The sequence below is a fragment of the Nocardioides sp. L-11A genome, assembly GCA_029961745.1.
Classification (GTDB): Bacteria; Actinomycetota; Actinomycetes; order Propionibacteriales; family Nocardioidaceae; genus Nocardioides.
The window spans coordinates 344,013-574,698 of sequence record CP124680.1 but is presented as its reverse complement, the minus strand read 5'-3'; the positions used below and the strand labels follow the sequence as shown (position 1 = coordinate 574,698).

The following is a 230,686-nucleotide window of genomic DNA, read 5'->3' as shown; positions in this document are numbered from 1 at the left end:
CGCGCGATCGAGTTCGCGCAGCAGCTCGGCCTCACGCAACGAGGGCGACCGGGTCAGATCGGCAGCTCGAGCTTCTCCAGCAGGTCCGCGCGGGGCGGCACGAAGTAGTCGATGTTGACGCAGGGTCCCTCGGTGGGCTCGACGTAGTGCTCGGCGCCCCGCGGGACGAGCAGGAACGAACCCGGGCCCATCTCGTGCGGCGTACCGGCGACGTAGTAGTGGCAGCGCCCCGAGGCGATGAAGACCAGCTGGTCGAAGTCCTCGTGCGTGTGGGGGTTGAGCGTCATCCCCACCTCGAGCTCGTGATGGGCGATCAGGACCTCGTCGGTGGCGAAGATCCGGCGCCGGACACCGGGGCGGATCTCCCGCTGGGGGAGGTCGTCCCAGTTGACGACCTTGCCGAACAGCGACGGGTTGAGTGCGGTCACGCTTCCTCCTCAGATGCGACAGGTACGACGGCCCCCAGGGAAATCAGGCCGTGGGCGAGCAGCTGCAGGTCCGAGCTCACGAGCACGTACGACGCCGCGGCCAGGCCCAGCCGATCGGCGTCGGCGAGGGTGCCGGTCCAGCCACCGAAGGCCACGCCCGCCTCGGCCGCGGCCGAGCGGACGGCGCCGACGGCGTCCGCCAGCTCCGCGGGCGCGGGCAGGCCGAGGCTGACGGCGAGGTCGGTCGTGCCGACGAAGGCGACGTCGAGGCCGCGGACCACGTCGGCGAGGGCCTCCTCGACGGGGGTCTCGATCTGGCCGACGAGGAGCGGCGGGTCGGCGGCCTCGATCTGCAGGAAGTCCGCGAGCGGGACCTCCCCGAAGCCCGCCGCGCGGTTGGCCAGGCTGACCGAGCGGGAGCCCGCCGGCGCGAAGCGGCAGGCGTCCCGCAGCCGCGCGGCCTCGGCCGCCGAGCGCAGGGTGGAGAGCTGGATCCCGGCGGCGCCGTTCTCCAGCAGGCGCGCGACGAGCGGGGCGTCGACCTCCGGCAGCCGCACCAGCGCGGGGATCCCGCACAGGGCGGCGTGCCGGACCAGGCCGATCGCGTCCGGCTCGGTGAGCGTCGAGTGCTCCAGGTCGACCACGACGAGGTCGAGCCCGGCGCGCCCGGCCAGCTCGACGACGTCCGGGGAGGCGAGCTTGACGAAGGTGCCGACCTGTCGGCGCCCGCTCGTCAGCCCCTCGCGGACCTGTCGCCGCAGCTGGTGGACGGTCCTCACGCCGACGCGCCACCCCGCCACGGCGTGGTCTCGACGAGGGCGCCCTTGTGCACGACGGTGGTCGGCTCGAGGCGCGGCGCGACGATGGAGTTGCCCGAGGCGTCGGGCAGGGTGACCTCGGCGGTCTCGGTGAGGACGGTGACGTTCGCCATCCCCCCGACGTCGAGGCGGCCGTAGCCCTCGCCGTCGAGGCCGAGGACCTGCGCCGGCACGATGGTCGCGCGGCGGATGCACTCGTCGAGCGGTGCGCCGAGCGCGCGCAGCTTGGAGATGCTGGTGACCAGGTCGAAGACCGGGCCGCGCCAGTTCCGGGCACTCGTGTCGGAGCTGAGGATGTCGGGCAGGAAGCCGTCGGCGATGGCCTCGCGGGCGACGTCGAAGCTCAGGTTGCTCTTGCCGTGGGCCGAGTCGAAGAGGACGCCGCGCTCGCGGGCGGCGTTGACGCCCGGGAGCACCTTGCCGTTCTCGTCGAGGATGCCGTGCGGCTTGCCGGTGTAGCAGTGGGCGACGATGTCGCCGGCGCGCAGGTAGTCGAGGACGGCGGGCACCGGCTCCTCGGTCTCGCCGATGTGCACCATCAGCGGCAGACCGGCCTGCTCGGCCAGGCTGACCGACTTCTTCAGCAGGGCCTGCCAGTGGTGGCCGACGACGTCCTCGGAGAGCCGGATCTTGAAGCCACGGACGATGCCGGGGTGGTCGGCGGCGGCCTCGAGCGCGTCCTCGACGACGAGGGTGTCGGGGTTGAGCAGCTCGCCGAAGCGGAAGTCGATCAGGCCGAGCACCGAGACGTTGAGGAAGTTGACGACGCGGATCGCGTTGGCGTCGACCACGACCTTGCGGAAGGCGTCGAACGTCGAGGCGCCCGCGGTGCCGGCGTCGGCGACCGCGACGACGCCGCGGCGCAGGTGGGCCTCGTCGGCGGGAGCGCCGACCTTCGAGACGTCCTGGAAGATGTGGCTGTGCCCCTCGACGAGACCGGGCACCACGGTGGAGCCGGCGCAGTCGACGACCTGCGCGCCGTCGGTGGCCAGGTCCGGGCCGATCGCGGCGATCGTGCCGCCGCTGATCGCGACGTCGGCGGGCTCGTTGCGGCCGTTGGCCGGATCGAGGACGGTGCCGCCCTGGAGAACGAGGTCGTACCCCTGCTTGTCGGACATTCTGCTGGCTCCTTGTGAAGGTCGTGGCTGGGCCGGAGGGAACGGGCGGATCCGGGACGGATCGCCCGGCGGTTGGGCGATTCGGCTCAGCCGGTCGACGCGCCCACGGTGGTGACGAGCGGCAGCACCGGTCCGACCTCGATCCGGATCCGGTCGCCCGGGGCGAGGAAGAGGTCGAGGTCCTGGCCGGTGCCGGCCGGGGTGCCGGTGAGCACGACGTCGCCCGGCTCGAGCGCGGCGTACCAGGAGATGCGGGAGACCAGGTCGGGGATCGCGAAGATCATCCCGGCGCTGGTGTCCTCCTGGCGCAGGTCGTCGTTGACCCAGGTCCGCACGGGGATCGCGTCGGCATCCGCGAGCTCGTCGACCGAACAGACCGAGCTGCCGAGCGGGTTGCATCCGGGGAAGCTCTTCGCGAGCGTCGGCGTCGCCGTCCGCTTCATCACGTCGCGTGCCGTCATGTCGTTGGCGGCGGTGATGCCGGCGACGGCCGGCCAGACCTGGTCCGGTCCGGCGCGGTGGAGGCGGCTGCCGATGACGACGGCGATCTCGCCCTCGTAGTCGAGCTGCTCGGTCGCGTCCGCCGGGAACGGGACCTCCGCGTCCGGCGAGAGCATCGCCGAGGACGCCGCCAGGTAGAGGATCGGCTCGGCCGGCAGGTCCCGCCCGGCCTTGGCCGCCTTGGAGCGGTAGTTGAGTCCGACGCCCCACATCGCCCGGGGCCGGCCCAGCGGCGCGAGCAGCCGGGTGCCGTCGGTCGGGACCCGACCGGTGACGGCGCAGTCGTCGAGACAGGCGAGCGAGCCGGTCGCCTCGACGACCGCGCCGAGATCGGGGAACGGGGTCGCGAGGAGGGCGATCTCGTCGCCCTCGACTCGTCCGATCCCGTGTTCGGTAGTGACCGCGTGCATGACGGCTATCTTTTATTGCGAGATGGCATCATGTCAAGCGATACGCATGCGAGATGGCGGGGCTCAGCATCAGCCGCACTTCACGACCTCAGAACCCCCATGGGAACAGGGTTTTCGGGCAGCACGAACACCCGGCACCGGGTGTCCGGTGCCGGGTGTCGCGTGGGTCAGATCACGCCGAAGGCAGGCCTACAGGTCGAGGACCAGCTTCGGCGTGCAGGACCGGCTGACGCAGATCATCATCGACCGCCCGTTGGCCTGCTCGGTCTCGCTGAGGACCTCGTCGCGGTGGTCGGGCGTCCCCTCGAGCACCCGCGTCTCGCAGGAGCCGCAGAAGCCCTTCTCGCAGTCGTAGGCGATGCCCGGCACCGCCTCGCGGATCACCTCGATCAGGCGCTTGTCGACGGGGACGTCGACAGTGACGCCCGAGCGCCGCAGCTCGGCCTGGAACGGGGTGTTGCCCTCGGTCGAGGTCAGCCGCGCCTCCATCTCGTCGCTCGCGGCGAACCGCTCGACGTGGAGATCGGCCCGGCGGCCGAGCTCGTCGCAGATCCGCTGGACCTCCGCGATCATGGCGCCGGGACCACAGCAGTAGACGGCCGTACCGGGCGGCGTCGCCGCGATGGCCGCCTGCAGGTCGGGGAAGCCGTGCTCGTCCTGGGGCACCAGGTCGACGTCGATGCCGGGCAGGGCGGTCAGCTCATCCGCGAACGCCATCGTCGCGCGCGAGCGGCCGCCGTACACGACCCGGGCGGGCCGGCCGCGCGCGGCGAGCGAGCGGGCCATGGCCAGGATCGGCGTGACCCCGATGCCGCCGGCGATGAGCAGGTGCCCGTCGGCGTCGACGAGCGGGAAGTGGTTGCGCGGGCCTCGGACGGTCAGCTCTCGGCCGGCGACCGCGATGTCGTGCAGCTCCTCCGAGCCGCCGCGGCCGGCGCGCTCGCGCAGGACCGCGACGCGGTACGACGAGCGGTCGTCGAGCGGGCCACACAGGGAGTACTGCCGCAACCGGCCGGAGGGCAGCCGCACCTCGAGGTGGGCGCCCGGCTGCCAGCGGGGCAGCGCGCCACCGTCGGTCGCGCGGACGGTGACGGCCAGGACGTCCTCGGCGACGAGGTCGGCCGCGTCGAGGACCACCTCGTAGGTCTCGCTGCCGTGGCTCGCGCCCTGGAACTGGTCGACCCGGTCGCCGACCCGCGGACCGGGCGTGAAGGTCGCGGGGATGACGTCCCAGCCCATGTGGTTGCCGCGTGAGGCATAGCCGACGACGTTCTCGCGGTCGACCTTGTAGTCGGGCAGCCGGGTGAGGACCTGGTGGATCATCTCCTGGAACATCGCGCGGGCCAGGTGCGCGCCCGGGCAGCGGTGCGTGCCGATGCCGAAGGTCAGGTGCCGGCTGGCGTCGCGGTCGAGACGGACCTCCTGCGGCTCGCTGAACACCTCGGGGTCGTGGTTGGCCGCGAACCAGGGCACGAGCACCCGCTCGCCGGCCTTGACCGGGCAGCCGCCGATCTCGGTGTCGGTGGTCGTGGTCCGCGACATCGCCGTCACCGAGCCGTAGCGGCGCAGGAACTCGTCGGTGCCGTCGACCAGCAGGTCGGGCGCGTCGATGAGCTGCTGGCGCATCTCGGGGTGCTCGTCGAGGTGGACGAGCACGGAGCCGGTCAGCGAGGTCGTGGTGTCGACGCCGCCGGTGATCGCGATGCCGATCACCGAGAACAGCTCGGCGTCGGTGAACTCGCTGCCGTCGGCCTTGCGCTCCTTGAGGAGCATGCTGATCACGTCGTCCTGCGGGCGGGCGCGCCGCTCGGCGATCAGCTCGGCAAGGCGCTTCTCCATATAGGCCATGCCCTCGTAGGCGCGCTGCGCGCGCTCACTGCCGGGCTCGGAGGTGAAGACGTCGTGGATCGGTCGACCGATCCGCATCCAGTCCTCCTCGGGGAAGCCGATCCAGTCGAGGGTGACCGCGCTGGGCAGCGGGTTGGTGAGCACCTCGACCAGGTCGACGCTGCCGGACTCGATGAACTCGTCGACGATCCGCGAGGCGTGCCGCGCGATCATCGGGCGCAGCCCGTCGACGGCGGCCGGCGACAGGATCAGGTCGAGGAGCCGGCGGTACTCCACGTTGTCCGGCGGGTCCAGCTCGAGGGGCTGCTGCATGTTGCCGCCGAACGGACCGCTCGGGATGACGATCGCGGTGCCCTCGAGGTTGCCCGCCGCTCGCGTGGAGGAGAACAGCGCGTCGTTGCGCGCGACGTGGAAGACGTCGGCGTACCGCGTGAGATAGACGTATCCGTTCTCGTGCGCATCCGACCGGCCCACCGGACACTTGTCTCGGAACGCCGCGTAGTAGCCGACGATGTCATCGCGGCATTCGGGCGAGTGGTGGTCGAATTTCTCGTAGGTTGACATACCCCGTCCTCATCGGCCGTACCTGTGTGAGCGAACTCTCAAGCGAGACTAGACCGTCTCGCAAGGCGAGTCAACGTCTCGCATTGCGCAATCATCCGACGTCCCTTACGGTCAGGTGGACAGCACCTGCGAGGACACGAGAAGGATCTGCTCATGCGAACCAGAGGCGCGATCGTCCGGACGGCTCCCGGCCCCTACGAGGTGGTCGACCTGGAGGTCTCCGACCCGGCCGAGGGCGAGGTCCAGGTGCGCCTGGCCGCCGCCGGCCTGTGCCATTCCGACGACCACATCGCCGTCGGCGACTCCCCCGTCGCGATCTACCCCTTCGCTCTCGGCCACGAGGGCGCGGGCGTCGTGACCAAGGTCGGTCGCGGTGTCACCGACCTGACCGAGGGCGACCACGTCATCTTCTCCTTCCTGCCCGCCTGCGGCCGTTGCCGCTGGTGCGCCAGCGGGATGCAGAACCTCTGCGACGAGGGCGGCAAGGTCTGGATGGCACCCGAGGTGCCCCGCCTCCACCTCGCCGACGGCGGCGACCCGGTCGGCCAGATGTGCGGCGTGTCCGCCTTCGTGGAGACCACCACGGTCGACGCCCGCTCCGTCGTGCGGATCGGCGACGACCTCCCCCTCGACAAGGCCTGCCTCGTCGGTTGCGGCGTCGCGACCGGCTGGGGCGCGGCAGTCAACTCCGGCGCCGTCCGGCCCGGCCATATCGTGATCGTGATGGGCATCGGCGGCATCGGCATCAACGCCGTCCAGGGTGCCGTCCACGCCGGCGCCACCACGGTCATCGCCGTCGACCCCGTCGAGTTCAAGCGCGAGGAGGCCAAGCGCTTCGGCGCCACGCACGCCTTCGCCACGATGGAGGAGGCCGCCGAGATCGCCCGCCAGCACAGCAACGGCCAGGGCGCCGACGCCGCCATCGTCACGGTCGGCGTGGTCACGGGCGAGCACGTCGGCGAGGCCTTCGCGGCCATCCGCAAGGGCGGCACCGCCGTCGTCACCGGCCTGGGCAACAACGCCGCCATCGGCGCCCCGATCAGCCTGACCGAGCTCACGCTCTACCAGAAGCGCATCCAGGGCTCGCTCTTCGGCCAGTGCAACCCGACCGCCGACATCCCGGCGCTGCTCGACCTGTACCGCGCCGGCGTCCTCAAGCTCGACGAGATCGTCACCCGCACCTACGCGCTCGACGAGATCGGCCAGGGCTACGAGGACATGCACGCGGGCCGCAACCTGCGCGGGGTCGTCCTCTTCGACTGACGCAGCAGCACACGCACGGCGACGGGGCCGCATCCGATCGGATGCGGCCCCGTTGTCGTGCCGGGTCGTGCTCGCCTCGCCGGTCGGGCGGCTGGCGTCGGGCGGGCAAGTAACACGCCGTCCACCCGACTGGGCGACGGTTCTCAGCGCGAAAGGGGCTGAAAGGGCCGGGATCTCGTACGAGAACCGTCGGGTAGTGCGATGGACAGCGTGTTACTTGGGAGCAGGGCCGGCCTACGTGAACAGCGTGTTGCTTGGGCGCGGACCGGCCCCCACACGACCGGCCCGCCGGCCGACCGGTACAGCGCGCTATCTCGCCGGCGCGAACGGCTGCCCCAGCGCCAGTGGTCGTTTGGACCGGGCGCCGAGGAGGGCGAGCGACACCAGCGCCAGCAGGTACGGCGTGGCCGCGAGCAGCTGCGGCGACACGGAGTACCCGATCGCGGGCAGTGCCAGCTGCAGGCCCTGGGCGATGCCGAAGACCGCGCACGCGCCGATCACGCCGCGCAGCATCCAGCCGCCGAAGATCACCGCCGCGATCACGATGTAGCCGCGTCCCGCGGTCATGCCGGAGGTGAACGAGCCGGACTGGAAGACCGACAGGTAGGCGCCGCCGACGCCCGAGCACAGACCGCAGAAGAGCAGGGCCTGGCGCCGCCGGGCGTTGACGTCGATGCCGGTCAGGTCGCCGGCGACCGGGTCGTCGCCGGCCGCGCGGAGCTCGAGGCCGACCCGACGGCGGCGGACCCACCAGATGACGAACAGCAGCGGCAGCAGCAGGTAGACCACCCAGGGCTGTACGAAGAACGCCTTCCCGATGATCGGCAGGTCGGACAGCAGCGGGATCCGCCAGGCCGAGCTGCCGGGGATGTCGAGCATCGTCGTGGACAGCAGGTAGTTGGTCACGCCGAGCACCAGCACGTTGAGCGAGAGGCCCACGACATAGGTGTTGAGCTGCAGCCGGTGGCTCAGGTTGCCGTGCACGAAGGCCACCGCCAACCCGGCGAGCATGCCGCACAGCAGCCCCACGACGGGCGAGCCGGACGCCGAGGCGCCGTACGCCGCCGCGAAGGCGGAGCCGAGCATCATCCCCTCGACCGAGAGGTTGAAGGTGCCGGCCCGCTGGGCGACGTACTCCCCCAGGCCGGCGAAGAGCAACGGCACCATCAGCGGCACCGACGCGGTCAGGATCGTCTCGAGATCCGTCGTCAGATTCATCTCAGGCCTCCACGGAGCGACGGATCCGGCGCCGGCGCACGGCCGCGAGCAGGACGGGGGGACACAGCAGGGCGACCACGATGGCGGCGGTGATGACGTTGACGATGTCGACGGGGATGCCGTCGCCGCCGAGCAGTCCGCCGCCGGCGACCATCGCGCCGAACACGAGGGCCAGCAGGACGCTCACGCCGGCGTTGGTCCGCGCGGCGAGGGCGATGAGCAGGCCGCTCCACCCGATCGAGCTGGAGACACCGGGGTTGAGCTGGAAGCTCTGGCCCATCAGGATCGCCGCGCCCGCCGCGCCGGCGAAGGCGCCGGAGGCCGCGACGGCCAGCGAGCCCAGCCGGGGTGCACTGATGCCGATCGTGCCGGCGACGGCCGGGTTCTGGCCGAGGATCCGCAGCCGGTAGCCGGCGTGCGCGGAGGCGAGGAACCAGGCGACCAGGACGGCGGCGACGAGCGCCAGCACGAACGCCAGCGGTACGTCGACGCCGAGGATGTGGATCGTCGGCAGCATCGCCTTCTCGGGCACCCGCGGCGACTGCGACGCCGTCCCGCCGCCGAGGACGCCGTCACCGTCGTCGTGCAGCGGACCGTCGCCGCTGATCAGCGCGGTGAGGAGCTGTTCGGCGAGGAACACGAGGAGCAGCGAGCTGACCACGATGTCGACGCCGCGCCCGAACTTCAGCAGGGCGGCCAGCAGGGCCCAGCCCGCACCGGCCACCGCGGCGCCGGCGAAGGCCAGCACGATGGTGACCGGCCCGGAGGCGTCGACGTGGAAGACGACGAATCCGGCGCCGATCGCGCCGAGGGTGACCTGGCCCTCCTGGCCGATGTTGAACTGCCCGGCCCGCATGCAGATCACCGCACCGACGGCGACCAGCAGGAGTGGTGCGGCGGCGGTGAGCATGTAGCCGATCGAGATGCTGCTGCCGACGCTGCCCTCGAACAGGTTGCCGAGGATGACGCCCGGGTCGTGACCGGTCGCCCAGCCCAGCAGCAGCCCGACCCCGATGCCCAGCGACAGGAAGGTCAGGAAGGCGAGGACCTGCTCGGTCGCCGGCCGGGTGCTCGAGCGCAGCATCCCGACCAGGCCGCCCATCGCGGCATCGGGGCCGCGGCGGGCGCCACCGCGCGGCGGGGGTGGGGTCGCGTCCTCCTGGACCGGCGACTCCGAGACGTCGGTGCTCTGAACGGGGTCCCCGGGTGCTTGTTCGGGGGAGCGAAGCGGAGGAGAAGAAGGACTTGGGGTGTTCATGCGGACACTCCTCCCATCAACAGGCCGAGCTTCTCGGGGTCGGCCTCGGCTCGGGCCAGCTCACCCTGGATCCGGCCCCGGTAGATCACGGCGATGCGGTCGGAGAGCTGCATGATCTCGTTCAGGTCGGACGAGATGAGCAGCACGGCCACGCCGGCGGCGGCCGCCTGGCGCATCCGCTCGTGCAGGTCGGCGACCGCGCCGACGTCCAGGCCGCGGGTGGGCTGGGCGAGCACGAGGACCGCCGGCCCCGCGGACATCTCCCGAGCGAGGACGACCTTCTGTTGATTGCCGCCCGAGAGCGAGCGCATCGGCTGGTCGACCGAGGCGACGGCGATGTCGAACTCCTCGACGAGTCGCTCTGCCAGGCCGTGCAGTCTGCGCCGGGAGACGATCCCGGCACGCGAGAGCGACTTCAGCCCGGCCAGCGCCAGGTTGTCCGCGACGGACATGTCGAGGATGCAGCCGGACGTCTTCCGGTCCTCCGGTACGACGCCCACGCCGGCCTTGCGCGTCGAGCCCGGTCGACCGACCGGAACCCGCTGCCCGTGCACCCGGACCTCGCCGTCCTGCAGCGAGAGCGAGCCGGCGAGCAGCGCGGACAGCCACTGCTGGCCGTTGCCCTCGACGCCGGCGACGCCGACGATCTCGCCCGCCCGGATCTCGAGGTCGAGCGCGTCGAGTGCGCGAGTGCCCTCGTGGGTGGCGGTGGCGCCGACGATGCGCAGCACCGGCTCGCCGTCCGCCCGTCCGGCCGGACCCAAGGGCGCCACCGGCTCCGGGTTCCCCGCCGGCTCGGCCGCGACCGGCGCCGGGTCGGCGCCGATCGCGGCGGCCACGTCCGCCGTACCGGGCAAGTCGCGCCCGATCATGTGGCGGGCGAGGTCGGCCACCGGCGTCTCCGCGGGGATCACCCGGGAGACGACGCGACCGCCTCGCATCACCGTGGCGCGATGGGCGACCGCGGTGATCTCGGCCAGGTTGTGGCTGATCAGGACGACCGAGCAGCCGTCCTGGTCGACCAGCCGGCGGAGCATGGTGAACAGCGAGCGGGACTCCTGCCGGGTGAGGACCGCGGTCGGCTCGTCGAGGACGAGCAGCCGCGGCCGGTCGATCAGGCAGGTGACCAGCTCGACGCGCTGCTGCTCCCCGACACTGAGGTCGCCGACCATCGCCCGCGGGGAGACCTCGAGGCCGAAGCGCTCGCTGACCTCCTCGATCTGCGCGATCGTGTGGTCCCGGTCGACCCGACCCTCGCCGCTGAGGACCACGTTCTCCCAGACCGACAGCGTCGGGATGAGGCTGTAGTGCTGGTGCACCATCCGTACGCCGAGGGCGCGGGCCGCGTTCGGGTCGCGGATGACCGTCGGCTCACCGGCCAGGGTCACCTCTCCGCGGTCCGGGCGGACCAGCCCGAGGAGGATGTTCATCAGGGTCGACTTGCCGGCGCCGTTCTGCCCCAGCAGGCCGTGGATCTCCCCCGGCGCGACCTCGAAGTCGACGTCGAAACAGGCCGGGACCCCGTTGAAGTGCTTGGTGATGCCGGCCATGCGGAGCGCCGGCGCCACCGTCTCCACCTCCGGTCGGGAAGCTGCAGCCTCACTCATCATCGTCGGATCAGGACGCGCCGGCCATGCCGAACAGGTCGATCTTGCCGGCGTTGATGTCCGCCTGCGCCTGCTCGATCGCCTGGCTCATGGCGTCCTTGCCGTCGCCCGCACTGTCGCACGCGTGGACCGCGGGGACCGGGTCGACACCGAGGCGCCAGTTGCGGGTCACACCGAGCTCGAGCTTGCCCTCGGCGAAGAGGTCGAGCATCGGAGCCAGGTAGTAGCCGGGGGCGAAGACGACCTCGCCGATGAAGTCGGCGTCGCTGGAGTCGCAGAAGGTCTTCGGCGAGCCGAGCACCGGGATGCCGGCCTCCTTCGCCTTCTTGGCGACCGCGACGGTCGGGGCGCCGAAGTACGGGTAGACCGCGCCGATGCCCTGGGAGGCCTGGGCGTTGAAGCCCTCGACGGCCTTGCCGACGTCGATCTGGTCGCCGGTGTAGGTCTCCACGACCTCGGCGTCGGGCACCTGGGCCTTCACGCCCTCGGAGAACACCTTGCCGATGGTGGTGTTGAACGGGGCAGCGATGCCGGACAGGAAGCCGGTCTTCTTGATGTCGTTGGCCTTCATGTACGCGCCCATGGCGATGCCCGCGACGTACGCGTAGTCGAGGCCGACGTCGTAGGACTGCGTGAAGGTCTCGTCCTGCTCCGGCGAGCCGTAGCCGCCCTGCAGGTAGAAGAAGGTGTCCTTGCACAGCGGGTTGGACGCCGCGGTGACGCCCTGGGCGAGCTGGGCGTCGCTGATCACGATCAGGTCGACCTTCTGGCGGCACAGGTTCTCCGCCGCGGTGACCGCCTGGGTCAGCGGGACCAGGCCCTGGACGGTGTACTCCCAGTCGTGCTGGTCCGCGGCGTAGGCCACCGCGTCCGCCGTGCTCTGGTAGTAGGTGCCGTCATTGGTGTCGCCCGAGGTGATGACGCCGATGGACACCTTGCCGTCGCCGTTCTGGTCCGGCTGGCTCTTCGGGACGGCGCCCTCGCCCGCCCACTGGGGTGCGGTCGCCGTACCGGGCTCGCCGATGGCCTCCCCGCGCGCGACCGCGAACGGGTCGGGGCCGTCGAAGCCCTTCTCCTTCTTCGGCTCGTCGCTGGAGCCGCAACCGGCCAGCGCGAGCATGGCGACAGCAACGCAGGCTGCTGAGAACTTCTGGATTCGCATGTTTCTCCGCCCTCGATCCATCCGAGTAGTGCGTGACTTTGCGGGTCGTTCCGACCTGGTCCGAGTGCCTGCCGGCCGAGCCCCGGGAACTGCGCCAGCATGCACCAGCCCGTCTCGCAATGCAACACATCATCTTGACTATTGTGATCAGCGGGCCGGACGATAGGGCTGTGACCACGGACACAACGACCCCCGCGACACCCGCCCCGAGCTCCGCTCCGAGCGGCGATCACCCCGGCACCTTCATCGGCGGCAGCTGGCTCGAGCGGGACTCCGCGTTCCCCTCCGTCGACCCCGCGACGGGCGAGACCTTCGGCCGGATCTCGGCCAGCGAGGTCGCCGACGTCGACCGTGCCGTGTCCGCCGCCCGCGCCGCCGCGCGCGACTGGTCCCGGCGCTCACCCTCCGAGCGCGGCGCGATCCTCGGCCGCTGGGCGGGCCTGGTCTTCCAGCACCAGCACCGCCTGGCGGCGCTCGAGGCGCGCAACGTCGGAAAGCCGCTCTCCGGCGGGCTCCTGAACGTCCAGATCGCCGGCTCGATCCTGCAGTTCACCGCCGGCGGCGCCGACAAGCTGACCGGCGCGACGCTGCCGACCCGCTCGCCCGACTACTTCGGCTTCACCCGTCGCGAGCCGCACGGCGTGTGCGCGATCGTGCTGCCCTGGAACGTCCCCGCGGTCCTGTGCGCCGCCAACCTCGCGCCGGCGCTGGCCGCGGGCAACACGGTCGTGCTGAAGCCGTCCGAGGTCGCCCCGCTGGTGATCCACGCGCTCGTCGAGCTCGCGGAGGAGGCCGGCCTGCCCGCCGGCGTCCTCAACGTCCTCACCGGCGTCGGCGTCGAGCTCGGCGCCACCCTGGTCAGCCACCCCGGCATCGACCACATCAGCTTCGTCGGGTCCGTCGCGACCGGCCGCCTGGTCATGCAGGCCGCCGCCCGGAACCTGATCCCGATCAAGGTCGAGCTCGGCGGCAAGTCGCCGAACGTCGTCTTCGCGGACGCCGACCTGGACGTCGCGGTACCTGCCATCGTGCGGTCGATCACCGAGAACGCCGGCCAGAACTGCAACGCCGGCTCGCGCCTCCTCGTCGAGGCCGGGATCGCGGACGAGGTCCGCGCCCGCGTGCTCGCCGCGATGGGCGAGATCCGGATCGGCGCCTGGGACGACGACCTCGACATGGGCCCCCTGGTCAACCAGGCCCAGCACGCCCGCGTGAGCAGCCTGGTCGAGGGCGCGCTCGGCGACGGCGTCGAGCTCCTCCTCGGCGGCACCCGCCCCGAGGGGCGCGACGCCGGCAACTTCCTGTCCCCCACCGTGCTCGAGGTGACCGACCGCAACGCCGCCATCGTCGGCCAGGAGATCTTCGGACCGGTGCTCACCGTCGAGACCTTCGCCGGCGACGACGACGCCATCGCCCTGGCCAACGGCACCGACTTCGGCCTGCTCGCCTGCATCTGGACCAGCGACGTCTCCCGCGCGCTGCGCATGTCCGCCGAGATCGACGCCGGGCAGATCTCGGTCAACCAGTTCTCCGACGCCGGCGTGATCGGCATGCCGTTCAACATGGCCAAGCAGAGCGGGTTCTCCTCCGGCAACGGCTACCGCGGACTCTACGAGTTCACGCGGGAGAAGGCCGTCGCGGTCAAGCTGCTGGGCTGACACCGCCGCGCCACACCCGAACGGGCGCCCGGACCAACCGGTCCGGGCGCCCTCGTTCGTCCTCGGGAGCCGCGCCAGACAGGCGCGCTCCGCTACTTCGTCGTCACGTACGACGGCACGAAGTCCTCGGGCGAGGGCGGGTCGTCGAGGCGGTCCTGGCCCACGAGGATCTCGCCCATCCGCTCGAGGGCGCCGGTGTCGACCCTGGCCTCGTAGATGTTCTCCGGCAGGGTCTTCAGCACGGCGGCGTCCTGCTTGCACTGGGCCGAGGCGAGCTTGAAGCGCTCGTCGTCGTTGGCCGGGTCGTTGAACGCCTCGTTGGTCTCGATCAGCGCGTCCTGGAAGGCCTTGAGCTCCTTCTCCTTGTCCTTCGCCTCCTTGCCGGTCGCGACATAGCCGGCGAAGACCAGGTTGCTGCCCTCGCCCGCGACGACATAGGGGTCGCCGAGGCTGACCAGCCCGAGCTCCGGGTCGACGTTCTGGGCCGGTACCTGCGCCGCGGCGACCTTGCCCGAGGCGACAGCGGAGGCCAGCTCGTTGAACGGCAGCGCCACGAACTTGACCGAGCTCGGGTCACCGCCCTTCAGCTTCATCCACTGGCTCGACGCGATCTGGTTGATGCCGCCGACCTCGTTGACGCCGATCGTCTTGCCGTTCAGGCCGGCGGCGTCGGTGATCCCGGCGTCCTTGGCCACGACCATGGCGTTGGCGGCGTCCGCCTCCACGCTGGTGGTCTCGTAGGCGGTGGCGATCCACTTGAGGTCCAGGCCCTGGTCGATGGCGATCATCGTGGAGAAGGGGTTGGCGAAGGCCAGGTCGATGTCGCCGCTCTGCAGGGCGGTCAGGGCCGCGGCGCCGCCGGTCGACTTCACCAGCTCGACGTCGACGCCGTGGTCGGCGAACAGGCCCTTCTCCTGGGCCCAGTAGACGACCTCGTTGCACAGGCCCAGCGTGGTGACCCGCAGGCTGCCGCCGTCGGCACCGGCGTCGTCGTCCGACGACGACCCGCACGCGGCCAGCGTCGTACCGAGGCCGAGACCGAGGACGCCGGCGACCGCCAGCCGGCGACGCAGAGGGAATGCATGACGAGCTCTCATGGCGCGCCCTTTCGTTGGGAGGGATTCGATGGGAGGGGAGGGGACATCGCCCCGCGACGGGTGCCGCGGGCGAGCTGGGGGCGACACTCGGCGGGTCAGGCCGTCGCCGGGGTGTCGGGCCGCATCACCAGGCGGAACACCTCGCTGCGGAGCTTGGCGAAGCGGGCGTCGAGCTTGGTCTCGACCTGGTCCCGCGGCCGGGGCAGGTCGACGGTCAGGTCGGCTGCGATCCGGCCGGGGTTCGCCGCCAGGACGACGATCCGGTCGGCCATGTAGACCGACTCGTCGATGTCGTGGGTCACGAACGCCACGGTCACGTCGTACTCGTGGCGCACCCGGAGGACGAGGTCCTCGAGGTCGGCGCGGGTCTGGGCGTCGACGGCCGCGAAGGGCTCGTCCATCAGCATCACCGTCGGCTCGGTGACCAGCGCCCGGGCGATGGCGACCCGCTGCTGCATGCCGCCCGACATCTGCCAGGGGTACATCTCCCCCTTGCCCGCCAGGCCCACGGACGCGAGCGCGTGCTCCACGCGGGAGCGCTGCTCCTCCTTGGACAGGCGCGACGCGGTCAGGGCGGTCGTGAGGTTGCGACGCACGCTCATCCACGGGAACAGCGAGCGGCTGTAGTCCTGGAAGACGACGGAGAGTCCCTCCGGCGGCCCGGTGATCGGATCGTCGCCGAGCCGGATCTCGCCGCTGGACGGCTTGAGCAGGCCGGCCATCATCATGAGCAGCGTCGACTTGCCGCAGCCCGAGGGCCCGACGATGCTGACGAACTCCTGGGACCGGATGGTCAGCGAGGTCTCGGTGAGCACCTCGCGAGCCTCGACCCCGCGGCCGTAGGACTTGCGGACTCGGTCGACGACGACATTCATCGGTTCACTCCCTGTGGGTGCCGGTGGATCACAGTGCGTCGAGACCGCTGCGCCGCTGCCAACGCAGCAGCCGGGTCTCGATCCTGCCGAAGGCCAGGTTGAGGACGATCCCGATCAGGCCGATCAGGACGAAGGCGGACCACATGTCGAGGTAGCGGAAGCTCGACTGGGCCACGACGATCTGGAAGCCGAGACCCTCGGTGGTGGCGTACAGCTCCGAGATCACCATGAGGATCAGCCCGATCCCGAGGCTCACCCGGAGGCCGGCGAGGATCTGCGGCGCCGCGGCCGGCACGATCACCCGGAGGTAGAGCACCCAGTGCGGGACGCGGAGACTGCGGGCGCTGCGCAGCCACATCGGGTCGACGCCGGCGACGCCGTCGGCCGTGTTGATCATGACCACCCAGACGCTGCCCAGGAAGATCAGGAAGACGTTCATGTTGCTCGCGACGCCGAAGATCTGGACCGCGATCGGCAGCAGCACGGTGTTGGGGATCGCGGCGAAGAAGCGGACGACCGGGCCGTACATCTGGGCGATCACCCGGCTCCGGCCGAGCACGACACCGCATCCGATGCCGACCACGACGGCCAGACCCCAACCGCGGGCGAAGCGCGACAGGCTGGTCGTCACCTCGCTCCAGAACAGGTCGGAGAGGAAGAGCTGCGAGGCCGGTCCCCCGAGCCAGACGTCGCCGAAGTTCTGGAGGATCCGCGAGATCGGCGGCACGAAGAGCGACCCGCTGACCCGGCCGTAGACCTCCCAGAGCACCAGCACGAGCGCCAGCAGCCAGAGGTTGCCCACGCCCGACGCGGTACGCCGCAGGGCGGTCACCGCCCGGCCCGGCCCCGCCGTCGTCGAGCCCGTCAGCTGCCGGCTAGTCATGGGCCACCCACCTCACGAGCCGGCGCTCGGCCCGGACCAGCGCGGAGAAGAGCAGGGCGCCCGCGGTGCCGAGCAACAGGACGCCGGCGTAGACGACCTCGGGGCGCGAGGCCTGCGTGTACTGGACGAGGACCGTGCCGACGCCGTACCGCGCGCCGAGCAGCTCGGTCGAGATCACCACGACCAGCGCGATGCCGACGGCGACCCGGACACCGGTGAGGATCGAGGGCAGCGCGCTCGGCAGCGTGACCAGCGCCTGCTGACGCCACCAGCCCCAGCGCAGCGAGCGGGCGACGTCGCGGCGCATCGGCTCGGTGGTGGCGACGCCGTAGATGGTGTTGATCAGGATCGGCCACACCACGGCGTACAGGGCGATGGAGACCTTCATCTCCATGCCCAGGCCGAAGATGAGCACGCCGATCGGGATCAGCGCGGTGGCCGGCACCGAGCGGAAGGTGTTGACCACCACCATGGTCGGGCGCTGGAGGAAGGCGAAGCTGCTCGCGACCAGGCCCACGGCCACCGCCACGAGCGAGCCGACGAGGACCGTGATCCCCGTGGCCGCGGCACTGTCGACGGCGCCGGCCAGGAAGTCCCCGTCGCCGAGGATCGTCGGCAACGCCCCCAGCACCGACCACGGGCCGGGGAGCGACGAGCGGGGGACGACGTCCAGGGTGCCGAGGAGCTGCCAGAGCAGCAGCAGGCTCACCACCCCCGCCACCCCCAGCGCGGCCGGGCCGGCTCGGTCGGCCCAGCCGGTCCAGCCGGCCCGTTCCGGGCCGCGGACGGCTGCTTGGTCGGTCTGCATCGGACCCCCTGGGGAGGACGGTGATCTCTCGGGCGGCGTGACCCCGGTCACGTTCTGACGAACGTAGGGCGTCCCCGGGCCCATGTCAATATGCGAGTCGATATCTCGCATAGCAATATGACTCTGACGTGGGTCGGGGAGGGGGTTCACCCGCCGGGCCCCGCAGTAACACGCCGTCCACGTGCCGAAAACTGCAGTAACACGCCGTCCCAGCAACGTGGACGGCGTGTTACTGCGAGCAACGGCGTGTTACTTCGGCGCGAGCGACTAGTGACAGACCGCCGAGCCCCCGCCGACAGCGGCCTCGACCTGCTCCAGGACCGGCCGCACCTCCTCGAACCGGGCGAGCCGGTCGGGCAGGGTCGTCCAGATCCGGGTGGCGATCTCCCGCGCCTCGGCACGGATCGCGTCCTCGTCGATGCCCGGGAAGCGGCGGTCGACGAAGACCCCCTCGCCCGCGACGTAGACGCTGCGGACGGCCGAGCCGAGCTCGGCGTACGCCAGTTGGTGGCGCAGCTGCTCGGCCGGCGCGGGCCAGACGTAGTCGGTGTCGATCACGGTCAGATCGGCTGCCGCGCCGACCGCGAGGCGGCCGACGTTCGCGCCGAGCGCGGCGGCGCCGTGGTTCCAGCACATGCCGAGGCCGTCGTTCGCCGTCGGCCAGGTCTCCGGCGGCCCCTGGACCCGGTGCAGGATCGTGGAGAGCTTGAGCGTCTCGAACATGTTCTGCGTGTCATTGCTCGACGCCCCGTCCGAGCCGATCGCGACCTTCGCGCCCGCCCTGAGCAGTGCCGGCACCGGTGCCACGCCCGCGCCCAGCTTGAGGTTGCTCGCCGGGTTGTGGACGGCGACCGCGTCGGTCTGCGCGAAGAGCTCGATCTCCTCGGGGCTCAGCCAGATCGCGTGCGCGAACGACGCCCAGTCCTGCAGGGCGTCGAGCTTCGCGAGGAACTCCACCGTCGAGACGCCGTAGCGCTGCTGGGCCATCCGGATCTGCGACTGCGCGGAGAGCAGGTGCGTCTGCATCCGGACGCCGCGCGTGCGCGCCGTCTCGACGCTGGCCTCGAACAGCTCGGTCGAGCACCGCGGCAGGGACGACGGCCCGAGCAGCGGCTGCAGCAGCGGCGACCTGCCCTGCCAGCGGTCGACGAACCGGTTCGCCGCCGCGAGCACCACGTCGGGGTCGGCGACCGGCGGCTTGCGGAGCTCCGCGCCGCCGGGCACCAGGTCGACCGGGATCGAGGAGAAGAAGTCGAGGTCGGAGTACTGGATCGCGACGTTGGCGCGGAAGCCGAGGTCGGCGTACGCCTGCATGATGGCGTCCATGCCGTCGTCGACCCACTCGTTGTCCGAGCGGGCGCAGTCGAGCACGGAGGTCGCGCCGCTGCGGACCATCTCGATCGCGCCGACCATCGCCGACACGTAGAGGTCGCGCGGCGAGAGCCGGGCGCCGGCGCCGCCGTACGACGCGACGACCATCCACGCGTCGAGCGGGAGGGCGTCGCACAGGCCCTTCTCGATGGTCTGGTTGGAGTGCGTGTGCGCGTTGACCAGGCCCGGGATGAGCAGGTCGCCGCCGACATCGACAGAGTCGGTCGACTCGGCCGCGCCGGCACCCGCCTGCGCGAGCCAACGGTCGGCGGCGCCGGGGCCGAGGTCGGCGATGACGCCGTCCACGACCACCACGTCGCCGAGCTCACCGCCGTGCTCGAGGTCCAGCAGCCGGGCGTTGCGCAGCAGCCGTGTCGTCATCCTTCGTCACCCTTCGATCGTTCCCAGTTCGCCAGTGCCGTCCGGAACTCCCGCTGCGCCTCCGCGCCCGAGAGCTCGCCCGGCCCGCCGTACGGCGAGGGCTCCGGGTCGACCTCGACGACGAGCATCGCCGGTCCGGGTGCTGCTCCGAGCAGCTCGCCGAGCAGCTCCGGGAGCGCCTCGGCGGATGTGTCGCGTGCGACGGTGCGCGCGAACGGCCAGCCGGCCCCCCGCGCGATCGCGGCCAGGTCGGCGGCGGCGCCGGCCGCGAGCGGCTGGCCCCCGCCCGTCTCGTAGCGGCCGTTGTTGAACACGACGACACGCAGGTTCGCGGGCGCCGCGTCGGCGATGGCGAGCAGCGAGCCGAGGTTCATGACCAGGTCGCCGTCGCCCTCGAGCAGGACGAAGTCCAGGTCCGGCCGGGCCAGCGCGGCACCGAGCGCCAGGCCGGGCGCCGCGCCCATCGGGTCGGACGCGTAGAACGTCGGATTGCTTCCGCCGTGCTCGCGCCACGCGCGGCCGGCGGTGCCGAGGCTCGCCACGACGACGTGCCCGGGCGCGGCCGCGGCGATCGCCGCGGCCACGTCGCCGCGCCTCACGAGGACTCCCCGAGCAGCGCCCGGCGCGAGCAGAGCAGCACGACCGGCCGCCGCAGCAGCCACGCCTGCTCGCTCGCCCTCTCGAACAGCCAGTCGTCGGCCGGACCGTCGACGTGGTGCACGGTCAGCCCGGCCGCGGCCGCGACGCCGGCGGTCACCTGGCCCTTGTACATCTGGTAGTAGAAGCCGTCCTCGGCGCCGCCCCGGGCGGCGGCCACGACGACGAGCGGCAGCTCGTGGTGGTGGGCGAACGCCGCCAGCACGTTGGCCGACAGCAGCACGCCGGCGTTCTGGCACAGCACCGCCGAGCGCAGCCCCATCAGGGCGGCGCCGCCGGCGATCGCGACGGCGTCGTCCTCGCGCGTCACCCGGACGTCGACGACGCCCGGGTCCGCGACCACCTCGCCGATCAGCGGGCTCAGCCAGCTGTCCGGCAGGTACGCCGCGAGGCCCACCCCGCCGGCCTTGAGCCGGTCGACGATCGCCGTACCCCGCGCGGTCGCGGTATCGACGTCAGTCATCGTCACTCCTCTTCATCACGTCCTCGTCGAGCAGTCGCTCGGTCGCTTGTCGGGCCAGGCCGACGGCGGCGTCGAGCTTCCATCGGTTCCCCGGCAGTGGATGGGCCTCCCACGAGAGGTCCTCGTCGAGTACGGCGGCCACCGTGTCGGCCGTCGGGACGGTGCCGGCCAGCACGCGCCCGAGCCGGGGCGGCTGCCAGGGCTTGGGCGCGAGCCCGCCGAAGACGTAGCGCGCGGCGGCCCAACGACCGTCGGGGCCGACGCTCGCGCAGGCGGCGAGCGACACCAGCGCGAAGTCGCCGTCCCACTGCTGCAGCTTGACGAAGGTGCCGCGCGCCGCCAGGGCGGAGGCCGGCAGCACGATCGCCTCGACCAGCTCACCGGGGCGCAGGTCGAGCTCGCCCGGACCGGCGTACAGGCCGGCGATCGACACCCGGCGCGAGCCGTGCGGGCCGGTGACCACGACCGTCGCCTCGAGTGCGTCGAAGACGGTGGCGAGGTCCGAGGGCGTGACCGCCTGGCAGCGGTGCCCGCCGATCGCCGCGTGGTGCAGTCGGTGGTCGCCCTCGACCGCGTAGCAGGGGCAGCTCACGCCGCCGCGCTTGTAGCAGTCGAAGCCGTTGCGGAAGAACCAGCAGCGCTTCTCCTGGCCGAGATTGCCCGCGACGGTCGCCACCTCGCGGATCTGGGCGGAGGCGATGGTCGCGACCGCCGACGCCACCATCGGCACCCGGTTCCCGGCCCAGGTGGCGAGCTCGGCGAGGGTCACCGCGGCGCCGATCCGCCAGCCGCCACCGGGCTCCTCGTCGATCGTGCGCATCGACGCGATCGCGCCGGTGCCGACCAGGATCGTCGGGAAGAGCAGCTCCTGGTCACGCTGGACCAGGACGTCGGTGCCGCCCCCGATCACCGTCGCGTCGGGCGAGGCCAGCTCGGCCACGGCCTCCGCGACCGTCGCCGGGAGAGCGACCCGCTCGACCGGCCGCGGCGTACGACGGCGCGCGAAGCGCGTCCCCCAGCGGTCGAGCAGCAGGTGGATGCCATAGGGGTAGAGCGCGCGGAAGAGGCCGATCTGCCAGCGCCGCGGCCGCCGGGCCAGGTGGTGCCTGCGCGGCGCCACGCCGTCGCGCTCCCGCAGCCCCGCGAGGACGACATCGGGTGTCAGCGGCAGTTCGCGGAAGCGGATGCCCGTGGCGTCGTACACGGCGTTGAGCAGCGCCGGCGCGGCCGGGATGAGTGCGATCTCGCCGACGCTCTTGGCGTTGAACGGGCCGGCCGGCTCGGGCCCCTCGATGAGGTCGACGTCGATCGACGGCACCGTCGTGGCGCGCGGCAACGGATAGTGGACATAGCCGGCGTTGACCAGGCGGCCGCCCTCGTAGTGCAGCTTCTCCCCCAGCGCCGCGCCGAGGCCCTGCACGGCGCCGCCGATGATCTGGCCCTCGACGAGGGCGGGGTTGATCGCCTTGCCGATGTCGTGGATCGCGGCATAGTCCAGCACCCGGATCACGCCGGTGCCGGGGTCGACCTCGACCTCGATCGCGTGCGCCGCGTAGGCGTAGGTCGCCGAGATGTTGGGCCGCTCGATGCCCGTCCAGTAGGGCTGCATCCTCGGCTCGACGTACTCGGTGTCGATGCGGAGCGCGCCGTCGGCGGACTCGTCGGCGAGGTCGACCAGGTCGGCGATCGCGATGCGGTCGCCGTCCGAGGCGACATGGCCGTCGGCCAGGGCGACATCGGTGGTGCCGAGCTTCTCGGCGCCGAGCTCGCACAGCCGCGCGGCCATCGCCTCGGCGCTCTGGCGCACGGCATGCCCGCCCATGTGCGTGCCGCGGGAGGACCAGGCGCCCATGTCGGGCGGGGTCTCGTCCCAGTCGGACATGATCACGCTCACCCGGTCCATCGGTACGCCGAGCACGTCGGCCGCGATCTGGCCGAGGATCGTGCGCTGGCCGGTGCCCGCGTCGGCGCCGCCGAAGCGGACGACGACCTCGCCGGTGGTGCGCACCTCGATGCCGGCAGCGCTGGTGTTGCCGCCCGGGTAGGCGTAGGAGCCGCTGGCGTGCATGCCGGAGGAGACGCCGACCCCTCGATAGGGACGGCGTTCCGGGCCGCGCTTGGCGTCCCAGCCGATCCGCTCGCGCACCTCGGCGAGGCACTCGCGCAGCCGGTTGGAGCCGACCTGCGAGCCGGAGAGCTGGGTGGTGTCGGGCAGGCCGGCGTTGGCGATCCGGAACTCGATGGGGTCCTGGCCGCACTTCTCGGCCAGCTCGTCCATCAGCGTCTCGAGCGCGATCGCGGTCTGCGGCTGGCCGTAGCCGCGGAACTGGCCGCCGGGCACCAGGTTGGTGTCGACCAGGCGGGCGTCCCAGCGCACGGCGTCGGGACGGTACATCGAGCCGAGCTGCTTGATGCCGGCCCGCATCACCGACGGGCCGTAGTGGTTGTAGGCGCCGTTGTCGACGTCGATGACCGCGTCGAGGAAGCAGAGCCGGCCGTCGGCGTCGGCTGCTGCGGTGAGGGTCGTGGTGAAGGCGTGCCGCGGCTTGGTGAACGCGAACTCCTCGGCCCGGCTGAGCTCGAGCAGCACCGGCCGGCCGCACTTCATCGACAGCGCGGCGGCGAGCGCCTCGTGCTCGGAGATCTTCGACTTCGAGCCGAAGCCGCCGCCGACGGACACGTCGCGGCACACGACCTGGTCGAGCTCGAGCCCGAACAGTGCGGAGAGCTCGTGCACGACGAAGTGGGGCGCCTGGCTGGAGGTCCACATCTCCAGGCGCTCGTCGTGCCACCACGCGATGGTGGTGTTGGGCTCCATGCAGGCGTGGTTGACGCGGGGATAGCGGAAGGTGCCCATGGCCGAGACGGTCGCGTTGGACTCGGCGAGGGAGATGTCGCCCCAGTGCTCGGCGGTGGCGACAGCGACATTGCCGCCGGCCTCACGCCGGTGCAGCTGCGGGGCACCCGGGGCGAGCGCGTCGGGCACGGTCAGCAGCGGCTTGCGCCGGCGGTAGCGGACCCGGATGGCCCGGATCGCCTCCTCGGCCGCCTCGGCGGTCTCGGCGGCGACGGCGGCGACCTCGTGGCCGACGTACAGCACCCGGTCGACGGCCATCGGCGGCCGGTCGGAATAGGGGCCACCGCTGTGCTCGTAGAGCCGGCCCTCGGGGAAGTCGGCGGCGGTGACGACGGCGTGGACGCCCGGCACCCGCAGCGCCGCGGACACGTCGAGGCGCTTGATGTCCGCGTGCGGCAGCGGCGAGCGCAGGACGCGCGCGACCAGGGTGCCCGCGGGCGGCTCATCGGCGGCGTACCGCGCGGTGCCGGAGGTCTTCTCCGCCCAGTCCAGGGGGCGCACGGACTGCCCGATGGCGCTCATCGCGCGTCCCTCCTGGAGCACTGCCGGCTCTGGGCGACGGCACAGACGGCATCGACGATCTGGCAGTAGCCGGTGCAGCGGCAGACGTTGCCCGACAGCTCGCGGACGATCTCGTCGCGGCTCCGGTCGACGGACGCGCGGAGCACGGCCTCGGCGCGGACCACCTGGCCGGGCGTGCAGAAGCCGCACTGGAAGGCGGCATGGTCGGCGAAGGCGGCCCGCAGGTCGGCCGCGGCATCGCCGAGGCCGGCCGCGGTGGTGACCTCGTCGGTCACCAGCGCGGCCAGCATCGTGCAGGACATCACGGCCCGGTCACCGACCAGGACCGTGCAGGCACCGCACTCGCCACGGCCGCAGGCCTCCTTGGCGGCGTACTTGCCGGAGGCCCGGAGGACGTCGAGCAACGACGCTCCGGGCGCTCCGAGCGGGACGGCGTCGCCGTCGACCCGCAGCGTCGCACTCTCAGCCTGGACCCGTGGACGGCCGCCTACTGCGCGACCCTCCAGCGGCGCGCCCGCGGCGTTGCGGCCGCTCGAAGGGCGATCCGGCACGACGTCGCGCCCGCGCCTTGCGGGCACACCCCTGGAAGGCCGCTCGCTACGGCGCCCCTCCACGGGTCCAGGCTCAGCCATCGAGCGCGGCGGTCAACCCAGGAAGGTCGGTGACGACACCGTGGAAGCGCTCGATGCTCGCCAGGGTCGCGGCGTGCGCTTCGTCGTCGGAGTCGGCCACGCACTCGGCCGGGACGACGACGTCGAAGTCCCGTGCGTAGGCGTCGCGGATGGTGGAGTCCACGCAGAAGCTCGTCGTCGTCCCGAGGACGACGAGGACCTGCACGTCCTTCATCCGGAGCTCGACCTCGAGCGTGGTCTGGAAGAAGGCGCTCGAGCGGTGCTTGACGACGACCTCGTCGCGGTCCTCCTTGATCGCCTTCATCTCGTCGAGCAGCTCGGCGTCCCAGGTGCCGCGACGGCACAGCTCGAGCTTCACGCCCCGGCGCTCCAGGTGCGACGGGATGCGGCGCCGGCTGCGCAGCACGTCGTCGTCGTAGTGCACCTGCTGGGTGAACCACACCGGGATGTCCAGGCGGTGCGCCAGGTCGACCGCGGTCGTGACGTTCGGGATGATGTCCTGCGGGTTCTTCACCGCATCGGCGCCGAACGCCTGGCCCCGCGACCCCTCGGGGTGGCAGAAGCCGTTCTGCATGTCGACGACGAGCAGACCCACGTCCCGGGGGTCGAGCTTCACGTTAAGCGGCATGCCAGTTCCTCTCCTTGTCCTTGTCGGGTTCGGGCTTCACGACGACCTGGCCGCTGCCCGGCTGGGCCAGCACCTCGCCGTCGCGGTAGATCACGTCGCCGCGACGCATGGTCAGCGTCGGCCAGCCGCGCAGCGGGACGCCCTCGAAGGCGCTGACGAACTCGCTCTGGGTGACCTCGGGACCGACGACCCGCTCGGTCTCCATGTCGACGATGACGAGGTCGGCATCGGCGCCGACCTGGATCGAGCCCTTCGTCGGCGCGAGGCCGAACAGCCGGGCCGGGTTGTAGGCCATGGTCTCCGCGACCTTCTCGATCGCGATCCGGCCCTTGAGCACGCCTTCGGTGAGGACGACGGGCAGCATCGTGGCGAGACCGGCGAAGCCGGGCGCCTCCTCCCAGATGCCCTTGCCGGACTTGGGGATCGGCACGTGGTCGGAGCCGATCGTCGAGATCCAGCCCTCGCGCAGGCCGCGCCACAGCTCGGCCTGGTGCTCCGCGTTGCGCAGCGCCGGCGCGACCTTGCCGACGCCGGAGCCGGCCAGGCGGGCGTCGTCGGCGGTCAGGGCGAGGTAGTGGGGGCAGGTCTCGAGGACGACGGTGCGGCCCTTGCGGCGCGACTCGGCAGCCGCGTCGACCGCCATGCCGACGGTGGTGTGCGGGACGTAGAGCGGGCACTCCTGCAGGTCGGCGAGCCAGATCGCCCGGAGCAGGTCCTGCTCCTCGACGAAGTCGGGCCGCGACGCGCTGTAGGCCGCGAGATCGTCCCCGCCGGCCTCCTTGACCTTGGCGGTCAGGTGGCAGACCAGCGAGTCGTCCTCGCAGTGCACCATGCACCAGCCGTACGGCCCGAGCTCGCGGATCTTCTCCATGGCCGCGTACAGCACCGCGTCGTTGACCGACACCAGGCCGATGGGGTTACCGGGCTCGTAGCCGCCCATGTAGAACTTGAAGCTCGTGACACCGAACTCCTCGGCGTAGCGGGGGATCTCCTCCACCTGCTCCATCGTGGAGATGATGAAGTGGAACTGGGTGTCGACCAGCATCCGGGTCTTCGCGGTCTCGAGCTCGGCCGGGAAGGTGTCGAAGAAGGTCGACGGGGACCGGCGGTACTGCAGCACGGTCGTGACGCCCCCGACCGCCGCGCAGGCGGTCTCGGAGGCGAAGATCTCCGACAGCGGCCGGCCGCCGCCCAGGTGGACGTGCGGGTCCACGATGCCGGGCAGGACGTAGCGTCCCGCGGCGTCGATCCGCTCCGCGGCCTCCGGGAGCACGCTCTCGTCGGCGATGGCGACGATGCGGCCGTCCTGCACGGCGACCGCGGCGTCGACCACACCGCTCGGGCTGACGATCCGCCCGTTCGCGACGATGGTGTCCACGCGCATCTGACCTCCAGTTCCCGCTCTCCTCGACAAAGAGCGATCTCGCCTCGCGAAGCACTGGCAGGAGATCTCGGGTGGCTGTCGGCCGCACACCCGGCGCACAGTGCGTCAGGGCTGTAATCGACTCCCGGACGAGAGGCGATGCCGTCGTCGCCGACTCTAGTGAGCAGGGCCACATGCGTCAAGCATGCGGGATGACGTCTTGTAATGCGATATGCATCAAGAGCTGGTGCCATCGAGCCCGGGCAACACGATGTCGACGAGGTAGGTACATAGGGCCGGCACATCGGAGGTGAGCGTCCGCCACACGCGATGCGGGTCGAGATCGTCGTACTGGTGCGCGGCGAAGTTGCGCATCGCGATCATCAGTCGCCACGGCTGGTCGGGGAAACGCTCCAGGATGTCGGCCGGGATCCGGTTGATGGCTTCGCCGATCCGGATCAGCCCCATCTCCACGGCCCATTGGGTGCGCACGTCCCCCACGAAGGTCTCGACGTCAGGCGGAGCAAGCCCCGCGAGCACCTCACAGACCGTGACGACGCGGACAGCAGCGTCACGCGCCCTGGCAGCGCCGTCGCTCACACGGCCACCGCCTCGGAGAGCATGCGCGAGCGCAGCGGCTCACGAAGCGCGTCGGCCGCGATCACGTCGACCGGCACCTGGAGAAGGTCGGTCAATGCCAGCCGGAGACCGACCTCGTCGAGCAGGCTGGCCTCGTCGGTGAAGTCGACGAGCAGGTCGACGTCGGAGCCCGGCTCGTCCTCTCCGCGCGCGACGGAGCCCACCAGCCGCGGCCGCGTCGCATGGTGAGCCGTGACGATCTCGCGGATCGACGCGCGGTGCCGCTGCACACGAGCCGACGGGCGACCGACCAGAGCCCGGCGGATCCGACCCTCGACCTCGGGGCTGGGGACGCGTCGCCCGTTCTCGTACGCCGACAGGTTGGGCTGCGGCACCTGAGCGGCAGCCGCCAGCTCGGCCTGGGTCAGGCCTGCCGCACGTCGTTCTGCCCGGATGTCCACGACTCCGATCGTAGCTGGATATATCGCCCTCGATAAGGCGGCGTGGAGCAACCTCCGGGTGTCAGTGGTGGTGCTCGTGGTCGTGCCGGGCCCGCGGCGCCCTCTGGTGCGGGTGATGGTCACCCGCGAGGAGGGCCGTGTAGAGCTCGCGGTAGCGCTCCAGCTCGGCCAGGTCCACGACATCGCGACGCGGATCGGAGGACGATCGTAGGCTCTGCGGGCCGACGCGCACGGTGTCGATCCCGTGCTCACGCAGGACGACGCCGTCGGTCGAGCCGGTCCAGCCGACGATGTGCGGCACCGGCTCGCCGAAGACGTGCTCCCAGGCGTCCTGCGCCGCCCGGACGACGGGCGCGCGGGCCTCGGTGGCCTGCGCACCGTGCAGCCACTCGACGTCGACCACACAGCCACAGCCGGCCAGGGGGGTCGTCGCCAGCAGCGCGTGCAGGCAGGCGGTCAGCTCGGTGGCCAGCCGGGACGGGCGCTCACCGGGCACGGTCACGACGTACAGGTCGATGAGGAGCTCGGCCGGCAGCAGGTCCGGCTTGTCCGGCCAGCCGGCGCGCAGAGCCCCCACCCCGACCTGGGCGCCGACCTGGCCGACCGGCGTACGGCTGGCGAGATAGCGCTCCCGCCACCGCTCGATCGCGTCGAGGACGACGCCCGCGTGCCGCAGCACGCCGCCGGCCGGCGTCGCCGACGCGGGGGCGAGCGCGGCCCCGGAGGTGCCGGTGACCCGGACCCGGAGATAGGCCGCGCCCGGCTCCTCCCAGAGCAGTCCGCGTGGACCGCCCTTGGCGACGATCGCGGAGGGGATCTTGGGGGCGTCGGCGAGGAAGGCGCGGACGCCCTCGCCCCGACCGCCACGGCGGTGGGTGCCCCCGCCGGCGAGCAGGAGCGTGCCCCTGCCGGCGGCGGCGAAGGCTGCCAACGCCGCCGCCGCCGGCGCTCGGGCGACGCCGAGCCCGAACCCCTCGGCCGTGCCGTCGGCGACCCGGAGTGGACCGACCGGGTCGTCGCGGCCCGTGACGAGGGGATCGGAGATCCCTTCCCCGTCGAGGGAGGTGTCGAGGTGCGAGTAGAGCAGCGGCCCCGGCCCGGCGTGCCCGACCAGGTTGGCACCCTCGACGCCGTAGGGCTGCACGGTCCAGGTGATCGCGGGCCACCGCTCACCGCACCACTGCGCCAGCGCCGTGGCCGCGCGTCGCTCGCGGCCACGGGGCGCCGGCGTCTGGTCGAGCACGCCCAGGAGCTCGACCAGGACCTCGGTCAGAAACGACCCCAGTCGTCCGATGCCGGCCGCCACACGTCGATATTGCGCGGGTCGGCGGGCATCTTCCGGGCCCGGTGCGTCTCGTGCTCCTCCGGGGTGAACACCCGGTGGCTGTCGCAGAGCTCGAAGCGCGGGCCGAACTTCTTGTCGTGCAGGTAGAACGCGATGGACGTCGATGCCGAGTGGTTGACGATGTCCGAGGCGATCGGCGCACCCTTGTAGAGCGCGCGGGCGCGCATCCGCATGACGTGGTCGAGGCTCTTCATCGCGAAGCAGAGGTGCGCGACGTAGTGCTCGTCGTTCTTCTGGATCGCCAGGCTGTGGTGGTAGCGGTCCTCGCAGCGCAGGAAGGTCGCCGAGCCGACGATGTGGTCGGACGGGATGAACCCCAGCACGTTGATGTAGAAGTCCAGCATCTCCTCGTACTTGGTGGTCGCGAGGAAGGGGTGGACCAGGTCGAGCGGGCGGATCTCGATGCTCGGCGGCTCGGCGTACTCCTGGAACTCGGTGAAGAGCTCGACGAGCAGACCCTCGGGGTCGGCGAGCGCGAAGCCGTTGTCGCACAGCGCCTGCTGGCGCTCCTGGAGCGGGAGGATCTCCTGACCCGCGGCGATGGCGCGCTGCCTGATCTCCTCGAGCACCTCCTCGCTCTCGACGCTGAAGCCGACGGCCGTCGTCCAGCCGTCCGTGCGCTCGGGGGCGCTGATCAGCTCGATCGCGTGGTGCTCGATGTCGGCCCGCAGGTAGGCGTACTCGTCGGTGTGCTGCTCGAGCTGGAGCCCGACGTGGTACTGCAGGAAGTCGATCGTCGCCTGCATGTCCGGAACCTCGATGCGGGCGTACTCCATGCCGTACGGACCGCGTGGACGCTGGGTCACGCGTCCCTCCCTTCCCGCGTCGCCCTCGGGGCCCGCGAACTCGTAGGCGACGATCGCCTGGTCGGCGATCACCGGCCGCCACTTCTCGCGCACGAACTGCTCGTGCGACTCACTGTTGAGGTAGGCGAGCAGCTCCTGCTCGTCAGGGAACTCGACCGACATGCCGTGGGTGTAGGTCTGGTCCCGGCTGCTGATGTTCTCCCCCATCGACCAGTGCCGCATCGCGGGATAGCGCTCGGGGAAGGTCTCCAGCTCGGCCAGGATCGCCTGCCTGGTCCCCGCGGGGACCTCGTCGGCGAACCGGAAGAGCAGGGTGTGTCGGATCATCGGGCCGCTCCTGCCGTCAGAGGATGAAGCTCAGTCGGGCGCCGACGGGCAGCGCCTCGTGGCCGAGGATCGTCCGGCGCAGTCGATACTTGAGGCCCGCGTCGGTCGGGACGACGACGTGCTCGTACCAGCCGACGTATGTGTCGAACTGCCCGTCGCGGGCCCGGTGCGCGACGAAGGACGCGCGGATCCGCAGCGTGCCCTCCTCCTCGCCCGGGAAGAGCCGGACGTTGGAGATCAGCCGGTGGGTGCGCGAGTGCGGGTTCTCCGCATGCGCCTTGCGCGACTTCAGCCGCTTCACCCGGGCCTTGATCAGGTCGTAGTCGTCGTCGACGAACGAGCCGCCGGTGTGCAGCGACCAGCCGCGGTAGTCGGTGGTCGGGACCTCGTAGCGGGCGCCTTCCTCGAAGAGCGCGAACCAGCCGTCGTAGTCCCACGCGTCCAGGATGTCGGCCTCCGCGTAGAGGAAGTCCTCGATGTCGCCGCGGGTGATGGTGCGTCCGGCGACCTCGATCGAGCCGCGCACGTCTGCCTGCGTCATCGCACGTCCCTCCCCTCGAGGAAGCTGGCCGGCCGGTCACCGGTCACCGCGAGGCCGCCGCCGACGGCTTCCTCCCAGTACCGCCAGAAGCCGCGCATCGCGCCCTCGTCGATCGAGCGGCCCTGCTCGCCCTTGACCTCGTCGCGCATGCCGCGCGACATGTCGCTGTAGTCGAGGTCGCCGGCGCCCCTGGTCGCCTCGATGCCCCGCTGGACGGCCTCGTACGCCTCGATGTCGTCAGGCGTCGCCAGGCCGCCGGGGCCCACGAAGCTGACCACGGTCTTCATCCGCAGCGCCCGGGAGTCCGGGTGCTCCTCGCGGGGCACCAGCTGCCAGGCGCGGACATCGGTGTGGCCCGGCGCGACCGGCTCCAGCTGCCGGATCGAGAGGCCCTCGATGTCGAAGAGCAGCAGGTTCGGGAAGACGAAGAGGATGTGGCTCTCGTCGGCGATGTAGTGCGCGCGCTCCTCGCCGAGGCGCTCCACCATCTCGGCGCGGTGCTCCTCGGTGCGGACCCGCTCGTCCTCGCCGAAGCGCGGCTCCCAGACCATGGAGATCCGGCCGCCGTGACCGGTCAGCACCAGCAGCGAGTGGCCGTTGCCGAGGTTGTAGGCGTACTGGTTGTCGTCGGTGACGGCGAAGCCGGACTCGCGCAGGTAGCCGACGAAGGTGTTGTGGGTCGGCGAGAAGTGGTACCCGTCCATGGCGTTCTCGACGGCGAGCTTCCAGTTGCCGCGCACGCTGTAGAGCTGGACCCCGGGCAGCGTGGTGACGCCGCTGGCGTGCTGCTGCTCGATCATCGTCATGTAGTCGGCGGCGTCGCCGAGGTGCTCGAGGAGCGGCGGCACGTCGGGGTTGAACGAGATGAACACGTAGCCCTCGTGGATCTCCAGGCGGGGTACGGCGCGCAGCATCATGTTCTTCTGCAGCGACTCGATGTCCTCGTACGCGCCGTCGTCCGGGATCGCCGCGACGGTGCCGTCGTTGTTGAAGGTCCACGCGTGGTAGAAGCACTGGAACCGGCGCTGCGAGCCCTCGGTCTCGCGGCACAGCACGGTGCCGCGGTGCGGGCAGGAGTTGAGCCAGGCCCGCACCTGGCCCTCGGTGTCGCGGCAGAAGATCAGCGGCCGGCCGGCGATGGTCCGGACCTTGAAGTCGTTGACGTCGGGGATCTCCGTCTCGTGCCCGAGGTAGAGCCAGGTCCGCAGCCACACGTCCACCCGCTCGCGGGCGAAGATCTCCGGCGACCGGTAGGCCTCCCGGTTGACGCGGAACGTGAGTCGCTCCCAGTCCTCGACGAGCATGGGTTCCGCCACTCGCTCGGACACTTCGCTTGACATGTCGGTCGCTCCTTCGCCGTCGTGCACTCTGATCACTATCGCGAGATACCATCTCGCGATGCGACATAGCCTCGCCCACCCCACCGGGGCTGTCAAGAGGTCGGATGAATCCGGCCGACGGGTTGACGCCGACCCCTTCCTGGGTTCATTGTCCTGTCTTGTAATGAGAGATGCTGTCTCGGCATACATATACGGAAATGGAGTAGTCGTGCCCTACGTGATCACTGGTTCCTGTATCGACGTGATGGACCGGTCGTGCGTGGAGGAGTGTCCTGTCGACTGCATCTACGAGGGCGACCGGATGCTGTACATCCAGCCCGACGAGTGCGTCGAGTGCGCTCGCTGCGAGCCGGTCTGCCCCCAGATCTCGATCTACCACCACGACGACCTGCCCGACGAGTCGAAGGACTACGAGCGGATCAACTCCGAGTTCTTCGCCGACCTCGGCTCCCCCGGCGGCGCCCGCAAGGTCGGCCGCGTCGGCGCCGACCACCCGGACGTCGCATGAGCACCGGGACGACCCACGAGGTCGACCTGCTGGTCGTCGGCGCCGGCCCGACCGGCCTCTACGCCACCTACTACGCGGGCTTCCGCGAGTTGAAGGTCGCCCTCCTCGACGCGCTGCCCGAGGTGGGCGGCCAGGTCGCCGCGCTCTACCCCGAGAAGGCGCTGTACGACGTGGCCGGGTTCCCCTCGGTCCGCGGCCAGGAGCTGGTCGACGCGCTGCACGCCCAGGCCCGCTCGGCCGACCCGCTGATGCTGCTCGGCCGCACCGCCGTCGGCCTCGTGGAGCACGAGGACGGCGTCGAGGTCACCACCGACACCGGCGAGGTCGTCCGGGCCGGGGCGGTGCTCATCACCGCCGGCATCGGCAGCTTCACGCCGCGCGAGCTGCCCGTCGGCTCGGAGTACCTCGACCGCGGACTGCGCTACTTCGTGCCCCGACTGGCCGAGCTCGCCGACCAGGACGTGCTCGTCGTGGGCGGCGGCGACTCCGCCCTGGACTGGGCGCTCGGCCTGGAGGAGATCGCGCGCAGCGTCACGCTGGTCCACCGCCGACCGCAGTTCCGTGCCCACGAGCGCAGCGTCGCACAACTGGGCGCCTCGAGCGTCGAGGTGCTGACGCCGTACGAGGTGGCCAAGGTGTCGGGCGAGGACCACATCGACGAGGTCGTCATCGAGACCCGTGACGGCGAGAGCCGCACCCTCGCGGTGCAGGCCGTCGTCGCCGCGCTCGGCTTCATCGCCGACCTCGGCCCGATCGACGGCTGGGGCCTGGAGCAGGAGAAGCGGCACATCCTGGTCGACCGGACCATGCGCACCAACCGGGCCCGGGTCTTCGCCGCCGGCGACCTCGCCCACTACGAGGGCAAGGTCAAGCTGATCTCGATCGGCTTCGGCGAGGCGGCCCTCGCCGTGAACCACATCACCGCGCTGGTCCGTCCCGGATCCGCGCTCACGCCCGGGCATTCGTCAGACCTCTGACGACACGGGGCGTCCGCGCCCGCCGGACAAGGCGGCGCGGCGCTCCTCCCGTGCGATACTCCGTCGAGCCCAGCGCCCCGATTCGAGGTCACATGAGCACCAGCAAGAGCCCCAAGAGAGAGACGAGCGAGACCGCTCCCACCATCCAGACGGTGGAGCGGGCTGCGGTCGTCCTCGGCTCGTTCACGGTCGCCAAGCCCTACCTGAGCCTCAACGAGCTGACGGCGTCGCTCGGCACCAGCAAGGCCACGGCGCACCGCTACACCAAGGCGCTGCGCGCCGCCCACCTGCTCCGGTACGACGAGCGCACCGCGCTCTACTCGCTGGGCCCCCAGGTGCTGACCCTCGCCGCGTCCGCCCGCGCCGGCCTGCCGATCGTCGCTGCCGCCGAGCCGTACATGGAGGCGCTGCTGCACGAGGTCGACGAGACCGTCGTCCTCTCGGTCTGGGACGGCGAGACGGCGACCGTCGTCCGCTCGGTCGACAACACCGACCACATCATCCGGATCGGCGTCCGCTCCGGCGCCCGGCTCGACCTCACCGACTCCGCGCAGGGTCGGGTCTTCTGCTCCTTCCTGCCGCCCGAGCAGGTCCCCGGACTCAAGTCGATCCTGCGCCGCGCGCCCGAGCTGGCCGCGGAGTTCGACACCATCCGCGAGCTGGGCCTGTCCCTGAACTCCCCCGACATCAACGGCGTCCGCACCATCGCGGCGCCGATCTTCGAGGGCGAGACCATCGTCGCCGCGATGGCCATCGTCGGCACGGCCGTGACGGTCTCCGCCGACGTCGACAGCCCGATGGCCCGCGCACTGGTCCGGACCACCCGCGCGCTCTCCGAGGGACTCGGCGGCCACTGAGCCCAGACCACATCGACCCGGCGCGTCTGAACGCGCCGGGTCGATGCGTCTGAGACGTTCAGATGCGCCGGGTCGATGCGGGTCAGAGGCCCAGATCGCGGCCGATGAGCTCCTTCATGATCTCGTTGGAGCCGGCCCAGATCTTGGTGACGCGCGCGTCGCGCCAGGCCCGGGCGACCCGGTACTCGTTCATGAAGCCGTAGCCGCCGTGCAGCTGCACGCAGTGGTCGAGCACCTCCGACTGGACCTGCGAGGAGAACCACTTCGCCTTGGCCGCGTCGATCGCGGTGAGCGTGCCCTGGGCGTGGTTGAGCACGCACTTGTCGATATACGCCTCGGCCGCCTCGATCCGGGTGACCAGGTCGGCCAGCAGGAACTTGTTGTGCTGGAAGGTGCCGATGGGGGCGCCGAAGGCCTGGCGCTCCTTGGCGTAGTCCACGGTCTCGAGCAGGATCTGCTTGGCGTGCGCGATGTTCGCGACCGCGCAGCCGAGCCGCTCCTGCGGGAGCTTCTGCATCATGTGGATGAAGCCCATGTTCAGCTCGCCGATGATCTCGGCGTCGGTGACCCGGACGTTCTCGAAGAACAGCTCGGCGGTGTCGGACTCCTCCATGCCGACCTTGTCGAGCTTCCGTCCGCGCGAGAAGCCCTCCATGGTGGCCTCGATGCCGAAGAGCGTGATGCCCTTGGGCCCCTTCTCCGGGTCGGTGCGCACGGCGGTGACGAAGAGGTCGCCGGAGTAGCCGTTGGTGATGAAGGTCTTCGAGCCGTTGATGATCCACGCGTCGCCGTCACGGACGGCGGTCGTCTTCAGCGCGGCGAGGTCGGAACCGCCGGACGGCTCGGTCATGCCGATGCCGAGCAGGATCTCGCCGGAGCAGATGCCGGGGAGCCAGCGCTGCTTCTGCTCCTCGGTGCCCAGCTCGACGATGTACGGCGCCGTGATGTCGGCGTGGATGCCGTGACAGGTGGGGTACGCCGCGCCCGCCTTGGCGAGCTCCTCCTGCAGGACGGCGTTGAACCGGTAGTCGCCGGCGTCCGAGCCGCCGTACTCCTCCGGGACGCACAGGCCGAGCAGGCCCTGCTTGCCCGCCTCGAGCCAGAACTCGCGCGGGAGCGCCTTCGCGGCGATGTGCTCCTCGGTGTGCGGCAGGACGGACCGGTCCACGAACTCCTTGACGGACGCGCGGAATGCCTCGTGGTCCTCGTCGTAGATCTCACGCTTCATGCCGGCGACTCTACTCGCGGGTCACCTGGCCGGTCCTGGTCCCCGAGCACAACTGATCCCGCCCGGGGATCGGTCACGCCCAACGATCCGGGACCGTCCGTCCCCTACGCTCACCAGCGTGATCTCGGCGCGACTGCTCGAGAGGGAGGCGAGCCTCGCGGAGGCCCGGGCCGCCCTCGACCGGCTGCGCGCGGGCACGGGCGGCGCCCTGTGCCTGCTCGGCCCGGCCGGCGTCGGCAAGACCGCGCTGCTGGAGACCGCCCTCGCGACGGCCGGTGACCTGCCGGTGCTCCGCGCCGCCGCGGGCGAGCTGGAGGCACACGCGCCGTACGGCGTCGTCCGGCAGCTCTTCGGTCGGGTCCTGGCCGACCTGGACCCGGCCGCCCTGGACGGCCTCGACGGGATCGCGCACGGCGCGGCCCGGCCCGCGGTCGACCTGGTGCTGCATCGCGGGGCACCGGTCGCGGACCCGTCGGTGATGCTCAACAGCCTGTACTGGCTGCTCGACGGGCTCGCGGCCGACGGGCCGCTCGTGCTCGCGGTCGACGACGCGCACTGGGCCGACGAGGCGTCGCTCCTCTTCTGCCACCACGTCCTGAGCCGCGCCGACGAGCTGCCGGTGCTCCTGGTGGTCGCCGCCCGCGACGTGCTGCCCGAGCGGCGCAGCCCCGCCCTCGCCGCACTGGTCGCCGACGCCGCCCGGCTCGACCTCGCCCCGCTGAGCGTCGCCGGCGTCCGCTCCTGCCTGGCCGAGCTCTGGCACATCGAGGTGGACGACGAGCTGGCGGCGGCCTGTGCCGACGTCACCGGCGGGAACCCCTTCCTCGTCGTGGCCCTCGCCGACCTGCTCGCGGCCACCGACCCCGACAGCGCCGGTACGGCGGACGTGCGCACCCTCGTGCCGCGCACGGTCGTGGATGCCGTCGTCCAGCGGCTCACCGCCCTCGCCGCGCCGGAGCAGGCACTGGCCCGCGTCGTCGCCGTCCTCGACACCGCTCCGCTGCGGGTCGCGGCCGGACTGGCCGGGCTGACCCCCGAGGCGGCCGGTACGGCGGCCGACCGGCTCCGCGACGCCGGGCTGTTCGCCACCGAGCGGCAGCTGGGGTTCCGGCACGCCCTGCTGCGCAGCGCCGTCGCCGCCGCGACCGGCGCCGCCGCCCGCGACGACCTGCACCGCCGCGCCGCCCGGGCCCTGGCCGGCGAGGACGACGGGCTGCACGTCGCCGCCGGTCACCTGGTGGAGGCGGAGGGCGTCGGCGACCCGTGGTCGGTCGAGCTGCTGCGCACCGCGGCGCGGGCCGCGCTGGCGGACGGCGCGCCCCAGGCCGCGGTCGACCTGCTCCGGCGGGCGATCGCCGAGCCGCCCCCGGCGGTCGAGCTCCCGGGCGTGCTGGTCGAGCTCGGCACGGCCGAGCTCCACGCCGGCGACCCCGCGTCGGTGGTCACCCTGGAGCGGGCGGCGCACGGCGTGACCGACCCGGTGCTCCGCGCCCAGTCCGCGCTGGCCCTCGCGACGGCGTACAACGTCGGCGGCTTCTACGACCGCACGGTCCCGATCCTCACCGCCGCTCTCGACGGCCTCGGACCCGAGCACGGCGACCTCGCCCGGATCGTCGAGGCGGTGCTGGTCTCCGCCGCGCTCCAGGTGCCCGGGCAGGTCACGACCGCGCGAGCCCGCCTCGCCGCGCACGGCCGCCTGGCCGGGGACACCCCCGGCGAGCGCCTGCTCCTCATCCAGCAGGCGGCGGTCGCCAACGCCGTCAGCGCCCCCAGCACCGAGGTCCATGCCCTGGCCCGCCGGGCGATCGGCGACGGGCTGACCCCGGAGCAGGTCGCCAATCCCTTCGAGTGGACGATCGCGCGGCTCCAGCTCGCCGCCGCGGGCGAGTACGCCGTGGTGGCGGGCCTGTGCGCGCAGGGGCTCGACCTCGCCGCGCGCGAGGGCTCGGTGCTCATGCACGTCGCGGCGTCCTTCGTCCGCGGCTGGGCGCACCTGTGGGCGGGCCGGCTCGACGACAGCATGGCCGACTTCGACGCCGCGCTGGAGCACGCCGACCTGGTCGCCGGGGGCACCATCGTCGGAGTGCTCTCGCACGCGGGGCGCGCGGAGGCGCTGCTCGAGCAGGGCCGGTACGACGAGGCCCGGGCCGCCGTCGACAGCGTCCCGGAGGAGATCCTCGCCGACCTGATGCACGCCGGGGGCATCCATCTGCTGCGGGCCCGCGGGCTGGTCCAGGCCGCCACCGGCGACCACGCCGCCGCACTGGACTCGCTGCGCACCTGCGGCCGCCGCCTCGACGCGCTGCAGGTGGACTCCCCCACCTGGTGCGCCTGGCGGGCGGCCGCGGTGGAGAGCCTGTGGGCACTCGGGCGGATCGACGAGGCGCGCGAGCTGGCCGCGGTCGAGCTCGCTCGGGCCGAGGAGAAGGGGGCCGCGGGCGTCCTCGGGCAGGCACTGCGGATCGCCGGCGAGGTGGCCGGTGCCGACGGCATCGCGCTGCTGGAGCGCTCGGTCGCGGTGCTCGACGGCTCCCAGGCCCGCCTCCAGGAGGCCCGGTCCCGGGTCGCGCTGGGATCGGCCCTGCGTCGTACCGGGCGCCGGGTGGAGGGGCGCGAGCAGCTCCGGACCGGTCGCGAGCTCGCCCACCGCCTCGGCGCGACGGTCCTCACCGCGCGGGCCACGACCGAGCTGGCCCTGGCGGGGGGACGGGCCGGCCGGATCGAGGTCACCGGCGTGGCCGCCCTGACCTCCGCCGAGCGCCGGGTGTGCGAGCTGGCGGCGACCGGGCTGCGGAACCGGGACATCGCCCAGCGGCTGTTCGTCACCACCAAGACGGTCGAGGTGCACCTGTCCCGGGCCTACCGCAAGCTCGGCGTCGGCCGCGACGGGCTCGGCGACCTGCTCTCCTCCGCCGACCGCGACGGCACCGGCGACTCCTAGGGAGGTGCTGATCGATGTCGCCGTCGCGAGCGCGGCACGCAGCAGGCGAGATCGATCAGTGGCTCCCTAGAATCCGGGCATGGCCGCCCACGACACCCGCATGCTGCTGCTGGGTGCCGTCGCGCTCTTCGAGCCGGTGAACGGGTACCAGATCCGCCGCGAGCTGCTGTCTTGGACCGTCGACGACTGGGCCAACCTCAACCCGGGCTCGATCTACAACGGCCTGGCCACGCTGACCAAGCAGGGCTTCCTGGTCCGCCACGACCTCGAGGACGGCGGCCGCGAGGTGGCGGTCTACGAGGCGACCGACGCGGGCCGCACCGAGCTCGAGCGGTTGATCACCGCCGGCCTGGAGGAGGTCAGCGTCGTCGACCGCAAGGGCTTCAGTGCGGCGTTCGGCCTGCTGCCCCTGGTCCCGCCCGACCGGGCGCTGCGCTCGCTGGTCCGCCGTCGGGTGGCGCTGGAGGAGCTCGTCGCCCGGCTCGCCGCCCCGGCGGCGCCCGCCGACGCCCCGCCGCACGCCCTGCGCACCGTGGTGCTCTGGCTCGACCTCGCCGTCGCCGAGCTGGCCTGGCTGCGGGAGACCATCGAGCAGATGAAGGCCGGCCGGCTCGCGCTCGACGCGTCGACCTGGGCGCCGCCGGCCGACGACCCCGGCTGGCAGATGAACGCCGATCGCGAGCGCTACCGGGCCCTGCTCGGCGGCTGATCTGCTCGGCTCAACGACCGAATCTGCTGTCATCGCGCCGGATCGGCGACGAATCCGGTAGGTGAACCGGAAATCCGGTTGCGATGAATGTCGGCGGCTGGTGCTGTCCTACCTGCGGGGGAACGCGTTTGACAGCGCAGTGTTCAAGTTTGAATACTGCTCCTGTTCAACCTTGACTACCGAGGGGATCTCCATGATCGAGGCACGAGGACTCGTGCAGACCTTCCACAGCGGACAGGGCAAGCAGAAGAAGGAGGTCCACGCCGTGCGCGGCGTCGACCTCGACGTCGCGGAGGGCGAGGTCGTCGGCTTCCTCGGCCCCAACGGCGCCGGCAAGACCACGACGCTGAGGATGCTCACCACGCTGCTCAAGCCGACGGCGGGTACGGCGACCGTGGCCGGCTTCGACGTCGCGACCCAGGCGGTCGACGTACGCCGCAGCATCGGGTACTGCTCCCAGGTCGGCTCGACCTTCTCCGGCGCCTACGCCGGCGACGAGGTCGTCGACCACGGGATGCTCTACGGGATGTCGAAGAAGGCGGCCGTGGCCCAGGGCCAGGAGCTCTTCGACAAGCTGCAGCTCGACGGTCTGTGGCGGCGGATGCCGAAGAACATGTCGGGCGGCCAGAAGCGGCGCCTCGACATCGCGATGGCGCTCATCCACTCCCCCAGTCTGGTGTTCCTCGACGAGCCGACGACCGGCCTGGACCCGCAGGCGCGGATCAACCTGTGGCAGCACATCGCCGACCTGCGGGCCAAGCAGGGCGCGACCGTCTTCCTGACCACCCACTACCTCGACGAGGCCGACGCCCTCGCCGACCGGATCGTCATCATCGACAAGGGCGAGATCGTCGCCAGCGACACCGCCGACAACCTCAAGGCCGCGGTGGCCGGCGACCTGGTCGACCTCGAGGTCGCGACCGACGAGCAGGTCGCGATCGCCCGCGCCAAGCTCGGCTCGATCAGCGCCGAGGTCGAGGTCGAGGGCCACCACGTCCGAGGCCGGGTCGCCCGCGCGGGCAAGGCCGTGCCCGGGCTGCTGCGCGACCTGGAGACCGCGGGCGTCGGACTCGAGTCGATCGAGGTCGTCCGTCCCACCCTCGACGACGTCTTCCTCACCCTGACCGGCCGCTCGCTGCGCGACGCCGAGGCCGCCGCCGAGGCGAAGGACAGCCCCGACGCCGACGTACTCACCGAAGGAGCCCGTGCGTGAACACCTTCTTCCGCGAGTCCTGGATCGTCTTCAACCGCCAGCTGCGGATGAACCTGCGCAACCCCGCGTGGGTGATCATCGGCATGCTGCAGCCGGTCCTCTACCTGCTGCTGTTCGGTCCGCTGCTCGAGCCGGTCATCGCCCAGCTCGGCGGCAACAAGTACACCTGGTTCGTGCCCGGCATGCTCGTCCAGCTCGGCATCTTCGGGGCCTTCTTCGCCGGCTTCTCGCTCATCGGCGAGTGGCGCGAGGGCGTCATCGAGGCCGAGCGGGTCACCCCCGCCCACCGCTCGGCGCTGCTGTTCGGCCGGCTCTACCGCGACCTGCTGCAGCTCTTCGTGCAGGCGATCATCCTCGTCGTGCTCGGCCTGATCATGGGCATGGACGCCTCGTTCGGCGGCATCGTCGTCGGCGTCGTCCTCACCCTCATGCTCGGCGGCGCCTGCGCTGCGGCGTCCAACGCCCTCGCACTGACCACCAAGAGCGAGGACGTGATGGCGCCGGTCATCAACGTCATCATGATGCCGGTGCTGCTTCTGAGCGGCATCCTGCTCCCGATGAGCTTCGGCGCCGGCTGGCTCGAACGGCTCAGCGACTTCATGCCGATCCGCCACGTCGTCGATGCCGTCCGCGCCGCGTTCTTCGGCGACTTCGACAGCTCCATGCTCTGGGGCGTCGGCTGGACCGTGGCGCTCTTCGGTCTCGCGGTGTGGTGGGGCACCTCGGTGTTCAAGAAGGAGAACGCCTGACCGTCCCGACCCGGACCACCTTCGCCCCGTCAGCACGGGACTCCGCCCTGCGGCGGGTCCCGTGCTGACGGGGCGCTGACCGGTGGGCGGACGGCGCGCCGCTTCCCCGGCGAGCACACGCCCCGCACACCACCGGTGACGAGGTGGGGCCACTCCCCCACGGCGTGACCCCGATCGTCGATTCTCCCGGCCCGCGCGGCCGAGCGGTACCAGCGGAATCGAGGACACCGCCGCGCCCGCCCAGCGGATCCGAGGACAGCCGATCCGCTGCGCCGCCCGCCGGCCGGCCCCTAGCATCCGGCCATGGAGGAGAGTCGCGCGTCGACGCGCGACCTCGCGGCCTCGGTCGAACGCGGCCTCCAGCTCGCGATCGGCGTGGTGATCCTCGCCAAGACGGCGGTCTTCGGCGCGGTGCTGACCGAGCTGGCGTCGTACGACACCGCCGACGTGCTGCTCATCCTGCTCGTCGTCGCCTGCGTCGGCACCGCCGGCGTGCGCTGCGTCCTGGGACGCGCCGGCCGCCTCGACGTCGCGCTGTGCACGGTGGCGATGGCCGCGGGCGCACTGCTCCACCGGGGCACGACACCGCTCGCGGGGGCCGCGGACTCGCCGATCATCCACCTGGTCGAGCCGCTGCTGCTCGTGGTGGCCGCCCGGCTCCCGGTCCCGACGGTCCTGGCCGTCGCGGGCCTCTACGTCGGCCTGCGCTGGGAGACCGGCGGCAGCACGACCGCCCTGCGGTACGGCGTCCAGGAGGCCGCCTTCATCACCGGCACCGTGCTCGCGGTGCTCGTCCTGGTCGGCCTGATGCGACGGACGTCGGCCCGCGCCGAGGCGGCGCTGCGGGCCGAGGGCGCGCGGCAGGCAGCCGAGACCGGCCGGGCCGAGGTCGACGCCACGGCCTTCCTCCACGACGACCTGGTGCCCGCCCTGCTGGCGGTCGCCGGACTGCCGCGGGCCGAGCCCACGCTCGCCGCCGCGGCCGCCGCGCTCGACGGGCTCGCCGCCCGGGGCCCGAGCCGGTCGCCCGCCCACCTGGACGAGCAGATCCGCGCCGCCGCCGACGGCAGCGGGCTCGACGTCCTCCTCGTGGTGCGCGGGCGACGCACCTCCGTGCCCGAGGACGTCCGGGAGGCGCTCGTCGGCGCCGTGCGCGAGGCATTGCGCAATGTCGCCCGGCACAGCGGCGTGCACCGGGCCACGATCACGCTGGTGCAGCGCCCGGGACGGGTCCGGGTCACCGTCGAGGACGCCGGAGCCGGCTTCGTCGTCACCCCCGGCGTCGGGCTCCGCGTGGCGGTCTCCGGCCGGGTCGAGGCGGCCGGCGGCACCGCCCTCGTCGCGAGCACGCCGGGCGCCGGCACGGTCGTCACCCTCGCCTGGCGCGCCCACCGGCTCGCCCGACTGCTCGGCCTCTCCCCCGACGCGGACACCTTCGCGCGCGCGGCGGTCGGGCGCCCGGGCCGCGCTGCGCTCCAGGTGTGTGGGGTACTGGCGGCGGGGTACGCCGTCTCGGGACTCCTGCTGGCGGCCGACGGGGTGCGCCAGCCGGTCACCTGGGCCGGGGCGGTCGCGACCTTCCTGCTGGTCGTGGCTCTGGCTCGGGGCCTCGATCGCGGGCCGGCCACCCCCGGCCTGCTCCTCGCCGGCGCCCTCGGCCCGGCCGTCGTGCTCGTCGTGGCACTGCCCACCGTCTCCTCCGGCGGCCTCGGCGGCCTGGAGTCCTGGATCGTCGAGTTCACCGCGCTGCCCGCGATGGTGCTCGCCTGGACCGCGTCCCTGCGGGTCGTCGTGCTGCTGCTGGTCCCGAACGCCGTGGCGATCGTCGTAGTCGCCCTCGGGGCCGGCGTCTCGGCCGCCGAGCTCCCCCACCTGCTCTTCGTCCAGCCGCTCAACACCTGCTTCGTCGCCGTCATCATCGGCGTGTGCCGCCGCGCCGGGCTGGTGCTCACCGGACTCGGCGCGGCGCGTGGCACCGACCGCGGCAGTGCCGCGCGCCGCCTGCTCGGACCGCTGTTGCCCCTGGTCGAGCGCACCCTGGCCGACCCCGGCTGCACCGGGTCGGCGACCGGCGCTGCGGTTCTCGCGCAGAGTGTGCGGGACTGTCTCTACCTCCCCGGCCCGGCCCACCTGGCCCTGCGCGAGGAGCTGCACCTGCTGCGCCGTACCGGCTCCCAGGTGGTGGTCACGATCCAGGAGGACCTACCGGCGAGCGCGACCCTGGCCGCGGCGGTGACCGTGCTGCGGGCGCTCGCCCCGGCGCGCGTGACGGTGTCCGGCGGGGCGCTGCGCACCGGCGTGGTCGTGGTCCCGGCGGTCCCGGAGGCGGCCGCCGACGCGGTCCGGGCGGCCCTCCCGGCGACCTGGGCGGTCACCTTCGATCCCGACGCGACCCTGCTCTCCGGGCCCCCGGGGACACGCCGTGCCTCCGGCGCGGAGCCCGCCGTCAGCCCTCCAGGTGGCCGTCAGCTCGCGCCCGGCTGATCAGCCCGTGCACGTTGCCGGTCTCGATCCCGCCCTCACGGTAGGCCCGGGCGGCCCGGGCGAGATGCTCGCGGACGGTCACCTCGCCGATGCCCAGCTGCCGGGCGACCAACCGGTACGGCAGGCCGGCGCTGACCGCGCGCAGGATCTCGATCTGGCGGGGCGAGAGCCGGGCGCCGACGTCCTCGTCGGAGAGCAGCATCGTGGCGAGCTGGCTCGAGCAGGCGAGCTCACCGGCGACCGCGTCACGGATCGACTGCGCGATCGCCTCCGGCGGATCGACCTTGAGGATCAGTCCCGCGGCGCCGGCGTCGATCGCGCGGCGGACGGGGACCGGACGTTCCTCCGCCGTGAACAGCACCACCACCAGGCCGTGCTCGACCAGGGTCGTCACGGTCTCCTCCGCCGGCGGCTGGCCGGGGATCCGCATGTCGAGCAGCACCACGTCCAGACCGTCGGGCGCCTTCGCCAGGAGCTCCTCGGCCGAGCCGGCGATCGCCACCAGGCGCATGTCGGGCGCCGACTCCGCGAACGCCGCGCCGAGTCCCAACAGCACCACGGGGTGATTGTCGACGGCCCCCACCCGGATCACGGCAGCGATTATTCGCGGCGCGCCCCGCCGCCGTGCGCGGAATCCGCCGTTCTTTGCGTACGACGCCCCGCCGGCTCCGCCCGCCCGCGCGACGGCGGTCCGACCGGTCTAGACCAGCACCCGGTCCTGGGGAGTCTCGGGGCCGCCCGTCGGAGCGGGAACGGGCTCCTCGCGGAAGCCGTACCGCTGCCACCAGCGGGCCAGCGGCGCGGGCGCCCACCAGTTCCAACGGCCGAGCAGCTTCATGGTGGCCGGGACCAGCAGGGCCCGGACGACGGTCGCGTCGACCAGGATCGCCACCAGCATGCCGATGCCGAGCATCTTCATGAACACCACGCCGCTGAGGCTGAACGCGCCGATCACGACGGCCAGCAGGAGCGCGGCACTGGTGATGATCCGGCCCGTCTTCTGCACGCCGGTCTGCACGGCGAGGTCGTTGTCGCCGGTCGCGTCCCACTGCTCCCGGACCCGCGAGAGCAGGAAGACCTCGTAGTCCATGGACAGTCCGAACAGCACCGCGAGCATCACGATCGGGTTGGTCAGGTCGAGGAAGCCCTGCGGCGTGAACCCGAGCAGGTCCGCGAGGTGGCCGTCGCTGAAGATCCAGGTCACGACCCCGAAGGAGGCGGTGATCGAGAGGGCGTTCATCAGCACCGCCTTCAGCGGCAGCACGACCGAGCCGAAGGCCAGGAAGAGCAGCACCAGCATCACGCCGACGACGATCACGCCCATCAGCGGCAGGTGGTCGCCGACCGAGCTCGCCAGGTCGACGGTGTCGGCGCTCAGGCCGCCGACGAGGGCCTCGCCGCCGCCCGGGGCGTCCACGGCGCGCAGCTCGCGCACCACCTGCTGGGCGTGGTCGGTCTGGCTGTTGCCCTCCCAGGCCGCCCGCAGCAGCGTGGTGTCGCCCTCGGTCGCGACCGGTCGGACGTCGACGACACCGTCGACCTGCGCCAGGGCCCGCGTGTACGCCGCGACGCCGGCCTCGTCCGCACCCTCGAGGAGGATGTTGGCCGTCGAGCGCTCCGGACCGAACTCGGTGTTGAGCCGCTCCGACGCCAGGTGGGACGGGGTGTCCGCGGGCAGCACGCGGTAGTCGACGCTGCCCCACTTCACGCCGAGGAAGGGCGAGGCGACGGCGAGGAGGACCACCACGACGGCGGTCGCGACGATCACCGGCCGGCGCATCACGGCACGGGCGAGCCGGGCCCAGGCGCCGTGGTCGGTCTCGACGGGGGTGGCCCGCTGGAGGAACGGGATCCGCCACGCGTCGATCCGGGTGCCCAGCAGCGCGAGCACCGCGGGCAGGACGGTCAGGGCGGCGACCATCGCGATGAGCACGGCCGCGATGCCGCCGTACCCGATCGACTTGAGGAAGGTCTGCGGGAAGACCAGCAGCGAGCTCATCGCCGCCGCGACGGTGAGCGCCGAGAAGGCGACGGTCCGCCCGGCGGTGGCCATGGTGCGGGCGACGGCGCCGCCCGGGTCGTCCGGGTCGCGGGCGATCTCCTCGCGGAACCGGGAGACCACGAAGAGGGCGTAGTCGATCGCGAGCCCGAGGCCGAGCAGGGTGATGATGTTGGGCGCGAAGATCGACACGTCGACCACCTCGTTGAGGCCGGCCACCGTGGCCCGCGCGCCGAGCACGGCGACGACGCCGACGAGGATCGGCATCAGCGCCGCGACGACGCTGCGGAAGATGATGAGCGAGAGGATCAGCACCACCGGCAGCGACACGATCTCGGCGCGGAGCAGGTCGGACTTCGTCTCCTCGTTGACGTCGGTGTAGACGGCGTACGGTCCGGCGAAGGCGGTGTCGAGCGAGCTCTCCTCGACCTCGGGGCGCATCGCGTCGAAGGAGTCGATGAAGTCGTTCTGGCTCTCCCCGGCGAGGGAGACATAGACGGCGGTCGCGTGCCCGTCCTTGCTGACCATCGCGGGGTCCTGGACGTCGTACCAGGTCGCCACCGAGACGACGCTGTCCGCGGGGATGGCGGCGAGGGTCCGCTCCACCTCGGCCCGGAACGCCGGGTCGGCCGCCTCCGCGTCGTCGCTGGAGAAGATCACCACGGCGTCGATCGAGCGGTTGCCGAAGGTCTCGCGCTCGAGGGCGAGCTCCCGGGCGGACTCGGTGCCGGGATCCTCGAAGCCGCCGGCCGAGAGCTTGCCCTCCAGGCCGAGGCCGGCGACGGCGGCGAGTGCCGTGACCCCGAGTCCGACCACCAGCACCGCCACGGCCCGGCGCACGACCAGGGCGCCCCATCGCTCCATCATCTGCGGTTCCTCCCGGAGTCAGTGAACTCCTGTCAGTTTCGTAAACATCGTTAACGGTAAACGGTGTAAACTGCAGTCGTCAAGCGTTCACCCGGGTGACGCCCGGTCGATCTCGAGGAGTCCTGTGGCCCACCTCCGTGCGCCCACCCGCCGGGAGCGCCAGCGCGAGGCGACGTACGACGAGATCGTCACCGTCTCCGCGGCACTGCTCGCCGAGGGGGCCGACCTGTCCCTGCGCGCGGTCGCCGCGCGGATGGGGATGACCGCGCCCGCGCTGTACCGCTACGTCAGCAACTACCAGGAGCTGGTGGACCTGGTCGCCTTCGAGCTCGACAAGGCGGCGACGGCCGCGTGGGCCGAGGCCGCTTCCCGGTTCTCGGAGGAGGACCCTGCCGCGCGGCTGACGGTGGCCTGTGCGCGCTTCCGCCAATGGGCGCTGGCCAAGCCGCGGGAGTTCGCGCTGATCTTCGCCAACCCGATCGCCGAGGCCGACACCGAGCGACGCGAGCTGCTGACGCTCGCCACCTCGGGCCACTACTTCACCGACCTGATGTGGCAGATCTGGGAGCTCTACCAGTTCCCCTTCCCGGCCCTCGACGACCTGGACCCGGTCATCCGCGAGGCCGTCCTCGACCCGCTCATCCCGGCGAAGTCCGATCACATCCCGCGCGAGGACCGCGGCCTGCTGTGGATCTACATGCGGGCCTGGTCCGCGCTGTACGGCGTCGTCACCCTCGAGTCCACCGGCCATTGCGACCCGCGGGTCATCGAGTCCGGCCAGCTCTTCCGGGCCACGATCCTCGACTGGCTCGAGCCCCTCGGCCTCCGGCACGAGCGGGATCGGCTGACCGCGATCCTCGACGAGGAGCTGGCCCGTCCCTGACCGACCCGGCGCATCTGAACGTCTCAGGAGCACCGACCCGGCGCATCTGAACGTCTCAGGAGCACCGACCCGGCGCGTTCAAACGCGCCGGGTCGATCAGGTCCAGAGCACCTCGCGGGCCCAGACCGGCACCAGGTCACCCGCCCGGCCCTGCCGGGACTCGTGGAAGAAGTGGCTGCCCTCGCTGGGCTCCAGGTTGAGCTCGAGGGTGCGGGCGCCGTGGCGGCGGGCGTGCTGGACGAAGCCCGCGGCGGGGTAGACGGCACCCGACGTGCCGACGGAGACGAACATGCTCGCCTCCGAGAGGGCGTCGGCGATCCGGTCCATCTCGTAGGGCACCTCGCCGAACCACACCACGTCGGGACGCAGCTCGTGGGCACCACAGCCCGGGCAGGCCGGCTCATCGAGGAGCGTGTCGCGCCATGGGGAGGCCACGCCGCAGGCACTGCACCGCGCCTTGAGCAGCTCGCCGTGCATATGGACGACATGGCGCGACCCGGCGCGCTCGTGGAGGTCGTCGATGTTCTGGGTCACGATGAGCAGGCCGGAGCCGAGGGTCTCCTCGAGCTCGGCCAGGGCGCGGTGCGCGGCGTTGGGCTCGACGGTGGCCAGCGCAGCGCGCCGCTCGTCGTAGAAGCGCTGCACCAGCGCGCGGTCGCGCTCGAACCCCTCCGGCGTCGCGACGTCCTCGACCCGGTGTCCCTCCCACAGGCCGTCGGCGTCGCGGAAGGTCGGGACCCCGCTCTCTGCGGAGATGCCGGCACCGGTCAGGACGACGATCTGAGGCACGACCGGAGGCTACCCGCCCGCCGGGTGACCGTCGTCACCCGGCCAGCTTCCTCGCGCACCAGTCGACATTGGCGCGCAGTCGCTCGTCGTCCGGCCGGGCGGCGAGGGCGCGGTGCGCCGCGGCCAGCCCCTCGTCGTACCGGCGGGTCCAGTAGGCGCTGACGGCGACCTCGTCCCAGGCGCGCCAGGCGTAGGTCTCGGTGTCGACGAACAGGCCCTCGCCTCCGGGCATCGGGAGAGCAGCGGCGGTGCGGGCGTAGAGGAGCGCGACCTCGTAGCGCTCACGCGACCGCTCCAGGCGGGCCGCCTGGACGAGGGGCTCCGCGCGCCATGGGCAGTCCTGGTACGCCGCGAGGTGGGCGTCGATCACCGCCGCGACCGGCTCGCCGAGCCGCTCGCGCAGCCGGGCCGACTGGTAGCGCGCCTGCCAGCGCTCCTGGTCCCAGCCCGCCGGGTTGGCGACCCGGTCCGCATACGCCGCCAGCGCCCGCTCCGGCTCCCCGGCGTCGCGCCAGGACTGGCCGAGGTAGAACTGCAGCCGCGGGTTGCCTGGGTCGGCTTCGAGGGCGCGCTCGATCAGCGCGGCGTCCTTGCGGTAGGTGTCCGGGTCGCCCGCGCGGGCGCCGTCGTGGCGGACCAGGACGGTGGGCGCGGCCAGGGAGCCGCGACTGGCGCCGGGGAGGGTGAGGTACTCGTGGATCGGTCCCACCCAGCGCCACGGGTCGGCCAGGCGGACCAGGCACAGGCGGGCGTAGCGGGTCGCGTCGTAGGTGACCTGGAGCTGATAGCCCGACGCGGTGAGATCGGGACGCTGCAGAGGGAGCCCTCGCAACTGCTCGTCGGCGTCGATCCACAGGGCGTAGTCGTCAGGCCCACGGTGGATCGAGGCGCGGGCGAGGTCGAGGACCTCCTGCCGGTTGTGGCCGAAGTCGACCCAGGGTCGCTCGACCAGCTCACCCGGAAGTCCGGCCAGCGCCTCCCGAACGAGATCCTGGGTGCCGTCGGTCGACCCGGTGTCCGCGACCACCCACCAGTCGACGAAGGGCCGCACGCTGTCGAGGCAGCGTCGGATCACGGGTGCCTCGTCCTTGACGATCATCATCAAGCCGATGCCGGGCACGGCGGTTCCTTCCTGCGACCGGTGGGTGGGCGCCGGACGACACCCACCCACCGGGACGGTTCTCGAGCGGTCAGCCGACCCGGGCGATGCTCAGCGAGGCACCGGCGCCGGACTCCAGCACCGCGGCACCGACCAGACCGTAGGCCTCGAGGCTGAGGGTGTCGCCGGCGGCGAGACTCACGATCGCCGTGCCCTCCCACAGGTTCGTGGTCAGCACTCCGATCCCGTCGTCGAGCAGTGACTGCGGAGCGCCGTTGACGGTCACCCGGACCCCCATCAGCAGCGCGGCGGTGGTGTTGACCCGGAAGGAAATCTGGTAGTCGCCGGAGGCGGCCACCGTGAACCCGTCGTCGTTCGGGTTCGAGGTCACGCCAGCCTGGGCACCGGACGCGCCCAGCTGCAGCTTCGTGCCGCTGAGGATCACGGGGACGGTGGATCCCGCGACGTCGGCGAACGAGCCGTACGCCAACGCCATGGTGCCTCCGGTCGCTCCGGTCGCCCCGGTCGCGCCGGTGGCGCCGTCCGCACCCGTGGCGCCGTCCGCACCGGTCGGCCCCGTCGGGCCGGTCGGACCGGTGGCGCCGTCCGCGCCCGTGGCACCGGTCGCCCCGTCGGCACCGGTCGCCCCGTCCGCTCCGTCCGCTCCGGTGGCACCCGTCGCACCCGTGGGACCGGTCGGGCCGGTCGCACCGATGTCGCCCGTGGCACCGGTGGCACCGTCGGCACCGGTCGCCCCGTCGATGCCGGTCGCGCCGGTGGCACCGTCGGCGCCGGTCGCCCCGTCGACACCGGTCGCGCCGTCGACACCGGTCGCGCCCGTGGCCCCGGTCGCGCCCGTGGCCCCGGTCGCACCGGTCGCACCGTCGGCACCGTCGGCACCCGCAGCGCCGTCGGCACCCCGGGCCCCCGGCGCGCCGGGGGCACCCGCGGGTCCGCGCTCGCCACCCCGGGACGCCTTGCCGATCTTCCAGCGGATCACCCGCTCACCGGGCCGGCACTGCCGCTCGGCGGCATCCACCAGCCAGCGGCCGTTCTTCATGATCAGGCGCAGCGCGCCGGTCTCCTGGTCATAGCAGCCGATCACCTGCCGGACCTTCGCCTTGCCCGCAGCGGCGTCCGCCACGGCCGCCTCGGCCGGGATGTGGGGGAAGAGCGTCGCCGCGGTGGTGGCCATGACGGACACGGAGTACAGCCCTGCCTGGCGCCATTTCTTGTTCATCGACATCTGATTCCTCGGGGCACGGACCCGGGAGCGAGGTCCTGGGGGGAGTACGGCGGCCGGCGGACCGCCGGCACCGAGGCGCCCCATCGGCCCCGGGGACGCCGTCCTGAGAGATTCCGGCCGGAGAGCTCAGGCAGGCGGACCCCCTGCCGATCGGGAGGGGACATCGTCCCGCCCGCCCGACGAAAGGTCCCTGGTGCCACCGACCCCCGCGCGCCGTCCCTCCCGTTCCGTGACCGTGCTCGGCGCCCTGGCCCTCGTCGGCGCTGTGCTCCTCGGCGGGTGCGGCGGAGGCGATGACGACGCCGACCGCCCTGCATCGCCGGCATCGTCCTCGACGAGCGCCAGCGACACCCTCATCGACACCGGACTGGAGCGGATCGCGGCCGGCGACGTATCGGGCGCACGGGACGCCTTCGAGGCGGTGCTGGTTCTCGACCCGGCGAACGCCTACGCCCACTACAACCTGGGCTACCTCGCCCAGGACGACGGCGACCTGGCCACGGCGATCGACGAGTACAACCAGGCTCTCACCACCGACCCCGAGATGGCACCCGCGCTCTACAACCTCGCGCTGCTCACCGAGCCGGCCGACCTCGACACAGCGGTCGACCTCTACCGCAGGGTGCTCGAGGTCAAGCCGGACGACGCCGCGACACACATGCGCCTCGGCTTCGCGCTGCACCACCTGGGCCGCGAGGACGAGGCCGCGAGCCTGCTCGCGAAGGGCATCGAGCTCGACCCGGCGATGAAGGACGTCCCGGCGCCGTCGTACGCCGGGTGAGGTCAGCGGCGGGCTGTCCCGATCAGCGGCCGGTCCAGCGGATCGCCAGGCAGCGCGGGCTGCGTCGGCGCATCGCGCCCCACCACAGCCCCGCGCCGTAGGCCAGGTCGTCGAGGCAGCGGGCCGCGAGCGCGGTCGCGGGGTCGACGCCCGGACGCTCGCGCAGCAGCACCGCGAGGTCGACGACGGCGGCTGTGAGGACAGCCCGGCGCACCGGCCGGCTACGCAGCGCCGCGACCGCGGCGGCGGGCCACCAGTGCCGGAGCAGCAGCGCGGACTCCTGGCGGACCCCCCACCCCAGGCCCCGCACCGCGAGACGGGTGGCGACGGCGGTGGTGTCGTCGCCCTCCGGCAGGCGCCGGCGGACGGAGCGGGTGGTCGCGGCGACCACGACGGCGGCAGCGGGGACCGACCACCAGCGGCGCTGGAGAAGTGCTGCCGCGCCGAGCGCGACCGGAACGGAGAGCACCGCGGGGGCGACCTTGGCGCCGTGACGGTCGGCGAGGTCGGCCCCACCGGTGCCGTAGACGAACTTGCGCCCCAGCCAGGTCCGCACGCTCGGCCGGACCTCGTGGTGGGCCTCGACCGCGGGGTCGTAGCGGACGAGGTGACCGGCATCGACGAGGCGCCACACCAGGTCGACGTCCTCGGCGACACGCCAGGCGTCCTCGAATCCGCCGACGCCGCCGTCGGGGCGGAGTGCCGGGGTCCGGCCGACGAGGCAGGCCGACGGCAGCCAGCCGATCGCGGCACCCGGGAGCACCCGGCCGCCGACGCGGCCCAGATCGAGGGAGGAGGCGACGGCGTCGTACCGCTCGAACCAGCGGGGGCGGCCGGCCCGCCGCTCGGCGATCCTCCCGACGACGCGGGGGCCGACCAGGGCGACGAGGGGGTCCGCGCAGTGCCGGGCCAGGTCGAGGAGGGCGCTGGGGTCGACCTCGACGTCGGAGTCGACGAAGGCGACGAGGGGCGTGTCCACCTCGTCGAGGCCGGCGTTGCGGGCGCCGGCCGGGCCGCGGTTGCGGGCCAGCGCGACCAGGCGGGCGCCGCGTCGGCGGGCGACCCGCGCGACCGCGGCGGGGTCGTGCGAGGCGTCGTCGACCACGATCACCGGCAGCGGGACCAGCGCCGCCAGGCATCGATCGAGCTGCTCGGGCCGGTCCCGGACGGGTACGACGACCGTGAGGTCGGCGAGCGGCACCGCGCGCCCGTCGAGCACCGGGTCGGCGAGGTTGCCGTCGAGCAGGCGCCGGGCCAGCGCCGCGGTCGCGGGGCCGTCGACGATGAGCCGCCCGCCCGCGAGCAGGTGCCGAGCCCGGCGGCTGAGCCGGACCGCCCGCACCGGCGATCCGCCCACCAGGAGCCGGCCGCGGTCGGCGACGACGAGATCGTCGCGGAGCCGGACGACGAAGCCGTCCGGCAGGGCGGTGGCCGCGGCGGCCGTCGTACTCACGGGGCGAACCCACCGTCGGCCTGCACGACCGAGCCGTTGACCACGGCCCCCTCGGGCGAGCAGCAGAAGGCGACGGCTGCGGCGACCTCGGCGGGGTCGAGGATTCGCCGTACCAGCTGGTTGTGGGCGAAGTCCGCCGCGTCCGGCAGCCCGTAGAGGGCGGCGGTCGCGTCCAACATCGGCGTCCGCGTCGAGCCGGGCGAGACGGCGCAGGCCGTGACCCCCGTGCCGACCAGGTCGGCGGCGAGGCCCTTGACCAGGCCGACGACCGCGTGCTTGGCGGCGTTGTACGCCGCGAGGTGGTGCAGGCCGTGGCTGGCCGCCGCGGAGGCGATCGCGACGAACCGCCCACCGGAGGGGTCCGGCCCGGCGAGCAGCGCCGGCACGGTGACGGCCGCGGTGTTCCACACGCCCTTGACGTCCACCTCCCAGAGCAGGTCGAGCTCGGCCTCCGGGGTCTCCCACAGCGGCCGGCCGCCCGCGATCACGGCGGCGGCGGCGACCGCGGCGTCGAGCCGACCCCAGCGCGCGACGGCCAGGTCGACGGCGGCGGCCAGCGCGGAGCGGTCCCGCACGTCGGCGACGTGGCCGACGGCCTGGTCGCCCCCGGCCGCGACGACCGCGTCCAGCTCGGCCCGGGTCGCGAGCGGAGGCCCGGCGCATCCGTCGACCGCGACCACCCGGTCGCCCCGCGCGATCAGCGCGCGGACGGTCGCCGCGCCGATCCCGCGCGCGGCACCGGTCACCATCACGACCCGGGGGGCGACCCGGCCGGCCATCGCTAGGCGCCGTCCACGAAGCGCACGACGTCGCCCACCATCGAGGCCAGCACGAGGGCACCCTCGTCGGCGCTGGCGCCCTCCGGGTCGCCCAGCACGCCATTCGGCGAGACCGCCTTGACGCCGCCCGCGATCATGGCGGGCAGCAGCTCCTCGAGGGAGCCGGTGTTGCCCGCCTCCGCCCGGTCGAGACGCACATGCCACGGCGCGAGGTGCAGCATCAGCGACGTCTCGGTCCGGCCGGCGTGCAGGTCGACGTCCTCGGTCGCGCACGCCACCCACGAGACGTCGTGTCCCTCCTCTGTCAACTGGCGTACGGCGCCCCGCAGGGCCGCCCCGTTGCCGCCGTGGGCGTTGACGAACACCACGCGCGCGGCCCAGGTCCGCATCGAGCGGGTCAGCTCGACGACGACCTGACGCAGCACCTCGGTGCCGACGGAGCTGGTGCCGGGGAAGTCCTGGTGCTCGCCGCTGGATCCGTAGGCCAGGGCCGGCGCCACGAGGATGTCGAGGTCGCGCAGGGTCAGCAGCCGGGCGACCTCGGTCGCCACCGCGGTGGCGATGACCGTGTCGGTGTCGAGCGGGAGGTGCGGGCCGTGCTGCTCGATCGAGCCGACCGGCACCAGCACCGTCGCTCCCATCGGCAGGCTCGGCGAGGCGGCTGCGGCCAGGGGGCGGACTGCCCGAGCCACGGTCAGCGCCCCGCAGCCGCCTGCTCGGGGACCCCGAGCGCGCGGTCGAAACCGTCGGGGACGAGCAGGTGCTCGGGCCGCAGCTCGGCGGTCGAGGCCAGGGCCAGCCCACGCAGCGCGGAGTCGACGCCGCCGGAGAGCACGTCGAGCACGTTCTCCACGCCCGCCTGGCCGTTGGCCGCGAGCCCCCAGAGGTAGGCGCGGCCGATCAGCACGGCCTTCGCGCCGAGCGCGAGCGCCTTGACCACGTCGGATCCGCGGCGCACGCCGCCGTCCATGACCACGTCGACCTGGTCGCCGACCGCCTCGGCGATCGGGCGGACCATCCGGATCGCGGCCGGCGTACCGTCGAGGTTGTTGCCGCCGTGGTTGGACACGGAGATGCCCGCGACGCCCGCGTCCACGGCGCGCAGCGCGTCGTCGACGCGGCACACGCCCTTGAGCACGAACGGCGTGCCGCTGATCTGCGCCCACGTGTCGCGCATCCACGCGACGTCGTCCCACGAGGGGGGCGGCGTGGTCATCCACTCGTAGTAGGCGCCGAAGAACGTCGGCGCCTCGCCGCCGGGGGGCGCCAGGTTGGGCGCGGTGAGGTCCGGCAATCTGCCGGTGGCGCGGAACTGTTGCCCGAACTGCCACATCCAGCGGCCCTTGGTGGCGACCTTGGGCGCGAGCCGGATCATCGCCTTGAGGTCGACCTTCTCGGGGATCTCGGGGCTGCCCCAGTCGCGGCCCATCGAGAACGACCAGTCCAAGGTGGCGATCAGGCCCTTCGCGCCGGCCTCGTTCGCGCGGGTCATCCGCTGGATCATCGTGTCGCGCTCGCCGGTCCAGTACATCTGGAAGAACGTCGTCGCCCCGGTCGCGGTGACCTCCTCGACGCTCTTGGACGCGAAGTTCGACAGGCCCATGATCGTGCCGCGGGCGGCGGCCGCGCGGGCCACGGCGACCTCGCCGTCGGGGTGCACCGCCTGGACGCCGGTCGGGCTGATGATGACCGGGCTGGCGATGGTGTGGCCGAAGACCGTCGTCGTCTGGCTGCGCTCGGGGAGCTGGCCCACGACGTGCGGGGCGAGGCCGAGCTCGGCGAACGCGGCCTGGTTGTCGCTCACGCTCTGGCCGCGCTCGGAGCCGGCCACCAGGGCGCCGTACACCGGCTGAGGGAGGTGCTTGCGGGCGCGGTCCTGGGCCACGGCGACGGACTCGAACCAGGGGTTCTGCTTCCAGGGGTTCTCGAGCTTCATGGGTTTCCTCAGGTCTGCGTGCGTTGCGTCATACGTTCTGTGGGCGAGAGCCCACAGAACGTATGACGTCGTGGCGGGGGTCGGGGTCGAAGCCGGCGAGCGGGCTCTCCGCACATGCCGAGACCGGCGGCCCCGACACGCGCGTGGTGAGCAGCTGCAGCATCACCGGCTGGTTGCGGGTGGGGGTGGTCCGGGAGTGGTCCTGGCTCGCTGCCGGGATGGTCCGCTCGCCGGCGAGCCCGAGGCGATCCAGCTCGGCCTCGCCGTAGCCCTGGACGCACTCGGGGTCGGGGCCGTCGAGCGGCAGTCCGGTGAAGAACTTCGCGGCCATGCAGCCGCCGCGGCAGGAGTCGTAGAACTGGCAGGAGGCGCACGCCCCGCCGGTCTGGGGCGAGCGGAGCTCCTGGAACAGTGGCGAGTGCTGCCAGACCTGCTGGAAGCCGCCGTCGAGCAGGTTGCCCGCGAGGAAGTTGTCGTGGATCGCGAACGGGCAGGCGTAGACGTCGCCGACCGGGTCGATCAGGCAGACCACGCGGCCCGCCCCGCACAGGTTGAGTCCCGGCAGCGCCCCACTCCCATCTGCCGGGCCGAACGCCGCGAGGTGGAAGAACGAGTCGCCGGTGAGGACCTGCTCGCCGTCGGCGGTGTGCGCCATCAGCCAGTCGTAGAGCTCCCGCTGCTGCTCCGGCCGGGGGTGCAGTTCGTCCCAGACGTCGGCGCCGCGGCCGCTGGGGCGCAGCCGGGTGAGACGCAGCGTGGCGCCGTACCTGTCGGCGAGGGCCTTGAACTCGTCGAGCTGGCCGATGTTCTCGCGGGTGCAGACGACCGAGATCTTGGCGTCCTGGAAGCCTGCGTCCTGGAGGTTCTGCAGGGCGCGCAGCGCGGTGTCGTAGGACCCGGGGCCACGGACGTAGTCGTTGACCTCGGCGGTCGCGCCGTCGAGCGAGACCTGCACGTCGACGTAGCCGTTGCACGCCGGCGAGGCGAGGAAGGCGGCGCGCTCGGGGCTGATCCGCACGCCGTTGGTGGAGAACTTCACGCCGACCTGATGATGGACGGCGTACTCCAGGAGCTCCCAGAAGTCCGGGCGGATCGTGGGCTCGCCGCCGCCGATGTTGACGTAGAAGACCTGCATCCGCTGCAGCTCGTCGATGACCGCCTTGCACTGCTCGGTGCTCAGCTCGCGCGGGTCCCGGCGCCCGGACGACGACAGGCAGTGGGCGCACTCCAGGTTGCAGGCGTAGGTGAGCTCCCAGGTCAGGCAGATCGGGGCATCGAGGCCGTACTCGAACTGCTGGACCAGGCTCGCGGTCTGCGGCCGCTCGGGCGCGATCGTCATGCGGGCTCCTCCTGGGCGGTGGGGCGGGGGCGGATCATGTCGGTCGCGGCCAGGCCGCGCAGGGCCGCCGCGTAGGCGGCGTGCTGGGAGGCCGGGACGCCGGCGGACTCGAGCGCGGACCGCACGTCCGGTGCCCCGGCGAGGCTCCGGACGACGGCGACCAGCTCGGGCCGCTTCAGGAAGGTGAGCTTCCGGTTGCCGAAGTGGTAGGCCAGCGCCCCGAAGGGCTCGGGCCGCAGGGCCACCGACGGCGAGAGCGTCCACGGCTCCCCCAGCAGGGCGTCCATCAGTAGACGCCGCACATGCCGTCGATCGAGACCTCCTCGATGAGGTCCTCGGCCGCCAGCTCCGCCTGGTCCTCGGTCCCGGTTTCCAGCTCAGGGTTCATCGTGTTCCTCCTCGTCGGCTGTGGTTCGCGACACACTAATGGCACTCGATGCCAAAATGGAAGGGTCCGGACGTGCTAACTTCCGGCGCCATGCCCGATCCCCTGCCCGACGCCGCCGCTGCCGCGGCCGAGGGCCCGACCCGGACCCGGTCCTCCGCACGCGGACGCCCCGTCGCCACCTCGCACGCCGCCATCGAGCAGGCGGCGTTCCGGCTCTTCGCGACCCACGGCTTCGCCGGGACCACGATGGAGGCCATCGCCCGCGAGGCCGGCGTCGGGAAGCGGACGATCTTCCGCTACTACCAGTCCAAGAACGACATCCCCTGGGGACAGTTCGACCGCACCCTCGACCACTTCCGCGCGCTGCTCGACGAGCAGCCCGTCGACCTGCCCGTGCACACCGCCGTCCACCGCGCAGTGGTGGGGTTCAACCGCTTCCCCGCGGACGCCGAGCCGCCGCACCACGAGCGGATGCGCCTGATCCTGACCACCCCGGAGCTGCAGGCGCACTCCGTGCTGCGGTACGCCGAGTGGCGGCGGGTGATCTCCGAGTACGTCGCCCGCCGGACCGGAGCCGACCCGGAGGCCCTGGTCCCCCAGGTCGCCGGCCACGTCTCGCTGGCGATCTCACTGTCGGCGTACGAGGCGTGGCTGGCCGAGCCCGACGCCGACACCCCCGGGCTGCCCGAGATCATCGACCGGGCGATGGCCGGCCTGCGGTCCTACCTGGCCGGCTGACCGGTCGCCCGGGTCAGGCGCCCCGGGTCGCGGCCAACTCCTCGGCCGCCCGGTCGCGCAGCCGTCGCGAGACCCGGCGGATCCGCAGCAGCATGGTCGCCGACGGCACGACCGCACCTGTGACATAGGTCGACAGGCGCGAGGGCGAGGTGCCGATCTGCGCGGCGAACACGCGCTGGGAGACCCCGGCGCGGACGATGCACTCCTTGATGTCGCGCGCCACCAGGGCGCGCTCGGCGGCCTCGCGGCGCTCCCGGCACAGGGCGACCGACCGCTCGACGACGGCCTGCACCCGAGCCGACCGGCTGCGCCCCGCGAGCCGGAGCAGCTCGTGCGCGTCGGGACCCCACGGGCTGGCGGCGACGACGCCGAGCTGGGCGCGCCACTGGGCGACCGAGCCGCGCGCGAGCAGCCCGAGGAGCTGTCCGACGGTCAGGACCGGCGGCGCGGCGGGGACCGAGGCGGGCGCCGGGTCGACGTCCTCCAGCACCAGTGCGTACGCGGTCGCCGCGCAGGCGTCCGCGACCTCGGCCGGGACGTCGAGGGCGGTCCACCGGCGACACGCGTCCGCCGCCCAGCACCGCTCGGGATCCACCTCGAGCAGGGCGGCGGCACGGCGCTGGAGCCGGGCCAGCGCCCGCTCCCCCATCGCCTCGGCGAGCTGCGCCGTGGTGCGGTGGTCGTCGGCATCGGCGAAGGCGACGACCCCGACGAGGTTCGCCAGGACGGCGTACAACCGCGCCGAGCGCGGGTCGTCGCGATCGGTCTCGACGAGCGTGACGAACCGGTCCCACACCGCGCGGTCGCCCGGGCCGACCCGGTCGCGGCGCGCCAGCACCGCCTCGACGACGGCGGACGTCGTCGCGGGTGGGACGGGGTGCAGGCGGCTGGGTGCGTTGCTCATCGATCGTGGCTTCTGGCTGGAGTGACTCGGACACGGCGCCACTCACGCGGCGCTACAGACCTGGATGCGCCGGTCCGCCGAACATCACGCAGAACCTGAAACTTTTACCGTTGGGTCGCGAAAGCTCGCTGACCTCGGGGTAGGGCGCCTACCATGCGAGGGAAGACGCGACAGTTGTCGCGAGGGGATCGGGGCTCAGCCGCCCTGATCGGGGGGACCACACGACATGCATGACCGCGCGCCATCGAGCGACGACGCGGCGACGCTCTACCACGACCACGTCGACGACGCTCGCCGACTGGCCACGATCCTCGTCGGACCCGACGAGGCCGAGGAGCTCGTCGCGGAGTCCTTCGCGCGCGTGATCGCCCGGCTCCGTGCCGAGCCCGGCACGATCGCGGACTTCCGCGCCTACCTCCACGTCACCATCCGCAACGGCTTCCGGGAGGGCTACCGCCGGCCGACCGAGCGGCCGGCGTCCGACCAGGAGTGGCTGCTCGACGCCGCGGTGCCGCCCGTGGACGCCGTCCTCGACGGGGTGGAGGCCGACACCGCGCGCGAGGCCTTCGCGACGCTGCCCGAGTCCTGGCAGCGGGTCCTGTGGCACGTCGAGGTCGAGGGCCGCAAGCCGGTCGAGGCCGCGCAGATCCTCGGCATGCGGCCCCGCGCGGTGTCCTCGCTGGCCCACCGCGCCCGTGAGGGGCTGCGCCAGGCCTACCTCGACCGGCACCTGGACGGCGCCCCGCTGGGCGAGGGCTGCTCCTGGGCCCGGCCCCGGCTGAGCCGCCACGTCCGCGGTCGGCTGACCGGCGGCGCCCAGGCGCGGATGACCACGCACCTCGCCTCGTGCGCCGAGTGCAGCGCGGCGTACCTGCGGCTGACCCAGCTCAACACCCGGCTCGCGGCGCATCTGTTCCCCGTCGTACTGCTCGGCGCGCTGCCCGCGGCGGTCAAGCCGGCCGCCTGGCTGATCGGCGGGACCGCCGCCGCGACCGGCGGCCTCGGCGGGCTCCTCGGCGCGCTCCCCCTGCCACGCACCGGCACGCTCCGGATGGTGCTCGCCACCGGCGCCGCGGTCAGCGCCGTCGCCGCGGGCACCGGCGTCGTGCTGTCCCAGACGGACACCGACGGTCCGGCCGTGGCCGGCGCGCCGTCGACCACGACGCCGCCGGCTTCGGCACCGGCACCCGATCCGGTCGTGACGGCCCCACCGGCCCCGCCGGCCGCCCCGGACGACGCCTCGACCGTCGCGCCGCCGCTCACGCCCCCGACCACGCCTCCGGTGGCACCACCGGTCGCGCCACCGCCCGCCCCGGCACCGCCGGCACCGACCGGGACGGCGCCCGAGCCCGCGAAGCCCGCGCCGAGCCCGTCCGTGCCACCGACCAGCACTCCCGCCGGGACGGTGACGCCCACGGTGGTGCCACCGGTGACGGTGGTGCCGGTGGCCCCGACAGCGGCCCCGGTCGCCGAGTGCGACACCCCCGGCCGGCTGGCGCTGCCCGTCACCGAGGGCGTCCGCTACGAGCTCGTCGAGGGCGACGGCCGGACCGGACCGTGGACCGTCCTGGCCACCCCGGTGCCCGGCTACCTCTTCGCGCCCGACGCGCCGACCCGGTTCACCGGCGACCTCGGTCAGCCCGCGCCGTGCACGCGGCTCGGCGAGGTCACCGTGACGCCCGCCGCGGAGCTCGGCCCCGGACGCTGGCGGCTGAGCGTCGCGCCCGAGGTCGCCGGAGGCCCCGCGCGCGTGCTACGTGTCGTCGTCACGCTCACGCGCTCGGTCCTCTACCAGCACACCTCGTGGCCGGACGGCTGGACCTGCCCCGCGCTCGCCGAGATCGGTGTCGCCACGCCGTGGAGCCCGCTCGACTGCGTCTTCGCGTACGACGCCGCCGCGCCCGGGCCCCTCGAGGTGCTCCTGCTCGCGCCCGCCGACGCCGTCGCGCCGCAGGACTTCGTGTCCGAGGTGCTGCTCTACGCCGACGAGACCCTGGTCGGCTCCGCCACCGTCACCGGCCCGACCCCCTGACCGATTCATGCCGAGGTCGGGCAGGCTCGGCCTGCGCGATCGCCGGGAATCGGATCATCAGCCCTGGACCAGGCCCACCACGAGGATGACGACGGTCCCCGCCAGCATCGCCGCGAGCAGCGCGCCGCCGACGAACCCGGGCAGGCTCCGCCGCAGCCGGAGAGCCCGCTCGTTGGACCACCAGCCGACCCAGCCGCTCGCCACCGCGACGACGGCGCACGCGGTCAGCGCGATCGCGGCGCTCTGCCGACTCCACGAGGCGAGGGGCAGGTCGAAGGCGACGAGCGCCGCCGCCGCGCCGAGCAGACCGAGCGCGGTGCGGATCCAGGCCAGGAAGGTCCGCTCGTTGGCCAGGCTGAACCGCGGGTCGGGCTCCTCGCCCCGGGCGTAGACCGACGCCGGGAACCGGGCGAACCTGCCGCTGCTCGTCTCCATGTGCGGTGCTCCTTCGTCCTCTCGCGACAGCGCTCAGGCGTCGTCGTTGGCGCAGCGGAAGCCGGTGTTGGCGGTACTGGACTCCGGCGTGTTCGCGGACCGGGCCGCGACCCGGTAGCGCGAGCAGTACGAGTCGTGGCACAGGAACGAGCCGCCCCGGATCACCCGGGCCTGCCCGTCGGCGGGACCGACCGGGTCCGCGACGACCCCGCCGCCGGCGCGCACCCGGTCGGCGTACGTCGTAGGGGAGAACCAGTCGGCGCACCACTCCCAGACGTTGCCGACCATGGACCACAGTCCGCGCTGCCCGACGTAGAACGACTTCGCGGGCGCGGTGGTGCGATAGCCGTCGTCGGCCGTGTTCTGCACGGGGAACCGGCCCTGCCAGATGTTGCACAGCCACCGTCCGCGCGGCGTGAGCTCGTCACCCCAGGGGAAGCGCGCCGCCGGCCGGCCGTCGCGCGCGGCGTACTCCCACTCCGCCTCGGTCGGCAGCCGCTTGCCCGCCCAGGCCGCGTAGGCGGCGGCATCGCGCCAGGAGACCTGCACGACCGGATGGTTCTGGCGCCGGGCGATGTCCGACCGGGGGCCCTCCGGGTGCCGCCAGTCCGCGCCGCGGACCTCGCGCCACCACGGCGTCGCCACGGGAGCGCCCAGCACGTCCTGCGGCGCGGCGGCCACGTCGAGGTGGAACACCGCGGAGCTGCCGAACCGCTCGGCGTCGGTGACGTGCCCGGTCTCGCGGACGAAGGTGCCGAACTGGGCGTTGGTCACGCTGGTCTCGTCCATCCAGAACGGTCGCAGCGCGACCTCGTGGACCGGTCCCTCGCCGTCGGCCGGATAGCCCTCGCCGAAGTGGTCGCCCATCTCGAACCGGCCTGCGGGCAGCCGGACCTGGCCGCGCACCGAGCGGTCCCGCGGCGGACGAGGAGCCAGAGGGACCTCGGCCGGGCCGGGGCCCACCGGAGCGGAGCCGGGCGCCACCGACGGGCTGCAGCAGGAGGCCTCGCCCCCTGCCGTGCCCCGTTCGCTCGCGGCCATCCGGTCCTCCCTCCGCTCAGCTCTCCGCCGGCGCGGTCGGCACCATGGTGGAACGCCAGCTGCCGCCCGGACCGGTGCTGGATCCCACCGGGGTGAGCACCTCGTCATAGTGGCCCAGCCCGTCCCGCTCCACATAGTGCTCGGCGGGCAGGAACTCGTCGCCGAGCCGGTCGAGCCACTCGTCCAGCAGCGCGCTGAGCTCCTGGCGGACGGGGGCGTGCGTGGGGTCGTCGACCAGGTTGGCCAGCTGGTGCGGATCGGCCTGGTTGTCGTAGAGCAGCCAGTCGCCGTCGAGCGAGCGCACGTAGGTGTGCCGCGCGGTCCGGACGCCGCGGTAGGGACCGATGCCATAGGTGCGACCCCACAGGATGGGCACCGGCATCGACAGGAAGGCCGATTCCAGGGGCCCCTCCGCGAAGACGTCGCGGCCCTCGCAGGTCTCGGGTACGTCGAGGCCGCACAGTCCCAGCAGGGTCGGCATGATGTCGGCCGAGTTGATGACGGAGGGGTCGACGCGGCCCTCGGAGCCCAGCGCCGCCGGGTATCGGAGCAGGAACGGGACCCGGATCGACTCGTCCCACGGGCACGTCTTGACGTCGTGCTGGATGCCCTGGGAGCCCATCATGTCGCCGTGGTCGGAGGTGAACACGACGATCGTGTCCTCCGCCGCACCGGACCGCTCGAGGTGGTCGAGCAACTGCCCGATGCAGTCGTCCAGGGCGGCCATGTGCGCGTAGTAGCCCCGCAGCGCCGCCACCGAGTCGGCGGCCAGCTCGTCGGGGACGTTCGGGGGGAGCTGGATCGCCGCGTCGGCGTACCGCTCCCGGTAGGTCTCGGGCGCCGTGTGCAGCGGGAAGTGCGGCGGCCCGTAGGCCAGCATCAGCAGGAAGGGCTGGTCGGGATCGCTCGCGCTCACGAACGCGCAGGCGTCGTCGGTCTGCGACTGCGCGTCATAGCCCTCCCACACCTGGACGGCCGGGTCGTCGTCGACGTAGTAAATCGAGTTGTTGTAGTCGTGCGTGCACTCGGTCCCCTTCCAGTAGTCGAAGCCGAACTGCTTGTCGCGGGGGACCGGGAGCCGGCGCCGGCCGTAGAAGCCGTCGGGGCTGCCGTAGAGGTGCCACTTGCCGATATATCCGGTGCGGTAGCCGGCGTCCTGGAGGCTCTCGGCGAGCGTGGGCCCCTGGGGAACCAGCTCGACGTCATTGATGTAGACGCCGTGGGTGAGCGGGAACTGACCGGTGATCATGCTGGCCCGGGAGGGACAGCAGACCGGGCTGCCGGCCACGGCGTTCTCGAAGTCCACCGACTCCGCCGCGAGGGCGTCCAGGCGCGGTGTCGCGACATTGGGGTCGCCGCGGTAGCCGATCGACTGGCCCCGCCACTGGTCGGCCAGGACGAAGATGACGTTGGGCCGCTTGTCCATGCTGTGCTCCTGCCCCGTGCGCCGGCGCCCCGACGGGCGCGCCGACACCGCCGATCCGGCGGCGCCGACATGCCGATCCTGGAGCACCCGCCACCGGACGTCAAGGATACGAACCCAAGTTCACATACATGAACATGAATGGATCAGCCGGACCCCGTGGTACGCCGCAGCCCGTCGCCCGCCTGGCTGATCCGCACCAGCATCGCCGCCGAGGGCACCACCGAGCCGGAGACATAGGTCGAGAGCCGCGACTGCGACGTGCCGATCAGCCGGGCGAACTCGCGCTGGGTGACTCCGGCCCGGGCGATCGTGCGCCGGATGTGGTCGGCCACCGCGCCCCGCTCCTGGGCCACGGCGTCCTGCTGCGCCCGGTCGACGAGGGCACGGAGGCAGGCGAGGGCGAAGGCGTCGCGGCGCGGGTCGAGCAGGGCGATCCAGTCCGCGCCCGGACCGGCCCACGGCTCCGCCGCGATCGCCGCGACCTGGCGTCGCCAGGAGGGCAGATGGCCGTCATGGAGGGCGCCGAGGACGTCGGCGCGGGACGTGGCCGGCGGGGGCGTCCCGGCCCGCTCGCCACGCTGCAGCACGAGCCGGGTGACCAGCTCGGCGTACAGCGCTCGATCGGCGTCGGCCTCGCCGGCGCCGTCCTCGTGCCACGCGGCCCGGGCCAGCCGGGTGACGAGCGCCGTGGTGCGCGGGCGGGTCGCGGCCGGGTCGATCGGCGCGAGCACCTCCTCCTGCAGGTCGGCCAGCCGCGCGGTGCCGAGCTGGCGCGCCAGGACGGCGACGTCGGCGAGGTCGGCGGCGTCCTCGAAGACGATCAGGGCCAGTGCGTTGGCGAGCGCCACCCGGCGAACCTGATGGCGTGGCCCTTCGGCGGGCCGGATCGCCCACTGCCCCCGACGCCACAGCCGGCGCAGCGGCGGATTGCCCCGCTGCCGCTCCTCACAGTGCTCGACGATGCTCCACATGCGCCCCTCCCCCATCGGCGCCGCGGTCTCCCCACCGATGACGCTGACGCCAGTGTCCCCGATCGGGCCAAGATCACGCCCACGGGCTCCGGCGCGGGGCGATCTGGCTCACGGCCCCGAGGCCGCGATACCTCATCAGAGAACCGCAGGTGCCGATCGCGTGTCCGCGTCGGGCGGCGTGGGTAGCGTCGTCGGCACGCACCGCTCTCGCGGTGCCCGGCTCGGGAGATCTGAAGACCCAACGGCCTCCCCGCCCACACCCATCGGCAGGAAGCCTTGAACCCGAGGGGAGCACCATGCGGAAGACGACCACCGGCGCCGACACCGGCGCGACGAGGGTCCGGACGAGGGCCCGGCGATGACCCAGGCGCCGTACGACCGGGCGGCCCGTGCCCTCCGGCTCGCGCTCGAGCGCGCCAACGGCGCCGCCGACCGCCTCACGCGGCAGTGGGCCGCCGGCGTCGTGCCGAGCGAGGACGACATCACCGTCTACCGCCGGCTCAGCGCCGCGCTCGCCTACGCCGAGGCCGTGTGGCAGGTCGAGGCCGGGCAGCTGATCCCCGCCAGCGCCGAGCAGCTGCGCCACCACGGCACCGAGCCGAAGGCCTCACGCCACTGACCCCCGCACGTCGGTGCGGCAGCGATCTCTGGGGGAATCGTTGCCGCACCGCGACTCCGGGCGCGCTCGGGCAGAATCGGGCGCGTGCTGCTGCGCGAGGTGACCGGGTCGATCGCCGACTTCCATGCCCGTCCGATCCCCGATGACCTGGCGGCGGCCGAGGTCTGGTCGTTCGCCCCGTCCGGGCCGGCGCTGGTCCTCGGCAGCGCCCAGGACCACACCGTCGCCGACACCGCGGCGGTGGCCGCGGCGGGGGTGGACGTCGTGCGCCGGCGCAGCGGGGGCGGCGCCGTGTACGTCGACCCGGACCGGTGCGTGTGGCTCGACGTGGTCGTGCCGCGCCACGACCCCCGCTGGAGCGACGACGTCCGCGCGTCGGCGTACTGGCTCGGCGAGGCCTGGCAGCGGGCGCTGGCCACGATCGGCGTGGCGGCCGAGGTCTATCGGGGCGGCCTGGAGCAGACGCCGTGGGGACGACTGGTGTGCTTCGCCGCGCTCGGGCCCGGCGAGGTGATCGTCGAGGACCGCAAGCTCGTGGGCATCTCGCAGCGCCGCACCCGCGCGGGCGCCCGGTTCCAGTGCATCACCTACGAGCACTGGGACCCGTACGACGTCCTCGACCTGGTGGCCCTGACGCCGGCGGACCGGCAGGCCGCGGGTGCCGACCTCGCCACCCGGGCGACCGGCGTCGGCCCCCACCTCGCCGCGCTCCGCATCGCCGTCCTCGACGAGCTGCGGGGCTGAGCCGGCCCGGGTTCTCCGTCGTACCCGGCATTCAGGTCGCGGTTCGGGCCATTCGGCGACCCGAATGCCGGGTACGACACGTTGGCGGGCGACCCATGCGCTGGGAGCATGGAGTCATGGAGCTCGACACGATCCGCGCATTCCTGGCGGTGGCCGACGGCAGCACGGTGACCGAGACCGCCGCGCGGGTGCACCGCACCCAGCCGGCGGTCTCACGCGCACTGGCCCGGCTCGAGCGCGAGGTCGGCACCCCGCTCTTCCAGCGGATCGGGCGCGGGCTCACCCTGACACCGGCCGGGCGCGAGCTGGCCCGGCACGCCCGCGAGACGATCGACGCGTACGAGCGGGGGGTGCGGTCGGTCCAGGACCTCACCGCGCCGGACGCCGGGTTCGTCCCGGTGGCCTTCCTGCACACCCTCGGGACCTGGCTGGTGCCCGCGCTGATCCGCAGCTTCCACGCCGAGCGCCCGCAGGTGCGCTTCGACCTGCGCCAGCACGGCGACGCGGGCCTGGTCGACGACCTGCTCGGCGGCCTGGTCGACCTCGCGATCACCGGGGACCGGCCCGAGCACCCCCAGCTCGAGAGCCGACGGCTGTTCCTCGAGCCGCTCCGGCTCGTCGTGCCGCCGGACCACCGGCTGGCCGGACGCCGGACCGCGCCCGGTCACCGCACGGCGCGCCTCGCGGACGTCTCCGGCGAGCGGTTCATCGTGCTCAAGAAGGGCTTCAGCCTCCGGGCGATCACCGAGGAGCTGTGTGGCGAGGCGGGCTTCACGCCCCGGATCGGTTTCGAGGGGGAGGAGGTCGAGACGCTCCGCGGACTGGTCGCCGCCGGCCTCGGCGTCGCCCTCCTGCCGGAGCCGCGCAGCACCGCGGCGCCCACGACTCCACACCTGCGGGTCACCGACGTCCGGGCGTCCCGCGAGATCGGCCTGGCCTGGGTCAAGGACCGCACGCTGCCACCCGCGTCGGCCGCGTTCCGCGCGCACGCACAGCGGACCAGCCACCAGATCCATGCGCAGTAGGCATCATTTGTCGTCGAACTAGGCATTGGACGCATGTTCGCCCCGGTCAGAGGATGGTGCCGCCCACACCTCCGAGCGACAGGACCCGGGATGAGCGACATCGACCCCGCCGAGACGCAGGAGTGGCGCGACGCCCTCGCGGCCGTGCTCGAGTTCGAGGGTGAGACACGCACGACGTACCTGCTCGACCAGATCCTGGCCGAGGCGCAGCGCCTCGGCACCGCGGTGCCCTTCGTCGCCACCACGCCCTATGTCAACACCATCGCGCCGGCCGACGAGCCGACGCACCCGGGCGAGCGCGAGATCGAGCACCGGATCCGCTCCGCCATCCGGTGGAACGCGCTCGCGCTCGTGCTGCGCGCCAACAAGGACTCCACCGAGCTCGGCGGCCACCTCTCCAGCTTCCAGTCCGCCGCCACCCTCTACGACGTCGGCTTCCAGCACTTCTGGCACGCGCCCACCGAGGAGCACGGCGGCGACCTGGTCTACATCCAGGGCCACCTCTCCCCCGGCATCTACGCGCGCGCCTTCCTCGAGGGCCGGCTCACCGAGGCCCAGCTGGACAGCTTCCGCCAGGAGACCGGCAGCCATGCCGGCACCGGCCTCTCGTCGTACCCGCACCCCTGGCTGATGCCCGACTTCTGGCAGTTCCCCACGGTCTCGATGGGCCTGGGCCCGCTGATGTCCATCTACCAGGCGCGCTTCCTCAAGTACCTCCACGCCCGCGGCCTCGCCGACACGGCGGCCCGCAAGGTGTGGGTCTTCGTCGGCGACGGCGAGACCGACGAGCCCGAGACCCTCGGTGCCATCTCGATGGCCGCCCGCGAGAAGCTCGACAACCTGGTCTTCGTCGTCAACTGCAACCTGCAGCGCCTCGACGGACCGGTGCGCGGGAACGGCAAGATCATCCAGGAGCTCGAGGGCGTCTTCCGCGGCGCCGGCTGGAACGTGATCAAGCTGGTGTGGGGCTCCGGCTGGGACGAGCTCCTCGCCCGCGACACATCCGGCGCCCTCAAGCGCCGGATGATGGAGTGCGTCGACGGCGAGTACCAGACATTCAAGTCCAAGGACGGCGCGTACGTGCGCGAGCACTTCTTCGGCGTCGACCCCGAGCTCGCCGCCATGGTCGCGGACTGGAGCGACGACGAGATCTGGCGCCTCACCCGCGGTGGCCACGACCCGCAGAAGGTGTACGCCGCCTACGCCGCGGCGCTCGCCCACACCGGCCGGCCGAGCGTGATCCTCGCCAAGACGGTCAAGGGCTACGGCCTCGGTGCCGCGGGCGAGGCGATGAACATCAGCCACCAGGCCAAGAAGGTCGCCGAGCCGGCGCTGCGCGCGTTCCGCGACCGGTTCGCGATCCCGATCGATGACGACCACCTCACCGACCTGCCCTATGTGTCGTTCCCCGAGGGCTCGCCCGAGCACACCTACCTGCACGCGCGCCGCAAGGAGCTCGGCGGCTACCTGCCCGCCCGGCGCCGTACGTCGGCACCGCTGGCGGTGCCCGGCGTCGAGGCGTTCGCCGCACAGGTGGCCGGCTCCAACGGCCGCGCGATCTCCACGACGATGGCGTTCGTCCAGATCCTCACCAAGCTGCTGCGCGACAAGGAGGTCGGCAAGCGGGTCGTGCCGATCGTGCCGGACGAGGCACGCACCTTCGGTATGGAGGGCCTGTTCCGCCAGATCGGGATCTTCTCGCAGAACGGCCAGCTCTACACGCCCGAGGACGCCGAGCAGCTGATGTTCTACAAGGAGGACGCCAGCGGGCAGATCCTCCAGGAGGGCATCAACGAGCCCGGCGCCATGTCGTCGTGGATCGCCGCCGCGACGTCGTACTCGAGCAGCGACACCCCGATGATCCCGTTCTACGTCTACTACTCGATGTTCGGCTTCCAGCGGGTCGGCGACCTCGCCTGGGCGGCCGGCGACATCCGGGCCCGGGGCTTCCTGGTCGGCGGCACCGCCGGCCGCACGACGCTCAACGGCGAAGGGCTCCAGCACGAGGACGGCCACAGCCACCTCCAGGCCGCGATGATCCCCAACTGCGTCGCCTACGACCCGACCTACGCCTACGAGCTGGCGGTGATCGTCGCCGACGGCCTGCGCCGGATGTACGCCGAGCAGGAGGACGTCTTCTGCTACCTCACGCTCATGAACGAGAACTACGAGCACCCGCCGATGCCCGAGGGCGTCACCGAGGGCATCCTCAAGGGGCTCTACGAGCTGCGGCCGGCCGAGGGCACGGCGCAGGTGCAGCTGATCGGCTCGGGCACCATCCTGCGCGAGGTGCTCGCCGCCGCCGACCTCCTCGCCGCGGACTTCGGGATCGAGGCCGACGTGTGGAGCGCGCCCAGCCTCACCGAGCTGCGCCGCGACGGCCTGGCCACCGAGCGCTGGAACACCCTGCACCCGCTCGAGGAGCCGCGGACGTCGTACGTCGCCTCCTGCCTGGCGGGTCGGCCGGGCCCGGTCGTCGCCGCCACCGACTACATGAAGGCGTACGCCGACCAGATCCGCGCCTTCGTGCCGGGCAGCTACACCGCGCTCGGCACCGACGGCTTCGGCCGATCGGACTACCGCCGCAACCTGCGCCGCCACTTCGAGGTGGACCGGCACTTCATCGCCGTCACCGCCCTGCGCCGGCTCGCCGACGAGGGCACCGTCGCCCCCGCCGTGGTCGCCCAGGCGATCGAGAAGTACGGCATCGACCCCGACCGGGCCGACCCGGCCCACGCGTGAGGACAGTGACTGTGGACATCAAGGTTCCCGACATCGGCGACTTCTCCGATGTACCCGTGATCGAGGTGCTGGTCACGCCCGGCGCGGTCGTCCGCGCCGAGGACCCGCTCATCACCCTGGAGACCGACAAGGCGACCATGGAGGTGCCCTCGCCCGTCGACGGCACCATCGTCTCGGTCTCGGTCGCCGTCGGCGACACGGTGAGCCAGGGCAGCGTGATCGCTGTCGCCGAGGTCGCCGAGGTCGCCGAGGCCGCACCCGCCGCGGAGGAGCCGGCACCGGTCGCCGAGCAGCCTGCCGTACCCGAGGTAACGGAGCCAGCGACGGCCGGCTCCGACGACGACGGCCTCCGCGCCACCCCGCTCGTGCGGCGGCTCGCTCGCGAGCTCGACGTCGACCTGACCGCGGTCAGCGGCAGCGGCATCAAGGCCCGGGTCACCAAGCAGGACCTGCTCGCCCACTACGAGCGCGGCCTCGCTCCGGCCGGAACCGCCGTAGGTGCGGGGATCCCCGCGATCCCGGAGGTCGACTTCGCGAAGTTCGGCCCGGTCCGCCGGGTCCCGCTCTCCCGGATCAAGAGGCTCTCCGGCCCGCACCTGCATCGCTCGTGGCTCAACGTCCCCCACGTCACCCACGCCGACGAGGCCGACATCACCGACCTCGATGCGTACCGTCGCGAGCTCGACGAGGACGCGCGCGCCGACGGCTACCGGGTGACCCTGCTCAGCTTCCTGCTCAAGGCGGCGGCCGCGAGCCTGCGCCAGTATCCCGAGCTCAACAGCTCACTCGCGGGCGAGGAGCTCGTGCTCAAGGACTACGTGCACATCGGCGTCGCCGTCGACACCCCGGACGGGCTCGTCGTCCCCGTCGTGCGTGACGTCGACCGCAAGGGCATCCTCGAGCTCAGCCGTGATCTCGCCGACCTGTCCACCCGGGCCCGCGACGGCAAGCTCAGCGCGACCGACCTGCAGGGCGCCACCTTCACCATCAGCAGCCTCGGCGGCATCGGCGGCACCCACTTCACGCCGATCGTCAACGCCCCCGAGGTCGCTATCCTCGGCGTCGTCCGCTCGACGATGGCGCCGGTCTGGGACGGGGAGGGGTTCGTACCGCGGCTGATGCTGCCGCTGTGCCTGTCCTACGACCACCGGGTCGTGGACGGCGCCCTCGCCGCCCGCTTCACCGCCCACCTGGCCCACCTGGCGGGGGACGTGCGGCGCCTGGTCCTCTGAGGCGGGACACGGCGAAAGGGCTGGAGTGCGCGACCGCGCACTCCAGCCCTCGACGACACCGCCGGCCCGTTCACCAGCGCAGCGACGCCCCCGCCATCAGGCCCCGCGCCAGCGCGACCGGATCGTCCCCCTCCGGGAGCTCGGGGTCGTCACCACAGAGCACGGACGGCGACAGGAGCGCCGCGAGCTCGGCCTCCCCGAGGAGGCCGGTGGCGAGCACGAGGTCACGCACCGTGCCCTCGCCCCGGAGGGCGGCCTTGGCGATCTCGGAGGCCGTCGCGTACCCGATCATCGGGGCCAACGCAGTCACGACCCCGACACTGCGCTCGACCTCGGCGGCCAGGCGGGCTCGGTCGACCTCGATGCCCTCGATGCAGTTCTCGGTCAGGGTCCCGAGCGCCCGGGACAGCCAGCGGCTGCCTTCGAGGAGGCGGTGGGCGACCAGCGGCTCGAACGCGTTCAGCTGGAGCTGACCGGACTCGGCCGCCATGGTGATGCTGACGTCGTTCCCGCAGATCGCGTAGGCGACCTGGTTGACGACCTCGGGGATCACCGGGTTGACCTTGCCCGGCATGATGCTGGAACCGGCCTGACGGGCGGGGAGACGGAGCTCCCCGAAACCGGCCTGGGGGCCGGACCCGAGCAGGCGCAGGTCGTTGCAGATCTTCGACAGCTTCACCGCGACCCGCTTGATCGCGCCCGAGACCAGGACGAAGACACCGGTGTCCGACGTCGCCTCGACCAGGTCGGCCGCCGGGACGATGGGCATGCCGGTGAGCCCGGCGAGGTGCCGGCAGACCAGCGCCGAGTACGCCGGGGGCGCGGTGATCCCGGTGCCGATCGCCGTTCCTCCGAGATTGACCTCGGCCAACAGGGCACGGGTCTCCCGCAGCCGCGGCAGCTCCTCACTCAAGGTCACCGCCCAGCCGCGGAACTCCCGTCCCACCGTCATCGGGACGGCGTCCTGGAGCTGGGTGCGACCGATCTTGAGGATCTCGCCGAACTCCGCCGCCTTCTCGTGCAGCGCCTCCACACACGCGAGCACCCGGCCGGCGAGCACGTCGAGCGCCTCGACGAGAGCGAGGCGGACCGCGGTGGGATAGACGTCGTTGGTGCTCTGGCAGCGGTTGACGTGGTCGATGGGGTGCACGACGTCGTAGGCGCCGGGCCGATGCCCCAGCAGCTCCAGGGCGCGGTTCGCGATCACCTCGTTCGCGTTCATGTTGGTCGAGGTGCCGGCGCCGCCCTGGATCACGTCGACGACGAAGAAGCGGTCCAGCCGATGGGTCGCGACCTCCGAGGCGGCGCTCGCGATCGCGTCCGCGACGGCCGGGTCGATCAGGCTCAGGTCACGGTTGGCCCGGGCCGCCGCCAGCTTGATCTGGCCGAGCGCCTGGATCAGCTCCGGGTGCGCGTGGAGCGGGACGTCGCTGATCGGGAAGTTCTGCAGCGCGCGGGCGGTGTGGATCCCCCAGAGTGCGGACTCGGGGATCTCGAGCTCCCCGAGGAAGTCCACCTCGGTGCGGGTTCGGTCGGCCTCGGCGCTCATCGTCGTCCTTCCTGACGGTCCTGACGGGCCCGGTCGATCGCCGTCCAGGCGAGGGCCACCGCGCCGTCGTGGACGGCACGCTCCGCCGCGGGCCCGAGGGTGTGCTCGGCGAACGCAGCCTGGTGGTTGACCGCCGGCAGGGAGTCGATGCCGATGTAGGGGTGGATGGCGGGCACCACCTGGGACACGTTCCCCATATCCGTCGACGCCCGGTTCATCCGGGACGCGCGCCCGGAGGTGTCGAACCGCCGCCCCAGTCGCTCGGCGTTCGCGACGTACGACGCGAGGGCCGTGTCGTCCGTGCGGAACTCGGCGTAGGGCTGGGACTCCGGAGCGATCTCGAGCTCGCAGCCCGTCGCGAGCGCGCCCGCCTCGAAGCAGCGGCGGACGCGCGGCTCGATGTCCGCGAGCTCGTCGAGCGACGCGGCCCGCACGTACCAGCGACCGCGAGCGGTCTCGGGGATCGCGTTGGGCGCCTCGCCCGCCTGGGTGACGATGCCGTGGACCCGGGCGGTGCCGGGCAGCTGCTGGCGCAGCAGGCCGATCGCGACCTGGGAGATCGTGAACGCGTCGGCGGCGTTGACGCCGTCCTCGGGGTAGGCGGCGGCGTGGGACGCCTTGCCCCGAAACACGATCTCGGAGTGGGAGACCGCGAAGGGGCGGGCCTCGGCGACGTCGACCGGCGCCGGATGGACCATCATCGCGAGATCCAGGCCGACGAACGCCCCCCGGTCGAGGAGCTCGATCTTGCCTCCCCCGCCCTCCTCCGCGGGGGTGCCGTAGACCTCGACGGTGAGTCCGAGGTCGTCGGCCACCTGCGCCAGCGCCCCCGCGGCGCCGGTGGACATGGCCGCGATGAGGTTGTGCCCGCAGGCGTGCCCGAGACCCGGCAGCGCGTCGTACTCGACGCAGAGCCCGACCCGCAGCGGGCCGGACCCGATCCGGGCATGCAACGCCGTCGGGAACCCGAGGTACGCCGGCGTGACCTCGTAGCCGTAGGACGAGAGGCGGTCGGCCACCCACGCGGCGGCCCGGGTCTCCTCCCAGGCCGTCTCCGGGTGTCGGTGCAGGTCGCGGGAGAGGGCGACGAGGTCGGGCATCAACAGGCCCGCCCGCCGGGCCACGACCTCCTTGACGTCAGAGGTCACCCGGCACCCCGTAGCTCGGAGCGCGGCCGGGCTCGATCGCGCGGGCGACATAGGCGTCCCGTTCGGGCAGCCATCGGCGCAGCAGGTCGCCGAGCTCGGCGACCGGGTCGCCGTCGGACCAGTCGACGCGCAGGTCGGTCTCGTTCCATGCCCGTCCGTGGCGGGTGACCAGGAGGCCGGCCGAGTGCAGCGGACCCGCCTCGCCGCCGCGGTCGAGGGCCGCCAGCAGGGCGCTCAGCAGCCTCTCCTCGAGCTCGCCGGTCGCGTTCTCGAAGGCGGCCACGCCGGCGGCGATCACCGCCTCGCCCGCCAGCAGGTTGCCCGCACCGACGACGCGGTCGCCCCGCACCGCCGCATGGACGCCGAGCACGTGGCCACCGGAGAAGCAGGCACCACCGTCACTCCCCAGCACGGTCAGCTGGCGATACTCGACGAGCTCGGTGGCGGTCGTGAGCCGGTGCAGCGCCGTCTCGGCGTCGCCGTGCCGCTCGAGGAGGTCCAGCAGCCGCGGCCCGAGGCGGGGGTCGGTCACGTTCTGGGAGGCGACCACGCCGACGCCGGAGCGCAGGTGCGCACAGCGGGCGGCCACGGCGGGACTGGACGAGGCGATGGCGATGCCGAAGCCCTGGTCGTCGGCCCCGATGAAGGACATCGTCACGGGATCACCGCGATCGCGTCGACCTCGACCAGCCACTCCGGCCGCGCGAGGGCACTGACGACGAGCCCCGTGGAGATCGGGTGGACCCCCCGGGTCCAGCGGCCGATCGTCCGGTAGACCGCCTCGCGGTAGCGCGGATCCACGATGTAGATGGTCAGCTTGACCAGGTGCTCCATGCGCGCGCCCGCCTCGGACAGCAGCATCTCGATGTTCGCCATCGCCCGCTCGGTCTGCGCCGCGACATCACCGATGCCCACGGACTCGCTGGTGTCGAGGTCCTGCCCGATCTGACCCCGGACGTAGACCGTGTTGCCGGCGACGACCGCCTGGCAGAGGTCGTTCTCGAGCTCCTGCTCCGGGTAGGTGTCGCGCGTGTTGAAGGGGCGGATGCGCGTGTGGCCGCCCGCGACGATCAGGGCGTTCATCGGATCGCTCCCGTCAGGCCGGCCCGCTCGCGCAGGTCCCCTGGTGCCGGCTCCGGCGCGTAGGCGAGATAGCGGCGCTGGGTCATGATGTGGTCGGCGACGTACTTCGCGTCGTGCCAGACGCCCCAGATGAAGCTGGAGCCACGGCGCGACAGCCACGGCAGCCCCAGGAAGTAGACGCCGGACTCGACGGACACCCCGCGCTGCTGCCGTGGCCGGCCCGCCTCGTCGAACGCGTCGACATGGAGCCAGTCGTAGTCCGCGGCGAAGCCGGTCGCCCAGACGATGGTGGTGATGCCCTCCGCGGCCAGGTCCAGGGAGAGGACCGGCTCGGTGAGGCAGGCCGGGTCGGGGCGCGTGGCCCGGGCCTGCGGCTCCTCGGGCAGGTCGAGACCGTGGCGCTCGACGTAGGCGTCGGCGGCGTCGAGGAGAGCCAGGTAGTTGGCGTCGCCGTGGGCGACATTGGCGCGGAGGTCGGCGGCGAACGTGAGCACACCGTCCTGGTAGGCGCTGGTGAGGCCGAGCAGCTCGATGCCGCTCTCCGCCAGCGCACGGAAGTCCACCGTGCGCCCGCCGTGGGCACCGCTGACGGCGATGGTGACGTGCTCGGCGCCCTGGGGCGGGGCGTCGGCGTCCCACAGACCCAGCACACCCAGCCACCAGCAGAAGTCCCGGCTCCGATAGCTCCGCGGCGGGCGCTCGTGCGGTCCGACCGAGAGGAGGACCCGACGTCCCGCGCGGCGCAGCTCGTCGGCGATCTGGACGCCCGACGAGCCGGCGCCGACCACCAGGACGGCGCCCTCCGCCAGCTGCTCTGGGTTGCGGTAGCCGCTCGAGTGGAGCTGCGTCACCACAGCGTCGGCAGGGACGACGGGCGGGATGACGGGCCGCTGGAACGGTCCGGTCGCGGCGACCACGAACCGGGCGCCGATCACCCCGTCGGTCGTCTCGACGTGGAAGCCGGGCCGCCCCGGCCGGCGGCGTACCTCGGTCACCTCGACGCCGCACCGGATCGGAGCATCGATCTTGCGCGCATAGCTCTCGAAGTACTGCGCGACCTGGTCCTTGGTCGCGAAGTCGTCGGGGGCGACGTCGGAGAACTCCATGCCCGGGAAGCGGTCGTGCCAGGCCGGGCCGTTCGCGACGAGCGAGTCCCAACGCTCGGTACGCCACCGCTCCGCGATCCGGTCCCGCTCCAGCACCAGGTGTGAGACGCGCTGGGCACCGAGGTGCTCGCTCATCGCCAGACCTGCCTGCCCGCCGCCGATCACGACGACCTCGACATCCTCATTCGACATTGCCCTACCTCCACATCTCTCGGCGGCTCACCCGCCGCCGGCCCTCGCCGGCGGGGCCGTCCTCACGATCCTGACTGCGTCCCTTGCACATGTCCAACAGATGTTGTTGGCCTTTTGAATCTCTGATTTCGATGCAATGCGGCAGGCTCGCGCGCGGCGTCGACCCGAGCCCGGGCCGGCCACCACGGCAGGCGGGGCGTGGCATCGCCACGCCCCGCACTACCGCCGCGTCGCGGCCGCTCGTCCCGCGCTCAGACGGACGACTCGTCCTCCTCGTCGACGGCGGGCATCGCGCCTGGGGCGGCGGCCATCGCCCCTCCCGCCACGGCCGCGGCACCGTGGTCGACCGGCCGGCGGGGCTCACGGTTCACGACGAGCCGCGTCGCGTCGGCCCGCGCGTAGTGCCCGGCCGGATCCGCGGCCTGCTTCGCGCGACGGATCTCCGCGAGATCCAGGTCCGCCACCAAGATGTCCTCAGCCGTATAGGGCAGCGGGCCCGCGAGCTCCGCCCCCGAGGGCGCGAAGATGGTCGTCGTACCGCCGCCGAGCTCCAGCAGGCACTGCTTCTCGGGGGTGTCGCACAGCCGGGACATGACGACCTCGTCGACGATGCTCGTGCAGGCCAGCACGAAGGACTGACCCTCGAGCGCGTACACCTTCGAGGCCGCCATGTTCGCCTCGACGCCGAGGGCGTAGGCCTGCTCCCGATAGATGGACAGGGCCGGCCAGGCCGCGATGTGGATCTGCTCCCCGGCGGCGTACATCGCGTACTTCGACAGCGGCTGCAGGTGCTCCCAGCAGTTGAGGCCGCCGATCCTGCCGAGGGGGGTGTCGAGGACGAAGAGGTCGCTGCCGTCGCCCTCGCCCCACACGCTGCGCTCGACGTGCGTGGGCTTGAGCTTGCGATGGCGCCCGCGCAGCGAGCCGTCGGCGCCGATGAAGAACAGCGTGCAGTAGAGGCTGCCGCCGTCACGTTCCGTGGCTCCCATCACCACCTCGACGCCCGCGCGCCGGGCAGCGGCACGAAGGGCCCGGAGCTCGGGCCCGTCGATCTCGACGGCGTTCTGGTGGAGCTCGACGAAGTAGTCGCTCCCCCAGGCCGGCGCACCCAGCCAGATCCAGAAGGGGAAGCCGGGCAGCCAGCTCTCGCCGAACGCGACCAGCTGGGCGCCGCGCGCGGCCGCATCGTCGATGAGCTGGATCGCCTTGTCGACCGACTTGTCCTTGTCCATCCAGACGGGCGCGGCCTGCACCGCGGCCACCCGCACGATCGGGTCGATGTGTGCCATGGGTTCTGTTCCTCTCGAGTCGGTGACCATCAGGCCTGGTCGAATGCGTCGACCCGCGGGGCGATCAGCTCGTCCACCGTAGGACGCGACCGCCAGACGCGGCAGATGACGATATAGAGCGCGGCGGGGACGACGAGTCCGACCAGCCACGAGATGTCGAAGCCCAGCTCCTTCGCGATCGGCCCGCTCCAGTAGACGGTCGAGACGAAGGGGGCGAGCGCGGCGCAGCCGATGACGTAGGCGAGCACACCGGGCCCGTTGAAGAGGCCGTAGCGACCCTGCGGGTCGAAGAGCGCCTTGACGTCGTACTCACCGCGAGCGACGACGTAGAAGTCGGCGAGGTTGATCGCCGACCACGGGACGAGGAAGGCGATCAGGAAGAAGATGAAGTTCTCGTAGGAGACGATGAGGTCCCCGGACAACAGCGACGCCCCGACCGTGCCCACGGCGCCGGTGGCCAGCATGAACGTCATCCGCAGCCCCTTGGTCGGCCGCACCTGGCTCAGGAACGAGGTCGCGATGGTCATGCCCGACATCGCCGCGCCGTAGATGTTGAGCGCGCCGATGTTGATGAGTCCGACCAGCAGGGCCAGGAGGACGACGAACCGCAGTACGCCGCCCGCGCTGTCTCCCGCCGCCGCGAGCGCCTCGACGATCGGGAGCCGGCTGTAGCCGATCTGGATCGCCGCCCCGAGCGACATGAACCAGATCCCGGCCAGCGCCATGCCGGCGTAGGTGTACCAGAAGGTCTCCGCGTGGCTCGTGGACTCCGGGAGGTAGCGCGAGTAGTCGGCGACGTACGGCCCGTAGGTGATGAAGTACGCGGCGACGATCCCGAGGACGAAGAAGAACCCGGTCGCCGAGAACCCGTTCTCCGCCACGACCCGGTCGCCCGCTCCCGGCCAGTTCGCGACCAGCGCGACGGTGAGGACGGCGAACGCGACGATGAACACCGGCGTGAGGACCTTGGCCACCCGGTGGAGGACGTCGTAGCCGAAGACCACCAGGACGATCGAGATGAGGCCGCTGACGAAGATGCCCGCCTTGGCGCTCATCCCGAAGAGCTCGCCGGCCGCCTGGCCGGCGAGGATCGCGCCGCCCCCGAAGAACCCGAGGTACATCGCGATGACGACGACGAGCGGCAGGTTGGCTCCGAAGAACCCGAACTGGGCGCGCGACTGGATCATCTGCGGGAGACCGAGAACCGGCCCCTGGGCCGAGTGGTAGGCCACGAAGACGACGCCGATGAGCGTGCCGACGATGATCGCGACGACGCTCCAGAACAGGCTGAGGTCCGTCAGCGCGGCCAGGGATCCGGTCAGCAGCGTGACCCCCATCGCCGTGCCGCCGAACCACAGGGTGAAGAGGCTCTTCGCCGAGCCGTACCGCTCGTGCGGCGGCACGTAGTCGACGCTCCGCGCCTCGAGCAGGGGGCCGGCCGAGCCGGGGCCTGGCGCAGAGGTGGATCGTGAATCGGTCATCGGGATCTCCATGTTCGGGCGACGAACCGGCCGCCAGGCTTTGCGAGTGACAGCAGCCTGATCCCGGCGTGATGCATCAGTCAAACCTATCTTTCCGATGAACATCATCAGCCAGCCAGATGCAGTGTGTACGATGGGGCCCCGGCCGTCCGTCGGCGCACACAACCCCGGGAGGACCCCCGTGGCGGATCCCGCCTTCACCCTGACCCAGCTGCGCTACTTCGCCGCCGCCGCGGAGCACCTGAGCATGACCGGCGCCTCCAAGGCGCTCATGGTCTCGCAGTCGGCGGTCTCGACGGCGGTCGCCCAGTTGGAGAAGGACCTCGGGATCCAGCTGCTGATCCGCCACCACGCCCGCGGGCTGACCCTGACCGCCGCGGGCCAGTCGTTCTACCAGGAGCTGCGCGGGTTCCTCGCCCATGCCTCCGACCTCGCCGAGGCCGCGCGCACCGCGGGCGACGATCTCACCGGCGAGCTCACCATCGGCTGCTTCAGCACGCTGGGGCCGTTCGAGCTCCCGCGGCTGCTGGCGGCGTACAACGCGCAGCATCCGCGGGTGGACGTCTCGGTCATCGAGGCCGAGCACGCCACCCTCAAGAACATGCTGCGCCAGGCGCGGTGCGAGGTCGCCCTCATGTACGGCTACGACCTGGACGAGGACCTGGACCACGTCGTCGTGTACGAGGTCCCGCCGTACGTCCTCGTCGGGGCGGAGCACCGGCTGGCGCGCCGACGACAGGTCTCCCTCCAGGAGCTCGCCGACGATCCGATGGTGATCCTGGACCTGCCCCACACCGCCGGGTACATGAGCTCGATCATGGAGACGACCGGCTTCGCCCCGCGGATCCGGCACCAGACCACCGGCTTCGAGACGGTCCGCTCGATGGTGGCCCACGGTCACGGCTTCGCCATCCTCAACCAGCTGCCGGCCCACGACCTGACCTACGACGGCGGCAAGGTCGTGGCCCTGCGGATCCGCGACGAGGTGCCGCCGCTGAGCATGGTCGTCGCGACCATGCGCGGCGTCCGGCTCACCGCCCGCGCCCGGGAGATGGTGCGCATGTGCCGCCGGACCGTCGGCCGGTGGCGCGAGGATTCCGTCTAGTCCTGGATCGCACGCAACATGCCCGTGCCCTCGTGGCACCGGGAGTAGCGGAAGAACTGGTGCTCGCGCGGGACGACCGCCACCTCGTGGTAGAGGCGCAGGCGAGCGTCGTCGCCGAACCTCTTCATGTGGGCCGTGAAGGCACCGAAGATGCGCACGTGGGTCCGGTGCGACCTGGCCCACCCTTCGAGGTCCGCCATGTCGTTCCACCAGCTCATCGCGTACGACTTCTCGCGTCGTTCCCCCTCCTCGCCCAGGACCGACACGTACCGGTTGGCGAAGCACCCGATGCTGCGCCCCTCGTCGCGCAGGAAGTCCATCCCCGCGCGGAGCTGGGGCTCGACCTGCTCCAGGTAGAAGGCGCGCTCGGCACCCTCCGTGCTGCTGAAGTCCTGACCGGAGCGGATCAGGCACAGTCCCTCGTGGGGCACGACCTCGGTCGCGCCGTCGCGTGCCACCGGCTCCGGCGTACCGGACGAGGCGAGGCTGCTGTCCCGCGCGTCGGGCATGCGCTCGCGCATGCCGCCCCAGTAGCCGTGCTCGATGATCGGTCCGCTCGGCCGCTCCGCCAGGGTGCCGATCCCCTGCAGGTCACGGTTCGACGAGTAGATCGTCTCGAGGCGGCGCACCGTGGGCCGGACGACCTCGACGAAGTGACCGATCGCGGCCTCGCCGCTGGTCCAGCCCGCGCCGTGCGCGGCGTACCAGGTGTCGAACGCCTCGGGCGAGAGCCAGTAGCCGACGACGAGCACCGTGCCGAAGCCGGCCTCGTCGACGTAGCGGGAGAGCTCCAGGTGCCCCGGTCCACCCGGCCGGCGCATGAGGGCGCGCATCCGGAGCACGTCATCGAGCGCGGCACCGGCCTCGGCCGACTGCTCCTGGGCGCCGAAGTAGGCCATGACGACCTGGCGTACATCCGTGTCGAGGCGGCCGGTGTAGGAGTCGAACTCCGGTCGCTCGCGCGTCGCTGCCGAGCTGTTCACCGGACACAGATGGGGCGCGACAGCGCTCTCGAGTTGCACGACCTCGGACATGGACCAACCACCCTCTCGCTCCGGATGGGTCGATCCTGGCCGCGTCCGTTGCTGAGGGAAAGCGCTGCTTTCCTGCGCAGTGCATCGGCTTTCCCGATGACTCGAGCGGGATGACGGGCAACGGAACCTTGCACCGAGACGCGCACGAGCGACGCGCGGGTCCGCGCCGAACCGAGTGCGGTGGCCCCGACCACGTGATCGCGGTCGGGGCCACCCTGGGGCCACGGAGCCAGCCGATGCCGGGGCCCGCTGCTCCTGAAGGGACCACAGGATCAGCGCTCCTGGCTCGGCGGCCGCAGCCCGGTCCCTACTTCTTCAGCGGCTTCAGCGTCACCACCAGGTTGTCGCGGTAGTGGAAGCGGCCGTCGGGGCGGGTGATCTTGTTGGTGCACGTCACGAGACGCACCCGCGGAGCGCCGGTCATCGAGAACAGCCTCTCCGGCAGCGGCTTGGCCCTGCTGAACCGCTTCTTGGCGACCACCTTGTACCGGTAGGTCTTGCCGTCGTTGCCCTTCACCTTCACGGTCTTCCCGGCCTTGAGGCGTTTGATGTCGTAGAACGCTCCCGGACGGTCGTGGTTGTCGGACACGTGCCCGACGACGACGGTCGTGCCGATCGCGTCGTCCAGTCGAGCCGACGTCTGGAGCCATCCGAGCAGGTTACGGCTCTTGGGGACATTGGCTCGTACGTCGGTCAGCCCGACCTGGGTCACCTTGGCGTTCAGCCCGAGGGCCGGCACCTTGACCCTCTTCGGCGACCCCGGGAGCGCAGCGCGGCCGACCGCCCCGGGGTCGACGCCGTCGAACCCGGTGTCGATGAAGCGCACCTCGTTCTCCGGACGGTGGACCAGGCTGGTCTCCGCCGCGAGTCCGCAGGCGTGGGTGGCCGGGTTGTTGAACTGGTCCGCGGTGATCGACGCCACCCAGGTGTAGTAGCCGGGTCTGGTCACCGTGACCGCCGGCGTACGGACTGTTCCATTTGCCGGCGTGAAGGCAACCGAGCCGACCCGGGTGTCCGTCGTACAGGTGGCCGCCGAGGGTGCCGAGAACGGCCCGTAGAGCGTGGCCGAACCCGTGGACGTGCCGCCCGCCGTGAAGCCGGTGATGGTCACCGCGTCGTGAAGGTCGGCGCCGACCAGTGCCTTGGCGTCCGACGTGGCGGTCGTCAGCGTGGGGTTGCCCGGCTGGGGCGACGCCGGCACGAGCACGAAGCCGAAGTCCAGCGTCGGGTCCCGGTCACCGTCCTGGGTCAGGTCCGACGACTCAGCGGACCAGGTCGACGAGTCACCCTCGCGATCGCCCTGGCCGGCCTGCGTCGGTTGGTAGGGCTGCAACGCGGTCTGGGTCGATGGTGCGCTCTGGTCGATCGTCACCGTGTAGTGCTGACCCGGCGGCAGCGGCGGCAGATCGTCGAAGGTGTAGCCACCCTCCGCATCCGTCGTCACCGGACCCACCGGGTTGCCGAACACATCGGTCACCGGCTCACCGTCGGGCCCGGTCAACACCAGCACCACGCCCGGGATCCCCGGCTCACCAGCGTCCTGACGACCGTCCTTGTCCGAGTCGACCCACACGTAGTCGCCCACCGATACCGAGGGCGGCAGGACCACACCGGCGTCGATCGTGTGGTCGACGCTCCCCGGGGTCAGGGGGGCCGTGATCGCGACCTCGGCGATGCCGGCGCTGAGCGGCGTCGGGTCCGAGTCGAGGCTGTCGTCGCCCCCACTGTCGGTGGTGGTGTAGCCCAGCGCACTGGTCGACGGCGAGCCCGGCAGCCCCGAGGTGTCAGCCGTGCTCACGTCGAACCGCACCGTGTACGACGCGCCCGGCACCACCTGGTAGGTGGCTCCGTCGCCACCGAAGTAGTACTCGCCGGCCGCGTTGGTGGTCGTGGTTGCCACGACCGCGCCGGTGGAGTCGAGCAGGGTCACTGTGGCGCCCGGAACGGGAAGCTCGTCGGCGTCCTGGACGCCGTCCTTGTCCGCGTCGAACCACACCCGGTTGCCGATCTGGACCGGCGCCGAGGCGGCCAGCAGGTCGAGGTCCCCCAGGCCGTTGCCCTTGCCGAAGGACTCCGGGTACGTGTTCACGAGCCAGCCGCGTGTCACCGGCACACCAGTGGCGGGCGCGCCACCGGGACCTTCACCGGTGGCGGTGTCGAAGAAGCCGATGCCGCCGGTGCCGACCAGGCCGGTCGGGTCCATGGCGATGCTGCCCAGCTCGCCGTTGCGCGGGGCGTGGGCGAGGCCTCCTTGGGCGACCTCCTGGTGGCTGCTGGTCGTGGTGCTTCCACTCAGGGAGATCCAGTCGCCGGCGAAGAACTCCTGCACCGCTGCCGCCTGGCCCCCGTCGGGGATGCTGGTCGTGTTGTCGGGGCAGCCGTTGGCGCCCTCCCACGAGTAGCTGCCGTCGGCGTTGATACACGCCTTGTTGACGTCTCCGCCCGTGATGGCCGAGATCAGCACCGCGCTTCCCGTCGCGACACCGGGTTCGAAGCCGCCCGCGCCGATCTGGTCCCCGTGCCGGTCCCGGAAGCCCAGGAACAAGGAGCCGTCGGTGGCGAACTCCACGGAGGTCAACAACGGCGTCGGGTACTCGATGTTGTAGCCGGCCCCCGCCGTCGGGGTCGCAGGCAGGCCGTCGACGCCGGTACGCGACCACGCGGCGCGCCACGTGTTCCACTGCCGCGACACCGCCGTGCCGCCGTTCGCAGCCGCGCCCCGGACGAAGTCGAGCGGCTGTGCGAACACGGTGTCGAAGGAGCTGCCGACGAGGCGGAGCACGTACGCGCGCAGGTCCGCCCGGTCTCCCGACGCCGAGGCGTCGCACACGCCACCGACATAGACCGCCCCATCCCTCACACTCACCGCGCCCGGCCGCCACTCGCCGCCGATGCAGCCGGGGTCGGCGATGACCGTCGACCCGGTGATGGCCCCGGTCGCCCCGGTGGCGTCGACCGCGTAGAGCCGGCGGTCGTTGAGGTTGACGACGTACAGCGTCGCCTGGTCCTCGGACATCGCCATGCCGCCGAGCCCTTCGGTACCGGCCGCGGCGTAGTAGGCGTCGTCCCGACCGTCCGTGATGGTGCCATGGGCGGTCGACCCCGCGTCGGGGATCGTGACGAACACGCTGGCGTTCGGGGATCCGGCGTTCAGGTCGGTGACGTAGACCGCGCCCGAGCCGCCCGGACCGTACGGCACGAACGCCTTGGCGAAGGCGGCGCTGAACAGGCGCTCCTCACCCTCGGCGGCCAGCCCGAAGACGGAGCCGGTCTGTGCCTTGGTCGCCAACGTGGTGATGTCCTGGGTGTTGGGTGTCGTGCCGTTGCCATTGCCGTCGCCGCGGTGGGCCCAGTTCGTGCGGACGAGCGAGCGCGAGGCGCCGGGCGACGACCTGGAGGGCTGGATCGCGAGCACGTAGTCAGGGTCGAGCGGCGCGTAGTCGGCAGGGTTCCAGACGCCGAACCGCACCGTCTCGGCAGCTCCGCCGCTGACATCGACGAAGGTCGTGTCGCTCCGCAACGCGTTGGGTGCCCCCGACGCGGACGCCGGGGCGGGCTCGAGGTGGGACAGGGCAGCCGGAACCGCGGTCTCCACCCGATACCTGCCGCCGACCAGGGGCGAGGCGGGGGTGATGACGACCTCGCCGGCGGCGTCGGTCACACCGTTGACGACGTGCCCGGCGGAATCGGTGACCGTGACCTCGATGCCTGCCTGGGGCGGATCGATGATGGGGTCGTAGACGCCGTCACCGCTCACATCACGCGCGACGGCAACGGTGAGCATGCCGTCGCCCGGTTCGGCTGCTGCGAGCGTCGGCGTCGTCACCCACGCCAGGCCACTGGCGACGACGGCGAGGCCGCTCGACAGGGCGATGGCGCGCCGGCGCGCTCGGAGTGGACGGATCGCCTGCATCTGCTCGCCTCGATTCCCTCGGGCGACCTGCCGCCCATTCGGCAAGTCCTTCGGAGTACGAGACCACCGGAACCGCGGGACACGACGCCGGAGCCCGAAGAGGCTGATCGCCGCTTCGGACCGGTCACGCTCCTCAGCACCGGTGGTCCGGACAAACCCTCGTGCCCAGACTGGCCCAGCCGACAGCACCGCCGCGACCCACGTCTCTCAGAACGGCCGATTTGCCCCCCAAGCGGGTGACACAGCCTCCCCCCGTTTCACGCCCACGCCCGGTCCCGCGGCTGACGGACAGGCTGAGGAGTCGGTCTGCCCGTCACGGAAGGTCAGGCGGAGAACTCGCCGATCACCGTGTAGATGCCGGGTCCGGGCTGGGCGATGGCGGCGATGCGCCGGGCGTACTCGGCCGCCTCGACGTCCTTCTGCGTGGCCTGCACGTCCTCGGCCTTCTCCCAGCGTGCGATGCTGACGACCCGGGTCTTGTCCAGGCTCGCGAGAAGCGTCGCGGAGATGAAGCCGCGCCTGACCTGCGCAACGCGCTGGATCAGTAGTACCAGGGGAAGCGCGGCACGCTCAGCGGGTGTTGACGGTGGTTGACGGCACTATGCGGCTGTCCTGCGGAAACGTGATTGTCGGCATTGGTCGGCGACGGTCGCAGATCATCCTGCTGCCACGTTTCTGCCACGCCCGCGGTCACCCGCTGACCCTCTCCCGCCAGTAGCCAGGGAGCCGCTTGTCGTGTGCGAACGCGATCACGACGAGCTCGGCGGGCTGGGCGAGGTATACGAGCCGGAACGGGAAGCCAGCCACGCGCCGCGACCTCACCGCCGGGATGCTGTCCCAGCCCGGCCAGATCGCGCCGGACTCCGGCCATTCGAGGACGGTGTCGACAATCTCGTCGGCAGCAGCCTCGAAGCGGTCACCGAGCCCGGCGCCACGTTCCTCGTACCAAGTGACCTCGGCGCGAAGCTCGGCAAGAGCCTCAGGGTGTTACCGGACGTCGAGCGTCACCGCTGCTGCCTCGCGGCACGATCCGCCGCGAGCTGAGCCCTGACCTCGTCACGCGAAAGGGTCTGCACCCGACCGCTCGTGATGTCGTCGACCCGAGACTTGATCTCTGCCGTCCACGCCTCGTGGACCTCAGCCGAATCGGCCATGTCGTCGAGGCTGGCCAGCAGCGCGTTGGCCACCTGGGCGCGCTGGTCCACCGGGAGCGTCAGCGCCAACTGCGTGATCTCGTCCATTCCGGCGGTCATGGGTTGAGTCTACGCCGGACTGACGACAGGCTGCCCGAATGAAGCAATGCCCGGGATGCCTGTTCGAGATCGCAGACGCCAACGCCGAGGGGTGCCCGGACTGCGAGCTGAGCTTGATCCCGGGCAGCGATTTGACCGTCGTCGAGGAGCTGCGGCATCTGACGAACGGGTGGGACGTCCCGCCGACGGACCTGAGGTTCGCCCCGGCGACCGAGGGGGACCCACTCATCGCCTCGCTCGATATCTGCGATGCCGAGCACCTCACGGTCTTGCTGACGGTCGGCGTCCACGTCACCCACGATCGGATCACCGGCGACGTCCTGCACAACCAGCTGATGACCCTGCCCTCTGAGCCCACCAGATTCCGGCTCGAAGTCGCGGGACGGCGCGGGGAACTCGCGCGTGCAGCAGCTGCTTGGTTCCGCCAGCTCGTGGCGATGCCGTTCGAGCGACACGAGTACGACAGTGCGGGCCGAGTCGAGCATCGTGTCGTGATGGCCGACGGCGGTCAGGGAGTGGTCGAGACCCGAGATTGCCCGCCGCGGCAAGCGCAACCCGATCGAACGTCCCGGGTCGCCGTTCGCTACTGACCTCGCCACCAGCGTCGACCCGTGCGATCTCGGCGGATCGTCGCGACGCCCGACCGACCCGATTCATCGAGGTGCGAGCACAACGCGCCGATGTACTGCCTGAACTCATCGCTCGCGAGGTAGGAGACATAAGCACCGAGGCATTCCTGTAGTTCCGGGTCGTCGGTGGTCTTGGCGAGCACGTCACGGGCGTACCCGACTGCGACGTGGCTGTCTTCATGCCATGCATCCACGCTGCGCGACGTCCAGCGGTCCAGCCCATCAAACCGATAGCAGGGGAACACCTCCTCCGATTCGGCGCTCATGACGGCACCGAGCTGGGCGGCGTCGCCTAGCTGGCGAAACACGAACTCCCGGTAGTAGTTGTCGTGCGCGACGTTGTCGGGCGCGCTGAGTCTCCCAGTAGCGCAGGTATCGCTGCTTGCCGTCCACACCACGCCCGGGATCGTGAGGAAAGAACGCTCATCCCAATCCGCTGGCGGTCGGTCGATCTTCTCCAGCAACCAATCCCGTGCCGAGGGATTCGGATTCCGCAGTTCGGCCTTGAGCGCAACAGCACGCACCGTCGCGGCGTCGGGGAAGTACGGCTTCGCCGTGTCAGGACTCATCGGGCTCAGCGCCCCGCTTCCGGAGACGATCGAAGTCGTCGACCATCTCGTCGACGTCCGCCTCGGAGAGGGGCAGAAGCCCGTCGAACCCCTCGCCAGCTGAGCGAAGGGCAGCGGCGTCTGCGCGTCACGTAGCCGACGCCGCTCGCCTTGACGTTCCAGTCTCGGGCGATCCGGATGGCGTAGTCCTCGTTAAGGACCGGATAGAAGATCGGCTGGTCCGGAAGTCGCGGCGGCCACTCGCGCCAGCCCGAGGCCTCAACGAGCGCAAGCTCCTTGGGGCCCTTCTGGCGCCAGAGGGTGACCGTCTCCATGCGCGGATTCTCCCCACGCTCGACGCCCATCCCTACCGATTTCCCACTGACCTTCACCTCGCCACCCTGAACCCCCAACCATTGATCACCATTGGTTCTCCACGGCTCCAAGAACAGGTCTCTGGCCTGCACAAGAGCGACAAATCAGTAGTACCAGGGGAAGCGCGGCACGCTCAGCGGGTGCTGACGGTGGTTCACGACATTGTGCGGCTGACCTGCGCAAACGTGACTGCCGGCGTTGGTCGCCGACGGCAGCAGACGATCCTGCTGCCACGTCTTTGCCACGCATCGGGTGGCCTGTTGGCCGTACCCTCTTCAGCGTGCCCGTGCCCGCCGTCCTCGATTCGCTGCTCGGGTGGTTCGCGTTCAGGTGGTCCCAGCTGAGGTGGGCCTTCAAGAGCGCCTGGCGCCGAGCGCGAGGACACAATGGCGCCTTCAAGCGGGGCGAGGTCAGCGCCCGAGCGGCAGAACTGACTGGTCTCTGGGAACGCACGTGGCCGGCCGCCGACCCACTTGGCTACGTGCTGCGAGCCGAGTACCCCGACCGATGGGTCCGCTTCCACGGCCTTCCCGAGTCGAAGAGATATGCCGAGAGCGACGCCGAGTACGACGAGATCCTGCGACGTCATCGCACCGTCCTCCGCGAGCTTCACGGATCGGATGACTTCCACACGTTGCACCTCATCGTCGCCGACTGGGGATGGCGCGATCTCGCCGCCGGCTGGTCGAAGCGCCGACTGCCGGGCGCGTGGCCATGGCGCAGCAGTCCGGCTGACGACGATCCTGACGCCGGCCGAAACTACTTCTGGGCGGCGTCGGGCCTGTCGAACGGTGAGATCGACGCGCTCCTGATCGCCGTGGCGGACGACGAATGCCGCGTCGTCATCGGCGCGTCCGATCTCGCGTGGCTCTATTGCCCGTACGACGACGGAGCCGACGTGCTGCTCCCGAGTCCCGTCGAACGCGACGCGCTCAAGGACCGCCATGCCGACTGGCTGTCGTCGCATCCTCAAGGGCTCTGAGAAGACGCACCGGCTACGGGCGTGTAGCGATCCTGCCGATGAAGTCGTTGACCCAGACCACCGCCGCGTCGACGTGGGCCAGGACATCGACGTCCTCGATCGCCGCCGCGTAGAAGGTCGCCCAGCCAGCGCCGGACTCGATGAGCGGCGGCCAAGCCTGCTGTCGCCGGTAGTCGAAGAGCCGCTCGCACGTCGCCCGGACCTGGCTCAAGTTGAGATCCTCACGGTTCTCCAGCAGCTGGAGATCGACGAGGTCACGCACCCGGTCGCTTCCCGGCGCCGAGAGAGCGTGGAGCTTCTGGGCGATCTGGTGGTCGGCCCTCATGACCCGCACCAGCTTCGGCGCCCCCAGCCCGACCTCACTGAACATCTGCGCCAGATCGTCGGCGAGCTGGTACTCCGGCTCGTCGGCATCGCCGATCTCGTTGTGGCCCAGCTCGAACTTCACGGTGCACCACGAGCGGCCGCGGAAATCGAGCTTCACCTCGAACGGCTGCATGACGTAGGCCGTCGGCACTCCGCTCGGACGCGGCGCCGACCTCTCGATGAGCCGGCCGGTGAACCCCGCCCAGCCGGTCGCCAGCGCATCCTCGAAGTCGTTGCGGAACCGTGCGAGCGGCTGGACGCGCGCCGCGTCGAGGTCCTGGGTGAACCGAGTCCCGCGCCCGTAACGCAATGCCATTGCGCTGCCGCCCTTGATCGCACCCTCGGGCAGCATCTGGCCCACGACGACCAGCGCCATCCCGACCCGCCGCCGCAGAGCGAGTTGTTCGCTGCCTTCGAGGTTCCGGATGCGCTGCTCGAGAGAGCGCACGTTGGTCGGGGCTGCGCTGTAGCTCACGCCCGAAGCTCCTTCCGGATCCGTGGCCACTCAACCCGAGTCACCAATCCTTCTTTGCGCGCCTCCCGGGCAGCCTCCCTCAGGCGAGTGGGTTCGATCCGGCCGCGGCAGGCAAGGATCGCGTCCGCCACCCTTTGGCATCGCAGCCCCTCGTAGAACGTGGTCTCGACCTCGCCCTTCACCGGCACCAGCTCGATGTACGTCGGAAGTTTGGGTCGGGTCCGCCGTTGGACACCGACCTTGATGCGGCGCGGGTTGACGTCCGCCAGGCCGAAGATCGCAAGGACGGACTCCCCATAGATGAACGATCCCTCACCCGCTCGGAGCAACGCCTCAGCGAACTGATCGAATGCGCTCGCCGGAGCCTCGGGCACTCGATAGATCCCGTAGGCGATGTTCTCCAGGCCGCCGCGCGCCGCCAGCTTCGGCAGCTCCACGGCCGGCACCCCTGCCTCGGCCGCTTCCTTGGTCGTGATGTAGCCGAAGTTGCCGAACGCGATCTCGCGCACGATGTCTCGGTATCTCAGATCGGCGGCCATGTCACAACTATACCGAAAACGGTATTGTTGTGACAGTCAGCGATCAGTGCCGTACTTGGTGGAGTCTTCCCATGGCATCCATTTGCGGGCGCCCTTGTAGACCCACGCCTGCATCAGTAGCGGGAACTCACCGTTGCCCCAATCGAGCAGATCAAGCACCCCCGGCAGCACGCCGGCGGCAGCCTCGAAGCTGACCTCCCGGAAATGGTCATCGCCTTCGAGGACCGGCAGCCTGCTTTCAGAGAAGTCACCCGGCCCGTAGACACTCCAACCGGAGACCCCGCTGACCGCGCTCTCTTCGAGCAGCGCCCAGCCCTCTGCGACCTCTCCCGCGAAGACCTTCGCCGAGATGTGCAGCGTGCTGCCTCTATCCGGACGGCTCCCGCCGACCTGCAGGGTCATGCGTTCAGCCTACGCATCGTCGTCGGCAACGGCAGCGACATCATCCTTCGAGGTCAGGAGCGCGTCGATGAGGTCCACGACGGGACCTCCACCTCGAACGTGCCGCATCACCGAGTCCACGACTTCGTCGCTTCCCACGTTGAACTCGATGACGAAGTCCGGGGTCGCCAGCTCTCCCCAGGACGGGTCGGAGAAGTCGGCACTTGGCGCCGCCTCGCGAATCGCCGTGATACCGCCGTGATCAGGTCAGCTCGGCTGCCAAGAGGCTGAGGCTCGAAGTCATCCGGGATGTCCGCGACCGACGCGACATCGTCCGGCAGGTCCATGATCGAGATGTCCCAGCTCACGCCGCCATCCTTCACCACTCCGATCGAGGACGCGCCTCATTCGGCGCTTGGCTGCGCGAACGACGCGTACATATCGCGCTCATCCCAGTCAGCCTCAGCCGCGGCGAAGACGACCTCGCATCGCCGAGCGTGTTCCCACGGTCGCCGGGACGCTCCCACTTCGAGGGCGGCGCGCGCAGCGTCACGCGCCGCGATGGCAGCGCTGACGACCTTCGGAAGTCCGAGGGCGTGGACGCAGTACCCCAGCAGATCGACGAGGCCGGCCGGCGGAGGCGTCGTACACAGCCGAGGCACCATCGCAACCAGAGCCATCTCAGCCTGATCAGCGTGGTCCGGTTCGCGGCGGATGAGTTCCACGAGCTTGATCAGCTCGCGCTCCTCGTCACGCACATCCGGCGAGCTGTCCGCGATTGCCAACGCCGCGCTGACGCAACGCTCGAACTCTCGTTGGAAGTCGTCCCGATCCACGGAGACATGCTCGCACTCGAATCAGGCGCACGACCCAGTTCAGGCCAGTTCCGTGCCACGTCGATCGCGATTCTTGCCACGCATCTGCCACGCACGAGGCGCCAACAGGCGTCTGACCTGCGCAAACGCGCCGGATCAGTAGTACCAAGGGTACGGCGACCAGTCCGGCTCCCGCTTCTCCAGGAACTGGTCCCGGCCCTCCTGCGCCTCCTCGGTCATGTAGGCGAGCCGGGTGGTCTCGCCGGCGAACATCTGCTGGCCGACGAGACCGTCGTCGAGCAGGTTGAAGGAGTACTTGAGCATCCGCTGGGCGGTGGGGCTCTTGCCGTTGATCAGCCGGCCCCACTCCAGCGCGGTGACCTCGAGCTCGGCGTGGGGGACGGCGCGGTTGGCGGCGCCCATCCGGACGGCGTCCTCGGCGGAGTACTCCTGGCCGAGGAAGAAGATCTCGCGGGCGAACTTCTGGCCCACCTGGCGGGCGAGGTACGCCGAGCCGTAGCCGCCGTCGAAGGAGCCCACGTCGGCGTCGGTCTGCTTGAAGCGGGCGTGCTCGGTGGAGGCGAGGGCGAGGTCGCAGACGACGAAGAGGCTGTGGCCGCCGCCCGCCGCCCAGCCGGGGACGACGCAGATGACGACCTTCGGCATGAAGCGGATCAGTCGCTGGCACTCGAGGATGTGGAGGCGGGCGAGCTTGGCCTTGTCGATGGGGCTGGGCTCCTCAGCACCGGTGTCGGCGGCGCCGGCCGACACGTCCTCGTACTGGTAGCCGGCCTTGCCGCGGATCCGCTGGTCGCCACCGCTGCAGAAGGACCACTTGCCGTTCTTCGGGCTCGGCCCGTTGCCGGTCAGCAGCACGCAGCCGACGTCGCCCGAGGTCCGGGCGTGCTCCAGGGTGCGCAGCAGCTCGTCGACCGTGTGGGGGCGGAAGGCGTTGAGCACGTCCGGGCGGTCGAAGGCGATCCGGACCGTGCCGTGCGCCTTCGCGCGGTGGTAGGTCAGGTCGGTCAGGTCCTCGAACCCGGGCACGACGTCCCACTGGCTCGCGTCGAACGTCTCGCTCACGCCCTCGATCGCACTCATGGGCCGAACGCTAACGCCTCCCCGCTCCCCGGCTTGACCTTGACCCCCGGGGCAAGGTCTACGGTCGGTGCGTGCTCATCAAGGACCTCGCCGACCGCGCCGGCGTGAGCGTGAAGGCGGTGCGCTACTACGAGTCGCGCGGCCTGCTCACCCCCGCCAGGGCGACCAACGGCTATCGCGAGTACGACGCCGCCGACGTGCTCGTCGTGCGCGAGATCCGCGCCTTGCTCTCCCTCGGTCTGACCGCCGACGAGACGGTGCCGTTCGTCGAGTGTCTCCGCGCGGGCAACGAGCGCGCCGACGTGTGCCCGTCGTCGCTGGCCGCCTATCGGCTGCGGATCGCCGAGATCGACCAGCGGATCGAGGAGCTGAGCCGGCTGCGCGGCGAGCTGTCCGGCCTGCTGCACGAGGCCGAGAGCTACCCGACGAACCAGGAGAGACCATGACCGTGCAGGAGATCACCGACGCCGACTTCGCGACCGAGGTGCTGACCTCCGGCGTACCCGTGCTCGTCGAGTGGTGGGCGCAGTGGTGTGGCCCGTGCCGCCAGCTCGCGCCGGTGCTGGAGCGGCTCGACGAGGAGCGCGGCGAGACGCTGCGCGTGGTGCGGATCAACCAGGACGAGCAGCCGCTGCGGGCCGCCGAGCACCGGGTGCTCGGCCTGCCGGCGATGATCCTGTTCCGCGACGGGCAGCCGCTGCTCCAGCTCGCGGGAGCCCGGACCAAGGCGACCCTCGACCGCGCGATCGACGCGGCGCTGGAATAGCGGCCGGTGGCGTGGTCTTGTGGAGACATGACCCTTCACGGTGAGTACGAGCCCAGCAGCCAGAAGTGGGTCCGCGACCAGGTCGCGGCGTACGAGGCCTCCGGCGGTCGCGAGGCCAACACGCTGCAGGGCGGCAAGGACCCGATCGTCGTGATCACGTCGATCGGCGCGAAGTCCGGCAAGCTCCGCAAGAACCCCGTCATGCGGGTCGAGAAGGACGGCGTGTACGCCGCGATCGCGTCCAAGGGCGGCGCCCCCGAGAACCCCAGCTGGTACGCCAACTTCGTCGCGCACCCGGTCGTCGACCTCCAGGACGGGCCGGAGCCGCGGTCGTACTCGGTGCGCGTCGCCGAGGGCGAGGAGCGCCGGCAGTGGTGGGACCACGCGGTCGCGACCTGGCCGACCTACGCGTCGTACCAGACCAAGACCGACCGTCAGATCCCCGTCTTCCTGTTGGAGCCGGTCGACGACTGATCGGGACTGCCCGGGTCAGTCCTGCAGCAGGCCGGTGGACCGGTCGATCGCCGCGCGCAGCGCGTCCGCGAGGACGTCGATGGCCCGCAGGTGATCGCTCCGGGTGCCCTGGATGCTCTCGATGTCGCCCCCACGGTCGAGCCGGCGCAGGTCGACCTGGACGACATAGGGGCCGACCCGGAACAGGTACGTCAGGGTGCCGACGGCGAAGTGCTCGATCGCCCAGTCGGCGCGAGTGCGGCGCTTGCTCGACGGTCGTTCGACGGGGAGATAGCCGCTCGCGGTCAGCATCCGCCGCGCCTCGGCCGGGTCGGCGGCGTACGAGATCGTGATGTCGATCGAGGTGTCCGCGCCCTGGAACGTGCCACCGGTGTCATGGGTGCGCTTGCATCCGTTGGCGGGCAGGGTCGTACCCCCGCCGGCCTCGCGCGGCGATCCCGCGATGTCGATCCGGGTCGAGGTGCGCTCGACGGTCGAGTTCGCACGGCCGTGGAGGATCTGCTCGAACACCTCGTCGGTGAGGACGGCGCACGGCTCGAGGACCGCGGTCGAGCCGCGGCGCGTGACGTCGGTGAGGTACGTCGGCAGCGGCTCCTGCGACAGCTGCGGGTCCTCGAGGCGGGCGGTGACCCGGTCGACGGCCGGCGCGAGGATGTCGGTCAGGGAGCGGAGCTGGTCGTCCGGGAGGTCGTCGAAGCCGTATTCGAGCACCCGCTGCACCTCGAGCGTCCACGCCGTCCCGCTCCGCGGCAGCAGCACGCCGTAGACGGGCGAGCCGATCGGCAGCACCAGCGAGTCGACCTGCTCCGCGCTCAGTCGGATGCCGCGGTCGACCGGCAGCAGGTCGACGCTCGCGCGCATCCGGGCGACCAGCGCGCGGGCGGGATCGGCGGTGACGACCTGCTCCAGGCGGGTCACCATCGCCACCAGCTGGTCGCGGTCGAGCAGCTGGCGGGCCAGGACGTCGTCGGGCTCCTCCGGCTGTTCGCCCGACTGCTCCGCCGCGATGCCGATCTCGTCCAGCCCCCGCACGGGCTCCCTCAGCTGGTAGGCGCACCGGGTGGAGTAGGGGCGCTCCCGCGCGGGCCGCGAGGAGTCCAGCATCTCCTCCACGACGTAGCTGCGCGGTGCGAGCCCGCCGAGCGCCACCGACGCGTCGCGGGGCGTCAGCACCTGGCAGGGACTGACGTAGCGCCGCTGTCCGATCAGGATCTCCTGCCCACCGGTGCCGATCCAGGTCGGCGCGGCGGCCGGCTCCGCCGGAGCGGAGGCCGTGGCTGTCGGCTCCTCGCTCGCCGCCGGACGCTGCGGCGTGCCTCCGCCCGAGCAGGCCGTCGTCGCGAGCAGCGCCGCAGCGGCCAGGACCACCCGGCCGCGATTCCCGAGAATCATGGGCGGGACGATAGTCCTGCGCGGGCGCGGGCCGGTGTCAGGACGTGGCGATGGTGACGGCGAGGCCGCAGAGGTGCCCGAGGCGCAGGATCTCGGAGTCGGCGTACTCCGGGCCGCCGCGCCGCCCGATCACGACGATCTCGTTGCCGTCGAGCCGGGCCGCCGCGAAGAGGGTGATCTCGTCCTCGGGGACCTCGAGTCGGGTCGGAGCCTCGATCTCCACGAACTCGAAGTCGTCGGGCGCCGCGCTGGTGCCGTAGACGACGCCTTTCGCGCGGTGCACCCGCATCGCCCAGTCGACCCGGAAGGTCGCGGGCAGCAGGTCGATCAGCTTGTCGAAGGCGTTGTCGGAGGACGCGGTCAGCTCCTCGACGGCCTCGAGGTCCATCATCAGGTTGCCGCCCGCGGGGTAGCGACTGACGAAGAGCACCTCGACGCCGTCGAGCGCATTGCACGCGGAGACCACCGAGTCGGGCATCATCCCCTGCTCCAGCTCGAGCAGGACGTCGTCGACCGCGGTGCCGTCGTCGCGCTTCTCGACGATCTCGATGGCCTCGATGTCACCGCCCGCCATACCGATGGCCGTCGCGACCCGACCCAGCGAACCGGGGACGTCGGGCAGCAGCACGCGCAACAGGTACGGCATGGTCTCGACACTAACCCGGTCGTGTTTCGGGGAGATGGCGAGCCCACCGGTTGGGCGCGGCAGCAGTCCGGGCTACTCGACGAACGAGTGGGGCTATCCGGCGACCTCGGGGACGTCCGTGAGGCGATGCCGCAGCCCGGTGGCGCGCTGGGCGGTCGTCGTCACCGCGGCGCGGACGGCGGCCTCCGAGCCGACCACGAGCAGGCTCGCCCGGGCGCGGGTGACGGCGGTGTAGAACAGCTCGCGGCTCAGCAGGCGCGAGCCCTCCTCGGGCAGCAGGACCGCGATCCGGGTGGCCTGGCTGCCCTGGCTCTTGTGGATGGTCATCGCATGCATGGTCTCGATCGCGCCCAGCCGGCCCGGGGCGAAGGGGCGAGGAGCGCCGGCACCGGCGATCCAGGCGCGGGGGCGGCCCGCGGGGTCGGTGACGACGACGCCGGTCTCGCCGTTGTAGACGTCGAGGGCGTAGTCGTTGCTGGTGACCAGGAGCGGGCGGCCGGCGTACCAGGCCGAGCCGAGGGGGGCTCCGAGCTCGGCGGCGAGCCACTGCTCGACATGCCGGTTCCAGACCCGCACGCCGTAGGGGCCGTCGCGGTGGGCACACAGCAACCGGAAGCCCTCGATCTCGGCGAGGGCGGCTTCGGCACCGGCCCCGAGCGCGGCCTCGCGCACGCGCAGCGCCGCCGCGGTGCACTCGTCCTGCAGGGCCGTGACCGGGTCGTCGGTCTCGACCCAGACGACCTCGCCGGTGCCGGCCCGGAGCACCTCGAGCACCCGGTCGGCCGTCTCGTCGAGGTCCGGCGAGTCGTCGCGCAGGGCCGCGGCGAGCTCCTTGATCTCCTCGGTGGAGCGGTGGTTCTCGGTCAGGGCGACCACCGGGGAGTCGGGATGCGCCGCGAACCCGGCGACCAGGTCGGAGAGCACTGCGCCGGCGCCGACGGAGGTGAGCTGGCGCGGGTCGCCGACGAGCACCAGCCGACTGTCGGTCCGGACCGCCTCCAACAGTCGGGCCATCATCGTCAGGTCGACCATGGACGCCTCGTCGACGACGACCAGGTCGTACTTGAGCCGGTTGCCGCGGTCGTGGCGGAACCGGGTCGCGTTGTCGGGGCGCCAGCCGAGCAGCCGGTGGAGCGTCATCGCCTCGGGGGGCGCGACCTGGTGCTCGCCGTCGCCGAGCGCACCCAGCGCGCCGAGCTCGGCCGTCACCGCCTCCTGCAGCCGGGTCGCCGCCTTGCCGGTCGGGGCGGCCAGCGCGATCGACATCCGCCGGTCGTGGGCGACCGCGAACTGGTCGGCCAACGCCAGCACCAGCCGCGCGACGGTGGTGGTCTTGCCCGTGCCCGGGCCACCGGTGAGGACCGTCGTGCGGTGCCGGGCGGCATGCTCGACCGCCGCGGCCTGCTCGCGACTGAGGTGCCCGCCGCTGACCCGCTGCAGCGTCGCGGCCAGCACGCCCTCGTCGACGGCCGGGGTCGCGCGCCGGCCGAGCCGGGCGGCGAGATCGGTGGCGACCTGCCGCTCGAGCCGGTGGTAGCGGTCGAGGTAGACCAGGTCGTGCTCGACGTGGAGCACCTCGGCGGCGACCAGCGCGGACGCCTCGATCGCGGCCGTCCAGTCCGCACGGTCCGGCCAGGCGAGGTCGGGCAGGTCGGGCAGGTCGGGCAGGTCCGCCGGATCGGGCAGCGCGGCGAGGTCGAGGCCGACCGATCCACCCCGCACGGAGCGGACGGCGAGGGCCGCGGCGAGCAGCACCCGGTCGTCGTGCTCGCCGGCCAGGGCGGCGACCCGCTCGGCCACCCGCACGTCGGCGGCGTCGACCACGCCCGCGGCGTTGAAGGAACCGAGCAGGCCCCGGGCACCGCGGGCCAGGCGGGGATCGTGGTGGGAGGTGGGCTCGAACAGCTCGGTCATCGGGTCCCTCCGGCCGGGCCGGCTCCGTCGAGCAGGTCGGACAGCGCGACGACCAGCGCCACGGGCGGCTCCCAGGTGAAGATCCCGCACGGCGCCCCGTCGACCCGCGGCGTCTCGGGGCCGCACATGCCGCGCAGGTAGAGGTACGCGACGCCGCCGAAGTGGCGGGCCGGATCGTAGCCCGGCTGCCGCCAGCGCAGGAAGCGGTGCAGCACGACGGCGTACAGGAGGGCCTGGAGCGGGTAGTCGGAGTGCCCCATCGCGTCGTCGAGGGCGGTCGGCCGGTAGGCACCCGCGGTGAGCGGCGCGTCGGTCGGACCGAGCCAGTTGGTCTTGTAGTCGATGACGACATACCGCGGGTCGCCGCCGTCGCCGGAGCGGAGCCGGAGCACGACGTCGATCGACCCGGTGAGATAGCCCCGCAGCACCTGGTCGCCGAGCAGCGGGTTGGCGAGCGCGTCGGCGTACGCCCGGACCGGGTCGTCCTCGGGCAGGTGGGTGCGCAACAGGCCGGCGATGTCGCCGAGCAGGACATCACCGGCGGGCGCGCCGGCCCGGCGCTCCGGGTGGTCGCCCCCGACGAGCGGCAGCTCGAAGTCGAGCTCGCACAGGCGGTCGGCGGTGCCGACCCGACGCAGCGTCGTGTCGTCCATCAAGGGGCCGAGCGGGGTGTCGAGCACGGCGACGAGGGCATCGGCGAGCTCCTCGGCGTCGAGGGGCACCGGCCACCAGGTCAGCTGCTCGGCGATGTGCCCGAGCAGCTCGGTGCGCAGGTCGGGGGCCCCGGGATCGGTGTGCTCCAGCACGGCGTGCACCAGCGAGCCGAAGGTGGCGCCCACCGGCAGGCCGGCCATCGGCGAGGGGACGGCGAGGGCGGGGTCGTCGGCCCCGGCCTCGACCAGCGCGATCTCCTTCTCGTCGTCCTTCGGCTCCACCTCGGGCTCGCTGCCGACGGCGAGCGGGGTGCCGAGGTCGACATTGCTCAGGGCGGAGTAGGACGTGCGCCGCCAGCCGGTGTCGACGGCGCGGGTGAAGTCGCGGGCGGCGAGCGCGGCCGGTGGAGCGGGCGCCGGGGCGGGCGGTGCGGCCGCGGGCTCGGCGACCTCGGGCACGAACGCGCCTCGGTCGCGCCACGCGGCGAACAATGCGGTGGCGGCGTCCTCGTCGGGCACCGGCGGGGTGACGGGGACGTCGGCGCGCAGCCCCGCGCCGTCGGTGGCGGGCTGGCGCAGGAGCAGCCGGTGCAGCGGCGAGGCCTCGGCGTTGCGGGTCGGGGCCCACCAGGCCACGACCTGGCTCTGGGCGCGGGTGAGGGCGACGTAGAGCAGCCGCAGCCATTCGCCGTTCTCCTCCTCGGCCCACCGCCGGCAGTGGTCGGACCAGTCGGGGCCGGAGCCGCCGACGTCGAGGCAGCGCCGGCCGGCGGCGTCGTGGAACAGCGGCCGGTCGGGCTTGCCGACCCAGCGGTCGGCGAGGGACGGCAGGTAGACGACGGGATACTGCAGGCCCTTGCTGGCGTGGATGGTGACCAACTGCACGGCCGCGGCGTCGGAGTCGAGGCGGCGGGTGCGCTCGGCGCCCCGGCCCTCACGCGCCTCGAGGACCTGCTGGCGCAGCCAGGCCAGGAGCGCGACCGCTCCCATCTGCTCGCGCAGCGCGGCCTCGTGGAGCACCTCGCCGATATGACGGATGTCGGTCAGCGTGCGCTCGCCGCCGACCTGGCCGAGCAGCCGCGCCGGCAGACCCCCGGACGTGGCGGCCTCGACGACGGCGGCGACACCGCGCCGGCCCAGCGCCTCGGACCACGACCGTAGCCGGTCGCCCAGGTCGTCACTCAGCTCGTCGCCGCCGGCGTCGAGGGCCGCGGCGTCGTATCCGAGGAAGCAGGTCAGCGCCGCGGCGCGCACCCGGGCGGTGCGGTGCGGCTGCTCGAGCGCCTCGAGGAGGGACAGCCACTCGACGGCGGCCGGGGTGGCGAACACGCTGCCGCCGCCGGCGATCACGGCGGCGACGCCGACCTCCTGCAGCGCGGCGCGAGCGGCGGCCAGGTCGGCGTGGCGGTAGCAGATCACCGCGATGTCGTTGGGGCGCAGCGGCCGGCCCTCGAAGGTGGCGTCGCCGGCGAGGAGCGCGCGGACGTCGTGGGCGAGGTCGCGGGCGATGTGGGGACGGACCTTCGCGACCGGCAGCGCGGTGGTGCCGCGCTTGCCGAAGGTCTCCCGACGCACCACCCGCAGCCGGAACGGCGCCGGGCGGGGCGCTCCGGCCAGCCGGGAGCCCGAGTGGTGGGCCTGCACGTCGTGGACGACGATCCGCGGGTCGCCCAGCTCGGCGCCGCCGAGCAGGTGGCCGAGGCCGGCGAGGAGTTCCGCGTCGCTGCGCCGGTTGACGGCCAGGGTCTGGCGGGTGGTGGCGGTCTCGGCCGCGGTGAGGTACGTCGACACGTCGCCGCCGCGGAAGGCGTAGATCGCCTGCTTCGGGTCACCGATGAGCACCATCGTCGCGTGGCCGGAGAAGGCGCGGTCGAAGACGGTCCACTGCACCGGGTCGGTGTCTTGGAACTCGTCGACCAGCACGATCCGCCAGCGGGCCCGCATCCGCGCCCGGGCCGGTGAGTCGGCCGGTTCCAGCGCGTCGGCGAGCTGGCGCAGCAGGTCGTCGTAGGAGAGCACGCCGAGGCGGCGCTTGCGCCGGTCGAGCTCGGCGCGGACCGCCGTGGCGAAGGCGACCTTGCGCCCGGCCGGGTCGTCGCGCGGCAGGTCGGCGGGCTCCAGCTCGGCCTGCGGGTCACCGACCACGGTGCGCGCGATGGCGAGGGCCTCGGTGTGCGAGAAGGCGGGGCCGGTGCCGTCGGGCAGTTGGGCGAAGGCCCGGAGGTAGAGGTCGTCGACGACCTCGACCAGCAGGTCGTCGAGATCCTCGACGAGCCGGGCCCGGGCGTCGGTGTCGCCGGCGACGCCGAGCGAGTCGAGCACCAGCGAGCAGAACTGGTGGATCGTGGCGATGGTCGCGGCGTCGAAGTCGGCCAGCGCCTGGGTGACCCGGCGGTGCCGCAGGAGCCGCTGCTCGGGCGGGCAGTCGAGGAGCTGCGCGATCACCTCGGTCGGCTCGGCGGGGACATCGGCGGGCTCCGGGCTCAGCGCGCGCTCGGCCTCGACCAGCTGGTGGCGGACCTGCTCGCGCAGCTCCTGGCTGGCCGCCCGGCCGAAGGTGACGACGAGGAGCTGCTCGAGCGGGACCCCCTCCTCGGCGACGTACCGGGTCACCAGGGCGCCGATGGTCCAGGTCTTGCCGGTGCCGGCGCTGGCCTCGAGGAGGGTGGTCCCGGTCGGCAGCGGTCCGCGGATGTCGAACGGAGCCATCGGCGTCGGGGCGGGGCGTCCTGGAGCGCTCATAGCGGGCCCACCTTCTCGGCGCCGGCCAGGAGCGGCTCCCACAGGGTCCAGGCGTACGCCGGCAGGCCGGCGTCGATCAGCACGGAGACCGGCGCCGCCGGCCCCCAGACCCGGCGGTGCGCCGGGTCGTCGTCCTCACCGGTGATGCCCCACGGGTTGAAGGGGTCGGTGGTCCAGGCCGCGGCCGCGGCGTCGACGGGGTCGATGTCCATGCCGCGCAGCTCCTTGGCACGGGCCTCGGCCCAGGCGTGGGCGGTGCGCAACGGGAGAGGAAGGGGGTGGGTGGCGCCCTCGTCGTAGAGGGCGACGACGGCGGCGAGCCACGCGGCGGCCCGGTGGTCGAGCGGCCCGGCGAGCGCCCGCTGGGGACCGCCCTTGGCGCGGGCGACCGCGTGGCTGGTCCAGTTCTCGTCGGGATGGCTGGCGCTGAGGGCGACGACCTGGAGCCAGCCCGCGAGCCGCTGCCGGGGACCGGGGCGGGAGTAGGTCACGTCGACGACCTGGTTGCCGTGGACGCGCGGCACGGTGCCGGTGAGCCGGCGCCCATCACCGAGGTCGACGTCGACGTCGACGCTGCGGGCGGGCGCGGCCCGCAGGGGGGCGCTCTGCCGGAGCAGCGCCTGACAGTCGCGGACGACGTCGGCGAGGGTGCCGTAGCCGAGCCCGAACGGGGGCAGCGAGCCGCGCAGCTGCTCGGCCAGCATGACCGCCTCGCCGGTGCGGGCCGGGTCGTCGGAGGAGAGGACCGCATGCAGCAGCCGGTCGCCGATGCCCCACTTCTCCAGGTTGTCGAGGTCGACGGGGATCGCGTCGGCGACCTCGCCCGGCTCGAACGGGGTGGCGACGTCGAGGCGCCCGCGGAGGAAGGAGCGGGCCGGACGGAGCACGAAGTCGATGAGGTCGGCGAGCGAGACGTCCTGCACGGGGCGGGCAGGCAGCGGGCCGTCGAGGAAGACCGGCACCGGCGTCCGCTCGCGCACCGAGGCACGGGCTCCGGCGAGCGAGGCCCGGTCGAAGCTGAACGGGCCGGCACCCACGAGCGCGCCGGCGAGGTGGTTGCGGGGGTCGAACGCCTGCAGCGGATGGCGGACCAGGAGCTGGGGGCGCACCGGCGCCGCGGTCGTGCGGTCGAGCGCGTCGAGCAGCTCGCCGAGAGGGACGGCGGGCGGCCGCTCCTGCCCGGTGTGCTCGGCGGCTCCGGTGTAGGTGACCATGAGCCGCTCCCCCGCCGCGAGGATCGCGTCGAGCAGCAGCTGCCGGTCCTCGCCGCGCAGGTCGCGCTCGCCCACCCGGGGCCGTCGGCCGAGGACGTCGTCGCCATGGCTGCCCGTGGACCGCGGGAAGACGCCGTCGTCGAGACCGACCAGGCACACGACCCGGTGCGGCACGGACCGCATCGGCACCATCGTGCTGACCGTCAGCATGCCGGTGCGGAAGTTGCCCCGGGTCGGGCGGCCGGCCAACCGGCCCTGCAGCAGCGCCCGCACGTCGGCGAGCCGCAGCGGCACGCCGGTGTCGCCCGTGTCGCCGGTGTCGCTCGGGTCGCCGCCGGCGCCGGCCCGGGCCAGCTCGCGCTCGAACTGCGGCAGCTGCCAGGCCTCGTCGTCGTCGACCTCGCACAGGTCGCGCACGCCGTCGGCGAGCGCCGCGAACCACTGCTCGGCGGCGCTCGCCCGGTCGAGCGAGGTCAGGCAGGCGCCGAGCCGGGCCACCGCCTCGCTGAGCCGGCCGACGAGCTCGATCTCGCCGCTGGCGATGTCGTCGACGGGCAGCCCGCGCCCGACGTGGCGGTGCTCGTCGTCGCTCATCGCGACCCCGAGCAGGAGCCGGTCGAGGCCGGCCCGCCAGGTGTTGTGCTCGAACCCGTCCATGGCGTACGCCGCCCGCTGGGTGGCGTCGATGCCCCAGCGGATGCCGGCCTCGGCGACCCAGCGGGTCATCCGCGCGAGGTCGTCGTCGGTGAACCCGAACCGTCGCCGGCACACCGGCCGCGCCAGCAGGTCGAGGACCTGGGACGCGGTCGCGCGACCGCCGGCCAACTCGACGAGGACCACGGCGACAGCGAGCAGCGGGTTGGTGCTGCTGGTCGCGCGGTCGGCGAGCCGGACCCGTAGCTGGTGGGCGGGGTGCAGCCCCGTGCCGCCGGGGCTGCCCGTGCCACCCGGTCCGGCTGCCCCGGCCGGCTCACCGATCAGGTCGCCCAGTCCGAAGCCGGCCGAGATGAGCGGCGCATAGGTCTCGACGTCGGGGCACATGACGACGATGTCGCGCGGCTCGAGGGTCGGGTCGTCCTCGAGCAGCCCGACGAGCAGCTCGCGCAGCACCTCGACCTGCCGGGCCGGACCGTGGCACGCATGCACCTCGACCGAGCGGTCGCCGGCCCGCAGCACCCGGCCGGACCGGACCTCGTCGGAGGGCACCGCGTTGGCCCGCAGGTCGGACTGGAGCCAGCCGAGCAGGTCGTCGGGCGCGGCCGGGTCCGGCACCGCGCCGACGTCGGCCGCCTCCCCCGCGCGCACCCGCGCGCCGAGCACGGTCGCCAGCTCGCGGGCGTCGCGCCCCAGTGAGGCGAGCAGCGGGTGGTGGGCGAGCTCGGCCGAGGGCGCCCGGTCCCGCGGGCCCACCTCGACGCCCGCCGTCGCCACCGCCTCCCAGAGCGCCGCCGACGGCTGGGCCAGCCAGAGGTGGACGTCGCGGTGCGCCGCCAGCGCGACGAGCAGGTCGATCTCGGTCTCCGGCAGCCGGGTGTGGCCGAACAGGGAGAGCCGGTCGGGCAGGTCGAGACCGTCGACCGCACCGGACCGCAGCGCCGCGCGGACCCGGTCGTGCCGGACGTCGGGTGGCTCGGCATGGCCGGCCGCGGCCATCCGGTCGACCAGCCGCCGCCACAGCTCGGCCTCCCAGGCGAGGTCCGCCGCCAGCGGCTCGCCCGCGCCGTCGGTGTCGCGCCCCGCACGCCAGTCGCGGACCAGCGCGGGACGCTGCACGGCGTACGACGCGAACAGCTCTGCGAGCCGCCGCGCCACCGACCAGCGCCGGCTGCGGCGCAGCTCGCCCGCCTCGCCGTCGAGACCGTGCCCGAGGTGGGTCGCGAGGGTCGCGCACCAGGGCTCGCCGAGGGAGTCGTCGATGGTCGCGAGCAGCGGCCACACGAGGCGGTCGGGGTGCCAGGCGTCGTCGCGATCGCGACCGAGCAGCAGCCCGACCAGCGAGGCGGGCTGCAGGAAGCGCACGCCCGCGCACACACCGTCGCCGCCCCGCGGACCGGTGCCGAGGCGGTGCGAGAGCCGCTGGGTGAGCCAGCGCTCCACGCCCTTCGCCGGCACCACGACGACCTCGCTGGCGAACGGGTCGGCGAGCGGCACGGCCAGCAGCTCGCCGAGCTCGTCGGCGAGGAGGTCGGTCCGCGCGGCGCGGTGCAGGTGCAGGGTCATCGGGGCCGAGATTAGTGGCGGGGTCCGATCGTTCCGAGGTCGACCGGTCAGCCGGCGCCACCTGGGGAGTCCCCGGCGTCGAGCAGCGGGTCGTACACCCGAAGTCCCAGATTCTCCGCGACCGCGCGCAGATTCAGGTCGTGCGTGACGACGACCGTCTCCGCTCCGCAGGCGATCGCCGAGGCCAGGTGCACCGCGTCGGTGGTCTTCACATGGTCAGTGATCGCCTCCGCCACGCTCAGGATTCCCTCCGTCAGGAGGACCAGCGCAACGTGGTCGAGAACAGCATCCCGTTCGGCCAGGGGGATCTCCTCCCGGCGGAGCACCCGGGTGAGCTGGGTGCGGAGGAGGCGCGAGGAGACGATGCTGTCCGCGGGGTCGGCCGTGACCGCGTCGAACCACTCCTCGGCGGGTCGCGAACCGAGCAGTGCGTGGACCGCGACCGAGGTGTCGAGGTAGTACCGCGTCACCAGTCGGATTCCATGGCGCTGAGCAACTCCTCGACCGAGGCCGCGGTCCGCAGCCGCCGCCGTGGGCGCTCGGTCAGCCGCGAGCCGGCGTGCGCACGCTGAGGAATCAGCTCCGCCTCCGCCACCGGCGGCACCAGCCGGGCGACCTCCCGCCGATGGCGGGTCACGACATAGGTCTCGCCGGACTCGACGTCCCGCAACGCCTCCGTCGGGTTCTGCCGGAGCTCGGCGACGGTGATCGACTTCATGGGAACCATGCTACGACGTATTTGTCTACCTTCATCTACATACCGTGACCGGCCGACCGCGTTCCCAGCACCGCCCTGCCGATGCACACCAGCGCCGTGCGCTGGTCGGCCTCGGCGAGGGGCAGGCGCCGCCGCATCCGGTTCATGACCGTCTGTGTGGAGCGCACCAGGGCGTGGGCGTCGGACCGGGCGAGGTCGGGCCGGCAGGCGCCAAGGAGCGCGGCCCACTCGTCGACGTAGTCCTGCTGCATCCGCCGGATCGGCGCTCGCTCCTCCTCGGGCACGTGCACGACCTCCGAGAACAGGGCCGCCAGGGAGTCGCCCTGCGCCACGTTGATCCGCACCAGCGACGCGAGCGCCCGGTCCAGCGCCTCCGCGGGGTCACCGGTGGCCGACAGGATCCCGGCCAGGTCGAAGTGCATCGCGTCGAGGCACCGGGTGGCGACGTGCGCGAGCAGCGCGGACTTGCGCGGGAAGTGGTGGTAGAGGGTCGGTCCGGAGATCCCCGCCGCCGCGCCGATGTCGTCCATGCCCACGGCGTGGAAGCCCCGCTCGGCGAACAGGCGTACCGCGGCCGCGAGCGCGGCCTCGCGTCGCGACGCCGGCCGCAGCCCCTCGCCCGGCGCCGCCACCGGGACCGCGACGGCTCCGGGCGGCACCAGACGCCCCAGAGCCGCAACGGCCGCCGCCGCGTCGGCCATCAGCCGTCGCGCCCGCTCCCGGTCGACCCGGGCCCGCTCGAAGGCACGACCGGTGCCCAGCACCGCATGGACCGCCCAGGTGAGCACGGCTGCGTCGGTCTCGCTCGTGCCGGGCACCTCGGCCAGGACGGCGCGGCGCAGCGGCTCGAGGGCCGCCCGATGGCGCCGCTCCAGCGAGGCCGCCCGATCCGGCTCCAGGAAGACCTGAGCGCCCTGCCACACACTGCCCGGCCGGTCGGGGCGCACCAGCAGCCCCGCCGCCTCGTCGAGCAGCCCGGGCAGGCCGTCCACGGCGCCGTAGGCACGGTCGAGGAAGGCGATCTCCTGCTCGGCGGCCGCCGCCAGCAGGTCGGCCTTGCCGCGGAAGTGGCGGTAGAGCGCCGAAGCGGAGACACCCACCTCCGCCGCGATGTCCGCGACGGAGACGTCGTGGAATCCCGCGCGCTCGAACTGCCGGGCGGCCACCACGACGATCTGCTGCTTGCGGTCGCGCGGACGGCGCTGCGGTGTCTCGGGCATCGGCCGGTCCCCGTCAGTCCGGGACCCGGTCGAGGAAGTCGCTCATCACGACGCGCCCGTGGTCGATGGCGGCGTCGATCGTCGTCAGGTCGCCGCTGAGCCGCGTCACGTCGGGCGATCCGAGCGCGGGCCGCACCTCGACGAGCGTCGGTACGGCGGCGGTGGTGCCCGCGGCGAGCTCGAGGTCGTCCGCGGCGTAGGTCCGGTGACGGCCGATGTGCGCGACGCCGGCCGCCCGCCCGTGGCGCAGGAAGTACGGCGCGAGCAGTGCCCGCTCGACCCGCGAGGGCGGCACGGCCCGCTGGTCGGTGCGGCGGGTGCGCAGCACCAGCACATGGCTGGCTCCCTGGGCGAGCGCGGTGCGGAACGGCACACCCTCCGAGAGGCCGCCGTCGACATAGCGGCGATCGCCCACCCGGACCGGCGGCCCGGCCAGCAACGGGATGCAGGAGCTGGCCCGGAGGGCGGTCTGGGCGCCGAGCCGGTCCGTGACGTACGGCGCGAGGTCGGCCGCCTCGCCCGTCACGGCGTCGGTCGCGATCGGATGGAAGCCGATCGGGTTGGCGAGGATCGCGTCGAAGTCCATCGGCGTGACCTTCTCGTAGACGTGGTGGACCAGGCGACCGAGATCGACCACGGGTCCGCCCCACAGCAGCCGACGCGGGTCGGTCACCTTCGCGGCGGCGACCTCCGGCCACGCCCAGCTGCGGATCCAGCGTTGCGCCTCACCGCTCAGCAGCCAGGCGCCGTTGAGGGCGCCGCCGGAGGTGCCGTAGACGTCGTCGAAGCAGTCGGTCAGCCCGGCCTCGTCGATCGCCAGCACCATGCCGGCCGAGTACGCCGCGCGACTGCCGCCCCCCTCGATCGCCAACGCAACGCGGTGTCCGTCGTCGCGCCGGCCGGGGCGGCTGCCGGTGCGCCGCCGCTCGCGGAGGACGTCGGCGAGCGAGACGGTCGTCGTACTCACGCGGGAAGCTCTCGGACCACCCGCGCCGGGTTGCCCACCGCCAGCACCCCCGCGGGCAGGTCCCGGGTCACGACCGAGCCGGCGCCGACCACCGTGTTCGCGCCGATGGTCACGCCCGGGCAGACGATCACGCCGCCGCCGAGCCAGACGTTGTCGCCGATCGCGATGGGCCGGGCGTTCTCCCACTTGTCGCGCCGCAGACCGGCCTCCAGCGGGTGCAGCGGGGTGAGCAGCTGGACGTTCGGCCCGATCTGCACGTCGTCGCCGATGGTGATGGGCGCGACGTCGAGGGCGACCAGGCCGAAGTTCACGAAGGCCCGCGCCCCGATCCGCACCCGGCTGCCGTAGTCGACCCGCAGCGGCGGGCGGATCGCCGTCTCCTCGCCGATCGCGCCGAGGAGCTCGCCCAGGATCGCCGTACGGCGCTCGCGGTCGTGGACTCCCGTCGCGTTGTAGTCCTCGGTGAGCTCCTGGGCGCGGACGTAGGCCGCGATCAGCTCGGGGTCGTCGGCGAGATAGAGGTCGCCGGCGTCCATCCGCTCGCGCATGGTGCGGCCGTCGGGCTCGGTTCGTCCGGTCATGCCCCCCAGCCTGCCCGACGGCCCGAGTGTTCGGGGACCACGGCCTCTCGATGTCGGGTCGTCCCCGCCGGAAGGCTCGCTGCCCGCCGTCCGCGAGACGCCGCGGGCCGAACGAACGAGGAGAGCCATGTCCATCACCCTTGCCCGCCCCGCCGCGGCCGCCGCCGCGGTCCTCGCCGTCCTCGCCCTCACGGCGTGCGGCAGCGACGACCCGTCCGGCGACGGGTCCGCCGACGAGATCAGCGAGGCGGCCGACGACCTCGCCGACGCCCAGACGGACTCGGGTGTGCCCGAGGAGTGCGACGCGGCCTTCCCGATGGCGTGGGGCGAGCCGGACCTCGCCGACGCCGTCCTGCCCGCCGACTGGCCCGCGCCGCCCGCCGGAGCGGTGCTCTGCGCGGTGTCCGGCGGCGACGGCAGCGTGCAGACCGTCGACTACGCCACCGAGCAGGACGCCGCCGCGGTGCTCGACCACTACGAGGACGCACTGAGCGGGGCCGCCGGCTACGACGTGAGCCGGGAGGAGCCGCCCGGCCTCGGCCACGAGATCGTCAGCGGGATGGCAGGCGAGGCGGGCTTCCAGGTGGACCCCCGCGACGGCGGCTTCCGGCTCGCCTTCGACGGATCCTGAGACCGGTCTGGGCACCCGGGGACCGAGGGGCCCGGCCGAACGAGGACTGCGGTCCGTGCCCGCCGGGCCGCCGGATCCAGCACAATGCGGCCCATGGACGAGCGCGTCGGGAGCCGGCCCGACAGCGTCGGGCGCCGGAGGGGTGCGCTGGCGATCGTCGCCCTGACCTGGGGACCGGCCCTCGGCGCGGTCGCGATGACCCTGGCGGCGGGTGCGCCCTTCGACGACGTCCCCTGGTACGCCGAGCGCAGCTTCTTCGCGCTCTACGTGCTCATCGCGCTCACCACCGGCCCCACCTCGGCCATGATCGTGCGTCGCGGCGACCATCCGGCCGGCTGGCTCACGGCCTTCATCGGTGTCGGCTTCGGCGCCTCGGCCTTCGCGCTGGCGTGGAGCTTCCTGACCTGGTCCCACCCCGGGCTGCCCGGCGCCGGCCTCGCCATCCACGCCTCCGCCTGGCTCTCCGCGCCCGGCGGCTTCCTGGCGATCACCGTGCTGCCGTGGCTGCTGCGTCCGGGCCACCTGACCCGGATCCGGCGGGCCCTGGCCTGGGTCGGCTTCCTGGCCACCGGGCTCATCACCCTGCTGAGCCTGGTCAGCCAACAGCCCGAGGCGCCGCCCAATCCCCTGTCGCTCGCCGGCACCGTGGTCGGCACCGTGGTCGACACCGCGACCCTGCCCCTGATCTGGACCTGCATCGGCGCCTCGGCCGTCGTGGGACTCCTCGCCGTCGCCGACGTGGTCCGCCAGTGGCGCACCGAGCCCCGTGACGGCGCCCGCGCGTACGGCGTCCTGGCCGCGGGTGTCGCGCTCATGTTCGTGGGCATGGCGATGCTGCAGCTCTGGCCGCCCGGCTGGGGCCGCGCCACGGTCCAGCCGCTGGGCGTCCCGACCATCGCGATCGCACAGGTCCTGCTCTGCCTCTCGGTGGTCGTCGTGGTGCTGCGCACCTGGGACCGCGGGCCCGACATCGTCGTGCCCCGGCTCGTCGTCTGGGCCCTGCTGTCCTCGGTCGTCGCCCTGCTCTACGTCGGCTCGGTGGGCCTGGCCATCCGACTGCTTCCGGTCAGCGACGATGCGGCGCGCACCCTGGTCGTCGCGGGCCTGGCGCTGGTGATCCACCCCCTGCGTCAAGGGCTGCAGAGCCGGGTGGACCGCCTCGTGCACGGCGGCGCCGCGGACCCGGTCCGGCTGCTCACCCAGCTCGGTCGGCAGGTGCGCGGCGAAGGCCGCAGCGACGTCCTGCCGGCCCTGGTCGAGAGCGTCCGCGACGGCCTGCGGCTCGGCCGGGTGGCGGTCGTGTCGACGGCCGAGCCGCTGGTCGCGGTGAGCAGCGGCGTCGATCGCCCGCCGGCGCCGGCCGAGCACCGGGCGAGCGTCCGACTGGTCGTGGACGATCGCCATGTCGGCGACCTGACCGTGCTGGCGGCGCCCGGCCAGCGCCTCGACGCGCGCACCCGGCGGGTGCTCCGGTCGCTGTCCGACGTCCTCGCCCTCAGCCTCGACCTGGTCCAGTCCCAGCTGCGCCTCCGGGCCGCCTCGGAACGCCTCGGCGAGGTGCGGCACGAGGAGCGCCGGATGCTGCGCCGCGAACTGCACGACAGCCTCGGTCCGGCGCTGGCCGGTGTCGGGCTGGGCCTCGCCGCGGCACAGCGCCGGCTGCTGCACGACCCGCAGGGCGCCTCCGCGCTGATGGACGAGATGCGGGCCGAGCTGACCCGGCGGACCGAGGACATCAGGATGCTGGCCCGCTCCCTCCTGCCCGTCCAGCTCGACGACGGCGACCTCGCCGCCGCCCTCGACGTCCTGGCCACCCGGTTCCGCGGCGCCGGGCTCGAGGTGCGCACGGCGGTCGACCCGGCGGCCGCGCTGGACACCCGGCACCAGATCGCGGTCTACCACGTGGCCACCGAGGCGCTGATGAACGCCTACCGGCACGCGCGGGCCGCTACGGTCGACCTGGCCGTCATGATCCCGGACGACGGCGGCGTCGTCCTCGACGTCGTCGACGACGGCTGCGGCATCGGCGAGGCCCCCCGGACCGGGGTCGGCCTGTCGTCGATGCGCGAACGGGCCGACGAGCTCGGCGGCACCGTCGTCGTGGAGCCTCGCCCGGAGGCTCCCGGAACCCGCGTGAGGATGGTGTTGCCATGAAGCCGGACGAGTCGCCCCGGATCCGGATCGTCGTCGTCGACGACCACCCGGTCTTCCGGATCGGGATGTCGTCGCTGCTGGAGGAGACCGGCTTCGACGTCGTCGGCCAGGCCGCCTCCGAGGAGGAGGCGGTCACCATCGTGGCCGCGACCGCCCCCGACGTCGTGCTCATGGACCTGGACCTGGGCGGCGGGTCGGGCGCGAACGCGACGCGCGAGATCCTGCGCGCCCGTCCGACCACCGGCGTCCTGGTCGTCACGATGTTCGGCGACGACGAGGCGCTCTTCGGGGCGCTGCGGGCCGGCGCCCGCGGCTATCTGGTCAAGGGCGCGGAGCCGGAGGAGATCGAGAGCGCGGTGCGCGCGATCGCGGCCGGCTCGGTCATGCTCGGTCCCCAGGTCGCGGGTCGGGCCGTGGACTTCCTCACGGGCGCGCGCAGCGCCCGCGCCGGTGTCTTCGCCGAGCTGACCGACCGGGAGCGCGAGGTCCTCGAGCTGGTGGCCCGGGGGCACGACAACGCCTCCATCGCCCGGGTGCTCGTGCTGACCACGAAGACCGTGCGCAACTACGTGTACGCGATCTTCACCAAGCTCGACGTCACCGACCGGGCCGCCCTGGTCGTCAAGGCCCGGGAGGCCGGCATCGGCGTGAGTCGGCCCGAGGGTGGCGACCCGGCCGACTGAGCCCGGGCGATCGGGGACGCCTGCACCTGCCGGCCGGGCTGCCGGGCGGGCGAGGGTGACGGGACCGCCGTAGAGCACGGCGGACGGCGCCGACGCGCCGCTCCCGAGAGAGCCGGATCTCCATGTCACTCGCCACCGATCCACGGGAGGCCCCCGTGCCCGTGGACTCCTCCCGCTTCCATGCCTGGCCGCTGTGGATGAGCGCCGCCGGCCTGCTCGGCATGGTCGGCACCCTGTTCACCGACCAGCGTCCCGCCGGGGAGCAGCGGTCCTCGGACTACACCGTCTCCGTGGCGGACATGCCCGAGCTCGAGCACCTGCCCTTCCGCATCGGCGGCTTCGGCGGCTTCCTCTGCGTGGCTGCGCTCCTGGTCTTCGCGGCCGTCTGGCGGCGCCGGGTCAGCCAGCGCTACGACTGGTCGGTCGGCGCGTCCGTCGTGTCCTTCGGTGCCGTCGCCGCGGCCGGCACGCTGACCCTGGCCTACGGCTGGAAGGGCGCGCTCGGCAACTACCTGCACGGCGCCGTCGAGGAGGGCACGTACGACGACGCCGGCCTCTACACCTACTACGTGATGAACGACTTCAGCCCGTTCATCGCCGCCCTGCCGCTCGCCGTCGCGCTCGGCGGCATCGCCTGGATGGGCCTGCGCGAGGGCCTGGTCACCCGAGGTCCCGCCGTCCTGGCCGGCCTGGTCTGCCTGCTCGCGTTCGGCGCGGTCGCCGCGACCGGCGTACCGGGCCTGCCCTTCATCGCCCTGCCCGGCTTCGTACTCGTCGGCGCCTGGCTCTCGCTGAGCCGCAGCCGCATCACCCAGGAGGAACTGTCATGAGAAGGTCCCGCATCCTCGGCGCGCTGACCGCCGCCGCACTGCTCGTCGCCAGTCCCGCGGCAGCCCAGCCGATGGACCCCGAGGATCCGGGCGATCCGGGCCCGGGGCCCGGCGCGATCGACCGGACACCGCCGACGATCAACATCGACTACCCGACGGGCGGCGTCGACGGCTGGTTCCCCGGACCGCGCACCGTGCCGGTCCTCGTCGTCGACCAGGGCACCGGCGGCGGCGCCAGCTCCGGGGTCGGGCAGGTCAGCTACACGATGACCGGCGCCACCGAGCACGAGGAGATGTTCGAGGGTCACCGCGGCAGCATCCCGGTCAGCAACGAGGGCTCGACCCAGATCGACATCGTCGCCACCGACAACAACGGCAACCGCGCCGACGCGACGATCTGGGTCGGCATCGACCGGGTGGCGCCGACCATCACGTTCGCGCCCCACCTGGCGCACGGCGCCGAGTACGCACTGGGCCAGCGGGTCCTCAGCGGCTTCAGCTGCTGGGACGGCCACTCCGGTGTGTCGACCTGCAACGGGAGCGTCGCCCCGGGCACGCCGCTGAACACCGCCACCCCCGGCACGCGCACCCTCGTCGTCACGACCACCGACCCGGTGGGCAACGCGCGGCAGGCGAACCTGACCTACCACGTCCGGAGGGGCACCTTCACCGTCCAGCAGCCGCCCACGATCTCCGGCGCGCCCCGGGTGGGCGAGACGCTGACGGCGACGCCGGCGACCTTCGCTCCGGAGCCGACGACGGTCGAGCACCGCTGGTACCGCGACGGCTCCGAGCTCACCGGCTTCGACGACGCGACCTACACCGTGCGACCCCAGGATGCGGGGAGCGCGATCCACTACGCGTCGATCCCCGTCCTCGAGCACCACGACGGCGTCCCGGCCACGTCGAGCCCACTCACCATCGCGAAGTCACTCGAGGCCGACGGCCCCGCCCGGATCACCGGTGAGGCGAAGGTCGGCGGTGTCCTCACCGCCGTCGCGCCCGGCGTGACCGAGGTCCTGGTCGAGACCCTGCTGCCGCAGCGGGCGGCGGGCGACCAGCTGACCTACCAGTGGCTGCGCGACGGCCAGCCGATCGCCGGCGCCACCGCGTCGACGTACCGTCCAGGAGCCGCGGACGCCGGACGCTCGATCGGCGTGCGGCTGACCGTGCAGCGACCGCAGTTCGAGCCGCTCACCCTGCAGAGCGCCGGCACCGCTCCCGTCGCGCGGGCAGCGGCGCAGGTCAGCGCCAAGGCCAAGCCGAAGGCCCGCGGCAAGGTGAAGGTCAAGGTCGCGGTCACCGCCCCGGTCCTCGCCGACGGCACCGTGGTGGTCCGACGGGGGAAGAAGGTCGTCGGTCAGGCCGTCCTGCGCGACGGCCGGGCGACCGTCGTACTGAAGAAGGGCCTGCCGCGCGGCAAGGTCAAGCTCCAGGTCGGATACAGCGGTTCGGCGGCGCTCGACGCCGCGAGTGTGACCGTCAGGGCGAAGGTCCGCTGATCGACCGCTGATCGACGCCGGGGACCTGCACCCGGCGGGACGGGGTGGCACCGACCGGTGCCACCCCGTTCGGCTGTCGAGGAGCGCTACCGCTCGTCGTCGCGGTGCCGGCGCTCCTCGGCCCGGTCGCGCATCCGCTCGCGCTGCTCGTGGGCCTCCTCGTCGGCCTCGTCGATCTTGCTCTCCAGCGCCGCCACGGCCTCCGGCTTGCCGTGGAAGCGGCGGAACGAGTAGACGATCAGGGCCAGCGCGATGGCGCAGGACAGCAGCAGGGTGATCCCCGTCCAGACGCCGCCCGGGAGCCACCAGCGCTCCGCGATCGGCCACCAGTCCGGCGTGTCCGGGTCGACCAGCCAGGTGATGCCGAAGGCGCCGATGGCGAGCGCGCCGACGGTGGACATGATCACCCGTGGCCAGGTCTCCACGCCCTCGGCCGCAGCGCGCAGCGCCCGCAGCATCACGGGGTCGAGGAGCCGCTCGGCCCAGGTGTACTGCTGCGACAGCACCGCCAGCCCGGCCGCCATCAGCAGCAGCCCGGGACCGGGCAGCACCAGGGCCGCGATGCCGGCGAGCAGCAGGACCCAGCCGAGGACCTCGAGCAGGACCCGCTTCGCCGCGCCGGTCACCGGCCGCCGCCGAACTTGTCGAGCCAGGTCAGCACGTCCGCGTCCGCGTTGCCGTGATCGGCCGCGATCCGCGCCCACCGCTGCGCCATCGCGTGGAAGCGGAGCGGGTTGTAGACGTCCTCCTCGCGCGAGAAGAGCCCATCGCCGGCGTACGTCATGATCGTGATGTTGGGCTCGCTCAGCATCGTGCCGTCGCCGGGATCGGGCATCGGGTTGAGCACCTCGCAGACCAGTCGACCCTGATCGGCGTCGACGACCTGCCAGGAGATCGGGAAGCCCGGCATCATCCGGCCGGGGTACGCCGTCATGGTGCGCACCGCCCAGTCCCGGATCTCGTCGCGGCCGGTGAAGGTGCCCATCGCGTGCTCGACATAGACGGCATCGGGGGTGAACAGGTCGGCGTACCCGGACCAGTCGCCGGTCGCGACGAAGCCGGCGACCTTCTCGTGGAAGGCGGCGTAGGCCTCGGTGATCTCGGCGGCGCTCATGCCGCCGATCCAATCAGAGGACGACAAGCGGCACTACGCTTCGGCCCATGCCACGTCGGTCCCGCTCCCTGCGGCGCGGCCCGTTCGGGTCCCGGATCCTGGGCCCGCGCGACCAGGGGCCGCGCCAGCTGCGGATCCGGATCCAGGTGCTGCTGACCGTGATGCTGGTGACGACCAACCTGGTCGGCGCGCTCGTGGTGTTCGTCATCAACACCTGGGCCATCCCCTCGCCCTCGCCCAACCGGGCGATGGTGGTGGCGCTCGCCATCGCGATCCCGACCTATGTCGTCCTCGCCGCGATCATCGGTGCGATCTGGGGCACGACGTCGTCGCTGCGGGCGCTGCGGTGGGCGACCCAGCCCGAGGTCGACCCCGTCCACGCGCAGCGCGCCCGGGCCCTGCGCGTGCCGCTGTCGCTGACGTCGGCCCAGTTCTTCATCTGGATCGTGGGGACGATCCTGTTCACCGTCCTGACCGCGCTGCTGCAGCCCGCGCGGGCCGTGGGCACCGGCCTGACCGTCGGGATCGGCGCCGTGGTCGTGTCCGGCATCGCGTACCTGCTCACCGAGTTCACGCTGCGCCCCATCGCGGCCCGCGCACTCGCCGACGTCAAGGTGACCCAGCGGGTGCGCGGCGTCGGCGTCGGGCCGCGGATGGCGATCTTCTGGACCCTCGGCACCGGCGCCCCGATCGTCGGCCTGCTCATCGCCGCGATCCTCGCGCTCACGCCCGCCGGGTCGGACGCGACGCTCGCCCAGCTCGCCGTCGTGACCATCATCGTGTGCGGGATCGTCCTGGTCTTCGGATTCCTGCTCACCGACCTCAACGCCCGTTCCGTGGTCGCGCCGCTGCTGTCGGTGCGCGACGCGATGCAGGAGGTCGAGCACGGCCGGCTCGACGCCGACGTCGTCGTCTACGACGGCACCGAGCTCGGCCAGCTGCAGAGCGGCTTCAACTCGATGGTCCACGGCCTGCGCGAGCGCGAGCAGATCCGCGACCTGTTCGGCCGCCACGTCGGCCAGGAGGTCGCGGCCGCGGCGGCCGCGCTCGGCGCGGGCGAGATCGAGCTCGGCGGCGAGACCCGGGTCTGCTCGGTCCTCTTCGTCGACCTGGTCGGCTCCACGACGTACGCCACCCAGCACGGGCCGGCCGAGGTCGTCGCCGTCCTCAACAGGTTCTTCGGAGTGGTCGTCGACGAGGTCGACCGGCAGCACGGCCTGGTCAACAAGTTCATCGGCGACGCGGTGCTGGCGATCTTCGGCGCCCCCGTCGAGCTGGCCGACCACGCCACCGCCGCCCTCGCCGCGGCCCGCGCGATCGCCGCACGGCTGGTCGTCGAGGTGCCCGAGGTCGCGGCCGGCATCGGCGTCGCCACCGGCCAGGTCGTCGCCGGCAATGTCGGCCACGAGCAGCGTTTCGAGTACACCGTCATCGGCGATGCCGTGAACTCCGCCGCCCGCCTCACCGACCTCGCCAAGGACGTCCCCGGCCGGGTGCTCGCGTCCGGGGACTCCGTCGCCGCCGCCGCCGCCACCGAGGCCGCCCACTGGGTCGACCACGGCGAGGCGGTGCTGCGGGGCCGGGCCGCCCCGACCCGGTTGGCGGCGCAGCGCTTGTAACTAAGGGTTACCCCACGAATTCCGGTGCAACAACGCCCGGGTAGTAGCCACAGCACCCGGGTAGTCGAGATTCTGTAACACTTAGTTACATCACCCCAGCGCGTCGAGCGCCCGGCCCACCTGCGCGACCAACCGCGCCGGGTCCACCTCCCCGGACGGTACGGCGGTCAGCTGGGCGTCGCGCTGGAGCACCGCGAGCCCGTGCACGGCTGCCCAGCCCACGGTGGCCAGCTCCTCGGTCGGCACCGACGCGGCCCAGCCGGTGGCCTGGGCGGTGCCGACCAGCTCGCGCATCAGCACCCGGTGCTCGAGCCGGGCAGCCCCGAGCCGCGGGTCGTCGGCGTGCAGCAGCTCGGGCCGGAACATCACGTCGAACATGGTCGGCCGGGAGGCGGCGAACTCGACGTACGCGACCGCGGAGGCGACCACCTGCTGGCCGCCCTCGGCCGGCAGGTCGGCCACGGCCGCGCGGGTGCGGTCGAGCAGCAGGTCGAAGCCCTCGACGGCGAGCGCCGTGAACAGCCCGGCCCGGTCGTCGAAGTGGTGCGCCGTCGCCTGGTGCGAGACCCCGACCCGGCGGGCGATCGCGCGCAGACTGGCCTTGGCGAGCCCGCAGGACGCGATCTCCTGCTCAGCCGCCCGGAGCAGCCGCTGACGCAGGTCGGCGTTCCTCATGCCGACGATCCTGCCCCATCCCGCGCCGCGTGCTCCGCCGGGCGTTGCGGCCACCACAGCCGGCGGCCGAGCACGGTGGCCAGCGCCGGTACCAGCAGCGAGCGGACCACGAAGGTGTCGAGCAGCAGCCCGACCGCGATGGTGAAGCCGACCTGGCCGATGGTGGTGACCCGCCCGGCCAGCAGGGCCATCATCGACACCGCGAAGATCACGCCCGCCGAGGTGATGACGCCCCCGGTGACCGCGGTCGCACGGGCGATCCCGGAAGCCGAGCCGTCCGGAGCCTCCTCGTGCATCCGCTTGGTCAGCAGCAGGTTGTAGTCGGCACCGACCGCGACGAGGACGACGAAGGCGACCGCGGCGACGGTCCAGTCCAGCTGGATGCCGAGGCCGTACTGCCACACGAGCACCGAGAGGCCGATCGCGGCGCCGTACGACAGCACGACCGTGGCCATGAGGGCGAAGGCCGCGACCAGGCTGCGCAGTAGCAGGAGCAACACGAGGAAGACCGCCACCAGCGCGAACCCGGCGATCACCTCCAGGTCGGACACGGAGTAGCGCCGCAGGTCGGCGTTCGTGCTCGCCATGCCGGTGGTGACGATCTCGGCGTCGTCGAGGCGGGTGCCGTTGAACGAGGTCTCGACGATGGTGCGGATCTCCTCGACCCGCTCGGACGCCTCCGGGCCGAAGGCGTCGGTCGCACCGAGGACGGCGAAGCGCGCGGTGCGACCGTCCGGGGAGAGGTAGAGCCGCATGGCGGCGGCGAAGTCCTCGTCCTGCAGCGCGGTCGGCGGCAGGTAGAAGCCGCCGCTGATCGGGTCGTCGGCGGCGGAGCGGGTCTCGCGCAGGTGCCGTGCCGCCGCCTCGAGCCCGTCCTCCAGGGCGGGCAGTGAGGCGGCGACCTCCTGCGTCCCTCCGCGCAGCCGTCCCACGCCCTCGGCGAGCTCCTCGGCACCGGCCGACAGGTCGCCGAGGCGGTCGGCGAACTCCCGCTGGCCGTCGGCGACCTGCCGGCTGCCGTGACGCGCCTTCGCCAGCCCGGCCCGGAGCTGCTGTAGTCCCGTCTGCAGGTCGCCGGTGCCGTCCGCGAGCGCGCGGGCACCCGCAGCGGCCTGCTGCAGGCCGGGCAGCAGCTGGTCGCGCTCGGCCTCCCAGATCATCTTCAGCCCGGTGCGGGCCTGCCGGCAGGCCGGGTCCAGGCCGCAGGTGAGGCTCTTGGTGGCGAGGGCGTCGTGGACCAGCGCGAGACCGTCGACCGCGAGCTGCACCTGTCCCGCGGCGGCCTCCAGGCCGTCGGCGAGGCCGCTCGCGCCGGCACGCAGGTCCCCGCTGCCGGTGATCGCCGCGCCCGCGCCGTCGAGCAGCGTGGTCATCCCCTTGGTCAGCCGGCCGGTCGAGGAGGCGATCCGGTCGGCCCCCTCGACCGCCCGGCCCGCGCCGTCGGCCAGCTCCCCGGCACCGGCGTCGAGCTGACCGGCACCGTCGGCCAGCCGCTCCGCGCCGCTCGCCCCCTCGGCGACCTCGCCCTGGGCCCGGCCGAGCTCATCGCCCACCAGGCCGGCCTGGTGGGCGACCGACGCCTCCGCGATCGGTACGCCGAGCGGGCGGGTCACGCCGCGGACCAACTCGACACCGTCGTGCTGGGCGGCCGCGGCCGCGGCGCGTTCGAGGACGGCCAGGTCCTTGCTGGTGCGCAGGTCGTGGTCGGCGCGCACCAGCACGTAGTCCGGCAGCACCTCGTTGACCGGGAAGTGCCGCGCGAGCAGGGCATATCCCCGGTTGCTCTCCGCGCCGTCCGGGAGCGGGTCGCGCACGTCGTACGACAGGTCGGCGAGGGGGAACAGGGCCGCCAGCAGAGCCAGCGGCACGAGGGACGCGGTGAGCATCCGCACCGGGTGCTCGGCGACGAGGTCCGCCACCCGCTGCCACACGCCGGCGGCGCGCGAGTCGCGGGGCTCGGCCCACCCGCGGCGGCCCGCCAGCGCGAGGAGCGCCGGGGTCAGGGTCAGGCTGACCAGCAGGTTGACAGCGATACTGACCGCGACCGCCGGCCCCGTGGTGTTGAAGAAGCCGAGGTCGGCGAGGGCCATCGCGAGGGTCGCGAGGACGACCGTCACGGCCGAGCCCGCGATCACCGAGCCGACCCGGGTCGCGGCGACCGCGGCCGCTCGGGTCGGCTCGATGCCGAGGCGACGCTGCTCGTGGTAGCGCGCGACGAGGAAGACGGCGTAGTCCGTGCCGGCGCCGAGGACGATGGCCGTCAGGAAGGACCCACTGAAGGTCGAGACCGCGAAGAGATCCTGCAGGCCACACCACGCCACCACCGCGCGGCCGAGCCCGAGGCCGAGGCCGACGACGGTCAGGATCAGCGCGGGGATGGCGAGGGACCGGTAGATCAGGAACAGGATCAGCGCGATCAGGCCGATGGTGACGATGGTGATCCGCAGGACACTGTGCTCGGTCTCGGTGGCGAGGTCGACCACCGTCGCGGTCGGCCCGGTGACCTCGACGGTCAGCCCGGCGGGAGCGTACTCCGAGGCGATCTCGCGGACGGCGGCCACCTGTCGCAGCGACGACGGCGCTCCCGTCGCGCCGGTGATGCCGACCAGCAGGTAACGCGCCTGGCGATCCTCGCTGGTCAGCGCCTTGCGCAGTGCGGGGTCCCGCACGTCCTGCACGAACGCGACGTCCTCGCTGTCCTTCGCCAGCTCGGTCACGAGCAGCTCGGCGTAGCCGCGGTCCGCCCGGGTCAGGCCCGAGGTGCGCTCCATCGCGACCACGATGAAGCTCTCGCTGTCGCCGCTGCTGAACTCCTCGTTCATCAGCTCGACGGCCCGCATGGACGGCGCGTCCTTCGGCACCATCGGCGAGGAGTCGCGGCCGGCGATCTCCTCGAGCTGCGGGACGGCCACGTTCATCACCGCGGTCACGGCCAGCCAGGCGAGGACGACCCACCCGGCCCGTCGTACTACGAAGCGGGCGTAGCGGGCGACCTGGTCGCGCTGAGCGGGCACCCCCGGAAACTAGAACCGGTTCCTTGCCAGTGGCAAGGAAGTGTGGCGTGGGCCACTCCCGCGCTGGCGCGCAGCGGGGCCTTCGCGACTACCCGGGCGCTGTTGCTACTACCCGGGTGTTGTTGCGCCCCTTTTCGAGCGGTAACCCTTAGTTACAAGGGCCGCGACCGCCGGTATGGCAGGCTCCCCCGCGTGAGTGCGGGCAGCGTGGAGCAGGGATTCGAGCCGGACGCGATCGTGGTGGGCGCGGGGCTGGCGGGGCTGGTGGCGACCTACGAGGCGACCCGGGCGGGCAAGCGGGTGCTGGTGCTGGACCAGGAGAACCGGGCCAACCTCGGCGGCCAGGCGCACTGGTCGCTGGGCGGGCTGTTCTTCGTCGACTCCCCCGAGCAGCGCCGGATGGGGATCAAGGATTCGGCCGACCTGGCCTGGCAGGACTGGCAGGGCTCGGCGGCATTCGACCGGATCGGCTCGGACCCGGACGACGCGGGCCCTGAGCGGGGCGAGGACCACTGGGGCAGCCGCTGGGCGAGGGCGTACGTCGACTTCGCCGCCGGCGAGAAGCGCGCCTACCTGCGCGAACTCGGGCTCAGGTCACTCACCTTCGTCGGCTGGGCTGAGCGCGGCGACGGCTCCGCCAGCGGCCACGGAAACTCGGTGCCGCGCTTCCACCTCACCTGGGGTACCGGCCCCGAGGTGGTCCGGGTCTTCCTCGAGCCGGTCGAGGCCGCCGAGGCTGCCGGCCTGGTGCGGTTCGCCTTCCGGCACCGGGTCGACGACCTGATCGTCGAGGACGGCGCCTGCGTCGGCGTGCGCGGCTCGGTGCTCGAGCCGTCCGACCTGGCCCGCGGCGAGAGGTCGTCCCGCGAGGTCGTCTCCACGTTCTCCCTGCGCGCCCCGGCCGTGGTCGTCACGTCCGGCGGAATCGGTCACAACTTCGAGCTGATGCGGGCCAACTGGCCCACTGACCGGGTCGGGCCCGCGCCGGAGCACATGATCGCCGGCGTACCCGCCCACGTCGACGGCCGGATGCTCGCCATCACCGAGGCCGCCGGCGCCAACCTGGTCAACAAGGACCGGATGTGGGCCTACGTCGAGGGCATCCACAACTGGGACCCGGTCTGGCCCGACCACGCCATCCGGATCCTCCCGGGCCCCTCGTCGATGTGGTTCGACGCCGACGGCCACCGGCTGACCGGGATGTCCGGCGTGCCGGGTGCCGACTCGATCGGCTCGATGAAGCAGATCCTCGCCACCGGCGCCGACTACTCGTGGTTCGTGCTGACCCAGTCGATCATCGAGAAGGAGTTCGCGCTCTCCGGCTCGGAGCAGAACCCGGACTGGACCGGCAAGGACGTCAAGATGATGCTCAAGGAGCGGCTCGGCAAGGGTGCCACCAGTCCGGTCGAGGCGTTCAAGGAGCATGGCTCGGACTTCGTCGTCGCATCGTCCCTCGACGAGTTGGTCGTCGGGATGAACCGGATCGCCCGCGGCGGCAGGGTCCTCGACGTCGAGGTGCTGCGCAAGCAGATCGAGGACCGCGACCGGCAGATCGACAACGCCTACTGCAAGGACGCACAGGTGATGGCGATCCACAACGGCCGCAAGGACCGCACCGGCAAGATCATGCGCGTCGCCAAGCCCCACAAGCTCCTCGACCCGGCCCATGGCCCGCTGATCGCCGTCCGCCTCAACATCTTGTCCCGCAAGACCCTCGGCGGCATCGAGACCAACCTCGACAGCCAGGTCGTCCGCCCCGACGGCTCGCCCTTCCCGGGCCTGTACGCCGCCGGTGAGGTGGCCGGCTTCGGCGGCGGCGGGGTGCACGGCTACAACGCACTGGAGGGCACCTTCCTCGGCGGCTGCATCTTCTCCGGCCGCGCCGCCGGCCGCGCCCTCGCCCACCGTTGACTTTCCCCATCCTCACCGTTGAGATCGGCAACTCAACGGCGAGAAAGCGGCAACTCAACAACGAGGATGGGGCAACTCAACGAGCGGGGTGGACCAGGATCTTCGCGTGCCGCTCGGGGTCGCCGAGGTCCTCGAACGCCCCGGCCACGCCGTCCAGCGCGACGACACCCGTGACGAGGGGGCGGACGTCGACCTTGCCGGAGGCGATCCACTGCAGCGTCTGGTGGAACTCGCTGGGGTCGTAGGCGAAGGCGAAGCGCAGATCGATCTCCTTGTTGATCGCCATCGACGGGCGGAAGGAGTCCTGCCCCATGCACACGCCGACGACCACCACGCGCGAGAGCAGCGGCGCATGGGCGACGACGTGCTCGATCATGCCGGGGATGCCGACGCACTCGAAGACGACCGGTCCGCGCGGGGTGGCGCCGGCCTTCTCGGCCGCGCGCATGAGATGCGCCCACGGCAGGAGGGGTACGGCGCGCAGCCTGTCCATCGCGTCGATGCCGAGGTCGGCCAGTGCGATCGCCTCGGTGAGATAGCGCTTCGACGAGGCGAAGGACGCCCACGGCGAGTCCGTGGCCGGATCGACGACGACGTCGGCGCCCATCCGCTCGGCCAGGGCCCGTCGGCCCGCGGAGAGGTCGCTGGCGATCACGTGGCGGACCCCGGTGGCCTTGAGCATGGCGATCACCGCGAGCCCGATCGGGCCGCACCCGATCACCACCGCGGTGTCGCGCGCCCCCACCTCGCCGCGGCGTACGGCATGCAGGGCGACCGCCATCGGCTCGGTGAGCGCGGCGGCGTCGGCATCGAGGCCGTCGGGGACGCGCAGGGTCATCGACGGGACGGCGAGCACCTGCTCGGCGTACCCGCCCGAGGCCAACGGGCTGAGCCCCGTGAGATGGGTTGACCCGCCGGCGCGCAGCACCGGCAGCGCGACGACCCGGGTGCCGATCGGGAACGCCTTGCGGGTGCGCGGGCCGTAGTCGGCGACGGTGCCGACGAACTCGTGGCCCATCACGACCCGGTCAGCAGAGCGCATGAAGTGGTCGTAGCCGAGCTCCGCCGCGTCGGCGGCGGTCTCGTCGCAGTGCACCCGGGCGTGCAGGTCCGATCCGCAGATCCCGCACCGCTCCACGTCGATGAGGACCTGACCCTGCTGGGGCGTCAGGTCGGGCAGGTCCTCGACGGTGAGCTCGGACTGGTGGCACACGACGGCACGCATGCGGCCATCATGCCGCCCCGGACCCGACAACCGACGCGGCCCGGGAGAATCTCGCCCGGGCCGCGCACTGGGGGGATGGGCCCCTTCCGGAGGCCCGGACCCGATTCTGCGGTGTTCGTCCGGTGGCCCGCCATCCCGGGCGAGGTCATCTCACCCAACAGTTCACCCGGCGCCGTCGTCGCCGAGCAGGCCCAGCCGGATCCCGCGCTCCAGGGCGCCCTCACGGGTGTTGACCCCCCACTTGCGGTAGATGCTGCGCATGTGCGACTTCACCGTCTCCGGGGACAGGTGCAGCGCGGCGGCGAGGTCGCTGCGCCGGGGATGGTCGATCGACGCGCGCAGCACCGCGAGCTCCTGGGCGGTCAGCGGGCTGACCGCGACCCCCGGGTCGATGGTGCCGATCACGTCGACGTCGAGATAGCTGGTCGCCGCGGCCCGTCCGGTGTGGCGGGCGAGGTCGCGCAGCGCCTCGAGATCCTTGGCCGGGACGTGCAGCAGATGGGCCCTGACCCCGTGCTCGGCGTGCAGCGACGCGGCGCGGTCGAGCAGCGCCCCGGCGGCGTCGGGATGACCGGACCGCAGGGCGGCGGCGGCGCCGAGCGTGGCGAGACCGGCGCGGGACCGGATGCTGTGGCCGGGGAGCGACTCCAGACGAGGTACGACGTGCAGCGCGCCGGCCGCATCGCCGCCGGTGAGCCGGCTCAGCACCTGCGCGGGCGCGACCTGGCCGGACCAGCGGGTCGGGCGGCGCAGCAGCTCGGCCGCCTCGCGGGTGCGGCCCTCGGAGAGCCAGGCGATCGCGAGCAGGCCGTGCAGGGCGGTGGTGCCGAAGTTCTCGCCGACGCCGGGCGGAGCGGGCCAGGTCTGCAGGGCATCGGCGATCCGCTGGGCCTCGGGGCCGGACTCCCCCAGCCCGAGCCGCGCCTGGAGCAGGGTCCAGGTGAGGAACGGCCAGAACTCGGCGGTGTGGACGAAGGACTCACAGTCGTCGTACTCGGCGAGGGCGCCGGCGAAGTCGAACTCGTCGAGGCGCAGCATCGCGTTGCCGATCCGGCCCAGCGCGTTGACGAAGGTGTGTGCGTGGTCGCGGGGCCAGGCGCGCGGGTCGACCAGGCGCGCCGTGTGGGCCGCCTCGCGGGACCGGCCGTCGATGGCAGAGAGCCCGACGCCGTAGACGACGGTGTAGTTGCGCGACCAGGGGCGGGTGGCGGTGGTGATCGCGCGGGCGACCACCTCATGTGCGCGCTCCAGCTCGCCCACCTGGAAGAAGGAGTAGCCCAGCTGGCGCAGGCCGATCGCCCGGAGCTCGACGAGCCGGCCGTCGTCGCCGATGTCGATGTCGTCGTAGAAGTCGAGGGCCGCCTGTGCCGCCGGGCCGGCTTCGAGGAAGCGACCGACGTAGCGCAGGCAGGCGGACTTCGCGACCCGCTGGAAGAACGCCGACGGCCGGTCGAGCGAGCGCCAGTCGGCCGGGGTCTGCTCGGCCGTGCGGACGAGGTACTCGACGGCCGCACCCCGGGTGGCCGGGTTGCTCAGCAGGGCCAGCCCACGGGCGAAGGCCAGCGACGGGTGCTGGGCCAGCGCCGCCCGGGGGATCCGGCTCAGCTGGAGGTCGAGGTGGTCGGTCGTGTAGCTCTCCGGCGCACTGAGCAGCACGCTGCGGAAGATCCGCCCGGCCAGCTCGTACCGACCGGCATCCACGGCCAGCTCCAGCGCCTGCTCGTGCTCGTCGTTGTCGTGCAGCCAGGTGGCCGCGATGCCCGCGCTGCGGCGGTATCGGTCGGAGTCGTTGACCCGCAGGTCGCCGCGGACGGCCTCGCGCAGCGAGTCGACGTACTGGAAGACGGGACGGTCGGCGAGATAGGGCACCCACCGCCCGAACCCGCTCCACTCCAGCTGCTCCACGACCGGGGCGGCGTCCTCGAGGCCGGTGAGCGCCTGGGCCAGCTCGAGGTCGAAGTACGGCGCCGCGGCGGTGTCACGGACGAAGGCGGACAGTGCCGGGTCGTGCATCTGCGAGCTCAGGTCCTGCGCGACGATCGCGCGCCACTCGGCCGAGCCGCGCGTCGGCGGCTGCGGTCGCGATCGCAGGGCGAGGCCCGCCGCGCGGATCGCGAGCGGATAGCCGCGGGTGTCGTGGTGGACGTCCCCGGCGACCGCCGCCAGCTCACGGGGCAGATCCTCGGCGAACAGCTGGGTGGTCTCCTCGGAGGTGAAGCCGAGGTCCTGCTCGCCGATCAGCCGGACCGCGTCGCGCACCTGGTGCACCGGGTCGGCCAGGCTCGTCCCCGCCCGCGTGGTGAGGACGAAACGCAGCTGGGGCAGCTCGGCGGTCAGGCGCAGGATGTCGCCGTCGACCTGTGCGGTGGCGTCGCGCAGGTGCTCGTAGGCGTCCACGATCACGGTCACGGGCCGCCCGCCGACGAGGAGGTCGCGGAGGACGGGGACCGGGTCCGCCTGCGCGTCGACGTCGTCCGCGACGACGACGGCCCGTTCGGCGGACAGGTGCCCGAGGCGACGGCCCGCGGCGATGACGGCGGTCCAGAAGGCGCGGTCGGACTCCACCTCCGCGCTGAGCGCCACCCAGACCAGCCGCTCCTCGGGCGGACGTGGGCCCGCCGCCCACTGCCGGACGAGCGTGGTCTTGCCGTAGCCGGACGGCGCCTGCAGCACGGTGACCGGCGCCGGGTCGACCTCCAGCAGGTCGAGCAGGCGGGGTCGGAGGATCGCACCGGCACGCACGGTCAGCACCTCGGGGGGACAGGGGTGGCGGCTCGGGGGGAAGCCGCCCTGCCCGCATCGTGCCGCAGCGGGACGGCCGGAGGGGCACCGGGGTGGCCGGCGGCATCGCTGCCGGCACCCCGGTGCCCCGTGCTCATCGGAGGATCATCCGATCGGGGTCGCGACCACCACGAGGTTCTTCGTGTAGTGGAAGCGGCCGTTGGCGTAGCTCACCTTGCCGGTGCAGGTCACCAGCGTGAGCTGGTGCTCACCGGTGGTGGAGACCTCCGCACCGGAGAAGCCCTTCTTCCGCGGCTGGGTGTAGACGCGGTCGATCCGGTACTTCTGCACGGTGCCGTCGCTCGCCCGCACGGTCACGACCTGACCCTTCTTGGCCTTGCGCAGCTTGCCGAAGGCGCCCGGTCGGTCCGAGCGGTCCGAGACGTGCCCGGCGATCACGGTCGAGCCGACCAGGTCGCCCGGCAGGGCCGACTGCCCCAGCCAGCCGCCCTTGGCGACCTTGCCCGGGATGACCATCGAGCCCTTGCGCAGGCCGACGGTGTCGAGCTTGGCCTTCATCCCGAGCGCCTTGATCGACACCTTGCTCGGGCGGACCTTGCGGCCCTGCACCGAGGTGTCGGTGCCGGCGTACCCGGTCTCGATCCGCACCTTGCCGTAGTCGGCCCGGTGCACCAGCGTGGTCTCCGACGGCAGGCCGCAGGCGTGGGTGGCCGCGAGGTTGCGGCGGTCCGCGCCCGTGGAGACGACCCAGGTGTAGTAGCCCGGCTCGGACACCTTCACCGACGGGGTGTCGACGGTGCCGTTGACCGGGGTGAAGGCGACCGTGCCCACCAGGTTCTCCGGCGTGCACATCGCGTCGGAGGGGGCGGCCACCGGACCGTACAGCTGGGCCGTGCCCTGGGTGCCGCCGCCGGGGACCAGACCCGTGACGGTGACCGCGTCGTGCAGCGCGACCGGCTTGGGCTGGCCGTTCTTGCCCACCTTCAGCGCGACCTTCTTCTCGGCGCTGGTCAGGATCGACGGGGCACCGAGCGGACCGGTCGCGGTGTTCACCGTGTTGGACGACGACGTGACCGGCGGCGGTGTGACGCCTCCGCGGGTCGGGCCGGTCGACTCGACGGACGCGGTGTTCTCGATCTTCCCGGCCTTCACGTCGGCCGCCGTGACGGTGTACGTCGCGGTGAAGTCCGTCGACGCGCCCGGTGCCAGCGAGGGCACGGAGGCCGGGCTGATGGTGCCGAGCCCCGGGAGCGGGTCCTCGACCGACACGTCGAAGGCGGTGGCCTTGCCGTGGTTGGTCGCGGTGAAGGTGTAGGTGATGACGTCGCCGTCGTCGGCCTTGCCCAGCGGCACCTCGTCGGTGGTGATCGCCGTCGACTTCACGACCTGCACGTCCGGATCGGCGGGCGCGATGTCGGTCGTCACCGAGGTTCCCGGTCCCGGCGGCGAGACCACGGGCTCACCGTCCGGATCGGTTCCCTCGGCGGTCGCGGCGTTGACGATCTGGCCGCCGTTGTCGACATCGGCCTGGGTGACCGTGTACGTCGCGGTGAAGACGGCGTCGTCGTCGGGCGCGAGCGTCGGGACGTTGGCCGGGGTGACCGGCGAGAGTCCTGCCAGCGGGTCGGTCACCGTGACGTCGGTGACCGGGACGTCGCCGGTGTTGGTCACCGTGATCGTGTAGGTGATCACGTCACCGGCATCGGCCTGGCCGATGGTGCCGGCGTCGGTGGTCAGCGCCGCGGTCTTGCTGAGCTCCAGGCGCGGCGTGCTCGGGCAACCGGTGACCATCTGGGGAAGACCCCAACCGTTGATCGTGCCTCCGGCGAGCGCGACACCAGCCGCGTCGAAGCCGGCGTCGGCCGGGTCCGTCGCGTCGGGACTCTCGATCACGCCGAGCACCGCGGCGCCCCGGTTGACGACGTACATGCGGCCGTCGGGGCCGCGCTTCACCTGTCCACCGTTCGAGTGGTACTGGCCGAAGTCGTACTCGCTCGCCTTCACCGCCGCACCGTCTGCGGCACCGTCGATCCGGTAGCGGAACAGGTGGGCCCCGCCGAAGATCCGCGTGGCGTAGACGTAGTCACCCGCGGGGGAGAAGTCGGCCGAGTACATGTTGCCGCCCAGCCCGGTCGGGGTGGACCACTCGTAGCGCTGTGCGAACTGCCCCGTGGCAGCGTCGAAGTCCATCAGCCGGATCCGCGAGGCACCTGCGGCGTTGCCGGTCGTGAGCAGGACCGTGGACAGGTCGGGGCTCAGGTTGAGCGTGCCGTACTGGTTGTAGTTCGGCGTCGGCATGACGCTGATCACCGACTCGCCCGCGGCGAGGGGCCCGGCGCCGTCGGGGTCGGCCGGACCGTCACCGTCGAACAGGTAGGCACGGACGTTCGGCGAGGATGCCTGCGCGGTCACGACCCAGAACCCGTCGCCGGTGGCGTTCGGGATCGCGGTCAGCTGCTCCGACGCACCGTTGGCCGGAGCGAGGTCCACGTTCTTGACCGCCGTGACGTCGCCCAGGCCGCCGTCGAGCGCCATGTCGACCACCGAGTAGCTCAGGTGGCCCGTGCCACCGACCTCGGAGGCGCCGGTGGTGGCGACCACGAAGTAGGTGCCGGGATCGCTGGTCGACGGGAAGGCCGCGACGGTCTGCGTCGCCGACGAGTTGCCGGTCAGGCCGGCGCCGTTCGGCATCACCTGGTGGAACTTGTTGAGCACCTTGACGCCGTCGGACCAGAACAGCAGCTGGCCCGACGAGTCCGTGACGACCGTGGTGCCCTCGACCGCGTTGACCCCGGTGGCCGGAGTCACCGACGGGGCCGCGGTACCGGACGCGCCGAAGTCGAGGCCGGCACCGTTGCCGAAGTACCACCACCGCTGGGTCGCGCGGGCGTCAGCCGGGTCGCAGGCGATCTCCGGCAGGCCACGCGGACCGACGGTCAGCGTGCTCGGGCCCGGCGGGTTGAGACCGCTCAGGTCGGCGATATTGGCGGGACCGTTCGCGAACGTCGCACCGACGGCGGCACCCGGGGTGACGACGTCGACCGAGAGGGTGCAGGAGACCTGGTTGGTCGAGAGATCGCCCTCGACGGCGATGCTGGTGTCACCACTCGCACCGCCGGACGTGATCGCGCCGTTGGCGCAGTCCGTGGTGAACCGCGGAGTCGGCGCGATCTCCATGCCGGCCGGCAGGTTGTCGGTGAACGACCAGCCCTCCTTCGCCGCCAGCTCCGAGGTGTTGGTCACGGTGAAGGTCAGCGTGCTCGGGAACCCGGCCGGCACGCTCGTCGGCGAGAACGCCTTGTCCAGCTGCGGCGTCGCGTCGCTGACGACGATGTCGTCGTAGGCGTGGTCGTTGCCGGAGGCGCTGCCCTGCTCGTTGCGGAGCACGATGCCCAGCTCGGTGCCGCTGAACAGGATGCCGTCGGAGGTCACCGTGCGGGCGCCGTTCGGGCACGGGTCGAGAGCGCTCGCCCCGACCGGGATCTCGGTGACGCCGTTGTCCAGGTAGAACCGCAGCAACGGGTGCGCCGCGTGGCAGTTGATCACCGAGGTGTTGGCGGAGAAGGTGAGGAAGCGGTTGGTCGCGTTGTAGGCGATCGGCTGGTCGGTGCGGAACTCGACCAGGTTCGGGCCGGGGTCACCTCCTCCTGTGAAGGCGGCCGCCGCGTGGTTCGACTCCGGCGGGACCGAGGCGTTGACGGAGCCGATCGTCGTGGCGAGGTTCCGCAGCTGGGCGTAGCTGCCGGTGTTGCCGACGGCCTGCTGATCGGCGTCGCTCGACGTGCCGTCGAGGACGAAGCCGTTCTGCTGGGCGGGGTTGGCCCATGCGCCCTCGGCGGAGTAGGTCTCGCCGTTCGCGCCGACGTAGTCGGCGAGCCGCACGACCTCGCCGTCGGCCATGTCGTTCTCGAAGTCCTCGTGGAAGATCACGACGGGATCGGAGGGGACGCCCGGGTCACCGGGCGCGGCGGCGGCCGGCGGAGCCAGCGCGACCGTGGGTACGACGGCCGCCGCGCCGGCGACGAGCGCCAGCGAGAGACCGGGGAGGAGTTTCCTCAAGGTGGGGGGACCTTTCCGAGTCGGTGCAGGACGGCAGGCCACGGCACACGTCCCGAGGGGAGGGTGGAGCGGCCCGGCACCACGGTTACCGACCCGGCGCTCCGGGGGATACGGCATCAACCCCGATCTCCCCCGACATCTCACCCCGCGGCGAGCCGGCGTTCAGCCGGGTGAACCGCGACCCTCCGCGAGGGTTCAGCCGGGTGAACCCCGGCGGTGCCGGGTCGCGATGCCGCTGCCGGTGACCAGCAAGCCGAGTCCGGCGAGGACCACCACCAGGTGCGGGCCACCGGTGTCCGGCAGCGCACCGCCGCCCTCCGCCCGGGCGCCGGGGGCACCGACCGCGACGTCGGCCCGGTCGCTGCAGCCGAGGACATCGGCGGCGTCGGGCGTGAACCGCGCCCGGGCGACGTACCGGCCGTGGGGCAGGCGCGGCCCCTCCAGGACGAGCTCCTCGCCGGTGTGACGCCCCGTGCTCCGCCACAGCGTGCGGCGCGTGCCCCTCGCCCGGACCTCGACGGCGACCGTGCCGGCGGTCGACAGGGAACCGGGCGCGCTCACCCGGACCCGGACGACCACCCGGTCGCCCGCGACCGTCGCGGGTACGGCGACCCGGCACTGCGCGGGGACCGCCGGCGCGTAGGGACCGGCGTGTGCGGCGTCCGGCACGAGGAGCACCGCGAGTCCGAGCAGGGCGGTCGCCAGCAGGCCACGCACCGCCCTCACCGGGCACCGGCCTGCCGCGACAGGCTCTCGCCCAGACCGGCGAGGACACCGCACAGATGGGTCAGGATCTCGATCTCGGGCTCGTCCGCCAACCGGTCACGGGCCTCGTCGATCTCCCGACGCAGGCGCGCCAGCCGGTGCTCGACGAGCGCGTCGAACTCCGTGGTGCGCCGGACGACCGGGAGCCTGGTGTGCATGGGAGGGATTGTGAGCACGGCCGCGCCCGTCGCGGGAGCGCCGCGGCGGTTGTCACCCCGGATGTCACCCGGTCGCCGAGCCGAGCCGCTGCTCCTCGCGGTCGAGGATCGCCTCCACCTGCTTGTAGGTCTCGGTGCTGAACGCGCCGACCGAGCGCTCCCGCAGCAGCCCGTCGCGCAGCGCGTCGACGTAGCGGCGCTGGATGATGAACACCTGCTCCCGCTGCCCGGGCCGGCTCGCCACGCCGCGGCGTACCCCCGCCAGGAGCATCGGTAGGAAGCGCTCCTTGAGCACCTCCACCACCTCGGGGTCGAGCGGCTCGCCGTCGATGCGCTGCTCGTCGAGCGGGCCGAGGGCGTCCGTCGCGTCCTCGCCGATCTGGCGCATCAGGGTGAGCACGTCGTCGCGCCGGTCGGCGGGGTCGTCGGTCGGGAACCGCATCCGGCGGATCAGTGCCGGGAGGGTCAGCCCGAACAGGGCCAGCGACACCATCGCGACCAGGCAGGCGACCAGGACGACGGTGTTGCGGTGCGGGGTCTCGCTGGGGATCGTCTGCGCCGCGGCCAGCGTGACGACACCGCGCATGCCCGCCCAGGCCAGGACGAGATAGCCGCGCGCGGTGATCGGCTCCCTCTCCTCGAAGGCCACGTCGGCGCTGGCGCGCGCGATCCGCCGACGGGCCCACCGCAGCCGGTTCTCCTCCCGGTCGTCCTTCGGCTCCCAGGTGGAGACATGCTGCTCGATCTGGTCCAGCCGCTCCCGGGCCCGGGCGCGGCGGTCGCCGGGCCCGTACCGGCCGACCAGCGCCGGCCAGGCCAGGCCCGCGAAGCGGAGCGCGACCAGCAGAGCGAGGACCAGGCTCACCATGCCGACGACCTGACCCGCACTCGTCTCCACGCGGGCGTCGTCGACGAGGGCGGGCAGCTGGTAGCCGAGAGCGAGGAAGACCCCGCTCTCGAGGATGAAGTTGATCGTCGCCCAGGTCGTGGTCTGGGTCTGCCGGTCCCGGGCGCTGAACCGCTTCGCGCCCGTCGCCCCGGTGACCAGGCCGGCCACGACCACGGCCAGCACCCCGGAGGCGTGCACCTCCTCGGCCGGCACATAGGCCAGGAAAGGGGTGATGAACGAGATCGTGGTGTTGAGCACCGGGTCGTCGAGACGCTGGCGCACCACGACCGTCGCCCATGCCACCAGCCAGCCGACCAGGCCGGCGCCGACCACCGCCCAGGCGAAGCCGCCCACCGTGCCGCCGATGCTGAAGGCGCTGCTGGTGCCGACCACGGCGATCGCCGTCCGCAGCACCACCAGTGCGGACGCGTCGTTGACCAGGCTCTCCCCCTCGAGCACCGTCATCAGCCGCGGCGGCAGTCCGATCCGGCGCCCCACCGCGGTCGCGGCGACGGCATCCGTCGGGCTGACCACCGCGCCCAGCGCGATGCCGAGCGCCAGCGGGATCGTGGGGAACACCGCATGGACGACCAGCCCGATGCACAGGGCCGACACGATCACCATCACGACCGACAGCCAGGTGATGAGCGAGAGGTTGCGGCGCAGGTCCAGCACGGGCAGCTGGACGGCCGACGCGTACAGCAGCGGCGGCAGCACCCCGGCGAGGATCAGCTCGGGGTCGACCTCCAGGATCGGCGTACCGGGGACCAGGCTCGCGGCGATGCCGAGGGCGACGAGGAGCAGCGGCGCCGCGACGCCGGTACGCCGCGCGAAGGCCGCCGCCGCGATGCTGATGCCGAGGCCCGCGCCGGCGATGACGACGAACTCGTGGCTCACCCGGTCGAGCCTAGGCGGCGGCTCCCCGGGTGGGGGTCAGCCGTGCACGATCCGGTGCAGCTCGGCCATCCGGGTGTCGAGGTCGTGGGCGACCCGGGCGGCGGCGGACAGCTCCTCGACCAGCTCGCCGGGGACGTCCTTGTCGTACTTGTAGTAGATCTTGTGCTCGACGCTGGCCCAGAAGTCCATCGCGACGGTGCGGATCTGCAGCTCGACCGGCACGGTGCGGGCGGTCTCGGAGAGGAACACCGGGATCTCGACGATGGCGTGCAGGCTGCGGTAGCCGTTGGGCTTGGGGTTCGCGACGTAGTCCTTGATGGCGCGCACGGTGACATCGGGCTGCGTGGTCAGCATGTCGAGCACCTGGTACGCGTCGGCGATGAAGCTGCAGACGATCCGGACACCGGCGATGTCGAGGATCTGCTCGCCGATCGCGTCCAGGTCGAGCGGGCAGCCGATCCGCGTCGCCTTGACCCGCAGGCTCTCCGGCGACTTGAGCCGCGAGCTCACGTGCTCGATCGGGTTCCCGGTGCCGCGGAAGGCCAGCTCCTCGCGCAGGATGTTGATCTTGGTGAGGATCTCGTCGAGGCCGAACTTGTAGTTCATCAGGAACGGGACCAGCGACCGGTCGAACGCGGACGGGTCCTCGGCGGACTCCTCGCCCGGCGGCACGCTGGTCGTGGTCACGCATCGAGTCTGCCAAGTGACCGGTGACCGCCCGCAGGCGGCCACCGGTCGACCCGGGTCCCCGGTCCCGGGTCAGCTCACGGCGTCGAGGGCGTCGACCACGCCGTCGCCGTAGTAGCTGTTCTCGGCATCGGTGCCGACGCACGGCGCACCGGCCGTCGTCGTACCGCAGGGGTGGTCGTCGGCCTGGGCACGCAGCCGGGCGACCAGCTGCGCGGGCGTCCAACCGGGGTGCACCGACTTCATGAGGGCCAGCACGCCGGCCACGTGCGGCGAGGCCATCGAGGTGCCGTTCTTGAGGCCGTAGCCGTTGTTGTTCACGATGGTCGACAGGATCGCCGAGCCGGGGGCGGCGACGTCGATGACGCCCAGGCCGCGGTTGCTGAAGCCGGAGAGCCGGTTCTCCATCGTGTCCGCCGGGAACCGCTGCAGCGAGGACACCGTCACGACGCCGGGCAGCTCGGTCGGGATGTCGTGGCAGCCGTTGTTGATCGTGCGCTGGACCGGGACCTCGGCATCGTCGGGGCTGCCGTTGTCGACCGTCTTGTTCGCCAGGTCGTACGCCGAGTTGCCGGCCGCCGCGACGTGCGCGACGCCCTCACCGGTGGACCAGGCGACCGCGCGGCGCACCGCCTCCTTGGCGGCGTACTGGTCGGGCTGGTCCTCGCAGTAGAACTCGAACGGGTCGACGTAGTAGCTGTTGTTGGTGACGTCCATGCCGTGGCTGCCGGCCCAGACGAACCCGCACACGGCGTACTCGGGATAGATGAAGCCGGCGTCGTTGACGACCTTGACCGAGGCCATCCGCACGCCCGGCGCGACGCCGACGATGCCGGTGCCGTTGCGGGCCGCGCCGATGGTGCCGGCGACGTGCGTGCCGTGGTCGCTGGTGGTCGGGTACCAGCCGGTCGGCGAGGTGTCGGGGCGGCCGGCGTCGCTGCAGTTGACCGAGGCGGCGACGTCGATGTTCGCGGCGAGGTCCGGGTGGTCGGGGTCGATACCGGAGTCGAGCACGCCGACCACGACGTCCCGGGAGCCGTCGGTGATCGCATGGGCCTGGTCGGCCTTGATCATCCGCATGTCCCACTGCTCCGCCTCGCGCGGGTCGGGGACGACGGCGAGCGTGGTCTCGGACCCGACGTCGCCCTCCGTCCGGGGCGCGGCCGTGCGGTCCTGGCCGCGGCCCGGCCCCCAGGGCGCCTGGACGCCGTCGGGCGTGCCCTCGCTGACGGGGACGGAGCGGGTCGCGCCGACCGACTCGAGCGCGTTGCCGGCGTACGCCCTCACCTCGGCGCGGAAGGCCGCGCGGTCGCTGTGGGCGACCACGACGCCGATCTGCGGCCAGGTCTGGACGACGACACCACCGGCCCGGACGACGGCGCGCTCGACCAGGCGGGTCTGGCCGGGGTTCGCCTTCCGTGCGTTGAGCAGGTAGGCCGAGACGACCCCGTCGGGCGTGCTGATCGGCACCGGGGTGGACGACGGGACGTCGGCCGCGACGTCGCCCGGCGCGGCGAGGGCGCCGGATCCGGTCGCGGACAGGCCGGCCAGGGTGAGGCCGGCCGCGACCGCGACCGCGACGCTGGCGGCACGGAGCCGCCGGTTGAGCTGAGGCATGGGTGAACCCCTTCCGAGAGTGGAGGCGCAGATGTGCGCCGGGCCACATCCTGTCCCCTCGGAGGGCGCTTTGGCGAGAGATACCGCGGCGAAATTTCGCCCTTCCCGGAAGTACTCCTCCCAACAGCCCGGCCGACGGGGTGCCCGCGACCTCAGAGGAGGAGCAGCCGCTCCTCGAGCCGTTCGGCGACCTTCGTGGCGAGCAGCTCCAGGCCGCCCTTCACCAACGGGGAGGCGAGCCTGGCCATGCCGTGCGGGTTGATCTCCGACCGGTAGGTCACCGTGGTGAGCCCGTCGTCCTCGGCGAACCGCAGGGTGTCGTGGAGGTCGACACCGGACCCCGAGCCGGTGAGTTCGAACAGTTCATGGGGGACGCAGACGACGACCTCGTAGTCCACCTCGGTCTCGTGCCCGAGGAAGGTGGAGACGTTGCGGTATGTCGTACCGACGCCGCCGTCGCCGCTGGTGCGCACCGTGGTGACGGTCGGCGGGTCCCATTCCTCAGTGGTGGTGAAGTCGGTCAGGTAGTCCCAGACCTTCTCGACGGGACGGGGGACGAAGACGACGCGCTCGACGCTCGGCATGGCGCGGTGGTACCCCGGGGCCGCCTGCTCAGCCGGTCGGGTCGCCGTCGCGCAGCTGCTCGGCGAGCGCTGCGAGGTCCTGGTCGGTGCGGACGACCAGGATCGCCCCGGGAGCGGGGGCCGCGACCGCCGGCGGCACCGGCGCGAAGAGCGCGTTGACCTGGGCCATCGCCTCGTCGATCTCGACGTGCGGATCCTCGCACTCCCCGCGCAGCCACCGGCGCAGCACGTGGTTGTGGGAGGCGACGACGGCGGCGGCCATCAGCTCGGCGCGGCGCTCGGACTCCTCCGAGCCGTCGCCCCAAGCACTGATGTACTGCCGGAACAGCTGCTGGTAGCGGGCGCCGCTGATCAGCTCCCGCTCCCGCAGGGCGGGCACCGTCGAGGTCAGCCGGTAGCGCCGCCGGGCGTGCGGCCCCTCGGCGATGTAGTGGAACAACACCACCCGGACGGCGTCGGAGACGGCGAGGATGGCGCTCTTCTCGGTCGAGGCGGCCAGTCGCTCCTCGACCGCGGCCAGGATCGCGTCGTGGTCGGGGAAGATCACCATCTCCTTCGACCCGAACAGCCGGAAGAAGGAGCTGCGGCTCACGCCCGCGGCGGTGGCGATGTCGTCGACGCTGGTCTCGTCGTACCCGTTCTCGGCGAAGAGGCGGAAGGCGGCGTCGACGATCGCCGCGACGGCGCTCCTCCCGCGGCGGTCGTCCTCGCGCTGTTGCGTCACGCCCCACCCCCACTTGTGAACTCCAGTGTCAATGGATGATACTCAGTTTCATGACGGAGATCGACCTGCACACGACGGCGGGCAAGCTGGCGGACTTCGACCGCCGCACCGACGAGGCCGTGCACGCTCCCGCCGCCAAGGCGCAGGAGAAGCAGCACGCCAAGGGCCGCAAGACCGCCCGCGAGCGCATCGAGCTGCTCTTCGACGAGGGCAGCTTCGTCGAGCTCGACGAGTTCGCGCGCCACCGCTCGACCGCCTTCGGCCTCGAGAAGAACCGTCCGTACGGCGACGGCGTGATCACCGGCTACGGCACCGTCGACGGCCGCCAGGTCTGCGTGTTCTCGCAGGACTTCACCGTCTTCGGCGGCTCGCTCGGCGAGGTCTACGGCGAGAAGATCACCAAGGTCATGGACCTCGCGATCAAGTCCGGCTGCCCCATCATCGGCATCAACGAGGGCGCCGGCGCCCGCATCCAGGAGGGCGTCGTCTCGCTCGGCCTGTACGGCGAGATCTTCAAGCGCAATGTGCACGCCTCCGGCGTGATCCCGCAGATCTCGATGATCATGGGCAACTGCGCGGGCGGCCACGTCTACTCCCCCGCGGTCACCGACTTCACGATCATGGTCGACCAGACCTCGGCGATGTTCATCACCGGTCCCGACGTCATCAAGACGGTCACCGGCGAGGACGTCTCGATGGAGGAGCTCGGCGGCGCCCGCGCCCACAACACCAAGTCGGGCAACGCCCACTACATGGCCTCCGACGAGGAGGACGCCTTCGAGTACGTCAAGGCGCTGCTGGCCTTCCTGCCGCAGAACAACCTCGACGAGGCACCGTCGTACGACGAGGCGGCCGATCTCGAGCCGACGCCTGCGGACCTGGCCCTCGACACGCTGATCCCGGACTCCCCGAACCAGCCCTACGACATGCACGACGTCATCGCCACGATCGTCGACGACGGCGACTTCCTCGAGGTGCAGCCGCTGTTCGCGCCGAACATCATCGTCGGCTACGGCCGGGTCGAGGGCCGCTCGGTCGGCGTCGTGGCCAACCAGCCGATGCAGTTCGCCGGCACGCTCGACATCGACGCCTCGGAGAAGGCCGCCCGGTTCGTCCGCTTCTGCGACGCCTTCAACATCCCGGTGCTGACCTTCGTCGACGTCCCCGGCTTCCTGCCCGGCGTCGACCAGGAGCACCTCGGCATCATCCGCCGCGGCGCGAAGCTGATCTACGCCTACGCCGAGGCCACCGTCCCGCTGGTCACGATCATCACCCGCAAGGCCTACGGCGGCGCGTACGACGTCATGGGCTCCAAGCACCTCGGCGCCGACATCAACCTGTCGTGGCCGACCGGCCAGATCGCGGTGATGGGCGCCCAGGGCGCGGCCAACATCGTGCACCGGCGCACGCTCAACGACCTGGCCGCCGGCGGCGCCTCCGCCGATCAGGTGGAGGCCAAGCGGGCCGAGCTGATCGACGAGTACGAGACGACGCTGGCCAACCCCTATATCGCGGCCGAGCGCGGCTACGTCGACGGCGTGATCAAGCCGTCGGAGACCCGCGCCGAGGTGGTCAAGGCACTGCGCCTGCTGCGCAACAAGCGCGAGACGCTGCCGCCCAAGAAGCACGGGAACATCCCGCTGTGACCGCCGACCCGTCGCATCTGAACGCCTGAGAAGCGCCGACCCGTCGCGTTCAAACGCGCCGGGTCAATGCTCAGACCAACCGAAGCCGAACCAACACAGGGAGGACGGCATGACCGAGGAGCTCACCGACGCGGCGAGCCGGGCGGAGTCTTCGCCGCCGCTGTTGCGCGTCGTCACCCCCGGCACCACGCCGGAGGAGGTCGCCGCGATCGTGGCGGTCCTCTCCGCGATGGGCGGTGGCGCTCCGGCGCCCGAGGCACCACGCTCGGAGTGGACCAACCCGGCCCGCCGCCTGCGTCGTACCGCCAGCTCCCACCCGAACCCCGGACGCGGCGCGTGGCGCGCCAGCGCCCTGCCCCGCTGACTCAGCCGCAACTGGAAGGCCACACCATGAGTTTGAAGAAGGTCCTGATCGCCAACCGCGGCGAGATCGCCGTGCGGGTCATCCGCGCCGCCAAGGACGCCGGGATCGGGTCGGTCGCCGTGTACGCCGAGCCGGATGCGAACGCGCTGTTCGTGCGCCTGGCCGACGAGGCCTACTCCCTGGGCGGTGCCACGCCGGCGGAGACCTACCTCGACATCGCCAAGATCATCGACGTCGCGAAGCAGTCCGGCGCCGACTCGGTGCACCCGGGCTACGGCTTCCTCGCCGAGAACGCCGCGTTCGCGCAGGCCGTGCTCGACGCCGGGCTGATCTGGATCGGCCCCTCCCCCGAGGCGATCGACGGGCTGGGCGACAAGGCGAAGGCCAAGCAGATCGCCCTCGCTGCCGGCGCCCCGCTGGCCCCCGGCCTCAAGGACCCGGTCGAGTCGGCCGACGAGATCACCGCGTTCGCGAAGGAGCACGGCCTCCCGGTCGCCATCAAGGCGGTCTTCGGCGGCGGCGGCCGCGGGCTCAAGGTCGCGCGCACCCTCGAGGAGATCCCCGAGCTCTACGAGTCCGCCACCCGGGAGGCGATCAGCGCCTTCGGCCGCGGCGAGTGCCTGGTCGAGAAGTTCCTCGACAAGCCGCGCCACGTCGAGACCCAGTGCCTGGCCGACTCCCACGGCAACGTCGTGGTCGTCTCCACCCGCGACTGCTCCCTGCAGCGCCGCCATCAGAAGCTGGTCGAGGAGGCGCCCGCGCCGTTCCTCACCGACGAGCAGAACACCCGCCTCTACGAGTCGTCGAAGGCGATCCTGCGCGAGGCGGGCTATGTCGGCGCCGGCACCTGCGAGTTCCTCGTGGCCGCCGACGGCACCATCTCCTTCCTCGAGGTCAACACGCGCCTCCAGGTGGAGCACTGTGTGTCCGAGGAGGTCACCGGCATCGACCTGGTCCGCGAGATGTTCCGGATCGCCGCGGGCGAGGAGCTCGGGTACGACGACCCGGAGATCCGCGGCCACTCGATCGAGTACCGCATCAACGCCGAGGACGGCGGCAACAACTTCATGCCCGCCCCCGGCACCCTCACCGCGTGGAACCCGCCGCAGGGCCCCGGCGTCCGCGTCGACGGCGGCTACGAGGTCGGCGAGACCGTCCCCGGCGCCTTCGACTCGCTGATCGCCAAGCTGATCATCACCGGGTCCAGCCGCACGCAGGCGATCGAGCGCTCGCGTCGGGCGCTGTCGGAGTTCGAGGTCGACGGCATGCCGACCGCGATCACCTTCCACGAGGTGATCGTCGACGACCCGGCCTGGGTCGGCGCGTCCAACCCGTCGGGCGAGGGCTCGTTCGACGTCTACACGACGTGGATCGAGACCGACTTCGACAACCAGATCACGCCGTACGGCGGCGCGGCCGGTGAGGCCGAGGAAGCCGGTGAGAAGCAGAAGGTCGTCGTCGAGGTCGGCGGCAAGCGGATCGAGGTCGTCCTCCCGGCCGGTCTCGGTGGGCTCTCCGTCGGCGGTGGCGGTGGCGCCAAGAAGCCCAAGCGGGCGGCCGGCAAGAAGGCCGGCGCCGCGGCGTCCGGCGACTCGGTCACCTCGCCGATGCAGGGCACGATCGTCAAGGTCGCCGTCGAGGAGTGCCAGGCCGTCGAGGAGGGCGACGTCATCATCGTCCTCGAGGCGATGAAGATGGAGCAGCCGCTCAAGGCCCACAAGGCCGGCACCGTCACCGGCCTCTCCGCCGAGGTCGGTGCCACCATCGGCAACGGCGAGGTCGTCTGCGAGCTCAAGGACTGACCCGGCGCATCTGAACGCCTGAGAAGCACCGACCCGTCGCGTTCAAACGCGACGGGTCGGTGCAATTCGGGGGCCGGGCCGCGCGGGCATCAGGGACAGCACGGCGGCGACGGCGCACAGGGCCGCGCCGCCCCACCAGGCCCACGTGTAGGCCCCGAGGGTGTCGCGGATGACGCCCGCGCCGAACGCGGCGACGGCCGCGCCGAGCTGGTGGGAGGCGAAGACCCAGCCGAAGACGATGGTCCCGCGCTCGCCGAACGCCTCGCGGCACAGCGCGACCGTGGGCGGCACGGTGGCCACCCAGTCGAGGCCGTAGATCACGATGAACAGCACCATGCTCGGGTGGACGGCGTCCGCGAGCAGACTGGGCAGCAGAAGCAGGCCGAGGCCGCGGAAGAGGTAGTAGGCGACGAGCAGCGCGCGCGGGTCGAAGCGGTCGGTGAGCCAGCCGGACGCGACGGTGCCGACGATGTCGAAGACACCGACCACGGCGAGCAGGCCGGCGGCCGTCGTGGCCGACATCCCGTGGTCGTGGGCCGAGGGGATGAAGTGGATGCCGATCAGGCCGTTCGTCGTGGCCCCGCAGATCGCGAAGGCCCCGGCGAGCGCCCAGAACGCGCGGGTCCGCGCGGCGTACCCCAGACCCTCGAGCGCGCGGCGGGTGGCACTGCCGGTGACGGGAGGCGGCGGCGTCCAGGACGCGTCCGCGCCGTACGGCAGGACGCCGCGCTCGGCGGGGTGATCGCGCAGCACCACCCACACCACCGGTACGACGGCCAGTGCCGCCGCCGCGATGACGAGCGATGCCGGGCGCCAGCCCGCGCCGTCGGCCAGCGCCGCGACGATCGGCAGGAAGATCAACTGGCCGGTCGCGGAGCCCGCGGTCAGCACGCCCATCACCAGTCCGCGGCGCTGCTCGAACCACCGCTGGGCGATCGTCGCGGCGAAGACGAGCGCCATCGAGCCGGTGCCGAGGCCGATCAGCACGCCCCAGCTGACGAGCAGCTGCCAGGACGCCGTCATCAGCACGCTGCTGCCCGCGCCGAGCGCGACCAGGGTGAGCGCCGCGGCGACCACGCGCCGGATGCCGAACCGGTCCATCAGCGCGGCCGCGAACGGCGCGGTGAGCCCGAACAGGACCAGGTTGATGCTCACCGCCAGCGACATCACGCTCGTCGACCAGCCGAACTCGTCGTGCAGCGGCACCATCAGCGCGCCCGGCGCGGCCCGGAAGCCGGCGGCGCCGATGAGGGCGAGGAAGGCCACCGCGGCCACGGCCCACGCGGGGTGCAGGCCGCGACGCGTGGTGGGTCGGGCGGTCGTCGACGTCATCGAGCAGGCTTTCTTGAGCGAAGTCAGACCGGTACGCTAGCACGCATGGCCCTGCGCTCCGACTGGTCGGCCGACTACTGCCCCGTCCGCCGCTCCCTCGACGTGCTCGGCGACCCGTGGCTGCTGCTGATCGTGCGCGACGTGCTGCACGGCAGCGGCCGGTTCGAGCAGCTGCGCGACAACCTCGGCATCTCCGAGGCGGTGCTCAGCCGCCGGCTCCGGGCGATGCGCGAGGCCGGCCTGCTCGACACCGTCGACTACGTCCGCGACGGCCGCACCCGGCAGCGATACGTCGCCACCGAGGCCGCCGCCGACCTGCTCCCCCTGCTCCACCAGCTCGCGATCTGGGGCGAGAAGCACACCCGCGAGCCGGACGGCGGCGGCCACATGACCCTGCGCCACGAGCCCTGCGGCCAGGAGACGACCCGGGCCGAGACCTGCAGCGCCTGCGGGGAGCACCTGGCGCCCGAGGACATGACCTGGGTCAAGCCCTGGCGCGGGGCCGAGCACCGGCTGCGCGGCGCCGGCGCGTGAGCCTCACACACCGCCGCCGAGGGTCAGGCCGCCGTCGACGACCAGCGCCTGGCCGGTGACCCAGCCGGCGTCGTCGGAGCCGAGATAGGCGACGGCGGCCGCGATGTCCTCCGGCTCACCGATGCGCCCCAGCGGGTACGCCGCCGCCACGTCCTCCTCGCGCCCGTCGTAGAGCGGCGTGGCGAACCGGGTCCGGACGACGGCGGGCGCGACCGCGTTGACCCGGACCCGCGGCCCGAGCTCGGCGGCGAGCTGCTGGGTGAGGTGCAGCAGCGCGGCCTTGCTGGCGCCGTAGAAGCCGATCCCCTCGGCCGGACGCACGCCCGCCACCGAGGCGACGTTGACGACCGCGCCGCAGCGCTCGGCGAAGCTGGTCTCCCAGGCCTGGCGGGCCCAGCCCAGCGCACCCCAGAGGTTGACGTCGAGGATCCGGCGCGCGGCGCGCTCGTCGACCTCGAGGAGCGGCCCGTAGACCGGGTTCACGCCGGTGTTGTTGACCAGCACGTCGACCGGCCCCCAGCGCCGCGCGGTCTCCTCGAACGCGCGCTGCTGGTGCTCGGGGTCGTCGGCGGAGCCGGCCACGGCGAGCGCGACCTCCGGCCCGCCGAGGGCGTCGACGGCCTCGGCGAGCGGGCCCTCCTTGCGGGCGGTGATGCAGACGTGGGCACCCTCCTCGACCAGGCGGTGGGCGATCGCCAGCCCGATGCCGCGGCTGGCGCCGGTCACCAGGACGGTGCGGCCGTCGTACCTCCGACCGTGGCGGGCGGCGGTCACGACAGCCGCTCCAGGATCATCGCCATGCCCTGGCCGCCGCCGACGCACATCGTCTCGAGACCGAACTGCTGGTCGCGGGACTGCAGGCCGTTGATCAGGGTCGACGTGATCCGCGCACCGGTCATCCCGAAGGGGTGGCCCAGCGCGATCGCGCCGCCGTGGACGTTGAGGCGGTCCTCGTCGATGCCCAGCTCCCGCGCCGACGGGATGACCTGCGCGGCAAAGGCCTCGTTGATCTCGACGAGGTCGATGTCGCCGATGCTCATGCCGGCCAGGGCCAGCGCCCGGCGGCTCGCCTCGACCGGCCCGAGGCCCATGATCTCCGGCGACAGCCCGGAGACGCCGGTCGCCACGATGCGGGCGAGCGGGGTCAGGCCCAGCTCCGCGGCCTTGGTGTCACTCATGACGACCAGCGCCGCGGCGCCGTCGTTGAGGGGGCAGCAGTTGGCGGCGGTGACGGTGCCGTCGGGGCGGAAGACCGGCTTGAGCTGCTCGACCCCCTCGATCGTCGTACCGGGGCGGGGGCCGTCGTCGGTGCGGACGACCTGGCCGTCGGGCAGGGTCACCGGGGTGATCTCGCGCTCGAAGAAGCCGTCGGCGATGGCGGCCTCGGCGCGCTGGTGGCTGCGGACGCCGAACTCGTCCTGCTCCCGGCGGGTGACACCCGCGAGCTGGGCGACGTTCTCGGCGGTCTGGCCCATCGTGATGTAGAGGTCCGGCAGCGCACCGGTGTCGCGCGGGTCGGTCCAGCGCTCGGCCCCCTCGGCGCTCCGGGCGGCGGTGCGGGCCTCGGCCTCGGCGAAGAAGGGGTTGTGGGTCCCGGGGTTCTCATCGGCCATGCCGTGGCCGAACCGGCTCACGGTCTCGACGCCGGCGGAGATGAACACGTGTCCCTCCCCGGACCGGATGGCGTGCAGCGCCATCCGGGTGGTCTGCAGGCTCGAGGAGCAGTACCGGTTGACGGTGACGCCCGGCAGGTGATCCATCCCGGCCAGGATGCCGACGGCGCGGCCCAGGTTGTAGCCGCCCTCGCCCGCCGGCTGGGCGGTGCCGAGCATCAGGTCGTCGACGTCGCGCGGGTCGAGCGCCGGGACCTTCGCCAGTGCGGCGCGGACCATCTGCGCGGCCAGGTCGTCGGGGCGCAGGTCGCGCAGTGAGCCCTTGCCCGCGCGGCCGATCGGGGAGCGGGCGGTGGAGACGATGACGGCTTCGGGCATGGCGGGGTCCTCCGGGTCGCGGTTCAGAATTCGACCACTGGGTCGTATTTTCGACTAAGCGGTCGCTCACGTATTGTCAGCACGGGCGATCCCTCCCGTCAAGGCGCGCGGAGGAACCCGACCACCCCGACGAGGAGGGGCGATGACCACCGGACCGAGCGGCCCGACCGGCCCCGCGGCAGCGGCGCGCGCGTACGCCGAGGACCTGGCACCCGGGACGGAGTACCGCCTCGGGCGGCTCACCCTGACCGAGGACGACATCGTCGGCTTCGCGACGCAGTGGGACCCGCAGCCCTTCCATGTCGACCCCGCCCAGCGGGCGCACCCGCGCTTCACCGGCGTGATCGCCAGCGGGATCCAGTCACTCGCGGTCCTGCAGCGGCTGTGCGTCGACGCCGTCTACGCGGACTGGCAGGTGGTCGCCGGCCGGGCCCTGACCGAGGTGGCCTTCCTGCGCCCGGTCCGGGCGGACACCGAGCTGACCGGCGTGGCCCGGGTCGAGGCGGTCACCCTGGACCGGCCGGCCATGGGCCTGGTCCGGCTGGGTTGCACACTGACCTCCGCACCCGGCGAGCCGTTCCTCACCGTCATCGCGGAGACGTACGTCGCCCGGCGGGTGCCGTCGCCTCACTGACCGGGCAGGAGCAGCTCCAGCTGGCGGGTGTGATGACGGATCGCGCGTGCGTGGTAGGCCAGCGCCCCCGCGCCCGGCGCGGACTCCTCGGCGTCCTGACCGTCGGGGGTGTCGAGCACGAGACCGTGGAGCACCAGGTGGGAGAAGGTCTCGGCGATCTCGTCGGCGTTCTTGCCGACGCCCGGCCGGTACCACTTCCACAGCCAGTTGCACATGCCGACGATCCCGAACACCGCGAGGGTCTCGTCGACCGGCTCGAACGCCCCCGACTCGACCCCCTCGCGGATGATCTGACGGACCAGGACGTCGTTCTCCCGCTTCAGCGCCCGGAACTCCTCACGCACGTCCTCGGGCAGCTGCGCCTCCTCGCGGAAGGAGAGCGAGTAGAGGTCGAGGTTCTCGACGATCGAGTTCAGGTGCAGCCGGACGAAGGACGCCAGCTTGGTCGCCGGGTCGTCGCCGGACTCCGCGATCGCCCGCGCGCGCTCGAGCTCGTCGCGCGCCCAGTCGCCGAAGATGTGCCGCAGCAGGTCCTCACGGCTCTGGTAGTAGTGGTAGAGCGCGGCCTTCGACAGGCCGACCTCCGCCGCGACCTCCTGCATCGTGACACCACCGATGCCGCGCGTCTGGAACAGCCGGGCGGCGGCACCGGTGATGCGCTCGCGCATCACCGCATTGCGCACCGACACGGCCGTGTCCTCTCCGGTCGGGTCAGGAACATCAGTCACAACTCCAGAAGATAGACGTAGCGCTGGTCGGGCGCGCGGTGGATCGCGCTGCTCGGCGGCTCAGGGGTGCTCGATGAGCTCCAGCTGGACGCCGTTGAGCTCGCGCGGGTGGATGAAGTTGACCGCGCCGTAGTCGCCGCGCATGGTCTCGGCGAGCAGCGGAGGCATCCCGCTCGCGCGCAACTGCTCGACCGTCTCGTCGATGTCGTCGACCTTGGCCGAGAAGAGGAACACACCCTCTCCGTTGCGCTCGAGGAAGCGGGCCACCGAGGTGCCCTCCTCGGTCGAGGTGATCAGGTTGAGGATGAAGCCGTCGATGTCGATCTTCGTGCCCTCGAGGCCGGGGAAGGCGAAGCCCTCCGGACCGACGTGCTCGCCCTTCACCCCGAAGAGCCGCTCGTAACGGTCCGTCGCGGCGGGCAGGTCGCGGACCGCGATGTTGATGCCGTTGACTGAAACGCTCATGCCGGGTTGTTCTCCTGGTGTCGGTTGCTGGGTCGGTTGCTGGGTCGGTTGGTTGGTGCGGTGGGGACAGGGAAGGGCAGCGCTCACACGCTCACGCCCAGGACGTCGTGGTAGGTCCGGTCGAGGTCGGCGCCGGCGCACCGCGCGACCACCCGGCCGCGCTGCATGACCAGGCCGTGGTCGGCGTCGATGCGCAGGGTCGCCAGGGAAGGCTCGGCGATGAGGACGGCGGCGCCGTCGGCCGCCACCTCGCGCACGGTCGCCATCAGCTCGTCGACGATGCTGGGCGCCAGACCCAGAGCGGGCTCGTCGAGCAGCAGGACGCGGGGTCCGGACATCAGCGCCCGCGCGATGGCGAGCATCTGCTGCTCGCCGCCGCTGAGAAGACCGGCCAGCACCTTGCGCCGGGTGCGCAGGATCGGGAATCGGTCCAGGGCCGCGCCGATGGTCTCCCGCGGGAGCCTGAGCGAGTCGGCGATGACGGCGAGGTTCTCCTCGACCGACAGCGACCGGAACACGTGGCGGCCCTGCGGGACGAGGCTGACGCCGCGGGCGGTCCGGGCGTTGGGGCTGAGCCCGTCGAGACTCTCGCCGGCGAGGCGCACCGAGCCGCTGACCCCGCGCACGCCGCCGATGAGCGCGTGCAGCAGGCTCGACTTGCCGGCGCCGTTGGGCCCGAGCAGCGCCGTGACCGCGGACGCCGGGCAGGACAGGCCGGCGTCGTCGACCGCGCGGGCCTTGCCGTAGGTGACGCCGATGCCCTCGGCGGACAGGAGTGGCTGGCTCATCGGACTCGCTCTCCCAGGTAGACGCTGCGGAAGACCTCACTGCGCTGGCACTCGGCCGGCGTGCCCACGAACGCGATCACGCCCTTGACGAGCAGGCTGACCCGATCCACGAGCCCCAGCATCACGTCGACGTTGTGGTCGACGAGGAGCACGCTGTGCTCCGCGGCGCGCAGCCGGCGCAGGGCCGCGAGGGTCGCGTCCAGGCCGCGGTCACCGACCCCGGGGAAGGGCTCGTCCAGCAGCATCAGCGAGGGTGAGGCGACCAGCGCCCGGGCGACCTCGACCAGCCGCATCTCGCCGAAGGACAGCGACCCGACCAGCCGGTCGAGCCGGTCCAGGCCCACCGCCTGCGCGGCGGCGAGGACCCGCGGGTCGACCGACCGGTGCGGGGTGAGGATGTCGCGGGCGACCCGGCCGAGGATCCGCGGCAGGCCGGCCAGCTCCTGCCCGGCGAGGCCGAGCGAGATGTTCTCGGCGACCGTCAGGGCCGCGGAGACCTGCGGCTGCTGGAACGTGCGGGCCAGGCCGCTGCGGCTCCGGCGGCCGGGACTCCCGGCCAGCGACCGTCCCCGCAGCACGATCTCCCCCGCGTCCTGACGGTTCTGGCCGCACAGGATGTCGATCAGCGTGGACTTGCCGGCGCCGTTGGCACCGATCAGGCCGTGGATCTCCCCCTCCGCGACGGCGAGGTCGACACCGCGCAGCACCTCGACGCCGCCGTAGCTCTTGGTGATGCCGCGGACCTCCAGCAGGGCGCTCATGCCGACACCGCCTTCCTCTCGTCGCTCTCGTCACTCTCGTCCTGCCGCGGAGCGGGGCCCCCGCCCCGGCGCCGCCGCAGCAGGTCGCCGACCCGGTCCGAGCCGGCGGCGAGGAGGCCGAGCAGGCCGGCCGGCGCCAGGGCCAGCGCCAGCAGGGTGAGGGCACCGAAGGTCAATGCCCCCGGGCCCTTGAGGAAGGTGAAGGCCTCGGTGAAGCAGATGACCAGGACCGCGCCCAGGAACGCGCCCCACGGCGTGCGCAGCCCGCCGAGCACCGGCATGAACAGCACCAGGAAGGCGACCGAGACGGTGAACGAGTCGGGCAGCACGAAGCCGTTGAGATAGGCGAAGAAGCAGCCGCCGAGGGTGGCGACGGCGGCGCCCACGGTCAGCGTGAGCAGCGACGACACCCGCGCCGAAGCCCGCGGCGGCCGCAGCCGCCGGTGCGTCCTGCTGGGCGCGCAGCGCCACGCCGACCGAGGTACGCCGGACCCGGCCCACCGCGACGCAGATCGTCCACAGCGCGAGCGCGCCGAGGACCACCATCGCGTCCCGGTCCGGCGCCCAGCCGAACAGCTCCGGCGGGCGGACCCCGCCGAGACCGAGCACGCCGCCGGTCAGCTCATCCTCGGACAGGATCCACTGCCGCACCGCGATGCCGAACAGCAGCGTGGACACGGCCAGGTGGAAGCCGGTGAGGCGCACCGTCGCCAGCCCGAGCGCCAGCGCGGCGGCCATCGAGATCGCCACCGCGACCGGTACGGCGTACAGGCTGGCGGAGGTCGTCTCGTTGGACCAGATCACCACCGCGTAGGCGCCGATGGCGAAGTAGGCGTTGTAGGCGAGGGACAGCTGCCCGGTCAGCGCGAGCGGCAGGTACATGCCCACGGCGAGGAAGGCATAGGTGAGCGCGAGGATCGCCAGCTCCTGGCGGTAGGCGCTGCTGCCGGCGTACAGGAGGCCGAGCACCACCAGCACCAGCGCGATCGAGGAACCGCTGAAGGCAGTCCGTCGCAGGCGGTCGATCATGTCCGCTCCTTCACGGCGAAGAGACCCTTGGGTCGGAAGGTGAAGACGACGAGGACCAGCGCGAGCAGCATGTAGTCGCGCACGTCGTTGCCGAGCACCCGGGCGCTGAGGGCCTCGAGGAAGCCGAGGAGGGCACCACCGGCGAGGGGCGCCCAGACGTGGGCGGTGCCGCCCAGCACCAGGGCGATGAACCCGAGCAGGGTGAAGGACGTCCCGGCCTCGACCGTCAGGGCCGACTGCGTCGTGGCGAGCACGCCCGCCACCCCGGCCGCCAGCCCGGCGACCACCATGCCCATGGCACGGACCCGGGCGACGGGCAGGCCGAGCACCTCGGCGGCGCCGGGGTTGTCGCCGACCGCCCGCAGCATCCGGCCGAACCGGGCCCGGGACAGCCACCAGGCGACCGCGCCGAAGACGGCGACCGTGAGCGCCAGGGTCACCAGGGCCTGGTGCGGCACCCGGGTGTCCCCGATCCGCACGTCGCCCTCCAGCCAGGTGAGCACGAGGGTGGGCTGTCGCCCGAACAGCAGCCCCGCCCCCTGCTCGATCACGAAGAGGACCGCGACGATGGCGATCTCGATCGTCGCCAGACCGGACTGTCGTCGTTCCATCACGCGGACGACGACCAGCTCGGTGGCGACGGCGAGGACCACCGCCGCGAGCAGGCCCGCGACGACCGCCCCGGGAGTCGGCCAGCCCCGTGCCACGAGGTAGGCGATCCCGATGCCGGCGAACACGCCGTAGCCGCCCACCGCGAAGTTGACCAGCCGGGTCGCCCGCACGATGAGGAAGTAGCTGAGCGCCAGCGTGGCGTAGAGACAGCTCGCCAGCGCGCCCGACACGAGAACCTGCAGATCCATGGGACTACTCGGCCGCCGGCTGCAGCTCGGCCGGCAGCTTGCCGGGCTTGCCGTCGGCGAACTCGACGACCACGTTCTGGTCGGCGCGGGAGCCGTTGTGCCGGTCGGCGGCGAAGGAGTAGCGGAAGCTCTCCTGGCCGGTCGCACCCGGGAAGTCGGTGATCTCCTCCAGCGCCGCCACGGCCTTCGCGCCGTCGAGCTCGCCGGCGTCCTCGAACGCCTTCTTGGTCAGCAGCAGGGCGTCCCAGACCGAGGTCTGGATGAAGGTCAGGTGCTCGTCGTTGCCGCCGTCGACCAGCAGCTGGCCGACCTCGACCGCACGCGGGTTGGTGGGCGAGAGCGGGTCGACGACCAGGACACCGTCGATGGCCGGGCCCGCGATCTCCCAGGCGCGCGGCTGCGCGGTGAGGGAGTTCTGGGACCAGATCGGCGCGGTCGAGCCGGCCTGGCGCAGGCCCTTGAAGAGCGCGCCGGCCTCGGCGGCCTGCTGGGTGGCGTCGAACACGACGTCCGGGTCCTTCTCCAGGACACGCGCGACCGGCGCGGTGACATCGCGACCACCGGCGGCGAGGGTCTCCTCGGCGACCACCTCGAGCCCGGCCTTCTCGGCGACGGCCTTGTAGGCGTCCGCGACGGCGACCGACGTGGCCGTCTCCTCGTCAAAGAAGGCGATCGTCCGGTAGCCGGCGTCCTTCCAGGCGTCGACGTAGACCTGCGCCGACAGGCTCGACGGGGGCGCCGCGGTGAAGACGAACTCGTTGTTGGGCGCCTCGACGATGGCCGCGTTCACATTGGTCGGCGCGAAGCAGAAGATCTTCTCCTGCGTGCACACCGAGCGACCCTGCAGCGTGGAGCTGGAGCCGGAGGTGAAGTAGATGACGTCGGCGCCGCGGTCGAGCAGCGAGCGCACCTTGAGCGTGGTGTTGTTGGGGTTGTTCTGGTCGTCCTCGAAGATCAGCTTCACGTCCTGGCCGAGGATGCCCTTCTCGGAGCCGACCAGGTCGGTCCCGTAGCCGGTCTCCCCCTTGTTGAGCGCGTCGACGAACACCTTCAGCGCGCCGACCGAGGTCTGCGAGTAGAACGTCGAGCCGCCCGACTTGTCCTCGATCACCCCGATGACGAACGCGTCGTCACCGCTGTCCGCACCACTGTCGCCACACGCCGCCGTCAGTCCGGCGGACGCCAGCAGACCCGCCGCCAGCAGGCCGCTGCGCCATGTCTTCCTCATCTCGATCCCTCTCGGCGTAGTCACCGGGCCACCCCCGAATCCAACCCGTCGGTCGCTTTTTCGACCAAGTCGTCGATACTTTGAGTGACGCGCGGCACAGTTGTCAACCGCAGCGCGCCGACGAGATCGTCTTCTTGACGCGAGAGCGGGCTCACATTACCGTCCAACTAGTCGAAAAACTGACCACAGAGTCGAGTACGTAGAAGGCAGGTCCGAGGCATGACGAGCACGTCGATCCCGTACTACTGGTCGTCGGTGGACTGGCCGGCGTTCATGGCGGACTTCCCGCCGCCGCCCCACTACGCCGAGCACACCGCGGCGATGAGCGACGACGCGCTGCACGCCCTGCAGGAGACCCGATTCCTCGCCCGGATGACCGAGGCCTGGCAGATCCCCTTCTACCGCGACCGCTGGTCCGCCGCCGGACTCGAGCCGGGCGACGTACGCGGCCTCGACGACCTCGCCGCGATCCCGGCGTTCACGAGCGACGACCTGCGCGAGAGCATCGAGTCCGCGCCTCCGTTCGGCAGCCACCAGGCCTTCGCCCTGGCCGACCCGGGCCTGCCCCTGAAGCTGCAGACCAGCGGCGGCACGACCGGCCTGCCGCGCCCGACGCTGTTCGACCCGGTCGCCTGGGAGGTCCAGGCGGTCCAGTACGCGCGGGCCCTGTGGGCCCAGGGCGCCCGCCCCCACGAGCTGCTCCAGATCACGCTGACCAACAGCCTCGCGAATATCGCCTGGTGCGCGCACACCGCTGCCTTCAACTGGCTGGGCGCGATCTCGATGACCACCGGCTCCGGCCTGGTCACCAGCAGCCTGCGTCAGCTCGAGCTCGCCCGGGAGTGGGGCACCACCGGCTGGGTCGCGTTCGGCGAGTACCTCAAGATCCTGGCCCAGACCGCCGACGAGGCGGGCATCGACCTGCGGCGCGACCTCGCCACCCGGTTCATCCACTCCTACCTCGGCGTCGACACCGCCGGCCACCTGCGCCGGCTCCTCGAGGACACCTGGGGCGTGCCGGTCTACGACAACTACGGCACCCACGAGGTCGGCCTGATCGGGTTCGAGTGCGCCGCGCAGGACGGCATGCACATGAACGAGGACACCGCGGTGGTCCAGATCCTCGACCCGCAGACCGACGAGGTCCTCGGGCACGGCCAGACCGGCAACCTGGTGGTGACCAGCCTGCACCGCTCGGTGCCGCCGATCATCCGCTACGACCTCAAGGACCTGATCCAGACCCGGGCGCGCGCGCTGTGCTCGTGCGGCATCCGCACGGCGAAGTTCTCCGGCTTCCTGGGACGCAGTGACGAGATGGTGAAGTTCCGCGCCAACAACGTCTTCCCGCGCGCGGCCCAGGACGTCGTCATGGGCGACGAGCGCACCACCGGCGAGTTCCTCTGCGTCGTCGGCGTCGAGGGCGAGGGCCTCGGCTCCCGCGAGGTGATGACGGTCCGCGTCGAGCAGCGGGTCCCGGGCAGCGATCCCGGCCTGCAGAAGGACATGGAGAACGGCATCAAGGCCGCCTTCGGCACCCGGGTCGGCGTCGAGCTGGTCCCGGCCGGCACCCTCGCGGAGTTCACCGGGCTCGGCGGCGAGGGCAAGGTCAAGCGCCTCCTCGACCTGCGGCCCTGAGCCGTCCCCGACCCGCCCGACGAGATCGGGCCGGGGCGGCACCGCCTGCGGGCCGCCCCCGCCCGGCCCCTACCGTGGGGCCGTGTTCCTCTACGAGTTCGAGGGCCGGCGGCCCCAGGTCCACCCCGAGGCGTTCGTCGCGCCGACCGCGACCCTGATCGGCGACGTGCGCGTCGAGAAGGGCGCCAGCGTCTGGTACGGCGCCGTGCTCCGCGCCGACATCTGCACGATCATCGTGCGCGAGGGCTCGAACATCCAGGACAACTCGGTCGTCCACGGCGCCCCCGACGTGGTCGTCGACATCGGCCCGAACGCCACCGTCGCCCACGGCTGCGTCTTCCACGGCGACGCCATGGGCGAGAAGTCGCTGCTCGGCAACGCGAGCACCATCCTCGACGGCGCCACCATCGGCGCAGGCTCGCTCGTCGCCGCCGGTGCGGTCATCACGCCCGGCACCGCGATCCCCGAGGGCGTCCTCGCCGCCGGTGCCCCCGCCGAGGCGAAGCGCCCGATCGAGGGCACCGGCGCCCAGTTCTGGATCGAGACCAATGCGCCCTACTACGCCGACCTCGCGCAGCGGCACCGCGCGGGCGTCGTACCGGTCGACGGCAGGTCCTGACCTTTTTTTCCGTCCTCGTACGAGGACATGTCACCTCTGCCCTCGTACGAGGACATGCCACGCCTGTCCTCGTACGAGGCCGTTGCCCCGGCATCAAGGTCTTGCACCACCAGGCCCTCGTCGAGCACGTCACCATGCGCGCCGCCGCCGCGACCGGCGTCAGCGCCGTCAACCTGGTCGCCGGCGCCCCGGACGGCCATGCCAAGAACATCTCGCTCATCCTCGCTCCCGACGGCGATCGCTCGATCGCCCCGCTCTACGACCTCGCGACGGGGCTGACCTACGACCCCGAAGCCGTCGAGCGCACCGTCGCTCTCTCGATCGGCGGCGAACGGATCTTCAGCAGGATCCGGGAGAAGCAGTGGCGGAAGGCCGCCGGGATCCTCAAGCTCGACGCCGACCTCCTCACCCAGCGCGCCGCAACGATGGCCGAGACCTTCCCCGGGGCATTCGAGACCGCGCTGGCGGAGATCGCCGATGCGCCAGGCACTCCGCAGGTGGCCGAGCGCACCCTGCCTGCCCTCCGACAGCACTGCTCCGAGGTCCTGGCACGCCTGGACGAGTGACCTCGACGGCAAGTCCTGACCCGAACGCCTGTCCCGTCTCGTCGACACCTGACGAGCCGGTGGCCGGACCCCTCCCGACCTCTTGACACCTGTCTGACAGGTGGCGACTGTCTTGTCAGACAGATCGAGCATCCGGGAGGAACCGTGACCGTACCGACCCACGCGTCGGCCAACCGCGACGTCGTCGTGCACAGCCTGGCCGACTTCGCCTCGCTCGCCGTCGTCGGCGGCGAGCACACCGTCGTCATCGACGAGCCGCGCGAGTTCGAGGGCGGGGGTACGGCGCCGAACCCGTTCGGCCTCGTGCTGTCGGCCCTCGGCGGCTGCATGGCCGGCACCCTGCGCGGCGTCGCGCGCCAGCAGGGCTTCGACTACGACCGGGCGGAGATCCGGCTCTCGCTGCGGATCAACCGGCCGACGTCGGGCCCGCTCGACCCCGGTGAGCGGGAGCTGCGGATCTCGCGCATCATCGCGGAGGTGACCGTCCACGGCGACCTCACTGCCGACCAGCAGGACGCCCTGCGGCACGGCATCGAGACCTGCCCGGTCGGCAATACGCTGCGCCGCGGCCTCACCCTGCAGGAGTCCATCGCGTTCGAGGCCGCGGCATGAGCGCGGCGTACGACCTGCTGGTCACCGACGCGCGTCTCGCCGACGGCTCCCCCGTCGCGCTGGGGATCCGCGACGGCCGCTACGCCCACGTCGGGACCACGGCTCCGAAGGGGGCGAGCGCCGCGCGGACCATCGACGCCGGCGGCGGACTGGTCACCGAGTCCTTCGCCAACGGGCACATGCACCTGGAGAAGGTGCACACGCTGGACCGCGCGGGCGACGGCGCGCTGGCGGCGTACACGTCCGGCAACATGGGTGCCGCGCTGCGCTCGATCGTGCGCGAGGCGAGCCAGGTGAAGCGGCAGTACGACCGGGCGTGGCTCGAGCCCAACATCCGGCGCGCGCTCGACGCCGCCGTCGCGCACGGGGTGCTGCACATCCAGGCGTTCGTCGACGTCGACACCACCGCCCGGCTGGTCGGGATGGAGGCGGTGCTGGCCGTGCGCGAGGAGTACCGCGACCTGCTCGACCTCCAGGTCGTGGCCTTCCCCCAGGACGGACTGCTCCGCGACCCCGGTGCCGCCGAGCTGTGCGAGGAGGCGCTGCGGATGGGCGCCGACGTCGTGGGCGGGATCCCCTGGATCGAGATGACCGACGCCGAGGCGCAGGCGCACGTGGCCTGGGCCTGCCGGCTCGCCGCCGAGCAGGGCCGGCGCGTGGCGATGCTGGTCGACGACGCCGGCGACCCGGGACTGCGCACCACCCAGATGCTGGCCGAGGCGATGATCGAGCACGGCCTGGAGGGCCGCGGGGTCGCCTGCCACGCACGGGCGCTGGCGACCTACCCGCAGCCCACGCTGCAGCGGCTGATGGACCTCGCCCACGCGGCCGGCCTGGGCTTCGTGTCCGACCCGCACACCGGTCCGCTGCACCTGCCGGTGCGGGAGTTCCTCGAGGACGGCATCCCGGTCGCGCTCGGCCAGGACGACATCGAGGACGCGTACTACCCGTTCGGGCGGCACAGCATGCTGGAGGTGGCCTTCCTCGCCGCCCACACGCTGCGCTTCCTCACCGGCGCCGACCAGCGGCTGCTGCTCGACCTGATCACGACGCGCGCGGCCGACGTGCTCGGCGTACCGGACCACGCGATCGCCGAGGGCAACCCGGCCAACCTCTGCGTCCACCCCGACGGACGGCTGCGCGACGTCTTCACCGAGCACGCCCGGCCACGCTGGGTGATCCGGGAGGGCCGGGTGGTCGCGGAGTCCGAGACGACGACCCGGCTGCAGCGGTAGGCGCGCTACCAGTCGGCCCGGCGCACCAGCGCGTAGCGGAAGGCACCGCGCAGGTGCACCTCGCGCGTCCAGTAGCAGACCGTGCCGGACCGGCTGATCCCCGTGGCGTCGAGGGTCATGGCCGGCTCGCCCACCGGGCGGCCGGTCAGCCCGGCCTCCTCCTCGGACAATCCGTCGGCGCCGGGCCACACCAACTCCCAGCCGACCTGCTCGCCGACCAGCGCCCGGGCCAGCTCGGGCATCGGCGTCGCGGGGTCGAGGCCGGCCGGGTCGGTCCGGGCCAGCACCGGCACCACATCGCGGGCCACCAGCACCGGCTCGTCGTCGGCCGACCAGACCTTGGTCGTGCGGAGCACGGACTGGCGCGGCGAGACGTCGTGCTCGCGCGCCTCGTCGAGGGTGACCTCGCCGATCGCGGCCGACACGACACGCACCGACGGCGTCCGGCCCATCGCGGAGATCAGCTCCGCGCTCTCGAGCCGCTGCTCGAAGCGCGCGGGGATCCCCAGCAGCGAGCTGTTCACCGCGGTGTCCGCACCCTTGCGGCGGTGGATGAAGCCGCGCTCCTCCAGCCGCACCAGGGCCTCGCGTACGGCGGGCCGGCTGATCTCCAGCGACGACGCGAGCGCGATCTCGCTGGGCATCGGCCCCCCGCGCTCGGCCGCCTCGGCCCACAGCCGCTGCAGCCGGCGCTCCACCGGCTCGGGCAGCTCCGCATCGCTCACGGCGCCACCCTAGGGCGTGCCCTGCACCACCGGGACGTCGTACCCGGCATCCAGGTCGTCGGACCGGCGAGACCGCGACCCGATCGCCGGGTACGACGCCGCGCGGGCCACGCCTGATCCCCCCGTCAGGCGCTGACGATCGCGCCGGCGCCGGCCTCGCGGTCGAGCGAGCGGCCGATGACCATCCGCTGGATCTGGTTGGTGCCCTCGAAGATCTGCATCACCTTGGCCTCGCGCATGTAGCGCTCGACCGGGAAGTCCTTCGTGTAGCCCGCGCCGCCGAGGACCTGGACCGCGTCGGTGGTCACCTTCATCGCGGCGTCGGTCGCGACCAGCTTGGCGATCGAGGCCTCGCGGGAGAACGGCAGGCCGAGATCCTTGAGCCGGGCGGCGTGCAGCATGGTCGCGCGGGCGGACTGGACGGCGGCCTCCATGTCGGCGAGGACGAAGGCCAGGCCCTGGTGGTCGATGATCCGCTGCCCGAATGCCTCGCGCTGCTGGGCGTAGCCCACAGCGCGGTCGACGGCGCCCTGGGCCAGACCGGTCGCGACGGCCGCGATCCCGAGCCGGCCGGCGTCGAGGCCGGCCAGCGCGATCCGCAGGCCCTGCCCCTCGTCGCCGAGGCGCTGCTCGACCGGCACCCGGACCCCCTCGAAGCGCATGGTCGCGGTGGTCGAGCCCATCAGGCCCATCTTGTCCTCGGGCGCGTCGGCGCTCAGGCCGGGCGTGCCGGCGCGGACGAGGAAGCAGGAGATGTCGCCGCGCCCGTCGCCGGTGCGCGCCATGACCTTATAGAAGTCGGCCTGCCCGCCGTGGGTGACCCAGGCCTTGGCGCCGTCGATCACGTAGGCATCGCCGTCGAGCCGGGCGCGGGTGCGCATCGCCGCCGGGTCGGACCCGGCATGGGCCTCGGAGAGGCAGTAGGCGCCGAGCAGCTCGCCGCCCAGCATCTCGGGGAGCCAGGCCGCGCGCTGCTCGTCCGTGCCGAAGGTGGCCAGACCGAAGCAGCTCAGCGCGTGGACCGAGACGCCGACGCCGACACTCGACCAGACCGAGCCGATCTCCTCGAGCACCTGGAGGTAGACCTCGTACGGCAGCCCAGCGCCGCCGAGCTCCTCGGGATAAGGCAGGCCGAGGAAGCCGGAGCGGCCGAGCAGCCGGAACACCTCGCGCGGGAAGGTGCCCGTCGCCTCCGCCTCGGCGGCGCGCGGGAGCAGCTCGTCGGTGGCGAGCTGACGGGCGAGGCGGAGCAGGTCGGCGGTCTCCTCGGACGCCATCAGGCGACGAGCGGGCATGGTTCCTCCGATGAGTACTGGAACGGTGATTCTGGTACGGACCAAAGTACCCTCTTGGTTGCTAGCCTGCGACCGTGCCGCCCTCCTCGACGCCGCCCGCGCGCCCCCGCCGGCGACGGGACGCCCTGCTCGACGAGCTCGTCGAGGTCTTCTTGGCCGAGGGCTTCGCGGACTTCGGGATCGGCGAGCTGGCCCAGCGGCTGTCCTGCTCCCGCAGCACGCTCTACCTCGTCGCGCCGAGCAAGGAGCAGCTCATCACCGCCGCCGTCCGGTACTTCTTCAAGCGGGCGGCGGAGCGGATCGGGGCGCGCGTGGACGCAGTCGCGGAGCCGGCGGACCGCCTCGCGACGTACCTCACCGCGGTCGCGGACGAGCTCGCCCCCGCCTCGCCGCGGTTCTACGCCGACCTCGCCGGCTTCCCGCCCGGCGCCGAGGTCTACCGGGCCAACACCGCCCACGCGGCGAAGCGCGTCCAGCAGCTCGTCACCGAGGGCGTCGAGGCCGGCGCGCTGCGCCGGGTCGACGCGACCTTCGTCGGCGCGGCGGTCGCGGAGGTGATGGACGCGATCGGCGACGGCCGGATCGGCGCCGCCACCGGGCTCGACGACGCCCAGGCGTACCAGGCCCTGGTCGACCTGGTGTCGACCGGACTGCGGGCGCGAGGCTGATCCCCATGAGCCACCCACTCGACGTCGGCATGACCCTGCCGGTCATGGAGCCCGACATCGCCCCTGAGGTCCTGCGCGACTGGTCGGAGCGGATCGACGCCGGTCCGTTCAGCTCGCTGTGCTTCGGCGAGCGGATCGCCTTCGACAACCCCGACGCGCTGACCCTGCTCGGCGCGGTCGCGGCCTGGACCCGTCGGGTGCGGATCGGTACGACGGTCGTCGTCCCCCAGCTGCACGACCCCGTCCACCTCGCCAAGGCCCTCGCCACCGGCGACCGGCTCAGCGGCGGCCGGCTCAGCGTGGGCCTCGGCGTCGGCGGGCGCGAGGAGGACTACGCGGCCGTGTCGGCCGACTGGAGCAGCCGGACCATGGCCGCCATGGCCGACCGGGCCGCGACCCTACGTCGGGTGTGGGCCGGCGAGAACCTCACCGGGGCCACCCGCCCGGTCGGACCTCGACCGGTGCGGCCCGGCGGACCCGAGCTCCTCGTCGGCACCCTCGGCCACCGCACCGTCCGGCACGCGGCGCGGTGGGCCGACGGCCTGGCCGGCATGACCCTCGACCTGGACGTCGACGCGACCGCCGCGCTCTTCGACGTCGCCCGGGATGCCTGGGCGCGGGCCGGGCGGCCGGCGCCGCGCCTGACGACGTCCTTCTGGTTCGCGCTCACCGAGACCTCGCCCGACCCGCGAGCCCAGATCCACCGGCACCTGCGCCACTACATGAACTGGCTGCCCACGGGTCTCGTCGACGCCCTCGCTCCGACCGCGGGCTTCGCGGGCACGCTCGACGAGCTGCGCGGCGTCCTGGACCGGTTCGCAGCGATCGGCGCCGACGAGGTCCAGTTGATCCCCACCGGCGACGACCCGCGCCAGGTCGACCTCGTGGCGGACCTGCTCAGCCGGGACAGCTGACCCCGGCGGGCGATCCGGCGGGTGACCTTTGCCGAGCGACCGTCTCCGGGCGCGGGCGGCGCCCTACCGTGACACGGTCCGACCCCGGTGGCTCCCCACCCGACCCGAGAGGTCAGCTCCATGCGCATCCCCGTCAAGGGCAGCGGTCCGGCCGCACTCGTCCTCGCCCTCCTCGCCCTCCTCGTCGCCGTGTCCGGCAGCTCGTACGCCGCGGTGGTAGCCCACAAGAACTCGGTGAACACGGCCGCCCTGCAGCACCATGCCGTCACCCGATCGAAGATCGACCAGGGCGCGGTCGGCTCGGGCAAGGTGCGCGACGGCAGTCTGCGCGCCCTCGACTTCCGCGCCGGAGAGCTGCCCGCCGGCACGCCGGGCGCACCGGGCGCGGCAGGGGCCCCGGGCGCTGCCGGGGCGGACGGCGGCCCGGGCCAGGCCGGCGCGCCGGGGGCCGAGGGCGAGCAGGGCCCCGCCGGACCGGCCGGCCCGGCCGGACCCGCCGGCCCGCCCGGACCCCAGGGAGTGCCGGGCGAGAGCGCCCCGGGCGGCGCCTACACGTACTACGACCACAGTGCCCCGGACAGCATCGCGATCCCCATCCTGGTGCCGAACACCCCGCAGAACGTCAGCGGCATGGCCTTCACCAAGCTCGGCACCGGGCCCGACTTCCTCGGCCCGACCGGGCTGACGTTCACCCGGGCGGGCACGTACCGGATCAGCTACGGCGTCGACCTCCTGCCGCCGCTCGCCCTCACCACCCTGTCCGCCTTCGCCACCAAGGGCGCCGACGGCCTGCCGACCGATCCGGTCGTGCCCGGCAGCCGGATCAGCCGGACGGTCAGCACCTCGCTCCTCGCCCCCGAGCGGATCGCCCACGACTTCCTGGTGCAGGTCGCGGCGGGCGACACCGTCACGGTCTACGTGCAGACGAGCCTGCTCGGCGTCGTCCGCACCAGCCAGCAGGTCGACGTCGAGCTGATCGACTGAGGTCGTCGTACCGGACGAAACGGTCGTGGATCCGCCCGATCAGCGACCGATCCGTCCGGTACGACGAGAGCCGTCAGGTGCTCTCGGGCCCGGGCCCGGTCGTCGCGACCGGGCCGGCGGCATGCCGGGTGACCGTGCGGTGCAGCGGGAGCGCGACATGGCCCCGCCGTCGTACGCCGGTGGCCGCGTCGACGACGTAGAGCCACACCACGCCGGGGACGGCGGCGCGGGCGACCTGGACCCGGCAGCGGCCGGCCACGCCGGGCAGCGTGACGATGTCGCCGGGCTCGAGCAGTGCGGCGGTGACGGTCTCGGCGGTGCAGTCGTCCATGCGTCCTGCCGGCTCCCTTCGCGTCCGATTCCCCGCGGAACCACGACATGAAAACTTCTTCAACTCATGTAGTCTAGCGGGCGTCCGTGGGCACGCGAGAGGGAGGAGCCTGCGATGGGCGTTCCGCTCTACCAGACCAAGGCCGAGTTCTTCCGGACCCTGGGCCACCCCGCCCGGATCCGGATCCTCGAGCTGCTCGCCGAGCGCGACCACGCGGTCCACGAGCTGCTCGAGCAGATCGCCATCGAGCCCAGCAACCTCTCGCAGCAGCTCGCCGTGCTCCGCCGTACGTCGCTGGTGGTCTCGCGGCGCGAGGGCACCGCGGTCGTGTACTCCATCAGCGTTCCCGAGGTCCGCGACCTCCTGCTCTCGGCCCGTCGGATCCTGGTCGGACTCGCCGAGACGCGGTCCGACTTCGAGGACGAGCTGATGGTCCCCGACCACCGATGAGCGCCCTCACGGCGCGGGTCCGGCAGCTCGCGCCGCGGCGGGAGGACTGGTCCCCGGCCCGTCCGCGCCGCGACCTCACGGCCGGCGTCATGGTCGCACTGGTCGCGCTGCCCCTCGCCCTCGGCTTCGGGGTGAGCTCCGGGGTCGGCGCGGGAGCCGGCATCGTCACGGCGATCGTCGCCGGCGCCGTCGCGGCTGTCTTCGGAGGCAGTCATGTCCAGGTCAGCGGCCCCACCGGCGCGATGACGGTCGTCCTCATCCCCATCGTCGCGGCGCACGGTGCCGACGGCGTCCTGGTCGTCGGGCTGCTCGCCGGACTGATGCTGCTCGCGTTGGCGGTGACCGGCGCGGGCCGCGCGATCCGCTACGTGCCGGTCCCCGTCATCGAGGGCTTCACCGCCGGCATCGCCGTGATCATCGCGCTCCAGCAGCTGCCCGCGGCCCTCGGCGTCGACGTGCACGCCGAACGGATCCTGGTGCTCACCGGCGACGCGGTGCGCGCCTGGGTCGCCGCGCCCGACCCGGCCGCGCCGGTGACCGCGCTGGCCGTCGCGGCGGTCATCGTCGCGCTCGCCCGGGTCCGCGCCGGGTTCCCGGCGGCGCTGGTCCTGGTCGCCCTGGCGACCGGGGCGAACGCGCTGCTCGGTCGCGGCGGCGAGCGGCCCCTGGAGACCATCGGCGCGATCCCGTCCGGCCTGCCCGCGCCCCGGCTGCCGTCGGTGCCCTGGGGCGACCTCGACACCCTGCTGCTCGCCGCGGTGGCGGTCGCCGCGCTCGGCGCCCTGGAGAGCCTGCTCTCCGCGACCGTGGCCGACGCGATGAGCGTGGGCCAGCGTCACGACCCGGACCGTGAGCTGCTCGGGCAGGGGCTCGCCAATGTCGCCAGCCCGCTCTTCGGCGGCATCCCCGCCACCGCCGCCATCGCGCGCACCGCCGTCAACATCCGCTCCGGCGCCGGCTCCCGGCTGGCGGCCCTCAGCCACGCCCTCCTGCTGCTGATCGTGGTCCTCGCCGCCGCCCGCTGGGTCGGTCACATCCCGCTCGCCGCACTGGCCGGCGTGCTGATCGCGACGGCCGTGCAGATGGTCCGGGTCTCCAGCCTCGCCCCGCTGCTGCGCGCCACCCGCGGCGACGCCGCCACGCTGCTGGTCACCGCCGTCGCCACCGTCGCCCTGGACCTGGTCCTCGCGGTGATCATCGGCCTGGCGGCGGCCGGGTTCTTCGCGCTGCGCCAGACCGCCACCACCGCCCGGTTGGAGGAGGTCCCTCTCGACGACGGCGACCACCTCGACGAGGAGCGGCGCCTGCTCGACGAGCACATCGTCGCCTACCGCCTCGACGGGCCGCTGTTCTTCGCCGCCGCCCACGACTTCCTGCTCGACCTCGCCGAGGTCCGGCAGGTCCGCGTCGTCGTGCTGCGCATGTCGCGCCTCACCACCATCGACGCCACCGGCGCCCACGTGCTGGCCGACACGATCGAACGGCTGGAGCGGCGCGGCGTGACGGTGCTGCTCTCCGGCATCCGTCCCGCCCACCTCACGGTGCTGGAGCGGCTGGGCGTCCCCAGCCGGCTCGCCCACGAGCGCCACGTCTTCGCGACCACCCCCGAGGCGATCGCGCACGCCCGCCTGCACTCCGCACGGGTGGCGCACGACGCGGACGCCTCGACCCGCTGATCCTCAGCCGGCGACGGCCGCCGCGAGCAGCCGCGCGGCGGCGTCCGGGAGCGGGGTGTCGCTGCGCCAGATGGCGGTCAGCGGGCGGACGAGCGCGATCTCGTCGAGTGGTACGGCGCGCAGCTCGTCGAGGCGCAGGTGGACCTCGAGCGCCCGCTCCGACAGAGCGACCGGACCCATCCCCGCCATCGCGGCGTGGGTCAGTCCGCTGTTCGACGCCATGACCAGGCCCGGCTCCAGCTCGTGCCCCTCGCCGCGAAGTGCCTCCTCGAGGGTCACCCGGGTGCCCGATCCGGCCTCCCGGACGAGGACGCCACCCGCGGCGAGCTCCGCGGCAGTGACCGGCTCGGTGCGTGCGGCCCAGGGGTGGCGAGGCGCCACGGCGACCACCAGCCGATCCTCACCGACCCGCTCCCGACGGAGTCCGTCCGGCGCGGAGGGCACCTCGACGAAGCCGAGCTCGGCCGCGCCGCTGCGGACCAGCCGCTCGACCTCGGCCGAGTTGGCGACGACCAACGACACCTCCAACTGCGGCGCCGCCGCGTGCAACCGGGCGAGCCAGGCGGGCGCGTAGTGCTCCGCGATGGTCATCGACACCGCGGCCCGGACGACGCGGTCGCCCTCCGCGCGCAGGGTCGCGACCGAGCGGGTGAACCGGTCGGCGGCACCGAGCAGCTCGCCGGCCCAGTCGACCACGAGGCGGCCGTGCGCCGTCAGGGTCGTCCCCTGCGTGGTCCGGTGCAGCAGGGTGACCCCGAGCCGTCGTTCCAGCGCGAGCATCCGCCGCGACACGCTCGGCTGGGAGAGGCGCAGCTCCTGTGCGGCCTGACCGATGCTCTCCGTCCGGGCGACCAGCGCGAGCACCTCGAGGTCGTCGAGGTCCGGCCGTCGGGTGCTCATGCGTTCTCCGTATGACGTGATGTGCAGGTGCTCACTACCGAGACCCGCGGGACGGACCCAGTCTGGAGGACATGGCCCCGACCACCACGACCGACCGTACGACGACGCGACGCGACGCCCTGCGTCCCTCCGTCCTGCCGGGCCTCGGCCTGACCGCGGCGGGTGTCGCCCTCGCGGTGCTGGGCCACCGCCTCGTGCCGTCGATCGGCGTGCTGACCTGGGCCGTGCTGCTCGGCGCCGTGGTCGCGAACCTCGACCTGGTCCCCCTCGCCGCGCGCCCCGGCCTGCGCCTCGCCGTCCAGCGGCTGCTGCGCATCGGGGTCGTCCTGCTGGGGCTCTCGCTGTCGCTGACCGCGATCGCCGCGCTCGGCGTACCGATCATCGTGCTGGTGGTGCTGACCCTGGTGAGCACGCTGGCGCTCACCTGGTGGCTCGGCCTGCGGCTCGGGGTCGGCCCGGCCCGCAGCCTGTTGATCGCCACCGGGTTCGCGATCTGCGGCGCGTCGGCCGTCGCCGGCATGGAGCGCACGGCCGACGCCGACGAGGACGACGTCGCGACCGCGATCACCATGGTCACGCTCTACGGCACCGCCGCGATGATCGCCCTGCCCCTGCTGCAGGCTCCGCTCGGCCTCTCCGACCGTCAGCTCGGCATCTGGGCCGGAGCGAGCATCCACGAGGTCGGCCAGGTGGTCGCCGCCGCCGGGCCCGCCGGGACGACCGCCGTCGCCCTGGCCGTCGTGGTCAAGCTGACCCGGGTCCTGTTGCTGGCCCCGGTCGTCGCCGCCGTGAGCACGGCCCGCCGGGCCCGCCGCGGACCCGTCGCGTCGACGCCCCGGCCGCCGCTGGTCCCCGCCTTCGTCCTGGGCTTCCTCGGCTGCGTGCTGCTGCGGACCACCGGGCTGGTGCCGGCGGTCGTGCTCGACGTCGCCGGCACCCTGCAGACGGCGGCGCTGGCGGCCGCCCTGTTCGCCCTGGGGACCGGCGTGCACGTCGGCAGGCTGCTGCACAGCGGTGGCCGGGCCCTGGCGCTCGGCCTGGCCTCGACCCTGGTCGTCACCACCGTGTCGCTCGTCGGCGTCGTCACGATCGGCTGAGCCCCCTCGCGTCTGCGCCCGGGCGTCGCCGGGTACCGGAGGCCAGGAACACCTCGCTTGCTCCCACGGCGATGGCCACGCCCGTCCAGACGGGCGTCCCGCTGCTCGCCGCACTCGCCGCCGGTGTCGCCGGCCGTCTCGGCGGTCACCTCCATCGCCTCCACGCCGGGCACCGCTGCGCGTGGGCCCGCGTCGCGATCAGTGCAGGATGACCGGTCGGCCGCCCTGGCCCTCGTCGTCGAGCAGGTGCGACTCCTCGCGCCGGCGCGGCAGGAGCGCGACCGGGATCAGGGTCACGATGAGCGCGACGGTCGCCACGAGGTACGGCGCCCGGAAGGCCTCGGACGGGTCGGCGACGCTCTTCTGCTGGTTGGTGAGCACGACCGACATCACGGCGACGCCGACCGAGCTCGCGACCTGCTGGAGCACGTTGATCAGGGTCGAGCCGCGGGCGACCTGGTGCTCGCGCAGCGTCTTCAGCGCCGAGGTGAAGACGGGCATCATCGTGCCGCCCATGCCGAGGCCCATGATGAACAGGAACGCGATGATCTGCGCGTACGACGTGTCCGGATCGGTGCTGAACGCGAGTCCGCCGACCCCGACGATGATGCCGATGAAGCCGAACGGGACGATCCGGCCGACCGGGATCTTGTCGGCCAGCGCGCCGGCGAGGGGCATGGTCAGCATGGCGCCGAGGCCCTGGGGGGCGACGAGCAGCCCGGCCTTCAGCACGCTCTCGCCGCGGATCTCCTGGAAGTAGGTCGGCACCAGCAGCAGGGCGCCGAAGAAGGAGCCCGCGAACAGGAACATGACGACCGTGGCGACCGTGAGGTTGCGGTCGCGGAACAGCCGCAGGTCGAGCAGCGGGTGCTCGGGCCGGAAGGCCCAGAACACGAAGCCGACCATCAGGGCGAGTCCCACGATGCCCGGAGCGAGGACCTTCGTCGCGGCGACGGTCCCCTCGCCGGGGATCGACGAGACGCCGTACAGGAACAGGGCGAGGCCGGGGGACATCAGGGCCATGCCGACGAGGTCGAACGACTCGCTGGGCTCCGGGGCGTCCGCCGGGAGGGCGGCCAGGGCGTAGACGATCGCGGCGATGCCGAGCGGCAGGTTGATCAGGAAGATCCAGTGCCAGGACGCCGAGTCGATCAGCCAGCCGCCGACGATCGGGCCGAGGATCGGGCCGAGCAGCATCGGGATGCCGAGGATCGCCATCAGCCGACCGATCCGGTGCGGACCGGCGGCCTTGGTCATGATCGTCATGCCGAGCGGCATCAGCATGCCGCCGCCGAGACCCTGCAGGACCCGGAAGAGGATCAGCGTCTCGATGCTCCACGCCGTCGCGCACAGCACCGAGCCGAGGGTGAACAGCGCGAGCGCCGCGATGTAGAGCCGCTTCGTGCCGAACCGGTCGGCCGCCCAGCCGGTCGCCGGGATGACGGCGGCGAGTGCCAGGGTGTAGCCGGTGATCGTCCAGGCCACGGTGGAGTAGGAGTCGACCCGGAACTCCCCCATGAAGGTCGGCAACGCGACGTTGACGACGGTCGTGTCGAGGATCGCCATGATCGAGCCGAGGACCACGACACCGGCGACCTTGAGGATGTCCGGGGTGATCCGGTCGTCGTCGGCTCCGCCGAGGGGCTCGCCGGTGGGTGTTGCGGACGCGGACAAGGGATCCTCCTGGGGCTGGGGCGCGACGATCGGAGAGTACGCCGCTTCGCCCAACCCCCCTCGGTCGCCGATCTATTCCAGCTCGCGGGCGATCTCCCGGCTGCGGGCCGCCGCGGCCGCCGCCCCGGCGGCGACGATCGCGCGGAGATCGCGCTGTTCGAAGGTCGCGATCGCACGCTCGGTCGAGCCGTGGGGACTGGTCACCGCACGGCGCAGGTCGGCGGGGTCCGCGCTGTCGCCGTCGAGCATCCGGCCGGCACCGGCGACGGTCCGGGCGGCGAGCAGGCGGGCGAGCTCCGCAGGCAGGCCCAGCCGCGCGCCGGCCTCCGCCAGCGCCTCGGTCAGGTAGAAGACGTAGGCGGGACCGGACCCGCTCACCGCGCCCACGGCGTCGAGCCGGTCCTCGGCCACCTCGACGACCAGGCCCACGGTGTCGAACAGCGCATGGGCCCGACGCAGGTGCTCGGCGGACGCATGGGCGCCCGGGGCGAGCGCGGTGACGCCGTGCCCGACCCGGGTCGGCGTGTTCGGCATGGCCCGCACGACCGGTTGGCCGGGCCGCAGCACCCGCTCGATGCTCGCCAGCGGTACGGCGCCGGCGACGCTCACCACGACGGTGTCGGGAGCGAGTCCGGCCGCGATCTCCGCGGCCAGCGCGGGCACCTGCGCCGGCTTGACCCCCAGCACCACCACCGCGGCCTCGGCCGCCGCCCGCGCGTTGGAGGTGGGGGCCGACCCCGCGGCGGCGTCGTCGGCCGTCGCGGCCACCCGGACGCCGTACCGGTCGGCGAGCCGGGCGGCGCGCTCGACCGTCCGGACGGTCGCCACGACCTGGTCCGCGGGCACCCCGGAGTCCAGGAGTCCCGCCAGGATGGCCTCGTTCATCGCGCCGCAGCCGAGGAAGGCGATCGTCGTACCCACCCCCGCATCCTGCCAAGCCCGGACGCGGCTCCGCGTAGCCTGCCCCTGTGGCAGGTCAGCAGGACACAGCCTTCGAGCTCGGACGTGACGGCGCCGCCTGGATCGTGGCCGGCGTCGACGGGAGCGTCACGTCGACCCGGGCCGGATCGTACGCCGCCGGCCTGGCCCGCCGGCAGCACAGCCGGCTGGCGCTGGTGCTCGCCCGCGACGTCACCGCCGAGGCGTCGCTCGGCAACGAGGGCGCGGTCCGCGCCGCACTGGAGGGTCAGGACCAGGTCGAGCGGGAGCTGCGCGACGCCATCGCCAGCACGGTCTGGCCGGTCGACGTCGAGCTCTTCGTCCGGGTCGGGCCACCGGCCCGGGTGCTCGCGGCGGTCGCCGAGGAGCTGTCCGCCGGCCTCATCGTGCTGGGCTCGTCGCGCCAGCACGCCTACCTCCGGCCGGGCGGCCCGCTCCCGGTGCAGCTGATGCGCCTGCGCCGCTGGCCGGTGCTCGTCGTCCCCTGACCGGATCGACCGGATCGATCGGATCGCCACCGGCCTGGACGTCCCCGCCCGCCCGCGGTAGGACGGAGACGTGGAGGAGATGGAGCTGACGCGGATGCGGCGGTCCCGCGCGCTGGAGGCGGTCGGGTACGACGCCGCCACCGCGCGGCTGCGGGTCCGGTTCCGCCACGGCGGCACCTACGACTACCTCGGCGTCGAGCCGGAGGTCGTCGAGGGGCTGCGCGCCTCGGCCCACCCGTGGACCGAGTGGCGCGAGCGGATCCTGGAGCACGAGGTCGAGCGGGTCGAGACCTGAGCCGGGCCGGCGCGGGCCGGCGCGGGCCGGCGCGGGTCAGCGCGGGTCGGCGCGGGTCAGCGGGAGGCCGGGCCGGTCATCGTGCCGAGCCGCACCGGGTGGACGCTCTCGACGGAGAGGTCGCGCACCCGGGGCAGGGTGCCCCACAGCGCCCGCCCTCCGGGGGTGCGCAGCAGGGGGCCCAGCACGCGGTGGAAGCGGGTCACCTCCGCCGGGGTGCTGGCGCGGGCCGGCCCGACGGTGCCGACCAGGAGCACGCCCGGCGGCCGGACGAAGCGCCCGCGCAGGAGCGAGCGGCCCCACATCACGGCACCACTGTCGACGGCGGCGATGGTGACCCGCGGATCGCGGGCGACGTTCTCGGCGAGCCGGCGGTTGAAGACGTCGAAGTAGAAACCGGTCCCGGGCGCGGTGAGCTGGACCGAGCCGATCGGGGTGACGTGGGCCGACCCGTCGGCGTTGGTCGACGCCACGCTGCAGTGCAGCGAGGTGGCCACCGCCCGGCGGACGACCCGGCGGGCGAGCAGCCAGTCGGCGTCGTCGGGAGTGGTCGGGCGAAGGTTCGGCGGGAGGTCCATGGAGCCAATCTAGAGACTAGTCTCTACTAAAATCTAGAGACTAGTCTCTACGACCATGGGTCGATCCGTCCTCCACACCCGCGACGCCCTGCTCGACGCCGCCGCGGAGCTGTTCGCCGCGGGCGGCGCCCGGGCGGTCACGATGAGTGCCGTCGCCCGGACGGCCGGTGCCCCCAGCGGCTCGGTCTACCACCGGTTCCCCGACCGCGGCACGCTGCTCGCGGACCTGTGGCAGCGCACCGCGGACCGGTTCGAGACCGACTACCACGACCGGCTCGGCGCGGCGCCGACGCCGGAGACCGCGGTCGGCGCGGCCGCCTGGATCGTCACGTGGTGCCGGGCCGAGCCGGCACGCGCCGCCGTCCTCCACGCCGGTCCGCGCGCTTTCGATCCCGACACCTGGCCGGCCGCGCGGATCGCCGAGCACGCGGCGGCCCGCGACCGCCGCGACGCCGCGCTGGGCGCCGCGGTCGGCTCGGTCGCGGGCGCGACCGGCGTACCGGCCGACGAGGTCTCCTTCGCCCTGCTCGGGCTCCCGCTGGCCGTGGTCGGTCAGTACCTCCGGGCGCCCGAGCCGGTCCCCGCGGACGCAGCCGACCTCGTGGGTCGGCTGGCCGCGCGGCTGCTGGGTCTGGCCTGACGGTCAGTCCAGCGGGGTCGCCGTGACCACCACGTTCTGGCGGTAGTGGAAGCCACCGCCGGCCGTGGTCACCCGGCCGGCACAGCTGATCAGCACCAGCCGGTGCTCGCCCACGGTCGAGAAGAACCGCTGGGGCAGCCGCTTCGCGCGCGAGAAGCGCTCGACGGAGTCGACCTGGTAGCGAACCGTCCGGTTGCCCTCGCGGACCGTGACCACCTGGCCGGGACGGACCCGGGTCAGCTTCCAGAAGGCGCCGGGGCGGTCGTGCCGGTCCGAGACGTGCCCGGCGATGACCGTGGTGCCGATCAGGTCGCCGGCCGCGGCCGACTTCCGCAGCTGGCCGGTGCGGGCGACCTGGCCCGGGACCTGCACGGCGCCCTTCTTGATCCCGACCATCGTGGTGCGGGCGTTGACGCCCAGGGACGGGATGCTGAGCCGGGTCGCCTTGCGCCGGCCGGCGACGTCGGCGCCCGGGGAGCTGAACCCGGTCGCCACGACGGGCGCACGGTACGACGGCTTGCGCACCAGCGTCGTCTCCGAGGCCAGACCGCACGCGTGCGTGGCCGCCGCATTGCGGCTGTCGGCCGTCGTCGCGGCCACCCAGGTGTAGTAGCCGGTGCGGGCCACCTTCACCGAGGGAGTCCGGATCACGCCGTTCGCCGGGGCGAAGGACACCGTGCCGACCGCGTGTTGGGGCGTGCAGGCCATCTCATCGCGCGTCGCGAACGGCCCGTAGAGCGTGGCGGAGCCGGTCGCGCCGTGCCCGGGGACGAACCCGCTGATGGTGACGGTGTCGAACACCTCGGCGCCGGGCTTGACCGTCGCCTTCGAGGTCTCCGTCGTCAGGGACACCGCAGCCGGGCCGGGTGTGCTGTCGGCGGTCACACTGACCGTCTGAGCCGCGTCGTCGATGTCCTTGTGCTCGGCCAGGACGGTCGCGGACCCGGTCACGGCCAGTTCCTCGAAGGCCACCAGCTGCTGCCCGGCGTACCCGGCCGGGACGGTGAAGTGGACGTCGATGCTGCCCTGTGCCGCAGTCGGGGTGAAGGTGACCGAGCCGGTGATGCCGGTCGCGGAGCCGTCGGACTTGCGGACCAGCTCACCGGTGATCGTGTACGACGTGCCCGGCGTCAGGTTCTGGTAGGCGACCGCGTCGATCACCGTGCCACCCGCGGCCGGCAGCACCCGGTCGCCGTCGGCGGCGTCGACCAGGCTGGTGCCGATCGACGGCGCCACCCAGGCGACGGCGGCGGAGTCGGTGACGGTGGCCGTGCTCGGCGCGATCAGGATCATGGACTGCGCGTGATCGCCGGGCGTCGCGGTGCCTCCCGGCTGCTTGGGCACCGAGATGATGCTGCCGTTGGCGCCCGAGCCGGTCGCGGTCACCGTGACGGTGGCCGAGCCGGCGCTCAGCGTGCCGCGCAGGTCGAGGTAGAGCTGCTGGCCGTCGACCACGGCGGCGGTGTCGACCGGCGTCCCGCTCGCGTCGGTCACGGTCAACGCGGGCGCGACCGAGACCTGGGCGGTCGGCTGGCTGGTGCTCACGGTGAACGGGCCGACCAGCGAGTCGGCCTGCTGCACGGCCGCGGGACCAGCGATCTCCGCGGTGGCGCGAAGGTCTGCCGGGGTCAGGCCGCCGCTGGCGTTCGCCCCGTTGACGAGATACCAGTAGGCGTCCTGCGAGTCCTGCGTCTCCCAGACCCAGGGGGCGTCGAAGGTGAGGTCGGTGTAGCGCCAGATCGCGTACTGGGTCGCCTCGATCGCGTCGTCGGCGGAGATGCCCGGCACGCCGGCGGCAGCACCGAAGTCCGCCAGGCTCAGCGCCGGGTAGCTGTGGGCGAGCACCCACAGGACCTTGCCCTGGATGGCCGGGTCGGTGAAGTGGTTGTTGCCGAGGAAGTCCGCGGCCTCGCCCAGCCCGCCCGTGATGTGCGACCCGGCCGAGATGTCGTGCTCGATGCAGTAGGCCCAGTAGTCCGGCGTGCCCAGGTTGCCGGGATCGGCCGGCGGCTCGGCGTACACGCCGTGGATCGCCGTACCCGAGTAGCCCTGCATGCTCGGCCCGACATAGACCTGGTCACCCGGTCCGGGCTCCGCGGTCGCTGCCGGCACCGGCACCGCCAGGGCCCCTGCCACCAGGGCACCGGCCACCGCGGCGACCGCGGCCGGCCATGTCCGGCGCGTCCGCTGCTTCTGTGTCGTCGTTCTCACTGATCAGTCCCCTTCTCCACGTCATCGCGCCCCGCGCGCTCACCGGCGGACCTGCCGTCCAGCGCGAGCACGATGCACGATCCGAGCGAGGCTCCGCATGCGGCCTCAGCGGGGAGGGTGACCAGATGTCCCCCGTCGTGGGGACATCCGACGGGCGATCCGGGTGAACCCCCCTCGTACCCGGCATCTCGGTCGTGGATCGGCTCGGATCACGACCGAGATGCCGGGTACGGCGGTCAGATCCCGGGGCAGGTCACGCCGGGTCGTCGACGTACCGGTCGGCCCCGGCCAGCACGCCGACCCCGGCCAGCAGCGCCGACGCGAGGATCAGCGCCGCCAGGGGGGCGCCCCACCCGCCGGTCCGGTCGTGGAGGACGCCGATCAGCAGCGGCCCCAGCGCCGCCAGGGCGTAGCCCATCGACTGCGCCATGCCGGACAGGGCGGCGGCTCCGGCGGGCCGTCGGGCGCGGAGGGCGAAGAGGGTCAGCGCGAGCCCGACCGCGCCGCCGCAGCCCAGCCCGAGCAGCACGGTCCACCCCACCACTCCCGACCCCGGAGCGAGCGCCAGGCCGGCGATGCCGGTCCCGATGACCGCCGCGCAGAGGGCGGCCAGGAGCCGTTGGGACCGCGCGCGGACGGCCAACAGCGGGAGGACGAGGGCGCCGGCGACGCCGCTGGCACTCAGCACACCCGTCATCACGCCGGCCGCCGTCTCGTCCAGGCCGGCATCGTGCAGCACCTCGGGCAGCCAGGCCGTCAGCGTGTAGAACACCGCCGACTGCAGGCCGAAGTAGGCCGCGACCGCCCACGCGGTCGGCGACCGCCAGACCCGCACCGTCGCCGACGGTACGTCGACGGGGGTCACCTGCGGACGCGAGCCCGCCCGCCGCTGGATGGCCAGCCACAGCCCGCCGGCGAGCACGGCCGGGATCCCCCACAGCCCGAGGGCGCCACGCCAGTCGAGCCCCAACGCGTGCCCGAGCGGCACCGCGGCCCCGGCGGCACCGGCCGCCCCGAGGCTGAGGGTCACGGAGTACAGCGCCATGGCGGCGCCGAGGTGGTCGGCGAGGTCGCGCTTGATGACCACCGGGACCAGGACGTTGGCCGCCGCGATGCCGATCCCGATCACTGCGGAGCCCAGGTACAGGGCGGGGATCGAGGGCACCAGTCGGACGGCGCAGCCGGCCAGCAGCACGAGCACCGAGGCGACCAGTGCCCGCTCCAGGCCGATCCGGCGCGCCAGCCCGGGGGCGAGGGGCGACAGCACGGCGAAGAACAGCAGCGGCAGCGTGGTCAGCATGCTCGTCGCGGCGGCGGTGAGTCCGGTGTCGGCGCGCAGCTGCCCGGTCAGCGGCCCGACGGCCACCAGTGCGGGACGCAGGTTGAAGGCGAGCACCGCCACGCCGACGACCAGCAGCAGCGCGCGCGGCCCCCATCGGCTCCCCCGGCGCGTGGCGGGGGTCACGGGGCGGAGCTCAACCATGCAGCAGCCCGCGGACCGTCCGCCCCAGCGCGGTCGCGGGAGCGGCCAGGTCGAGAGGCAGGTCGAAGTGGTTGCACCGCGGCGCGTCCGGGATGACATCGACCCGGTTGCCGAACGCCTGCCAGGCCGCGGCGAACGCCCGGCTCTGGCGCTTGAACTCCGCCGTCTCGTGCTCGGCCCAGGTGACGACCAGCGCAACGTCGGACGCGTGGACGCGGGACAGCGGGCTGAGCTCCCACGCGGTCGGCTCGTCGAGGCCGAGTGGGTCGTTGACGTAGGTGCCGACCAGCGGGCGCAGGTCGTAGACGCCGCTGAGCAGCGACGCGGTCCGGATCTCGGCGCCGGGTCCGAGCGCCGCGGGGTCGTCGAGGGCCAGCAGCGCCGCCAGGTGGGCGCCCGCCGAGCTGCCCGCGAGGTGGATCCGCGCCGGGTCGATGCCCAGCTCCGCGGCGTGCCCGATCAACCAGGAGAGTGCTGCGCGGCACTCCGCCACGATCTGCGCCAGGGAGGCCGCCGGAGCGAGGGTGTACTCGACCGCGACGTACGCCGCACCCGCGGCCAGGACGTCCGGTGCCGCACCGCAGGCGCGCTCCTTGGACTCGGCCTGCCAGTAGCCGCCGTGCACGAAGACGAGGACCGGCACCGGCGTAATGCCACCGGGATGGAACAGGTCGAGTCGCTGACGCGCGCCCGGACCGTAGGCATGCTCGGTGTGCGGGTGTCGGCTCCGGGCGGCATCGCTGGCCGCGGCGTAGACGTCGAGCTCGGCGTCGATGGAGGCGACCATCGAGCTCGGCGAGTACTCCCGCGCCAGGTCGGCCGGCGACAGGGCCCGCCATGCCTCGTCGGTCGGTGTCACCACGCCACCTCGGCGGTCTGCGTGGTGCGCGCGACGACCCGCCCGCGGCGCAGCACGATCCGGTCCGCCGAGCGTTCGGCGACGACCTCGCGCACCGAGCCCGCCCGTACGGCGACCAGGTCGGCGAGCGCGCCCACGGTGACTCCGGCCGCGGGCAGGCCGAGGACCGCTCGGGCCCCGTCTCCGACCATGGTCACCGCCTGGTCGGGTGGGACGTGGCCGGCGAGCACCAGCAACTGCGCGCTGTCCAACGGATCGCCGCTGCCCAGCGGGTTGAACGGGTCCTGGACGTTGTCGCCGCCGCCGGCGACGCGCACGCCCCCGGCCAGCAGCGCACGGACGGCGGTGAGCCCCCGTGGCGGCGCACTCGGCCGGTCCCGGGCCTGGAGGTAGAGGTTGGTCGCCGGGCACGCGATCACATCGACGCCCGCCTCCGCCAGCACCCGGGCGACGTCGTGCTGCTCGGCCTCCGTGCGCATCGCGAGACTGGACAGGTGGCTCGCCGCGACCGGGTGCGCGAACCCGGCGCGCTTGAGCCGGGCGAGCTCCACGACGTCGAGCGAGGGACGCAGGTGCTCGTCCATGTGCAGGTCGACACCCCGGCCGAACCGGTCGGCCACGTCCAGCGCGACGCTCATCGCCGCCGCCGGATCGGGCTCGCCGTGCGGCGTACCCCCGACCAGGTCCGCGCCGCGCTCCAGCGCCTCCTCGAGACGGCGGCGGGCCGCCGCGGCGGCGTCGGGGTCGCCGGACAGCGGGTAGGACATCACGACGATCTGGACGTCGACCAGGTCGCGCAGCTCGGCGCGGACCGCCACCAGCGCATCGACGCCGCGCAGCTCGACGCCGGGACCGACGTCCACGTGGGTGCGGATCGCGGTGGTGCCGCGCCGCAGCGCGTCCAGGGCGGCGGACCGGGCCCGCCGGGCGATGTCCTCGACCGACAGGGTCGAGCGGTGGGCGCGCCAGGCCGCCACGGCTCCGGACAGGTCGCCGGCCGGGTTGGCGACGTCGTCGACCGTCCCGGCCTTGTCGAGGTGCGCGTGCGGCTCGGCGAAGGCGCCGAGCAGCAGCCGTCCGTCGAGGTCGATGTGGTCGACCCCGTCGACCCCGTCGACCCCGTCGAGCGTCCCGGCGGCCTCGGTCGCCACCACGCGCCCGTCCTCGACGAGAACGTCGGCGAGGGAGTCGGTCGGCCGACCGCCGGCCAGCCGGGCCCGGCTCAGCAGGACCCTCACAGCGCGAGCCGCAGCCCGGTCGGCGGGCCGGCCGGACCCCACAGGTCCGCCCAGGACACACCGCGCCGCGCGGCCACGACGTCCTCCAGCTGGCGGAAGTGCTCGTCCATCACGACGCCGAGCGCCTCGGCGTCGCGGTCGCGCATCACCTCGGCCTGCCGGCGGTGCACCACGAGGGTGGTGCGGTCGTCCTTGCCGGCGGGCGGGTACGTCGCCCGCACCGGCGCCAGCAACCGGTTGATCGCGTGGGTGGCGTCGACGAGCTGCCGGCTCTGGCTGGCGCGGGCGACCGCGCGGTGGAACTTGGCGTGCGCCCGCGCGCCGAGCACCGGGTCGTCGACGTGCTCGACCATCAGCGCCACGGAGCGGTCGATCTCGGCGAGGTCCTGGTCGGTCGCGACCTGCAGCGCGTGCAGTGTGACGGCCCCCTCGATCACCCGGCGGGCGGTCAGCGCCTCCACGATCTGCTCCTCGTGCAGCACGTCGCTGGAGATCACGAAGACCGGGGCCAGCTCCGAGATGAGGTAGACCCCGGCGCCGCCGCCGCGGCGGACCGCCAGCATCCCGCTCTCCTGGAGGGCGGCCAGGGCCTGGCGCACGGTCGGCTTCGAGACGTCGAGCGCCTCGGCGAGCTCGGCCACCCCCGGCAGCCGGGAGCCGACGGAGACCCGGGAGCGCTCGATGTAGTCGATCACGCTCTCGACCGCGAGCTCGAAGGCCCGCGCCGAACGCACCGACTCGGGACCGGGGGTGGCTGCCATGGCCAGAAGATTAGTGCCGTACCCCGACGGCACGGGCAGGTCAGAGAGCACGGGTCTCCGCGGCCACCGCGAGCCACTCCTGCTCGGGATCGACGGTCCCGACGAAGCCCTCGACCAGCCAGGCCGCCTGCACCGAGGTGAGGTACGCCGCGTCGGCCGGCAGGTCGGGCTCGGGAGCCGGGCCGTCGTACACGTCGGCGAGGGTCTGGCCGGCGGGGACCCGGACCCGGCCGGTGTGGTCCTTGATCGGTCCGCGCCAGATGTCGAGGGTGCCCGCCCGCAGCCGCTCCGCGGCGTCCAGCGCTCGCGCCGCCACCTCCGCGGGCACCACCGACGACGGCGGCGAGTTGCGTACGACGCCGTCGCGCGCCCGCAGGTAGACGTGCCGGGCGCGCCACCGCCCGTCGAGCACAGCCTGCGCCTCGGCGATGTAGAACGGGGCCCAGTCGACGTAGGCGACGTCGAGGACCGACGGCTGGTCGATCGAGCGGGGGTCACGGCCCATCGACCACAGACCCAGCTCCGAGGCCAGCGCCGTGATGGTCGGCATCTCGACCAGCGTGCCGCCGAAGGTGTCGACGCCGAGGTCGACCAGGTCCAGCACCGCCGCACGCTCCCGCTCGACCTGGTCGTCCGCGAAGTAGCTGCCCACCCAGCGGTCGTGGATGACGGCGTCGGGGTTGGCGGCGCGCACGCCGAGCGCCCAGGCATTGGCGATCTGCAGGTCCGTCGGGCCGGGGGCGCCGCCGATGCAGCCGAGCTGACCGGAGCGGCTCATCCCGCCGCAGAGCAGGCCGGAGACGTAGGCGTGCTCGTCGCGCGCGTCGCGGAAGGTGCCGAAGTTCGGGGCCAGGTCCACGCCCTGGTTGTGCATGTACCGGGTCGCGGGGTACTCGGCGGCGACCGGCAGCACCTCGAGCCCGCCGCGGCTGTCGCAGGCGAAGACCAGGTCGAAGCCGCGCTCGCCGAAGTCGCGGGCCGCGGCGACGAATCCCTCGCCCCGGCCGGCGCCGACCACGACCTCGGTGTCCACCCGGTCGCCGAGAGCGGCCTCCAGGGCCGCGCGGCCGAGCTCGTGGCCGCGCAGCCAGCCGTTCGACGACTCCGCGTGGGTCGCGCGGTGGATCCAGCCGACCCGGATCTTCTTCGTGGTGCTCACAGTGCCTCCATGCTGATCAGTTCGGGGATCCGCGCCGTACCGTCCTCGGTGAACAGCGCGGAGGATGAGATCTCGACGACGTCGAGACCGGCGGACGTCCGCAGGTGCGCGAGCCGGGCCGCCACCTGGTCCGGCGGCGCCACCAGGGCGAAGCGCCGGACGACGTCGTCGGGGACGAGCCGGGCTGCCTCGTCGAGGGTGCCGCCGCCGAAGAGCACGGCGCTGACCCGCTCGATCAGGTCCAGGGGCACGCCCGCGGCCTCGCGGTACTCCGGGCGCATGTTGCCCAGCTCCAGGGCGACCCGGGCCCGGCCGCCGTCGGCGACCTCCTCGCCGCCGCCGTACGGGATGCTCAGCGAGATCCGCAGCGGGCGCTCGGCCGTGCGCCGCAGGCCGGCGACGATCTCGGGCAGCAGGCCGTGCGGGATGCCGGACAGGACGACGCCGTCGGCGACCCGGGCCGCGAGCTCCATGGTCTGCGGGCCCTTGGTGGCGATCCACGTCGTCGCGCCGGGACAGATCCGGCGGGTCAGCTCGATCGCCTCGCGGATCGCGGTGAGCGGGCGCTCGGCGGTCGCGCCCTGGCTGGCCAGGATCCGGTCGCCACCCCGGGCGAAGCAGACGAACGCCCGGCCTCCGCTGAGCTCGTGCAGGGTGCGCACGGCGTTCGCGGTGACGGCCGGCCGCCGCGTGTAGGGGTTGGTCACCAGCCCGAGCCGGATCCGCTCGGTGATGCAGGCGAGCGCACCCAGCAGCGGCCACTGGTCGTCGCCGTCCATGCCGATGTCGGCCAGGTGGAAGCTCTCCAGCCCGGCCCGGTCGGCGGCGCGGGCCCGGGCCAGCGCGACCTCGCCGGGGGCGTCGGCGAGCATCACGCCCGTCAGCGCCGATCCGGCTCCGGTCGGTACGGCGGTCGCGGCCGAGGTGGTCATGACGAGGTTCCCTTCGTGGTGGTCAGCACCGGCACGGTGGCGCCGGAGGGGACGAGATGGCAGGCGGCCGCGCCGCCGTCGGGAACGGGGACCAGCGGCGGGGTCACGGTCCGGCAGATGTCGATCGCGACCGGGCAGCGGGCCCGGAAGGCGCAGCCCGGGTCGGCCGTCGCGGCCGGATCGTCCGCGGCACCGTCGGTCCCGGTGACCGCGCTGTCCGCCGCGGCCGCCTCCGCCGCACGCCGCGCGGCCCGCCGGGCCCGCTGGCGTCGCGCGTCGGCGACCGGGGTGGCGTCGAGCAGCATCCGGGTGTAGGGATGCGCCGGCTGGCCGAAGACCCGCTCGGTGGGGCCCTCCTCGACGATCCGGCCGCGGTAGAGCACGACCAGCCGGTCGCTGATGTGCGCCACCACGTCCAGGTCGTGACCGATGAACAGGTAGGAGACCCCGAGCTCGGCCTGGATGTCGGCGAACAGGTTGATCACCTGCGCCTGCGTGGACACGTCGAGGGCCGCGACCGGCTCGTCGCACACGATCAGCCGGGCCCGGCTGGCCAGGGCCCGGGCGATGGCGATCCGCTGCTGCTGCCCGCCCGAGAACTCGTCGGGGTAGCGGTGCGCGTCGCTCCCGCCGAGGCCGACCAGCTCCAGGAGCTCGGCGACCTTGCGATCGCGCTCCGCGCCGCGCAGGCCCTGGTGCAGCCGCACCGGCTCGCCGATCGCGTCGCCGACCGTGCGGACCGGGTTGAGCGACCCGCCGGGGTCCTGGAAGACCGCCTGGATCTGGCTGCGGAGCTCGCGCGGCAGCCGCCCGCCGGCGGCGTACGCGTGGCCGTCGAAGCTGACCCGACCCCGGGTGGGGGCGGTGAGCCCGAGCAGGATCCGGCCGATGGTCGACTTGCCCGAGCCGGACTCGCCGACCATGCCGACGGTCTCGCCCGCGCCGATGGTGAAGCTGACGTCCTGGACCGCGCGCACCGACCAGGCGGGGCGGATCAGCGGGATGCCGCTGGTGCTGAACTCGACGGCGAGGTCGCGGACGTCGACGAGCGGCACGGCGGCCGCGGGGGTGTTCAGTTCCACGGTGCCTCCTGGGAGATCACGCAGCGTGCCGCGTGCTCGGCGGTGACGAGGGCGAGGTCGACCGGGCCCTGCGCGCAGGCGTCGTGGGCGTGCGCGCACCGGGGCTGGAAGCGGCAGCCCGCGGGCCACCGGCCCGGCAGCGGCACCGCGCCCGGGATCGTCGTCAGCCGCTCGACGGCGAGCCGGGTGGGCCGGGCCCCGAGCAGACCGTGCGTGTACGGGTGCAGTGGGCGGTCGAAGAGATCCTCGACCGGCGCCTGCTCGACCACCTGGCCGGCGTACGCGACGACCGTCCGGTCGCAGGCGTCCGCCACGACCCCGAGGTCGTGGGTCACCAGCAGGACCGCCAGGTCCAGCTCGTCGCGCAGGTCGAGGAGCAGGTCGAGGACCTGCTCGCGGACCCGTACGTCGAGCGCGGTGACCGGCTCGTCCGCGATCAGCAGCTTCGGGCGACCCGCGACGGCCATCGCGATCATGGCGCGCTGGGCCATGCCGCCCGACAGCATGTGGGGGTACTGGCCCGCTCGCCGGGCCGGATCGGTCACGCCGACCTGGTCGAGCAGCGCGATCGCCTGCTCCCGCGCGGCTCTGGCGCTCGTGCCCGCCAACCGCAGGGGCTCGGCGACCTGGTCCCCGATGGTCATCGTCGGGTTCAGACTGGCGAGCGGATTCTGGAAGACCATGGCGATCTCGCTGCCACGGATCCCCTGCCACTCCCGCTCGGGCAGGCCGACCAGCTCGCGTTCGCCGAGCCGGATCGAGCCGCCGGTCACCAGGCGCTGGTCGTCGAGCAGGCCCATCAGGGCCAGCGCGATGGTCGACTTCCCGCAGCCCGACTCTCCGACCAGGCCGACGACCTCGCCGGGCCGGATCGCGAAGGACACGTCGGAGACCAGGGTCGGTCCGTCGGTCCCCACGCCGACGGTGAGCCGGTCGACGTGCAACAGCGCGTCTCCGTCGCCGGGCGGTGGCGTGACCACGCCGGCGGGGAGGGCGGGCGTGGCGACGACGGCCGCTCGGCGGGTACGGCGCGGCCGGGCTCGCTCGCGGCCCGGCTGGATCGCCGACAGCAGGCCGTCGCCGACCAGGTTGAGGGCGAGGACGGTCACCGCGATCGCGACTCCGGGCCAGACGATGAGCAGCGAGGTGGCCGCGTGGATGCTGGTCGCCGCCGTCGCGAGCAGGGTTCCCCAGCTGGCCTGCGGCGGCTGGACACCGAGGCCGATGAAGCTCAACGACGCCTCGACCGTCACCACGACACCGGCCTGGGTGACCACCTGGACCACGATCGGGCCGAGCGCGTTGGGCAGGACGTGGCGCACGATGATCGTCGGGGTGGAGAGCCCGATCACCTGCGCTGCCTCGACATAGGTCGCCGAGCGCACGGCGAGCACCGCATTGCGGGTGACCCGGACGAAGCCGGTGGCGAAGACGACGCCGAGGGCGGCCATCGAGGTCACCAGACCGGTGCCGAAGATGGCGATGACCAGCATCACCAGCACCAGCGCGGGCAGCGCGAAGAGCAGGTCGGTCAGCCGCATCACGATCCGGTCGACCCAGCCGCCGAGGAAGCCGGCGGCCAGCCCGATCGGGATGCCGAGGGCGGACGCGATGGCGATCGCCTCGCCGATCGCCAGCAGCGAGGTCCGGGTGGCGTCGATCATCCGGCTCAGCTCGTCGCGACCGAGCTCGTCGGTGCCCAGCCAGTGCTGCCCGCTCGGGCCGGCGTACGCGTTGACCAGGTCCTGCTGGGTCGGGTCGTGCGGTGCCAGCCAGGGTGCCAGCACCCCGACGACCACGATCGCCAGCAGGAAGAGGGACGCGATCATCGCGGTCCGGTCGGCCCGGTAGCGGCGCCAGACCCGGCCCCGCGACGCGGCCACGGCGACCGCGGAGGGCACCCGGCCCCAGCCGGGGCGTCCGGCTCCCGGGCCGGTGGGCGACGCGCCGGTGGTCGCGGTGGTGGAGCCGGTGGTGGAGCCCGTCGTGCCGGTCGTGCTCATGCCGTCCTCGCCTTCGGGTTCAGCCACATCAGGACGAGGTCGACGACGAGGTTGATCGCGACGACCAGGACGACGAGGACCACGGCCAGGCCGAGCAGCACGGGCGTGTCGCCCTGCATGATGGCGTGGGCCATGGCGCCGCCGATGCCCGGCAGCGAGAAGACCTGCTCCACGATCAGCGACGTGCCGAGCATGATCGTGACCCAGAAGCCGAGCTGGGTGACCATCGGGCCGGCGGCGTTGCGCAGCGCATGTCGGCGCACGATCGCGCCGGCCGGGACGCCCTTGGCCCGCGCGGTGCGGACGTAGGCGCTGCCCATCACCTCCACCAGGGAGCTGCGCATCTGCCGGGCCAGGACGGCCGCCGGGGTGACGCCCAGCGCCACCGCCGGGAGCACGATCCGGGCCAGCCACTGCGTCGGGCTCTCGGCGAAGGACACATAGCCCGTCGCCGGGAACACCGGGATGCGCAGGGCGAACAGGCCGACCAGCAGGAGTCCCAGCCAGAAGGACGGGAACGCGACGCCGATCGCCGACAGGCCGGTGACCAGCCGGTCGAGCAGGCCGCCGGGCCTCAGTCCGGCCGCGATCCCCGCGGGCACGCCGATCAGCACTGCCGCCACCGTGCCCGCGATCGTCAGTGACAGGGTCACCGGCAGACGGGCCGCCAGCATCTCGCCGACCGGTGTGCCGTTGGCCAGCGAGCGACCGAGGTCACCGCGTACGGCGTCGGTCAGCCAGGCGACGTACTGTCCGAGCACGGGCTGGTCCAGGCCGAGGTCGCGCCGGAGCTGCTCGACCTGATCCGCCGTGGCCTGGGGGCCGGCGAACGTCGTCGCCACGTCCCCCGGCACCAGGGCGACCAGGAAGAAGACCAGCGCGGACAGGGCCAGGACCACGAGGGGCAGCGCGGCGAGCCGCGCGAGGATCGCTGAGCGCATGACCTACTTGCCGCCCACCGTGACGCCGTAGAACGGCGGGCCCATGAAGGCGCCGGCCCACGGCACGAGTCCGTGCACGTCGTCGTTGAACGCGACGCCGGTCGGGCTCCAGTAGACCGGGATGACGTAGCCGTCCTCGGCGAGCGTCGCCATCATGTCGCCGAAGAGCTCGGCCGACCGCTCCGGGTCGTCGACGGCGGCGTTCGCGGCCTCGTCGGCCAGCTTGTTCGCCTCGCCCAGCTCGTGGCCGCCCGGGTTCATGAAGCCGCCCTCGGGGTCGAGCGAGCCGGCCAGCGAGGCCGCGTCCGGCACGAAGACGGGGGTGTACGCCAGCGGGTAGGTGCCCGAGAACATCTCGCGGGTCACGTTCTGCGGCGGCGGCTGGGTGACCGACGCGTCGAAGCCGACGGCGTTGAGCATGCCGGCGACCGCCTCGGTCTCACTCTTGTTGAGCGGACCGGGGTTGGCGGGCAGCACCAGCTTGGGCTTGCCGACGCCGGCCTCGGCGAGCAGCGCCTTGGCCTTCTCCGGGTCGTACTCGTAGGCGAAGGCCGGGGCGTCGACGTTGCCGACGCTGCCGGGCGCGAAGAGCTGGGTCGACGGCGTCGACATGTCCTTGCGGGCCGGCGTACCGGTCAGCGCCTCGCGGTCGAGTGCGTAGCCCACGGCCTGGCGGACCCGCTGGTCCGCGAACGGTCCGGTCGGGTCGACGACCAGGATGCCCTTGGCGTCGCCGCCCTCGGCGACCGTGGTGTCGAAGCCGGCCTGCTCGTAGCTGTCGCGCTCCTCGGCGTCGCCGATCATGGAGGCGTCGACCTGCCCGGTGCGCATCGCGGCGACCCGCTGCTGGCTGGAGTCGATGACGACCAGCTCGATCCGGTCGAGCGTCTGGGCCTCAGGGTCCCAGTAGTCCGGGTTCTTCGTGTAGACCCAGGTGGAGCCGGCGACGGTCGCCTTCTCGTCGAGGACGTAGGCACCCGCGCCGACCGGCAGCCGACCGAGGTCCGGCGAGTCGAAGGCGGCGGGGCTGACCATCATGCCGGCGCCGGTGGTCAGCGCGAACGGCAGCGACGGCGCGGGGCCGTCGGTCGTCACCAGCAGGGTCTGCGGGTCGATCACCTCGGTGCCGGTGACCTGGTCGAGGGTGGCCGCGCAGCCGCCGCCCGCGGCCCGGCAGCGCTCGATGTTGCCCGCCGCCGCGGCAGCGTCGAAGGCCTCGCCGTCGCTGAACGTCACGCCCTCGCGCAGGGTGAGGAGCAGCCCGTCCTGCTGGAGCTTCCACTCGGTGGCCAGCCCCGGGGCGAGCGAGCCGTCGGCGTTGGTGCGGATCAGCGCGTCGTACACGGGGAACAGGAAGTTCAGCCCGGACGTGCCGGAGTTGCGCTTCACGGGATCGAAGGTGTCCGGCACGGTGAAGGTCGCGAAGCGGAGGACGCCGTCGTCCGACGTCGTGGATCCGGAGCTCGAACCGCCCCCGCAGGCAGCGGTCGACAGCGCGGCGACGGCGACGGCGACGCCGACAGCGACGATGCTCCGCGAGGTTGCTCGGATTCTGGGCATGGGTGACTCACTCTCTTCAGACGGATGGAACCGGTGAGGTGGAACGCTTCCGAGAAGGGCGCTGCGGGAAGGGGTGACGGGGCGGTCAGCGCCGGCTCAGAGCCGGGTCCGGACCGCCCACAGCTCGGGGAAGAACTCGTGCCGCACGATGGAGCGCAGCCAGCCGACGCCATCGGTGCCGCCGGTCCCCGGCTTGGAGCCGAGGATCCGCTCGACGCCGATGAGGTGCCGGTAGCGCCACTGCTTGTAGCGGTCGGCGACGTCCATCAGGTGCTCGCCGAGGACGTAGAGGTCGTTGTCGGGGCGCGGGTCGCGGTAGACCTCCAGCCAGGCGTCCTCGACCGAGTCGTCGGGCACGTAGCGCTCGCTCCAGTCGCGGTCCAGGGCCCGGGCATCGATGGCCAGGCCGCGGCGCGCGAGCAGCGCGATCACGTCGTCGTACAGGCTCGGCGCCTCGCAGGCCTCCTTCAGCCCGGGGTAGACCGAGGTGACGCCCTGGTGCGGGCGCAGCAGTGAGGTGACCTTGTTGCCGAGGATGAACTCCAGGTGGCGGTACATATAGGACTGGAAGCCCGAGGCGCGGCCGAGGTGGTCGCGGAAGGCGTTGAACTCGTTGGGCGTCAGCGTCGCGAGCACGTTCCAGGCCGACGTGAGCTGGTCCTGGATCGGCGCCACCCGCCGGAACCCGTCGAAGGCGCCGGGCAGGTCGTCGGCGCGCACGAGTCGCTGGATCTCGACCAGCTCGTGGTGCATGAGCTTGAAGAGCAGCTCCTTGACCTGGCCCATGATGTAGAAGGCCATCTCGTCGTGGGTGCCGCTGCGCGGGTGCTGCAGGTTCAGCAGGACGTCGATGCTCTCGTAGTCGACGTACGGCGTGCTCCGGCCCTCGAAGTCGAGCAGCGGCTGACCGCCGGTCGAGGCGGCCATCGCGGCGCGCTCGTCCGCGTCGACGACCTCGATGTCGCGGCCCTCGGGCACGTGGACGGGGCAGACGCCCTGGTCGGCGGTGCTCATCGGATCTCCTCGTCGAGAGCGGCTTCGAGAGCCTGGCCGAGCCGCCACACGTCGTGGTGGCTGCTGTAGAGCGGGGGGCAGGCGACGCGGACGACGTCGGGCGGGCGCGAGTCGCACACGACGTCGTATTCGACGAGCCGGTCGACGAGCGCGGCCGAGTCGACACCGCGGATCCGGACCGAGAGCTGGTTGCCGCGCCGTGCGGGGTCGCTCGGCGTGAGGATCTCCAGCGGCCGCGTCTCGGCCAGGCGCAGCAGGGTCTGCTCGAGGTGCGCCACCAGGCGGACCGACCGCTCGCGCAGGGCGGGCATCCCGACCTCGTCGAAGAGCTCGAGGGAGCGCACGACCGGAGCGAGGGCCAGCACCGGCGGATTGGAGATCTGCCACACCGCCGCGCCGACCGCGGGGTCGAGGTCGACCGGCATCCGGAACCGGGTGCCGGCGTCGTTGCTCCACCAGCCGTGGAAGCGGTCGAGGTCGTCGCGCCCGTGGTGCCGGGCGTGCACGAAGGCGCCGGCGACCGCGCCGGGGCCTGCGTTGAGGTACTTGTAGGTGCACCAGGCGGCGAAGTCGACGTCCCAGTCGTGCAGCTCGAGGAGGGCGTTGCCCGCCGCGTGGGCGAGGTCCCAGCCCACGACCGCGCCGGCCGCGTGACCGGCGGCGGTGATCGTGGGGATGTCCAGCAGCTCACCGGTCAGGTAGTTGACCCCGCCGAGCATGAGCAGCGCGACCTTGTCGCCCTCGCGGGCCAGGTGGTCGAGGACCTGGTCGGTCCGCAGCCGGACCACCGCGACGTCCGGGTCGAACCCGTGGTGCGCGGCCTGGCTGCGCACGGCGTACAGGTCCGAGGGGAAGGCGGTGTCCTCGATGAGGATCTGGAAGCGCTCCTCCGTCGGCCGGTAGAAGCTGATCATCAGCAGGTGCAGGTTGACCGTCAGCGAGTTCATCGCGACGACCTCGGCGGGCTCGGCACCGACCAGCCGCCCGAAGGAGGCTCGCGCCAGGTCGCCGTACTCGACCCAGGGACGGCGGGCGACCTCGTGGCCGCGCACGGCGTACCGGGCCCAGTCCTCCAGCTCCTCCTGGAGGATCTGCGCCACGGCGCGCGGCTGCAGGCCCAGGGAGTTGCCCGCGAAGTAGGCGACCTCGCCGCTCGGGTGGTGCAGTGCCGGCGGGATCAGGAAGGCATCACGGCGGTGCGTGCCGGCATCGGCCCGATCGAGCGCGAGCGCGGCCTCCTCGGTCACCTCTCCCTCGGCGGCCGTCGCGGCATCGGCCGGTGCCCCGCCGAGTCCGTCCACACCCTCTGCTGTTGACCTCACGCAAGTTCCTTCTCTCTCGGTGCCGCCGGCTCCGTGGATCCGCTCGGATCCGGAGCGTGGCCGCCGTCACACTTGAGAGTAAACTCATTTGTTCTTCAAGGTCAACTGTTTTGTTTTTCGAACCGAGATCCGCCCGTGCTGCGATGTGCTCTAGTCGATCAGGTAGCGCGGATCGCGGCCCAGGTCGGGCCGCCAGGTGCCCTCAATGTGCTCGACGATGCGCTCGACCATGCGGTGAGCGTCGTCGCGAACCTCGGCGGGAAGCGATGACGCTGCGCGCTCGAACGCGGCCGGCAGCTCGCCGCGAAGCTCCTCGACCCACCCGGTCGCCCGGGCTGTCGGGACACCCACCTGCCGGGCGGCTCGCTTCCAGTCATCGCTGCCGATGTCGAGGAGCTTCCAGTGCTCACCGACTTTCATCGGCGACCTCAACCGCTCGTACTGGTCGTAGCAGGCAGCCGAGGCTACGTCGTACAGGGGCGCGATCTGCGCTCGCGCCCCCATGAGCACGAGTGAGTAGTTCTTCGCATGGGCGTCGGTGCCGGCGATGAGGACGTTGAATGCCAGCCCTTTGAAGAACCTCTCGGCCGAGATGGTTCGGTCGCCGATCGGCAACCGCTGGAGCAGTTCGCCGATGTCGGCGACGCCGGGGCCGCCATCGGACTGGTACTTGAGGCTCGGATGGATCGCCAGCGCCTGGCAGAGGTCTTCCTGGTGAACGCGAACCCAACGACGGGAGCCGTCCGGGGCGGCCTCCTCGGCGCGGTCGTAGCGGTAGGAGACGATGGCCTGAACGTCGGCGATCTCAACGAGATCCACCTCGGCCGCCAAGAGCCCCGCCTCCTCCGCAGCCCGGAGACACAGGGCCTCGTTGACGTGATGGCGCTCGAACTCGCGCAGCGACGGCTTCACAATGCAGTTGGTGGGCGTCGAGTCGCGCGGGATGCCCCACGCACCGGTGGTCGGGTCGCGGAAGAGAGCCATCTTCGGTTGGGCGCCGGCCAGGCTCCAGCGGCCGCCGAAACGGCCAGGGTCCCAGTCCGCGCCGTGCTCGGCGAGATCGCGCGCCATCGACGCGAAGTCATCGGCGCCAAGCCATTCGATGTCACCGGTGCGCGTGGCAGCGTCGGACGAATCTGCGTCAGGAGGCAGGATCTGCACGGCCCCGGCGGCATCTCGGCCGACGTGAGCGAGAAGCGCGAAGGGGTTGGTGGCGGAGACACCGTATTGACGCGCCCACCGCTCGCGCGCGGGCGGCGAGTCGGGCAGCAGTCCGTCGAGGTAGGCGCGCACCGGCTTGTTGCCGTGCCTGGCCTTGGCCAGGGGCATGGACAACGACAGAGGAGTCGCGTCACCGGCCCGTCGATACTCCTCGTCGTAGACGAACGAGAGCTGTCCGTGCGGGGACTGCTCGACGTGACCGATCATCGCGCCATCCAGGAAGACGTGCAGTCGCCGGGGCCCTGCCATCAGCGTCTCCTCTTCGAGAACAGCGCCTCGAACGGATCCTCTCCCGTCGTCCCGGGCACGGCCTTGGCCACCTTCTCAGCTGTGGTTCCAGCCTTCTCGGGGATCGACTCGCCGTCCCCGACCGGACGCGGGGCGGCTCGTGCGCCCGCAGCGTCGGATACGACGTGGAGCACGAGGCCGAGGACCGCAAGTGCATCGAGCACCCGCTGAGCCTCCAGCCGAGGGTGCCCCGCCTCGAGTCGCACGACCCATTCGCGACTGACCCCGATCCTGTCGGCGAGCTCAGCCTGAGTGAGAGCCTGGCGGTGTCGCTCCGCGCGCACGAGCGCACCGAGATCGCGGACGGTGTGAGCATGCACAGCGATCCTCCAACCAACGGACGTGATCGTTCGCCGACATCGCCCAGTGTAGGCGTTCGCCGACATCTACGGAAGTGAGCGAACGCCGACATCGCCGTCAGCTGGTCTGACGGAGGGGTGGTGGGGTGTAGAGGGTGGTGCGTTCGTGGACGGGTCGGTTGATCCCGGCGCCGATCTCGACGAGCTCGGTCACGGTTTTGGCGGAGCCGTGTTCGGAGCCGGCCATGCGGGAGATGGTCTCTTCCATGAGGGTCCCGCCGAGGTCGTTGGCGCCGGCTTGGAGCATGGCTCGGGTGCCTTCGATGCCGAGTTTGACCCAGGAGGTCTGGATGTTGGAGATCCGGCCGTGGAGCAGGATCCGCGCCATCGCGTGCACGGCGAGGTTGTCGCGCAGGGTCGGTCCGGGTCGGGCGAGGCCGGCGAGGTAGATCGGTGCGGAGGTGTGGACGAACGGCAGGGGTACGAACTCGGTGAACCCACTGCTGCCGTTGGCGACCGCGGTGTCTTGGATGCCCTTCAAGACATTGAGATGGGTGACCCAATGGCGGGGGTTGTCGACGTGGCCGTACATCATCGTGGACGTGGTGGGGAGTCCGATGCGGTGGGCGGTCGTGACGATGTCGATCCAGGTCGAGGTGGGCAGCTTGCCCTTGGTCAGGACCCAGCGGACCTCGTCGTCGAGGATCTCCGCGGCCGTACCTGGCAGGGAGCCGAGCCCTGATTCACGGGCTTTGATGAGGAAGTCCTCGATACTCAGGCCGGTGCGGGCGGTCCCGTTGACGACCTCCATCGGTGAGAACGCGTGGACATGCATGCCGGGCACGCGTTGTTTGACCGCGGCGGCGATGTCGAAGTAGGCGGTGGCGGGGAGTTCGGGGTCGATCCCGCCCTGCATGCACACCTCGGTCGCGCCGAGGTCCCAGGCCTCCTGGGCCCGATCAGCGACCTCGGTGTAGGACAGGGAGTAGGCGTCGGCGTCGGTGCGGCGTTGCGCGAACGCACAGAACCGGCACCCGACGTAGCAGACGTTGGTGAAGTTGATGTTCCGGTTCACCACATACGTCACCACCTCCCCCACGACCTCCTTGCGCAGCTCGTCGGCCAACCCGATGACCTGACGGAGCAGGTCCCCCTCCGCGGTCATCAGGGTGAGCGCATGCTCGTCGGACAGGTTCCCGGGATCGGCCTCCGCGGCCCGCAGCGCGTCACCACCCTCGGCGTGCAACACCGCCGGAGCACCATCGCTCAGCCCGTCGAGCCGGCTGGTGATCGCGGCGGCCTCGCCGACGGTGGCCCAGTCGCCGTACACCGAGGCGAAATCGGAGCGCCGATCCTCGCTCCGGCCTTCGGTGTCCACTGCTTCGTGCAGATCGGTCCGGCCGCGTCCGTGGTCGGCGTCGAACCCGCCGTCGGGCTCCTGCCACGCCAGCCCGACCGGGCGGACCTCGGGGACCGCCAGCCCGTCCGGGCCCGCGAGCGCGGCGACGTGGGCGTGCAGCCGCGGGTCGATCCACGCCTCACCCCGACCCAACGCACCGGTGACGTACTCCGGATGCACCGTCAGGCGGGCCTTGAGGTCGAACCCGCACTGCTCGGTGATCGACCGGAGCCGCTCCAGCGAGGGCCACGGCCGTTCGGGGTTCACATGATCCGGCGTCAGCGGCGACACCCCACCCCAGTCATCAACCCCGGCCTCCAGCAACGCACGGCATTCGTTCAGGTCGACCAGGTTCGGGGGTGCCTGGATCCGCGCCTTGGGCCCGAGCACGATCCGGGTCACCGCGATCGCCGCCCGATACTCGCTCAGGTCCAGATCATCGACATGACGCATCGCGGTGTCGGGCTTCGCGCGGAAGTTCTGCACGATCACCTCTTGGACCGCCCCGTAGGCGCGGGAGACCCTCCTGAGCGCGAAGATCGTCTCGGCCCGCTCGGCCAGGCTCTCCCCGATCCCGACCAACAGACCCGTCGTGAACGGGATCCCCAACCGGCCCGCGTCCTCCAGGGTCCGCAACCGCACCACCGGGTCCTTGTCCGGCGACCCGTAGTGCGCCAGACCCTTCGTCTCGTACAACCGGGACGAGGTGGTCTCCAGCATCATCCCCATCGACGGCGACACCGCCTTGAGCCGATTCAACTCCTCCCACGACATCACACCCGGGTTCAGGTGCGGCAGCAGACCGGTCTCTTCGAGGACCCGGATCGCCATCGCCCGCACATACGCGATCGTGGAGTCATAGCCCTGCTCGTCCAACCACGCCCGCGCCTGCGGCCACCGGTCCTCGGGCCGGTCACCCAGGGTGAACAACGCCTCCAGGCAACCGAGCTCGGCACCCTGGCGGGCGATCGCGAGGATCTCGTCCGGCGACAGGTACGGCGCCCGCCCCTCCCGGACCCCCTGGGTCGGAGTCTCCACGAACGTGCAGTAATGACACCGATCTCGACACAACCGGGTGATCGGGATGAACACCTTCGGCGAGAACGTCACCGCACCAGGACGGCCAGCAGCGACCAGACCCGCATCACGCACCCGACCCGCCGCAACACACAACCGATCCAGATCACCACCGACCGCGGCCAACAACACCGCCGCCTCCGCGGGATCGAGGGCGGCACCACGCTCCGCCCGGGCCAACGCACGACGAACCTGCTGGGGAGTGGGCGTCTCGGGGGTCTCCGTGCTCACGGGTGACTCACCTTCCTGTCGTGCCTGTCGATGCTCCGACGACACTGTCGTCACGGAGCAGGTCCGGCGCGGTGCTGCTGAGCACCGCGGCCGTGTGGGGGCCTACGCCGAGGCGGACCGCCTGGCGCAGGGACTGCATGTCGTCGACGTCGCAGCGCAGCCCGGCGAGGTCGTCGCCGAGCGGCTCCATGCCGGCCGCGCGGTGCCGGGCGGCCGAGCCGCTGCCGAACCGCGGCTCGATCCGATGGTCGGGGGCGGTCAGCAGGGTGGTGCCGGTGCCGTCGAGGTCCGCGACCCGGCGCGGGATGCCCCGCCGCCGAGCGCGGGCGAGGGCCTCGTCGAGGTCGGCCACCGACATCGCGGGCAGGTCCGACACCAGCACCGCCGTCGGTCGTCCGGGCGCCAGGCGGCCGAGGGCCCAGGCGATGTCGCCGTTCAGGTCCCCCGGCGCCGGCGGTACGACGACCCGGGCGCCGAGATCGGCGACCCGGGCGGCGACGTACGCGTCCCGGGTGCCGACCACGACCTCACCAACGGCGGCACAGCGCAGCACCGTCGCGATCGTGTCGAGGACGAAGCCCAGGGCAAGCTCCCGCCGCGCCTCCTCCGTTACGTCGAGTCGGGACTTGGCCCGGTCGAGCTCCTTGACCGGGACCAGGACCTGGACCTCGACCTGGACCTCAGGGCAGCCCGATGATCCGTAGGCCCGCATGGGTCCGGTTCCGGATATTGATGCCGATCAGCAGCGGGGTCAGGCACTCGACGAGGCGGCTGGCCTCCAGCTTCCCGGCGTCGACGACCCGCAGGCCGTCGATGGCTCCGATGATCTCGCGCACGACCTCCTTGGCCGCCTTGGTGTCACCGCAGATCAGCGTGTCCTGGTCGAGCGGGCTCCCGAGGTCCTCGAGGACGACGGCGCTGAGGGTGTGCAGGCCGGAGACCACGTCGACGCCCGCGGGCGCGGCGGCAGCCGCCTGCTGGCCCGCCGAGCCCGCCCAGACACCGACCACCTGGGTCGGACGGCCGCCGATGGCCGGCGCGAGAGGAACCGTGGCGTCGAGCAGGACCTTGCCGGGCACCAGCTCGGCGGCGACCGACGCGATGGTGGCGATCTGGCTGGCAAGGGGGACGGAGAGCACGACCAGCCGGTCGGCGCGTCGTACCGCCTCCTCGTTGGCCACGCCGTACACCGTCGCCGAGGGCAGCTGCTGGGTCAGGCGCTCGGCGGCGGCCTCGGCCCGCGTGGCGTCGCGCGATCCGAGGGCGACCGCGAACCCCGCGTCGGCCAGGCGCACGGCGAGCCCGTAGCCCAGCGCGCCGGTCCCACCGAGGACGGCGACGACCTCACTCATCGCCGGCGCCGATCGCGACGATGGCGTCGATCTCGACCCGCGCGTCCTTGGGCAGCGCGGCCACGCCCACCGTCGTCCGGGCCGGCACGTTGCCGGGGAACCCGGCGGCATAGGCCTCGTTGATCTCCGCGAAGCCGTCGAGCCGCGTGGTGTAGATCGTCATCCGCAGTGCGCGGTCCAGGCTGGTCCCGGCGCTCGCGCACACGGCCTCGAGGTTGGCGAGCGAACGCCGGGTCTCGGCCGCGAGGTCCGCGTTGTCGAGCTCGCCCGTGGCGGGGTCGAGGGGAAGCGACCCCGAGCAGTAGAGGACGTCGCCGTGGCGGACGGCGTGGACGTAGGGACCGACAGCGGCCGGAGCGGCGTCGCTGACGGTGGGCTGGGGAGTCGGCATGGGGGTCGGCTTCCTCGGTCGTGGGGATGGGTCGGGGACTCGGTCGGGTGTGACCCGCCGGCGCCGGCGATGGCCGGGCGCCCCGACGTCGATCATGGGCGATAGCATCGAGAGGCGATACGTGGATCGTGGGGAAGATGTCGAGAGCGGGTCTGTGGATATCACACAACGGGCGCAGGAACTGCTGACCCAGGACCTCCAGATCGCCGAGCACCTGACCGATGCGGCCTGGGAGAAGCTGCCGGGCTATGAGCTCGGCGCCCTCGACCGCACCGAGGTCGCGAGCGCCATCACGGCGGGCACCCGGTCCATGCTGCTCGCCATCGCCGAGGACCGGCTGCCGGACGAGTCCGAGCTGGAGCCGGCGCGCCGGATCGCCGAGCGGCGGGCCATCCAGGGCGTGCCGATGGAGAGCCTGGTCGGCTCGTGGCGCAACTCCGAGCGGATGATGCTCTCCCGGCTGCTGACCAGCTCGACCCCGCTGCCGACGTCCGACATCCAGGAGGTCGTCCGTCGGGTCGGGGTCGTGATCGACGCGATGGTCGGCGCCACGACCACCGCCTACCGCGAGGTCGCCGGCGAGCTCCACCCGCCGTTCAGCCGACTCAGCGTCGATCTGGTGTCGCGGCTGGCCGGCGCCGAGGCACTCGATCCCGCCCATCTGGACCGACTGGCGAGTACGGCGGGCGTCCGCGTGCACCAGCCGCACCGGGTGATCGCCCTGTCCGTCGACCCCCAGGACGGGCCGCTGGTCGCCCGCGCGCGACAGGCGCTCGTCGACCGCCTCCGGTCCCGGGTCGACGGGCCGATCCTGATCGGTGGCCACCAGGGCTGCACGATCCTCGTCACGGCCGACGTCGAGCGGATCGACGACGTCCTCGACCGGGCGCTGGCAGACCCCGGCGTCCCCGCCAGCAGCGCCGTCGGGCTGGGCATGCGGCGGGCGCGGTTCAACGAGGCCGCCGGCTCCCTGCGCGAGGCCGTCGCCGCGCTGGAGGTTGGTCGGCGACTCGGCGAGCGGCTGACCCGCTTCGAGCAGGTCATCCCTGAGGTCCTCATCGTCGAGAACCGCGGCATGGCGGCCCAGATGGCCGCCTCGGTGCTCGGCCCGATCGACAAGGGCGACCTGCTGGAGACGCTGCGCACCTTCCTGCGGTGCGGACTCTCCACCCGCGCGACCGCCGGCGAGCTGCAGGTCCACGAGAACACCGTGACCTATCGGGTCCGCCGCATCTGCGACCTGCTGGGCCTCGACGGCTCGGCGGAGCTGACGCGGGTCGACATCCTGATGGCGTTGCGGGCCCGCCAGCTCTACGACGACCTCGACGTGTCGCGGGCCTGACGTGGACCGACGGCGATCCTCCGGGCGGACTCCTGCGACGACCGAGCGCGTGCCACCCGACCTCCAGCGCCTCGCTCGCGCGATGCTCAAGGAGTTCGACGACCTGATGACGCGCATCGTCGACGAGGTCTGGGCCTCGGTGCCCGCCTACGCGGAGCTGGTCTTCAAGCAGGGCGAGCTCCGGGAGCGGATCCGGGAGAACGTCCACACCGTCATCGTCTGCCTGCTCGAGGGCCGCGGGCCCACGCCGGCCGAGCTGGCCCGCGCGTCGCTGACCGGGGAGCGGCGAGCCCTTCAGGGGGTCTCGCCGTCGTCGGTGATCCAGTCCTTCCGGACGGCGGAGCGGGCCCTCAACGACGAGTACTTCGACTGGTGCTCACGCATGCAGGTCCAGCAGGCCAACATCAGGAAGGGCCGGGCCACCCTCATCTCCAGCCTCGACCAGCTCGAGCACGCCATGCTCACCTCGCACCTGGAGATCCAGCACCAGATCGAGGAGGGGCGGCGGCTGAGCGAGCCGGCCCTGTTCCGCAGCCTCGCCGCGGGTGGCAATGTCGACCGGGCCGACGTCGAGCGGTTGGCGGTCACGATGGGCATCGACGATCCCGAGCACGCGAGCTTCGTGACCGTCGCCCTCGGTACGTCGACGCCGTCCGATCGGGCCGCCATGGAGCAGCACCGGCACCACGTGGTCGGCCGGCTCCGCAACCTGCTCGCCGTCCCGGTGCTGTCGGGCACCGTGCAGACCGGCTCGGACGGCTGGCTGGCGATCCTCGCCATGCCCTGGGAGGCCGAGCTCGACCTCCTCGCCCAGCGGGTCACGGCCGCTCTCAAGCAGGACGCCGCGGCCGACCTGCGGGCCTCAGTGGGCGAGCCGTTCTCCGGCCTCTCCGGTCTCGGGACGTCGTGCCGGCAGGCGGTGCTCACCCTCGAGTCGCGCAGCGGCCGGGAGACCCCGGCACCGGTGGTCCTCTTCCGCGACTCGCTGCTCGAGGTGCTGATCCACCGCGACGGCGCGACGGCCCGGCAGCTCGTGCAGCGCTATCTCACCCGCCTGCAGGGCACCGAGCTGCTGCTGACCCTGACCACCCATCTCGACCACGACCTGTCGGTCCGCGCGACCTCCGAGGCGCTGCACGTCCACAAGAACACGGTCGTCTACCGGCTGCGGCGGATCGAGGAGCTGACCGGGCTGAGCCTGCGCAACACCCGCGACCTGGCGCTCCTCGTCCTGGCGACGGAGGCCGACCGGGCGGCCAAGGCGGCCGGCGTCGCGCACCGCGACACCCTGACCAACCCCGAACCCCGGGCCTGAGCGCCGGCCGGTCAGCCTGTATTCACCGATTCACCGATTCGCCGCGTCGCGAGCGTCATCAGACGGGTGCGATGGCAAGGCAGCGGCGCGACGGCGGTCTGGTTGCACCATCGAGCGTCGCTAACGCCGCCGGCGCGTCTGGCTGGTGGCGCGCAGCAGCGGGAAATCGGTGAATGCAGGCTCTCAGCCCAGCAGACCCGCCTCGCCGGCCGCGGCGACGAGCGAGTCGACCAGCAGCTCGGGCGCCGCGGTGCCGTCGTCGATCACCACGAGCGAGTCGACCCCGGCGTCGCGCATGGCCAGCAGGCCGCGGGCGGCGTCCTCGACGGTTCCCGAGATCGTCACCGCGCCCACGCAGTCGTCGTCGACCAGCTCGGCGGCCGGCTCGCCGGACCGCAGCCGGCGCTGCAGCTCCGCGGCGAGCTCCTGGTCGATCCCGGCCTGCGCCGTGATCGCCGAGGCACCGTGCATGCCGAGATAGCGGGCGGTGTGCGCCCGCAGCTGCTCGCGCGCCTCGGCGGTGCTCGGCGCGATCGCGAACGACGCGTACGCCGTGATCTCGCGCGGCCGGTAGGTCTCCCGCACCCAGCGCGCGTACCCGGCCGAGGAGAGCACGGAGAGCATCAGGCCGTCAGCCCCCTCCGCGCCGGTCGCCAGTGCCCGCGGGCCCTTGACGCCCCACACGATCGGGACGTCGCGGGGCGGCGAGGCGTCGAGCGCGCAGTCGATCTCGTTGCCGAGCAGCGTCTGCTGGAGGCGCTCGCCGCGCAACAGGGTCCGCAGCGCGGCGCTGTACTCGGCGAGCACGCCGATCGGCCGCTCGAACTCGATGCCCAACTGCTCCTGCATCCAGCGGGCGTTGGAGGCGCCGAGGCCCAGCACGCTGCGTCCGTCGGCCACCTCGTCGAGGGCGTGCGCCTCCATCGCCATCAGCGCGACATGGCGGGTCCAGGGGTTCACCACCCCGAGACCGACGCGGACCGTCTCGGTGACGGCCGCGATGGCCCCGGCCACCGCGAAAGCGCCGCGCTCCAGGTAGTCCTCGCTGACCCAGACCTCGTGCAGTCCGGCCGTCTCGGCGCGCTGAGCCAGCCGCACCGCGTCGGCCGCCGTACGACGCCCCGACGGCGCCACTCCCAGCCTCATCCCCGCGCCAGCTCCCCCAGCGCCGCGTCCAGCGCGGCGAGGCTCGGCTCGATGACCGGGACGTCGGGGAGGGCCGCCGCCGTCGTCGGGATGTCCTTCAGACCGGTCGAGGTGCCGAGCAGGACCACCCGGTCGGACGCGCCGACGATCTCGCGCTCGATGAGCGACGGCAACGCCGCCACCGTCGTGGCCGAGGACGCCTCGAGGAACAACCCGTCACTGCTGGCCAGCCGGCGCTGGGCGGCCAGCGTGGCCGCGTCGTCGACGGTCGCCGCCGCTCCTCCGGTGCGCACCAGTGCGTCCCAGCCCTGCCAGGTCGCCATCGGCGTGGCGATCGAGAACGACACCGACGACGCCACCGGCACTGTCGCGCCGGCCCGGTAGCCGTTCTCCAGCGCCGCGCCGTAGGGCCCGAACGGCTCGGTGGCGACCAGGCGCGGCACCGAGGTGCTGAGCCCGAGGTCCACGAGGTCCTGGAAGCCGCGGGCCAGGCCGGCCAGCGCGTCGCCGTACGCCACGGGCGTCACCACGACGTCGGGTACGTCGCCGAGCTGGGCGTGCAGCTCGTAGGCGATGGTCTTGTAGCCCTCGCAGCCGAACGGGTTGGAGCCGGACGGCGGGCCGACGAAGCCCGACATCGGCACCCAGCCGCGCTCCTCGACGGCCTGCCTCATGATCACCCATCGGTCCGTCGGGTTCTCGACGGCGACGGTCTCGGCGCCGTAGGCCTGCATCATCGTCTTCATCGCCAGCGGCACAGAGGCCAGGGTCAGCACGACGCAGCGGATGCCGGCCCGGGCAGCATAGGCCGCGACCGCGGCGCCATGGTTGCCGGTGCTCGACACCACGACGGTGTCGCGGCCCTGCTGGACCGCCTTGGTCACCGCCACCGCGGCCAACCGGTCCTTGTAGGACCAGGTGGGGTTGCGTGACTCGTCCTTGACGTAGAGGTGGTCCAGACCGAGGTCACCGGCCAGGTTGGTCGCCTCGACCAGCGGGGTGTCGCCCTCGCCGAGGCTGACGACCGGGCCGTCGCCGAGCGGCAGCAGCGGCCGGTACCGGAACATGCCGGGGTCGTCGGTGGTCTCCAACCCGCGCAGCCGGCTCAGGTCGTGCGCCGGCACGGCGTACACGTGGCCACCGTCCACCTCCGCGGGGAGATAGGCGTCCTCCTCGCTGACCGTGGCGCCGGTGAGGGGATGGACGAGGTGCCCGAGATAGCTGCTCATGCCGGTACGACCTGCAGCTCCCGGCGCCGGTCGCTCAGCAACCGCACGCCGTCGTCGGTGACCACCAGCGCGTCCTCCACCATCATCCCGCCCCAGCCGAGCTCGTAGTACGGGGTCTCGAAGCAGAAGGTCATGCCCTGCTCCAGCGCGACGTCGTGCGACGGCGCCACGATCGGCGGCTCGTAGACCTCCAGGCCGATGCCGTGCCCGACGTGCTGGCGGCGGTAGGGCTGGGGGCCGCCGGTGGCCTCGACCACGTCGAGGGCGTGCTCGAAGAGCGCCTTGGCGCTGACGCCGGGGCGCGCCATCGCGAACAGGGCGTCCTCGCCGGCGAGGATCGCGTCGTAGAACCGGGTCTGTCGCTCGCTCGGCTCGCCGATGACCGCCGTCCGACCGAGGTCGGCCCAGTAGCCCTCGCGCATGCCGCCCACGTCGAACCGGAGCAGGTCGCCCCGCTCGAGCTTGCGGTGGGTGGGGGACGCGTCGCTCAGGGCCGAGCGGGGGCCGGAGGTGACCACGACGAAGCGCGGTTCGAAGTCGTCGGCGACCAGCTCGCGATTGACCACGCGGGCGATCTCCGCCTCGGAGACACCGACGCCGGCCGCGTCGATCCCGGCCAGGATGGCCGCCTCCACCACGCGCGCGGAACGCTCCAGCAGCTCGACCTCGCCGGGCAGCTTCACGCCGCGCACCTGGGAGAACCAGGTGCTGGCGGCGAGCAGCTCGACATCGGGGAGCAGCTCCTCCAGCTGGCGGCGCAGCGGCTCGGGGCAGGCCCGCTCGTCGAGCCCGAGGCGACCCGACGCCACACCCGCGGCACGGATCGCGGCCGCGATCGCGTTCGCGTAGTCGGCGTGCTGCTCGACCAACTGGGTCGGTCGCGCCGTACCGTTCTCGGACTCGTAGAAGAACCGGCCGTACGCCGCGTAGTCCTCCTCGACCAGACCCGCGTCGAAGCCCGGGGCACTGTCGGAGACCGGGCCGGCGACCTGGAGAGCGTCGGGGGTCACCACCGCGGCGAGCGGCGAGATGCCGTGCACGACCGCCGACACGCTCCGGTAGCCGGTGGCGTAGTCGAAGTTGGCGGCGCTCAGCGCGAGCACCGCGTCGACGTCCGCACCGGGGAGCTCCCGGCGCAGCCGGTCGCGCCGGGCGGCGACGAGGGCGGGGTCGATGGCGCGAGCGCTCATCGCGTCTCTCCGGAGCCGGCCTCGCGCCGGTACGGGTGGATCACGTTCTCCGAGAACCAGGCCATGCTGTCGAGGGTCTCCTCGACGGTGTTGCAGGCGAAGAGCAGCGCGGACAGCGTGGTCACGCCGGCCTCGGCGTAGGCGTGGACCTGCTCGATCATCTGCTGGGCGTTGCCGATCAGGTTGCGCCGCACGAAGTCGGAGGTGTCCTGGTCCTTCAGCGTGCTCTTCGACAGCGAGCGCATGTGGGCGTACAGCTGCGAGCCCTCGAAGCGGGTGATCGCGTCCTGGGTGTCCTTGCCGGGCGACACCGACAACTGCGGCGCGACGTCGAAGTCGGCGGGCAGCTCGCGGCCGTGGCTCTCGGCGATCCGGCGGATCTCGGCGAGGCCGGCGGCCACCTCGTCCGGCGTCAGGACCGCGGGGATCCAGCCCTGGCACCAGCGGGCGGCACGCTCGCGGGAGCCGTCGGAGTTGCCGCCCGAGAGGATCGGCAGGACGTCCTGGCGGGGGCGCGGGAAGCTCTCCACGTCGCGGAAGTTGACGAACTCGCCCTCGAAGGTGGCGCTGCGGTCACGGAAGATGACCTCCAGGGCCTGGAGGTACTCGTCGGCCTGCCGGCCGCGGTGCAGCTTGGCGCCGGGCCAGATGGCTTCGGCCTCCTCGCGGTAGGCACCGATGCCGACGCCCATCTTGAAGCGACCGCCGGAGAGCTGGTCGAGGGTGGCCGCCTGCTTGGCCAGCACCGCCGGGTTGCGGAACGACAGCACCGTGATCGCGGTGCACAGGTGCAGCGTCGTGGTCTCCGCGGCGACGTACGCGAGGTAGAGGTAGGGGTCGTAGTAGCGCGGGGGCTCCGGGAACTCCTCGCGCACGTAGTGCTGCGTGGTGACGTGGTCGTTGCCCCACACGCCGTCGAAGCCGAGGCGCTCGGCCTCCACCGCCAGCTGCACGGCCTGCTCGGGGCTCGCGTAGGGAACGGGGTACATCAGGCCTTCGGTTCCGGTGGGAACGCCGAGTCCGAAACGCATCACGGTGCTGTCTCCTCATCATGGGGAAGGGGGGTGGGGCTGGTCGCGTGCGCGGCGCGTCGGCGCCGCGCGGGATCGAGGCTGGGGACGGCGGCGAGGAGCCGCCGGGTGTAGTCGTGCTGGGGGGTGTGCAGCACCTCACGGCCACCTCGCTCGACGATGCGGCCGTGCTGCATGACGATCACGTCGTGCGCGATGGCCTGGGCCACGTCGATGTCGTGGGTGATGAACACGTAGCTGAGGCCGCGCTCGGCCTGCAGCTCGCGGAGCAGGGTGACGATCCGGCCGCGGATGGACTGGTCGAGTCCGCTGGTCGGCTCGTCGAGGACGACGAGGTCGGGCTCCGGCGCCAGGGCGCGGGCGATCGCGACGCGCTGCTGCTGCCCGCCCGAGAGCTCGGTGGGCCGGCGGTACCGCAGCTCGCGCGGCAGGTGCACCGCGTCGAGCAGCTCGTCGACCCGGGCGGAGGCCTCGCTCTTGCTGAGCCCGAGCAGCAGACGCAGCGGCTCGGCCAGCGTGGTCTCCACCTTGAACTTGGCGTTCAGCGACTGCAGCGGACTCTGGAAGACGGTCTGCACCCGGCGCCGCAGCGGGCCGCGGAAGGCGCGCCGGTCGATCGTCGTACCGTCGATCGCGACGGTGCCGGAGGTCGGGGTCTCGAGGCCGGTGACGATCGCACCGAGGGTGGACTTGCCGGAGCCCGACTCGCCGACCACCGCCAGGGTGCGGCCCTTCTCGAGGGTCGCGCTGACGCCGTCCAGCGCGGCGAGGACGCCCGAGCCGGTGCGGTACTCCTTGCGGAGATCGGTGATCTCAAGCACCGTCCACCTCCAGCTCGCGGGCGGAATCCAGGAGATAGCGGGTGTACTCGTGCTGGGGGTCGTGCAGCAGGTCCATGGCCGGGCCGTGCTCGACGAGGTTGCCGTGGTTGAGCACGTTGACCCGGTCGCAGGTCTCGGCGACCACGCCGAGGTCGTGCGTCACCAGCAGGACGCCGCACTGGATCTGCTCGGTGAGCTCCACCATCAGGTCGAGGATCTGCGACTGCACGGTGACGTCGAGGGCGGTGGTCGGCTCGTCGGCCAGCAGCAGCCGCGGCCGGCAGGCGAGCGCCATCGCGATCATGATCCGCTGGCACATGCCGCCGGAGAGCTGGTGCGGGTACTTCCGCGCCGCCTCGGCGGGCTGGGCGATCCGGACCTGCTCGAGGAGCTCGACCGCCTGGACGCGGGCGTCGCGGCGGCTGACGCCCTGGTGCAGGGCGACCATCCGCGCGACCTGCTCGCCGACCCGCATCAGCGGGTTGAGGGAGTCGCGCGGGTTCTGGAAGATCATCGCGAAGTGACAGGCGACCGAGCGGCGCTCGACGTCGGTGACGTCCTGGCCGTCGACGAGGATCCGCCCCGAGGTCTGGTGCACGCCGCGCGGCAGGATCCCCATGACGGCGTACGACGTCATCGACTTGCCGGAGCCGGACTCGCCCACCAGGCCGACGATCTCGCCGGGCGCGATGTCGAAGGAGACGTCGTCCAGGATCCGCGTCCCGGCGGCCGTGGCGATGCCGAGGTTCTCGACGACCAGGCGGCTCATGCGCGATCACCGCCGAGGTCGTCGCCGATGAAGTGCAGCGCCATCACCGTGATCGCGATGAGCAGACCGGGGAAGAAGGCCGTCCACCACTGGCCGGTGAGCATGTTCGCCGCGCCCTCGGAGACCATCACGCCCCACTCCGCGGTCGGCGGGTGGATGCCGACGCCGAGGTAGGCGAGACCGGAGACGTTGAGGATCGAGTAGCCGCAGACCAGGGTGAGCTGCACGGCGGCGGGCCGGATGGAGTTGGGCAGCAGGTGCCGGAAGGCGACCCGCGGCCAGCGTGCGCCGGAGACCCGGGCGGCCGCCACGTAGTCGAGCTCGCGCTCGCTCAGCACCTTGGCCCGGACCAGCCGCACGAACGGGGCGACCTGGGCGATGGCGAGCGCGATCGCCAGCTTGGGCAGCGACTCCCCGATCGAGACCAGCAGGATCATCGCGAGCACGAAGCCGGGGAAGGCCATCAGGATGTCGACGCAGCGCATGATCACGTCGTCGACCAGACCGCCCAGGTAGCCGGCGATGACGCCGATCGCGGAGCCGATCAGCATGGCGAGCACGGCCACGCTGACGCCGATCGCCAGGTCCAGCCAGATCGCGTTGACGCAGCGGGCGAAGATGTCGCGTCCGAAGCTGTCGGTGCCGAACCAGTGGGACCCGGACGGGGCCAGGAAGGGCTCCGCGACGCGGGCGCTCGGGTCATCCACGAGGAACGGCCCGACCAGGCCGAGCACGAGCAGGATGCCGACGATGGTGACGCCGACGAGCAGGAAGGGGCGGTGCAGCAGGGTGGGCCGGCCGCGGGTGCCGGAGCCGGCGGTGGCGCCGGCGTCGGCGCTGCTGTTGGCGCTGGTGTTGGCGGTGCTCATGAGTTGCTCCCTCCCAGACGGACGCGGGGGTCGATGACGCCGTAGACGAGGTCGACCGCGAGGTTGAGCAGGATGTAGAGGGTGCCGATGATCAGCGCGTAGCCCTGCAGCAGGCCGAGATCGTTGCTGCCGAGGGCGTCGTAGGCGACGCGGCCCATGCCGGGCCAGTTGAAGAGCCGCTCGACGATGATGTTGCCGCCGAGCAGGAAGCCGAAGACCAGCCCGATGGCGGTCAGCACCTGGAGCATCGCGTTGCGCAGCTGGTCGCGCAGCAGCACCTCGCGGCCGGGGACGCCGTACGCGCGGGCGGTGCGGACGAAGCCGGACTCGGCGGTGTGGAGCACGGCGGAGCGGACCATCTTGAACACCGCGGCGGAGGCGCCGAGGCCCAGGGTGAGTGCGGGGAGCGCGAGGTACTGGATCGACTGCCAGGCCAGGCCGAAGTCGCCGGCCAGCAGGCTGTCGAAGACGTAGGTGCCGGTGACCTCGGGTGGTGGTGGCGTGCCGATCGCCAGCCGGCCGACCGGTCCGGGGAAGAGGTGCCAGGTGGAGTAGAAGCCGAAGATCAGCAGCAGGCCGAGCCAGATCGGGGCCATCGACGAGCCGAGGACGGCGAAGAGGCGGCCCGAGACGTCACCGACCCGGCCGGGCCGGGCCGCGGCCAGCAGACCCCAGGGGAAGCCGATGAGGAGCGCGATGACCAGGCCGGCGAACGCGAGCTCGATGGTCGCGGGGAGCCGGTCGAACAGCTCGTCGCTGACCGGGCGGCCGGTCGAGACCGCGGGCCCGAGATCGCCCTTGAGCAGGCCGGTCGTGTAGTCGAGGAGCTGCCGGGGCAGCGAGTCGTCGAGCCCGAGCTGCGTGCGCAGGGCGTCGACGTCGGCCTGGCTGGCCTCGGGGCCGAGCCGCGCCGCGGCGGCGTCGCCCGGCAGGATGCGGACCACGATGAAGGTGACGAGCACCAGTCCCACCACTGTGACGACGGAGATCGCCAGTCGTCGCAAGACATAGCGGAGCACGACTCCACCTCCTTTGGTCGATCGGGCGCGATCGAGGTTGATCGACGTGATCCGGGCGGGGTGGTCGCCGACCACCCCGCCCGGGGGACGGGTGCCGTCAGTCCTTGGTCAGGTACTGCAGGCGGAGCTGCTCGGTGTTGTCCTTGGTGAGGCCGTGCACGCCGTCACGCACGACGTAGGTCCACTTCGGGTTCCAGAGCGGCACCAGCGGCATCTCGTCGACGAGGAGCGCCTGCGCCTCGGCGGAGACCGCGTCGCGGTCAGCCTGGTCCTGGGTGCGGAAGCCCTTCTGCAGCAACTCGTCCAGGGCCGGGTTGGCGTAGTTGTTGAAGTTCGTTCCCGCGCCGCTGCCGGCCAGGGACGCCATCTGGTAGAACGGGTCGGCTCCCCACGCGAGGAAGTTGTTGAGGTACATCTCCAGGTCGCGGGCGTTGGTGCGCTGGGTGAACTCGGCGTCGGGCAGCGGCTTGATCTGCACGTCGATCCCGATCTCCTTCAGCGCGGACTGGATGTAGACCGCGGCGCGCGCCTCGACCGTCGAGGACTGCTTGAAGGACAGGGTCGTGCTGAGATCGCTGACCCCAGCGTCGCTGAGCAGCTGCTTCGCGGCCGCGACGTCGGTGCTGAACGCGTCGGTCACGGCGTCGGAGTGCGTCTCCATGTTGCTCGACACGATGCCGGACGACGCGTCGCCGTACCCGTAGAGGACCTCGTCGACGAAGGTCTGGTACGGCATCGCGAGGGCGATCGCCTGGCGGACCCGCTTGTCGTCGAAGGGCGCCTTGGTCGTGTTGAGACCGAGGTACTCCAGGCGGTTGGACGCCTCGGACACCACCGACAGGCCGTCGGTCTTCGCCAGCTCCGCCACCTGGTCCAGCGGCAGGCCGCCGGCGAGGTCGATCTCGCCGTTGCGCAGCAGCAGCGCGCGCTGGGCCGGGTCGGAGACGAACTGGATGGTCACGCCGCCGTTGGCGATGCGGTCCTGGTCGTAGTACTCAGTGTTCGGCGCGAGCTGGATGCTGGTCGTCTTGTCGTACGCCGCGACCTTGTAGGGGCCCGACGAGTTGCTGTTCTCACGGAACCAGTCGGCCGCCCACGGGTCGTCCGGCGTCGCGTGCTCCTCGCCGGTCGCCTTGGAGTAGACGCCGAACGGCTGCATCGCGAGCATCTTGTCGAGCAGCGGCGTACCGAACTCGGCGGTGACCTGCACCGTCCGCGCGTCGGGCGCCGTGAAGCTCTCCGGCGTCAGGCCGACCATCGGGTAGAGCACCTTGGTGTAGGCGGCCGACATCTCGAGGCCGCGCTGGTAGGACCAGACCACGTCCTCCGCCGTCAGCGGCTTGCCGTCGGCGAACTTCAGCCCCTCACGCAGCGTGATCGTCAGCGTCTTCCCGTCCGCGGAGTACTCGTGCTTCTCCGACAGCGCGTTGGTGAACTCACCGCCGCCGATCCGCGCCGCCCCGCTCTCGCTGTACGTCTGCTCGATGACCTGCTCCACCACGGAGCCCGAGGTCACCATCGACGCCGGCGTCCGCCACTGCTGCGGGTCGATGACGTCGACCGAGCTGTCCAGGCTGATCACCAACGGCTTCTTGCCGGTCGACCCGCTGTCGGAGTCGGAGCCGCAGGCAGACAGAACAAGGGCACCGGCGACGGTCAGGGCCGTCACCGACATCATCAGCCGCGATCGACGGGAGTGCGCTTTCACCACAGGCCTCCTAGATGGAAGAGTCGGCGCCCGCAGTGGGAGGCGAGCGCGGCGCCACTCTGCCAAGTCGCCCGTGGTGCGGACCACGGGCGGGGGGCCAAAGATTCCGAGCCTTCCTTTGTGACCGGTCACAAGGGGTGGGCTCGGGCAGGCGCGGGCCACATGCTGGTGACATGTTTCGTGGACCCAGCCGCCACCCACAGACAGGCGCATTGTTCTCACCCACCCACCAAACTCAGCGCAGTTCGCTGCCGGGCCGCCCACGAGCAGTGGACACAGCGCCGACGAGTCCCGGTCAAGTCCCTCGTAGTGGTGTAGCGCTGCGTGCTCCTCGTTGAGGTGTCAGGCGGTCAGCGCGGGCAGGTCATCAGCTCCGATCTCGGGCTCGGTGTTGGGCACGATGTTGATGCGTGAGCGGGCCAGGACGTCGAGTCCAAGGTAGCGGCGGCCTTCGGCCCACTCGTCGGTCTGCTCGGCCAGGACGGCGCCGACGAGCCGGACGATGGCGTCGCGGTTGGGGAAGATACCGACGGCGTCGGTGCGGCGCCGGATCTCCTTGTTGAGCCGCTCGGTCGGGTTGTTCGACCAGATCTGGGTCCAGATCTCCTTGGGAAACGCCGTGAACGACAGCAGGTCGGCACGGGCCCGGTCGAGATGCTCGAACACTGCGGGCAGCTTCTCCTGCACGTAGTCGAGCAGCCGGTCGAACTGTGCTTCGACGGCAGTGGCGTCGGGCTGGTCGTAGACCGAGTGCAGCATCGCCTTCACCGCCGGCCACATCGCCTTCGGCGTGACGCCCATCAGGTTGAACGCGTAGTGGGGGCGGCAGCGCTGCCAGGACGTACCGGGCAGGTTCGCTGCGATTGCCTCGCGCAGGCCGGCGTGCGCATCGGAGGTGACGAGCCGGACTCCGGTCAGGCCGCGGGCAACGAGGTCGGCGAAGAACTCGTTCCACGCAGCACCGGTTTCCGCGGTCGCCACACGCATGCCGAGGACCTCGCGGTGGCCGTCGTTGTTCACGCCGGTGGCGAGCAGCACGACGGCGTTGATGACGCGTCCGCCTTCGCGGACCTTCATCGTGAGCGCGTCGGCGGTGACGAAGGTGAACGGCCCTGCGTCGCCGAGTGGGCGGTGGCGGAAGTCCTCGACGATCGAGTCCAGGTCCGCGGCCATCCGGGAGACCTGGGACTTCGACAGACCGTCGATGCCGCGTCGATTGGCAGCGTCTTGACCAGTTTGTCCATCCGGCGGGTGGACACGCCGGCCAGGTAGCAGTCAGCGACCACCGCGATCAGGGCCGACTCGGATCGCTTGCGGCGCTCGAGGAGCCATTCGGGGAAGTAGGTGCCCCGGCGGAGCTTGGGGATCGCCACGTCGATCGTGCCGACGCGGGTGTCGAGATCGCGGTGTCGGTAGCCGTTGCGCTGGCTGGTCCGCGACGAGGACGGGCGTCCCCACTCGGCACCGACGACAGCGTCAGCATCGGCAGACAGCAGGGCGTTGATGATCGACTGGAGCAGCGATCGCATCAGATCGGGGCTGGCTTCAGCGAGGGCTTCGCCGAGCAGGCCAGCGGGGTCGACAATGTGTGGAGCGGTCATCGTGATGGTCCGTTCGAGAGAGCTGTGAGAGGTGAACTCGAAGGATCACGCGGTGACCGCGCCTACGTCCACGACGGGAACGAAGTCGGTGACCGCGCTACACCACTATCGGGGACTCAACTCGAGTCCCGCGGCTGCTCCGCAAGCCCCAGCAAGCCAGCCCATTGGACGCGGGCGCCAGACCCGCACGTCGAGGCACCATCCTCAACTCGCTATGTCGAGATTGCACGCGAAGTTGGCCAGGTCCGTCCGCAACCGAGCCGTCACCCGGCATCGTCTGGTCGGTGCTCGCACCCTTCGCAACCGATCAGTGACGTCGACAGCGAGTACTCAGTGGCGTCCTTCTGAGACTAGCGAACGTCCAACGTGGACGCTAGGATGTCCGTCCCGGACGCGCCGGCGCCCAATGAAACGACGGGAACGCAAGTGGCCATCTACGCTTTCTGGAACAACAAGGGCGGGACTGGAAAGACCAGCCTGTGCTTCCAATCGATCTGCTTCTATGCCAATCTCCATCCCAACGAGCGCGTCCTTGCAATTGATGTGTGCCCGCAGGCGAACCTTTCAGAACTGCTTCTTGGCGGCCTCGCGAACGAGGGCAGTACGCGTCTTCTCGCTCGCCAAGGCGAGACCGTCCGCGCGACCATCGGCGGCTACTTCCAGCTGCGGTTGCCGGCGCCGTACTCGGCGCCGCCAATCAACGCGCAGGACTTCATCACGAAGCCCTCGACGTTCAACCAGGAAATTCCGGCAAATGTCGACCTAATTTGCGGCGACCCGCTGCTCGAGCTGCAATCCAATGCAATCTCGACCTTGGCTAACAACCAGATCCCGGGCACGAACGCATGGGTCGCTGTCGTCGACTGGCTGCGCGACCTGCTCGCCGAAATCCAAGATGGCTACGACACGATCTTCATCGACTGCAACCCAAGCTTCTCTATCTACACCCAGATCGCACTTTCTGCGGTCGACCGGCTTGTGCTGCCAGTGATGGCGGACGACTCGTCACGCCGAGCAATCCAGAACGCCTTCTCGCTCGTCTACGGCCTGAAACTTCCGTCGGACATCTACCAGTCGTATGCATTCGCGACACGTCTACTTGAGGAGAAGCGTGAGCTTCCGAGGGTCCATCTCATCGCAAAGAATCGGATTACGCAGTACATGGGCTCAGCGTCGGCTTACGCGGCCGTGCTGCGCTCAATCGACGACGACGTCACGAAGCTGATCAGCAGCAACCCGGGCATCTTCACGTTCGACGACGTGCCAAGCGGCGTCGTCAACGTGCGAGACTTCCAGACCACGGGAGTCGTCGCATTTGCTCAGGGCACGCCCCTTTACGCCCTCAAGTCGGGCAAGCGAACAGTGCTTGGACACCGCGTCACTGTCCACGAGGACTACCGACTGAATATGGTAGATGCGATGACCAATCTCGTCGCGAAGCTCTAACGTCGATCCCTCGACGAGAGGATTCGAAACGGCTCTAGTAGGGCCCATCGTCCAACGCGCCTCCCAGCGGCCCGGCGTCCTGTCGTGGAACAAGGCCATCTGGAGCTTCAGACATACCGAAGAAGCGACCGAGACTGACCGTGGCTCTCGACACCGCGTACGACCGCGCCTGGTGCGGCACAAGTGGAACATCTCGGAAGTCCCGCGGTCGAGTCAAGGATCGCTCTATCCTGACGTCTCTCGGGCGTCAGGTTTCCCAACTGGTGCGGCCCAGGCCGTTCCTTCGAGAACGTTGGAGTTTGTCAACATGTCCACAGCCCCCGAGGACAGCATCACCCCTCTTTTCAAGGGGCGACGGGTAGATCGGGGAGAGGTCGTCGTCGGGCTGGTCGGTGCGATGGGTACCGACCTGGATCAGATCTGCACAGAGCTGGGAGCGGCATTCGTGTCGGTCGCGTATCGCGTTGAGCACGTGCGTGTGAGCTCTCTGATCGATGACTTCATGGCCTCGGAGAAGATCGACATCCCGGTCACTGAGAAGCGGACGAAGATCGACAGGCTGATGGACCAAGGCGACGCGTTGAGGGACGGCCTGAACCACGGCGCTGCGGCCGCTGTCCTGGCTGTCGGGCGGATCGCTCACAGTCGCGCGGTCGCGGCCGCCGCGGATGGCACAGATCCAGACGAGGAGCGACAGAACGTCGCGACTGTGATTCGCCAGTTGAAGCATCCGCAGGAAGTGGACGCACTTCGTAGTATCTACGGCCCGCGGTTCGCGCTGCTAGGCGTCTGGTCGACGGAAGAGCAGCGTGAGGCCGCCGTGGAGCGACGGCTGCAGAGTCAACACCCTGGCATGACTGAGGAGTGGTATGCCCACCACATCCGCCGTCTGATGGTGCGCGACGAGAAGGACGCGAGTCGACAGTTCGGGCAAAGAGTTCGCGAAACCTACGAGCTTGCCGACGCCTTTGTGACCGTCACACCTGGACATGACTCTGCCAGCGAGGTCGCACGGTTCGTGAGATTGCTGTTCGGTTCCTACTTCGAAACACCAACTGCGGATGAGCACGCCATGTTTGTCGCGGCGGGTGCCAGCCTCCGCTCGTCTGACGCCGGCCGCCAGGTCGGCGCTGTGGTGGTCGACACAGAGGGCGAAGTCGTAGTCAGCGGAGTCAACGAGATCCCGAAGCCGCATGGCGGGCAGTACTGGGTGGGCGACGTTCCAGATCTGCGCGACTTCAAGATCGGTTACGATGAGAACGCCAGACAGAAAGTTGCAATTGTCGCCGACATCCTCAGCTCTCTGAGCGACTCGGGGTGGCTCGATCCAAAGTTCAAGGAGACGAAGCCAGAGAAGTTGGCGCGTGACGCCATGTCAAATGGCGGACCACTTGAAAAAAGTAGAATCGCCGATCTTTTAGAGTTCGCGCGAGTCGCCCACGCCGAGATGGCGGCCATCTGTACGGCCGCACGGCGTGGCGTTTCTCTGGCAGAGAGAACTATGTACACAACGACGTATCCATGCCACGAGTGCGCCCGATTGATTATTGCGTCGGGAATCTCAAGGGTGATCTACGTCGACCCATATCCCAAGTCACAGGTCAGCAAGATGTTCTCGAACGAGGTGTCCGAGACGGCAAGCAAGAATATGGTCTCGTTCGAGCCTTACAGCGGCGTGGCGCCACGCTTCTACCGGTCGGTCTTCCGAATGACTGGACGAAGCCGCGACAACCTGACCGGGACGTACGGCACGTGGAAGCCCGATGAGGCCTTGCCAAGGGTGGTGACTGACGCCCAACTTCTCAACAACTTGGTGACCGCAGAGGGCCAGTTTTACGAGGCTGCATTTGAACTTCTGGTCAATACAGACTGGGCCCCGGCGATAGAGCGCTCCTTCGATGAGACCAGCGAGATCTGATGGAGCCCGTGGGCACGGGGGTGATCAGCCTCTTAAGCAAGGCGTCCGGCGGTCGCTTCACCCAGCCTCAAACCGCGATCGCTCGTCCGTAGCCTCAGAGGGCAATTCTCCGATACCGACGACTTCGCCGAGATATGTACTCTCGACTGCGAGCCAACCCGCCACCCCCGCATTGAGCTGCTCAAGTTCAGCACTAGGAACGAGTTCAGCGCCTCGCTCCGTGACAGTGGACATCTGCACCGGCAACCCCACACCCCAGGACGAAACTTGGCAAACCGTGCTAACGACGCGGTAGGCGAGCAACTTTCCTTGCGTCACCGTCGGACGTTCGTCGACTAGGTGGCTGAGCGTCTCGAACACAACGTTTGCGAAGTCTGCCGCTGAACCAGCCGCTACGAACGGCTTACCTATACATTCGACGCAGGCCAAGTCGTCCGGTAGGTGAACGACCGATGGGGCAGACCCAGACCAGAATGCGAAGAGAGCCTCGAGGCCATGAGGCGACGCTGCCCCAGGCTCGGGTGCTCGCGGAATCTGCCGGGCAGCGGTGATTCCAGGGCCGAGGCCAGCGACGAGCTTCGCTAATTCAGTCTCGGGCAGTTGCTTCCGGACAGCATCCAACAATGCTTGGGTCATAAATTCGCTACCACTAGTAGCGACGGTGAGCCGGTGGGATGCGATGACGCTGACCTTCTCGACCTTGGTGGCGATCCGCTCAGCGTGCCCCATGCTGTCCGCAGCAAGGACGATCCCGTCGATGCAAGGGATAGCGATCGCGACAGTCATCGGCGCTCGTTCCAACGCGACTTCGTCGCGTATTCGGGAAACTCCTCGTAGACCTCCCTAAGAAGGGAGTTGAAATCTCTGCTGGTGACCCAAGTCCGGACGCTTGCTAGCAGGTCGCACGTGTCTCTGCCAATGGAGTGCCAGACTCTCTCGACGAGCCCAACACCAGACTGAGTGAGGACGTAGCGTCCGTATCGTGCATCCCCAGCAAAGCTGAGGATCATCAAACCACGACGTTGCAGGGTGCCGAGATCGTCGTTCAGTCTCGAACTGTAGGGACCCCAGTTGTAGGGCTCATAGACGTAGGCATCACTCCACTGGCGCAGGAGGGAGGCCTCTTTGCGGTCACGACGCATGCCGCTTGCTTCACGCGTTACGAGGAAGACAGCCTTCTGCATCCGGATCCGGTCGAGGGGAAACGTTCCGTCGTTTCCAGAAACGCAGGGCGAGGCCAAGATGAGCGGAAGGAACGCTGCCGCCGAGACGAGTGTGTCGTCCCCGTCGTTTCTATTCATCATCCTGGGTCGTAGCTTCGGCTTGTCCCGAAGGGGACACCGCTCGGCTATGAGCACTGAGCGTTGGGCTGGTGACGATCATGCGAGCGTGGGGCGGCAGGTCGGCGTTGCGCTTCTTTGCCCGCTCGAACTCTTCCCTGAACCAACTCGTCTGCTGCATCATGCCCACCTTCTAGCGTCAAGTTGTCCTGACAAACCTAACGTACCTACTCGTTCCTGACTCGCCGGTCCCGCATTCTCGCCGGCGTGTCCTGCTGCGTACGCAGCAGTCTACCGCCCCAGACGACCATTTCGAACATTTGTTCGAACGTGTCGCGGTGGCCCGATGCCGGAGATGCGCAGCGAGACCCGCGACTCACCCGCAAGTGGGCACTCGCCCAGACCACGTCGGCCGCCCTCGTCGCACGCTGCTCGGCTACGCCGGCATCCTCGTCAACAACTCGTCACCAGGGTCGCCGCCAAAACAGAGGTGGCCCTGGCAAGCGTCTCCGCAGGTCAGGGCCACTTTCGAGCCGCCTGTCGGAATCGAACCGACGACCTAATCATTACGAGTGATTCGCTCTACCGACTGAGCTAAGGCGGCCTGCCGCCCGAGGGCGACCGCGGAAGCATACCGACGCGACCGACGCGAGGGCGAATCGCCCCGACCCGACCGCCGGGCCACGCCCCCGAGCAAGTCAGGCGGCGGCGACCTCGCGAGCGGTGAAGTGGGTCTGGGGGGCGCCGCACCAGCAGGTGAAGTGGACCTGGAAGCCGTCGGCGACGTTGTCGAGGCCGGTGAGCTGGTCGGGGAAGATCAGCTCGCGCCGCTCGCAGGACGTGCAGTGGTGGGTGAACATGGGAGGCCTCCTTCGAGCATCCGGACAGATCGGTGACCCTTCTATTGTCCGGCGCTGCGACGACAAGGGGTAGGCTCTCTTTCCTGCCGCTCTCCTAGGGATTACCTAGGGCTCGCTGCCGCTGCGGAAGGGAGCGTCGATGCTGTCGCTGCACCAGCTGACCTGCTTCCTGGCCACCTACGAGCACCGGTCCCTGACTCGGGCGGCCGAGGAGCTGGGCTACGCGCAGCCGTCGGTGTCGGAGCAGGTGCGCACCCTGGAGAGGCACCTCGGCGTACCGCTATTCCGCCGGGTCGGGCGCGGGGTGGTGCCGACGACGGCGGCGGACACCTTCCGGCCGCACGCGGAGAAGGTGCTCGCGGCGGCCGACGAGGCGCAGCGCGCGGTGGCGAGCATCCGGTCGTTCGAAACGGGGACGATCCGGTTCGGGATGTTCGGCGTCGCCCGTCTGTACGGCGGAGCGGGCCTGGTCGCCGACGTACTCGAGCGCTATCCCGGCGTCCGGGTCGAGCTGGTCGGCCGACACTCGATGGACGTGCAGGAGAACCTGCGCCGCGGGCACCTGGAGGCGGCGATGATCGCTGTGGCTGGGCTGTCCAGCGAGGGCATGGCGATCACGCCGATCGCCCGCGACGAGCTCGTCTATGTCTCCGCCGCCCCCGCCCGCTTGACGTCGCCGGTGACGGCGAAGCGCCTCGCCGAGGCGCCGCTGGTCATGGCGGAGAGCACCTACCGCGACTCCGACTCGGCGCGGATCGTGCTGCGGCGGATGCTGCACGAGGCCGGCTACAACCCCGGCACCCGGATCGAGGTCGAGGACGTCGAGACCGCGGTCGAGCTCGTCGGACGCGGCCTGGCCGACACCGTCACCAACAAGGGCGCCGCGGTGCAGCTGCTCCCCCGGCTCGCGCCGAACGCCGGCTGGGTGTCACTGCGCCCGCGGCTCTACGACACGCTGGCCATCGTGCACCGCGCGGGCGCGACCCTCACGCCGGCGGCCCGGCTGATGATCGAGCTCGCCACCCAACGGATCCAGGCGATCATCGAGCCGGTCTGACCCGCCCGAGGACCCGGGTCAGCAGGTCAGCCCGTCCTCCGGGACGGTGCCGTCGATGAGGTACCCGTGCACGGCGTCGTCGATGCACGCGTTCCCCTTGTTGTACGCCGTGTGCCCGTCGCCCTCACGGCTCACCAGCACGCCCGACTCGAGCTGGTCGGCCATCGCGACCGCCTCCTCGTACGGCGTCGCGGGGTCGCGCGTCGTACCGAGGACCACGATCGGCGCAGCCCCCGAACCGTCGATCTGCAGGTCCGGCTCGTCGGTGGACGTGAAGGGGATCCCGTCGCAGGCCGTGAGCCCCCACGCGAAGACGTCGCCGAAGGTGGGCGAGGCCTCCTCGAAGTCGGCGAACTGGGCGGGCACCTCGTCGGCGGTGATCGACCAGGGGTCGTCGAGGCAGTTGATGACCGAGATCGCCTCGAGGCTGTTGTCGGTGTAGGTGCCCTTCTCCCGCGAGCCGTAGAAGTCGGCGAGCACCAGCAGTGTCGAGCCGTCGCCGTCGAGCGCTTGCTCCAGCCCCTGGTCGAGGAAGCTCCAGTTGTCCTCGCTGTAGAGCGGCAGGATCAGACCGTAGAACGCCAGCCCGACGGTCAGCTCGCGGTCCTCGGCGTCGCTGGTCGGCAGCGGCTTCTCGTCGATGCTGGTGAGCAGGTCCTTGATCGTCGCCAGGCCGGCGTCGACGCTGTCGCCGAGGAAGCAGCCGCCGTCGTCGACGCAGTTCTGGAGGTAGGAGCGCAGCGCCGTCTCGAAGCCCTTCGCCTGGCTCAGCGCGCCGTCGCGGGCCGACAGCGACGGGTCGACGGCGCCGTCCAGCGCCATCCGGCCCACCTTGTCGGGGAACAGCTCGGCGTACGTCGCGCCGAGGCGGGTGCCGTAGGAGAAGCCGAAGTAGTCGAGCGTGTCCTCGCCGAGCGCGGAGCGCAGGACGTCCATGTCGCGCGCGGCCTCGACGGTGCTGACGTGGCCGCCGACGGCGCCGGAGCGGGCCGCGCAGCCGGTCCAGAACTGGACGGAGTTCTCCTTCGACTGCTCGACCTCCTCCGGGGTGTCCGGGTCGGGGTCGGCGGCGACGTACGCGTCGAGGGCCTCGTCGGTCAGGCAGTCGACCGGGGCGGAGTCGCCGGTGCCGCGGGGGTCGAACCCGACGATGTCGTACGCCGACCGCAGCTCGTCGGCGAAGTAGAGGTCCGCGTCGGTGACGGTGTCGGTGCCCGGGGCGCCGGGGCCGCCCGGGTTGACGACCAGCGAGCCGATCTTGTCACCGGTCGCGGTGGCGCGCTCGACCGCCAGCTGCAGCGAACCGTCACCCGGGTTCTGGTAGTCGAAGGGGACCTCGAGGGTGCCGCACTCGTTCTGTTCGCACCGGGCCCAGGCGATGTCCTGGTCGTAGAAGTCCTCCAGCGTGCGCCCGTCCGGCCCCTTGGTCGTCCCGGACGGCCCCGCCTGCACACCGGAGTCGCCGGGCCCGTCGTCGCCCGCATCGCTGAGCAGGACGACGCCGACACCGACCGCCCCTGCCACCACCAGCGCCCATACGGTGACGACCGCGACGATCAGGGTCCGCTTGCTCACGCATTGCTCCTCATGATGTGGGGGTCATGTCGGCCGGGTCATGCTGTCGGCATCACCGCTGTGGTGCCTTCAATGCCACCATCATCGACTCCAGGGCCAAAGCCACCGGCACGTTGAACTCCAACATCTGCTCCCGCGCGGCGAAGATCCAGCCGATCCGGCGCAGGTTGAGCTCGGGGGTGGAGGTCTCGACGATCGCCTCGACCTGGTCGCGGATCTCCTCGTTGACCAGCGCCCCGGGCGCATGGCTGGCGACCGCGATGGCGTCGCGGTAGACCGACATCAGGTCGGTCAGGCCGCGGTCGACGACGTCGAGGTGGCGCCGCTTGGCGCGGGTCCGCTGGCCCTTCTCGAGAGCGGCCAGCGCGGGGCCGTACTCGCGCGGGCGACGCCCCCGCTCGACCACGCCGTACGCCGCGTCGAGGTCGGTCTTCTCCCGGGCGTCGAGCTCGGCGGTGATCGCGTCGGCCTCGTCCTTCGCGGTCGACGCGAGCCGCGTCGCGGCGTCCATGCACCGGCCGAGCGTGGTCAGCCGCGCCGGCATCGACACGACCTCCTGCCGCCGGGTGCGGACCGCCTCGTCGAAGGCCAGGGCACGGGCCCGGCCGATGTGGCCCTGGCTGGCCCGGGCGGCGTACGACGCCAGCGGCTCCGCGACGCCGCGCGCGACCAGGAAGCCGGCGACCTCCTCGGCGGTCGGCGTCGAGAGGGTGACCAGCCGGCAGCGGGAGCGGATGGTCGGGAGGACGTCCTCGACGGTGGGCGCGCAGAGCATCCAGATGGTGCGGCCGTTGGGCTCCTCGATCGCCTTGAGGAGCGCGTTGCAGGCCTGCTCGGTGAGCCGGTCGGCGTCCTCGACGATGAGGATCTGCCACCGGTCGCCCATCGGGCTCAGCGACGCCCGGCGGACCAGGTCGCGCACCTCGTCGACGCCGATGGAGAGCTTCTCGGTGCGCACCACGGACACGTCGGCGTGCGAGCCGGCGAGGACCGTGTGGCAGGCGTGGCAGGTCGCGGGGCAGTCGGGCCCGGCTCCGCCCTGGGGGCACTGGAGCGCCGCGGTGAACGCGATCGCGGCGTTGGAGCGCCCCGAGCCCGGCGGGCCGGTGAACAGCCAGGCGTGGGTCATGCCCTGTCCCGCGACCGCCTGCTGGAGAGCGGTGACGACGGTGCGCTGGCCCACGAGGGTGTCCCAGACGGTCACGGCACGCTCCTGGTCGCCTGGCCCAGCAGCGGCTCGATCCGGCCGGCGATCTCGGCGGCGATCTCCTCGATCGGCGCCCGCGCGTCGATCACGGCGTAGTGCTCGGGGTTGCGGCGGGCGAGCTCCAGGAAGGAGCGGCGGACCCGCAGGTGGAACTCCAGGCCCTCGCCCTCGATCCGGTCGCGGCCCTCGAACCGGCCCAGGCCCGCCTCGGGCTCGAGGTCGAGCACGATGGTCAGGTGGGGGCGCAGGTCGCCGGTGGCCCAGCGGGAGACGTCCTCGAGCTCGTCGCGGTCGAGCGCCCGGCCGGCGCCCTGGTAGGCGAGGGTCGAGTCGACGTACCGGTCGGTGATGACCACCTCGCCCCGCGCGAGCGCCGGGCGGACCAGCGTCTCGACGTGCTCGGCCTTGTCGGCGGCGTAGAGCAGGAACTCGGTCTTGTGGGCGAGCTCGCCGGTCTCGGGACTGAGCACGATCCGGCGCAGGTCCTTGCCGACCGGGGTGTCGCCGGGCTCGTGGGTGAGCCGCACGGCGTACCCGCGCTCGGTGAGCCGGTCGTGCAGCAGCCGCGACTGGGTGGACTTGCCGCCGCCCTCGCCGCCCTCGAAGCAGACGAAGACACCGGTGTCGGCGTACTGGCCGGGCCAGCGGCGGCTCGCGGAGGAGGTCACGAGGTGAACCTACGAGACGGGGGCGACAGCTGCCACGGGTGGGGGCCGGGACACACCCGCGACGTACCCTCCCGCGTGTCCTGAGGACCCGGGTCGCTGCCGTCGTGGCCGCCGAGTTCCGCGCCTGGCAGGAGCCCGACTGACCGGGACTTGTCGCGCAATTCTGTCACTGGGCGGGCGTTGCAACGCCCGACAAGTGCAGGAATCGCCGGTCGACCGGCGATTCCTGCAAACCCGCGACTCAGGACTTCTTGGCGGCCTTCTTCGCCGCCGTCTTCTTGGCGGTGGTCTTCTTGGCGGCCGCCTTCTTGGCCGGCGTCTTCTTCGCCGCGGTCTTCTTCGCGCCCCGCTTGGCGGCCTTCTTGGCCGGCCCCTTGGCGCGGCGCTCGGCGAGCAGCTCGGCGGCCCGCTCCAGGGTGATGTCCTGGACCGAGTCGTCCTTGCGCAGCGTCGCGTTGTACTCGCCGTCGGTGACGTACTCGCCGAACCGGCCGGCCTTGACGACCACCGGCTGCCCGGAGACGGGGTCGTTGCCCAGCTCCTTGAGCGGCGGGGCCGCGGCGGCGCGGCCGCGCTGCTTGGGCTGGCTGTAGATCTTCAGCGCCTCGTCGAGGGTGATCCCGAAGATCTGGTCCTCGCTGGTGAGCGAGCGGGAGTCGGTGCCCTTCTTGAGGTACGGGCCGTAGCGGCCGTTCTGGGCGGTGATCTCCTCGCCGTCCTCGCCGGCGCCGACGACACGGGGCAGCGAGATCAGCTTGATCGCGTCCTCGAGGGTCACCGTGTCGAGCGACATCGACTTGAACAGCGATCCGGTGCGCGGCTTGGCGTTCTTGGGCGCGTCCTCGGGCAGCACCTCGGTGACGTACGGGCCGAAGCGGCCGTTCTTGGCGACGACCTGCAGGCCGGTCTCCGGGTGGATGCCGAGGTCGATCTCCTCGCCGGACGGGTTGGCGAGCAGCTCCTTGGCCTTCTCGAGCGTCAGCTCGTCGGGCGGCAGGTCGTCGGGCACGTTCGCGCGCTTGCCGGCCGGTGCGCCGTCGTCGCCCGGTCCCTCGAGGTAGGGGCCGTACTTGCCGACCCGCAGGTCGATGCCGTCCTCCGGATCGCCCACCGGGAAGGTCGCCAGCGCCTTGGCGTCGATGTCGCCGAGGTCGTCGACGAGCCGCTTGAGGCCGGCGAGCGTGTCGGAGCCGTAGTAGAACTCGGTCAGCTCGGCGACCCGGCTCTTGTCGCCGCGGGCGATGTCGTCGAGGACGTCCTCCATGCCGGCGGTGAACTGGTAGTCGATCAACCGGGTGAAGTGCTCGGTGAGCAGCCGGACCACGGAGAACGCGATCCACGCCGGCACCAGGGCGGTGCCCTTCTTGTAGACGTAGCCGCGGTTGAGGATCGTCCCGATGATCGAGGCGTACGTCGAGGGCCGGCCGATCTGCCGGTCCTCCAGCTCCTTGATCAGCGTGGCCTCGGTGTAGCGGGCCGGCGGCTTGGTCTCGTGGCCGTTGGCGGACAGCGACGCGGCGGAGACCGGGTCGCCCTCGGCCAGGTTGGGCAGCCGGGTCTCCTGGTCGTCCTTCGCGGCGTTGTCGTCGGTGCCCTCGACGTAGGCCTTGAGGAAGCCGTGGAAGGTGATCACCCGGCCCGACGCGGAGAAGACGACGTCCTCGCCGGTGGCGGCGGCGCCCCCGAGCCGGATCGTCACCGACTGGCCCACAGCGTCCTTCATCTGGGAGGCGACGGTGCGCATCCAGATCAGCTCGTAGACCCGGAACTGGTCGCCGGTGAGCCCGGTCTGGGCCGGCGTCCGGAAGGAGTCGCCCGCGGGGCGGATCGCCTCGTGCGCCTCCTGGGCGTTCTTGACCTTGCTGGCGTAGGTCCGCGGCGCGTCAGGGAGGTACTCGGCGCCGTACAGCTCCTGGACCTGCGCCCGGGCGGCGCCGATCGCGCTGCCCGACAGCGTGGTGCTGTCGGTACGCATGTAGGTGATGAAGCCGTTCTCGTAGAGCCGCTGCGCGACGCTCATCGTCACGCTCGCGCTCATGCCGAGCTTGCGGCTGGCCTCCTGCTGCAGCGTGGTGGTGCGGAAGGGCGGGTACGGCGAGCGGCGGTACGGCTTGGCCTCGACCGACCGGACGTCGTACGCCGTGTCGGCGAGTGCCGCGACGAGGTCCTGGGCCCGGCGCTGGTCGAGGTGGACGACGTCCGCCCTGGCCTTGAGCTGACCGTCCTGGCCGAAGTTCGAGCCGGACGCGACACGGGTGCCGTCGACGCTGTGGATCTTGGCGGGGAACATCCGCTGGTCGTGCTTGCTGCCGGCGTCGAAGGTGCCCTCGAGGTCCCAGTAGGAGGCGACCTTGAAGGCCATCCGCTCCTTCTCGCGGTCCACGACGAGCCGGGTCGCGACCGACTGCACCCGGCCCGCGGACAGGCCCGACATGACCTTGCGCCACAGCACCGGCGAGACCTCGTAGCCGTAGAGGCGGTCGAGCAGCCGGCGGGTCTCCTGCGCCTCGACCAGGTCCATGTCGAGCTCGCGCGGGTTCGCGGCCGCCTCCTGGATGGCCGCTTTGGTGATCTCGTGGAAGACCATCCGCTTGACCGGGATGTTCTTCGGCTTCAGCTCGTCGAGGAGGTGCCAGGCGATCGCCTCGCCCTCGCGGTCCTCATCGGTGGCGAGGAAGAGCTCGTCGGCGTCCTTGAGCAGGCTCTTCAGCTTGGAGATGTGGCTCTTCTTGTCGCGGGGCACGACGTAGTAGGGCTCGAACCCGTTGTCGACATCGATCGCGAGCCGCCCCCACGGCTTGTCCTTGATCTTCGCCGGGGTGTCGGCGGCGTTGTTGGGGAGGTCACGGATGTGGCCGATCGAGGACTCGACGACATAGCCGTCGCCGAGGTACCCGCCGATGGTGCGGGCCTTGGCGGGCGACTCGACGATCACCAGCTTGTGGGACACAGGGACCTTCTCCACTACTCGTTCACTGCCTGATTCGGCGGTGTCACGGTAGCGCGTGTTGTCCAGCGAGCCCTCTCCCGGCGTCCAGAGTGGTCGTCCGTCGGGGTGAGCGAGCGGCTGTAACACGTGGTTCGCTGCACTGGGATCCTCGTTGCCGCTGTAACACGTAGTCCGCCGCTCCAGCAGCCCGTTGTCGTGTGTTCCAGCCCGTTGTCGACGTGATTTCGCGACGACTTCTGGCGAGTAGATCCGCGAACGACGTGTTACAGCGGGTCCGAGCCGCGAGCGCCCCCGCCCGTCCCGGAGGGGTGGTCAGCCGACCTTGATCTGGTCGATGACCGCCTCGTTGGCGCTGATCAGGGCGTCGTCGCCGATCGCGGCCATGCCGATGTAGATGCCGAACTCGCTGGGATCGCCCGTGTCGACGACGATCACGTCGGTGACATCGCCCTCCACCGTGACCTCGGGGTCGGTGACCCGGACCTCGGCGGTGATCCGGTACGCCGGCTTGCCGTCGACGCTGATCTCCTCGTTGGTGAGGTCCGTGCGGCCCGTGAAGCCCCGGTAGACCTTGTCATTCCCGGTCAGGCACTGCATGACGACCTCGGCCGCGGTGGCGATGTCGTCGAAGCCGTTGGCCTTCGCGAGCCCGCCGACGCCGGTGAGGGTGACCCAGCTCTCGTCGACATTGGCGTACTGCAGCACGAGCCCGTTGGCGAAGTTGAGCTCCACCTGGTCGCCCCCGACGAGGGCGTGGTCCGGCTGGCGCGGGATCGTCAGCCGGCCGCCGGTGAGCTCGGTGGCCGCGGGGTCGAGCGTGGCCGACGGGGCCGGCGCGCCGCCCGTGCACTGGATGCCGGTCGGCCGGACGGTGCTCGACGACCCGTCGCTCGGGTCGGGCTCGTCGGACTCCTCGGTGCCGTCGGTGCCCTCGGTCGGCTCGGACTCGTCGGTCTGCGAGCTGTCGTCGTCGGCCTTCTTGTCCTCGTCGTCCCCCACGAGCGCACGGATGCCGAAGAAGCCGCCCACGCCGAGCAGCACCAGCGCCACCACGGCGGCGATCACGATCAGGACGGTCTTGTTGCCCGACCCGCCCCCGCCCGGCGTGGGCGTGGGGCTCCACTGCTGGCCGTAGCCCCCGCCGACCTGGCCTCCGTAGCCGCCGTAGCCGCCCTGGTCGCCGTAGGGGCTGGGCGGCGGTGGGGGCGGCGGCGAGGCCGGCACGGCGCCGTACGGCGCGGGCGGCGCCACGGTGGGCTCCGCCGGGGGCGGAGTCGCGGCCGCGCCGTCGGGCCGGGCGCCCCCGGACGGCTGCGTGGTCGTCATCTGGCTCCACGCCTGACCGTCCCAGTAGCGGTAGGTGTCGGGCGCGCCTGCGGGGTCGGGGTACCAGCCTGCGTTGGTCACGGGCCCAGCCTAGGGCGCGGGGGTCAGTCCGCGGGCCCGAGGAAGCCCTCGGCGACCAGCTCGCCGAGCTCGGGGAGGTAGACCTCGCGCAGGCTGGCCGGGTCGCGGTCGAGCAGCTGTCCGACGGCGTCGACCAGCGGGCCGACGGGCAGGTCGCCGTCGCACGCGCCGGCGACGGCGGCCACCACGGTGTCGACCTGGCGGGCTCGGCGGAAGCCGCGCTGCTGACGCAGCACGATGGTCGCCGGGTCCTCGGCGCCGACCGGACCGCTGGTCTCCTGGAGCACGTCCTCGCGGAGCACCAGTCGGGTGTCGGCGTCGAGCGCCCGCGCGGCCTGCGCGGACTCCGCCCAGGCGGCGATCGCGGGCGCGATCGGCTGCTCGACGTCGTAAGGCCACTCGAGGAGGTCGCGAGTCAGCGCACCGGGCGCGGCGTCCGCGCGGCGTCGCAGGTTGATCCACCCGAAGCCGATCCCGCCCACCCCCTGCTGCTCCAGCCACGACAGCCAGGTGTCGTAGCGCTGTGCGTAGGTCGCCGGGTCGCCGCCGGTCGCGGGGTGGTGGCCCGAGTCCTTGAGCCACAGCTCGACGTACGACGCCGGGTCGAGCACCTCGCGCTGGACGACGAGGGCGTCGCACTCGTCGGGCAGCCAGCTCGCGAGCCGCTCGTCCCACGGCCGGTCGCGGTCGATCACCCAGTTGGCGAGCACCTGGCACCAGCCGCCGTCGGTGAGGTGGTCGGGGGCGGTGCGGACGATGTGCTCGACGACCTGGTCACCGGGCAGGCCGGAGTCGCGGTAGACCAGGCGCTCGCCGGTGGCCGGCGAGATCACGAACGGCGGGTTGGTGGCGATCAGGTCGAACCGCTCTCCCGCGACCGGCGCGAAGAACGAGCCGTCCCGGACGTCGACCTTGTCGTCGACGTCGTTGAGCGCCGCGTTGAAGCGGGCGATCGCCAGCGCTCGCTGGTTGACGTCGGTGGCGACCACGCGGTCGCTGTGGGCGGCCAGGTGCAGCGCCTGGACGCCGCAGCCGGTGCCGAGATCGAGCGCGGTGCCGACGTCGTGGCGCAGGGTCAGCTGCGCGAGGCTCGACGACGCCGGGCTGATCCCGAGCACGTAGTCGCCGGTCACCGCCGTCGCCATGCCGTCGAGCCCCGGCGTCAGGTCGCTGACGACCCACAGGTCGCCCTCCTCCGAGCCGTAGGGACGCACGTCGAGCCGCGCCGCGACCTCTCCCACGCTCCGGGCCAGGGCGCCCGCGTTGGCGAGCGGGTCGACCAACCCCGGCAGTGCCCGCTCGGCGTCCGCCACCGGCACGGAGGTCTGCAGCAGGAAGAGGCGGATCAGCGTCGCGAGCGGACCTCCGTCCGTCGTACGACGCCGGCCGGGTGTGGTCTCGTTGCGCGAGAGCGCCTGGTGGGCCTCGGGGCCGAGCAGGTCGCTGACCACGTCGTAGGTGAAGTCGGCGGCGAGCAGGGCGTCCCGGAGCGGGACGGCGAGGGAGGTCGGCAGCACGGGGACAACGGTAGAGGTAGCCCGCACGCCGTCGTCAGCGACGGATCTTGACCTTGCTGACGCCGCCGGTGACGGTCACGACCGTCTTGGTGACCGCCTTCTTGCGGATCACCTTGAGCCCCTTCTTGGTCAGCTTGACCTTGACCTTCGCCGTGCCGCCGGCCGGCACCGCGTAGGGCGTCGGCTTCGCGATCCGCTTGCCCTTCACCGTCATGGTCAGGGTGCCCGAGCAGGGCGTGGTGCTGACGCACGCGACGGTGAGCCGGACCTTCTTCTTGACGACCTTCACGCCCTTCTTGGGCGACTTCACCCCGGCTGCGGCACCGGCGATGGCCGGGACGAACTTGTCCACGCCGAACAAGCGGGTGGCGTAGACCGCCCCGGACGCGTCGACGGACATGCCCTGGTCGTCGGACGCCAAGGTGAGGCCGTGCTCGGTGCGCGACACGACGGCGCCGGCGGCGGTGAACTCGGAGAGGGCACGCCTGTCGAACACCAGCACATTGCCTTCGGGAGTGAGGTCGACGGCGTAGGGCGAGTCGAGCTGCCCCGGATTGAGACCCGGCCCGCCGAATCCACCGAGGTCGGCGCCGGTGGCCAGGTTGAACCGCTGGATCCGGCTGTTCCCGGAGTCGGAGACGAAGACGGTCCCGTCCGCGCCCACGACCACGTCGTCGGGCCGGTCCAGCTGGCCGGGCCCGGCGCCGGGGGAGCCGATGCTGCGCAGCCACGTGCCGGAGGCCGAGAAGACCTCGACCCGATCGGCGCTGGCATTGGTCACCAGCACCTCGCCCGTCGGGGCCGTGGCCACGCCGAGCGCGACCCCCTCACCGGGGAGGGTGTAGGTGTGGATCTTGGCGCCGCTCGGCGAGAGCGCCACCGACGGGTTGCCGGTCGTCGAGTCGGTGACGTACACCGTGCCGTCCGGGCCGACGGCAACCCCCTTGGCCGCAGCGACCCCGTCGAGGGTGGTGCTGCTCAACAGTCCTCCGTTGGCAGCGAGGTGATCGAGGGTCGAGCCGTAGACCGACCACAGGGTGCCGTCGGGGGCGGCGGCCACGTCAGCGTCGCTCACCGCGTCCCAGGTGGTGCCGGCACGGACGTAGCCAGCCGAGCCCGCGCCCGCGGGCGGCGCCGAGGCGAGCAAGCCGACGACGAGCGCCACGACCGCCCCCACCGTCGCCGCGAAGGCGGAGCGCCGCCGCGCCCGACGACCTCCGGACCGGGTGGCCGACACCACGACCGTCGAGGACTGCGACACCATCGAACCCACCTCACACGCGATACCGGTTGTCGCGGCACCGTGCCCGCCTCCCGCCGGGACGAAACCTGAGCTCACCCGGGCGTCGCTGCGTTGCGTACGAGCCGACGTGCCAGGACCGGGATCACGATCGCGGCGGCGACGGCGTGCAGCGCCATCAGGGTGAGCGCCGAGGCGACGTCGAAGCCGAAGGTGACGTCCGGCACCACGGACAGCACGGTGAGGGCGACGGTGACGCGGACGAACGTCGAGTGCGGGCGGCGCGCCCTGCGGGCGAGGACAGCGGCCAGGCCGACGCCGATCATCGAGAAGACGAAGGTCAGCTGGGTGAAGGCAAGCACGGGCAGGCTGACGCCGGAGTCGTCGGTGAAGGAGACCCCGGCGGCCGCGGCGAGGACGGCGAGTGTCGAGGTGACGACCGAGGCGCCGGCCGCCGCGGTGAGTCCGTGCTTCCAGACCGTCTGCCGGGCCGGCTTGGCGGCGACGGTCGCGACGGGGAGGTCGGTGGTGATGGACATGGCTTCTCCTGGTGGTCGGTGGACCGGCCCCGTGGCCGGCCCGCTGCGTTCTCCACGAACGGCTTCGACCCGGTACGACGCCCGATCGCCGGAAAACTGGTCAGGCGCGGGCACTGGCGGGCTGTCGTATCCGTGTGGTGCCGTTCGTGGTGGGGACAGGAGGCGGTCACCGGGGCCGCCCGGATTCGAGGAGACGACATGACGAACTACCTGATGTCCGTGCACGGTCCCGCCGAGCTCACCGACGAGTTCTACGGCTACGGGTCCCGGGAGGAGATGGAGCAGTCCTTCGCCGATACCGGCGCCTTCAACGAGCAGCTCAAGACGGACGGCTACTGGGTCTTCGCCGGTGGCCTGTCCCCCGCGACGACCGCGACCGTGGTCGACGGGCAGGGCGAGACGCCGGTGGTGACCGACGGCCCCTACCTCGAGACCAAGGAGGCCATCGGCGGCTTCTGGGTGATCGACGTCCCCGACCTCGCCACGGCGCAGCGCCTCGCCGCCGACGCGTCGCGGGCGTGCCGCGGCAAGGTGGAGGTGCGCCCGTTCGACGGTCTCGCGTGACCCCGCCGGCGGCCAGGGGCTACCGGCGCACCTTCACCTTGACCTGAACGCTGGCGGCGTTGACGGCGGCGTCGCCGCCGTAGGTCACCACCAGCTTGTGCTTGCCTGCCTTGAGCTTCTTGAGCTTCACGACCGCCGCACCGCCGGTCAGGACGCCGGAGCCGACGACCTTGCCCTTCGCCGTGACGGTGACCGTTCCCGTCGCGCCGCGAGCCGACGACACCGCGACCCGCAGCGCGCCCTTCCGCCCGGCCCGCAACTTGCCCTTGGCCTTCGCGGTGACGGTCGCACCGGCCTTGATCGCCGTGAGCGCACCGCCGAGCGAGCTGCTGCCGGACAGTCCGCCGGGCAGGCCACCGCCGGTGCTGCCGAGCGGGCCGGTGCCGGTGGCCGCTCCTCCGCCCGAGCCGGCGGCCGCCGTCGTGAAGGACTGCCAGGCGCCGTACGTCGTCGCGCCGCCGGTCGGCGTGAACCGGCCGCGCCAGTAGTAGGTCGTGCCGGGGCTCAGGGTGGGGAACTCTGGCTCGTTCCAGTCGGTCCACAGGTAGACCGCCGGGTCACCCCCGCCGTACGGCAGGGACTTCGACCACTGCGGCGCGGCGCCGTTCGTGCTCAGATCCACGCCGATCGAGCCGGACAGGTTGTTGGTGATCGCCTGGAAGTAGGAGACGAAGCCGTAGCGGGTCGCGCCGCCGTCGGGATCGGTCGCGGTGTTGACGGAGGACGGGGTGTCGTAGAGGACCTGGTGCGGCGAGCCGGGGTGTCCGGTGCCGCCGGCCCCGAACACGTAGATCGGCGCCTGCAGGCCCACCGTCGCGTCGTTGTTGCCGTCGATCGTCTTCACGCCGATCGTCAGGTTGGCGCCCGACAGCGGCTGGCTCGCCTTCACCGGGAACTGGAACTCCCAGTGATGCCCCTGCGCCACGCCCCACAGGCCCGCGTCGCGGTCGTTGTAGTAGGCGCCGCCCTGCAGGTTGCCCCAGCCCGGGCAATTGCCCTGGGGAGCGGCACCGCCGCTGCCGTCGTACCCGCACCGGATCTGCTGCGAGGTGTCGAAGGTGACGCCGGCCGGCAGCTGGATCGTCGGGTGGAAGTAGGTGCCGCCCGCACACGGGTTGCCCATGCCGTAGACCGCGTAGTGGATCCAGAAGGTCTGACCGACCGCGGGCACGCCGCTGTCCGGGTCCGCCCAGTAGCCGGCGTAGGCGCCGATCCCCGCCTCGGTGTACGGCGTCCCCTGGATCAGTCCGAAGCAGTTGATCACCTGGGTGTAGCCGATGCCGCCGTCGTACCAGCCGCCCGGCTCGTCGGCGGCGGCAGGTGATGGGCGGAGCAGGCCGGTCCCGAGGACGAGGGCGACGAGGACGGCGAGGTAGCGCAGGCTTCGGGTCACCCTGCCATTCGGCCAGCACCCAGCCGGGTGGCGCGTCAGGGTCGGACCCCAATGTTGGGGTCCGACCCGGCCGGCTCAGCGGGTGAGCTTGGCCTTCTTGGTCGCCGTCGCGCCCGTCGCCGCGGTGAGCACGACGGTGACCTTCACCGTCCGGGAGCGCTGGAGGAGCTTGCGGGCGGCCTTGGTCAGCTTGACGCTCGCCTTGCCCTTGCTGTTGACCGCGACGGCATAGCTCCCGGTCCCGAGCCTCTTCTTGCCGGCCTTGACCAGGATGGTGCCCGAACAGGCCATCAGGCCGCCGCCGCAGCTCACCGTCACCTTGGCCTTCTTGCGCTTCTTGTCCGCCTTGAGCTTCTTCTTGGTCTTCACCGGCGGCTGGGCGTGCGGGACGAGCTGCGAGTTGGCGCCGACATTGACGTTGGTCACCCACAGGTTCTCCCGCGGGACGCGCACGATCGAGTTGTTGGTCTCATCGGTGAACCAGATCGCGCCGTCGGCGCCGTAGGTCAGCGAGGTGGGCTCGTAGTTACCGACCTGCACCACGGCGCCGACCCCTGCCGCGTTGACGTGCCCGATGCCCTTCGCGGCGCCCACGCTGGTGAACCAGACGTTGCCATCCGGGCCGGTGACCAGGCTGCGCGGGGCGGTGCGATCGCCGGTGCGGATGGTGCCGACCTGGTTGTCGTCGCCGACCCAGCCGACATTGCCGCTCGAGGGGGAGGTGAACATGGTGCCGCCGGTGTCCCGGCCGAACCAGATCTTGCCGGTCGGCCCCGTCGCCACGGAGTAGGGGTAGGTGGCGTTGGACGGCAGCGGGTAGGCCACGCCGCCGTTGCCCGCGGCGTTGACCTGGATCAGCTTGTCGAAGGACTGGCACCACATCAGACCATCACGACCGCGGCCGAGGGCGCCATCGCACTCGGGAGCGTTCGCGTCCCAGTGATCGGTGTTGCCGGAGATCCGGACGATGCCGTCCTCGTCGTACGACATGGTCACCCACGTCGCGTCGGGACCGACCCGGACCTCTTCACCGTAGGGGTAGTCGTAGGACCACCCGATCGCGGCACCGGGACTGCTCGGGTGGAAACGGAGCACCTTCCAGCCCTGGTCGAAGACCACCCAGACGTTGCCCGCGGCGTCGACGTCCAGGTCCTTGACCCAGCCGTCCCCTGTCGTGGTGGCCGGCAGGTTGAACTCGTCGATGGCACCGGCGGTGGTGATCCGGCCGACCTTGTTCTTGTCGCGCTCGACGAACCACATGTCGCCGTTGGGCGCGGTGGTGATCCGGCGCAGCCCGGCCGAGCTGGTCGGGACCGGGAAGACCTGGAAGCTGCCGGCCCTGGCGGCCCGGCGCGCCGGCGCCGGGCTGTGCTCGACGGTCAGCTCGACCCGTTGGCCGGAGCCGAGCGTGTCCGTCGGCGACCCGGTGCCGTCGGCGGCCGCGCCCGGCGCGCCGAGTCCCGTGATCGAGAGAGCCGGCAGGACGAGGATCCCCGCCGCCATGGCCATCGCCCGGCGCAGCCGGGCACATCGCATCGTCATCGTGCTCCTTCCGAGGGGGCACGACCCTCGGCGCGCCCAGAAGACAGATCGGGCCGCCCGCCTACCCAGCCGGGGTATCACCAAACCCTGGGGCTTCCGGCCATCGGCCGCTCTCAGCGGATGCGGGCGGCGCGGGCGATGCCGCGCCCGGCGATCTTCGTGCGGTAGCGGTGGGTGGTGCGGGCGCCGTACTCGACGGTCGTGGCGGCACCGTGCTCGCCGAGCGTGGTGTCGTACCAGGCGGTGAGCGTCGGGGCGTCCGTTCCGGACGGGTTCCCGACGCCGAGATGGCGCCGCGGCAGGTCCAGCCGGCGGGCCAGCCGCTTCTCCCAGCGGCCGTGGCCACCGCGGCCGATCGCCCGCAGGGGCTGGTGGATCGAGGCGATGAGGTCGGGCTGCACCTGGCGCAGGAACGCCATCATCGCCTGGGTCTCCGGCTCGCTCGCCGGGCGCGGACCACCCCAGTGGCGGGTGTCGCGGTGGGCGCCCGACCAGCCACTGGTCGGCCAGTTGCGGTTGAGGTCGACACCGCGGCCGTTGGTGCGGGAGCCGCGCGCGTTGCCGTCAGGGTTCATCGTCGGCACGACCCACACCCCGGTACCCGGCCGGGGCGCGACGTGGTCGCGGATCCACCGTGCGGTGGCGCGACCGGCCTTCTCGTCTCCGTGCATCTGGCCGAGGACCAGCAACACGTGCGGTGCCCCCTCGTCACCGCGGTAGTGGGCGCGGATCGGGCGACCGCGGGCCGAGATGCCGATGACGAGGGAGGTCTCGACGTACGACGCGGCGTCCGCTCGCGCCGGGCCCGCTGCCGGCGCCGCCCGGGCCGGAACGCCGAAGGCCGCGCCGGCGGCGACCACGAGGGTCGCCACCGGCGCGGCCAGGAGCCGTCGCATCCTCAGGCGGATTCGGCCGCCGCAGGCTCCGGAGCGTCGTCGCCGATGGTGGAGACGCGCTGCTTGGAGATGTAGACCGCGGCGAAGATCCCGGCCGCCGCCACGACGGCGATCAGGATCCGGAGGAAGTCGTTCTCGTTCTCTCCGTAGGTGAGGCTGACGACCGCGCCGACGATGAGCAGCGACACCAGGTTCATCACCTTGAGCAGCGGGTTGATCGACGGGCCGGCGGTGTCCTTGAACGGGTCGCCCACCGTGTCGCCGGTGACCGTGGCGGCGTGCGCCTCCGATCCCTTGCCGCCGTGGTGTCCGTCCTCGACCAGCTTCTTCGCGTTGTCCCAGGCGCCGCCGGCATTGGCCAGGAACACCGCCATCAGCGTGCCGGTGGCGATGGCACCGACCAGGAATCCGGCCAGCGGTCCGACCCCGAGCCCGAAGCCGACGGCCACCGGCGCGAGGATCGCCAGGATGCCCGGCGTCGCGAGCTCGCGCAGCGAGTCGCGGGTGACGATGTCGACGACCCGGCCGTACTCCGGGCGGGCCGTGCCCTCCATGATGCCGGGGATGTCGCGGAATTGGCGGCGCACCTCCATCACGACGGCGCCGGCCGCCCGGCCGACCGCGTTGATCGCCAGGCCCGAGAACAGGAACACCGCGCAGGCCCCGAGCAGGGCTCCCACGATCAGCTTGGCGTCGTAGACCAGGAAGTCCTGGTCGAGGATGTCGCCGACCTCGGCGTACGCGCTCTGCGTGTACGACGCGAACAGGGCGCTCGCGGCGAGGACGGCTGTCGCGATGGCGATGCCCTTCGTGATCGCCTTGGTGGTGTTGCCGACGGCGTCGAGCTCGGTGAGGATCTGCGCCCCCTCCTCGCTGACGTCGCCGGACATCTCCGCGATGCCCTGGGCGTTGTCGGAGACGGGGCCGAAGGTGTCCATCGCGACGATGACGCCGACGGTGGTGAGCAGGCCGCAGCCGGCCAGGGCGACCGCGAACAGCGCGAGTCCGGTCGAGCCGCCCGCGAGGAGCGCCGCGCCGAAGACCGCGGCACCGATCACGATCGCGGTGTAGACCGCGGACTCGAAGCCGACCGAGAGACCCGACAGGATCACGGTCGCGTGGCCGGTCAGCGAGGTCTTGGCGACGTCCTTGACCGGGCGGTGCTCGGTGCCGGTGAAGTAGCCGGTCAGGGCCAGGATCGCGGCGGCCAGGACGATGCCGATCACGACGGCACCAGCGGCGAACACCGGCGGCGACAGGTCGGCGGTCGCGCCGGAGGCGAGCTCGCTCCACTCGCCGGGAAGGTAGACGAAAGCGGCGATCGCGCTGGCGACCGCGCCGACCGCGGCGGAGAGGTAGAACGCCCGGTTGATCGTCGTCAGGCCGCTCTCACCGGCGCGCGGCTTGGTGAGGTAGACGCCCGCGATGGCGGACAGGGCGCCGATCGCGGGGACGATGAGCGGGAAGACCAGGCCCTTGTCGCCGAAGGCCTGCGAGCCGAGGATCAGCGCGGCGACCAGCGTGACGGCGTACGACTCGAAGAGGTCCGCGGCCATGCCCGCGCAGTCGCCGACGTTGTCGCCGACGTTGTCGGCGATCGTCGCCGCGTTGCGCGGGTCGTCCTCGGGGATGTTCTGCTCGACCTTGCCGACCAGGTCGGCGCCCACGTCGGCCGCCTTGGTGAAGATGCCGCCACCGACGCGCATGAACATCGCGAGGAGCGCCGCGCCGAAGCCGAAGCCCTCCAGCACGTTGGGCGCCGCGCTCTGGAAGACGATCACGACCACGCTGGCACCGAGCAGCCCGAGCCCGACGGTGAACATGCCGACGAAGGCGCCCGTGCGGAAGCCGATGTTCATGGCGGGGTCGCGCCCCTGCTCGTTGGCCGCGGCCGCCACGCGCAGGTTGGCGCGGACCGCGAGGGACATGCCGAGATAGCCGACCGCACCGGAGAACCCGGCCCCGACCAGGAAGAAGACCGAGCGGAAGATCCGGACCGCCCACTCCGACTGGAGCCCGCCCGCATCGTCGGCGGTGTGCGCCGGCAGCGCCAGCAGGACGACGAACGCGATGGCCGCGAAGATCGTCAGCGTCCGGAACTGCCGGGTGAGGTAGGCGTTCGCCCCCTCCTGCACGGCCTGGGCGATGCGCTGCATGTTGGGGGTGCCCTCGCCCGCGCGGAGGACCTCCGATCTGAACAGCGCGGCCATGGCCAGAGAGCCGAGAGCGATCACGGCCACGATCGCCACGAGGGCGAGATCGCCCCCGGTGACTTCGACATCGACGACGAACGGACGGGGCATACGACTGCCTCCTGGCGGGGGTTCAGGGTCGGCCACGGGGGCCAGGTCTGAGATCGTGCCCGGAGTCTACGCAGAGTGTGGCGTAGAACACATGCGTATGGCGCGAGCGCGTCGCTCCTTCGTCGCCCCTTGCTGCCGCGCGCGCGGTTGCCTCGGCCTGTGGTTACGCCCGCCTGGCGGCCGGACGGCCGGCTCGCGGAAAGGCCCGCTCCTCCGCTTCCCGCGACGACCGGCGCCAGGGGCAGGGGCGCGCCTCAGTGCATGCGAGGAGCGTGAGCGTCAGACCGAGGCGGCTTCGGGGGACTCGTGGATGACGAACACCTTGGCGAGTCCGGTGATCTTGAAGATCTTCAGCAGCCGGTCGGCGTTGCAGACGAGCTCGAGGGAGCCGTCGTGGGCGCGGACCTTCTTCAGGCCGCCGACCAGCACACCGAGGCCCGTGGAGTCGAGGAACTCGACGGCCTGCATGTCGACCACGATGTCGTAGGTGCCGGCGGCGACGAGCTCGGTGATGGTGTCGCGCAGCTTCGGGGCGGTGTAGACGTCGATCTCGCCACCCACGGCAACGACGGTGCGCCCACCGACCTCGCGCGTCGACAGTGTCAGATTCACGACCTCACCCCGGATATCTCTCCTACTGGTGGCACTTATCAAACCATGCCGACCACGCGCACGCGCAAGGCGTGGACATGCCGTCGGTATGC

General features: G+C 72.2%; 202 protein-coding genes, 1 tRNA gene and 2 pseudogenes. 57 read left to right on the top strand and 148 right to left on the bottom strand.

Annotated elements, in window-relative coordinates; genetic code table 11:
- Positions 1–53: 53 nt before the first annotated feature.
- The 5 genes from QJ852_02615 to QJ852_02595 form a co-directional block, all read right to left on the bottom strand.
- Complete coding sequence (locus QJ852_02615) at positions 54–428, bottom strand: cupin domain-containing protein (protein WGX97336.1); 375 nt, start codon at positions 426–428, stop codon at positions 54–56.
- Positions 425–1,207: an aldolase/citrate lyase family protein gene (locus QJ852_02610; GenBank protein WGX97335.1), complete on the bottom strand. Its 783-nt coding sequence runs from the start codon at positions 1,205–1,207 to the stop codon at positions 425–427. The genes QJ852_02615 and QJ852_02610 overlap by 4 nt, the downstream gene beginning before the upstream one ends.
- Positions 1,204–2,364, bottom strand: coding sequence for a TatD family hydrolase (locus QJ852_02605; protein WGX97334.1), 1,161 nt, complete (start codon positions 2,362–2,364; stop codon positions 1,204–1,206). The genes QJ852_02610 and QJ852_02605 overlap by 4 nt, the downstream gene beginning before the upstream one ends.
- Positions 2,365–2,450: 86 nt before the next feature.
- Positions 2,451–3,275, bottom strand: coding sequence for a fumarylacetoacetate hydrolase family protein (locus tag QJ852_02600; GenBank protein ID WGX97333.1), 825 nt, complete (start codon positions 3,273–3,275; stop codon positions 2,451–2,453).
- Between the two features lie 189 nt (positions 3,276–3,464).
- Complete coding sequence (locus QJ852_02595; GenBank protein WGX97332.1) at positions 3,465–5,687, bottom strand: cytochrome P450; 2,223 nt, start codon at positions 5,685–5,687, stop codon at positions 3,465–3,467.
- Between the two features lie 153 nt (positions 5,688–5,840).
- On the opposite strand from QJ852_02595, the gene QJ852_02590 reads away from it, so the two are divergent.
- Positions 5,841–6,950 (top strand): NDMA-dependent alcohol dehydrogenase, encoded by a 1,110-nt coding sequence (locus tag QJ852_02590; GenBank protein ID WGX97331.1) that lies wholly within the window; start codon positions 5,841–5,843, stop codon positions 6,948–6,950.
- 309 nt (positions 6,951–7,259) lie between these two features.
- Here the strand turns inward: QJ852_02590 and QJ852_02585 are convergent, their stop codons facing one another.
- From QJ852_02585 to QJ852_02570, 4 genes are all read right to left on the bottom strand, one after another.
- Positions 7,260–8,168 (bottom strand): ABC transporter permease, encoded by a 909-nt coding sequence (locus QJ852_02585; protein ID WGX97330.1) that lies wholly within the window; start codon positions 8,166–8,168, stop codon positions 7,260–7,262.
- 1 nt (position 8,169) lies between these two features.
- Entirely contained in the window at positions 8,170–9,270 is a 1,101-nt protein-coding gene (locus tag QJ852_02580; protein ID WGX97329.1) for a hypothetical protein, read from the bottom strand.
- A 152-nt stretch (positions 9,271–9,422) separates the two neighbouring features.
- Entirely contained in the window at positions 9,423–10,994 is a 1,572-nt protein-coding gene (locus QJ852_02575) for an ABC transporter ATP-binding protein (protein WGX97328.1), read from the bottom strand.
- 49 nt (positions 10,995–11,043) lie between these two features.
- Positions 11,044–12,195, bottom strand: coding sequence for a BMP family ABC transporter substrate-binding protein (locus QJ852_02570; GenBank protein ID WGX97327.1), 1,152 nt, complete (start codon positions 12,193–12,195; stop codon positions 11,044–11,046).
- Between the two features lie 170 nt (positions 12,196–12,365).
- On the opposite strand from QJ852_02570, the gene QJ852_02565 reads away from it, so the two are divergent.
- On the top strand, positions 12,366–13,853 hold the full coding sequence (locus tag QJ852_02565) for an aldehyde dehydrogenase family protein (GenBank protein WGX97326.1): 1,488 nt from the start codon (positions 12,366–12,368) through the stop codon (positions 13,851–13,853).
- Between the two features lie 92 nt (positions 13,854–13,945).
- Here the strand turns inward: QJ852_02565 and QJ852_02560 are convergent, their stop codons facing one another.
- From QJ852_02560 to QJ852_02480, 17 genes are all read right to left on the bottom strand, one after another.
- Positions 13,946–14,950, bottom strand: coding sequence for an ABC transporter substrate-binding protein (locus tag QJ852_02560; GenBank protein WGX97325.1), 1,005 nt, complete (start codon positions 14,948–14,950; stop codon positions 13,946–13,948).
- A 95-nt stretch (positions 14,951–15,045) separates the two neighbouring features.
- Positions 15,046–15,825: an ABC transporter ATP-binding protein gene (locus tag QJ852_02555; protein WGX97324.1), complete on the bottom strand. Its 780-nt coding sequence runs from the start codon at positions 15,823–15,825 to the stop codon at positions 15,046–15,048.
- Positions 15,826–15,853: 28 nt separating this feature from the next.
- Positions 15,854–16,708, bottom strand: a complete 855-nt coding sequence (locus tag QJ852_02550) for an ABC transporter permease subunit (protein ID WGX97323.1) — start codon at positions 16,706–16,708, stop codon at positions 15,854–15,856.
- Complete coding sequence (locus tag QJ852_02545) at positions 16,701–17,516, bottom strand: ABC transporter permease subunit (protein WGX97322.1); 816 nt, start codon at positions 17,514–17,516, stop codon at positions 16,701–16,703. Before QJ852_02545 ends, QJ852_02550 begins: the two co-directional genes overlap by 8 nt.
- Positions 17,517–17,783: 267 nt before the next feature.
- Entirely contained in the window at positions 17,784–19,268 is a 1,485-nt protein-coding gene (locus QJ852_02540) for an amidohydrolase family protein (protein WGX97321.1), read from the bottom strand.
- Positions 19,265–19,867, bottom strand: coding sequence for a thiamine pyrophosphate-dependent enzyme (locus tag QJ852_02535; protein WGX97320.1), 603 nt, complete (start codon positions 19,865–19,867; stop codon positions 19,265–19,267). Before QJ852_02535 ends, QJ852_02540 begins: the two co-directional genes overlap by 4 nt.
- On the bottom strand, positions 19,864–20,388 hold the full coding sequence (locus QJ852_02530; protein WGX97319.1) for a thiamine pyrophosphate-binding protein: 525 nt from the start codon (positions 20,386–20,388) through the stop codon (positions 19,864–19,866). Before QJ852_02530 ends, QJ852_02535 begins: the two co-directional genes overlap by 4 nt.
- Positions 20,381–23,767: a molybdopterin-dependent oxidoreductase gene (locus QJ852_02525; protein WGX97318.1), complete on the bottom strand. Its 3,387-nt coding sequence runs from the start codon at positions 23,765–23,767 to the stop codon at positions 20,381–20,383. The genes QJ852_02530 and QJ852_02525 overlap by 8 nt, the downstream gene beginning before the upstream one ends.
- The gene (locus tag QJ852_02520; protein WGX97317.1) at positions 23,764–24,318 is read right to left on the bottom strand and encodes a 2Fe-2S iron-sulfur cluster-binding protein; all 555 of its coding nucleotides are present in this window, start codon (positions 24,316–24,318) and stop codon (positions 23,764–23,766) included. The genes QJ852_02525 and QJ852_02520 overlap by 4 nt, the downstream gene beginning before the upstream one ends.
- Positions 24,319–24,391: 73 nt before the next feature.
- Complete coding sequence (locus QJ852_02515) at positions 24,392–25,027, bottom strand: isochorismatase family cysteine hydrolase (protein ID WGX97316.1); 636 nt, start codon at positions 25,025–25,027, stop codon at positions 24,392–24,394.
- Positions 25,017–26,405: an amidohydrolase family protein gene (locus QJ852_02510; protein ID WGX97315.1), complete on the bottom strand. Its 1,389-nt coding sequence runs from the start codon at positions 26,403–26,405 to the stop codon at positions 25,017–25,019. The genes QJ852_02515 and QJ852_02510 overlap by 11 nt, the downstream gene beginning before the upstream one ends.
- 222 nt (positions 26,406–26,627) lie before the next feature.
- Positions 26,628–26,990, bottom strand: coding sequence for a DUF86 domain-containing protein (locus tag QJ852_02505; protein ID WGX97314.1), 363 nt, complete (start codon positions 26,988–26,990; stop codon positions 26,628–26,630).
- The gene (locus tag QJ852_02500; protein WGX97313.1) at positions 26,987–27,430 is read right to left on the bottom strand and encodes a helix-turn-helix domain-containing protein; all 444 of its coding nucleotides are present in this window, start codon (positions 27,428–27,430) and stop codon (positions 26,987–26,989) included. Before QJ852_02500 ends, QJ852_02505 begins: the two co-directional genes overlap by 4 nt.
- Before the next feature lie 61 nt (positions 27,431–27,491).
- A complete protein-coding gene (locus QJ852_02495) occupies positions 27,492–28,736 on the bottom strand; it encodes a hypothetical protein (GenBank protein ID WGX97312.1) in 1,245 nt (414 codons plus the stop codon).
- On the bottom strand, positions 28,700–29,908 hold the full coding sequence (locus QJ852_02490) for a Dabb family protein (GenBank protein ID WGX97311.1): 1,209 nt from the start codon (positions 29,906–29,908) through the stop codon (positions 28,700–28,702). The genes QJ852_02495 and QJ852_02490 overlap by 37 nt, the downstream gene beginning before the upstream one ends.
- A gap of 16 nt (positions 29,909–29,924) precedes the next feature.
- Positions 29,925–30,449: an aromatic-ring-hydroxylating dioxygenase subunit beta gene (locus tag QJ852_02485; GenBank protein ID WGX97310.1), complete on the bottom strand. Its 525-nt coding sequence runs from the start codon at positions 30,447–30,449 to the stop codon at positions 29,925–29,927.
- Positions 30,446–31,789 carry an aromatic ring-hydroxylating dioxygenase subunit alpha gene (locus QJ852_02480; GenBank protein WGX97309.1) on the bottom strand — a complete coding sequence of 448 codons (1,344 nt, stop codon included), beginning with the start codon at positions 31,787–31,789 and terminating at the stop codon, positions 30,446–30,448. Before QJ852_02480 ends, QJ852_02485 begins: the two co-directional genes overlap by 4 nt.
- A 208-nt stretch (positions 31,790–31,997) precedes the next feature.
- Between QJ852_02480 and QJ852_02475 the strand changes: the two genes are divergently transcribed.
- The 3 genes from QJ852_02475 (at position 31,998) to QJ852_02465 (ending at position 34,131) form a co-directional block, all read left to right on the top strand.
- Positions 31,998–32,297, top strand: a complete 300-nt coding sequence (locus tag QJ852_02475; protein ID WGX97308.1) for a ferredoxin family protein — start codon at positions 31,998–32,000, stop codon at positions 32,295–32,297.
- Positions 32,294–33,274, top strand: coding sequence for an NAD(P)/FAD-dependent oxidoreductase (locus QJ852_02470; GenBank protein ID WGX97307.1), 981 nt, complete (start codon positions 32,294–32,296; stop codon positions 33,272–33,274). Before QJ852_02475 ends, QJ852_02470 begins: the two co-directional genes overlap by 4 nt.
- 92 nt (positions 33,275–33,366) lie before the next feature.
- The gene (locus tag QJ852_02465) at positions 33,367–34,131 is read left to right on the top strand and encodes an IclR family transcriptional regulator (GenBank protein WGX97306.1); all 765 of its coding nucleotides are present in this window, start codon (positions 33,367–33,369) and stop codon (positions 34,129–34,131) included.
- An 82-nt stretch (positions 34,132–34,213) separates the two neighbouring features.
- Here the strand turns inward: QJ852_02465 and QJ852_02460 are convergent, their stop codons facing one another.
- Complete coding sequence (locus tag QJ852_02460) at positions 34,214–35,359, bottom strand: acyl-CoA dehydrogenase family protein (GenBank protein WGX97305.1); 1,146 nt, start codon at positions 35,357–35,359, stop codon at positions 34,214–34,216.
- 118 nt (positions 35,360–35,477) lie between these two features.
- Here QJ852_02460 and QJ852_02455 point away from each other — a divergent pair, with 118 nt between their 5' ends.
- The 5 genes from QJ852_02455 (at position 35,478) to QJ852_02435 (ending at position 43,455) form a co-directional block, all read left to right on the top strand.
- Positions 35,478–38,300 (top strand): AAA family ATPase, encoded by a 2,823-nt coding sequence (locus QJ852_02455; protein WGX97304.1) that lies wholly within the window; start codon positions 35,478–35,480, stop codon positions 38,298–38,300.
- Positions 38,301–38,379: 79 nt separating this feature from the next.
- Complete coding sequence (locus QJ852_02450) at positions 38,380–39,009, top strand: PadR family transcriptional regulator (GenBank protein ID WGX97303.1); 630 nt, start codon at positions 38,380–38,382, stop codon at positions 39,007–39,009.
- 193 nt (positions 39,010–39,202) lie between these two features.
- On the top strand, positions 39,203–40,222 hold the full coding sequence (locus QJ852_02445) for an ATP-binding cassette domain-containing protein (GenBank protein ID WGX97302.1): 1,020 nt from the start codon (positions 39,203–39,205) through the stop codon (positions 40,220–40,222).
- Positions 40,219–40,971, top strand: a complete 753-nt coding sequence (locus tag QJ852_02440) for an ABC transporter permease (protein ID WGX97301.1) — start codon at positions 40,219–40,221, stop codon at positions 40,969–40,971. Before QJ852_02445 ends, QJ852_02440 begins: the two co-directional genes overlap by 4 nt.
- Before the next feature lie 303 nt (positions 40,972–41,274).
- Positions 41,275–43,455: a hypothetical protein gene (locus tag QJ852_02435; GenBank protein WGX97300.1), complete on the top strand. Its 2,181-nt coding sequence runs from the start codon at positions 41,275–41,277 to the stop codon at positions 43,453–43,455.
- On the opposite strand, the gene QJ852_02430 is transcribed toward QJ852_02435, so the two are convergent.
- Together QJ852_02430 and QJ852_02425 are read right to left on the bottom strand one after the other, a co-directional pair.
- Positions 43,418–44,038 (bottom strand): response regulator transcription factor, encoded by a 621-nt coding sequence (locus tag QJ852_02430; protein ID WGX99520.1) that lies wholly within the window; start codon positions 44,036–44,038, stop codon positions 43,418–43,420. The two genes, QJ852_02435 and QJ852_02430, sit on opposite strands and share 38 nt — an antisense overlap.
- 117 nt (positions 44,039–44,155) lie before the next feature.
- On the bottom strand, positions 44,156–46,321 hold the full coding sequence (locus tag QJ852_02425; GenBank protein ID WGX97299.1) for an MMPL family transporter: 2,166 nt from the start codon (positions 46,319–46,321) through the stop codon (positions 44,156–44,158).
- A 124-nt stretch (positions 46,322–46,445) separates the two neighbouring features.
- Between QJ852_02425 and QJ852_02420 the strand changes: the two genes are divergently transcribed.
- The gene (locus QJ852_02420; GenBank protein ID WGX97298.1) at positions 46,446–47,204 is read left to right on the top strand and encodes a WHG domain-containing protein; all 759 of its coding nucleotides are present in this window, start codon (positions 46,446–46,448) and stop codon (positions 47,202–47,204) included.
- 96 nt (positions 47,205–47,300) lie between these two features.
- Here QJ852_02420 and cobB read toward each other — a convergent pair whose 3' ends face one another.
- The 3 genes from cobB to QJ852_02405 all read right to left on the bottom strand — a co-directional run bounded on the left by cobB (position 47,301) and on the right by QJ852_02405 (position 50,338).
- Positions 47,301–47,993 carry an NAD-dependent protein deacylase gene (cobB, locus tag QJ852_02415; protein ID WGX97297.1) on the bottom strand — a complete coding sequence of 231 codons (693 nt, stop codon included), beginning with the start codon at positions 47,991–47,993 and terminating at the stop codon, positions 47,301–47,303.
- A 34-nt stretch (positions 47,994–48,027) separates the two neighbouring features.
- Positions 48,028–49,113, bottom strand: a complete 1,086-nt coding sequence (locus QJ852_02410) for a hypothetical protein (protein WGX97296.1) — start codon at positions 49,111–49,113, stop codon at positions 48,028–48,030.
- Positions 49,114–49,183: 70 nt separating this feature from the next.
- Positions 49,184–50,338: a hypothetical protein gene (locus QJ852_02405; protein WGX97295.1), complete on the bottom strand. Its 1,155-nt coding sequence runs from the start codon at positions 50,336–50,338 to the stop codon at positions 49,184–49,186.
- A 193-nt stretch (positions 50,339–50,531) separates the two neighbouring features.
- On the opposite strand from QJ852_02405, the gene QJ852_02400 reads away from it, so the two are divergent.
- Positions 50,532–51,119: a tetratricopeptide repeat protein gene (locus tag QJ852_02400; protein ID WGX97294.1), complete on the top strand. Its 588-nt coding sequence runs from the start codon at positions 50,532–50,534 to the stop codon at positions 51,117–51,119.
- 22 nt (positions 51,120–51,141) lie between these two features.
- Here QJ852_02400 and mftF read toward each other — a convergent pair whose 3' ends face one another.
- The 7 genes from mftF to mftA are packed head-to-tail and all read right to left on the bottom strand — an operon-like array spanning position 51,142 to position 57,014.
- Positions 51,142–52,572 (bottom strand): mycofactocin biosynthesis glycosyltransferase MftF, encoded by a 1,431-nt coding sequence (mftF, locus tag QJ852_02395; GenBank protein WGX97293.1) that lies wholly within the window; start codon positions 52,570–52,572, stop codon positions 51,142–51,144.
- On the bottom strand, positions 52,569–53,351 hold the full coding sequence (locus QJ852_02390; GenBank protein WGX97292.1) for a mycofactocin-coupled SDR family oxidoreductase: 783 nt from the start codon (positions 53,349–53,351) through the stop codon (positions 52,569–52,571). Before QJ852_02390 ends, mftF begins: the two co-directional genes overlap by 4 nt.
- A 2-nt stretch (positions 53,352–53,353) precedes the next feature.
- Positions 53,354–54,043, bottom strand: coding sequence for a mycofactocin biosynthesis peptidyl-dipeptidase MftE (mftE, locus tag QJ852_02385; GenBank protein WGX97291.1), 690 nt, complete (start codon positions 54,041–54,043; stop codon positions 53,354–53,356).
- A 2-nt stretch (positions 54,044–54,045) separates the two neighbouring features.
- Complete coding sequence (mftD, locus tag QJ852_02380; protein ID WGX97290.1) at positions 54,046–55,287, bottom strand: mycofactocin biosynthesis FMN-dependent deaminase MftD; 1,242 nt, start codon at positions 55,285–55,287, stop codon at positions 54,046–54,048.
- Between the two features lie 28 nt (positions 55,288–55,315).
- Positions 55,316–56,626, bottom strand: a complete 1,311-nt coding sequence (mftC, locus tag QJ852_02375) for a mycofactocin radical SAM maturase (GenBank protein WGX97289.1) — start codon at positions 56,624–56,626, stop codon at positions 55,316–55,318.
- Positions 56,623–56,913 (bottom strand): mycofactocin biosynthesis chaperone MftB, encoded by a 291-nt coding sequence (mftB, locus tag QJ852_02370; protein WGX97288.1) that lies wholly within the window; start codon positions 56,911–56,913, stop codon positions 56,623–56,625. Before mftB ends, mftC begins: the two co-directional genes overlap by 4 nt.
- Positions 56,913–57,014, bottom strand: a complete 102-nt coding sequence (mftA, locus tag QJ852_02365) for a mycofactocin precursor MftA (GenBank protein WGX97287.1) — start codon at positions 57,012–57,014, stop codon at positions 56,913–56,915. Before mftA ends, mftB begins: the two co-directional genes overlap by 1 nt.
- A gap of 90 nt (positions 57,015–57,104) precedes the next feature.
- Here mftA and mftR point away from each other — a divergent pair, with 90 nt between their 5' ends.
- Positions 57,105–57,752 carry a mycofactocin system transcriptional regulator gene (gene mftR / locus QJ852_02360; GenBank protein ID WGX97286.1) on the top strand — a complete coding sequence of 216 codons (648 nt, stop codon included), beginning with the start codon at positions 57,105–57,107 and terminating at the stop codon, positions 57,750–57,752.
- 13 nt (positions 57,753–57,765) lie between these two features.
- Here mftR and QJ852_02355 read toward each other — a convergent pair whose 3' ends face one another.
- Positions 57,766–58,656: a hypothetical protein gene (locus QJ852_02355; GenBank protein WGX97285.1), complete on the bottom strand. Its 891-nt coding sequence runs from the start codon at positions 58,654–58,656 to the stop codon at positions 57,766–57,768.
- Between the two features lie 226 nt (positions 58,657–58,882).
- On the opposite strand from QJ852_02355, the gene QJ852_02350 reads away from it, so the two are divergent.
- Positions 58,883–60,688: a sigma-70 family RNA polymerase sigma factor gene (locus QJ852_02350; GenBank protein ID WGX97284.1), complete on the top strand. Its 1,806-nt coding sequence runs from the start codon at positions 58,883–58,885 to the stop codon at positions 60,686–60,688.
- 57 nt (positions 60,689–60,745) lie between these two features.
- Here QJ852_02350 and QJ852_02345 read toward each other — a convergent pair whose 3' ends face one another.
- From QJ852_02345 to QJ852_02330, 4 genes are all read right to left on the bottom strand, one after another.
- Positions 60,746–61,123: a DUF202 domain-containing protein gene (locus tag QJ852_02345; GenBank protein WGX97283.1), complete on the bottom strand. Its 378-nt coding sequence runs from the start codon at positions 61,121–61,123 to the stop codon at positions 60,746–60,748.
- A gap of 33 nt (positions 61,124–61,156) precedes the next feature.
- On the bottom strand, positions 61,157–62,164 hold the full coding sequence (locus QJ852_02340) for a formylglycine-generating enzyme family protein (protein WGX97282.1): 1,008 nt from the start codon (positions 62,162–62,164) through the stop codon (positions 61,157–61,159).
- A 16-nt stretch (positions 62,165–62,180) separates the two neighbouring features.
- Complete coding sequence (locus tag QJ852_02335; GenBank protein ID WGX97281.1) at positions 62,181–63,590, bottom strand: sulfatase; 1,410 nt, start codon at positions 63,588–63,590, stop codon at positions 62,181–62,183.
- 143 nt (positions 63,591–63,733) lie between these two features.
- Entirely contained in the window at positions 63,734–64,561 is an 828-nt protein-coding gene (locus QJ852_02330; GenBank protein ID WGX97280.1) for a helix-turn-helix transcriptional regulator, read from the bottom strand.
- A gap of 358 nt (positions 64,562–64,919) precedes the next feature.
- On the opposite strand from QJ852_02330, the gene QJ852_02325 reads away from it, so the two are divergent.
- The 5 genes from QJ852_02325 (at position 64,920) to QJ852_02305 (ending at position 70,923) form a co-directional block, all read left to right on the top strand.
- On the top strand, positions 64,920–65,180 hold the full coding sequence (locus QJ852_02325) for a hypothetical protein (GenBank protein ID WGX97279.1): 261 nt from the start codon (positions 64,920–64,922) through the stop codon (positions 65,178–65,180).
- 84 nt (positions 65,181–65,264) lie between these two features.
- A complete protein-coding gene (locus QJ852_02320; GenBank protein WGX97278.1) occupies positions 65,265–65,924 on the top strand; it encodes a hypothetical protein in 660 nt (219 codons plus the stop codon).
- Between the two features lie 116 nt (positions 65,925–66,040).
- Complete coding sequence (locus QJ852_02315; protein WGX97277.1) at positions 66,041–66,949, top strand: LysR family transcriptional regulator; 909 nt, start codon at positions 66,041–66,043, stop codon at positions 66,947–66,949.
- A 90-nt stretch (positions 66,950–67,039) separates the two neighbouring features.
- The gene (gene aceE / locus QJ852_02310; GenBank protein ID WGX97276.1) at positions 67,040–69,691 is read left to right on the top strand and encodes a pyruvate dehydrogenase (acetyl-transferring), homodimeric type; all 2,652 of its coding nucleotides are present in this window, start codon (positions 67,040–67,042) and stop codon (positions 69,689–69,691) included.
- 11 nt (positions 69,692–69,702) lie between these two features.
- Entirely contained in the window at positions 69,703–70,923 is a 1,221-nt protein-coding gene (locus tag QJ852_02305) for a 2-oxo acid dehydrogenase subunit E2 (GenBank protein ID WGX97275.1), read from the top strand.
- Between the two features lie 70 nt (positions 70,924–70,993).
- Here the strand turns inward: QJ852_02305 and QJ852_02300 are convergent, their stop codons facing one another.
- The 7 genes from QJ852_02300 to QJ852_02270 all read right to left on the bottom strand — a co-directional run bounded on the left by QJ852_02300 (position 70,994) and on the right by QJ852_02270 (position 78,771).
- Positions 70,994–72,472, bottom strand: coding sequence for an aspartate ammonia-lyase (locus tag QJ852_02300; protein ID WGX97274.1), 1,479 nt, complete (start codon positions 72,470–72,472; stop codon positions 70,994–70,996).
- A complete protein-coding gene (locus QJ852_02295) occupies positions 72,469–73,620 on the bottom strand; it encodes a M20 family metallopeptidase (GenBank protein WGX97273.1) in 1,152 nt (383 codons plus the stop codon). Before QJ852_02295 ends, QJ852_02300 begins: the two co-directional genes overlap by 4 nt.
- The gene (locus QJ852_02290; protein WGX99519.1) at positions 73,610–74,272 is read right to left on the bottom strand and encodes a DUF1028 domain-containing protein; all 663 of its coding nucleotides are present in this window, start codon (positions 74,270–74,272) and stop codon (positions 73,610–73,612) included. Before QJ852_02290 ends, QJ852_02295 begins: the two co-directional genes overlap by 11 nt.
- A 2-nt stretch (positions 74,273–74,274) precedes the next feature.
- The gene (locus QJ852_02285) at positions 74,275–74,703 is read right to left on the bottom strand and encodes a RidA family protein (protein WGX97272.1); all 429 of its coding nucleotides are present in this window, start codon (positions 74,701–74,703) and stop codon (positions 74,275–74,277) included.
- Entirely contained in the window at positions 74,700–76,001 is a 1,302-nt protein-coding gene (locus QJ852_02280) for an NAD(P)/FAD-dependent oxidoreductase (GenBank protein ID WGX97271.1), read from the bottom strand. The genes QJ852_02285 and QJ852_02280 overlap by 4 nt, the downstream gene beginning before the upstream one ends.
- A gap of 251 nt (positions 76,002–76,252) precedes the next feature.
- Positions 76,253–77,290, bottom strand: a complete 1,038-nt coding sequence (locus QJ852_02275) for a carbon-nitrogen hydrolase family protein (protein ID WGX97270.1) — start codon at positions 77,288–77,290, stop codon at positions 76,253–76,255.
- 29 nt (positions 77,291–77,319) lie between these two features.
- Positions 77,320–78,771, bottom strand: coding sequence for a cytosine permease (locus tag QJ852_02270; protein ID WGX97269.1), 1,452 nt, complete (start codon positions 78,769–78,771; stop codon positions 77,320–77,322).
- Positions 78,772–78,952: 181 nt separating this feature from the next.
- On the opposite strand from QJ852_02270, the gene QJ852_02265 reads away from it, so the two are divergent.
- Complete coding sequence (locus QJ852_02265; protein ID WGX97268.1) at positions 78,953–79,876, top strand: LysR substrate-binding domain-containing protein; 924 nt, start codon at positions 78,953–78,955, stop codon at positions 79,874–79,876.
- On the opposite strand, the gene QJ852_02260 is transcribed toward QJ852_02265, so the two are convergent.
- From QJ852_02260 to QJ852_02245, 4 genes and pseudogenes are all read right to left on the bottom strand, one after another.
- On the bottom strand, positions 79,873–80,910 hold the full coding sequence (locus QJ852_02260) for a phenylacetaldoxime dehydratase family protein (GenBank protein ID WGX97267.1): 1,038 nt from the start codon (positions 80,908–80,910) through the stop codon (positions 79,873–79,875). The genes QJ852_02265 and QJ852_02260 overlap by 4 nt on opposite strands.
- Before the next feature lie 307 nt (positions 80,911–81,217).
- On the bottom strand, positions 81,218–84,823 hold the full coding sequence (locus tag QJ852_02255) for an SdrD B-like domain-containing protein (GenBank protein WGX97266.1): 3,606 nt from the start codon (positions 84,821–84,823) through the stop codon (positions 81,218–81,220).
- Between the two features lie 690 nt (positions 84,824–85,513).
- Positions 85,514–85,795: pseudogene (locus tag QJ852_02250) on the bottom strand (type II toxin-antitoxin system RelE/ParE family toxin).
- A gap of 32 nt (positions 85,796–85,827) precedes the next feature.
- Complete coding sequence (locus QJ852_02245; GenBank protein WGX97265.1) at positions 85,828–86,076, bottom strand: addiction module protein; 249 nt, start codon at positions 86,074–86,076, stop codon at positions 85,828–85,830.
- Between the two features lie 38 nt (positions 86,077–86,114).
- Between QJ852_02245 and QJ852_02240 the strand changes: the two genes are divergently transcribed.
- A complete protein-coding gene (locus tag QJ852_02240) occupies positions 86,115–86,666 on the top strand; it encodes a hypothetical protein (GenBank protein WGX97264.1) in 552 nt (183 codons plus the stop codon).
- On the opposite strand, the gene QJ852_02235 is transcribed toward QJ852_02240, so the two are convergent.
- Positions 86,660–87,274, bottom strand: a complete 615-nt coding sequence (locus QJ852_02235; protein WGX97263.1) for a hypothetical protein — start codon at positions 87,272–87,274, stop codon at positions 86,660–86,662. The genes QJ852_02240 and QJ852_02235 overlap by 7 nt on opposite strands.
- Positions 87,275–87,908: 634 nt before the next feature.
- Between QJ852_02235 and QJ852_02230 the strand changes: the two genes are divergently transcribed.
- Positions 87,909–88,610, top strand: a complete 702-nt coding sequence (locus QJ852_02230) for a hypothetical protein (protein ID WGX97262.1) — start codon at positions 87,909–87,911, stop codon at positions 88,608–88,610.
- A gap of 13 nt (positions 88,611–88,623) precedes the next feature.
- Here QJ852_02230 and QJ852_02225 read toward each other — a convergent pair whose 3' ends face one another.
- The 5 genes from QJ852_02225 to QJ852_02205 all read right to left on the bottom strand — a co-directional run bounded on the left by QJ852_02225 (position 88,624) and on the right by QJ852_02205 (position 92,287).
- Complete coding sequence (locus QJ852_02225; protein WGX97261.1) at positions 88,624–89,481, bottom strand: nucleotidyl transferase AbiEii/AbiGii toxin family protein; 858 nt, start codon at positions 89,479–89,481, stop codon at positions 88,624–88,626.
- The gene (locus tag QJ852_02220) at positions 89,448–89,990 is read right to left on the bottom strand and encodes a hypothetical protein (protein WGX97260.1); all 543 of its coding nucleotides are present in this window, start codon (positions 89,988–89,990) and stop codon (positions 89,448–89,450) included. Before QJ852_02220 ends, QJ852_02225 begins: the two co-directional genes overlap by 34 nt.
- Positions 89,991–90,026: 36 nt before the next feature.
- Positions 90,027–90,392 carry a hypothetical protein gene (locus tag QJ852_02215; protein ID WGX97259.1) on the bottom strand — a complete coding sequence of 122 codons (366 nt, stop codon included), beginning with the start codon at positions 90,390–90,392 and terminating at the stop codon, positions 90,027–90,029.
- A gap of 383 nt (positions 90,393–90,775) precedes the next feature.
- The gene (locus tag QJ852_02210) at positions 90,776–91,207 is read right to left on the bottom strand and encodes a hypothetical protein (protein WGX97258.1); all 432 of its coding nucleotides are present in this window, start codon (positions 91,205–91,207) and stop codon (positions 90,776–90,778) included.
- Positions 91,208–91,342: 135 nt separating this feature from the next.
- Positions 91,343–92,287 carry a 1,4-dihydroxy-2-naphthoyl-CoA synthase gene (locus QJ852_02205; GenBank protein ID WGX97257.1) on the bottom strand — a complete coding sequence of 315 codons (945 nt, stop codon included), beginning with the start codon at positions 92,285–92,287 and terminating at the stop codon, positions 91,343–91,345.
- A 71-nt stretch (positions 92,288–92,358) separates the two neighbouring features.
- Here QJ852_02205 and QJ852_02200 point away from each other — a divergent pair, with 71 nt between their 5' ends.
- Genes QJ852_02200 through QJ852_02190 form a run of 3 tightly spaced genes read left to right on the top strand, consistent with a single transcriptional unit; the run spans position 92,359 to position 93,527 of the window.
- The gene (locus QJ852_02200) at positions 92,359–92,733 is read left to right on the top strand and encodes a MerR family transcriptional regulator (GenBank protein WGX97256.1); all 375 of its coding nucleotides are present in this window, start codon (positions 92,359–92,361) and stop codon (positions 92,731–92,733) included.
- Positions 92,730–93,053: a thioredoxin domain-containing protein gene (locus tag QJ852_02195; protein ID WGX97255.1), complete on the top strand. Its 324-nt coding sequence runs from the start codon at positions 92,730–92,732 to the stop codon at positions 93,051–93,053. Before QJ852_02200 ends, QJ852_02195 begins: the two co-directional genes overlap by 4 nt.
- Before the next feature lie 27 nt (positions 93,054–93,080).
- The gene (locus QJ852_02190) at positions 93,081–93,527 is read left to right on the top strand and encodes a nitroreductase family deazaflavin-dependent oxidoreductase (GenBank protein WGX97254.1); all 447 of its coding nucleotides are present in this window, start codon (positions 93,081–93,083) and stop codon (positions 93,525–93,527) included.
- A 15-nt stretch (positions 93,528–93,542) separates the two neighbouring features.
- Here QJ852_02190 and QJ852_02185 read toward each other — a convergent pair whose 3' ends face one another.
- The 10 genes from QJ852_02185 to QJ852_02140 all read right to left on the bottom strand — a co-directional run bounded on the left by QJ852_02185 (position 93,543) and on the right by QJ852_02140 (position 107,794).
- Positions 93,543–94,919, bottom strand: a complete 1,377-nt coding sequence (locus QJ852_02185; protein ID WGX97253.1) for a hypothetical protein — start codon at positions 94,917–94,919, stop codon at positions 93,543–93,545.
- A gap of 37 nt (positions 94,920–94,956) precedes the next feature.
- Positions 94,957–95,565 (bottom strand): ACT domain-containing protein, encoded by a 609-nt coding sequence (locus QJ852_02180; GenBank protein ID WGX97252.1) that lies wholly within the window; start codon positions 95,563–95,565, stop codon positions 94,957–94,959.
- 93 nt (positions 95,566–95,658) lie between these two features.
- Positions 95,659–97,479 (bottom strand): exodeoxyribonuclease V subunit alpha, encoded by a 1,821-nt coding sequence (recD, locus tag QJ852_02175; protein WGX97251.1) that lies wholly within the window; start codon positions 97,477–97,479, stop codon positions 95,659–95,661.
- Entirely contained in the window at positions 97,476–100,874 is a 3,399-nt protein-coding gene (locus tag QJ852_02170; protein ID WGX97250.1) for a UvrD-helicase domain-containing protein, read from the bottom strand. Before QJ852_02170 ends, recD begins: the two co-directional genes overlap by 4 nt.
- Positions 100,871–104,308, bottom strand: coding sequence for an exodeoxyribonuclease V subunit gamma (gene recC, locus QJ852_02165; protein ID WGX97249.1), 3,438 nt, complete (start codon positions 104,306–104,308; stop codon positions 100,871–100,873). The genes QJ852_02170 and recC overlap by 4 nt, the downstream gene beginning before the upstream one ends.
- A gap of 47 nt (positions 104,309–104,355) precedes the next feature.
- On the bottom strand, positions 104,356–104,778 hold the full coding sequence (locus QJ852_02160; protein ID WGX97248.1) for a PIN domain-containing protein: 423 nt from the start codon (positions 104,776–104,778) through the stop codon (positions 104,356–104,358).
- A complete protein-coding gene (locus QJ852_02155) occupies positions 104,775–105,026 on the bottom strand; it encodes a type II toxin-antitoxin system prevent-host-death family antitoxin (protein WGX97247.1) in 252 nt (83 codons plus the stop codon). The genes QJ852_02160 and QJ852_02155 overlap by 4 nt, the downstream gene beginning before the upstream one ends.
- A gap of 35 nt (positions 105,027–105,061) precedes the next feature.
- Positions 105,062–106,246, bottom strand: a complete 1,185-nt coding sequence (locus QJ852_02150; protein WGX97246.1) for a TetR/AcrR family transcriptional regulator — start codon at positions 106,244–106,246, stop codon at positions 105,062–105,064.
- A 13-nt stretch (positions 106,247–106,259) separates the two neighbouring features.
- Positions 106,260–107,213, bottom strand: coding sequence for a patatin-like phospholipase family protein (locus QJ852_02145; protein WGX97245.1), 954 nt, complete (start codon positions 107,211–107,213; stop codon positions 106,260–106,262).
- Entirely contained in the window at positions 107,210–107,794 is a 585-nt protein-coding gene (locus QJ852_02140; GenBank protein WGX97244.1) for a sugar O-acetyltransferase, read from the bottom strand. Before QJ852_02140 ends, QJ852_02145 begins: the two co-directional genes overlap by 4 nt.
- 127 nt (positions 107,795–107,921) lie before the next feature.
- Between QJ852_02140 and QJ852_02135 the strand changes: the two genes are divergently transcribed.
- The 5 genes from QJ852_02135 (at position 107,922) to QJ852_02115 (ending at position 113,594) form a co-directional block, all read left to right on the top strand.
- A complete protein-coding gene (locus tag QJ852_02135) occupies positions 107,922–108,425 on the top strand; it encodes a hypothetical protein (protein WGX97243.1) in 504 nt (167 codons plus the stop codon).
- Positions 108,426–108,518: 93 nt separating this feature from the next.
- Positions 108,519–110,579 carry a histidine kinase gene (locus tag QJ852_02130; protein ID WGX97242.1) on the top strand — a complete coding sequence of 687 codons (2,061 nt, stop codon included), beginning with the start codon at positions 108,519–108,521 and terminating at the stop codon, positions 110,577–110,579.
- Positions 110,576–111,262, top strand: a complete 687-nt coding sequence (locus tag QJ852_02125; protein WGX97241.1) for a response regulator transcription factor — start codon at positions 110,576–110,578, stop codon at positions 111,260–111,262. The genes QJ852_02130 and QJ852_02125 overlap by 4 nt, the downstream gene beginning before the upstream one ends.
- A gap of 122 nt (positions 111,263–111,384) precedes the next feature.
- Complete coding sequence (locus QJ852_02120; GenBank protein WGX97240.1) at positions 111,385–112,092, top strand: hypothetical protein; 708 nt, start codon at positions 111,385–111,387, stop codon at positions 112,090–112,092.
- Complete coding sequence (locus QJ852_02115; GenBank protein ID WGX97239.1) at positions 112,089–113,594, top strand: hypothetical protein; 1,506 nt, start codon at positions 112,089–112,091, stop codon at positions 113,592–113,594. The genes QJ852_02120 and QJ852_02115 overlap by 4 nt, the downstream gene beginning before the upstream one ends.
- Before the next feature lie 86 nt (positions 113,595–113,680).
- On the opposite strand, the gene QJ852_02110 is transcribed toward QJ852_02115, so the two are convergent.
- The gene (locus QJ852_02110) at positions 113,681–114,220 is read right to left on the bottom strand and encodes a PGPGW domain-containing protein (GenBank protein ID WGX97238.1); all 540 of its coding nucleotides are present in this window, start codon (positions 114,218–114,220) and stop codon (positions 113,681–113,683) included.
- Positions 114,217–114,708 (bottom strand): nuclear transport factor 2 family protein, encoded by a 492-nt coding sequence (locus tag QJ852_02105; protein ID WGX97237.1) that lies wholly within the window; start codon positions 114,706–114,708, stop codon positions 114,217–114,219. The genes QJ852_02110 and QJ852_02105 overlap by 4 nt, the downstream gene beginning before the upstream one ends.
- Positions 114,709–114,755: 47 nt before the next feature.
- On the opposite strand from QJ852_02105, the gene QJ852_02100 reads away from it, so the two are divergent.
- Positions 114,756–116,327, top strand: coding sequence for an adenylate/guanylate cyclase domain-containing protein (locus tag QJ852_02100; protein ID WGX97236.1), 1,572 nt, complete (start codon positions 114,756–114,758; stop codon positions 116,325–116,327).
- A gap of 90 nt (positions 116,328–116,417) precedes the next feature.
- Here the strand turns inward: QJ852_02100 and QJ852_02095 are convergent, their stop codons facing one another.
- Both QJ852_02095 and QJ852_02090 read right to left on the bottom strand, forming a co-directional pair.
- Positions 116,418–117,002: a TetR/AcrR family transcriptional regulator gene (locus QJ852_02095; GenBank protein ID WGX97235.1), complete on the bottom strand. Its 585-nt coding sequence runs from the start codon at positions 117,000–117,002 to the stop codon at positions 116,418–116,420.
- On the bottom strand, positions 116,999–120,016 hold the full coding sequence (locus tag QJ852_02090) for an MMPL family transporter (GenBank protein ID WGX97234.1): 3,018 nt from the start codon (positions 120,014–120,016) through the stop codon (positions 116,999–117,001). Before QJ852_02090 ends, QJ852_02095 begins: the two co-directional genes overlap by 4 nt.
- Positions 120,017–120,208: 192 nt before the next feature.
- Here QJ852_02090 and QJ852_02085 point away from each other — a divergent pair, with 192 nt between their 5' ends.
- On the top strand, positions 120,209–121,927 hold the full coding sequence (locus QJ852_02085; GenBank protein WGX97233.1) for an FAD-binding dehydrogenase: 1,719 nt from the start codon (positions 120,209–120,211) through the stop codon (positions 121,925–121,927).
- A gap of 76 nt (positions 121,928–122,003) precedes the next feature.
- Here the strand turns inward: QJ852_02085 and QJ852_02080 are convergent, their stop codons facing one another.
- The 10 genes from QJ852_02080 to QJ852_02035 form a co-directional block, all read right to left on the bottom strand.
- Positions 122,004–123,152, bottom strand: coding sequence for a zinc-binding dehydrogenase (locus QJ852_02080; protein ID WGX97232.1), 1,149 nt, complete (start codon positions 123,150–123,152; stop codon positions 122,004–122,006).
- A gap of 162 nt (positions 123,153–123,314) precedes the next feature.
- Positions 123,315–125,894 carry a LuxR C-terminal-related transcriptional regulator gene (locus tag QJ852_02075; protein ID WGX97231.1) on the bottom strand — a complete coding sequence of 860 codons (2,580 nt, stop codon included), beginning with the start codon at positions 125,892–125,894 and terminating at the stop codon, positions 123,315–123,317.
- A gap of 144 nt (positions 125,895–126,038) precedes the next feature.
- The gene (locus QJ852_02070) at positions 126,039–129,953 is read right to left on the bottom strand and encodes a sortase (GenBank protein WGX97230.1); all 3,915 of its coding nucleotides are present in this window, start codon (positions 129,951–129,953) and stop codon (positions 126,039–126,041) included.
- Between the two features lie 195 nt (positions 129,954–130,148).
- Complete coding sequence (locus QJ852_02065; protein ID WGX97229.1) at positions 130,149–130,679, bottom strand: hypothetical protein; 531 nt, start codon at positions 130,677–130,679, stop codon at positions 130,149–130,151.
- Positions 130,676–130,876: a hypothetical protein gene (locus tag QJ852_02060; GenBank protein ID WGX97228.1), complete on the bottom strand. Its 201-nt coding sequence runs from the start codon at positions 130,874–130,876 to the stop codon at positions 130,676–130,678. Before QJ852_02060 ends, QJ852_02065 begins: the two co-directional genes overlap by 4 nt.
- 64 nt (positions 130,877–130,940) lie before the next feature.
- On the bottom strand, positions 130,941–132,662 hold the full coding sequence (locus QJ852_02055; GenBank protein ID WGX97227.1) for a sodium:proton antiporter: 1,722 nt from the start codon (positions 132,660–132,662) through the stop codon (positions 130,941–130,943).
- 36 nt (positions 132,663–132,698) lie between these two features.
- The gene (locus QJ852_02050; GenBank protein WGX97226.1) at positions 132,699–133,349 is read right to left on the bottom strand and encodes a GTP pyrophosphokinase family protein; all 651 of its coding nucleotides are present in this window, start codon (positions 133,347–133,349) and stop codon (positions 132,699–132,701) included.
- 72 nt (positions 133,350–133,421) lie between these two features.
- A complete protein-coding gene (locus QJ852_02045; protein ID WGX97225.1) occupies positions 133,422–134,966 on the bottom strand; it encodes a S8 family serine peptidase in 1,545 nt (514 codons plus the stop codon).
- A 152-nt stretch (positions 134,967–135,118) separates the two neighbouring features.
- The gene (locus QJ852_02040; GenBank protein WGX97224.1) at positions 135,119–135,550 is read right to left on the bottom strand and encodes an SRPBCC family protein; all 432 of its coding nucleotides are present in this window, start codon (positions 135,548–135,550) and stop codon (positions 135,119–135,121) included.
- 28 nt (positions 135,551–135,578) lie between these two features.
- Positions 135,579–136,274, bottom strand: coding sequence for a helix-turn-helix domain-containing protein (locus QJ852_02035; GenBank protein WGX97223.1), 696 nt, complete (start codon positions 136,272–136,274; stop codon positions 135,579–135,581).
- Between the two features lie 50 nt (positions 136,275–136,324).
- Here QJ852_02035 and QJ852_02030 point away from each other — a divergent pair, with 50 nt between their 5' ends.
- The 3 genes from QJ852_02030 to QJ852_02020 all read left to right on the top strand — a co-directional run bounded on the left by QJ852_02030 (position 136,325) and on the right by QJ852_02020 (position 140,086).
- A complete protein-coding gene (locus QJ852_02030; protein WGX97222.1) occupies positions 136,325–137,920 on the top strand; it encodes an acyl-CoA carboxylase subunit beta in 1,596 nt (531 codons plus the stop codon).
- Positions 137,921–138,029: 109 nt separating this feature from the next.
- The gene (locus tag QJ852_02025; protein WGX97221.1) at positions 138,030–138,284 is read left to right on the top strand and encodes an acyl-CoA carboxylase subunit epsilon; all 255 of its coding nucleotides are present in this window, start codon (positions 138,030–138,032) and stop codon (positions 138,282–138,284) included.
- A 26-nt stretch (positions 138,285–138,310) separates the two neighbouring features.
- On the top strand, positions 138,311–140,086 hold the full coding sequence (locus QJ852_02020) for a biotin carboxylase N-terminal domain-containing protein (GenBank protein WGX97220.1): 1,776 nt from the start codon (positions 138,311–138,313) through the stop codon (positions 140,084–140,086).
- A 42-nt stretch (positions 140,087–140,128) separates the two neighbouring features.
- On the opposite strand, the gene QJ852_02015 is transcribed toward QJ852_02020, so the two are convergent.
- On the bottom strand, positions 140,129–141,418 hold the full coding sequence (locus tag QJ852_02015) for an MFS transporter (protein WGX97219.1): 1,290 nt from the start codon (positions 141,416–141,418) through the stop codon (positions 140,129–140,131).
- 45 nt (positions 141,419–141,463) lie between these two features.
- Between QJ852_02015 and QJ852_02010 the strand changes: the two genes are divergently transcribed.
- The gene (locus QJ852_02010) at positions 141,464–141,952 is read left to right on the top strand and encodes a helix-turn-helix domain-containing protein (GenBank protein ID WGX97218.1); all 489 of its coding nucleotides are present in this window, start codon (positions 141,464–141,466) and stop codon (positions 141,950–141,952) included.
- A gap of 3 nt (positions 141,953–141,955) precedes the next feature.
- On the opposite strand, the gene QJ852_02005 is transcribed toward QJ852_02010, so the two are convergent.
- Positions 141,956–142,726: an SDR family oxidoreductase gene (locus QJ852_02005; protein ID WGX97217.1), complete on the bottom strand. Its 771-nt coding sequence runs from the start codon at positions 142,724–142,726 to the stop codon at positions 141,956–141,958.
- Entirely contained in the window at positions 142,723–143,943 is a 1,221-nt protein-coding gene (locus QJ852_02000) for an acetyl-CoA C-acetyltransferase (GenBank protein WGX97216.1), read from the bottom strand. Before QJ852_02000 ends, QJ852_02005 begins: the two co-directional genes overlap by 4 nt.
- Before the next feature lie 142 nt (positions 143,944–144,085).
- Between QJ852_02000 and QJ852_01995 the strand changes: the two genes are divergently transcribed.
- Positions 144,086–144,577 (top strand): MaoC/PaaZ C-terminal domain-containing protein, encoded by a 492-nt coding sequence (locus QJ852_01995; GenBank protein ID WGX97215.1) that lies wholly within the window; start codon positions 144,086–144,088, stop codon positions 144,575–144,577.
- On the opposite strand, the gene QJ852_01990 is transcribed toward QJ852_01995, so the two are convergent.
- The 7 genes from QJ852_01990 to QJ852_01960 all read right to left on the bottom strand — a co-directional run bounded on the left by QJ852_01990 (position 144,571) and on the right by QJ852_01960 (position 150,436).
- On the bottom strand, positions 144,571–145,266 hold the full coding sequence (locus QJ852_01990) for a TetR/AcrR family transcriptional regulator (protein ID WGX97214.1): 696 nt from the start codon (positions 145,264–145,266) through the stop codon (positions 144,571–144,573). The two genes, QJ852_01995 and QJ852_01990, sit on opposite strands and share 7 nt — an antisense overlap.
- Positions 145,267–145,365: 99 nt before the next feature.
- The gene (locus QJ852_01985) at positions 145,366–145,770 is read right to left on the bottom strand and encodes a VOC family protein (protein WGX97213.1); all 405 of its coding nucleotides are present in this window, start codon (positions 145,768–145,770) and stop codon (positions 145,366–145,368) included.
- Between the two features lie 83 nt (positions 145,771–145,853).
- Positions 145,854–146,558 carry an ATP-binding cassette domain-containing protein gene (locus tag QJ852_01980; GenBank protein ID WGX97212.1) on the bottom strand — a complete coding sequence of 235 codons (705 nt, stop codon included), beginning with the start codon at positions 146,556–146,558 and terminating at the stop codon, positions 145,854–145,856.
- Positions 146,555–147,319, bottom strand: coding sequence for an ATP-binding cassette domain-containing protein (locus QJ852_01975; protein ID WGX97211.1), 765 nt, complete (start codon positions 147,317–147,319; stop codon positions 146,555–146,557). Before QJ852_01975 ends, QJ852_01980 begins: the two co-directional genes overlap by 4 nt.
- A complete protein-coding gene (locus QJ852_01970; GenBank protein WGX97210.1) occupies positions 147,316–147,729 on the bottom strand; it encodes a hypothetical protein in 414 nt (137 codons plus the stop codon). The genes QJ852_01975 and QJ852_01970 overlap by 4 nt, the downstream gene beginning before the upstream one ends.
- Positions 147,730–148,344: 615 nt before the next feature.
- Complete coding sequence (locus tag QJ852_01965; protein ID WGX97209.1) at positions 148,345–149,208, bottom strand: branched-chain amino acid ABC transporter permease; 864 nt, start codon at positions 149,206–149,208, stop codon at positions 148,345–148,347.
- A gap of 4 nt (positions 149,209–149,212) precedes the next feature.
- Positions 149,213–150,436: an ABC transporter substrate-binding protein gene (locus tag QJ852_01960; GenBank protein ID WGX97208.1), complete on the bottom strand. Its 1,224-nt coding sequence runs from the start codon at positions 150,434–150,436 to the stop codon at positions 149,213–149,215.
- A gap of 219 nt (positions 150,437–150,655) precedes the next feature.
- Here QJ852_01960 and QJ852_01955 point away from each other — a divergent pair, with 219 nt between their 5' ends.
- From QJ852_01955 to QJ852_01935, 5 genes are all read left to right on the top strand, one after another.
- Entirely contained in the window at positions 150,656–152,071 is a 1,416-nt protein-coding gene (locus tag QJ852_01955; GenBank protein WGX97207.1) for a hypothetical protein, read from the top strand.
- 82 nt (positions 152,072–152,153) lie between these two features.
- Positions 152,154–152,690: a gamma carbonic anhydrase family protein gene (locus QJ852_01950; GenBank protein ID WGX97206.1), complete on the top strand. Its 537-nt coding sequence runs from the start codon at positions 152,154–152,156 to the stop codon at positions 152,688–152,690.
- A gap of 101 nt (positions 152,691–152,791) precedes the next feature.
- On the top strand, positions 152,792–153,256 hold the full coding sequence (locus QJ852_01945) for a HipA domain-containing protein (GenBank protein WGX97205.1): 465 nt from the start codon (positions 152,792–152,794) through the stop codon (positions 153,254–153,256).
- A 144-nt stretch (positions 153,257–153,400) separates the two neighbouring features.
- Complete coding sequence (locus QJ852_01940; GenBank protein ID WGX97204.1) at positions 153,401–153,868, top strand: OsmC family protein; 468 nt, start codon at positions 153,401–153,403, stop codon at positions 153,866–153,868.
- Complete coding sequence (locus tag QJ852_01935) at positions 153,865–155,103, top strand: amidohydrolase family protein (GenBank protein ID WGX97203.1); 1,239 nt, start codon at positions 153,865–153,867, stop codon at positions 155,101–155,103. The genes QJ852_01940 and QJ852_01935 overlap by 4 nt, the downstream gene beginning before the upstream one ends.
- A 5-nt stretch (positions 155,104–155,108) precedes the next feature.
- Here QJ852_01935 and QJ852_01930 read toward each other — a convergent pair whose 3' ends face one another.
- Positions 155,109–155,828, bottom strand: a complete 720-nt coding sequence (locus QJ852_01930; protein WGX97202.1) for a GntR family transcriptional regulator — start codon at positions 155,826–155,828, stop codon at positions 155,109–155,111.
- Between the two features lie 125 nt (positions 155,829–155,953).
- Positions 155,954–157,123 carry an acyl-CoA dehydrogenase family protein gene (locus tag QJ852_01925; GenBank protein WGX97201.1) on the bottom strand — a complete coding sequence of 390 codons (1,170 nt, stop codon included), beginning with the start codon at positions 157,121–157,123 and terminating at the stop codon, positions 155,954–155,956.
- 74 nt (positions 157,124–157,197) lie between these two features.
- Here QJ852_01925 and QJ852_01920 point away from each other — a divergent pair, with 74 nt between their 5' ends.
- The 3 genes from QJ852_01920 (at position 157,198) to QJ852_01910 (ending at position 159,689) form a co-directional block, all read left to right on the top strand.
- On the top strand, positions 157,198–157,791 hold the full coding sequence (locus tag QJ852_01920; GenBank protein WGX97200.1) for a TetR/AcrR family transcriptional regulator: 594 nt from the start codon (positions 157,198–157,200) through the stop codon (positions 157,789–157,791).
- Between the two features lie 5 nt (positions 157,792–157,796).
- The gene (locus tag QJ852_01915) at positions 157,797–158,705 is read left to right on the top strand and encodes an LLM class flavin-dependent oxidoreductase (protein ID WGX97199.1); all 909 of its coding nucleotides are present in this window, start codon (positions 157,797–157,799) and stop codon (positions 158,703–158,705) included.
- A 120-nt stretch (positions 158,706–158,825) separates the two neighbouring features.
- Entirely contained in the window at positions 158,826–159,689 is an 864-nt protein-coding gene (locus QJ852_01910) for a hypothetical protein (GenBank protein WGX97198.1), read from the top strand.
- A 73-nt stretch (positions 159,690–159,762) separates the two neighbouring features.
- Here the strand turns inward: QJ852_01910 and QJ852_01905 are convergent, their stop codons facing one another.
- Positions 159,763–160,020: a hypothetical protein gene (locus QJ852_01905; GenBank protein WGX97197.1), complete on the bottom strand. Its 258-nt coding sequence runs from the start codon at positions 160,018–160,020 to the stop codon at positions 159,763–159,765.
- A gap of 114 nt (positions 160,021–160,134) precedes the next feature.
- Here QJ852_01905 and QJ852_01900 point away from each other — a divergent pair, with 114 nt between their 5' ends.
- Positions 160,135–160,470 carry a metalloregulator ArsR/SmtB family transcription factor gene (locus tag QJ852_01900; GenBank protein WGX97196.1) on the top strand — a complete coding sequence of 112 codons (336 nt, stop codon included), beginning with the start codon at positions 160,135–160,137 and terminating at the stop codon, positions 160,468–160,470.
- Complete coding sequence (locus tag QJ852_01895) at positions 160,467–162,146, top strand: SulP family inorganic anion transporter (protein WGX97195.1); 1,680 nt, start codon at positions 160,467–160,469, stop codon at positions 162,144–162,146. Before QJ852_01900 ends, QJ852_01895 begins: the two co-directional genes overlap by 4 nt.
- Before the next feature lie 3 nt (positions 162,147–162,149).
- On the opposite strand, the gene QJ852_01890 is transcribed toward QJ852_01895, so the two are convergent.
- Positions 162,150–163,046, bottom strand: a complete 897-nt coding sequence (locus tag QJ852_01890) for a LysR family transcriptional regulator (GenBank protein ID WGX97194.1) — start codon at positions 163,044–163,046, stop codon at positions 162,150–162,152.
- A 71-nt stretch (positions 163,047–163,117) separates the two neighbouring features.
- On the opposite strand from QJ852_01890, the gene QJ852_01885 reads away from it, so the two are divergent.
- The gene (locus QJ852_01885; protein WGX97193.1) at positions 163,118–164,143 is read left to right on the top strand and encodes a putative sulfate exporter family transporter; all 1,026 of its coding nucleotides are present in this window, start codon (positions 163,118–163,120) and stop codon (positions 164,141–164,143) included.
- 198 nt (positions 164,144–164,341) lie between these two features.
- Here the strand turns inward: QJ852_01885 and QJ852_01880 are convergent, their stop codons facing one another.
- Both QJ852_01880 and proC read right to left on the bottom strand, forming a co-directional pair.
- Complete coding sequence (locus QJ852_01880; protein WGX97192.1) at positions 164,342–165,817, bottom strand: DHA2 family efflux MFS transporter permease subunit; 1,476 nt, start codon at positions 165,815–165,817, stop codon at positions 164,342–164,344.
- 72 nt (positions 165,818–165,889) lie between these two features.
- The gene (gene proC, locus QJ852_01875; protein WGX97191.1) at positions 165,890–166,738 is read right to left on the bottom strand and encodes a pyrroline-5-carboxylate reductase; all 849 of its coding nucleotides are present in this window, start codon (positions 166,736–166,738) and stop codon (positions 165,890–165,892) included.
- A gap of 47 nt (positions 166,739–166,785) precedes the next feature.
- Here proC and QJ852_01870 point away from each other — a divergent pair, with 47 nt between their 5' ends.
- Complete coding sequence (locus tag QJ852_01870) at positions 166,786–167,244, top strand: universal stress protein (protein WGX97190.1); 459 nt, start codon at positions 166,786–166,788, stop codon at positions 167,242–167,244.
- 79 nt (positions 167,245–167,323) lie between these two features.
- Complete coding sequence (locus QJ852_01865; protein WGX99518.1) at positions 167,324–167,539, top strand: KTSC domain-containing protein; 216 nt, start codon at positions 167,324–167,326, stop codon at positions 167,537–167,539.
- 56 nt (positions 167,540–167,595) lie between these two features.
- On the opposite strand, the gene QJ852_01860 is transcribed toward QJ852_01865, so the two are convergent.
- Complete coding sequence (locus tag QJ852_01860; GenBank protein ID WGX97189.1) at positions 167,596–168,117, bottom strand: pyridoxamine 5'-phosphate oxidase family protein; 522 nt, start codon at positions 168,115–168,117, stop codon at positions 167,596–167,598.
- 55 nt (positions 168,118–168,172) lie between these two features.
- On the opposite strand from QJ852_01860, the gene QJ852_01855 reads away from it, so the two are divergent.
- Entirely contained in the window at positions 168,173–168,757 is a 585-nt protein-coding gene (locus tag QJ852_01855; protein ID WGX97188.1) for a TetR/AcrR family transcriptional regulator, read from the top strand.
- Between the two features lie 3 nt (positions 168,758–168,760).
- Here QJ852_01855 and QJ852_01850 read toward each other — a convergent pair whose 3' ends face one another.
- The 19 genes from QJ852_01850 to QJ852_01760 form a co-directional block, all read right to left on the bottom strand.
- Positions 168,761–170,968, bottom strand: coding sequence for a VaFE repeat-containing surface-anchored protein (locus QJ852_01850; GenBank protein ID WGX97187.1), 2,208 nt, complete (start codon positions 170,966–170,968; stop codon positions 168,761–168,763).
- Positions 170,969–171,221: 253 nt separating this feature from the next.
- A complete protein-coding gene (locus QJ852_01845; protein ID WGX97186.1) occupies positions 171,222–172,433 on the bottom strand; it encodes an MFS transporter in 1,212 nt (403 codons plus the stop codon).
- A 10-nt stretch (positions 172,434–172,443) separates the two neighbouring features.
- On the bottom strand, positions 172,444–173,310 hold the full coding sequence (locus QJ852_01840; GenBank protein ID WGX97185.1) for an alpha/beta hydrolase: 867 nt from the start codon (positions 173,308–173,310) through the stop codon (positions 172,444–172,446).
- Positions 173,307–174,548 carry an amidohydrolase family protein gene (locus QJ852_01835; GenBank protein ID WGX97184.1) on the bottom strand — a complete coding sequence of 414 codons (1,242 nt, stop codon included), beginning with the start codon at positions 174,546–174,548 and terminating at the stop codon, positions 173,307–173,309. Before QJ852_01835 ends, QJ852_01840 begins: the two co-directional genes overlap by 4 nt.
- Positions 174,545–175,309: an FCD domain-containing protein gene (locus QJ852_01830; protein WGX97183.1), complete on the bottom strand. Its 765-nt coding sequence runs from the start codon at positions 175,307–175,309 to the stop codon at positions 174,545–174,547. The genes QJ852_01835 and QJ852_01830 overlap by 4 nt, the downstream gene beginning before the upstream one ends.
- Positions 175,310–175,349: 40 nt before the next feature.
- A complete protein-coding gene (locus tag QJ852_01825) occupies positions 175,350–176,468 on the bottom strand; it encodes a BMP family ABC transporter substrate-binding protein (protein ID WGX97182.1) in 1,119 nt (372 codons plus the stop codon).
- Positions 176,465–177,400 (bottom strand): LLM class flavin-dependent oxidoreductase, encoded by a 936-nt coding sequence (locus QJ852_01820; protein WGX97181.1) that lies wholly within the window; start codon positions 177,398–177,400, stop codon positions 176,465–176,467. Before QJ852_01820 ends, QJ852_01825 begins: the two co-directional genes overlap by 4 nt.
- Positions 177,397–178,482: an ATP-binding cassette domain-containing protein gene (locus QJ852_01815; GenBank protein ID WGX97180.1), complete on the bottom strand. Its 1,086-nt coding sequence runs from the start codon at positions 178,480–178,482 to the stop codon at positions 177,397–177,399. Before QJ852_01815 ends, QJ852_01820 begins: the two co-directional genes overlap by 4 nt.
- Positions 178,473–180,485, bottom strand: coding sequence for a dipeptide/oligopeptide/nickel ABC transporter permease/ATP-binding protein (locus tag QJ852_01810; GenBank protein ID WGX97179.1), 2,013 nt, complete (start codon positions 180,483–180,485; stop codon positions 178,473–178,475). Before QJ852_01810 ends, QJ852_01815 begins: the two co-directional genes overlap by 10 nt.
- Positions 180,482–181,426 (bottom strand): ABC transporter permease, encoded by a 945-nt coding sequence (locus QJ852_01805; GenBank protein WGX97178.1) that lies wholly within the window; start codon positions 181,424–181,426, stop codon positions 180,482–180,484. The genes QJ852_01810 and QJ852_01805 overlap by 4 nt, the downstream gene beginning before the upstream one ends.
- 3 nt (positions 181,427–181,429) lie before the next feature.
- The gene (locus tag QJ852_01800) at positions 181,430–182,986 is read right to left on the bottom strand and encodes an ABC transporter substrate-binding protein (protein WGX97177.1); all 1,557 of its coding nucleotides are present in this window, start codon (positions 182,984–182,986) and stop codon (positions 181,430–181,432) included.
- Positions 182,987–183,082: 96 nt separating this feature from the next.
- Entirely contained in the window at positions 183,083–184,000 is a 918-nt protein-coding gene (locus QJ852_01795) for a tryptophan 2,3-dioxygenase family protein (protein WGX97176.1), read from the bottom strand.
- Positions 183,997–185,322, bottom strand: coding sequence for a kynureninase (gene kynU / locus QJ852_01790; protein ID WGX97175.1), 1,326 nt, complete (start codon positions 185,320–185,322; stop codon positions 183,997–183,999). The genes QJ852_01795 and kynU overlap by 4 nt, the downstream gene beginning before the upstream one ends.
- A 150-nt stretch (positions 185,323–185,472) precedes the next feature.
- Positions 185,473–186,792, bottom strand: a complete 1,320-nt coding sequence (locus QJ852_01785) for a type II toxin-antitoxin system HipA family toxin (protein WGX97174.1) — start codon at positions 186,790–186,792, stop codon at positions 185,473–185,475.
- Positions 186,792–187,217 (bottom strand): helix-turn-helix domain-containing protein, encoded by a 426-nt coding sequence (locus tag QJ852_01780; GenBank protein WGX97173.1) that lies wholly within the window; start codon positions 187,215–187,217, stop codon positions 186,792–186,794. Before QJ852_01780 ends, QJ852_01785 begins: the two co-directional genes overlap by 1 nt.
- A gap of 31 nt (positions 187,218–187,248) precedes the next feature.
- A complete protein-coding gene (locus QJ852_01775; protein WGX97172.1) occupies positions 187,249–189,837 on the bottom strand; it encodes a bifunctional FO biosynthesis protein CofGH in 2,589 nt (862 codons plus the stop codon).
- 7 nt (positions 189,838–189,844) lie between these two features.
- Entirely contained in the window at positions 189,845–190,549 is a 705-nt protein-coding gene (gene cofC, locus QJ852_01770) for a 2-phospho-L-lactate guanylyltransferase (protein WGX97171.1), read from the bottom strand.
- On the bottom strand, positions 190,518–191,189 hold the full coding sequence (gene npdG, locus QJ852_01765; protein WGX97170.1) for an NADPH-dependent F420 reductase: 672 nt from the start codon (positions 191,187–191,189) through the stop codon (positions 190,518–190,520). Before npdG ends, cofC begins: the two co-directional genes overlap by 32 nt.
- Complete coding sequence (locus tag QJ852_01760) at positions 191,182–191,580, bottom strand: Rid family detoxifying hydrolase (protein WGX97169.1); 399 nt, start codon at positions 191,578–191,580, stop codon at positions 191,182–191,184. Before QJ852_01760 ends, npdG begins: the two co-directional genes overlap by 8 nt.
- A 154-nt stretch (positions 191,581–191,734) precedes the next feature.
- Here QJ852_01760 and QJ852_01755 point away from each other — a divergent pair, with 154 nt between their 5' ends.
- The gene (locus QJ852_01755; protein WGX97168.1) at positions 191,735–192,922 is read left to right on the top strand and encodes a helix-turn-helix domain-containing protein; all 1,188 of its coding nucleotides are present in this window, start codon (positions 191,735–191,737) and stop codon (positions 192,920–192,922) included.
- A gap of 49 nt (positions 192,923–192,971) precedes the next feature.
- Positions 192,972–194,237 (top strand): helix-turn-helix domain-containing protein, encoded by a 1,266-nt coding sequence (locus QJ852_01750; protein ID WGX97167.1) that lies wholly within the window; start codon positions 192,972–192,974, stop codon positions 194,235–194,237.
- Between the two features lie 183 nt (positions 194,238–194,420).
- Here the strand turns inward: QJ852_01750 and QJ852_01745 are convergent, their stop codons facing one another.
- From QJ852_01745 to QJ852_01700, 10 genes and pseudogenes are all read right to left on the bottom strand, one after another.
- On the bottom strand, positions 194,421–195,383 hold the full coding sequence (locus tag QJ852_01745; protein ID WGX97166.1) for an LLM class flavin-dependent oxidoreductase: 963 nt from the start codon (positions 195,381–195,383) through the stop codon (positions 194,421–194,423).
- The gene (locus tag QJ852_01740; GenBank protein WGX97165.1) at positions 195,380–196,612 is read right to left on the bottom strand and encodes a pyridoxal-phosphate dependent enzyme; all 1,233 of its coding nucleotides are present in this window, start codon (positions 196,610–196,612) and stop codon (positions 195,380–195,382) included. The genes QJ852_01745 and QJ852_01740 overlap by 4 nt, the downstream gene beginning before the upstream one ends.
- Positions 196,609–197,802, bottom strand: a complete 1,194-nt coding sequence (locus QJ852_01735; GenBank protein WGX97164.1) for a Xaa-Pro peptidase family protein — start codon at positions 197,800–197,802, stop codon at positions 196,609–196,611. The genes QJ852_01740 and QJ852_01735 overlap by 4 nt, the downstream gene beginning before the upstream one ends.
- The gene (locus QJ852_01730) at positions 197,799–198,833 is read right to left on the bottom strand and encodes an LLM class flavin-dependent oxidoreductase (GenBank protein WGX99517.1); all 1,035 of its coding nucleotides are present in this window, start codon (positions 198,831–198,833) and stop codon (positions 197,799–197,801) included. The genes QJ852_01735 and QJ852_01730 overlap by 4 nt, the downstream gene beginning before the upstream one ends.
- On the bottom strand, positions 198,833–199,654 hold the full coding sequence (locus tag QJ852_01725; GenBank protein WGX97163.1) for an ABC transporter ATP-binding protein: 822 nt from the start codon (positions 199,652–199,654) through the stop codon (positions 198,833–198,835). Before QJ852_01725 ends, QJ852_01730 begins: the two co-directional genes overlap by 1 nt.
- Entirely contained in the window at positions 199,647–200,423 is a 777-nt protein-coding gene (locus QJ852_01720) for an ABC transporter ATP-binding protein (protein WGX97162.1), read from the bottom strand. Before QJ852_01720 ends, QJ852_01725 begins: the two co-directional genes overlap by 8 nt.
- Positions 200,420–201,292 carry an ABC transporter permease gene (locus tag QJ852_01715; protein ID WGX97161.1) on the bottom strand — a complete coding sequence of 291 codons (873 nt, stop codon included), beginning with the start codon at positions 201,290–201,292 and terminating at the stop codon, positions 200,420–200,422. The genes QJ852_01720 and QJ852_01715 overlap by 4 nt, the downstream gene beginning before the upstream one ends.
- The gene (locus QJ852_01710) at positions 201,289–202,311 is read right to left on the bottom strand and encodes an ABC transporter permease (GenBank protein ID WGX97160.1); all 1,023 of its coding nucleotides are present in this window, start codon (positions 202,309–202,311) and stop codon (positions 201,289–201,291) included. Before QJ852_01710 ends, QJ852_01715 begins: the two co-directional genes overlap by 4 nt.
- Before the next feature lie 97 nt (positions 202,312–202,408).
- Positions 202,409–204,019 (bottom strand): ABC transporter substrate-binding protein, encoded by a 1,611-nt coding sequence (locus QJ852_01705; protein WGX97159.1) that lies wholly within the window; start codon positions 204,017–204,019, stop codon positions 202,409–202,411.
- Positions 204,020–204,361: 342 nt separating this feature from the next.
- A pseudogene (locus QJ852_01700) lies at positions 204,362–205,620 on the bottom strand (IS256 family transposase).
- A gap of 378 nt (positions 205,621–205,998) precedes the next feature.
- On the opposite strand from QJ852_01700, the gene QJ852_01695 reads away from it, so the two are divergent.
- Together QJ852_01695 and QJ852_01690 are read left to right on the top strand one after the other, a co-directional pair.
- On the top strand, positions 205,999–207,066 hold the full coding sequence (locus tag QJ852_01695) for a ParA family protein (protein WGX97158.1): 1,068 nt from the start codon (positions 205,999–206,001) through the stop codon (positions 207,064–207,066).
- Positions 207,067–207,373: 307 nt separating this feature from the next.
- Positions 207,374–208,984 carry an anti-phage dCTP deaminase gene (locus QJ852_01690; protein ID WGX97157.1) on the top strand — a complete coding sequence of 537 codons (1,611 nt, stop codon included), beginning with the start codon at positions 207,374–207,376 and terminating at the stop codon, positions 208,982–208,984.
- 57 nt (positions 208,985–209,041) lie between these two features.
- Here QJ852_01690 and QJ852_01685 read toward each other — a convergent pair whose 3' ends face one another.
- The 4 genes from QJ852_01685 to QJ852_01670 form a co-directional block, all read right to left on the bottom strand.
- Entirely contained in the window at positions 209,042–209,770 is a 729-nt protein-coding gene (locus QJ852_01685; protein ID WGX97156.1) for a hypothetical protein, read from the bottom strand.
- Positions 209,767–210,342 carry a hypothetical protein gene (locus QJ852_01680; GenBank protein WGX97155.1) on the bottom strand — a complete coding sequence of 192 codons (576 nt, stop codon included), beginning with the start codon at positions 210,340–210,342 and terminating at the stop codon, positions 209,767–209,769. Before QJ852_01680 ends, QJ852_01685 begins: the two co-directional genes overlap by 4 nt.
- A 453-nt stretch (positions 210,343–210,795) precedes the next feature.
- A tRNA-Thr gene (locus tag QJ852_01675) sits at positions 210,796–210,868 on the bottom strand.
- Between the two features lie 94 nt (positions 210,869–210,962).
- A complete protein-coding gene (locus QJ852_01670; GenBank protein WGX97154.1) occupies positions 210,963–211,124 on the bottom strand; it encodes a hypothetical protein in 162 nt (53 codons plus the stop codon).
- A 139-nt stretch (positions 211,125–211,263) separates the two neighbouring features.
- Here QJ852_01670 and QJ852_01665 point away from each other — a divergent pair, with 139 nt between their 5' ends.
- Complete coding sequence (locus tag QJ852_01665) at positions 211,264–212,181, top strand: LysR family transcriptional regulator (protein WGX97153.1); 918 nt, start codon at positions 211,264–211,266, stop codon at positions 212,179–212,181.
- 18 nt (positions 212,182–212,199) lie between these two features.
- Here QJ852_01665 and QJ852_01660 read toward each other — a convergent pair whose 3' ends face one another.
- The 8 genes from QJ852_01660 to QJ852_01625 all read right to left on the bottom strand — a co-directional run bounded on the left by QJ852_01660 (position 212,200) and on the right by QJ852_01625 (position 223,284).
- Positions 212,200–213,756, bottom strand: a complete 1,557-nt coding sequence (locus QJ852_01660) for an alpha/beta hydrolase (GenBank protein WGX97152.1) — start codon at positions 213,754–213,756, stop codon at positions 212,200–212,202.
- A 52-nt stretch (positions 213,757–213,808) separates the two neighbouring features.
- The gene (locus QJ852_01655) at positions 213,809–214,960 is read right to left on the bottom strand and encodes a DNA polymerase III subunit delta' (protein WGX97151.1); all 1,152 of its coding nucleotides are present in this window, start codon (positions 214,958–214,960) and stop codon (positions 213,809–213,811) included.
- Positions 214,957–215,631 (bottom strand): dTMP kinase, encoded by a 675-nt coding sequence (gene tmk, locus QJ852_01650; GenBank protein WGX97150.1) that lies wholly within the window; start codon positions 215,629–215,631, stop codon positions 214,957–214,959. The genes QJ852_01655 and tmk overlap by 4 nt, the downstream gene beginning before the upstream one ends.
- A 241-nt stretch (positions 215,632–215,872) precedes the next feature.
- Entirely contained in the window at positions 215,873–218,581 is a 2,709-nt protein-coding gene (gene topA, locus QJ852_01645) for a type I DNA topoisomerase (GenBank protein WGX97149.1), read from the bottom strand.
- 312 nt (positions 218,582–218,893) lie between these two features.
- On the bottom strand, positions 218,894–219,988 hold the full coding sequence (locus tag QJ852_01640; protein WGX97148.1) for a DUF2510 domain-containing protein: 1,095 nt from the start codon (positions 219,986–219,988) through the stop codon (positions 218,894–218,896).
- Positions 219,989–220,011: 23 nt separating this feature from the next.
- Positions 220,012–221,505, bottom strand: coding sequence for a class I SAM-dependent methyltransferase (locus tag QJ852_01635; protein ID WGX97147.1), 1,494 nt, complete (start codon positions 221,503–221,505; stop codon positions 220,012–220,014).
- A 34-nt stretch (positions 221,506–221,539) separates the two neighbouring features.
- Positions 221,540–222,769 (bottom strand): NHL repeat-containing protein, encoded by a 1,230-nt coding sequence (locus QJ852_01630; GenBank protein WGX97146.1) that lies wholly within the window; start codon positions 222,767–222,769, stop codon positions 221,540–221,542.
- A gap of 71 nt (positions 222,770–222,840) precedes the next feature.
- Positions 222,841–223,284, bottom strand: a complete 444-nt coding sequence (locus QJ852_01625; GenBank protein ID WGX97145.1) for a DUF6069 family protein — start codon at positions 223,282–223,284, stop codon at positions 222,841–222,843.
- Positions 223,285–223,482: 198 nt separating this feature from the next.
- Between QJ852_01625 and QJ852_01620 the strand changes: the two genes are divergently transcribed.
- Positions 223,483–223,848, top strand: a complete 366-nt coding sequence (locus QJ852_01620) for a YciI family protein (GenBank protein ID WGX97144.1) — start codon at positions 223,483–223,485, stop codon at positions 223,846–223,848.
- Positions 223,849–223,867: 19 nt separating this feature from the next.
- On the opposite strand, the gene QJ852_01615 is transcribed toward QJ852_01620, so the two are convergent.
- The 5 genes from QJ852_01615 to QJ852_01595 form a co-directional block, all read right to left on the bottom strand.
- Positions 223,868–225,241 (bottom strand): Ig-like domain-containing protein, encoded by a 1,374-nt coding sequence (locus tag QJ852_01615; protein ID WGX97143.1) that lies wholly within the window; start codon positions 225,239–225,241, stop codon positions 223,868–223,870.
- 75 nt (positions 225,242–225,316) lie between these two features.
- On the bottom strand, positions 225,317–226,783 hold the full coding sequence (locus QJ852_01610) for a hypothetical protein (GenBank protein ID WGX97142.1): 1,467 nt from the start codon (positions 226,781–226,783) through the stop codon (positions 225,317–225,319).
- Positions 226,784–226,896: 113 nt separating this feature from the next.
- Positions 226,897–227,679 carry a DUF2817 domain-containing protein gene (locus QJ852_01605; protein ID WGX97141.1) on the bottom strand — a complete coding sequence of 261 codons (783 nt, stop codon included), beginning with the start codon at positions 227,677–227,679 and terminating at the stop codon, positions 226,897–226,899.
- 2 nt (positions 227,680–227,681) lie between these two features.
- Entirely contained in the window at positions 227,682–229,982 is a 2,301-nt protein-coding gene (locus tag QJ852_01600; GenBank protein WGX97140.1) for a sodium-translocating pyrophosphatase, read from the bottom strand.
- 279 nt (positions 229,983–230,261) lie between these two features.
- Positions 230,262–230,594 (bottom strand): STAS domain-containing protein, encoded by a 333-nt coding sequence (locus QJ852_01595; GenBank protein WGX97139.1) that lies wholly within the window; start codon positions 230,592–230,594, stop codon positions 230,262–230,264.
- Positions 230,595–230,686: the final 92 nt, after the last annotated feature.

Excerpts from the sequence above, each read along its gene's own strand:
- QJ852_02105 (WGX97237.1), bottom strand. The coding sequence starts at position 114,708 with ATGAGCGCCGCCGAGATCACCGAGGCCTACGCCGCCTTCCACGAGAAG.
- QJ852_02150 (WGX97246.1), bottom strand. The coding sequence starts at position 106,246 with ATGCCCGAGACACCGCAGCGCCGTCCGCGCGACCGCAAGCAGCAGATC.
- QJ852_01960 (WGX97208.1), bottom strand. The coding sequence starts at position 150,436 with ATGAGGAAGACATGGCGCAGCGGCCTGCTGGCGGCGGGTCTGCTGGCG.
- QJ852_02470 (WGX97307.1), top strand. The coding sequence starts at position 32,294 with ATGAGCACCGGGACGACCCACGAGGTCGACCTGCTGGTCGTCGGCGCC.
- QJ852_02040 (WGX97224.1), bottom strand. The coding sequence starts at position 135,550 with ATGCCGAGCGTCGAGCGCGTCGTCTTCGTCCCCCGTCCCGTCGAGAAG.
- QJ852_01630 (WGX97146.1), bottom strand. The coding sequence starts at position 222,769 with ATGGTGTCGCAGTCCTCGACGGTCGTGGTGTCGGCCACCCGGTCCGGA.
- QJ852_01740 (WGX97165.1), bottom strand. The coding sequence starts at position 196,612 with ATGAGCAGCTATCTCGGGCACCTCGTCCATCCCCTCACCGGCGCCACG.
- QJ852_01795 (WGX97176.1), bottom strand. The coding sequence starts at position 184,000 with ATGAGCACCGCCGACCAGGGCGTCTGCCCCGTCCACGTGCCCGAGGGC.
- QJ852_02390 (WGX97292.1), bottom strand. The coding sequence starts at position 53,351 with ATGGCCGGCCGGGTCGCCCCCCGGGTCGTGATGGTGACCGGTGCCGCG.
- QJ852_01620 (WGX97144.1), top strand. The coding sequence starts at position 223,483 with ATGACGAACTACCTGATGTCCGTGCACGGTCCCGCCGAGCTCACCGAC.
- QJ852_02255 (WGX97266.1), bottom strand. The coding sequence starts at position 84,823 with ATGCAGGCGATCCGTCCACTCCGAGCGCGCCGGCGCGCCATCGCCCTG.
- QJ852_01625 (WGX97145.1), bottom strand. The coding sequence starts at position 223,284 with ATGTCCATCACCACCGACCTCCCCGTCGCGACCGTCGCCGCCAAGCCG.
- QJ852_02600 (WGX97333.1), bottom strand. The coding sequence starts at position 3,275 with ATGCACGCGGTCACTACCGAACACGGGATCGGACGAGTCGAGGGCGAC.
- QJ852_02280 (WGX97271.1), bottom strand. The coding sequence starts at position 76,001 with ATGTCGAATGAGGATGTCGAGGTCGTCGTGATCGGCGGCGGGCAGGCA.
- mftR (WGX97286.1), top strand. The coding sequence starts at position 57,105 with ATGCCCGATCCCCTGCCCGACGCCGCCGCTGCCGCGGCCGAGGGCCCG.
- recD (WGX97251.1), bottom strand. The coding sequence starts at position 97,479 with ATGACCGAGCTGTTCGAGCCCACCTCCCACCACGATCCCCGCCTGGCC.
- QJ852_01965 (WGX97209.1), bottom strand. The coding sequence starts at position 149,208 with ATGGATCTGCAGGTTCTCGTGTCGGGCGCGCTGGCGAGCTGTCTCTAC.
- QJ852_02235 (WGX97263.1), bottom strand. The coding sequence starts at position 87,274 with ATGAGTCCTGACACGGCGAAGCCGTACTTCCCCGACGCCGCGACGGTG.
- QJ852_01785 (WGX97174.1), bottom strand. The coding sequence starts at position 186,792 with ATGGCAGGGCCCCGGCGACTGCACGTCTTCCTGGATGGCGCGATGATC.
- recC (WGX97249.1), bottom strand. The coding sequence starts at position 104,308 with ATGACCCTGCACCTGCACCGCGCCGCGCGGACCGACCTCCTCGCCGAC.
- QJ852_02580 (WGX97329.1), bottom strand. The coding sequence starts at position 9,270 with ATGGGCGGCCTGGTCGGGATGCTGCGCTCGAGCACCCGGCCGGCGACC.
- QJ852_02330 (WGX97280.1), bottom strand. The coding sequence starts at position 64,561 with ATGTGGAGCATCGTCGAGCACTGTGAGGAGCGGCAGCGGGGCAATCCG.
- QJ852_02170 (WGX97250.1), bottom strand. The coding sequence starts at position 100,874 with ATGAGCGCTCCAGGACGCCCCGCCCCGACGCCGATGGCTCCGTTCGAC.
- QJ852_02030 (WGX97222.1), top strand. The coding sequence starts at position 136,325 with ATGACGGAGATCGACCTGCACACGACGGCGGGCAAGCTGGCGGACTTC.
- QJ852_02480 (WGX97309.1), bottom strand. The coding sequence starts at position 31,789 with ATGTCAAGCGAAGTGTCCGAGCGAGTGGCGGAACCCATGCTCGTCGAG.
- QJ852_02340 (WGX97282.1), bottom strand. The coding sequence starts at position 62,164 with ATGGCCGCGAGCGAACGGGGCACGGCAGGGGGCGAGGCCTCCTGCTGC.
- QJ852_02205 (WGX97257.1), bottom strand. The coding sequence starts at position 92,287 with ATGAGTGCGATCGAGGGCGTGAGCGAGACGTTCGACGCGAGCCAGTGG.
- QJ852_01830 (WGX97183.1), bottom strand. The coding sequence starts at position 175,309 with ATGGCAGCCACCCCCGGTCCCGAGTCGGTGCGTTCGGCGCGGGCCTTC.
- QJ852_02190 (WGX97254.1), top strand. The coding sequence starts at position 93,081 with ATGACCCTTCACGGTGAGTACGAGCCCAGCAGCCAGAAGTGGGTCCGC.
- QJ852_02355 (WGX97285.1), bottom strand. The coding sequence starts at position 58,656 with ATGAGCAACGCACCCAGCCGCCTGCACCCCGTCCCACCCGCGACGACG.
- QJ852_01665 (WGX97153.1), top strand. The coding sequence starts at position 211,264 with ATGCTGTCGCTGCACCAGCTGACCTGCTTCCTGGCCACCTACGAGCAC.
- mftB (WGX97288.1), bottom strand. The coding sequence starts at position 56,913 with ATGGACGCCCTGCTGGGGGAGCCGTGGACGCTCTCGCCGTCGGTGGCC.
- QJ852_01685 (WGX97156.1), bottom strand. The coding sequence starts at position 209,770 with ATGACTGTCGCGATCGCTATCCCTTGCATCGACGGGATCGTCCTTGCT.
- QJ852_02130 (WGX97242.1), top strand. The coding sequence starts at position 108,519 with ATGGACGAGCGCGTCGGGAGCCGGCCCGACAGCGTCGGGCGCCGGAGG.
- QJ852_01810 (WGX97179.1), bottom strand. The coding sequence starts at position 180,485 with ATGAGCACGACCGGCACGACGGGCTCCACCACCGGCTCCACCACCGCG.
- QJ852_01885 (WGX97193.1), top strand. The coding sequence starts at position 163,118 with ATGGCCCCGACCACCACGACCGACCGTACGACGACGCGACGCGACGCC.
- QJ852_02140 (WGX97244.1), bottom strand. The coding sequence starts at position 107,794 with ATGACCGGACGAACCGAGCCCGACGGCCGCACCATGCGCGAGCGGATG.
- QJ852_01715 (WGX97161.1), bottom strand. The coding sequence starts at position 201,292 with ATGAGCACCGCCAACACCAGCGCCAACAGCAGCGCCGACGCCGGCGCC.
- QJ852_01780 (WGX97173.1), bottom strand. The coding sequence starts at position 187,217 with ATGTCGGCGAACGCCTACACTGGGCGATGTCGGCGAACGATCACGTCC.
- QJ852_01610 (WGX97142.1), bottom strand. The coding sequence starts at position 226,783 with ATGACGATGCGATGTGCCCGGCTGCGCCGGGCGATGGCCATGGCGGCG.
- QJ852_02135 (WGX97243.1), top strand. The coding sequence starts at position 107,922 with ATGTCCATCACCCTTGCCCGCCCCGCCGCGGCCGCCGCCGCGGTCCTC.
- QJ852_02010 (WGX97218.1), top strand. The coding sequence starts at position 141,464 with ATGGCCCTGCGCTCCGACTGGTCGGCCGACTACTGCCCCGTCCGCCGC.
- QJ852_01820 (WGX97181.1), bottom strand. The coding sequence starts at position 177,400 with ATGACCACCTCGGCCGCGACCGCCGTACCGACCGGAGCCGGATCGGCG.
- QJ852_02605 (WGX97334.1), bottom strand. The coding sequence starts at position 2,364 with ATGTCCGACAAGCAGGGGTACGACCTCGTTCTCCAGGGCGGCACCGTC.
- QJ852_02345 (WGX97283.1), bottom strand. The coding sequence starts at position 61,123 with ATGGAGACGAGCAGCGGCAGGTTCGCCCGGTTCCCGGCGTCGGTCTAC.
- QJ852_01670 (WGX97154.1), bottom strand. The coding sequence starts at position 211,124 with ATGTTCACCCACCACTGCACGTCCTGCGAGCGGCGCGAGCTGATCTTC.
- QJ852_02545 (WGX97322.1), bottom strand. The coding sequence starts at position 17,516 with ATGCAGACCGACCAAGCAGCCGTCCGCGGCCCGGAACGGGCCGGCTGG.
- QJ852_02350 (WGX97284.1), top strand. The coding sequence starts at position 58,883 with ATGCATGACCGCGCGCCATCGAGCGACGACGCGGCGACGCTCTACCAC.
- QJ852_02445 (WGX97302.1), top strand. The coding sequence starts at position 39,203 with ATGATCGAGGCACGAGGACTCGTGCAGACCTTCCACAGCGGACAGGGC.
- QJ852_01720 (WGX97162.1), bottom strand. The coding sequence starts at position 200,423 with ATGAGCCGCCTGGTCGTCGAGAACCTCGGCATCGCCACGGCCGCCGGG.
- QJ852_02315 (WGX97277.1), top strand. The coding sequence starts at position 66,041 with ATGGAGCTCGACACGATCCGCGCATTCCTGGCGGTGGCCGACGGCAGC.
- QJ852_01935 (WGX97203.1), top strand. The coding sequence starts at position 153,865 with ATGAGCGCGGCGTACGACCTGCTGGTCACCGACGCGCGTCTCGCCGAC.
- QJ852_02325 (WGX97279.1), top strand. The coding sequence starts at position 64,920 with ATGACCCAGGCGCCGTACGACCGGGCGGCCCGTGCCCTCCGGCTCGCG.
- QJ852_02270 (WGX97269.1), bottom strand. The coding sequence starts at position 78,771 with ATGACCGATTCACGATCCACCTCTGCGCCAGGCCCCGGCTCGGCCGGC.
- QJ852_02000 (WGX97216.1), bottom strand. The coding sequence starts at position 143,943 with ATGCCCGAAGCCGTCATCGTCTCCACCGCCCGCTCCCCGATCGGCCGC.
- QJ852_02515 (WGX97316.1), bottom strand. The coding sequence starts at position 25,027 with ATGCCGCTTAACGTGAAGCTCGACCCCCGGGACGTGGGTCTGCTCGTC.
- mftC (WGX97289.1), bottom strand. The coding sequence starts at position 56,626 with ATGACGATCGCGCCCGAGCGGCCGCAGACCGCGAGCCTGGTCCAGCAG.
- QJ852_02020 (WGX97220.1), top strand. The coding sequence starts at position 138,311 with ATGAGTTTGAAGAAGGTCCTGATCGCCAACCGCGGCGAGATCGCCGTG.
- QJ852_01895 (WGX97195.1), top strand. The coding sequence starts at position 160,467 with ATGAGCGCCCTCACGGCGCGGGTCCGGCAGCTCGCGCCGCGGCGGGAG.
- QJ852_01890 (WGX97194.1), bottom strand. The coding sequence starts at position 163,046 with ATGAGCACCCGACGGCCGGACCTCGACGACCTCGAGGTGCTCGCGCTG.
- QJ852_01695 (WGX97158.1), top strand. The coding sequence starts at position 205,999 with ATGTCCGTCCCGGACGCGCCGGCGCCCAATGAAACGACGGGAACGCAA.
- QJ852_02485 (WGX97310.1), bottom strand. The coding sequence starts at position 30,449 with ATGACGCAGGCAGACGTGCGCGGCTCGATCGAGGTCGCCGGACGCACC.
- QJ852_01860 (WGX97189.1), bottom strand. The coding sequence starts at position 168,117 with ATGGACCTCCCGCCGAACCTTCGCCCGACCACTCCCGACGACGCCGAC.
- QJ852_02525 (WGX97318.1), bottom strand. The coding sequence starts at position 23,767 with ATGAGCGCCATCGGGCAGTCCGTGCGCCCCCTGGACTGGGCGGAGAAG.
- QJ852_02450 (WGX97303.1), top strand. The coding sequence starts at position 38,380 with ATGGCCGCCCACGACACCCGCATGCTGCTGCTGGGTGCCGTCGCGCTC.
- QJ852_01975 (WGX97211.1), bottom strand. The coding sequence starts at position 147,319 with ATGAGCGCCCTGCTGGAGGTCCGCGGCATCACCAAGAGCTACGGCGGC.
- QJ852_02490 (WGX97311.1), bottom strand. The coding sequence starts at position 29,908 with ATGATCCGACACACCCTGCTCTTCCGGTTCGCCGACGAGGTCCCCGCG.
- QJ852_02100 (WGX97236.1), top strand. The coding sequence starts at position 114,756 with ATGCCACGTCGGTCCCGCTCCCTGCGGCGCGGCCCGTTCGGGTCCCGG.
- QJ852_02275 (WGX97270.1), bottom strand. The coding sequence starts at position 77,290 with ATGGCACACATCGACCCGATCGTGCGGGTGGCCGCGGTGCAGGCCGCG.
- QJ852_01805 (WGX97178.1), bottom strand. The coding sequence starts at position 181,426 with ATGCGCTCAGCGATCCTCGCGCGGCTCGCCGCGCTGCCCCTCGTGGTC.
- QJ852_02185 (WGX97253.1), bottom strand. The coding sequence starts at position 94,919 with ATGATTCTCGGGAATCGCGGCCGGGTGGTCCTGGCCGCTGCGGCGCTG.
- QJ852_02095 (WGX97235.1), bottom strand. The coding sequence starts at position 117,002 with ATGAGGAACGCCGACCTGCGTCAGCGGCTGCTCCGGGCGGCTGAGCAG.
- QJ852_01690 (WGX97157.1), top strand. The coding sequence starts at position 207,374 with ATGTCCACAGCCCCCGAGGACAGCATCACCCCTCTTTTCAAGGGGCGA.
- QJ852_02215 (WGX97259.1), bottom strand. The coding sequence starts at position 90,392 with ATGACCCTGCAGGTCGGCGGGAGCCGTCCGGATAGAGGCAGCACGCTG.
- QJ852_02045 (WGX97225.1), bottom strand. The coding sequence starts at position 134,966 with ATGCCTCAGCTCAACCGGCGGCTCCGTGCCGCCAGCGTCGCGGTCGCG.
- QJ852_01925 (WGX97201.1), bottom strand. The coding sequence starts at position 157,123 with ATGCCCGCTCGTCGCCTGATGGCGTCCGAGGAGACCGCCGACCTGCTC.
- QJ852_02260 (WGX97267.1), bottom strand. The coding sequence starts at position 80,910 with ATGTCCGAGGTCGTGCAACTCGAGAGCGCTGTCGCGCCCCATCTGTGT.
- npdG (WGX97170.1), bottom strand. The coding sequence starts at position 191,189 with ATGAGTGAGGTCGTCGCCGTCCTCGGTGGGACCGGCGCGCTGGGCTAC.
- QJ852_02245 (WGX97265.1), bottom strand. The coding sequence starts at position 86,076 with ATGACCGCCGGAATGGACGAGATCACGCAGTTGGCGCTGACGCTCCCG.
- QJ852_01735 (WGX97164.1), bottom strand. The coding sequence starts at position 197,802 with ATGAGCGCTCGCGCCATCGACCCCGCCCTCGTCGCCGCCCGGCGCGAC.
- QJ852_01915 (WGX97199.1), top strand. The coding sequence starts at position 157,797 with ATGAGCCACCCACTCGACGTCGGCATGACCCTGCCGGTCATGGAGCCC.
- QJ852_02425 (WGX97299.1), bottom strand. The coding sequence starts at position 46,321 with ATGATGGAGCGATGGGGCGCCCTGGTCGTGCGCCGGGCCGTGGCGGTG.
- QJ852_01995 (WGX97215.1), top strand. The coding sequence starts at position 144,086 with ATGACCACCGGACCGAGCGGCCCGACCGGCCCCGCGGCAGCGGCGCGC.
- QJ852_01745 (WGX97166.1), bottom strand. The coding sequence starts at position 195,383 with ATGAGGCTGGGAGTGGCGCCGTCGGGGCGTCGTACGGCGGCCGACGCG.
- QJ852_02155 (WGX97247.1), bottom strand. The coding sequence starts at position 105,026 with ATGAAGTCGATCACCGTCGCCGAGCTCCGGCAGAACCCGACGGAGGCG.
- QJ852_02220 (WGX97260.1), bottom strand. The coding sequence starts at position 89,990 with ATGGCCGCCGATCTGAGATACCGAGACATCGTGCGCGAGATCGCGTTC.
- QJ852_02300 (WGX97274.1), bottom strand. The coding sequence starts at position 72,472 with ATGAGCGCCGAGGCCGACCGAACCCGCACCGAGGTGGACTTCCTCGGG.
- QJ852_02550 (WGX97323.1), bottom strand. The coding sequence starts at position 16,708 with ATGACTAGCCGGCAGCTGACGGGCTCGACGACGGCGGGGCCGGGCCGG.
- QJ852_02595 (WGX97332.1), bottom strand. The coding sequence starts at position 5,687 with ATGTCAACCTACGAGAAATTCGACCACCACTCGCCCGAATGCCGCGAT.
- QJ852_01905 (WGX97197.1), bottom strand. The coding sequence starts at position 160,020 with ATGGACGACTGCACCGCCGAGACCGTCACCGCCGCACTGCTCGAGCCC.
- QJ852_02025 (WGX97221.1), top strand. The coding sequence starts at position 138,030 with ATGACCGAGGAGCTCACCGACGCGGCGAGCCGGGCGGAGTCTTCGCCG.
- QJ852_02125 (WGX97241.1), top strand. The coding sequence starts at position 110,576 with ATGAAGCCGGACGAGTCGCCCCGGATCCGGATCGTCGTCGTCGACGAC.
- QJ852_02195 (WGX97255.1), top strand. The coding sequence starts at position 92,730 with ATGACCGTGCAGGAGATCACCGACGCCGACTTCGCGACCGAGGTGCTG.
- QJ852_02585 (WGX97330.1), bottom strand. The coding sequence starts at position 8,168 with ATGAATCTGACGACGGATCTCGAGACGATCCTGACCGCGTCGGTGCCG.
- QJ852_02120 (WGX97240.1), top strand. The coding sequence starts at position 111,385 with ATGTCACTCGCCACCGATCCACGGGAGGCCCCCGTGCCCGTGGACTCC.
- QJ852_01900 (WGX97196.1), top strand. The coding sequence starts at position 160,135 with ATGGGCGTTCCGCTCTACCAGACCAAGGCCGAGTTCTTCCGGACCCTG.
- QJ852_01800 (WGX97177.1), bottom strand. The coding sequence starts at position 182,986 with ATGCCCAGAATCCGAGCAACCTCGCGGAGCATCGTCGCTGTCGGCGTC.
- QJ852_01605 (WGX97141.1), bottom strand. The coding sequence starts at position 227,679 with ATGCGACGGCTCCTGGCCGCGCCGGTGGCGACCCTCGTGGTCGCCGCC.
- QJ852_01865 (WGX99518.1), top strand. The coding sequence starts at position 167,324 with ATGGAGCTGACGCGGATGCGGCGGTCCCGCGCGCTGGAGGCGGTCGGG.
- QJ852_01730 (WGX99517.1), bottom strand. The coding sequence starts at position 198,833 with ATGCGTTTCGGACTCGGCGTTCCCACCGGAACCGAAGGCCTGATGTAC.
- QJ852_02080 (WGX97232.1), bottom strand. The coding sequence starts at position 123,152 with ATGCGTGCCGTCGTGTGCCACCAGTCCGAGCTCACCGTCGAGGACCTG.
- QJ852_02530 (WGX97319.1), bottom strand. The coding sequence starts at position 20,388 with ATGACTGACGTCGATACCGCGACCGCGCGGGGTACGGCGATCGTCGAC.
- QJ852_02590 (WGX97331.1), top strand. The coding sequence starts at position 5,841 with ATGCGAACCAGAGGCGCGATCGTCCGGACGGCTCCCGGCCCCTACGAG.
- QJ852_01955 (WGX97207.1), top strand. The coding sequence starts at position 150,656 with ATGACGAGCACGTCGATCCCGTACTACTGGTCGTCGGTGGACTGGCCG.
- QJ852_02240 (WGX97264.1), top strand. The coding sequence starts at position 86,115 with ATGAAGCAATGCCCGGGATGCCTGTTCGAGATCGCAGACGCCAACGCC.
- aceE (WGX97276.1), top strand. The coding sequence starts at position 67,040 with ATGAGCGACATCGACCCCGCCGAGACGCAGGAGTGGCGCGACGCCCTC.
- QJ852_01980 (WGX97212.1), bottom strand. The coding sequence starts at position 146,558 with ATGAGCCAGCCACTCCTGTCCGCCGAGGGCATCGGCGTCACCTACGGC.
- QJ852_01910 (WGX97198.1), top strand. The coding sequence starts at position 158,826 with ATGCGCATCCCCGTCAAGGGCAGCGGTCCGGCCGCACTCGTCCTCGCC.
- QJ852_02465 (WGX97306.1), top strand. The coding sequence starts at position 33,367 with ATGAGCACCAGCAAGAGCCCCAAGAGAGAGACGAGCGAGACCGCTCCC.
- QJ852_02180 (WGX97252.1), bottom strand. The coding sequence starts at position 95,565 with ATGCCGTACCTGTTGCGCGTGCTGCTGCCCGACGTCCCCGGTTCGCTG.
- QJ852_02570 (WGX97327.1), bottom strand. The coding sequence starts at position 12,195 with ATGCGAATCCAGAAGTTCTCAGCAGCCTGCGTTGCTGTCGCCATGCTC.
- QJ852_02555 (WGX97324.1), bottom strand. The coding sequence starts at position 15,825 with ATGAATGTCGTCGTCGACCGAGTCCGCAAGTCCTACGGCCGCGGGGTC.
- QJ852_01855 (WGX97188.1), top strand. The coding sequence starts at position 168,173 with ATGGGTCGATCCGTCCTCCACACCCGCGACGCCCTGCTCGACGCCGCC.
- QJ852_01985 (WGX97213.1), bottom strand. The coding sequence starts at position 145,770 with ATGAGCGTTTCAGTCAACGGCATCAACATCGCGGTCCGCGACCTGCCC.
- QJ852_02060 (WGX97228.1), bottom strand. The coding sequence starts at position 130,876 with ATGCACACCAGGCTCCCGGTCGTCCGGCGCACCACGGAGTTCGACGCG.
- QJ852_02290 (WGX99519.1), bottom strand. The coding sequence starts at position 74,272 with ATGTCCTTCATCGGGGCCGACGACCAGGGCTTCGGCATCGCCATCGCC.
- cofC (WGX97171.1), bottom strand. The coding sequence starts at position 190,549 with ATGCGGGCCTACGGATCATCGGGCTGCCCTGAGGTCCAGGTCGAGGTC.
- QJ852_02540 (WGX97321.1), bottom strand. The coding sequence starts at position 19,268 with ATGACGACACGGCTGCTGCGCAACGCCCGGCTGCTGGACCTCGAGCAC.
- QJ852_02560 (WGX97325.1), bottom strand. The coding sequence starts at position 14,950 with ATGAGAGCTCGTCATGCATTCCCTCTGCGTCGCCGGCTGGCGGTCGCC.
- QJ852_02335 (WGX97281.1), bottom strand. The coding sequence starts at position 63,590 with ATGGACAAGCGGCCCAACGTCATCTTCGTCCTGGCCGACCAGTGGCGG.
- mftD (WGX97290.1), bottom strand. The coding sequence starts at position 55,287 with ATGAAGCTCGAGAACCCCTGGAAGCAGAACCCCTGGTTCGAGTCCGTC.
- QJ852_02015 (WGX97219.1), bottom strand. The coding sequence starts at position 141,418 with ATGACGTCGACGACCGCCCGACCCACCACGCGTCGCGGCCTGCACCCC.
- mftA (WGX97287.1), bottom strand. The coding sequence starts at position 57,014 with ATGAACCCTGAGCTGGAAACCGGGACCGAGGACCAGGCGGAGCTGGCG.
- QJ852_01600 (WGX97140.1), bottom strand. The coding sequence starts at position 229,982 with ATGCCCCGTCCGTTCGTCGTCGATGTCGAAGTCACCGGGGGCGATCTC.
- QJ852_02435 (WGX97300.1), top strand. The coding sequence starts at position 41,275 with ATGGAGGAGAGTCGCGCGTCGACGCGCGACCTCGCGGCCTCGGTCGAA.
- QJ852_02405 (WGX97295.1), bottom strand. The coding sequence starts at position 50,338 with ATGTCGATGAACAAGAAATGGCGCCAGGCAGGGCTGTACTCCGTGTCC.
- QJ852_02460 (WGX97305.1), bottom strand. The coding sequence starts at position 35,359 with ATGAAGCGTGAGATCTACGACGAGGACCACGAGGCATTCCGCGCGTCC.
- QJ852_01760 (WGX97169.1), bottom strand. The coding sequence starts at position 191,580 with ATGCCGACTCCCCAGCCCACCGTCAGCGACGCCGCTCCGGCCGCTGTC.
- QJ852_02115 (WGX97239.1), top strand. The coding sequence starts at position 112,089 with ATGAGAAGGTCCCGCATCCTCGGCGCGCTGACCGCCGCCGCACTGCTC.
- QJ852_02285 (WGX97272.1), bottom strand. The coding sequence starts at position 74,703 with ATGAACGCCCTGATCGTCGCGGGCGGCCACACGCGCATCCGCCCCTTC.